Source organism: Roseomonas marmotae (genome assembly GCF_017654485.1).
GTDB lineage: Bacteria > Pseudomonadota > Alphaproteobacteria > Acetobacterales > Acetobacteraceae > Pseudoroseomonas > Pseudoroseomonas marmotae.
This window is the reverse complement of the sequence record NZ_CP061091.1, coordinates 1,146,734-1,372,690: the sequence shown is the minus strand read 5'-3', so window position 1 is coordinate 1,372,690 and position 225,957 is coordinate 1,146,734. Positions and strand designations below refer to the sequence as shown.

The 225,957-nt window shown below is 69.7% G+C and carries 202 protein-coding genes and 5 tRNA genes (2 of these 207 only partly in view); 90 read left to right on the top strand and 117 right to left on the bottom strand.

Annotation, left to right across the window (positions count from 1 at the left end):
* Positions 1 to 440, bottom strand: the 5' portion of a protein-coding gene (locus IAI58_RS06475) for a class II aldolase/adducin family protein (RefSeq protein ID WP_207445045.1). The gene continues 337 nt to the left of window position 1, outside the view; only the first 440 of its 777 coding nucleotides appear in the window; it begins with the start codon at positions 438 to 440; the stop codon falls past the left edge of the window.
* On the bottom strand, positions 440 to 1,378 hold the full coding sequence (locus IAI58_RS06470; protein ID WP_237182921.1) for a 2-hydroxyacid dehydrogenase: 939 nt from the start codon (positions 1,376 to 1,378) through the stop codon (positions 440 to 442). The genes IAI58_RS06475 and IAI58_RS06470 overlap by 1 nt, the downstream gene beginning before the upstream one ends.
* 244 nt (positions 1,379 to 1,622) lie before the next feature.
* Here IAI58_RS06470 and IAI58_RS06465 point away from each other — a divergent pair, with 244 nt between their 5' ends.
* From IAI58_RS06465 to IAI58_RS06450, 4 genes are all read left to right on the top strand, one after another.
* Positions 1,623 to 2,957, top strand: a complete 1,335-nt coding sequence (locus IAI58_RS06465; RefSeq protein ID WP_207445046.1) for an NAD(P)/FAD-dependent oxidoreductase — start codon at positions 1,623 to 1,625, stop codon at positions 2,955 to 2,957.
* Between the two features lie 223 nt (positions 2,958 to 3,180).
* The gene (locus IAI58_RS06460; protein WP_208776037.1) at positions 3,181 to 4,683 is read left to right on the top strand and encodes an FkbM family methyltransferase; all 1,503 of its coding nucleotides are present in this window, start codon (positions 3,181 to 3,183) and stop codon (positions 4,681 to 4,683) included.
* A 59-nt stretch (positions 4,684 to 4,742) separates the two neighbouring features.
* On the top strand, positions 4,743 to 7,274 hold the full coding sequence (locus IAI58_RS06455) for a glycosyltransferase family 4 protein (protein ID WP_207445048.1): 2,532 nt from the start codon (positions 4,743 to 4,745) through the stop codon (positions 7,272 to 7,274).
* Between the two features lie 14 nt (positions 7,275 to 7,288).
* Positions 7,289 to 8,620 carry an LLM class flavin-dependent oxidoreductase gene (locus IAI58_RS06450; RefSeq protein WP_237182156.1) on the top strand — a complete coding sequence of 444 codons (1,332 nt, stop codon included), beginning with the start codon at positions 7,289 to 7,291 and terminating at the stop codon, positions 8,618 to 8,620.
* A 44-nt stretch (positions 8,621 to 8,664) separates the two neighbouring features.
* Here IAI58_RS06450 and IAI58_RS06445 read toward each other — a convergent pair whose 3' ends face one another.
* The 4 genes from IAI58_RS06445 to IAI58_RS06430 all read right to left on the bottom strand — a co-directional run bounded on the left by IAI58_RS06445 (position 8,665) and on the right by IAI58_RS06430 (position 12,061).
* Positions 8,665 to 10,050: a GntP family permease gene (locus IAI58_RS06445; protein WP_207445049.1), complete on the bottom strand. Its 1,386-nt coding sequence runs from the start codon at positions 10,048 to 10,050 to the stop codon at positions 8,665 to 8,667.
* Positions 10,047 to 10,817, bottom strand: coding sequence for a substrate-binding domain-containing protein (locus tag IAI58_RS06440; protein ID WP_208776036.1), 771 nt, complete (start codon positions 10,815 to 10,817; stop codon positions 10,047 to 10,049). Before IAI58_RS06440 ends, IAI58_RS06445 begins: the two co-directional genes overlap by 4 nt.
* Positions 10,818 to 10,825: 8 nt before the next feature.
* A complete protein-coding gene (locus IAI58_RS06435) occupies positions 10,826 to 11,092 on the bottom strand; it encodes a LacI family DNA-binding transcriptional regulator (protein WP_208776035.1) in 267 nt (88 codons plus the stop codon).
* Between the two features lie 138 nt (positions 11,093 to 11,230).
* Entirely contained in the window at positions 11,231 to 12,061 is an 831-nt protein-coding gene (locus tag IAI58_RS06430) for a sulfite exporter TauE/SafE family protein (protein ID WP_207445051.1), read from the bottom strand.
* A 74-nt stretch (positions 12,062 to 12,135) separates the two neighbouring features.
* Between IAI58_RS06430 and IAI58_RS06425 the strand changes: the two genes are divergently transcribed.
* The 4 genes from IAI58_RS06425 to IAI58_RS06410 all read left to right on the top strand — a co-directional run bounded on the left by IAI58_RS06425 (position 12,136) and on the right by IAI58_RS06410 (position 15,752).
* Complete coding sequence (locus IAI58_RS06425; RefSeq protein WP_207445052.1) at positions 12,136 to 12,894, top strand: sulfite exporter TauE/SafE family protein; 759 nt, start codon at positions 12,136 to 12,138, stop codon at positions 12,892 to 12,894.
* Positions 12,891 to 13,595: a cysteate racemase gene (gene cuyB, locus IAI58_RS06420; protein ID WP_207445053.1), complete on the top strand. Its 705-nt coding sequence runs from the start codon at positions 12,891 to 12,893 to the stop codon at positions 13,593 to 13,595. Before IAI58_RS06425 ends, cuyB begins: the two co-directional genes overlap by 4 nt.
* Before the next feature lie 5 nt (positions 13,596 to 13,600).
* Positions 13,601 to 14,452: a LysR family transcriptional regulator gene (locus tag IAI58_RS06415; RefSeq protein WP_207445054.1), complete on the top strand. Its 852-nt coding sequence runs from the start codon at positions 13,601 to 13,603 to the stop codon at positions 14,450 to 14,452.
* An 82-nt stretch (positions 14,453 to 14,534) separates the two neighbouring features.
* Positions 14,535 to 15,752: an MFS transporter gene (locus IAI58_RS06410; protein WP_207445055.1), complete on the top strand. Its 1,218-nt coding sequence runs from the start codon at positions 14,535 to 14,537 to the stop codon at positions 15,750 to 15,752.
* 19 nt (positions 15,753 to 15,771) lie between these two features.
* Here the strand turns inward: IAI58_RS06410 and IAI58_RS06405 are convergent, their stop codons facing one another.
* Genes IAI58_RS06405 through IAI58_RS06395 form a run of 3 tightly spaced genes read right to left on the bottom strand, consistent with a single transcriptional unit; the run spans position 15,772 to position 19,519 of the window.
* On the bottom strand, positions 15,772 to 16,881 hold the full coding sequence (locus IAI58_RS06405) for an alanine racemase (protein WP_207445056.1): 1,110 nt from the start codon (positions 16,879 to 16,881) through the stop codon (positions 15,772 to 15,774).
* Positions 16,878 to 18,398 carry a M81 family metallopeptidase gene (locus tag IAI58_RS06400; protein WP_207445057.1) on the bottom strand — a complete coding sequence of 507 codons (1,521 nt, stop codon included), beginning with the start codon at positions 18,396 to 18,398 and terminating at the stop codon, positions 16,878 to 16,880. The genes IAI58_RS06405 and IAI58_RS06400 overlap by 4 nt, the downstream gene beginning before the upstream one ends.
* Positions 18,395 to 19,519, bottom strand: a complete 1,125-nt coding sequence (locus IAI58_RS06395) for a threonine synthase (RefSeq protein WP_207445058.1) — start codon at positions 19,517 to 19,519, stop codon at positions 18,395 to 18,397. Before IAI58_RS06395 ends, IAI58_RS06400 begins: the two co-directional genes overlap by 4 nt.
* A 54-nt stretch (positions 19,520 to 19,573) precedes the next feature.
* On the opposite strand from IAI58_RS06395, the gene IAI58_RS06390 reads away from it, so the two are divergent.
* Positions 19,574 to 20,671: a M20/M25/M40 family metallo-hydrolase gene (locus IAI58_RS06390; protein WP_207445059.1), complete on the top strand. Its 1,098-nt coding sequence runs from the start codon at positions 19,574 to 19,576 to the stop codon at positions 20,669 to 20,671.
* 23 nt (positions 20,672 to 20,694) lie between these two features.
* Here the strand turns inward: IAI58_RS06390 and pdxA are convergent, their stop codons facing one another.
* Together pdxA and IAI58_RS06380 are read right to left on the bottom strand one after the other, a co-directional pair.
* Positions 20,695 to 21,714: a 4-hydroxythreonine-4-phosphate dehydrogenase PdxA gene (gene pdxA, locus IAI58_RS06385; RefSeq protein ID WP_207445060.1), complete on the bottom strand. Its 1,020-nt coding sequence runs from the start codon at positions 21,712 to 21,714 to the stop codon at positions 20,695 to 20,697.
* Positions 21,711 to 22,970 (bottom strand): four-carbon acid sugar kinase family protein, encoded by a 1,260-nt coding sequence (locus IAI58_RS06380; RefSeq protein WP_237182157.1) that lies wholly within the window; start codon positions 22,968 to 22,970, stop codon positions 21,711 to 21,713. Before IAI58_RS06380 ends, pdxA begins: the two co-directional genes overlap by 4 nt.
* A gap of 293 nt (positions 22,971 to 23,263) precedes the next feature.
* Between IAI58_RS06380 and IAI58_RS06375 the strand changes: the two genes are divergently transcribed.
* Both IAI58_RS06375 and IAI58_RS06370 read left to right on the top strand, forming a co-directional pair.
* Positions 23,264 to 25,174, top strand: coding sequence for an SEL1-like repeat protein (locus IAI58_RS06375; protein ID WP_207445061.1), 1,911 nt, complete (start codon positions 23,264 to 23,266; stop codon positions 25,172 to 25,174).
* Positions 25,175 to 25,179: 5 nt separating this feature from the next.
* Positions 25,180 to 26,157, top strand: coding sequence for a TAXI family TRAP transporter solute-binding subunit (locus IAI58_RS06370; RefSeq protein WP_237182158.1), 978 nt, complete (start codon positions 25,180 to 25,182; stop codon positions 26,155 to 26,157).
* A gap of 44 nt (positions 26,158 to 26,201) precedes the next feature.
* Here the strand turns inward: IAI58_RS06370 and IAI58_RS06365 are convergent, their stop codons facing one another.
* Positions 26,202 to 27,338, bottom strand: a complete 1,137-nt coding sequence (locus tag IAI58_RS06365; protein ID WP_207445063.1) for a M20 family metallopeptidase — start codon at positions 27,336 to 27,338, stop codon at positions 26,202 to 26,204.
* A gap of 169 nt (positions 27,339 to 27,507) precedes the next feature.
* Between IAI58_RS06365 and IAI58_RS06360 the strand changes: the two genes are divergently transcribed.
* The 11 genes from IAI58_RS06360 to kce all read left to right on the top strand — a co-directional run bounded on the left by IAI58_RS06360 (position 27,508) and on the right by kce (position 41,862).
* The gene (locus IAI58_RS06360) at positions 27,508 to 28,089 is read left to right on the top strand and encodes an LOG family protein (protein ID WP_207445064.1); all 582 of its coding nucleotides are present in this window, start codon (positions 27,508 to 27,510) and stop codon (positions 28,087 to 28,089) included.
* Positions 28,086 to 29,009 carry a bifunctional riboflavin kinase/FAD synthetase gene (locus IAI58_RS06355; RefSeq protein WP_207445065.1) on the top strand — a complete coding sequence of 308 codons (924 nt, stop codon included), beginning with the start codon at positions 28,086 to 28,088 and terminating at the stop codon, positions 29,007 to 29,009. Before IAI58_RS06360 ends, IAI58_RS06355 begins: the two co-directional genes overlap by 4 nt.
* 192 nt (positions 29,010 to 29,201) lie before the next feature.
* Entirely contained in the window at positions 29,202 to 32,054 is a 2,853-nt protein-coding gene (gene ileS, locus IAI58_RS06350) for an isoleucine--tRNA ligase (RefSeq protein WP_207445066.1), read from the top strand.
* The gene (lspA, locus tag IAI58_RS06345) at positions 32,051 to 32,548 is read left to right on the top strand and encodes a signal peptidase II (protein WP_207445067.1); all 498 of its coding nucleotides are present in this window, start codon (positions 32,051 to 32,053) and stop codon (positions 32,546 to 32,548) included. Before ileS ends, lspA begins: the two co-directional genes overlap by 4 nt.
* Positions 32,545 to 33,117: a DUF3035 domain-containing protein gene (locus tag IAI58_RS06340; RefSeq protein ID WP_207445068.1), complete on the top strand. Its 573-nt coding sequence runs from the start codon at positions 32,545 to 32,547 to the stop codon at positions 33,115 to 33,117. The genes lspA and IAI58_RS06340 overlap by 4 nt, the downstream gene beginning before the upstream one ends.
* A gap of 119 nt (positions 33,118 to 33,236) precedes the next feature.
* Positions 33,237 to 34,655 (top strand): M16 family metallopeptidase, encoded by a 1,419-nt coding sequence (locus tag IAI58_RS06335; protein WP_207445069.1) that lies wholly within the window; start codon positions 33,237 to 33,239, stop codon positions 34,653 to 34,655.
* The gene (locus IAI58_RS06330) at positions 34,652 to 35,923 is read left to right on the top strand and encodes a M16 family metallopeptidase (RefSeq protein WP_207445070.1); all 1,272 of its coding nucleotides are present in this window, start codon (positions 34,652 to 34,654) and stop codon (positions 35,921 to 35,923) included. The genes IAI58_RS06335 and IAI58_RS06330 overlap by 4 nt, the downstream gene beginning before the upstream one ends.
* A gap of 144 nt (positions 35,924 to 36,067) precedes the next feature.
* On the top strand, positions 36,068 to 37,729 hold the full coding sequence (pgi, locus tag IAI58_RS06325) for a glucose-6-phosphate isomerase (RefSeq protein WP_207445071.1): 1,662 nt from the start codon (positions 36,068 to 36,070) through the stop codon (positions 37,727 to 37,729).
* 11 nt (positions 37,730 to 37,740) lie between these two features.
* Complete coding sequence (gene mutL, locus IAI58_RS06320) at positions 37,741 to 39,576, top strand: DNA mismatch repair endonuclease MutL (RefSeq protein WP_207445072.1); 1,836 nt, start codon at positions 37,741 to 37,743, stop codon at positions 39,574 to 39,576.
* A gap of 176 nt (positions 39,577 to 39,752) precedes the next feature.
* On the top strand, positions 39,753 to 40,781 hold the full coding sequence (locus IAI58_RS06315; RefSeq protein WP_207445073.1) for an MBL fold metallo-hydrolase: 1,029 nt from the start codon (positions 39,753 to 39,755) through the stop codon (positions 40,779 to 40,781).
* A gap of 142 nt (positions 40,782 to 40,923) precedes the next feature.
* Positions 40,924 to 41,862 (top strand): 3,5-dioxohexanoate:acetyl-CoA acetone transferase, encoded by a 939-nt coding sequence (gene kce, locus IAI58_RS06310; RefSeq protein WP_207445074.1) that lies wholly within the window; start codon positions 40,924 to 40,926, stop codon positions 41,860 to 41,862.
* Positions 41,863 to 41,941: 79 nt separating this feature from the next.
* On the opposite strand, the gene IAI58_RS06305 is transcribed toward kce, so the two are convergent.
* From IAI58_RS06305 to IAI58_RS06290, 4 genes are all read right to left on the bottom strand, one after another.
* Entirely contained in the window at positions 41,942 to 43,921 is a 1,980-nt protein-coding gene (locus IAI58_RS06305; RefSeq protein WP_207445075.1) for a dipeptide ABC transporter ATP-binding protein, read from the bottom strand.
* Complete coding sequence (locus IAI58_RS06300; protein WP_207445076.1) at positions 43,918 to 44,763, bottom strand: ABC transporter permease; 846 nt, start codon at positions 44,761 to 44,763, stop codon at positions 43,918 to 43,920. Before IAI58_RS06300 ends, IAI58_RS06305 begins: the two co-directional genes overlap by 4 nt.
* Positions 44,756 to 45,775 (bottom strand): ABC transporter permease, encoded by a 1,020-nt coding sequence (locus tag IAI58_RS06295; RefSeq protein ID WP_207445077.1) that lies wholly within the window; start codon positions 45,773 to 45,775, stop codon positions 44,756 to 44,758. Before IAI58_RS06295 ends, IAI58_RS06300 begins: the two co-directional genes overlap by 8 nt.
* Positions 45,776 to 45,855: 80 nt before the next feature.
* Positions 45,856 to 47,463 (bottom strand): ABC transporter substrate-binding protein, encoded by a 1,608-nt coding sequence (locus tag IAI58_RS06290; RefSeq protein ID WP_237182159.1) that lies wholly within the window; start codon positions 47,461 to 47,463, stop codon positions 45,856 to 45,858.
* 314 nt (positions 47,464 to 47,777) lie between these two features.
* Here IAI58_RS06290 and IAI58_RS06285 point away from each other — a divergent pair, with 314 nt between their 5' ends.
* Complete coding sequence (locus tag IAI58_RS06285; RefSeq protein ID WP_207445078.1) at positions 47,778 to 49,409, top strand: ABC transporter substrate-binding protein; 1,632 nt, start codon at positions 47,778 to 47,780, stop codon at positions 49,407 to 49,409.
* A 64-nt stretch (positions 49,410 to 49,473) separates the two neighbouring features.
* Positions 49,474 to 50,370, top strand: coding sequence for an alpha/beta hydrolase family protein (locus tag IAI58_RS06280; RefSeq protein ID WP_207445079.1), 897 nt, complete (start codon positions 49,474 to 49,476; stop codon positions 50,368 to 50,370).
* Between the two features lie 21 nt (positions 50,371 to 50,391).
* On the opposite strand, the gene IAI58_RS06275 is transcribed toward IAI58_RS06280, so the two are convergent.
* Positions 50,392 to 51,552, bottom strand: a complete 1,161-nt coding sequence (locus IAI58_RS06275; RefSeq protein ID WP_207445080.1) for an NADH:flavin oxidoreductase/NADH oxidase — start codon at positions 51,550 to 51,552, stop codon at positions 50,392 to 50,394.
* Positions 51,553 to 51,575: 23 nt separating this feature from the next.
* Positions 51,576 to 52,244 (bottom strand): GntR family transcriptional regulator, encoded by a 669-nt coding sequence (locus IAI58_RS06270; protein WP_207445081.1) that lies wholly within the window; start codon positions 52,242 to 52,244, stop codon positions 51,576 to 51,578.
* A 208-nt stretch (positions 52,245 to 52,452) separates the two neighbouring features.
* On the opposite strand from IAI58_RS06270, the gene IAI58_RS06265 reads away from it, so the two are divergent.
* Positions 52,453 to 53,412: a Bug family tripartite tricarboxylate transporter substrate binding protein gene (locus tag IAI58_RS06265; protein WP_207445082.1), complete on the top strand. Its 960-nt coding sequence runs from the start codon at positions 52,453 to 52,455 to the stop codon at positions 53,410 to 53,412.
* Positions 53,413 to 53,541: 129 nt separating this feature from the next.
* Positions 53,542 to 53,928 carry a RidA family protein gene (locus IAI58_RS06260; RefSeq protein WP_207445083.1) on the top strand — a complete coding sequence of 129 codons (387 nt, stop codon included), beginning with the start codon at positions 53,542 to 53,544 and terminating at the stop codon, positions 53,926 to 53,928.
* On the opposite strand, the gene IAI58_RS06255 is transcribed toward IAI58_RS06260, so the two are convergent.
* Genes IAI58_RS06255 through IAI58_RS06245 form a run of 3 tightly spaced genes read right to left on the bottom strand, consistent with a single transcriptional unit; the run spans position 53,925 to position 56,636 of the window.
* Positions 53,925 to 54,242: an AtuA-related protein gene (locus IAI58_RS06255; RefSeq protein WP_207445084.1), complete on the bottom strand. Its 318-nt coding sequence runs from the start codon at positions 54,240 to 54,242 to the stop codon at positions 53,925 to 53,927. The genes IAI58_RS06260 and IAI58_RS06255 overlap by 4 nt on opposite strands.
* Complete coding sequence (locus IAI58_RS06250) at positions 54,239 to 55,633, bottom strand: acyclic terpene utilization AtuA family protein (protein WP_207445085.1); 1,395 nt, start codon at positions 55,631 to 55,633, stop codon at positions 54,239 to 54,241. The genes IAI58_RS06255 and IAI58_RS06250 overlap by 4 nt, the downstream gene beginning before the upstream one ends.
* Positions 55,634 to 55,652: 19 nt before the next feature.
* Positions 55,653 to 56,636 carry a Bug family tripartite tricarboxylate transporter substrate binding protein gene (locus IAI58_RS06245; protein WP_237182160.1) on the bottom strand — a complete coding sequence of 328 codons (984 nt, stop codon included), beginning with the start codon at positions 56,634 to 56,636 and terminating at the stop codon, positions 55,653 to 55,655.
* A 116-nt stretch (positions 56,637 to 56,752) separates the two neighbouring features.
* Between IAI58_RS06245 and IAI58_RS06240 the strand changes: the two genes are divergently transcribed.
* From IAI58_RS06240 to IAI58_RS06230, 3 genes are all read left to right on the top strand, one after another.
* Positions 56,753 to 57,676 (top strand): LysR family transcriptional regulator, encoded by a 924-nt coding sequence (locus IAI58_RS06240; protein WP_207445086.1) that lies wholly within the window; start codon positions 56,753 to 56,755, stop codon positions 57,674 to 57,676.
* A gap of 64 nt (positions 57,677 to 57,740) precedes the next feature.
* Positions 57,741 to 59,225: a phytoene desaturase gene (locus IAI58_RS06235; RefSeq protein WP_237182920.1), complete on the top strand. Its 1,485-nt coding sequence runs from the start codon at positions 57,741 to 57,743 to the stop codon at positions 59,223 to 59,225.
* Positions 59,222 to 60,148 carry a phytoene/squalene synthase family protein gene (locus IAI58_RS06230; RefSeq protein WP_207445088.1) on the top strand — a complete coding sequence of 309 codons (927 nt, stop codon included), beginning with the start codon at positions 59,222 to 59,224 and terminating at the stop codon, positions 60,146 to 60,148. The genes IAI58_RS06235 and IAI58_RS06230 overlap by 4 nt, the downstream gene beginning before the upstream one ends.
* On the opposite strand, the gene IAI58_RS06225 is transcribed toward IAI58_RS06230, so the two are convergent.
* Positions 60,093 to 60,647 carry a sterol desaturase family protein gene (locus tag IAI58_RS06225; RefSeq protein ID WP_207445089.1) on the bottom strand — a complete coding sequence of 185 codons (555 nt, stop codon included), beginning with the start codon at positions 60,645 to 60,647 and terminating at the stop codon, positions 60,093 to 60,095. The genes IAI58_RS06230 and IAI58_RS06225 overlap by 56 nt on opposite strands.
* A 53-nt stretch (positions 60,648 to 60,700) precedes the next feature.
* On the opposite strand from IAI58_RS06225, the gene IAI58_RS06220 reads away from it, so the two are divergent.
* A complete protein-coding gene (locus tag IAI58_RS06220) occupies positions 60,701 to 61,963 on the top strand; it encodes a glycosyltransferase (RefSeq protein ID WP_207445090.1) in 1,263 nt (420 codons plus the stop codon).
* Here IAI58_RS06220 and IAI58_RS06215 read toward each other — a convergent pair.
* From IAI58_RS06215 to crtY, 3 genes are all read right to left on the bottom strand, one after another.
* Positions 61,928 to 62,875, bottom strand: coding sequence for a polyprenyl synthetase family protein (locus IAI58_RS06215; RefSeq protein WP_207445091.1), 948 nt, complete (start codon positions 62,873 to 62,875; stop codon positions 61,928 to 61,930). The genes IAI58_RS06220 and IAI58_RS06215 overlap by 36 nt on opposite strands.
* 92 nt (positions 62,876 to 62,967) lie before the next feature.
* Positions 62,968 to 63,627, bottom strand: a complete 660-nt coding sequence (locus IAI58_RS06210; RefSeq protein WP_207445092.1) for a DUF2585 family protein — start codon at positions 63,625 to 63,627, stop codon at positions 62,968 to 62,970.
* A gap of 79 nt (positions 63,628 to 63,706) precedes the next feature.
* Positions 63,707 to 64,882 (bottom strand): lycopene beta-cyclase CrtY, encoded by a 1,176-nt coding sequence (gene crtY / locus IAI58_RS06205; protein WP_207445093.1) that lies wholly within the window; start codon positions 64,880 to 64,882, stop codon positions 63,707 to 63,709.
* 62 nt (positions 64,883 to 64,944) lie between these two features.
* On the opposite strand from crtY, the gene IAI58_RS06200 reads away from it, so the two are divergent.
* Both IAI58_RS06200 and IAI58_RS06195 read left to right on the top strand, forming a co-directional pair.
* Positions 64,945 to 65,712, top strand: coding sequence for a fatty acid desaturase (locus IAI58_RS06200; RefSeq protein WP_207445094.1), 768 nt, complete (start codon positions 64,945 to 64,947; stop codon positions 65,710 to 65,712).
* Between the two features lie 138 nt (positions 65,713 to 65,850).
* A complete protein-coding gene (locus IAI58_RS06195) occupies positions 65,851 to 67,698 on the top strand; it encodes a PAS domain-containing protein (protein ID WP_207445095.1) in 1,848 nt (615 codons plus the stop codon).
* 12 nt (positions 67,699 to 67,710) lie between these two features.
* On the opposite strand, the gene IAI58_RS06190 is transcribed toward IAI58_RS06195, so the two are convergent.
* The gene (locus tag IAI58_RS06190; protein ID WP_207445096.1) at positions 67,711 to 68,295 is read right to left on the bottom strand and encodes a helix-turn-helix domain-containing protein; all 585 of its coding nucleotides are present in this window, start codon (positions 68,293 to 68,295) and stop codon (positions 67,711 to 67,713) included.
* 59 nt (positions 68,296 to 68,354) lie between these two features.
* Between IAI58_RS06190 and IAI58_RS06185 the strand changes: the two genes are divergently transcribed.
* The 9 genes from IAI58_RS06185 to IAI58_RS06145 all read left to right on the top strand — a co-directional run bounded on the left by IAI58_RS06185 (position 68,355) and on the right by IAI58_RS06145 (position 77,400).
* Positions 68,355 to 68,594 (top strand): hypothetical protein, encoded by a 240-nt coding sequence (locus IAI58_RS06185; protein ID WP_207445097.1) that lies wholly within the window; start codon positions 68,355 to 68,357, stop codon positions 68,592 to 68,594.
* Positions 68,591 to 69,946 (top strand): LLM class flavin-dependent oxidoreductase, encoded by a 1,356-nt coding sequence (locus IAI58_RS06180; protein WP_272877187.1) that lies wholly within the window; start codon positions 68,591 to 68,593, stop codon positions 69,944 to 69,946. Before IAI58_RS06185 ends, IAI58_RS06180 begins: the two co-directional genes overlap by 4 nt.
* Before the next feature lie 36 nt (positions 69,947 to 69,982).
* Positions 69,983 to 70,306, top strand: coding sequence for a hypothetical protein (locus IAI58_RS06175; RefSeq protein ID WP_207445098.1), 324 nt, complete (start codon positions 69,983 to 69,985; stop codon positions 70,304 to 70,306).
* A 121-nt stretch (positions 70,307 to 70,427) separates the two neighbouring features.
* Positions 70,428 to 72,227: a thiamine pyrophosphate-requiring protein gene (locus IAI58_RS06170; protein WP_207445099.1), complete on the top strand. Its 1,800-nt coding sequence runs from the start codon at positions 70,428 to 70,430 to the stop codon at positions 72,225 to 72,227.
* Between the two features lie 131 nt (positions 72,228 to 72,358).
* Entirely contained in the window at positions 72,359 to 73,255 is an 897-nt protein-coding gene (locus tag IAI58_RS06165; RefSeq protein ID WP_207445100.1) for a DMT family transporter, read from the top strand.
* A complete protein-coding gene (locus IAI58_RS06160) occupies positions 73,255 to 74,160 on the top strand; it encodes a LysR family transcriptional regulator (protein WP_207445101.1) in 906 nt (301 codons plus the stop codon). Before IAI58_RS06165 ends, IAI58_RS06160 begins: the two co-directional genes overlap by 1 nt.
* 92 nt (positions 74,161 to 74,252) lie before the next feature.
* Positions 74,253 to 75,236: a Bug family tripartite tricarboxylate transporter substrate binding protein gene (locus IAI58_RS06155; protein ID WP_207445102.1), complete on the top strand. Its 984-nt coding sequence runs from the start codon at positions 74,253 to 74,255 to the stop codon at positions 75,234 to 75,236.
* 20 nt (positions 75,237 to 75,256) lie between these two features.
* Positions 75,257 to 76,507 (top strand): CaiB/BaiF CoA transferase family protein, encoded by a 1,251-nt coding sequence (locus IAI58_RS06150; protein ID WP_237182161.1) that lies wholly within the window; start codon positions 75,257 to 75,259, stop codon positions 76,505 to 76,507.
* Entirely contained in the window at positions 76,504 to 77,400 is an 897-nt protein-coding gene (locus IAI58_RS06145; protein ID WP_207445104.1) for a hydroxymethylglutaryl-CoA lyase, read from the top strand. Before IAI58_RS06150 ends, IAI58_RS06145 begins: the two co-directional genes overlap by 4 nt.
* Positions 77,401 to 77,446: 46 nt before the next feature.
* Here the strand turns inward: IAI58_RS06145 and IAI58_RS06140 are convergent, their stop codons facing one another.
* Entirely contained in the window at positions 77,447 to 78,079 is a 633-nt protein-coding gene (locus tag IAI58_RS06140) for a MarC family protein (RefSeq protein WP_207445105.1), read from the bottom strand.
* 268 nt (positions 78,080 to 78,347) lie between these two features.
* Here IAI58_RS06140 and IAI58_RS06135 point away from each other — a divergent pair, with 268 nt between their 5' ends.
* Positions 78,348 to 80,621 (top strand): CDC48 family AAA ATPase, encoded by a 2,274-nt coding sequence (locus IAI58_RS06135; protein ID WP_207445106.1) that lies wholly within the window; start codon positions 78,348 to 78,350, stop codon positions 80,619 to 80,621.
* 47 nt (positions 80,622 to 80,668) lie between these two features.
* Here the strand turns inward: IAI58_RS06135 and IAI58_RS06130 are convergent, their stop codons facing one another.
* Genes IAI58_RS06130 through IAI58_RS06120 form a run of 3 tightly spaced genes read right to left on the bottom strand, consistent with a single transcriptional unit; the run spans position 80,669 to position 83,512 of the window.
* Positions 80,669 to 81,550: an NAD(P)-dependent oxidoreductase gene (locus IAI58_RS06130; RefSeq protein WP_207445107.1), complete on the bottom strand. Its 882-nt coding sequence runs from the start codon at positions 81,548 to 81,550 to the stop codon at positions 80,669 to 80,671.
* Positions 81,547 to 82,512, bottom strand: coding sequence for an amidohydrolase family protein (locus IAI58_RS06125; RefSeq protein ID WP_207445108.1), 966 nt, complete (start codon positions 82,510 to 82,512; stop codon positions 81,547 to 81,549). Before IAI58_RS06125 ends, IAI58_RS06130 begins: the two co-directional genes overlap by 4 nt.
* Before the next feature lie 28 nt (positions 82,513 to 82,540).
* Positions 82,541 to 83,512, bottom strand: a complete 972-nt coding sequence (locus IAI58_RS06120; RefSeq protein WP_207445109.1) for a Bug family tripartite tricarboxylate transporter substrate binding protein — start codon at positions 83,510 to 83,512, stop codon at positions 82,541 to 82,543.
* Positions 83,513 to 83,753: 241 nt separating this feature from the next.
* Here IAI58_RS06120 and IAI58_RS06115 point away from each other — a divergent pair, with 241 nt between their 5' ends.
* Positions 83,754 to 84,278, top strand: coding sequence for a putative pterin-binding protein (locus tag IAI58_RS06115; protein ID WP_207445110.1), 525 nt, complete (start codon positions 83,754 to 83,756; stop codon positions 84,276 to 84,278).
* A gap of 236 nt (positions 84,279 to 84,514) precedes the next feature.
* Here IAI58_RS06115 and IAI58_RS06110 read toward each other — a convergent pair whose 3' ends face one another.
* Positions 84,515 to 85,183 carry a TetR/AcrR family transcriptional regulator gene (locus IAI58_RS06110; protein ID WP_237182162.1) on the bottom strand — a complete coding sequence of 223 codons (669 nt, stop codon included), beginning with the start codon at positions 85,181 to 85,183 and terminating at the stop codon, positions 84,515 to 84,517.
* Between the two features lie 74 nt (positions 85,184 to 85,257).
* A complete protein-coding gene (locus IAI58_RS06105; protein WP_237182163.1) occupies positions 85,258 to 86,253 on the bottom strand; it encodes a Bug family tripartite tricarboxylate transporter substrate binding protein in 996 nt (331 codons plus the stop codon).
* 133 nt (positions 86,254 to 86,386) lie between these two features.
* Here IAI58_RS06105 and IAI58_RS06100 point away from each other — a divergent pair, with 133 nt between their 5' ends.
* The 3 genes from IAI58_RS06100 (at position 86,387) to glpK (ending at position 90,792) form a co-directional block, all read left to right on the top strand.
* Positions 86,387 to 87,280 carry a shikimate dehydrogenase gene (locus IAI58_RS06100; RefSeq protein WP_207445112.1) on the top strand — a complete coding sequence of 298 codons (894 nt, stop codon included), beginning with the start codon at positions 86,387 to 86,389 and terminating at the stop codon, positions 87,278 to 87,280.
* Positions 87,281 to 87,294: 14 nt separating this feature from the next.
* Positions 87,295 to 89,136, top strand: coding sequence for a bifunctional sugar phosphate isomerase/epimerase/4-hydroxyphenylpyruvate dioxygenase family protein (locus IAI58_RS06095; protein WP_207445113.1), 1,842 nt, complete (start codon positions 87,295 to 87,297; stop codon positions 89,134 to 89,136).
* Between the two features lie 177 nt (positions 89,137 to 89,313).
* A complete protein-coding gene (gene glpK, locus IAI58_RS06090; protein ID WP_207445114.1) occupies positions 89,314 to 90,792 on the top strand; it encodes a glycerol kinase GlpK in 1,479 nt (492 codons plus the stop codon).
* Positions 90,793 to 90,845: 53 nt separating this feature from the next.
* Here the strand turns inward: glpK and IAI58_RS06085 are convergent, their stop codons facing one another.
* From IAI58_RS06085 to IAI58_RS06065, 5 genes are all read right to left on the bottom strand, one after another.
* Complete coding sequence (locus tag IAI58_RS06085) at positions 90,846 to 91,832, bottom strand: Bug family tripartite tricarboxylate transporter substrate binding protein (protein WP_207445115.1); 987 nt, start codon at positions 91,830 to 91,832, stop codon at positions 90,846 to 90,848.
* 104 nt (positions 91,833 to 91,936) lie between these two features.
* Positions 91,937 to 92,278 (bottom strand): cupin domain-containing protein, encoded by a 342-nt coding sequence (locus IAI58_RS06080; protein ID WP_207445116.1) that lies wholly within the window; start codon positions 92,276 to 92,278, stop codon positions 91,937 to 91,939.
* A gap of 41 nt (positions 92,279 to 92,319) precedes the next feature.
* A complete protein-coding gene (locus IAI58_RS06075) occupies positions 92,320 to 92,790 on the bottom strand; it encodes a nuclear transport factor 2 family protein (RefSeq protein ID WP_207445117.1) in 471 nt (156 codons plus the stop codon).
* A gap of 8 nt (positions 92,791 to 92,798) precedes the next feature.
* Entirely contained in the window at positions 92,799 to 93,521 is a 723-nt protein-coding gene (locus IAI58_RS06070) for a GntR family transcriptional regulator (protein ID WP_207445118.1), read from the bottom strand.
* Positions 93,522 to 93,633: 112 nt separating this feature from the next.
* Positions 93,634 to 94,485: a polysaccharide deacetylase family protein gene (locus IAI58_RS06065; protein WP_207445119.1), complete on the bottom strand. Its 852-nt coding sequence runs from the start codon at positions 94,483 to 94,485 to the stop codon at positions 93,634 to 93,636.
* Positions 94,486 to 94,775: 290 nt separating this feature from the next.
* Between IAI58_RS06065 and IAI58_RS06060 the strand changes: the two genes are divergently transcribed.
* Positions 94,776 to 95,648 carry an isocitrate lyase/PEP mutase family protein gene (locus tag IAI58_RS06060; RefSeq protein WP_207445120.1) on the top strand — a complete coding sequence of 291 codons (873 nt, stop codon included), beginning with the start codon at positions 94,776 to 94,778 and terminating at the stop codon, positions 95,646 to 95,648.
* A 105-nt stretch (positions 95,649 to 95,753) separates the two neighbouring features.
* Here the strand turns inward: IAI58_RS06060 and IAI58_RS06055 are convergent, their stop codons facing one another.
* On the bottom strand, positions 95,754 to 96,449 hold the full coding sequence (locus tag IAI58_RS06055) for a GntR family transcriptional regulator (protein ID WP_207445121.1): 696 nt from the start codon (positions 96,447 to 96,449) through the stop codon (positions 95,754 to 95,756).
* A gap of 115 nt (positions 96,450 to 96,564) precedes the next feature.
* Between IAI58_RS06055 and IAI58_RS06050 the strand changes: the two genes are divergently transcribed.
* The 12 genes from IAI58_RS06050 to IAI58_RS05995 all read left to right on the top strand — a co-directional run bounded on the left by IAI58_RS06050 (position 96,565) and on the right by IAI58_RS05995 (position 107,027).
* Positions 96,565 to 97,428, top strand: a complete 864-nt coding sequence (locus IAI58_RS06050; RefSeq protein ID WP_207445122.1) for a fumarylacetoacetate hydrolase family protein — start codon at positions 96,565 to 96,567, stop codon at positions 97,426 to 97,428.
* Positions 97,429 to 97,465: 37 nt separating this feature from the next.
* Complete coding sequence (locus IAI58_RS06045; RefSeq protein ID WP_207445123.1) at positions 97,466 to 98,128, top strand: polysaccharide deacetylase family protein; 663 nt, start codon at positions 97,466 to 97,468, stop codon at positions 98,126 to 98,128.
* Positions 98,125 to 99,099: a Bug family tripartite tricarboxylate transporter substrate binding protein gene (locus tag IAI58_RS06040; protein ID WP_207445124.1), complete on the top strand. Its 975-nt coding sequence runs from the start codon at positions 98,125 to 98,127 to the stop codon at positions 99,097 to 99,099. The genes IAI58_RS06045 and IAI58_RS06040 overlap by 4 nt, the downstream gene beginning before the upstream one ends.
* A gap of 80 nt (positions 99,100 to 99,179) precedes the next feature.
* The gene (locus IAI58_RS06035; RefSeq protein ID WP_207445125.1) at positions 99,180 to 100,085 is read left to right on the top strand and encodes a dioxygenase family protein; all 906 of its coding nucleotides are present in this window, start codon (positions 99,180 to 99,182) and stop codon (positions 100,083 to 100,085) included.
* A gap of 62 nt (positions 100,086 to 100,147) precedes the next feature.
* Entirely contained in the window at positions 100,148 to 101,413 is a 1,266-nt protein-coding gene (locus IAI58_RS06030; protein ID WP_207445126.1) for an amino acid ABC transporter substrate-binding protein, read from the top strand.
* Positions 101,413 to 102,294: a branched-chain amino acid ABC transporter permease gene (locus tag IAI58_RS06025; protein ID WP_207445127.1), complete on the top strand. Its 882-nt coding sequence runs from the start codon at positions 101,413 to 101,415 to the stop codon at positions 102,292 to 102,294. Before IAI58_RS06030 ends, IAI58_RS06025 begins: the two co-directional genes overlap by 1 nt.
* The gene (locus IAI58_RS06020; RefSeq protein ID WP_207445128.1) at positions 102,291 to 103,271 is read left to right on the top strand and encodes a branched-chain amino acid ABC transporter permease; all 981 of its coding nucleotides are present in this window, start codon (positions 102,291 to 102,293) and stop codon (positions 103,269 to 103,271) included. The genes IAI58_RS06025 and IAI58_RS06020 overlap by 4 nt, the downstream gene beginning before the upstream one ends.
* Positions 103,268 to 103,981, top strand: a complete 714-nt coding sequence (locus IAI58_RS06015) for an ABC transporter ATP-binding protein (RefSeq protein ID WP_207445129.1) — start codon at positions 103,268 to 103,270, stop codon at positions 103,979 to 103,981. The genes IAI58_RS06020 and IAI58_RS06015 overlap by 4 nt, the downstream gene beginning before the upstream one ends.
* Positions 103,971 to 104,702: an ABC transporter ATP-binding protein gene (locus IAI58_RS06010; RefSeq protein ID WP_207445130.1), complete on the top strand. Its 732-nt coding sequence runs from the start codon at positions 103,971 to 103,973 to the stop codon at positions 104,700 to 104,702. Before IAI58_RS06015 ends, IAI58_RS06010 begins: the two co-directional genes overlap by 11 nt.
* Before the next feature lie 11 nt (positions 104,703 to 104,713).
* Positions 104,714 to 105,613, top strand: a complete 900-nt coding sequence (locus IAI58_RS06005; protein ID WP_207445131.1) for an NAD(P)-dependent oxidoreductase — start codon at positions 104,714 to 104,716, stop codon at positions 105,611 to 105,613.
* 7 nt (positions 105,614 to 105,620) lie between these two features.
* Positions 105,621 to 105,989, top strand: coding sequence for a nuclear transport factor 2 family protein (locus IAI58_RS06000; protein WP_207445132.1), 369 nt, complete (start codon positions 105,621 to 105,623; stop codon positions 105,987 to 105,989).
* Positions 105,990 to 105,992: 3 nt separating this feature from the next.
* Positions 105,993 to 107,027, top strand: a complete 1,035-nt coding sequence (locus tag IAI58_RS05995) for a 5-methyltetrahydropteroyltriglutamate--homocysteine methyltransferase (RefSeq protein WP_207445133.1) — start codon at positions 105,993 to 105,995, stop codon at positions 107,025 to 107,027.
* Between the two features lie 26 nt (positions 107,028 to 107,053).
* Here IAI58_RS05995 and IAI58_RS05990 read toward each other — a convergent pair.
* The 3 genes from IAI58_RS05990 to IAI58_RS05980 all read right to left on the bottom strand — a co-directional run bounded on the left by IAI58_RS05990 (position 107,054) and on the right by IAI58_RS05980 (position 109,715).
* Positions 107,054 to 107,128, bottom strand: a tRNA-Gln gene (locus IAI58_RS05990).
* Positions 107,119 to 108,024, bottom strand: a complete 906-nt coding sequence (locus IAI58_RS05985) for a 4-(cytidine 5'-diphospho)-2-C-methyl-D-erythritol kinase (protein ID WP_207445134.1) — start codon at positions 108,022 to 108,024, stop codon at positions 107,119 to 107,121. Before IAI58_RS05985 ends, IAI58_RS05990 begins: the two co-directional genes overlap by 10 nt.
* Positions 108,021 to 109,715 (bottom strand): tetratricopeptide repeat protein, encoded by a 1,695-nt coding sequence (locus tag IAI58_RS05980; RefSeq protein ID WP_207445135.1) that lies wholly within the window; start codon positions 109,713 to 109,715, stop codon positions 108,021 to 108,023. The genes IAI58_RS05985 and IAI58_RS05980 overlap by 4 nt, the downstream gene beginning before the upstream one ends.
* A gap of 202 nt (positions 109,716 to 109,917) precedes the next feature.
* Between IAI58_RS05980 and IAI58_RS05975 the strand changes: the two genes are divergently transcribed.
* Complete coding sequence (locus tag IAI58_RS05975; RefSeq protein ID WP_207445136.1) at positions 109,918 to 110,292, top strand: hypothetical protein; 375 nt, start codon at positions 109,918 to 109,920, stop codon at positions 110,290 to 110,292.
* Here IAI58_RS05975 and IAI58_RS05970 read toward each other — a convergent pair.
* Positions 110,274 to 111,899, bottom strand: a complete 1,626-nt coding sequence (locus IAI58_RS05970; protein ID WP_207445137.1) for an electron transfer flavoprotein-ubiquinone oxidoreductase — start codon at positions 111,897 to 111,899, stop codon at positions 110,274 to 110,276. The two genes, IAI58_RS05975 and IAI58_RS05970, sit on opposite strands and share 19 nt — an antisense overlap.
* Before the next feature lie 83 nt (positions 111,900 to 111,982).
* Here IAI58_RS05970 and IAI58_RS05965 point away from each other — a divergent pair, with 83 nt between their 5' ends.
* The 7 genes from IAI58_RS05965 (at position 111,983) to IAI58_RS05935 (ending at position 121,353) form a co-directional block, all read left to right on the top strand.
* The gene (locus tag IAI58_RS05965; RefSeq protein WP_408906183.1) at positions 111,983 to 112,861 is read left to right on the top strand and encodes a uracil-DNA glycosylase; all 879 of its coding nucleotides are present in this window, start codon (positions 111,983 to 111,985) and stop codon (positions 112,859 to 112,861) included.
* A 143-nt stretch (positions 112,862 to 113,004) separates the two neighbouring features.
* On the top strand, positions 113,005 to 114,852 hold the full coding sequence (locus IAI58_RS05960; RefSeq protein WP_237182919.1) for a lytic transglycosylase domain-containing protein: 1,848 nt from the start codon (positions 113,005 to 113,007) through the stop codon (positions 114,850 to 114,852).
* Positions 114,853 to 115,054: 202 nt separating this feature from the next.
* Positions 115,055 to 117,559, top strand: coding sequence for an ATP-binding protein (locus IAI58_RS05955; protein WP_207445139.1), 2,505 nt, complete (start codon positions 115,055 to 115,057; stop codon positions 117,557 to 117,559).
* On the top strand, positions 117,556 to 117,948 hold the full coding sequence (locus IAI58_RS05950; RefSeq protein WP_207445140.1) for a response regulator: 393 nt from the start codon (positions 117,556 to 117,558) through the stop codon (positions 117,946 to 117,948). The genes IAI58_RS05955 and IAI58_RS05950 overlap by 4 nt, the downstream gene beginning before the upstream one ends.
* A complete protein-coding gene (locus IAI58_RS05945) occupies positions 117,941 to 119,566 on the top strand; it encodes a GGDEF domain-containing protein (protein WP_207445141.1) in 1,626 nt (541 codons plus the stop codon). Before IAI58_RS05950 ends, IAI58_RS05945 begins: the two co-directional genes overlap by 8 nt.
* A gap of 18 nt (positions 119,567 to 119,584) precedes the next feature.
* Positions 119,585 to 120,127, top strand: a complete 543-nt coding sequence (moaB, locus tag IAI58_RS05940) for a molybdenum cofactor biosynthesis protein B (protein ID WP_207445142.1) — start codon at positions 119,585 to 119,587, stop codon at positions 120,125 to 120,127.
* A 92-nt stretch (positions 120,128 to 120,219) separates the two neighbouring features.
* Entirely contained in the window at positions 120,220 to 121,353 is a 1,134-nt protein-coding gene (locus tag IAI58_RS05935) for a PA0069 family radical SAM protein (RefSeq protein ID WP_207445143.1), read from the top strand.
* A 9-nt stretch (positions 121,354 to 121,362) separates the two neighbouring features.
* Here IAI58_RS05935 and IAI58_RS05930 read toward each other — a convergent pair whose 3' ends face one another.
* Both IAI58_RS05930 and purD read right to left on the bottom strand, forming a co-directional pair.
* On the bottom strand, positions 121,363 to 122,208 hold the full coding sequence (locus IAI58_RS05930; RefSeq protein WP_207445144.1) for a glycosyltransferase family protein: 846 nt from the start codon (positions 122,206 to 122,208) through the stop codon (positions 121,363 to 121,365).
* Between the two features lie 136 nt (positions 122,209 to 122,344).
* Positions 122,345 to 123,613, bottom strand: coding sequence for a phosphoribosylamine--glycine ligase (gene purD, locus IAI58_RS05925; protein WP_207445145.1), 1,269 nt, complete (start codon positions 123,611 to 123,613; stop codon positions 122,345 to 122,347).
* A gap of 137 nt (positions 123,614 to 123,750) precedes the next feature.
* Between purD and xseA the strand changes: the two genes are divergently transcribed.
* From xseA to IAI58_RS05910, 3 genes are read left to right on the top strand one after another with little or no spacing between them, the layout of a single operon-like run.
* Entirely contained in the window at positions 123,751 to 125,247 is a 1,497-nt protein-coding gene (gene xseA, locus IAI58_RS05920; protein WP_207445146.1) for an exodeoxyribonuclease VII large subunit, read from the top strand.
* Complete coding sequence (locus tag IAI58_RS05915) at positions 125,244 to 126,095, top strand: M23 family metallopeptidase (protein ID WP_237182918.1); 852 nt, start codon at positions 125,244 to 125,246, stop codon at positions 126,093 to 126,095. Before xseA ends, IAI58_RS05915 begins: the two co-directional genes overlap by 4 nt.
* Before the next feature lie 13 nt (positions 126,096 to 126,108).
* Positions 126,109 to 127,191, top strand: coding sequence for a helix-turn-helix transcriptional regulator (locus IAI58_RS05910; protein ID WP_207445147.1), 1,083 nt, complete (start codon positions 126,109 to 126,111; stop codon positions 127,189 to 127,191).
* A gap of 63 nt (positions 127,192 to 127,254) precedes the next feature.
* On the opposite strand, the gene IAI58_RS05905 is transcribed toward IAI58_RS05910, so the two are convergent.
* The 25 genes from IAI58_RS05905 to IAI58_RS05785 form a co-directional block, all read right to left on the bottom strand.
* A complete protein-coding gene (locus IAI58_RS05905; protein ID WP_207445148.1) occupies positions 127,255 to 128,913 on the bottom strand; it encodes a ribonuclease J in 1,659 nt (552 codons plus the stop codon).
* 91 nt (positions 128,914 to 129,004) lie between these two features.
* On the bottom strand, positions 129,005 to 129,820 hold the full coding sequence (locus tag IAI58_RS05900; protein WP_207445149.1) for a type III pantothenate kinase: 816 nt from the start codon (positions 129,818 to 129,820) through the stop codon (positions 129,005 to 129,007).
* 102 nt (positions 129,821 to 129,922) lie between these two features.
* Positions 129,923 to 130,669 carry a biotin--[acetyl-CoA-carboxylase] ligase gene (locus IAI58_RS05895; protein ID WP_207445150.1) on the bottom strand — a complete coding sequence of 249 codons (747 nt, stop codon included), beginning with the start codon at positions 130,667 to 130,669 and terminating at the stop codon, positions 129,923 to 129,925.
* Positions 130,666 to 132,090 (bottom strand): NADH-quinone oxidoreductase subunit NuoN, encoded by a 1,425-nt coding sequence (gene nuoN / locus IAI58_RS05890; protein WP_207445151.1) that lies wholly within the window; start codon positions 132,088 to 132,090, stop codon positions 130,666 to 130,668. The genes IAI58_RS05895 and nuoN overlap by 4 nt, the downstream gene beginning before the upstream one ends.
* Before the next feature lie 2 nt (positions 132,091 to 132,092).
* Positions 132,093 to 133,604: an NADH-quinone oxidoreductase subunit M gene (locus tag IAI58_RS05885; RefSeq protein WP_207445152.1), complete on the bottom strand. Its 1,512-nt coding sequence runs from the start codon at positions 133,602 to 133,604 to the stop codon at positions 132,093 to 132,095.
* The gene (gene nuoL / locus IAI58_RS05880) at positions 133,601 to 135,517 is read right to left on the bottom strand and encodes an NADH-quinone oxidoreductase subunit L (protein WP_207445153.1); all 1,917 of its coding nucleotides are present in this window, start codon (positions 135,515 to 135,517) and stop codon (positions 133,601 to 133,603) included. The genes IAI58_RS05885 and nuoL overlap by 4 nt, the downstream gene beginning before the upstream one ends.
* 4 nt (positions 135,518 to 135,521) lie before the next feature.
* The gene (gene nuoK, locus IAI58_RS05875; RefSeq protein WP_207445154.1) at positions 135,522 to 135,830 is read right to left on the bottom strand and encodes an NADH-quinone oxidoreductase subunit NuoK; all 309 of its coding nucleotides are present in this window, start codon (positions 135,828 to 135,830) and stop codon (positions 135,522 to 135,524) included.
* Positions 135,830 to 136,528, bottom strand: a complete 699-nt coding sequence (locus IAI58_RS05870) for an NADH-quinone oxidoreductase subunit J (RefSeq protein ID WP_207445155.1) — start codon at positions 136,526 to 136,528, stop codon at positions 135,830 to 135,832. The genes nuoK and IAI58_RS05870 overlap by 1 nt, the downstream gene beginning before the upstream one ends.
* 129 nt (positions 136,529 to 136,657) lie before the next feature.
* Positions 136,658 to 137,146, bottom strand: a complete 489-nt coding sequence (gene nuoI, locus IAI58_RS05865; RefSeq protein WP_207445156.1) for an NADH-quinone oxidoreductase subunit NuoI — start codon at positions 137,144 to 137,146, stop codon at positions 136,658 to 136,660.
* Positions 137,147 to 137,199: 53 nt separating this feature from the next.
* Positions 137,200 to 138,210 (bottom strand): NADH-quinone oxidoreductase subunit NuoH, encoded by a 1,011-nt coding sequence (nuoH, locus tag IAI58_RS05860; RefSeq protein ID WP_207445157.1) that lies wholly within the window; start codon positions 138,208 to 138,210, stop codon positions 137,200 to 137,202.
* Positions 138,211 to 138,217: 7 nt separating this feature from the next.
* Positions 138,218 to 140,278 (bottom strand): NADH-quinone oxidoreductase subunit NuoG, encoded by a 2,061-nt coding sequence (gene nuoG / locus IAI58_RS05855; protein WP_207445158.1) that lies wholly within the window; start codon positions 140,276 to 140,278, stop codon positions 138,218 to 138,220.
* A gap of 5 nt (positions 140,279 to 140,283) precedes the next feature.
* Positions 140,284 to 141,594 (bottom strand): NADH-quinone oxidoreductase subunit NuoF, encoded by a 1,311-nt coding sequence (nuoF, locus tag IAI58_RS05850; protein WP_207445159.1) that lies wholly within the window; start codon positions 141,592 to 141,594, stop codon positions 140,284 to 140,286.
* 2 nt (positions 141,595 to 141,596) lie between these two features.
* Positions 141,597 to 142,253 (bottom strand): complex I 24 kDa subunit family protein, encoded by a 657-nt coding sequence (locus tag IAI58_RS05845; RefSeq protein ID WP_207445160.1) that lies wholly within the window; start codon positions 142,251 to 142,253, stop codon positions 141,597 to 141,599.
* On the bottom strand, positions 142,250 to 143,467 hold the full coding sequence (locus tag IAI58_RS05840; protein ID WP_207445161.1) for an NADH-quinone oxidoreductase subunit D: 1,218 nt from the start codon (positions 143,465 to 143,467) through the stop codon (positions 142,250 to 142,252). Before IAI58_RS05840 ends, IAI58_RS05845 begins: the two co-directional genes overlap by 4 nt.
* Positions 143,464 to 144,126, bottom strand: a complete 663-nt coding sequence (locus tag IAI58_RS05835; protein WP_272877186.1) for an NADH-quinone oxidoreductase subunit C — start codon at positions 144,124 to 144,126, stop codon at positions 143,464 to 143,466. Before IAI58_RS05835 ends, IAI58_RS05840 begins: the two co-directional genes overlap by 4 nt.
* Complete coding sequence (locus tag IAI58_RS05830) at positions 144,119 to 144,676, bottom strand: NuoB/complex I 20 kDa subunit family protein (RefSeq protein ID WP_207445163.1); 558 nt, start codon at positions 144,674 to 144,676, stop codon at positions 144,119 to 144,121. The genes IAI58_RS05835 and IAI58_RS05830 overlap by 8 nt, the downstream gene beginning before the upstream one ends.
* Before the next feature lie 7 nt (positions 144,677 to 144,683).
* Complete coding sequence (locus IAI58_RS05825) at positions 144,684 to 145,052, bottom strand: NADH-quinone oxidoreductase subunit A (protein WP_120637048.1); 369 nt, start codon at positions 145,050 to 145,052, stop codon at positions 144,684 to 144,686.
* 229 nt (positions 145,053 to 145,281) lie between these two features.
* Positions 145,282 to 145,358: transfer RNA gene (locus IAI58_RS05820), tRNA-Asp, on the bottom strand.
* Positions 145,359 to 145,450: 92 nt separating this feature from the next.
* Positions 145,451 to 145,522 (bottom strand) — tRNA-Val (locus IAI58_RS05815).
* An 11-nt stretch (positions 145,523 to 145,533) separates the two neighbouring features.
* The gene (locus IAI58_RS05810) at positions 145,534 to 145,806 is read right to left on the bottom strand and encodes an HU family DNA-binding protein (protein WP_207445164.1); all 273 of its coding nucleotides are present in this window, start codon (positions 145,804 to 145,806) and stop codon (positions 145,534 to 145,536) included.
* A gap of 189 nt (positions 145,807 to 145,995) precedes the next feature.
* The gene (gene lon / locus IAI58_RS05805; protein ID WP_207445165.1) at positions 145,996 to 148,410 is read right to left on the bottom strand and encodes an endopeptidase La; all 2,415 of its coding nucleotides are present in this window, start codon (positions 148,408 to 148,410) and stop codon (positions 145,996 to 145,998) included.
* A gap of 144 nt (positions 148,411 to 148,554) precedes the next feature.
* A complete protein-coding gene (gene clpX / locus IAI58_RS05800) occupies positions 148,555 to 149,811 on the bottom strand; it encodes an ATP-dependent Clp protease ATP-binding subunit ClpX (protein WP_207445166.1) in 1,257 nt (418 codons plus the stop codon).
* Between the two features lie 121 nt (positions 149,812 to 149,932).
* On the bottom strand, positions 149,933 to 150,586 hold the full coding sequence (gene clpP, locus IAI58_RS05795) for an ATP-dependent Clp endopeptidase proteolytic subunit ClpP (RefSeq protein WP_237182164.1): 654 nt from the start codon (positions 150,584 to 150,586) through the stop codon (positions 149,933 to 149,935).
* Between the two features lie 230 nt (positions 150,587 to 150,816).
* Positions 150,817 to 152,172, bottom strand: coding sequence for a trigger factor (gene tig, locus IAI58_RS05790; RefSeq protein WP_207445266.1), 1,356 nt, complete (start codon positions 152,170 to 152,172; stop codon positions 150,817 to 150,819).
* Between the two features lie 59 nt (positions 152,173 to 152,231).
* A tRNA-Leu gene (locus IAI58_RS05785) sits at positions 152,232 to 152,316 on the bottom strand.
* Between the two features lie 152 nt (positions 152,317 to 152,468).
* Here IAI58_RS05785 and IAI58_RS05780 point away from each other — a divergent pair.
* Both IAI58_RS05780 and IAI58_RS05775 read left to right on the top strand, forming a co-directional pair.
* Positions 152,469 to 153,665, top strand: coding sequence for a pyridoxal phosphate-dependent aminotransferase (locus IAI58_RS05780; RefSeq protein ID WP_207445167.1), 1,197 nt, complete (start codon positions 152,469 to 152,471; stop codon positions 153,663 to 153,665).
* 133 nt (positions 153,666 to 153,798) lie between these two features.
* On the top strand, positions 153,799 to 154,632 hold the full coding sequence (locus IAI58_RS05775; protein ID WP_207445168.1) for a class I SAM-dependent methyltransferase: 834 nt from the start codon (positions 153,799 to 153,801) through the stop codon (positions 154,630 to 154,632).
* A 77-nt stretch (positions 154,633 to 154,709) separates the two neighbouring features.
* Here the strand turns inward: IAI58_RS05775 and IAI58_RS05770 are convergent, their stop codons facing one another.
* From IAI58_RS05770 to IAI58_RS05760, 3 genes are all read right to left on the bottom strand, one after another.
* Entirely contained in the window at positions 154,710 to 157,109 is a 2,400-nt protein-coding gene (locus IAI58_RS05770; RefSeq protein WP_237182165.1) for a 1-deoxy-D-xylulose-5-phosphate synthase N-terminal domain-containing protein, read from the bottom strand.
* A 101-nt stretch (positions 157,110 to 157,210) separates the two neighbouring features.
* Positions 157,211 to 158,536 carry a TldD/PmbA family protein gene (locus IAI58_RS05765; RefSeq protein WP_207445169.1) on the bottom strand — a complete coding sequence of 442 codons (1,326 nt, stop codon included), beginning with the start codon at positions 158,534 to 158,536 and terminating at the stop codon, positions 157,211 to 157,213.
* Complete coding sequence (locus IAI58_RS05760) at positions 158,533 to 159,798, bottom strand: M16 family metallopeptidase (RefSeq protein ID WP_207445170.1); 1,266 nt, start codon at positions 159,796 to 159,798, stop codon at positions 158,533 to 158,535. The genes IAI58_RS05765 and IAI58_RS05760 overlap by 4 nt, the downstream gene beginning before the upstream one ends.
* A 304-nt stretch (positions 159,799 to 160,102) precedes the next feature.
* Here IAI58_RS05760 and IAI58_RS05755 point away from each other — a divergent pair, with 304 nt between their 5' ends.
* A complete protein-coding gene (locus IAI58_RS05755; protein WP_207445171.1) occupies positions 160,103 to 160,711 on the top strand; it encodes a PEP-CTERM sorting domain-containing protein in 609 nt (202 codons plus the stop codon).
* A gap of 58 nt (positions 160,712 to 160,769) precedes the next feature.
* Here the strand turns inward: IAI58_RS05755 and thrC are convergent, their stop codons facing one another.
* The 9 genes from thrC to IAI58_RS05710 form a co-directional block, all read right to left on the bottom strand.
* Entirely contained in the window at positions 160,770 to 162,176 is a 1,407-nt protein-coding gene (gene thrC, locus IAI58_RS05750) for a threonine synthase (protein ID WP_207445172.1), read from the bottom strand.
* 50 nt (positions 162,177 to 162,226) lie between these two features.
* Positions 162,227 to 163,270 carry an endo-1,4-beta-xylanase gene (locus tag IAI58_RS05745; RefSeq protein WP_237182166.1) on the bottom strand — a complete coding sequence of 348 codons (1,044 nt, stop codon included), beginning with the start codon at positions 163,268 to 163,270 and terminating at the stop codon, positions 162,227 to 162,229.
* Positions 163,271 to 163,332: 62 nt separating this feature from the next.
* On the bottom strand, positions 163,333 to 164,193 hold the full coding sequence (locus tag IAI58_RS05740) for an acyl-ACP desaturase (protein WP_207445173.1): 861 nt from the start codon (positions 164,191 to 164,193) through the stop codon (positions 163,333 to 163,335).
* Between the two features lie 128 nt (positions 164,194 to 164,321).
* Entirely contained in the window at positions 164,322 to 164,732 is a 411-nt protein-coding gene (gene atpC / locus IAI58_RS05735) for an ATP synthase F1 subunit epsilon (RefSeq protein WP_207445174.1), read from the bottom strand.
* Between the two features lie 10 nt (positions 164,733 to 164,742).
* Positions 164,743 to 166,170, bottom strand: a complete 1,428-nt coding sequence (gene atpD / locus IAI58_RS05730) for a F0F1 ATP synthase subunit beta (protein ID WP_207445175.1) — start codon at positions 166,168 to 166,170, stop codon at positions 164,743 to 164,745.
* Between the two features lie 13 nt (positions 166,171 to 166,183).
* Complete coding sequence (locus IAI58_RS05725) at positions 166,184 to 167,062, bottom strand: F0F1 ATP synthase subunit gamma (protein WP_207445176.1); 879 nt, start codon at positions 167,060 to 167,062, stop codon at positions 166,184 to 166,186.
* Between the two features lie 23 nt (positions 167,063 to 167,085).
* A complete protein-coding gene (gene atpA / locus IAI58_RS05720) occupies positions 167,086 to 168,618 on the bottom strand; it encodes a F0F1 ATP synthase subunit alpha (protein WP_207445177.1) in 1,533 nt (510 codons plus the stop codon).
* Positions 168,618 to 169,217 (bottom strand): F0F1 ATP synthase subunit delta, encoded by a 600-nt coding sequence (locus IAI58_RS05715; RefSeq protein ID WP_207445178.1) that lies wholly within the window; start codon positions 169,215 to 169,217, stop codon positions 168,618 to 168,620. Before IAI58_RS05715 ends, atpA begins: the two co-directional genes overlap by 1 nt.
* Before the next feature lie 240 nt (positions 169,218 to 169,457).
* Positions 169,458 to 171,698: a primosomal protein N' gene (locus tag IAI58_RS05710; RefSeq protein ID WP_207445179.1), complete on the bottom strand. Its 2,241-nt coding sequence runs from the start codon at positions 171,696 to 171,698 to the stop codon at positions 169,458 to 169,460.
* Positions 171,699 to 171,768: 70 nt separating this feature from the next.
* On the opposite strand from IAI58_RS05710, the gene fsa reads away from it, so the two are divergent.
* Genes fsa through IAI58_RS05695 form a run of 3 tightly spaced genes read left to right on the top strand, consistent with a single transcriptional unit; the run spans position 171,769 to position 173,941 of the window.
* Positions 171,769 to 172,425 (top strand): fructose-6-phosphate aldolase, encoded by a 657-nt coding sequence (gene fsa / locus IAI58_RS05705; RefSeq protein ID WP_207445180.1) that lies wholly within the window; start codon positions 171,769 to 171,771, stop codon positions 172,423 to 172,425.
* Complete coding sequence (locus tag IAI58_RS05700) at positions 172,425 to 173,033, top strand: hypothetical protein (RefSeq protein WP_207445181.1); 609 nt, start codon at positions 172,425 to 172,427, stop codon at positions 173,031 to 173,033. The genes fsa and IAI58_RS05700 overlap by 1 nt, the downstream gene beginning before the upstream one ends.
* Positions 173,030 to 173,941 carry a tyrosine recombinase XerC gene (locus IAI58_RS05695; RefSeq protein ID WP_207445182.1) on the top strand — a complete coding sequence of 304 codons (912 nt, stop codon included), beginning with the start codon at positions 173,030 to 173,032 and terminating at the stop codon, positions 173,939 to 173,941. The genes IAI58_RS05700 and IAI58_RS05695 overlap by 4 nt, the downstream gene beginning before the upstream one ends.
* A gap of 222 nt (positions 173,942 to 174,163) precedes the next feature.
* On the opposite strand, the gene lpdA is transcribed toward IAI58_RS05695, so the two are convergent.
* On the bottom strand, positions 174,164 to 175,555 hold the full coding sequence (gene lpdA / locus IAI58_RS05690) for a dihydrolipoyl dehydrogenase (RefSeq protein ID WP_207445183.1): 1,392 nt from the start codon (positions 175,553 to 175,555) through the stop codon (positions 174,164 to 174,166).
* Between the two features lie 165 nt (positions 175,556 to 175,720).
* On the opposite strand from lpdA, the gene IAI58_RS05685 reads away from it, so the two are divergent.
* The gene (locus IAI58_RS05685) at positions 175,721 to 176,596 is read left to right on the top strand and encodes an AraC family transcriptional regulator (protein ID WP_237182167.1); all 876 of its coding nucleotides are present in this window, start codon (positions 175,721 to 175,723) and stop codon (positions 176,594 to 176,596) included.
* Between the two features lie 57 nt (positions 176,597 to 176,653).
* Here IAI58_RS05685 and odhB read toward each other — a convergent pair whose 3' ends face one another.
* From odhB to zapE, 7 genes are all read right to left on the bottom strand, one after another.
* Positions 176,654 to 177,901: a 2-oxoglutarate dehydrogenase complex dihydrolipoyllysine-residue succinyltransferase gene (gene odhB / locus IAI58_RS05680; protein ID WP_207445184.1), complete on the bottom strand. Its 1,248-nt coding sequence runs from the start codon at positions 177,899 to 177,901 to the stop codon at positions 176,654 to 176,656.
* Positions 177,902 to 177,939: 38 nt separating this feature from the next.
* Entirely contained in the window at positions 177,940 to 180,819 is a 2,880-nt protein-coding gene (locus tag IAI58_RS05675; protein WP_207445185.1) for a 2-oxoglutarate dehydrogenase E1 component, read from the bottom strand.
* A gap of 204 nt (positions 180,820 to 181,023) precedes the next feature.
* The gene (gene sucD / locus IAI58_RS05670) at positions 181,024 to 181,914 is read right to left on the bottom strand and encodes a succinate--CoA ligase subunit alpha (RefSeq protein WP_207445186.1); all 891 of its coding nucleotides are present in this window, start codon (positions 181,912 to 181,914) and stop codon (positions 181,024 to 181,026) included.
* A 1-nt stretch (position 181,915) separates the two neighbouring features.
* The gene (gene sucC, locus IAI58_RS05665; protein WP_207445187.1) at positions 181,916 to 183,112 is read right to left on the bottom strand and encodes an ADP-forming succinate--CoA ligase subunit beta; all 1,197 of its coding nucleotides are present in this window, start codon (positions 183,110 to 183,112) and stop codon (positions 181,916 to 181,918) included.
* Between the two features lie 91 nt (positions 183,113 to 183,203).
* Entirely contained in the window at positions 183,204 to 184,157 is a 954-nt protein-coding gene (mdh, locus tag IAI58_RS05660) for a malate dehydrogenase (RefSeq protein ID WP_207445188.1), read from the bottom strand.
* 205 nt (positions 184,158 to 184,362) lie between these two features.
* The gene (locus IAI58_RS05655; protein ID WP_207445189.1) at positions 184,363 to 184,824 is read right to left on the bottom strand and encodes a hypothetical protein; all 462 of its coding nucleotides are present in this window, start codon (positions 184,822 to 184,824) and stop codon (positions 184,363 to 184,365) included.
* Between the two features lie 67 nt (positions 184,825 to 184,891).
* Entirely contained in the window at positions 184,892 to 186,079 is a 1,188-nt protein-coding gene (zapE, locus tag IAI58_RS05650; protein ID WP_207445270.1) for a cell division protein ZapE, read from the bottom strand.
* Positions 186,080 to 186,249: 170 nt separating this feature from the next.
* Here zapE and IAI58_RS05645 point away from each other — a divergent pair, with 170 nt between their 5' ends.
* Positions 186,250 to 186,522: a DUF2171 domain-containing protein gene (locus IAI58_RS05645; protein ID WP_207445190.1), complete on the top strand. Its 273-nt coding sequence runs from the start codon at positions 186,250 to 186,252 to the stop codon at positions 186,520 to 186,522.
* Between the two features lie 66 nt (positions 186,523 to 186,588).
* Here IAI58_RS05645 and IAI58_RS05640 read toward each other — a convergent pair whose 3' ends face one another.
* From IAI58_RS05640 to IAI58_RS05610, 7 genes are all read right to left on the bottom strand, one after another.
* Positions 186,589 to 187,374: a succinate dehydrogenase iron-sulfur subunit gene (locus IAI58_RS05640; protein WP_207445191.1), complete on the bottom strand. Its 786-nt coding sequence runs from the start codon at positions 187,372 to 187,374 to the stop codon at positions 186,589 to 186,591.
* Between the two features lie 15 nt (positions 187,375 to 187,389).
* Positions 187,390 to 189,201 (bottom strand): succinate dehydrogenase flavoprotein subunit, encoded by a 1,812-nt coding sequence (gene sdhA, locus IAI58_RS05635; RefSeq protein WP_207445192.1) that lies wholly within the window; start codon positions 189,199 to 189,201, stop codon positions 187,390 to 187,392.
* Positions 189,202 to 189,314: 113 nt separating this feature from the next.
* Positions 189,315 to 189,707, bottom strand: coding sequence for a succinate dehydrogenase, hydrophobic membrane anchor protein (gene sdhD / locus IAI58_RS05630; RefSeq protein ID WP_207445193.1), 393 nt, complete (start codon positions 189,705 to 189,707; stop codon positions 189,315 to 189,317).
* A 16-nt stretch (positions 189,708 to 189,723) separates the two neighbouring features.
* A complete protein-coding gene (gene sdhC / locus IAI58_RS05625; protein WP_207445194.1) occupies positions 189,724 to 190,167 on the bottom strand; it encodes a succinate dehydrogenase, cytochrome b556 subunit in 444 nt (147 codons plus the stop codon).
* A 222-nt stretch (positions 190,168 to 190,389) separates the two neighbouring features.
* The gene (locus IAI58_RS05620) at positions 190,390 to 190,683 is read right to left on the bottom strand and encodes a hypothetical protein (RefSeq protein WP_207445195.1); all 294 of its coding nucleotides are present in this window, start codon (positions 190,681 to 190,683) and stop codon (positions 190,390 to 190,392) included.
* A gap of 119 nt (positions 190,684 to 190,802) precedes the next feature.
* The gene (locus tag IAI58_RS05615; RefSeq protein ID WP_207445196.1) at positions 190,803 to 191,834 is read right to left on the bottom strand and encodes an aspartate-semialdehyde dehydrogenase; all 1,032 of its coding nucleotides are present in this window, start codon (positions 191,832 to 191,834) and stop codon (positions 190,803 to 190,805) included.
* Positions 191,835 to 191,911: 77 nt separating this feature from the next.
* Entirely contained in the window at positions 191,912 to 194,230 is a 2,319-nt protein-coding gene (locus tag IAI58_RS05610) for a methyl-accepting chemotaxis protein (protein WP_207445197.1), read from the bottom strand.
* Between the two features lie 99 nt (positions 194,231 to 194,329).
* Between IAI58_RS05610 and IAI58_RS05605 the strand changes: the two genes are divergently transcribed.
* The 3 genes from IAI58_RS05605 (at position 194,330) to ypfJ (ending at position 196,228) form a co-directional block, all read left to right on the top strand.
* Positions 194,330 to 194,761, top strand: coding sequence for a DUF1489 family protein (locus IAI58_RS05605; protein WP_207445198.1), 432 nt, complete (start codon positions 194,330 to 194,332; stop codon positions 194,759 to 194,761).
* Positions 194,762 to 194,874: 113 nt separating this feature from the next.
* Positions 194,875 to 195,096 carry a hypothetical protein gene (locus IAI58_RS05600; RefSeq protein WP_207445199.1) on the top strand — a complete coding sequence of 74 codons (222 nt, stop codon included), beginning with the start codon at positions 194,875 to 194,877 and terminating at the stop codon, positions 195,094 to 195,096.
* Between the two features lie 256 nt (positions 195,097 to 195,352).
* A complete protein-coding gene (gene ypfJ / locus IAI58_RS05595; protein WP_207445200.1) occupies positions 195,353 to 196,228 on the top strand; it encodes a KPN_02809 family neutral zinc metallopeptidase in 876 nt (291 codons plus the stop codon).
* Here ypfJ and IAI58_RS05590 read toward each other — a convergent pair.
* From IAI58_RS05590 to IAI58_RS05545, 10 genes are all read right to left on the bottom strand, one after another.
* Positions 196,218 to 196,799, bottom strand: coding sequence for an NADH-quinone oxidoreductase subunit B family protein (locus IAI58_RS05590; RefSeq protein ID WP_207445201.1), 582 nt, complete (start codon positions 196,797 to 196,799; stop codon positions 196,218 to 196,220). The two genes, ypfJ and IAI58_RS05590, sit on opposite strands and share 11 nt — an antisense overlap.
* A 17-nt stretch (positions 196,800 to 196,816) precedes the next feature.
* Positions 196,817 to 198,304, bottom strand: coding sequence for a hydrogenase large subunit (locus tag IAI58_RS05585; RefSeq protein ID WP_207445202.1), 1,488 nt, complete (start codon positions 198,302 to 198,304; stop codon positions 196,817 to 196,819).
* Positions 198,301 to 199,791: a proton-conducting transporter transmembrane domain-containing protein gene (locus IAI58_RS05580; protein ID WP_207445203.1), complete on the bottom strand. Its 1,491-nt coding sequence runs from the start codon at positions 199,789 to 199,791 to the stop codon at positions 198,301 to 198,303. The genes IAI58_RS05585 and IAI58_RS05580 overlap by 4 nt, the downstream gene beginning before the upstream one ends.
* Positions 199,788 to 200,429: a hydrogenase-4 component E gene (locus IAI58_RS05575; RefSeq protein WP_207445204.1), complete on the bottom strand. Its 642-nt coding sequence runs from the start codon at positions 200,427 to 200,429 to the stop codon at positions 199,788 to 199,790. The genes IAI58_RS05580 and IAI58_RS05575 overlap by 4 nt, the downstream gene beginning before the upstream one ends.
* The gene (locus IAI58_RS05570; RefSeq protein WP_207445205.1) at positions 200,429 to 201,346 is read right to left on the bottom strand and encodes an NADH-quinone oxidoreductase subunit H; all 918 of its coding nucleotides are present in this window, start codon (positions 201,344 to 201,346) and stop codon (positions 200,429 to 200,431) included. The genes IAI58_RS05575 and IAI58_RS05570 overlap by 1 nt, the downstream gene beginning before the upstream one ends.
* Positions 201,343 to 203,226, bottom strand: coding sequence for a proton-conducting transporter transmembrane domain-containing protein (locus IAI58_RS05565; RefSeq protein ID WP_207445206.1), 1,884 nt, complete (start codon positions 203,224 to 203,226; stop codon positions 201,343 to 201,345). Before IAI58_RS05565 ends, IAI58_RS05570 begins: the two co-directional genes overlap by 4 nt.
* A 204-nt stretch (positions 203,227 to 203,430) precedes the next feature.
* Positions 203,431 to 203,838, bottom strand: coding sequence for a protein-tyrosine phosphatase family protein (locus tag IAI58_RS05560; RefSeq protein WP_207445207.1), 408 nt, complete (start codon positions 203,836 to 203,838; stop codon positions 203,431 to 203,433).
* 8 nt (positions 203,839 to 203,846) lie between these two features.
* Positions 203,847 to 204,743 carry a CDP-alcohol phosphatidyltransferase family protein gene (locus IAI58_RS05555; protein WP_208776034.1) on the bottom strand — a complete coding sequence of 299 codons (897 nt, stop codon included), beginning with the start codon at positions 204,741 to 204,743 and terminating at the stop codon, positions 203,847 to 203,849.
* The gene (locus IAI58_RS05550; RefSeq protein ID WP_207445209.1) at positions 204,743 to 205,459 is read right to left on the bottom strand and encodes a phosphatidylserine decarboxylase; all 717 of its coding nucleotides are present in this window, start codon (positions 205,457 to 205,459) and stop codon (positions 204,743 to 204,745) included. Before IAI58_RS05550 ends, IAI58_RS05555 begins: the two co-directional genes overlap by 1 nt.
* Before the next feature lie 54 nt (positions 205,460 to 205,513).
* Positions 205,514 to 206,512 (bottom strand): Ig-like domain-containing protein, encoded by a 999-nt coding sequence (locus IAI58_RS05545; RefSeq protein ID WP_207445210.1) that lies wholly within the window; start codon positions 206,510 to 206,512, stop codon positions 205,514 to 205,516.
* 125 nt (positions 206,513 to 206,637) lie between these two features.
* On the opposite strand from IAI58_RS05545, the gene IAI58_RS05540 reads away from it, so the two are divergent.
* The gene (locus IAI58_RS05540; protein ID WP_207445211.1) at positions 206,638 to 207,306 is read left to right on the top strand and encodes a cytochrome b/b6 domain-containing protein; all 669 of its coding nucleotides are present in this window, start codon (positions 206,638 to 206,640) and stop codon (positions 207,304 to 207,306) included.
* Positions 207,307 to 207,351: 45 nt separating this feature from the next.
* Here the strand turns inward: IAI58_RS05540 and IAI58_RS05535 are convergent, their stop codons facing one another.
* Entirely contained in the window at positions 207,352 to 207,783 is a 432-nt protein-coding gene (locus IAI58_RS05535) for a c-type cytochrome (RefSeq protein ID WP_208776033.1), read from the bottom strand.
* Between the two features lie 162 nt (positions 207,784 to 207,945).
* On the opposite strand from IAI58_RS05535, the gene IAI58_RS05530 reads away from it, so the two are divergent.
* Positions 207,946 to 208,022 (top strand) — tRNA-Pro (locus IAI58_RS05530).
* Between the two features lie 150 nt (positions 208,023 to 208,172).
* Positions 208,173 to 208,982 (top strand): TorF family putative porin, encoded by an 810-nt coding sequence (locus IAI58_RS05525; RefSeq protein ID WP_207445213.1) that lies wholly within the window; start codon positions 208,173 to 208,175, stop codon positions 208,980 to 208,982.
* A gap of 39 nt (positions 208,983 to 209,021) precedes the next feature.
* Here IAI58_RS05525 and IAI58_RS05520 read toward each other — a convergent pair whose 3' ends face one another.
* Entirely contained in the window at positions 209,022 to 209,213 is a 192-nt protein-coding gene (locus tag IAI58_RS05520; protein WP_207445214.1) for a DUF2842 domain-containing protein, read from the bottom strand.
* A gap of 200 nt (positions 209,214 to 209,413) precedes the next feature.
* Between IAI58_RS05520 and IAI58_RS05515 the strand changes: the two genes are divergently transcribed.
* Together IAI58_RS05515 and IAI58_RS05510 are read left to right on the top strand one after the other, a co-directional pair.
* Positions 209,414 to 209,977 carry an adenine phosphoribosyltransferase gene (locus IAI58_RS05515; protein ID WP_207445215.1) on the top strand — a complete coding sequence of 188 codons (564 nt, stop codon included), beginning with the start codon at positions 209,414 to 209,416 and terminating at the stop codon, positions 209,975 to 209,977.
* Between the two features lie 130 nt (positions 209,978 to 210,107).
* A complete protein-coding gene (locus IAI58_RS05510) occupies positions 210,108 to 211,103 on the top strand; it encodes a hypothetical protein (protein ID WP_207445216.1) in 996 nt (331 codons plus the stop codon).
* Positions 211,104 to 211,160: 57 nt separating this feature from the next.
* On the opposite strand, the gene IAI58_RS05505 is transcribed toward IAI58_RS05510, so the two are convergent.
* From IAI58_RS05505 to IAI58_RS05490, 4 genes are all read right to left on the bottom strand, one after another.
* Positions 211,161 to 212,234 carry a tartrate dehydrogenase gene (locus IAI58_RS05505; RefSeq protein ID WP_207445217.1) on the bottom strand — a complete coding sequence of 358 codons (1,074 nt, stop codon included), beginning with the start codon at positions 212,232 to 212,234 and terminating at the stop codon, positions 211,161 to 211,163.
* Between the two features lie 72 nt (positions 212,235 to 212,306).
* Complete coding sequence (ada, locus tag IAI58_RS05500; protein ID WP_207445218.1) at positions 212,307 to 213,389, bottom strand: bifunctional DNA-binding transcriptional regulator/O6-methylguanine-DNA methyltransferase Ada; 1,083 nt, start codon at positions 213,387 to 213,389, stop codon at positions 212,307 to 212,309.
* Positions 213,390 to 213,438: 49 nt separating this feature from the next.
* Positions 213,439 to 214,116 carry a DUF2161 family putative PD-(D/E)XK-type phosphodiesterase gene (locus tag IAI58_RS05495; RefSeq protein WP_207445219.1) on the bottom strand — a complete coding sequence of 226 codons (678 nt, stop codon included), beginning with the start codon at positions 214,114 to 214,116 and terminating at the stop codon, positions 213,439 to 213,441.
* Entirely contained in the window at positions 214,116 to 214,808 is a 693-nt protein-coding gene (locus IAI58_RS05490; protein WP_207445220.1) for a MarC family protein, read from the bottom strand. Before IAI58_RS05490 ends, IAI58_RS05495 begins: the two co-directional genes overlap by 1 nt.
* A gap of 131 nt (positions 214,809 to 214,939) precedes the next feature.
* Between IAI58_RS05490 and IAI58_RS05485 the strand changes: the two genes are divergently transcribed.
* Together IAI58_RS05485 and IAI58_RS05480 are read left to right on the top strand one after the other, a co-directional pair.
* Positions 214,940 to 215,902: a Gfo/Idh/MocA family protein gene (locus tag IAI58_RS05485; protein ID WP_207445221.1), complete on the top strand. Its 963-nt coding sequence runs from the start codon at positions 214,940 to 214,942 to the stop codon at positions 215,900 to 215,902.
* 114 nt (positions 215,903 to 216,016) lie between these two features.
* Positions 216,017 to 217,405: an APC family permease gene (locus IAI58_RS05480; RefSeq protein ID WP_208776032.1), complete on the top strand. Its 1,389-nt coding sequence runs from the start codon at positions 216,017 to 216,019 to the stop codon at positions 217,403 to 217,405.
* Position 217,406: 1 nt separating this feature from the next.
* Here the strand turns inward: IAI58_RS05480 and IAI58_RS05475 are convergent, their stop codons facing one another.
* Complete coding sequence (locus IAI58_RS05475) at positions 217,407 to 219,047, bottom strand: amidohydrolase (protein WP_207445223.1); 1,641 nt, start codon at positions 219,045 to 219,047, stop codon at positions 217,407 to 217,409.
* 181 nt (positions 219,048 to 219,228) lie between these two features.
* On the opposite strand from IAI58_RS05475, the gene IAI58_RS05470 reads away from it, so the two are divergent.
* On the top strand, positions 219,229 to 219,855 hold the full coding sequence (locus tag IAI58_RS05470) for a flavin reductase family protein (protein ID WP_207445224.1): 627 nt from the start codon (positions 219,229 to 219,231) through the stop codon (positions 219,853 to 219,855).
* Between the two features lie 142 nt (positions 219,856 to 219,997).
* On the top strand, positions 219,998 to 220,414 hold the full coding sequence (locus IAI58_RS05465) for a DUF2934 domain-containing protein (protein WP_207445225.1): 417 nt from the start codon (positions 219,998 to 220,000) through the stop codon (positions 220,412 to 220,414).
* Positions 220,415 to 220,453: 39 nt separating this feature from the next.
* Here the strand turns inward: IAI58_RS05465 and IAI58_RS05460 are convergent, their stop codons facing one another.
* From IAI58_RS05460 to IAI58_RS05445, 4 genes are all read right to left on the bottom strand, one after another.
* A complete protein-coding gene (locus tag IAI58_RS05460; protein WP_207445226.1) occupies positions 220,454 to 221,485 on the bottom strand; it encodes a ribonucleotide-diphosphate reductase subunit beta in 1,032 nt (343 codons plus the stop codon).
* 171 nt (positions 221,486 to 221,656) lie between these two features.
* On the bottom strand, positions 221,657 to 224,056 hold the full coding sequence (locus tag IAI58_RS05455; protein WP_207445227.1) for a glycoside hydrolase family 65 protein: 2,400 nt from the start codon (positions 224,054 to 224,056) through the stop codon (positions 221,657 to 221,659).
* Positions 224,046 to 225,038, bottom strand: a complete 993-nt coding sequence (locus IAI58_RS05450) for a ribokinase (RefSeq protein ID WP_207445228.1) — start codon at positions 225,036 to 225,038, stop codon at positions 224,046 to 224,048. The genes IAI58_RS05455 and IAI58_RS05450 overlap by 11 nt, the downstream gene beginning before the upstream one ends.
* Before the next feature lie 165 nt (positions 225,039 to 225,203).
* A protein-coding gene (locus tag IAI58_RS05445; protein ID WP_208776031.1) for a ribonucleoside-diphosphate reductase subunit alpha crosses the window boundary here: on the bottom strand, positions 225,204 to 225,957 show its end. It continues 1,124 nt past the right edge of the window; only the last 754 of its 1,878 coding nucleotides appear in the window; its start codon lies beyond the right edge, outside the window — the gene reads right to left on this strand; the stop codon is at positions 225,204 to 225,206.

The following is a 225,957-nucleotide window of genomic DNA, read 5'->3' as shown; positions in this document are numbered from 1 at the left end:
ATGGCGACGCGGTCGGTGAATTCCATGTTCATCTGGTTCAGCGGCAGCAGCCCGCCCGCCTGGGCCGCCACGGTCATGCCGGCCAGGGTATGGGTATGCATCACGCATTGCGCGCGGTCGCTGCCCAGATGCAGCGCCGAGTGGATGACGAAGCCCGCCGGGTTCACCGGCCATGTCGTCTCCTGCGCCGGCTGCCCCTCGGCATCCACCAGCACCAGGGAGGATGCGGTGATCTCCTCGAACAGCAGGCCATAGGGGTTCACCAGGAAGCGGTGCCCCTCCCCCGGCACGCGGACGGAGAGATGGGTGTAGACGAGATCCGTCATGCCGAAATGCGCCAGCAGCCGGTAGGCGCAGGCCAGGTCCTCGCGCAGCTCGCGCTCGGTCGGCACATGCTCCGGGTCGGGGCGGACGGGAGGGGCGGGCGGCGGGTTCAGCATCAGTAGCCCTTTTCCGGATCATAAAGGTTGGGCAGCGGCTGCCCGGCTTCCAGCGCCGCGATGGCACTGGCGACATAGGCGGCGCGGGCCCGCCGCGGGGGCAAGGATGCCACATGCGGCGTGACCGTCACCTTCGGATGCGTCCAGAAGGCGCTTCCGGGCGGCAGCGGCTCGGTGGCGAAGACATCCATCACCGCGCCGGAAAGATGGCCGGAATCCAGCGCCGCCAGGAGGTCCGCCTCCACCACATGCTGGCCGCGCCCGGCGCTGACCAGACCGGCCCCGGCGGGCAGGCGGGCCAGCAGGGCGGCATCGATCAGCCCGACCGTCTCGGGCGTCGAGGGCAGCAGGCAGACGAGGATATCGGTGCCGGCCAGGAATTCCGGCAGTTCCGCCGGGCCGGCGAAGCTCCGCACCCCCGGCACATCCTTGCGGCTGCGGGACCAGCCGCGCACGGTGAAGTTCAGCCCCTGCAACATGCGCGCGGCGGCGGCGCCGAGATTGCCGAGGCCCAGGATTCCCACGGTGCGCTGCCGGGCGGAAAAGGGCAGGTCCTGGTCGAGCCAGCGCCGTTCCGGCTGCGCCAGGGCGAGGCTGCGGGTCTCCCGCAGCAGGGAGAGGCAGGCCCAGGCGACATACTCGCCCATGCGCTGCTCGGTCTCCGCCCCGCCCATGCGGATCAGCGGCAGGTGGCGCGGCCAGTCCGCCACGCGGGTGACATGATCCACCCCCGCGCCGGAGGAGAAGACGGCGCGCAGCCCCGTCATCTGCGGGAAGCGGCCTTCCTCGGGCTCCCAGACCACGACGTAGCGGACATCTTCCAGCCTGACGGAAGGATCATACCAGGAGCGGACATCAAGGCGGGGATCGACCTCCCCGAAACAGGCCTGCCATTCGGCCAGGGCCTTGTCACCGCCGGACTTCACCAGGAGCAGCACGTTGGACCAGCACTTTCCAGCACAGAGGAGCCCCGCCGGGCGCGGGGACAGTGGCAGGCAGACTGCCGAGGACGCGACGCCGGGTAAAGGCCCGCCCGGGCGGCAAGATGCCGGCTCCGGACATGTCCCCGGCCGGAAAAGGCCGCGTTTCGGTCATTCTGCGTAAGCCGGCGGCAGTTCGCGTCCCCCTTGCCAGGGGCGCGGCAGACAGCAAGGCTGACGCCTCACGACAAGGCAGGCCCGCATGAGCATCCCCTCTTCCCTCCGCGCGCCGGATTTCCAGGCCAGGCCGTATTGGTGGGACGCCGCCGAGCCGCCGAAACGCGCGAATCCCCTGCCCGACCGCGCGGCGGTGGCCATCGTGGGCGGCGGCTATGCCGGACTCTCGGCGGCACTGACCCTGCGGCGCCTCGGGCACGAGGTGGTGGTGCTGGATGCCGAGCGGATCGGCTGGGGCGCCTCCTCCCGCAATGGCGGCGCCGTCTCCGGCGGGCTGAAGCTGGCGGCCGGGGACCTGGCAAGGCGGCATGGCGAGGCCCGCGCCCGGGCGATCCTGGAAACCGCCGCCGCCAGCTTCCCCTTCATCGAGGAGCTGATCGCGCGGGAGGGGATCGACTGCGACTATGTCCGCTGCGGTCGGTTTTCCGCCGCCTGGACCCCGGCCGACTACCGGTCCATGGAGGCGCGGGCCGGGAAGCTGGCGGCGCTGACCGGCCACGCCACCCGCATGGTGCCGCGCGAGCGGCAGCGGGAGGCCCTGGGCAGCGACCATTATCACGGCGGCATGATCGCCGACGGCGCGGGCAGCCTGCATCCCGGCAAATACGCCCGCGGCCTCGCGCAGGCGGCGGAGCGGGCGGGCGCGGTGCTGGTGGATGGCGTGCGCGTCTCCGGCATCCGCCAGCAGGGCGGCCGCTTCCGGCTGGATACCGACCAGGGCGAGATGGCGGCCGATTCGGTGCTGGTGGCCACCAACGGCTATTCCCGCGGCCCGAAGGGCGGCAGCGCCGGCAGCGCGATGCCCTGGCTGGCCCGGCGGCTGATGCCGATCGCCTCCTACATCATCGCGACGGAACCGCTGGAGGCCGGGCTGGCCGACCGGCTCTTCCCCCAGCGCCGCGTAGTCGGGGACGGACGGCGGGTCCTGAACTACTTCCGGGCCAGCCCGGATGGCACCCGCGTCATCTGGGGCGGCCGCGCCAGCTTCCGCGACGCCACGGCCGAGGAAGCCGCCCCCACCCTGCATGGCATGATGACGGAGGTCTTCCCGGAACTGCGGAACACCCGCATCACCCATGCCTGGAACGGCAATGTGGCCTTCACCTTCGACTTCCTGCCGCATATCGGCGTGCAGGACGGTGTGCATTACGCCGCCGGTTGCCAGGGTTCCGGCGTCGCCATGGCGAGCTGGCTGGGGCATAACGCGGCCCTGAAGCTGGCCGGCGCCGCCAATCACAACTTCGCGCTGGACAGCCTGCATTTCCCGACCATGCCGCTCTATGACGGCACGCCCTGGTTCCTGCCGCTTGTGGGAGGATGGTACCGGCTGCGGGACCGGATCGACCGGATGCGGGCCTAGTCGCCCAGCGCCGCCCCCTGGGCAGGACTGCGCCCTTCCATTAAGACTTGCGTGCATCCGTCTGCTTCGCCGACGGATGCACGATCATCCCGCTGGCCCGCCACGCCATTTTCATGCCGCCATTCAGGCGCAAAATCAGAGTTTCCGGGAGCGGCATCCGCCCCGCCCGGAACATCATGACGGATTCCGGGCCCGCCCGGCCGCCTTTCGGTAAAGGACCGCGATGACCTTCATCTCCTATGCGCAGAATGGTGAGGACGTCATCCTCTGGCGTGCGCTGAAGCAGGTGGAGAGAGGCTTCTATATCGACGTCGGCGCCTGCGATCCGACGGAGGATTCCGTCACCCGCGCCTTCTACGAACGTGGCTGGAGCGGCATCAATATCGAGCCCTCGCGGGAATATTTCGAGCTTTACGCCGCCGCGCGCCCGCGCGACCGGAATCTCAACCTGGCCGTTGCCGCGGAAGCGGGCCAGATGCGCTTCATGAACGTGCCGGGCACCGGACTCTCCACCCTGCACGAGGATCTGGCCGCCGCCGCCGCCGCGCGCGGCTGGACCGTGGAGGAGCGCGAGGTACGCGCCATGACCCTGGCCCAGATCTGCGCCGAGGCCGCGCCATCCGAGATCCACTTCCTCAAGATCGATGTCGAGGGCGCCGAGCAGGCGGTGCTGGAGGGTGCCGATTTCAGGCGCTACCGTCCCTGGGTGGTGGTGATCGAGGCCACCCGGCCGCTCAGCACCGAGCGCAGCGAAGCCGCCTGGGAGGACATCCTGCTGCGGGCGGATTACGAGCGCGCCTTCTTCGACGGCGTGAACCTCTATTTCGTGGCGCATGAGAAGCGGGAACTCCTGCCCCTGCTGGCCGCGCCTCCCAATGCGCTGGACGGATACAAGCCCGCCGCGCTGGCGGCGGCCGAGCAGCGGATCGAGGCACTCTCCGCCGCGCAGGCGGCAGCCGAGCGGCAGATCGAAGCCCTGTCCGCCGCGCAGGCGGCAGCCGAGCGGCAGATCGAAGCCCTGTCCGCCGCGCGGGCGGAGATGGAGGAGAGCCAGAAGGCCCTGCAGCGCCGGATCGGGGAACAGGAAGAGCAGTTGCGGGAAGCCGCCGGGCATGCGCGCGAGCAGGACGCGCTGCTGGAGCAGATCACGAAGCTGCTCGAACAGGACGGCGCCGCCGGCAACGGCGATATTCCCGCCCGGCTGCGCGCGCATCTGGCCCGCAACGCCCGGGACATCGCCTTCCTGCGGCGTCAGGCCGAGACGCTGGAGCAGGTCATGCATCTGCTGGACCAGGTGACGCATCTGCTGGACCAGGATGGCGCCACCGGCTCCGGCGACGCGCCTGCCCGCCTGCGCACGCATCTGGCCGCCCGCGCGCGGGAGATCGCCCTCCTGCGCCGGCAGGGCAGCGCACTGGCGCAGCATCGGGACAGCCTGCTCGCCAGCACCTCCTGGCGGCTGACCGCGCCGCTCCGCAAGACCCGCACGGCCATTCGCGTGATCCGCGGCGACCCCCGGCAGTTCATGCCGCTGCTGCTGGGGAATCTCCGCAGCCTCGGCCGCCCGGCCTCCCCCACGCTCTTCTTCTCCGGCGTCGAGGACCAGACGCCGGCCGAAGTGCCGTCGCTGCCGGCGAATTACGAGGAGCTGCCGCACCGGGATAAGCTGGTCGCCTTCCTGCAAGCCGATACCCGGCGGCGGCGGCAGGCACAGGGCGGCAACTGACTTCCCCCCTTCCCGCTACTCCCGCTGCCCGACCAAGCCCCGAGGATAATCATCCAGTCATGCGTATCGCCATCGACATGCAGGGAGCACTGACAGACGGCTCCCGCCCCCGGGGGATCGGCCGCTACACCGCGCAGCTTGTCAGCGCCATGGCCGCAAGGCGCGGCGAGCACGACCTGCGCCTGCTGCTGAACGCCAACCATGCCGAGGCGGCGCGCGAAGTCGCCGCGGAATACCAGGACCGGCTGCCGCGGGGCGCCGTATCCTCCTACCGCGTGCCGCGCAGCGATGAATTGCATCTCCCCCCCACCGCACCGCTGCGGCGGGTGGGCGATGCCATCGTGCGGCGCCATGTGGCGGGTCTGGAGCCGGATGTGCTGATGGCGACGAGCCTGTTCGAATCCGCGCCCGGCGACTTCAGCCCGGCCGACCTCTCCCGCTATCCGGCGCGGCTGACGGCCGCCGTGCTCTACGACCTGATCCCGCTCATCTTCAGCGACCAGTATCTCCGCAGCCCCGTCTATGAGCGCTTCTTCCGCACGACCGCGGCTTCGCTGCGCCAGATCGACCTGCTGCTGGCCATCTCGGAATCCGCGAAGCGGGACGCGGTGACGCTGCTGGGCATCGATCCCGCGCGCATCGTCAATATCTCCGCCGCCGCCGACGACCGCTTCCGCCCGGTGACGATGACGGAGGCCGAGCGCCAGGCGCTGCGTCAGCGCGCCGGTGTCAGCCGTCCCTTCGTGATGTATGTCAGCGGCGCCGATCCACGGAAGAACATGAAGGGCGCGGTGGCCGCCTTCGGCGCCCTGCCCGCCGCGCTGCGCCGCGAGCATCAGCTCCTGCTGGTCAGCAGGCTCTCGCCCGACGACCTCGCGGCGCTACGCCGCCAGGCGGCGGAGGCGGGGATGGAGCCGGACCAGCTGGTCGTCACCAGCGGGCTGGATGACGAGGCGCTGGTGCGGCTCTTCAATCTCTGCACCGTCTTCATCTTCCCCTCGCTCTACGAGGGTTTCGGCCTGCCGATCCTGGAGGCCATGCAATGCGGCGCGCCGGTCCTGGCGGCCGATAATTCCAGCATCCCCGAGATCGTCAACCGCGCCGACCTGCTCTTCGACCCCGATGACATTGCCGCCGCGGCCACGGCGCTGGAGCGGCTGCTGCGCGACGAGGCGCTGCGCCGCGAAGTCTCCGACTGGGGCATCCGCCGCGCCAGGGACTTCACCTGGGACGCCAGCGCCGCGCGGGCCCTGGCGGCGATGGAGGATCGGCTGGCGGAACGCGCCCTGTCGCCCCATGTGCTGCCCGCGCAGCTTCTGGAGCTGGACGGCGCCCGCACCGAATTGTCCGAGATCCTGGCGCCGGCGCCGCAATGCGACGCGCAGATCCCGGCCATGGTGGATGACCTGCTGTTCAGCGTGCCGCAGTTCCGCGAGGGCGGGTCCCGCCGCCTGCTGATCGACGCCACCATGACCCAGGCCACCGATGTCTGGACGGGCATCCAGCGGGTGGTGCGCCAGCTCACCGCCTCCTTCTACGAAATGCCGCTGGCGGAGGACGTCGTGCCCCTGGCGGTGCGGCTGGAGCCGGAGGCGGTCTATTCGGTCCCCGATTTCGTCGCCACCACCCTGCACCGCGCGCCGGTGGGCCGCGCCCATCCCGTGGAACTGCGGCAGGGCGACGACCTCTTCATGCTGGATTCCACCTGGGAACAGTATGCGAGCTTCGAGCCCCTGTTCCGGCAGGTGGAGCGTCACGGCGGCCGCGTCATCACCTGCGTCTATGACCTGATCCCCGAGCTTTACCCGCAGGTCTGCGGCGCAGGGATGCCGGAGGTGCATGCGCGCTGGATCGGGAACGCGGTGATGCACAGCCACGGGATCATCTGCATCTCCCGCGCCGTGGCCGATGAGCTGATCGAGTATATCCAGACGCACAAACTCCCCCACCGGCCCGGGCTGCGGATCGGCTGGTTCCATTGCGGCTCCGACATCGTGCGCGCGGGCTCCGCGCGGCCACCGCAGCCGGCGACCCTACGCGCCTTCGAGGGCAACCGCCCGGTCTTCGTCTCGGTCGGCACGCTGGAACCGCGCAAGGCGCAGGCCCTGGCGCTGGATGCCTTCGAGATGCTCTGGGCGCGCGGCGTGGATGCCGGCCTCTGCCTGATCGGCAAGCCGGGCTGGAAGGTCGAGGCCCTGGCCGAGCGCATCAGGCGCCACCCGGAGGATGGCAAGCGCCTGCACTGGCTGACCGAGGCCAAGGATATCGACGTCGTGCATGCCTATAACCATGCCGAGGCGGTGCTCTGCACCTCCATGGCCGAAGGCTTCGGCCTGCCGATCGCCGAGGCCGCGCGGATGGACAGGCCGGTGATCTGCACAGACATCCCCGTCTTCCGGGAGGTGGGAGGCGCAGGCGCCGTCTATTTCCCCTCCGGGGACGCGGAGGCGCTGGCCACGACGCTGCAGGACTGGCTGGCGGGCGGATTGAAGGCCGATCCTTCCCGCGTCTCGCGCAATTCCTGGGCCGATGCGGCCCTGCGGATCCGTGAAGTCCTCTATGATGGACAGTGGTATCGAACCCTGGAGTGAGGAGGACCCGGCAGATGACGGCACGCCGGATGCGGCTCGGGATGTCCATGCGGGGCATTGGCTACCACATCGCGGCATGGCGGCACCCGGACACGCCGGCCGGCGGGCAGATGGAGCTGGATTTCTATGCCCGCGTCGTCGCCGCCGCCGAGCGCGGGCTCTTCGACATGGTCTTCCTGGCCGATGGCATCGCCGTCCGCGCCACGGATGATCCGCCGGGGTCGATGAGCCGCGGCGCCACCAATGTGGTGGACCTGGAACCGCTGACCCTTCTGGCGGCGCTGGCGCCATTGACGCGGCGTATCGGCCTCGTCGCCACCGCCTCCACCACCTATAACGAGCCCTATCACATCGCCCGCAAATTCGCCTCGCTGGACCATCTCAGCGGCGGGCGCGCGGGCTGGAACGCCGTCACCTCCTGGACCGATGAGGAGGCGCGCAACTTCAACCGCGACACGCATCTGGACTACGGGACGCGCTACGACCGCGCGGCCGAGTTCCTGCAGGTGGTGCGCGGGCTCTGGGATAGCTGGGAACCGGACGCCTTCACGCGCGACAAGGCCTCCGGCATCTTTTTCGACCCGTCGAAGATGCACAGGCTCGACCACAAGGGCCGCTTCTTCCAGGTGCGGGGCCCGCTGAACGTGGCACCATGCCCGCAGGGGCATCCGGTGGTCGTGCAGGCCGGTGCCTCCGACCAGGGACGGGAACTGGCCGCCGCCACCGCCGATGTCATCTTCGCCGCCAGCCAGCGGCTGGAGGATGCCCAGGCCTATTATGCCGATGTGAAGCGCCGCTGCCTGGCATACGGCCGCTCCCCGGACGACCTGAAGGTGCTGCCCGGCCTCTCCGTCATCGTCGGCCGCACGGAGCGGGAGGCGCGCGACAAGCTTGAAGCCTTGCAGGCGCTGATCGACCCCCTCCTGGGCCTGGCCGCGCTCAGCCGCATCATGGGCGACCTGTCCGGCCATGATGTCGATGGCCCGGTGCCGGAGCCCGTGAACCCACCCATCCGCAGCCGGGCGGAGGTGCTCCACAAGCTGGCGCGGCAGGAGGGGCTGACCATCCGCCAGCTCTATCTGCGCACGGTGGTCAGCAGCGGCCACCGCTCTGTGGTGGGGACGCCGGCACAGGTGGCGGATGCCATGGAGCACTGGTTCACCAGCGGCGCGGCCGATGGCTACAACATCCTGCCGGCGCAGCAGCCCAATGGCATCGAGGATTTCGTGGAGCTGGTGGTGCCGGAACTGCAGCGGCGCGGGCTGTTCCGCACGGAATACGAGGGCCGCACGCTGCGGGAGAACCTGGGCCTGCCGGACTGGAAGGCAGTGCGGGCCGCCGGATGACCGACGCGGCGGGCGCCCCGCAGGATGCGGGGCGCCCTGGCGGCTCAGAAGCTGCCGAAGGTGGTTCCGAGGGTGATGACGGTAACCAGCGCGATCACCGGCACCATCAGGTTGACGATGAAGATGTCGAAATAGGACTGCCGGTGGCTCAGCGCGGTGATCGTCAGCAGCGAGATCACGGCGCCATTATGCGGCAGGGAGTCGAAGCCGCCGGATGCGATCGCCGCGATCCGGTGAAGCAGCTCCGGGCTGATGCCCGCCGCCGCCGCCCGCTCCAGGTAGGTGCCGCCCAGCGTGTCCAGCGCGATGGACAACCCGCCCGAGGCCGAGCCGGTGATGCCCGCCAGCGCATTGATGGCGACGGCCATGGAGATGGTAGGCGTGCCCGGCGCGATGGCGAGCACGGCGTCCCGCACCAGCAGGAAGGCGGCGAGCGAGGCGATGACGGCGCCGTAGCCGACCTCGCTGGCCGTGTTGAAGATGGGCAGCATGGAGCCCGCCGTGCCCTGGTTCAGTGTCTGCCGCACGTCGCGCAGGTAGCGGCGGTGGCCGATCACCACCGTCAGGATCGCGCCCACCAGCGCCACGATCAGCGCCCAGGTGCCGATGACGGCGGAGGGCTGCACATTGCCGTAGGTCTGCTCCGCCAGATAGGTCAGGTCCATCCTCGGGAAGATGACCAGGGAGCAGAGCCCGTTCAGGCCGATGACCACGATGATCGGCAGCACCGCCATGAAGAATCCGGGCCGCTCGCCCTCGTCGAAGGTCTGCAGGTCCTCCTTATGGTCGCCATAGCCCTCGCCCGCAGCCTGCGCCCTGCGCTGCCGCCAGCCGAGCCAGGCGAGGCCGCCGAAGAGCATGATGGCGGCGGCGATGATGCCGAGGCCCGGGGCGGCGAAGGTGGTGGTGCCGAAGAAGCGCGTGGGGATGGCGTTCTGGATGGCCGGCGTGCCGGGCAGCGCCGTCATGGTGAAGGTGAAGCTGCCCAGGGCGATGGCGCCGGCGATCAGCCGCTTCGGGATATGCGCCTCCCGGAACAGCGCTGCGGCGATCGGATAGATGGCGAAGGCGACGACGAAGAGCGAGACGCCGCCATAGGTCAGCAGCCCGCAGGCCAGCGTCACGGCGGCGATGGCGTGGCGCGCACCGAGGCGTTTGATGATGGTATGCGCGATGGTGGTGGACGCACCGCTGTCGGCCATCATCTTCCCGAAGATGGCGCCCAGCATGAAGATGGGGAAGAACAGCACGACATAGCGGCCGAGGCTGCTCATGAAGATCTGCGTGTAGGTCGCGAGCACCGGCCCGCCCTGCGCCATGATCACGGCGAAGGCCGCCATGACGGGGGCCAGGATCAGCACGCTGTACCCACGATAGGCGAAATACATCAGCCCGATCAGCGACAATACGATAGCGAGGATGCCTATCAAAAAGGTGTCTCCAGGACGGTGTCAGCAGGCCGGGCCGAGCTGCGGCGCGGCACCAGCTCCCCCGGGATGCGTTCGATGCCGCCGGGCAGCGGCTCGCCGCGGGCGGAGCGGGTGATCCACTCCACCGCGAGTTCGATCATCCGCCGCAGCGGCTGCCGCAGCGTGGTGAGGTCGTAGGAAGGCCAGGACGCCAGGGCGATATCGTCGAAGCCGGCGAAGGCCAGATCCTCCGGCACCCTCAGCCCCAGCCGCAGCCGCGCGGCGTCCATGGCGCCGGCGGCCAGGATGTCGCTGGCGCAGAACAGCGCCTCCGGCCGGCCCGGCCCGCCGAGGCAGCGCAGGGCGGCGTCGTAGCCGGCCTGATAGGTGAAGGCGCCCGCCTCCAACTCCAGCGGCGGTGGCAGGCCGCGCGCCAGGCAGCGGGCGCGGAAGCCCTCCGCGCGCTCGGCATTGGTCGAGGTGCCGGGCTGGCCGCCGATGAAGCCGAGCCTGCGGGCACCGCCGTCGATCAGATGGTCCGCCACCTGCGCCGCGCCACCGCGGTTGTCGCAGATCACGGCATGGGCCCGCGGGTCGGCCGAATGGCGGTTGAGGAAGAGCACGGGCGTGCCGGCCTCCTGGCAGGCCCCGGCCGCCTCGCCGGCCAGGCTGGTGGCGAGGATGATGATGAATTCCGGGTGGTAGGAGAGCAGCAGCCGCAGCGCCTCCTCCACCGGCTGGGCAGGACTGGCCACCAGCAGCATCACGTTGAAGCCAGCCTGCTGCACCGCCTCGGTCAGCCGTGCCAGGGCCTCGGGTAGAAGGGATTGAGCAGATCCGACAGCAGCACCCCGACGATGCGGGTGTGGCCGGTGATGATGCCCTGCGCCAGCGCGTTCGGCCGGTAGCCCAGCGCCAGCGCACGCTCCAGCACCCGCGCGCGGGTGGCGGGGGCGATCACCGCCCCCGGATGGAAGGCACGGCCCGTCGTCGCCACGGACATGCCGAGGTCGCGGGCTAGGTCCTTCAGGGTGATCGCCGTGGGTGGGCGCCTATGCGGCATGCGTCTCACGGCTTGCGTCGTGGCGCACCGCCTCCTCCCGTGCTGTTCTTCTTGGTGCTGAGAACCTTCTCTGTAGGCACCGGGAAGTCAACACGGGCGCGGTCACAGGGGCGTGACGGCCCCTGCGGTCAGCCGGGCTCAGGTGAGGAGGGAATAGAACATCCGCACCGCCGTGATCGCGAGGAAGAGCGCGAAGGCACGCTTCAGCATCAGCGGCGGTATGGTGTGGGCGAGGTGCACGCCCCAGGGCGTGGCCAGGATGGAACTGGGCACGATCAGCGCGAAGCCGATCAGGTTGACATAGCCGACCGAGAAGGGCGGCAGACCCTGCACGCCCAGGCCGCCATAGATGAAGCCGGCCGTGGCGGGGATCGAGATGATCAGCCCGAAGACCGAGGCGGTCGCCACCGCCGAGCGGATCGGCGTGCCGAACATCGAGAGGATGGGGACGCCCACGGTGCCGCCACCGATGCCCATCATGGCCGAGATGGCGCCGATGAAGCCGCCGATGCCCCAGAGGCCCGGGCCGCGCGGCGTGATGTCGCGGATTTTGAAGTCGACGCCGGTGAAGCCCATGTTGACCGCCACCAGCAGCGCGATGACGGCGAAGACGGCGGAGAGGGCATCGCCATGCAGCCAGATGGCCAGCACCGTTCCCAGCGCGACGCCGATGATCATCGAGGGCCAGATGGCCCGCAGCAGATTGCCGTCGATCGCGCCCTTGGCCTGATGCTTCCGTGCCGAGACGATGGAGGTCGGGATGATGGTGGCGAGGCTGGTGCCCACCGCCAGCTTCATCTGCAAGGCCTCAGGAATTCCGAAGAGCGGGAAGACATTGAACAGCACGGGCACGATGACGATGCCGCCGCCGACGCCCAGAAGCCCGGCGAGCGTGCCGGAGACGATGCCGGTGAAGGCCATCGCGGCGGCGAGCGCCAGGAGCCATACGGGGTCGGACAGATGTTGCATACTTGAGGCACCTTGGCGGAACTGGGGGACAAGTGCAGGCTGGCATCACATGCCACCGAGGGTTCCGCAAGCCCGTGCCCCTGATCACCGATCCCTGGTTCTATGCGCTGGCCGTGCCGGCACTCCTGATTACCGGCATCAGCAAGGGGGGATTCGCATCGGGCGGGGGCAATCTGGCGGTGCCGGCCATGGCATTGGTGGTGCCCCCTGCCCAGGCCGCCGCCATCACCCTGCCCGTGCTCTGCGTGATGGACCTCGCCGGATTGCGCGCCTGGTGGGGCCGCTGGAGCAAGCGGGAGATGCGGACACTTCTGCCGGGCGGGTTGCTGGGCGTGCTGCTCGGTGCCTTCGCCTTCGGGGTGATGAGCAACAATGCCATCAAGTTGATGGTCGGCCTGATCAGCCTGGCCTTCATCGCGCGCGGCATCTGGGTGGCGCGGCATGGGCCGCCGCGGCCGCAGGAACCCAACCGGTTGAAGGGCGGCTTCTGGGGCACGGTCTCCGGCTTCACCAGCACGCTGGCGCATGCGGGCGGGCCACCGGCGGCGATGTATCTCTATCCCCTGCGCCTGCCGCGGGCCGAGTTATCCGCCACCACCGTCGTCTTCTTCGGCGTGGTGAATTACGTGAAGCTCATCCCCTATGGCGCGCTGGGGCAGATGAGCGCCGACAACCTGCTGACGGCCCTGGTCCTGCTGCCCCTGGCACCGGTCGGCGTGCGGCTGGGCGTCTGGCTGCAGAAGCGGGTCAGCGACGCGGTGTTCTACCGGTTGATTTATGTTCTGCTCGGTGTCACCGGCATCAAGCTTGTGCTGGAAGGGCTGGGACTATGACGGAGAAGATGCTGGGCGTGCTGGGCGGGATGGGGCCACTGGCCAGCGCGCAATTCATGCTGCGCCTGACGCTGCTGACCCCCGCCGAGAGGGACCAGGACCATATTCCCGCCGTGCTGTGGTCCGACCCGCGCGTGCCGGACCGCACGGCGGCCAGGCTGGGCGACGGGGAGAGCCCCCTGCCCTGGCTGCGACGCGGAGTCGCGGGACTGGAAGCGGCCGGGGCCGGCGCCATCGCCATCCCCTGCAACACCGCCCATGGCTGGTATGAGGAACTGCGGACCGGCACCGACCTGCCCATCCTGCATATCGTCGACGCGGCGGCCGAGGATCTGGCGCGCCAGGGCATCCGCTCCGGCCGCATCGGCGTGATGGGCACTGCCGCCACCCTGGCCATGCGGCTCTACCAGCCCCGGCTGGAGGCGCTGGGCTATGAGGTCATCGTGCCCGATGCAGCGGAGATGGAATCCCTTGTCTCCCCCGGCATCGCGCTGGTGAAGGCGAACAAGGTGGCGCAGGCCTATGCCCCGCTGGCCGAGGCCGCCGGCAACCTGCGCGCGCGCGGGGCCGCCGCCGTGGTGCTGGGCTGCACCGAGATCCCGCTGGGCATCCAGGCCGGACCCCATGCCGAAATCGGGCTGCCGCTGGTGGATACCATCGACGCGCTGGCGCTCTCCGCCATCCGCTGGGCGCGCGGATAGCCATCATGCGCGTGCCCGACCTCGATCTCGACCTGCTGCGCTGCTTCGTCCAGGTCGCGGAGCGGGGCGGCTTCACCCCGGGGGCCATGGCGCTGGGGCTGACGCAATCGGCCGTCAGCCTGAAGGTGAAGCGACTGGAGGATCTCGTCGGCAAGCGTGTCTTCGAGCGCACCAGCCGCAGCGTGGCGTTGACGCGGGATGGGGAGACGCTGCTGGCCTATGCCCGCCGCATGCTGGCCCTGAATGACGAGGCGGTGCGCCGGCTGGTGGCGCCCCCCGTCGCCGGCCGGCTGCGCCTGGGCGTGGCCGACCATTTCGTGCCACGCAACCTCGCCCCCATCCTGGCCCGCTTCGCCCGCGACTTCCCGGAAGTGCGGCTGGAGGTGGAGGTGGGCCGCAGCCATGAGCTGCGCGCGGCGCAGGAGCGGGGCGCGCTGGACCTGGTGCTGGGCAAGCGGCGGGATGGGGAGACGGAGGGCAGCATCCTCTGGACCGAGCCCATCGTCTGGGTGGCGGTGCCCGGCTGGGCCCCGCCGGAGGGCCGCCCGCTGCCGGTGGCCATGCTGCCGCAGGGCTGCATGTTCCGCGACCGTGCCCTGGCCGCGCTGGCACGGGCCGGCATGGGCTTCGAGGTGGTCTATACCTCCCCCAGCCTGCTGGGCGTGGCGGCGGCGGCGCAGGCCGGGCTGGCCGCCACGGTCATGGGCCGCTCCGGCCTCCTTCCGGGGCTGCGGGAGGTGCCGGGCCTGCCGCCGCTGGGCGTGGCGGAGATGGCCGTCTTCGGCGATGCCGCAGGGCGCACCCAGCTTGTGGCGCCCCTGGTGGCGCTGATCCGGGAGAGCCTGGAGGAAGGCTGAGGCGGCAACTGCCCCGTTTGACAAGGCCCGCGCCCAGGGCGCAGCCTGGGCAACAAAATACGGCTTTCGCGAGGATACGCCCATGCCGCCACCGGCTCCCGCCGCTGCGCAGCCAGACCGTGACTGGCCCATCATCGGGCTCATCGGCACCGGCCATTTCCTGTCGCATTTCTATATGCTCTGCCTGGCACCCCTCTTTCCGCTCTGGAAGGAGGAATTCGGCGTCTCCTACGCGGCGCTGGGCCTCTCCGTCGCGCTGATGAGCACGGTCACGGCGGTGTTGCAGACTCCCGTGGGCTTCCTGGTGGACCGGCATGGCGCGCGCCGCTACCTCGTCGGCGGCACGGCGCTGATGGCACTCTCCATCTCCGCCATGGCCTTCGCGCCGAACTACTGGAGCATCCTGGCGCTGGCGGTGCTCTCGGGCATCGGCAACAGCGTCATCCACCCGGCGGACTACGCCATCCTGGCGGGCAGCATCAACAAGGCGCGCATGGGCCGCGCCTTCTCGATGCATACCTTCACCGGCAATCTCGGCTTCGCTGCCGCGCCGCCCGTCGTCGCGGCCCTGGCGCTCTGGATCGGCTGGCGGGAGGCGCTGCTGCTGCTCGGCCTGCTGGGCGTGCCGGTGGTGGGCGCCATCCTCTGGCAGAGCCGCATCCTCTCCGACCAGCCCAAGCCCCGCGCGGCGGCGACAGAGAGCGGCGGCAGCGTGCTGCTCTCCCGCCCCATGCTGATGTTCTTCGCCTTCTTCCTGCTCTCCTCCATGGCCGGCACGGGTATCCAGGCCTTCATCATCACCGTCATGGACCAGCTCTGGGGGCTGCCCGTCGCCGTCGGCTCCATGGTTCTGACGGGCTATATGGCCGGCAACAGCGGCGGCACGCTGCTGGGCGGCTGGTTCGCCGATCGCTCCAGCCGCCACGGCGCCTTTGTGGTGGGGCTGACGCTGGCGGCCATCGCCCTCATCCTGGTGCTGGGCCTGGTGCCGCTGCCAGGGCCGCTGGCCATCGGGGTGGCGCTGCTGGCCGGCATCGCGCTGGGTGCCAGCCGCACGCCGCGCGACGTGATGGTGAAGGACGCCTCCCCGCCCGGCCAGATCGGCAAGGTCTTCGGCTTCATCTCCTCCGGCCTGCCGCTGGGCGGGGCGCTGACGCCCGTGCCCATGGGCCTTCTGCTGGATGCGGGCATGGCGCATTGGGTGCTGCCGCTGGCGGCGCTGCTGCTGGGGCTCTCCCTGCTCTGCATGGGCACGGCGCGCGGCGGCACGACCCGGGTGGTCGCGCAGCCGGCGGAATAGCCGGCCGCGCGGCGGCGGCCTACCAGCCGTTCACCCGGTCCCAGACCGCCACGACATCCCGCCCGCCATCGACCACGTGGTAGCAGTCATAGGCGGCGGCGGTCAGGCAGGCATGGTTGGGCGCCACGCGCACCCGCCCGCCTGCCGGCAGCCGGGCCAGGTCCAGCTCGCCGTCCTGGCGCCGCACCTCGCCATGCTCCTGATGCGTGCGGACCACCAGCGCCTCGCCCAGGGAAGGCTGGCCATCCAGGTCCAGCACCAGGCCAAAGGCATAGTCCTTGGGCGCGGCCTGGGTGCTGCGGTCCTTGGACAGCGCCAGCGCGCCGGAATCCAGCAGCACGGCGCCGCGCTCGGGCTTGCGGCCAATGACGCTGGCCAGCACCGTCAGCGCGATCTCCCGCTCCCCATGCACGCCAAGCTGCATCTGCAACAGGTCGCCGAACATGTAGACGCCGGCCCGCACTTCCGTGACCCCCTCCATGCTGCCGCCGAAGAGCGCGGTGGGCGAGGAGCCCAGCGAGACGATGCCCACCTCATGCCCGGCCTGCCGCAGCCGCTCCGCCGCGCGCACCACGCCCGCACGCTCGGTCTCGGCGATGCGCGCCATCTCCTCCGCCGAGCGGCCGGCATAGGAATGGCCGGCATGGGTCAGCACGCCGGCGAGGCGGCCGCCCAGCGTCGCGGCCAGCGCCGGCAGCAGATCGGATTCCGGCGCCACGCCGCCGCGCCCCTCCCCCACATCTACCTCCACCAGCGCGGAAAGCGGGCCGGGATGGGCAGCGATGGCGGCGGCGGCCTCCGCATCGTCCACGATCACCTTGATGCGCGCGCCCTGCGCGTTCATCGCCGCCACGGCGTCCAGCTTGGCCGGCGCGATACCGACGGCATAGATCTGGTCCTTGTAGCCGCCCTCGAAGAAGTAGCGGGCCTCGGCCAGGGTGGAGACGGTGATGGGCCCGGAATCCGGGGCGGCCAGGGCTGCCACATCCAGGCTTTTCGCCGTCTTCATATGCGGGCGCAGCACCACGCCGGGATGGCGCGCCACTGCCTCCGCCATGCGCGCGAGATTGGCGCGCAGGATGCCGAGGTCGAGCACCAGGGCGGGGGTGGACAGGTCTTCCAGTCTCATGCGGGGCTCCAGCGCGTCTCCGGGTCCAGCGGCAGCACGGGGCGCGGCAGCTTTTTCCATTCGAAGCGGTCGAGGATGGGGGATGTCAGGCCGGGCACATCCACCTCGATGATGCGCTGGGCCGAGAAGAATTCGTCGAAGCCGCCCCGGAAATGCCCGCGCGACTTCACCACCAGCACCTTCGCCGCGCCGATATCCAGGCCCAGATGCTCCAGGAAGGCAGGATCGGCGCATTGGGTGCGCTGGCTGACCACGACCACGACGATGCCGCCCAGCCGCAGCGCCACCGTGGGGCCGAGATCGAGCGAGGTCTGCGCGAAGATGCCGCGCCGCCCCGTGACCTTGCCATCCGACCGCGCCTCCACCCGCGCCTCGGCCGTGAAGGGCTTGCTGAAGCCCTGCGGGCCCTCCCGGTTGAAGCGCGCCATGAAGCGGGCGCCGAGGCCGAGGGCATGCGCCTCGGCCGCCAGGGCGGGGTCGTGGATGATGCCGAAGATCGCATCCTGCACGCCCGCCTTATGGAAGGCTTCCAGGATGTACATGGTATTGCCGCGCCCGCCGCCGCCGGGATTGTCGGCGACATCGGCGAAGCAGAGCGGCACCTCGCTGGTCAGGGTACGCTCCACCGATTCCCGCAGCGAGGTCAGCCTGGCGCAGAAACGCGCGCGACGGTCCCAGGCGGCGCGGGCCAGCTCGCCGGCCAGATCCTCGCAGGCCGCCTTGTCCGGACCGGTGACGATGATGGCGAAGCCATTGAAGGGCGTGTCGCTATAGGCGAAGCCGCCCATGACGGAGACATTGGCGATCTTCTTCGGCCCCAGCACATTGACCCGCGCCTGGCCGAGATTGATCACCTCCGCATAAGGGCCCTCGGCCGTCAGCAGCGTGGTGCTGGGCGCGACGATGGGCAGACGGCGGAAGGCGCGGTGGAAGCGCTCACCCGCCATCAGCCGGCGCAGCAGCGTGGCTGCCTCCGCCCCGCGTTCCCGCATGTCCAGGTGCGGATTGGTGCGGTAGCCGATGAAGGCATCGCAATCCCGCACCATGCCGTCGGAGGCATTGGCATGCAGGTCATAGGTGCAGACCAGCGGCACGCCCGGGCCCAGCACCTCCCGCACCAGGGCCTGAAGCGCACCCTCGGGGTCGTCGAGCTCCGTGGTCAGGCCGGCGCCGTGCAGCGCGCAATAGACGCCATCGACCGCGCCGCGCAGCGCCTCCAGCCCTCCGCGCCAGACCGCCATCATCTCCGCGAAGACGGCCTGCTCCACCGGGCCATTTGGCTCGGCCTTGGTCATCATGACCGGGCGGGGCTGCCAGGGGCCGGCGCGGTCCATGGCCTGCACGAAGCCCGCCATCTCCCCCAGGGCGCGCGGCGCGCGGCTGCGGGTATCGGCCAGCATGGCCTCGCCCTCCAGCCAGCAGCGGCTGGTGAAGTCCTCCCGCCGCGCCGGGGGCGCGAAGCGGTTGCACTCGATGGAGAAGCCCAGCAGCGCGACGCGCGGCGCGGCGGCGGTCACAGGCGCATTCCCATCAGCTCCGCATGGCGCTGGGTGGATTTCAGCCCGCTGCCCGTCAGCACCACCACCGTCGTCTCATCTGCCCGGATGGAGCCGGCCGAGAGCAGGTGCCCGAAGGCCGCCGCCGCTTGGGCGCAGGTGGGCTCCACATAGAGGCCCTGATGCGCCAGGCGCCGGGTGGCCTCGGCGATCTCCTGCTCCTCCAGCAGCACGGCGCCGCCACGGCTTTCATGCAGCACCCGCAGCAGTTCGGGCGTGCGGATCGGCTGGGCGATGGCGGTGCCCTCGGCGATGGTGGGGCGCACCGGCTCGGCCGGGATGTTCAGGAAGGCGCGGGCCACCGGGCCGCAATGGGCGGGCTGGGCGGCGAAGATGCGGGGCATGCGGGCGATCTGCCCGGCGCGCAGCAATTCCCCGAAACCGATGCCGCAGCCCAGCACGTTGGAGCCGGCGCCGCAGGGGATGATAACGTTATCTGGTGCACGGAAGCCCAGATCCTCCCACAGCTCATAGGCCAGGGTCTTGGTGCCCTGCAGGAAGAAGGGGTGCCAGTTGTGGCTGGCGTAGAAGATGCGCTCGGCCTGGGCCAGGGCGGCATCGGCGCAGTCCTGGCGGCTGCCGGGGACCAGCTCGATCTGCGCCCCCGCCGCGCGGGACTGCACGGTCTTGGCCGGGCTGGTGGAATCCGGCACCAGGATCTTGGCGCGCATGCCGCCCGCGGCGGCATAGGTGGCGATGGCGGCGCCGCCATTGCCGGAGGAATCCTCCAGCACTTCCGTCACGCCCTGCGCCCGCAGCAGCGAGAGCATGACCGAGGCGCCGCGGTCCTTGAAGCTGCCGCTGGGCATGAACCATTCGCATTTGAAGCGCACAGGCGCGCCCGCCCAGCGCCCCGCCAGCAGCGGCGTGCAGCCCTCGCCCAGGCTGATCGGTTCTTCCGGCGCGAAGGGCAGCGCGGCCCGGTAGCGCCAGAGGGAACGCTCCCCTGCCAGGATCGCATCCCGCCCGATACCGGGCAGGTCGGTCAGCAGCAGCGGCTGGCCCTCCGGGCCACACCAGCGGGGGGGTTCGAGAGGCCAGGTCCGGCCGGTGCGGGGGTCGAGATAGGCGGATGTCGTCATGAGGCCCGCAGCGTGACTTGCCGCCGGGCGGCCCGCAAGGTCTAGTCGTGCCCCATGTCCCATACCGACCCCGTGGCCCGCCTGGCCGCCGACCTCATCCGCATCGACAGCCGCAGCTTCGTCTCCAACACCCTCCTCGCCGAGCGCATCGCCGCCGAGCTGGAGGGCTTCGAGCTGGAGCGGCTGGATTTCACCGACGCCAGGGGCGTGGCGAAATGCGTGCTGGTCGCGCATCGCGGCCCGCCGGGCGGCGTGGCACTCTCGGGCCATATGGACACGGTGCCGGATACCGGCTGGGCCGACGATCCCTTCAGCGGCCGCATCGATGCCGATGGCGTGCTGCACGGGCTGGGCGCGGCCGATATGAAGGGGCCGCTGGCCGCCTGCATCGTCGCCGCCCGGACCCTGCCGGCGCATCTGCCTGCCACCCTGCTGATCACCACCGACGAGGAAACCACCAAGCAGGGCGCCCGGCTGATCGCCGACCGCTCCGCCCTGGCCCGCAAGGCGGCGCCGCGCGGTATCATCGTGGCCGAGCCGACGGGCATGGTGCCGGTGCGCGGCCATCGCAGCAATATCGACTTCATCGCCGTGTCGGAAGGGGTGCAAGCGCATTCCTCGCTCGGCATCGGCCGCAACGCCAACTGGGCGCTGATCCCCTTCCTGGTGGAGATGCGGGAGATCCAGCAGCGGCTGCGGGACGATGCCAGCCTGCATGACGACGCCTATTCGCCGCCCTTCTCCGACTTCAACCTGATCATCGACAACCATGGCGCGGCGGTGAACGTCACGGTGCCCGTGGCAACGGCGCGCATAAAGTTCCGCTACAGCAAGCGGATCGATCCCACGCCCGTCGTCGAGGCGGTGCAGGCGGCGGCGGAACGGGCCGGCATCAGGCTGAGCATGGTGCGCCAGGGCCTGCCGCCCGAGACTCCCGCCGATCATCCCTTCATCCGCGCCGTCGAGGCGGCCACCGGCCATGCCGCCGAGACCCGCCCCTTCGGCACCGATGCCAGCGAGCTGCAGGACATCGCCCCCTGCGCCATCCTGGGACCGGAGGTGATGGATACCGCGCATAGCCCGCGGGAGCGCGCGCACATCGCCCTGCTGGGCGCCGCCGTGCCGGTCTTCCACCGGATCATGGCCGGCTGACGCCGCCCGGGCCGCGCCGGGCCTCAGGCCAGGGCGCGGTTCCGCTTCGGTGCCAGGTCCACCGCCTGGCGCAGCGCCTCCACCAGGCTGCCCTCGTCGGCGATGCCCTTGCCGGCGATGTCGAAGGCGGTGCCGTGGTCGACGGAGGTGCGGATCACCGGCAGGCCGACGGTGATATTCACCCCCGCCTCCAGCCCCATCACCTTCACGGGGGCATGGCCCTGGTCGTGATACATGGCCACCACCAGGTCGAAATCCCCCCGCGCGGCGCGGAAGAACAGGGTATCGGCAGGCAGCGGCCCCTCCACCTTCCAGCCCTTGGCCTTGCAGGCCCGCACGGCGGGGATGATCTTCGCCTCCTCCTCGCCATGGCCGAAGAGGCCGTTCTCGCCGGCATGCGGGTTGATGCCGCAGACACCGATGCGCGGGTCCTCGATGCCGGATTTCACCAGCGTCGCATGGCCACGGGCGATGACGCGCTCCACCAGCCCCGGCTCGATCTTCCGGATGGCATCGACGAGGCCGATATGCGTGGTGACGTGGATGACGCGCAGCTTCGGCGCCACCAGCATCATCGAGACTTCCGGCGTGCCGGTCAGATGCGCCAGCAGCTCGGTATGGCCGGGGTATTTATGGCCGGCGGCATGCAGCGCCTCCTTGCTCAGTGGCGCGGTGCAGATGGCATCCGCCTCCCCCGCCTCCACCAGCCGGGTCGCACGCTCGATATAGCGATAGGCCGCTTCACCCGAGAGGGCGGAGAGCCGGCCGAAGGGATGGCCGGCGGGGATCAGGCCGAGGTCAATGCAATCCACCGTGCCCAGGACGAAGCCCGCCTGCGCCGGGCTCTCCAGCGCCGCCACCTGCAGGCCGATGCCGGTGATCTCCCCGGCCTCCCGCAGCCGGGTCGCGTCCCCCACCACCAGCGGGCGGCAGAGGGCGTGGACATCCGGCCGCGCCAGCGCCTTCATGATGATTTCCGGCCCGATGCCGGAAGCGTCGCCCATGGTGATGGCGACGATCGGGCGACTGTCCTGTGCGTTCATCCCATGGCCTCTTGTTGCAGCCGGGCACGGAGGCGGCGCCGCGCATGCCCGATGGTTCCGGCATCGCCGAAGCCCCCCGCCTTGGTGACGACGGGAAGCATCAGCTCGCCCCGGGTGAGGCCCAGCGGCACGCCGGGCGCGATTTCCTCCAGCAACCGGATACTGTGCACGCCCAGTTGCGACAACAGGGCGCAGGCGGTCTCCCCGCCCGTGGCGAAGATCCCGCCCGCCAGACGTCCCGCCGGCCGCAGCAGCCGCGCCAGCGCCTGAGCCAGGGCGGCGCCCTGGCGCGGATCGGCGCCGGCATCGGCCTCGATCATCACCAGCGCGTCCTCCCCCGCCGCGATGGCGGCGGCAATGGCCCCGGCACTTTCCTCCCAGGCCCTGGGCCCGGCGCGCAGCAGGCCGGGCGGAAGGCCGAAGTGGCGCAACCCGCCCCCGGCCAGCGCCTCGGCCGCCGCGGCGCGGGAGGCTTCGGCCAGGCTGCCGACCACCAGCAGCAGGCCACCCCGCCGCGCCTCCAGGGCGGGCGGTGGCTCCCGCCCCTCTGGCCCGACCGCCGCGAGAGCCGCCGCCAGGCCGCCGGAGCCGGCCCAGGCCACCTGCCCCGCCAGCGGCAGGCTGGCGCGGGCGATGGCCTCCAGATCCGCCATGCTGGCCGCATCGCAGACCAGGGCGGCCATGCCTTCGGCCTGTGCCGCGCGCAGGGCCTGCGTCACCGCATCCGGCGCCGCGCGCAGCCGTGCCAGGGGCAGCAAGGCCGCTGGCAGCCCGGCACCCGCCAGCACGCCGCGCAGATCGGCGCTGTCGTAGCTATGCTCCCGCGCCCAGAGCGGAGAGGCTTCGAGCGGCACGCCGTCCAGGCGGATGCACCCTGCCTCGGTCGTGCGGCCCGTGGCCGGAAAGGCTGGCGCGACGATGGCCATGGCGGGGCGGCCCATATCGCGAAGCACCGCGAGGCTGGCCGCCAGTTCCGCCGCCGGCTGGCCGCGCAGAGTCGAATCAATCTTCTTGTAGAAGGCCATGCCCGGCCGCAGCAGATCCCGCAGCAAACCGGCATGGCGTTCCGCCGCCGCCCCGGCCGGCAGCCGCCGGCTGTCGGCGTCGATGGACAGCACCGTCTCGGCTCCGCTGGCCCTTCCATGCTCCCAGGTCACCGCCGTGGCATGGCCCCGGCGCGCGAAGGCCACGCCGCAATCCGCCGCGCCGGTCAGGTCGTCGGCCAGGATCAGCCAGGGCGGCATCGGCTCAGGCAAAGGCATCGTTCCGGAGCATGCGCCCGTCGCCCCTCTCCGGGTAGCCCCTTCTTCAATGCGCCACGCGCCTCCGGCATCGCGCCCCGGAAGAGAGAAGCCGGCAGTCTAATTGCTTGACGCGGCGAAGAAACAAGTTCCACAAGATCTGATATTGAAACTATTATTGATGGGCGGCACAATCCTTAAAGCGGCAGAATTTCACTAGGCCGATTACAAATATCGCGTTCGGAGAAAAGCCGTTGCACTCCATTCAATCGTCCTCCTGCGAAGATGACATTGCCGAGCGTGCCAGCATGGCCCCGGCTTTTGCCGCGGAGCGGCTGAAGAGCGGCTGGCTTCACCTGAGCAATGCCCGGCTGGGACCGCTGCCGATCCCCGTCGCGCTCCTGCACCCCAGGAGCGGCATCGCCCTGTTCGAGCTGCCGCCGGACTGGACGCCCGACCTGGACCAGACCTTCGCGCAGGAACTGGCGGCGCAGGGATTCACAGCCAGGTATCCGGGGCATCTGCCGATCGTTCACCGGCGGCTGCGGCAGGATGACCTACCCTATCTTGAATCCATCCTCAGCGAGGAGTTCCTCTGGCGGGACCCGATCACAGTCCCCGAGGATAGCGGATGGTGCGATGCGCTGCAGACGCTGCTGACGCCACTGCCCGCCGCCGCTCCCGCCGAGTCCGCGCCCGCGCCAGCACGGCCTGCCGAGCCCGACCTGCCGCCCCCCGCGCCCATGGCCGAGGCGCCGGTCTTGCCCGCCCCCGTCCCGCAACCGGCACGGCCCCGCCCGCCGGCGCCGGCCCCCATGCCCGCTGCCGTGGCGGCGCACCCGGCGCGACGCTCGCGCGCGCCGCTGGTGGCCTCGGTCCTGGCCGGGGCGGCCTGTCTGGTCCTGGTGGTGCAGTTCCTGCCTTATGCCAGGTGGCTGGATGGCTTCCGCGGCACCGTGACGGAGACCACCGGGCTTGCCGGCGCCATCAAGGATGCGGAACAGGGCAGCATCGCCGCGCGCGCCGAGCGCCTGGCCGCCGTCCATCCGCCCGCCCGCCCGGTGGTGGAGGATGAGGCGGATGCCGTGGACGTGCCGCCTGCCCCGCGTGCGGGCAATGCACCGCCCATGATGATGGCAAGCGGCGACCAGGCCGAGCCCATCCGCCCCATGATGGATCCTGAAGCCCCGACCGGCAGCGCATTGCTGCGGACCGTCGCCGCCACCATCGCCACCACTCCCGGCCAAGACGCGCCGGAGCCGGAGCCGGCGGAAGCCGCGCTACCGCCGGCCACGGCCACCGCTGCCCCGGAGAGCGTACCTGCCGCCGCCCCCCCGGCCGAGGCCCCGGAACCGGTGCCCCAGGCCGAGATGGTGGAGGAACCGGCACCGCCTTCCGCCATGGCGGCGCAGCCGCAGGCCGAGGAGCCCGCCGCGCCTGACAGCACGGCATCGGCGCCGCCGGCAGCGGAAGACACTGCCCCAAGCCCTGCCCCTGCCCCAGTTGCGGCCGAGGCCCCGCCGTCCGCTCCGGCTCCGGCGGAGCCGCCGGCCATCGTGGCGCAGCCGGCGCCGGAGCAGCCATCTGAACCCGAGGCGCCCGCGGTCGCGGCACCCGCCGCGCCGGAGGCCGAGGCGCCGGCCGTGGCGGAAAGCCTGCCCGTTGTGCCGCAAGCCGCATCGCCCGAGCCAGACGCGCCGGCACCGGCACCGGCACCGGCCCTCGCCACACCGGCGCCCGTGCCGCAACCGGCCACGCCGCCACAGGCCGTCGCCGCCCCGCCAGCGGCATCCGAGCCAGCCGCGCTCGCGACTCCGGCTCCGCCGCAGGCCACCGCCCCGGCGGTCATGGCGCCGCAACCCGCACCGGCACCGGCCATGGCGCCGCAGCCCGCGGTCGCCGCGCCGGCACCACCCCCGCCCGCCGCGCGCACCCCGGCGGATCCCGCCATGCTCACCGCCATGATGCGGCGGGGCGAGGCGCTGCTGGCGCTGGAGGATGTCTCCGGCGCGCGGCGCTTCTTCGAGCGCGCCGCTGGCATGGGCAGCGGCCCTGCCGCGCAGGTGCTGGCCGAGACCTACGACCCGCAGACCCTGGCCGCCCGCGGTGTCCGCGGCCTGCAGCCGGACCCCGCCGCCGCCCTGCTCTGGTACCGGCGCGCGGCGCAGCTGGGCGCGCCGGTACAATCCCGCATCACGGCCCTCGAAAGCAGGAAATGACCCGCATGACGATGCCTGGAACCTCTCGGCGCAACCTTCTCCTGCTCGGCGCCGCCGTTCTCGCGGCGAGCCCGGCACGGGGCCAGGGTGTCCCCGCCCTCAACACCATGACGGCGCGGGCCAATGCGGGGACGGTCGGCATCATCTCCGGCGGTGTGGACGGCACCTATGTCCGCATCGCGGCCGATCTGGCCTCGGTGCTCGACGATGGCGAGAGGCTCCGCGTCATCCCCATCATCGGCAAAGGCTCGGTGCAGAATATTTCCGATATCATGCTGCTGCGGGGCGTCGATATCGGCATCGTGCAATCCGATGCCCTGGCCTATGCGCGCAGCCGCCGCCTGCTGCCGGGCATCAACGCGATGATCCAGTACATCGCCAAGCTCTATGACGAGGAAATCCACATCCTGGCGCGGGAGGGAATCAATTCCGTCCAGGACCTCGCCGGGCAGGTGGTCAATGTCGATGTCGCCGGCAGCGGCACGGCCATGACGGCCTCGCTGGTCTTCGACCTGCTGCAGGTGCCGGTGAAGCCGGCGAACGACACGCAGGACGTCGCCCTGACCAAGCTGCGGAACGGAGAGATCGCGGCGATGGTCTTCGTGGCCGGCAAGCCGGCGCGGATCTTCAGCGGCGTTCCGGCGGGCACGGGGCTGCATTTCCTGCCCATCCCCGCCACGCCCGCGCTGATCGAGACCTATCTGCCTTCCTCCCTGGCGGCCGGCGACTACCCCACCCTGATCCCGGAGGACGGCAATATCGAGACCATCGCCGTCGGTGCGGTGATGGCAGTCTATGCCTGGGCCCCGGGCAGCGACCGGTATCGCAAGGTCGCCAATTTCGTCGAGGCATTCCAGGCGAATTTCGACAAGTTCCAGCAGCCGCCACGCCACCCGAAATGGAGGGAGGTCAACCTCTCCGCCCAGGTGCCGGGCTGGGTGCGGTTCAACCCCGAGCAGCAGGCGATGCGCTCGCCGCGCTAGCACCTCCATCCTGGCCCGGCAGCCGCCGGGCCAGGATGCGCGGCTCAGCCTTCCAGCGTCTCGAGCAGCTCGCAGAGCAGGGCGCAGCGCGGGGCAAGCTCTTCCCAGAGGATATGCTCGAATTCCGCATGCGCGCCGGCGCCGGAGCAGCCCAGGCCGTCCAGCGTCGGAATGCCGAGGGCGGCGGTGAAATTGCCGTCCGAGCCGCCGCCGCGATGCTGCTTCGGCAGGTCGTAGCCGATGCGGGCGGCGATGCCCCGGGCCTTTTCATAGAGCGCCAGGTTGCCGGGGCCTTCCTCCATCGGCGGGCGGTTCAGCCCGCCGGTGATGGTGACGGTGGTGCCTTCCGGCTGCGGGCCGGCCATGGCCATCACCGCGGCCACCAGGGCCTCGGCCTTCTCCACGGTGGCAGTGCGGAAATCCACCTCGCAGCCCGCCTCGGGCGCGATCACGTTCGGGCGCGTGCCGCCCCAGATGGGCGCGCAATTGGTGGTGGTGCCGCCGGGCAGGTCCACGAGAGCATGGATCTGCGTGATCAGCCGCGCCAGCGTCACCACGGCGCTGGCGCCCTCGCTCCAGTTGCCGCCGGCATGGGCGCTCTGGCCCTTCACCGTCACGACGAAGCGGCCCACGCCCTTGCGCGCCGTGACGCAGGCCTTGCCGGGATTGCCGGCGGGCTCGGGGATCAGCACGGCGCAGGCCTTCCGCGCCTCCGCCTCGATCAGCGCGCGGCTGGAGGGGCTGCCCACTTCCTCATCCGAGGTCAGCAGCAGCGTGATGGGGCGGCGCGTCCGCACCTTCTGCCGCAGGATCTCCCGCACCGAATGGAAGGCGAAGAAGCTGCCGGCCTTCATGTCGTAGATGCCGGGGCCATAGGCCTTCTCGCCTTCCACCCGGAAGGGGATGGTGCTGGCCAGGGTGCCATGGTTCCAGACCGTATCCAGATGCCCGGCCACCAGCACCGGCTTCCCCTCGCCCGGCGTGCGGGCCACGAGATGGTCGCCGAAGCCGTCGCGGCCGGGGATGCGCTCCAGCACCGCGCCCACCGCGCGCAGCTCGGCCTCGGCCTTGTCCATCAGGCCGTTTATGGCGGCGGCATCGGTGGTGGGCGTCTCGTGCTCCACCCAGCCGCGCAATTCCTCGAGAAGCTGCTGGCTGGTGCCGATCCGGGTGGCGGGCATGGGCGGGTCCTTTCGCGCTACAGGCAAGCTGAGTCGTGACTTGTGGCGCGGAGGCCCCGGCCTTGTCCATCCGTGGCGGCGGGTCTAAGCCCCGGAAGACCGCCCGCCTTGACGGAGACAACGTGACCCCCGCCATGCTTTCCCCCCGGCCGCGCAGCGAGACCCTGGCATGAAGCGCGTCTGTGTTTTCTGTGGTGCCAATCCCGGCCTGAACCCCGCCTTTTCCGAAGCCGCCCGCGCCATGGGCCGCGCCATCGCCGAACGTGGCCTGGGGCTTGTCTATGGCGGCGGCCATGTCGGGCTGATGGGCATCGTGGCGGATGCCGCCATGCAGGCCGGTGCCGAGGTCATCGGCATCATCCCGGAAGTGCTGATGCGGCGCGAGGTGGGCCATGGCGCCATCACCCAGCTGCATGTCGTCTCCAGCATGCATGAGCGCAAGAAGATGATGGCCGACCTCTCGGACGGCTTCGTCGTGCTGCCCGGCGGCGTCGGCACGCTGGAGGAGGCGGTGGAGGCCTTCACCTGGACCCAGCTCGGCATCCATGAGAAGGGCCTCGTCTTCCTGGATACCGATGGCTACTGGCAGCGCATGTCCGGGCTTCTCGACCATATGGTGGCCGAGGGCTTCGTGAAGCCGGAGCAGCGGCCGATCGCCAGCTTCACCGCGGACCCGATGCAGGCGCTGGACCTCCTGGCCGCCTTCCGCGCGCCCCCGGCGAAGAGCTGGGCGAGCCCCGACCAGCGATGACCCGGCTGCTGCGGGACTGGCGCCAGTTGCCGGAGGAGGCCCGGGGCGCCAGCCTGGCGCTCGGCAATTTCGACGGCGTCCACCGCGGCCACCATGCCGTGCTGGCCGCCGCCCATGCCGGCAGGCCGGACCTGCCCCTCGCGGTCCTGACCTTCGAGCCGCATCCCCGCGAGCATTTCCGCCCCGGCGACCCGCCCTTCCGGCTGACCCTGCTGGCGGCCAAGCTGGCGCTTTTCTCGGAGCTCGGCTGCGCCTTCGTGCTGGCCCTGCCCTTCGACGAGGCCCTGGCCGCCATGCCGGCCGAGGCTTTCGTGCACGAGGTGCTGCACGGCGCGCTGGGGGCCCGGCACTTGGCCTGCGGCCATGACTTCGCCTTCGGCCACCGGCGCGGCGGCGATGTCGCCATGCTGGCGCGGGAGGCGGAGAGCCTGGGTATCGGCATGACGGTGGTGCCGCCGGTATCGGATGAGGACGGCCCGATCTCCTCGACCGCCATCCGCCGGCTGCTGCAGGACGGCTATCCGGAGCGCGCCGCCCACCGCCTGGGGCGGCCCTGGGAAATCCGCGGCCTCGTCAGCCATGGCGACAAGCGCGGCCGCACCATCGGCTTTCCCACCGCCAATGTGCCGCTGGGACGGCAGTTGGAGCCAGCGCGCGGCGTCTATGCCGTGCAGGTGGCCCTGGCGGATGGGCGCGTGGTGCCAGGGGTAGCCAATATCGGCGCCCGCCCCACCGTCGGCGGCACCGAAAGCCGGGTGGAAGCGCATCTCTTTGACTTCAGCGAGGATCTCTATGGCCAGGAGGCCGGCGTCCGGCTGATCCATTTCCTGCGGCCGGAGCGGAAATTCGCGGGGCTCGCGGAGCTGACGGCGCAGATCGCCGCCGATGCGGCCAGTGCCCGGGCAATGCTCGGCGCCTGAGAGCGCGCCGCCCATCCCTTGACCCCCGCCGCGCCGGGCCGCAAAAACCCGGCCATGCCGCGCGCGCTTCATCCCGCAGGGTCGCGAATTAGCCGCCCGGTCCTCTGACCCGAGGGCCGGGACCCTTTTCGCGCCGCGCCGACCCCCCTTCCCCTGCCTGAAGCCCGCCGCATGGCGGCATGGACGCATCCGATGACCGACGCCCCCAGCGCCACCCCCGCAGCCCGCGATTACCGCGGCACCGTCTTCCTGCCCAAGACCCCCTTCCCCATGAAGGGCGACCTGCCGAAGCGCGAGCCCGGCTGGCTGTCCCGCTGGCAGGAGATGGGGCTGTGGCAGGAGCTGCGGGAGCGTTCCAGGGGCCTGCCCAAATTCGTGCTGCATGACGGCCCGCCCTATGCGAACGGCCCGCTGCACATCGGCCACGCTCTGAACAAGATCCTGAAGGACGTCATCAACCGCGCGGCGCAGATGGCGGGGCATGATGCCGGCTATGTGCCGGGCTGGGACTGCCACGGCCTGCCGATCGAATGGAAGGTCGAGGAGGAATACCGCGCCAAGGGCAAGGACAAGGACAGCGTCCCCGTCCTGGAATTCCGCGCCGAATGCCGCGCCTATGCCGCCCACTGGCTGAACGTGCAGCGCGAGGAGTTCAAGCGCCTGGGCGTGGCCGGCGACTGGGACCACCCTTACGCCACCATGGACTTCTCCTCCGAGGCGACCATCGCCAACGAGATCGGCAAGTTCCTGATGAACGGCTCGCTCTACCGCGGCCTGCGGCCGGTGATGTGGAGCCCGGTGGAGAAGACCGCCCTGGCCGAGGCCGAGGTCGAGTACCAGGACCACAAATCCGCCATCCTCTTCACCAACTTCCCCATCATCTCCGCCGGCTCGCCCGACCTGGTGGGGGCCGAAGTGGTGATCTGGACCACCACCCCCTGGACCATCCCGGCCAATCGCGGCCTCGCCTATGGCGAGGAGATCGACTACGCGCTGCTGCGGGTGGATGCCGTCGAGGATGGCGCGCTGCTGACCCCCGGCCGCAGGCTGGTGGTGGCGGAGGCGCTGATCCCCTCCTTCACCAAGGACGTGGGCATCACCGCCCATAGCGTGCTGCGCGTCTTCAAGGGCACGGAACTGGCCGGCGCCATCGCCGCCCATCCGCTGCGCGGCTGGGAAGCCGGCGCGCCGGGCTATGGCTTCGACGTGCCGCTGCTGGCCGGCGACTTCGTCACCACCGAGGCCGGCACCGGCGTGGTGCATATCGCCCCCGCCCATGGCGAGGACGATTTTGCCCTGGGCCGCGCCCATGGCCTGCCGGTGACGGAAGCCGTGGCGGATGACGGCACCTATACGATGCAGGCGCCGGGCTTCACGGGCGTGCATGTCTTCAAGGCGCATGAGCCGGTCTGGGCCGCGCTGACGGAGATGGGCAAGCTTTCCGGCAAGGGCTTCATCACCCACAGCTATCCGCATAGCTGGCGCTCCAAGAAGCCGGTGATCTACCGCGCCACGCCGCAGTGGTTCATCGCCATGGACGATGCCAACCAGATCCGCGCCAAGGCGCTGGATGCGCTGGCAAAAACGCATTTCGTGCCGGACCAGGGGCGCAACCGCATCGGCTCCATGGTCGCGGGCCGGCCAGACTGGTGCATCAGCCGCCAGCGCGCCTGGGGCGTGCCCATCGCCATCTTCGTGGACAAGCGCACAGGCGAGCCGCTGCGCGACCCCGCCATCATGGAGCGCGTGACCTGCGCCTTCCGCAAGGAAGGGGCCGATGCCTGGTACAAGCCCGGCGCCGCGCAGCGCTTCCTGGGCAATGACCGGAACCCCGACGACTACGAGCAGGTGATGGACATCGTCGATGTCTGGTTCGAGTCCGGCTCCACCCACGCCTTCACGCTGACGCCCGAGCGTGACCTGCCCTTCCCGGCGGACCTGTATCTGGAAGGCTCGGACCAGCATCGTGGCTGGTTCCATTCCTCCCTGCTGGAAAGCATCGGCACCCGCGGCATCGCGCCCTTCAAGGCCATCCTGACCCATGGTTTCGTGCTCGACGAGACCGGGCGGAAGATGTCCAAGTCCCTGGGCAACGTCACCGCGCCGCAGGAAGTCACCAAGCAGTACGGCGCCGATATCCTGCGCCTCTGGGTGATGAACTCGGATACTGCCGACGACCTCCGCATCGGCAAGGGCATCCTGGCGCAGCAGGCGGAGCTGTACCGCCGCCTGCGCAACACGCTCCGCTGGCTGCTGGGCAACCTCGACGGCTTCGAGGACGAGGAGATCCTGCCCCACGCGCTGCTGCCGGAAATGGAGCGCTGGGTCCTGCACCGCCTGAGCGAGCTGGACCAGCGCATCCGCAAGGCGGCGAAGGACTACGACTGGAACGGCGTCTATCCCGAGATCCACGCCTTCTGCGCCACGGATCTCAGCGCCTTCTATTTCGATGTGCGCAAGGACAGCCTCTACTGCGACGCCAAGGGCAGCCCGCGCCGCCGCGCCGCCCGCACCGTGCTGGCCGCCCTGCACCGCTGCCTGACCGCCTGGCTGGCGCCCGTGATGCCCTTCACGGCCGAGGAAGCCTGGCTGGCCCGCTTCCCCGGCGAGGGCGAAAGCGTGCACCTGCAGCTCTTCCCCGAGATCCCGGCCGAATGGCGGGATGAGGCGCTGGCCGCCAAATGGGCACGGGTGCGCGACATCCGCCGCGTGGTCACCGGCGCGCTGGAGAAAGCGCGCGGCGCGGGCACCATCGGCTCCTCCCTGCAGGCGGCGCCCGACCTGCACCTGCCGGAAGCCGAACTGGACCTGCTGCCGGCCGAGACCTGGGCGGAACTCTGCATCACCTCCGACCTGCACCTGCTGACCACGCAGCCGCCGGGCGATGCCTTCACGGTGGAGGGGGTTCCCGGCGTGGCCGTGGCCTTCACCCCCGCTGGCGGCGAGAAGTGCGAGCGCTGCTGGCGCGTGCTGCCGGAGGTCGGGCAATCGGCCGCCCATCCCACCCTCTGCCTGCGCTGCGAGGCGGTGGTGGACGGCGCATGAGCCTGAAGACCGGGCTGACCGTCGCCGCCGGCATCCTGGCGGTGGACCAACTCTCCAAATGGTGGATCCTGGAGAGGCTGAGGCTGCCGGAGATCGGCCGGCTGCCGCTGCTCGACCTCGGCGGCGTCGGACTGGACTTCACCATGGTCTGGAACCGTGGCGTCACCTTCGGCCTGCTGGCGGGGGATGCCCCCTGGCACCGGCTGGTCCTGGCCCTGCTGGCGCTGGCGGTGGTGGGCTTCCTGGTCCGCTGGCTGGCCCGGGCCGATGACCGGCTGCTGGTGATCTCGCTCGGCGCCGTGATCGGCGGGGCGATCGGCAATGTGATCGACCGGCTCCGATTCGGGGCGGTGGTGGACTTCATCGACACCTGGGTCGGCGGCTGGCACTGGTATGTTTTCAACGTGGCCGATGCCGCCATCGTCCTGGGTGTGGTGGCGCTGATGGCGGATGCCTTGTTCCGCCAGAAGCAGACGGGTAAGGAAACGGCATGATGCAGCCCAACCGCCCCACGGCGCGGACCGCCGCCCTTTCCCTGCTCCTGCTGCCCCTGCTGGCCGGGTGCGGTCAGGACACGGCCCGCACCCTGGGCTTCACCCGGGACGCGCCGGATGAGTTCTCGGTCGTCACCCGCGCGCCTCTCTCCCTGCCGCCCTCGCTGGGCGAGCTGCCGCCGCCCCGCCCCGGCGCGCCACGGCCGCAGGAGCTGACCGGCTCCTCCGCCGGCGCGGCCATCCTGGTGCCCGGCGCGGCCTCGGATACCGGCACCTCCACCGCCCCCTCCTCGGGCGAAAGCGCGCTGGTCGCCACGGCCGGCGGCCAGGCCTCGCCGGCCATCCGCCGCCAGGTGGATGAGGAAAGCCTGCGGCTGGAGCAGCCCGATCGCACGCTGGTGGACCAGCTGATGTTCTGGCGCGACGCCCCGCCCCCCGGCACCGTGGTGGACCCGCAGCGCGAGGCGCAGCGGCTGCGCGAGAACGCGGCCCTGGGCCGTGACCCCGATCAGGGCGAGACCGCCATCATCCAGCGGCGCCGTCAGGGCCTGTTCCAGAGTATCTTCTGATCAGCGCCCCCATGGACGCCTCCGGGCCGATCCCGCCGGACAGCATGGCTGATCCGGCGCCGGAGGAGGTCGCCCCGGGGCTTGCTTCCGGCGCCGGAAGCGCAACATGGGAAGGCGACATGGCCCCCATCACCCGCCGCGCGGCGCTGGCCGCCGCCGCCGCCATCCCTGCGCTCAGTCTGCTGCCGCCCGCAGAGGCCCAGACCGCGCCTTCCTTCACGCCACCACCAGGAGAGAAGCCGCTCTTCGGCGCCTCCCTCTGGCAATTGCCCAATGGGCTGACCGTAGTGCATGCCGAGAACCGGCGCGCGCCCGTGGTGGCCCATTACGCCTTCTACGGCGTGGGCGCCGGGGATGACCCGGCCGGCAAGTCCGGCCTGGCGCATTTCCTTGAGCATATGATGTTCAAGGGCAGCGCCCGCGTGCCCTCCGGCGCCTTCTCCCGCCGCGTGGCGCAGGAAGGCGGGCAGGACAATGCCTTCACCAGCCGCGACGTCACCGCCTATCACCAGCATGTCGAGGCCTCCCGCCTGCCGCTGGTGGCGATGATGGAAGCGGACCGCATGGCCGCCCCCCTCTTCCCGCAGGATGAGCTGGAGGCGGAGCGGCTGGTGGTGCTGGAGGAGCGTCGGCAGCGGGTGGAGAGCACCCCGCGCGGCCGCTTCCGCGAGGCTTATGACGCCACCTTCTGGGGCCGCCAGCACTGGCGCGGCCGCCCGCTGATCGGCTGGCCGGATGAGATCGCATCCTTCTCCCGCGACGATCTGACGGCTTTCTTCGGGCGCGGCTACAGCCCGGGCAATACGACGCTGGTGGTGACCGGCGCCGTCTCCCGCGACGAGTTGGCCAGGGTCGTGGAACAGGAATACGGCGGTGTCGCCGCCCGCGGCGCCGCCTTCCCGGCGCCCGACCGAGGCCGCGCCCCCGCCCCCGCCACGCCGCTGGAGCCCCGGCTGGTGCAGCACGATGCCCAGGTGCAGGAAGCCGCCTTCCTGCGCGGCTGGGTGGCGCCCAGCCTCCTTTCCACCGGGGCGCCGCCGCTAGACCCGCGATTCGCCTATCCGCTGGAGGTGCTGGGGCATCTGCTGGGCGGCGGCCAGGGTTCCCGCCTGCACAAGGCGCTGGTGCAGACTGGCATCGCCGTCTCCGCCAGCGCCGGCTATGACGGCGACTCCCTGGGCATCGGCAATTTCGAGATCCAGATCAGCCCGGCCCGGAGCACGACCCCGCGGCAGCTGGAGACGGCGCTGGAGGCGGTGCTCTCCAACCTGCTCGACCAGGGCGTGACGGAGGAGGAGGTGGCCCGCTCCATCCGCCAGATCAGCGCCGGCGCGCTGCTGGCGCTGGACAGCCTGGGCGCGGCCCCCCGCATCCTCGGTGGCGCCCTGGCCGTCGGCCTGCCGCTGGACGCCGTGGAATACTGGCCCGCCCGCATCCGGGCCGTGACGCGCGACCAGGTGACGGCGGCGGCCCGCGCCGTGCTGGGTCGCCCCGGCATGACCGGCTGGCTGCTACCGGAAGGAGTAGGCGGCGCATGAGCGGCAGCAACAGCGTGGCGACCGGCTTCAGCATGCCCATCCAGGTGGTCGAGGCCGCCGGCTGCACCGCCTGGCTGGCCGAGGACCATTCCGTTCCCGTCGTCTCCCTCTCCTGGGGCTGGGATGGCGGCGCGGCACTGGACCCCGCCGGGCAGGAGGGCGCGGCCTCGCTCGCCTCCTCCCTGCTGACGGAAGGCGCCGGCGACCTCGATGCCCTCGCCTTCGCCGACGCGGCGCGGGACGAGGCGATCGGCCTGGGCTTCGACGGCGACCGCGACAGCTTCGACGGCAGCCTGCGGGCCCTGCTGCCGGCGCTGCCGCGCGCGGTGGAACTGGCCCGGCTGGCCATGACCGCCCCGCGCTTCGACGAGGAGGCGGTGAACCGCATCCGCGCCCGTGCCATCGCCAGCGCGCGGCGGGCCCTGGAAGGGCCGCGTGGCCGGGCCTCCCGCGCCTTCTGGGCCGCCGCCTTCCCCGGGCATCCGGCCGGGCGGCCGGCCAGCGGAACCGCCGAGAGCATCGCCGCCATCACCGTCGGGACCATGCGGGACCTGCTGGGGCGCCAGTTGCGCCGCGAGGGCCTGCTGGTGGCCGCCAGCGGCGCCATCACGGCGCCGCAGCTGGCGGCGCTGCTGCCGGAACTCTTCGGTAGCCTGCCCGCCGGCACGCCGCCGTCCGTGCCTCCCCTGCCAGCCTTCACCGCCTTCGGCACCCAGGTCGTGCCCGTGCCGGCACCGCAATCCACCCTCATCTTCGGCCAGCAGGGCATCCCCGTGCAGGATCCGGACTGGGAAGTGGCGCAGGTGGTGCTGCGCGTCTTCTCCGGCGGTGGCTTCAGCTCCCGCCTGATGAAGTCGCTGCGGGAAGAACGCGGGCTGACCTATGGCATCTATGCCGGGCTCGACTCGCTCTTCGGCGGCAGCGCGCTGGTCGGCTCCGGCGCCACCGCCAATGCACGGGTGGGCGAGGCGCTGAAGGTGCTGCGCGATGAGTGGGCGCGCATGGCCGAGACCGGGCCGACGGCGCAGGAGATGGAGGATGCCGTCTCCTTCCTGACCGGCAGCCAGCCGCTGCAATTCACCGACAGCCGCGGCATCGCCGGCACGCTGCTGGCCATGCGGCGCAACAAGCGCCCGCTGGACTGGCTGGAGAGGCGGCCGGAACGCCTGCGCGCCATCACGCGGGATCAGGCGGCGCGGGTCGCCGCGCGCCTGCTGGTGCCGGGCAGCCTTTCCATCACCATCGCGGGGCAGCCCGAGGGGGTCTGACGCGCGTGGTTCCGTGAGCGATTGTAACGTCGGGGACTGTGAACCGGGCCGGCGAGCCGCTACATCTGTCAGGGCGTAACTGGAATCGCCGGATTGCGCCCGACACTCGCCGCACCCGTGCGGCGAGACAATCAGGATCGATGGATGACGCCCACCGCGCGAGAGGCCGCCTGGACCCGACTAATTTCCCTGGCTCAGCGCCCCGGCGCCGCAGCCATCCGCTCCCTGTTCTCGCGCGATCCCGACCGCTTCAGGAAGTTCCACTGGCAGGCCTGCGACATCCTGCTGGACCTCTCCAAGACCTCCATCGACGACGCGGCCATGCGCGCCCTGCTGGGGCTGGCCGAGGCGATGCAGGTGATCCCGGCGCGGGATGCCATGGCGGCCGGCGAGCTGGTGAACAATACCGAGCACCGTGCCGTGCTGCACATGGCGCTGCGCGCGCCCGGCAATGCCGGCTTCCGCGCCCGCACGGCCGATGGCGGCTATGAGGATGCCAGCAAGGGCGTGGAGGAAACGCTCGCGGCCATGGAGCGCTTCACCCGCGCCGTCCATGCCGGCGAGATCCGCGGCGCCACCGGCGAGGTCTTCACCGATGTCGTCAATATCGGCATCGGCGGCTCCGATCTCGGCCCCTTCATGGCCTCGCGCGCGCTGTGGCACGAGGCCTCGCCGATGCGGCCGCTCTACCTGGCCAATGCCGATGCGCATAACTGGGAACTGATCCGCCCCCGGCTGGACCCGCACCGGACGCTGGTGCTGATCGCCTCCAAGACCTTCACCACGGCCGAGACCATGGCCAATGCCCGCCTGGTGCGCGGCTGGCTGGAGCAGACCCTGGGGACCGAGGGGATGCGCCAGCATCTCGTGGCGCTCTCCACCAACCTGAAGGCGACGGCCGAGTTCGGCGTGCCGGCCGATCGCGTCTTCGGCTTCAAGGACTGGGTGGGCGGGCGCTTCTCGCTCTGGTCGGCCATCGGGCTCTCCATCGCGCTTGGCTGCGGCTGGGACGATTTCCAGAACCTGCTGGATGGCGCGCGGGCGATGGACGAGCATTTCCTGACCGCGCCGCCCGAGCGCAACCTGCCGCTGCTGCTGGCGCTGACCACGGTCTGGCACGTCAATGGCCTGGGCCTCGATAACCACGCCATCCTGCCCTACGACCACCGCCTCTCCCGCTTCCCTGCGCATCTGCAGCAGCTGGAGATGGAAAGCCTGGGCAAGCGCACCACCAAGGCCGGGCGTCCGGTGTCCCACCTGACCGGCCCGGTGCTCTTCGGTGAGCCCGGGACCAATGCCCAGCATTCCTTCATGCAGCTGCTGCACCAGGGCACCACGCCCGTGCCCGCGGATTTCGTGCTGATCGCCAATCCCAGCCATCCCTATGCCGCCAATCACCGGCTGCTGCTGGCCAATGGGCTGGCGCAGTCCGAGGCGCTGCTGCGCGGCCGCGCGGCGGAGGAGGTGCGGGCCGAGATGGCCGCGGCCGGCGTGGCGCCGGAGGAGATCGAGCGCCTGCTGCCGCACCGCGTCTTCCCCGGCGACCGGCCCAGCACCACGCTGGTGCTGCCGCGCCTGGACGCGCATACCCTGGGCCAGCTGGTCGCGCTCTACGAGCACAAGGTCTTCTGCCTCGGCGCGCTCTGGGACATCGATGCCTTCGATCAATGGGGCGTCGAGCTGGGCAAGCAACTCTCCACCTCCATCCTGCCCGAACTGCTGCCGGAGGGACGCGTGGGGCCGCATGACCCCTCCACCACCGGGCTGATCCAGCAGCTGCGCGCCTGGCAGGGTCTCAACCTCTAGCCAGCGCGCCCATGAACCTCATTCGCCTGCTGCCCTCCGCCACCGCCGACCGCATCGCGGCCGGCGAGGTGGTGGAGCGCCCCGCCGCCGCGGTGAAGGAACTGGTGGAGAATGCGCTGGATGCCGGCGCCCGCCATATCTTCGTGGCGCTGGAGGGCGGCGGCCTCTCCCGCATCCTGGTGGAGGATGACGGCTCCGGCATGTCGGCCGGGGACCTGCTGCTGGCCGTGGAGCGGCACGCCACCAGCAAGCTGCCGGACGAGGCTACCCTCTTCGCCATCAAGACCCTGGGTTTCCGGGGGGAGGCGCTGCCCTCCATCGCCGCTGTCGCGCGCGTGACCATCACCAGCCGCATGGCGGGGGGGGACGCGCACCGGCTGGCCGTGGAGGCCGGGCGCCGGGGCGAGGTGGTCCCGGCCTCCGGCGCCCCCGGCACCCGCATCGAGGTGCGGGACCTGTTCTTCGCCACCCCCGCGCGCCGCAAGTTCATGAAGACCCCGCCCACCGAGGCCGCCCATGCGGTGGAGGCGGTGCGCCGGCTGGCCCTGGCCTGGCCCGAGGTCGCCTTCCGTGCCGAGGTCGAGGGACGGGAGGTGCTGAACCTCGCCGCCAGTGACCGCGCGGGCCGCGTCGCGGCCCTGCTGGGGCCGGATTTCGCGCGGGCCTGCGTGCCGGTCTCCGGCCTCTGGAACGATCTGGCCCTGGATGGGCTGGCGGCGCTGCCCACCCATACCCGCGCCACGGGGGCCGAGCAGCATCTGGTGGTCAACCGCCGCCCGGTGCGGGACCCGCAGCTGCGGGCGGCGCTGCGCGTGGCCTATCGCGACCTGATCGCCAATGGCCGGCACCCCGTCGCCGCCCTCTTCCTGGACCTGCCGCCCGAGGCGGTGGACGTGAATGTCCATCCCATGAAGACGGAGCTGCGCTTCCGCGACGCCGCCAATGTGCGGGGGGCGCTGATCTCCGCCCTGCGGCGGGCGCTGGCCGTCGGTGCCGGCACCGCCGCCACGGCCTCGGCCGGAGCCGCCGAACTGCCCGAGGCCTCTGCCCCCGACGCCCCCGGCTTCGCCGAGGCCCCGCAGCCCGATGGTTTCATGCCCCCGGCACCACGCCCGGGCGGCGGGTTGCTGGAGGAATGGACCGTCGCCGGCTGGCGCCCGGGCCCGCCGCGGGCCGGGGCCTGGCAACCTGGGCTGCGGCTGCCGGCGCCCCAGCCCGCGCAAGCCGCCGAACCCGCGCCCCCGCCCCCCGCCCCGCCGGAGGAGCAGCCGCTGGGCCGCCCGCTGGCGCAGTTGATGGAGACCTATATCCTCTCCGAGGCTCCGGATGGCGCGCTGGTGCTGGTGGACCAGCACGCGGCGCATGAGCGGCTGATGCATGAGCAACTGCGCGCCCAGTTCCTGGAAGGCCGTGTACGGAGTCAGCCGCTGCTGCTGCCGGCCGTGGTGGAGATGCCGGCGCTGGAGGCCGCGCGCCTGACCGAGGCCGCACCCGCCCTGGCACGGCTCGGCCTGGAGATCGAGGGCTTCGGCGGCAGCGCGCTGCTGGTGCGGGCCATGCCGGCGCTGCTGGGAAACCCGGACCCGGCGCCCCTGCTGCGCGACCTCGCGGCGGAGCTGGCGGAGTGGGAGGAAGCGACGGCGCTGGACCGCCGGCTGGATGGAGCCATCGCCCGCATGGCCTGCCATGGCTCCATCCGCGCCGGGCGCCGGCTGAAGCCCGAGGAGATGGCCGCGCTGCTGCGGCAGATGGAGGCCACGCCCCGCGCCGCCACCTGCAGCCATGGCCGCCCCACCTTCCTGCGCTTCGGCAAGGCCGAATTCGAGAAGCTCTTCGGCCGCCGCTAGGACAGATCCCGTCCGGGTGAGAATACCCGCCGCAATGAGCCGGGGCGAACAGAGGCCGCTCCGGCCCTCCACGGCTGTGCCGGCGCGCGCGGCAGTTGTGCCGGGCCGGTGGATGGTCAAGCGGGGGATGAGGGGCTACGCCGGAATCACGACCTCACAGCGGAGCCGCCTCAACGATGCAACAGCCCGAACCCGGCGAAACCACGCAGATCCTGCCTGGCCTGCATTGGGTGCGCGTGCCGCTGCCCTTCCCGCCCGGCCATGTGAACTGCTGGCTGCTGCGGGATGGCGAGGGCTGGCTGCTCATCGATGCCGGCGCGCAGGTGAAGGGAGCGGTGCAGGACTGGCAGAGGATCTTCGCGGAAGCCCTGGATGGACGTCCCATCACCCGTGTGCTGGTCACGCATTTCCACTACGACCATGTCGGGCTGGCGGGCTGGATGTGCGACCACTGGCAGGCGCCCTTGCTGATGAGCCGCACCGAATACCTGATGACGCGCATGCTGCTGGCCGAGGACAGTGAGACGCTGGGCAAGCAGCAGCGGGAACTCGGCCGCCAGGCCGGCGCCCCGGAGAGCTATTTCCGCCATCTGGCCGGCCGCCGCCCCCTCTACCGCACCGAGGTGACGCCTGTGCCCCCTCAACATCAGCGCCTGGCGGCCGGCGACACGCTGGTGGTGGATGGCCGCCCCTGGCAGGTGCGGATCGGCCAGGGCCACGCGCCGGAAATGATCTGCCTCCATTCACCCGACCTCGACGTGCTGATCGGCGCCGACCAGATCCTGCCGCGCATCTCCCCCTATATCGGCGTGGTGAGCTGGGAGCCGGATGGGGACCCGCTGGAGGAGTTCCTGCGGAGCCTCGCCACCTTCCGCGACCTGCCGGCGGAAACACTGGTGCTGCCTTCCCATGGCGCGCCCTTCACCGGGCTGCACGACCGCATCGCCGCGCTGGAAGCCCATCATGCCGAGCGGCTGGACACGCTGACCCGGGCACTGACGGAGCCGATGACGATCTACGAGGCCTCACGCGTGCTCTTCCCGCGCGTGACGGAGGACAGCCAGACCGGCTTCGTCATCGGCGAAGGCCTGGCGCATCTGACGCGCCTCGTGAAAAGCGGCATCCTGCTGCGCGAGGCCTCTGCGGACGGCCTGCCGCGCTACCGCCGCACGCCCGAGGCCCTGCTGCCCGCCAACCCCGCCTGAGGCCGCGTCCTCATCGGCCCTGCCACCAGCAGGCGAATCCGCTATGAGGAGATGGAGCGGGCCGCGTCGCGCGCTGTCTCATGGAAGGCCGCCGGCAGGTGATGAGCATCTGCGGCGGTCTTGAAGATGCGGAGTGAGAAGAATGAAGAAACCGTCCGAGAAAGTCATCATCACCTGCGCCATCACCGGCGGCGCGCATACGCCGACCATGTCGCCCTATCTGCCGGTGACGCCCAGCGCGATCGTCGATCAGGCGGCGGAGGCGGCCGAGGCCGGCGCGGCGATCCTGCACCTGCATGCGCGCGACGCGAAGACCGAGAAGCCGACCGGCGACATGGATACCTGGTTCCAGATCCTGCGCGGGCTGAAGCAGCGCACCAATGCCGTGCTGAACATGACCACTGGCGGCAGCACCCTCATGAGCATCGAGGACCGGCTGGCCGCGCCGCTGGCGGCAAAGCCGGAACTCTGCTCCTGCAACATGGGATCGATGAACTTCGGCACCTACCACATGATCCCCCGGCACCAGGGCAAGTGGAAGCATGGCTGGGAGGAGGAGCATCTGGAGGCCAGCCGCGGCGCGATCTTCCGCAACACCTTCGCGGATATTGAGACGATCCTCGACCGGCTCGGCGCCAATGGCACGCGCTTCGAATTCGAGTGCTACGATGTCGGGCATCTCTACACCCTCGCCCATATGGTGGACCGGGGGCTGGTGAAGATGCCGATGTTCGTGCAGCTGATCCTGGGCACGCTGGGAGGCATCGGCGTGGACCCCGAAAATCTGGTCTTCATGAAGAAGACGGCGGACAAGCTGTTCGGCGAGAACTACCGCTGGTCCGTGCTCGCCGGCGGGCGGCACCAGTTGAACATGGCCACCATGGCCGCCACCATGGGCGGCAATGTGCGCGTGGGCATGGAGGACAGCCTCTATGCCGGCAAGGGCAGGCTGGCCACCAGCAATGCCGAGCAGGTCCGCATCATCCGCGGCATTCTGGAGAGCCTCTCCATGGAGATCGCGACACCGGACGAAGCGCGGGAGATCCTGGGCCTGAAGGGCGGCGACCAGACGGCCTTCTGAGGCAGCGGGCCCCGCGCCACCCGTGGCGCGGCGCTTCTTCCGCTGCCTCCAGGCCGATGACGCGGGAGATGGCCGCCGTTCACGCGGGCTCATCCGCCTCCAGCGGAAAATGGCAGCGCGCCATCTGGCCGGGCGCGACCTCGCGCAGTTCCGGCGGATGGGTGGCGCAGAAATCGGTGCCGCGCGGGCAGCGGCCATGCAGACGGCAGGCGCGTGGGTCGGGGTCCACCGGGCTGCGCGGCTCGCCCGGCAGCCGCTCGGGCGTTCCGCGCGGCTGGCCGGGCAGGCGCGGAATGGCGGAGAGCAGCGCGCGCGTATAGGGATGGCGCGGCGCGTGAAATATCTGCCCGGCCGGGCCGCTTTCCACCACCTTGCCCAGATACATCACCAGGACACGGTCGCAGAGCAGGCGCACCACATCCAGGTCGTGGCTGACGAAAAGCTGCGCCACCCCCTCCTGCCGCCGCAGCCGCGCCAGCAGCTTCAGCACCACCGCCTGGACGGAGACATCCAGTGCGCCGGTCGGCTCATCCAGCACCAGCAGGCGTGGCTCCACGACCATGGCGCGGGCGATGCCGACGCGCGCCTTCTGCCCGCCGGAAAGCTGATGCGGATAGCGCGGGAATAATTCACGCGGCAAGCCAACCTGATCGGCGGCGTGTTCCACCCGCGCCCGCAGCGTCGCGCGGCCCTCGCCCGGCAGCAACTGCTTCGCCGGGTCGGCGATGGCGTCGAAGACGCTGAAGCGGGGGTTCAGGCTTTCCGCCGGATCCTGGAACACCATCTGGATGCGCCGCCGCTGCGGCGATGCGGCGAATGCGCCGGGCCGGATAGGGTGGATGGGCTGGCCATCCAGCAGCAGCTCACCCTCATCCGGCTCGATCAGCCGGCTGATGAGCCGCGCGAGCGTCGATTTTCCGCAGCCCGACTCACCCACCAGCCCCACCGCCTCGCCGGGGTGGATGGTCAGGTCCACGCCATCGACGGCGACAATCCGGGGCCGGTGCACCGGGCGGAAGAGGCGCCACCCGCCGGAAAGGGCAAAAGCTTTGCGGAGCCCCCGTGCGTCCAGCACCGGCGCGCTCACGGCGGCGGTGCCTCCCATGGCAGGCGGCAGGCCACGCGGTGGCCGGGCGCACCGGCTTCCAGGCGCAGGCCGGGGGCATCGCAGAGGGGCTGGCGGCGCTCGCAGCGCTCGCTGAAGCGGCAGGGCAGCGCGCCGCAGGTCCGGCGGGCTGCCCCCGACCGGCATCAGCGCGTCGATACTCTCCACCGAGGAAGGCACGCTCCGCAGCAGCCCGACGGTATAGGGATGACGGGGATGGGCGAAAAGCCCGGCCACTGGCGCGTCCTCCACCACCTGCCCGGCATGCATCACCAGGATCCGGTCGCAGTATTCCGAGGCCAGCGCGAGATCATGCGTGATCAGCACGGAGCCGGCGCCGCGAGCGCGCACCGCGTCCCGGAACAGGTCCATGATAGTGGCCTGCGTCGTGACATCGAGCCCCGTGGTCGGCTCATCGGCGATCAGCAACCGGGGAGAGCAGGCCAGCGCCATGGCGATGCCGATGCGCTGGCACATGCCGCCCGAAAGCTCGAAGGGGAAGGCGCCGGCACGCCGCTCGGGGTCGGGGATGCGCATCTGGCGCAGCGTGGCCAGCATCCGCTCCCGGATGGCGGCGGCGGGGCCGGGGTCGTGGCGGGCGATGACATCGGCGATCTGCTGCCCCACCGGGCGGATAGGGTTCAGCGCCGCGCGCGGGTCCTGGAAGACGATGGACATCTCCGCCCCGCGCAGGCGGTTCAATGCCCCCTGCCCCAGGCGCAGCAGATCCTGCCCGCCGAAGAGCGCCCGACCGCCGGTGATGCGCGCGGCGGCATGCAGAAGGCCCGTGACGGCGAGGGCGGTGACGGATTTGCCCGAGCCGCTCTCCCCCACGATGCCCAGCATCTCCCCCGGCAGGAGATCGAAGGAGACATGTTCCAGCGCGCGGACGGTACCGGAGCGGGTGCGGAACTCGACCGAAAGCTCCTGCACGGAGAGCAGCGGCACGCTCATGTGCGGCTCTGCGGATCGACCACGTCGCGCAGCCCGTCACCCAGCAGGTTGAAACAGAAGACCGCCAGCATCAGCGCCAGCCCCGGAAATGCCGCGATCCACGAGCGGCCGGAGGCGATGAACTGCGCGCCCTCGGCCACCATGATGCCCCATTCCGGCGTCGGCGCCCGAACGCCCAGGCCGATGAAGGAAAGTCCCGCCGTGTTCAGCACCGCCCAGCCCAGATTGACCGAGGCCTGTACCACCAGCGACGGCAGGATATTCGGCAGCAGGAAGACGCGCAGGATGCGCGCATGGCTGGAGCCGCCGACCCGCGCGGCCTCCACATAGCCCATGGCGCGGCGGATGCTGACCTCGGCGCGAGCGAGGCGGATGTAGAAAGGCAGGTTGATGACCGCCGTCGCATAGACGATGGAGGAGACTGAATTGCCCAGTGCCGCCACCATGACCATGGCCAGCACGAACAGCGGAAACGCCATCAGCACATCGGTGACGCGCCCGCCCACCGCGTCCAGCGGCCCCCGGAAATAGCCCATGGCCGCGCCGGCCACGGAACCCACGGCCATGGACAGCATCACCGCCGCGAAGGCGATGGCGAGGTCCAGCCGTGCCGCCACCACTACGCGGGAGAAGACGTCGCGCCCAAGTTGATCCGTGCCGAACCAGTGCAGTGCCGAGGGCGGCTGCAAAGCCATGGCGGTATTGGTGGCGATGGGGTCGTAGGGCACCAGCCAGGGCCCCAGGGCAGCGCAGAGCAGCAGCACCGCCAGCATCAGCAGCGCCACCAGATTCACCGGGTTCTCCGCCAGGACGTAGTGCAGGACCGCCAGCCGCTCACGCATGGGGCAGCAGCCCGGTGCGGGGGTCGATCACGGCATAGAGGAGATCCACCAGCAGGTTCACGCAGACGAAGGTGAAAGCCATTATCAGCATGAAGCCCTGCACCGGCGCGTAATCCAGCGCCATCAGCGAATCCAGCGCATAGGAGCCGATGCCCGGCCAGGCGAAGACCCGCTCCACCACCACATTGGCGCCGAGCATGCTGGAAAAGATCATGCCCAGCGTGGTGACGACGGGCAGCAGCGCGTTCCGCAGCGCGTAGGAGAAGATGATCTTGCGCCGCCGCAGCCCATTGGCGCGGGCGGTGCGGATGAACTGGCTGCCCAGCACGCCCAGCATGGCCGCGCGCGTCATCCGCGCCAGCGGCGCCAGGGCGAAGAGCGCCATGGTGACGGCGGGCAGAACCAATTGCTTCGCGGCGGCCATGAATCCCCCGGCATCCCCGGCCAGCAGCGTGTCGATCAGCAGGAAGCCCGTGACGCGGGGTGGCGGGAAGGCGAAGGGGTCGATCCGCCCGATCGGCTCCGGCGCCAGGCCCGTCTGGAAGTAGAAGATGTAGATCAGCAGCAGGCCCGTGATGAAGCTTGGCAGGGAGACGCCTACCGTGCCCAGCAGCCGGCAGAGATGGTCGGTGATGGAACCCGGCCGCAACGCCGCCGCGATGCCCAGCGGCAGCGCCACCAGGATGGCGATGGCGAAGGCCGCCAGGGTGAGTTCGGCCGAAGCCGGCAGGCGTTGCAACAGATCCGCCGTCACGGACTGACCGGTATTGATGGACTGCCCCAGGTCACCCCGCGCCAGTTGTCCCAGATAGACCAGGAACTGCTGCCAGAGCGGCAGGTCCAGGCCCAGCCTGGCTCGCACCTCCGCGATGGTGGCGGCATCGGCCGTGACGCTGCTGGCGAAGAACACGGCGGGATCGCCAGGGAGCAGGCGGGTCAGCAGGAAGGTGGCGACGACGACTCCCAGCAGCGTGGGGGGGATGCCGAGGAGGCGGCGCAGGAGAAAAGCCATCCCTCTCAGCCCTGGCGGAGCCGGCGGCCCGGGCATCCGCCGCGCCGTGCCATGCGTCGCAACCTCGCCGCCATTCCCACTCAGGTCCTCTTCAGCGTCCGCATGTCCAGCATGCGGTGGAACAGGTATTTGTACCCCTCCACATTCTTCTGCATGCCCGTATCCAGCGCCGGCTGCCAGAGCAGGATGATGGGAACATCCTGCTTCGCCAGCGCGATCATGCGCCTGACATCGGCGTCATAGGCGGCCTCGTCGGTCTCGTAGCGGCTCCTCTCGACCAGCGTCCGGAATTCCTCGTTATGGTAGCTGCCGAAGTTCCAGCGCGTGGACCCATGATAGAAAATGCGGAAGAAGTAGTCCGGCGCGCTGAGGAAGGCGGCCGAGCTTTCGTAGAAGAAGGGCAGTTCCTTCCTCTCCAGCAGCGTGCCCATCTGCCCGCCCGGCACCTTGTCGATCGTGACCTTGATGCCGATCCTGCCCAGCGCCTCCTGCACCAGCAGGGAAACCGGTTCGGCCACCGTGGCGAGCGACAACTCGAAGCTGAAGCTGGTCTCGAAGCCATCGGGGAAGCCAGCCTCCGCCAGCAGTGCCCTGGCCCTGGCCGGGTCGGTGTCATAGCCCAGCGGCTGCGGGAAGAGCGTGCCATCCGCCCCATCCGGCCTGCCGCCGAAGAGGGGCTGGCCACGCCTGAACAGCGCCGCCTCGAACATCTGCCGGTAGGGCAGCGCATGGGCGATGGCCTGCCGCACCTTCACCTTGTCGAAGGGCGGCTTCTGGCTGTTCATGCCGATGAAGTGGAAGGCACCGGCCATGGGCGCGCCCACCACCTTCACCTGGCCTTCCTGGGCCATGGAGACGGCGTCCTGCGGCAGCAGGTCCTGCGCCACATCCGCATCGCCACGCTCCAGCGAGATGCGCCGGGACTGCGCATTGGGCACCACCTGCCACAGCACCCGGCGGAAGCCTGGCAGCGGCCCGCTCTTCCAGTCATCGAAGCGGGAGAGCATGACGCTCTGCCCGGGCTGGTGGTTCTCCAGCCGGAAGGCGCCACCGCCGGCCACATGGGTCCTCAGCCAGTCCGAGGCCCAGGGATCGGTGGGTGTGGCATGCGCCCTAGCCATCCTGGAGTTGAAGATGACGGGAAAGGTGGCGGCCAGGTTGGGCAGCGTGAAGCGGTCCGGCCGCGGGGTGGTGACGCGGATGGTATGCGCGTCGATCACCGTGAACTGGTCCGGGCTTGTCATGGAGCCTGTGGCGAACTGGGGGCGCCCGATCGGCATGCTCACCACCCGGTCCAGCGACCACTTCACATCCTCGGCTGTGACGGGGCTGCCGTCGTGGAAGGTGGCGTCGGGGCGCAGGAAGAAGGTGATGCCTGTCCCTTCCTCCGAGACCTCGAAGCGCTCGGCCAGCTCGCCCTCGATGGTGAAATAGTCGTAGTAGAGCGTGCCATCCGGCCGCGCCTTCGTGCCGAAGCGCACGAGCCGGTCATAGGCGTTCCAGTGCACCCCGATGGCATAGCGGTTCACGCCGATGCCGATGGGGTCGAAGCTGTTGGGCCCGGCCTCGGTCAGGACACGCAGGCTTTCCGCCCGGCTCTGGGCCTGGACCCGGCGCAGCGGCAAACCGGCCGCCGCCGACGTCAGGCCCATGCTCGCCGCCAGTCCCGCGAAATCGCGACGTTTCATCGCCAGTCACCCATAACCGCGACTGCCCTTCGTATATCCATGCGCGGTTTCTGCCCCACTGCTCGCGGCGCCGCTAGTCCTTTGATAACGCGAAATAAGGCATCACGCCTCGGGCAGATAACGGTCCTTCAGGCACGCCGTGCCGTTGCCGCATGGAATCTTCCGTCACTGCCGGGCCGACCGGATATCCGCCATGCCACGGCAGAGACTTCGGCCATTCCGGTGCCGGGCCGCAGAGGTGGGCCGAGGTCACGCTTTCGTTGCAATCCATGAAGAACAGGTGTTTGTCAGCTTTTCTGTCGAGAGGAACATCCATGCCCGGCTACACCGCCATCCTGGCCCGGCGCGCTTTACTGCCCGCCCTGGCCCTTTCCCTCACCGCGAGCCTGCCGGCCACCGCGCAGACCCTGCGGGTCGCGCTCTCCGCCGAGACCACCTCGGCCGATCCGCTGAACTATGCGGTCGCGCCCAACAACACCCTGCGCCAGCATATCTTCGAGCCGCTGGTGGAGCTGAACGCCGATCTGGCGGTCGAGCCCGCCTTGGCCGAATCTTGGAAGCAGGAAGGCGAGCTGGAATGGACCTTCCGGCTGCGGCAGGGCGTGCGCTTCCATAACGGCCGCCCCCTCACCGCCGCCGATGTGCTCTTCACCTACTGCCGGGCGCAGAACAACAAGGACGAGGTCGTCCAGTCCTATTCCCGCATCATCCGCCGGCTGGCGAAGGTGGAGGTGCTGGACTCCCAGCATATCCGCATCACCACCCGGGAGCCGGAGCCGCTGCTGCTGAACGACCTCAGCAACCTGCCGATCCTGCCGCAGAGCCTGATCGGCGATGCGAAGCTGGACTTCGCGGCGGGCGAGGATTGCGGCCATGCCGGCCCCTGGCCCGGTGCCGCGCAGTTCAACGACGCCAGCGCCGCCATCGGCACCGGCCCCTACAAGCTGGTCAGCTACAGCCGCAACGCGGTGACGGAGCTGGCGCGCTTCGACGACTACTGGGGCACGAAGCCAGCCTGGCAGACGGTGCGCATGACCCCCGTCACCGCCGCCGGCCCGCGCATGGCCGGGCTGCTGGCGGGGGATTACGACATCATCGAGAGCCCGGCCACCGGCGACCTGCCGCGGCTGCGGGAGAACGCGAATTTCCGCATCTCGGCCAAGCCGACGACGCGGCTGATCTTCCTCCAGCTGGACACGGGGCGCAGCCCCAGCCCCTTCGTCAATGGCGGCCAGGGCCAGAACCCGCTGCAGGACGTGCGGGTGCGGCAGGCGCTGTCGCTGGCCATCGACCGCAAGGCCATCGAGCAGCGGGTGATGGACGGGCTGGCCCTGCCTGCCGCGCAGTTCCTGCAGGAAGGCATGGCGGGCACCATCCCTGGCCTGCCGGTGCTGCCCTATGACCCCGCCAAGGCCAGGGAATTGCTGAAGCAGGCCGGCTATGCCGACGGCTTCACCTTCACCTTCCATGCCACCAACAACCGCTACATCAACGACGCGCGGCTGGCGCAGGTGCTGGCGCAGTTCTGGCAGCGCATCGGCGTGAAGGTGGAACTGGACGCCATGCCCAGCTCCGTCTTCTTCGGCCGGCGCGGCAAGCGCGAATTCAGCGTCGCCATGGGCGGCTGGGGGTCCGACGCGGCGGAGACGCTGATGTTCTTCCGCACCTGGCTGATGAGCACCGACCGCGAGAAGGGCGTCGGCACCAGCAACTACGGCGGCTGGTCCCATGCGCCCTTTGATGAACTGGCCGGGAAGGCCCTGGTCACCATGGACGGGACCGCCCGCGCCGCATTGCTGCGCCAGGCCGGACAGGTGGCACTGGAGCAGATGCCCGTGATCCCCGTGCAGTTCGAGAGCGCCGTCTGGGCCTTCCGCAAGGACATCGCCTATCCCGGCCGCGTTGACCAGACCACCATGGCGTCCGAGATCTCCCCGGCCCGGTGACGACACGCCGCGCGCCGCCGGGCTCTCCGGTGGCGCGCGGATCTCCCTTCTTCAGGATATGTCCATGAGCTTTGCCGATACCCTGGCCCAGGCCCTCGCCGCCCCGGGCCGCCAGGCCATCCCCTTCACGGATCATGAGGGCGACGCCACGCGCCCGCTGGTGCTGCATACCTATCGCCCGGCGCAGGCTACGCCGGACAGCCCGGTGGTGCTGGTGCAGCACGGCATGATGCGCAACGGCGACGACTATCGCGACTTCTGGATTCCGGCGGCCGACAAGCACGGGCTGCTGATCGTCGCCCCCAATTTCGACAACGCGAACTATCCCGGTGCCGAGGTCTATAACAACGGCCATGTGCTGGCCGCGGACAGCACGGTGCGGCCGCGCGCCGAATGGGGCTATGCGGTGCCGGAGCGCGTCTTCCACTGGCTCCGCAAGGCCGGCGTGACGCGGCGGGAGAAGGCCTATTTCTACGGCCACTCCGCCGGCGGGCAGTTCGGCCACCGCATGGCCTCCACCCAGCCTCTCGACATCTTCGAGGCCATCGCCGTCGGCAATCCCGGCTGGTACACCCTGCCGACCCTGGAAAAGACCTTCCCGGAAGGGCTGGGCGGCATCGGGCTCGGCGAGGCGGAGCTGCTGCGCCTGCTGGCCTTCCCGCTGCTGATCCTGGCGGGCGAGCAGGATATCGAGACCTCCGGCCCCAGCCTGCCGGCGCAGCCGGAGGCCGTGGCGCAGGGCCCGCACCGCTTCGCGCGCGCGAAGAACTACCTCGCCGCCGGCCAGGCCGAGGCCGCGCGGCGCGGCGTGGCCTGCAACTGGACGCTGGTGCAGGTGCCGCATATCGGCCACGACGGCGACGTCATCTCCCGCGTCGCCGCCAGCCTGTGGTTCGACAGGACCATGCCGGATGACGCGACCCTGGCCGGCTGGGCCAAGGGCCGCGGCAGCGCGCTGTAAGGCGCGCCGCTCAGCCCGCCGTCACTCGGCGGCGGGCTTCTCCAGCCCGGTGGGGTAGAGCTTGCGCGTCTCCTCGCGCTTCTGCAGCCACCAGGCATAGGGCCGCGGCAGCAGCTCATGCGGCTTCTCCATCCCCAGCGCGGCAGCGGCATGCACGGGCCAGTTGGGGTCCCACATCATCTCCCGCGCCAGGGCCACCAGGTCGCATTTGCCCTCGCGCAGATAGCCCTCGGCCTGATGCGCCTCGGTGATCAGGCCCACGGCCATGGTAGGGATGCCGGTCTCGCGCTTGATGTGGTCGGCGAAGGGCACGTGATAGCCGGGCACGCGCGGCACCACATGCAGGGTCAGCGGCCCCTCGATCCCGCCCGAGGAGCAGTCCAGCAGGTCCACGCCGCGCGCCTTCAGCTCGCCGGCCAGGATGGTGGTATCCTCCAGGCTCCAGATGCCGCCGCGCCCATCGACGCAGGAGGCGCGGAAGAAGAGCGGCTTGTCCGCCGGCCAGGCGGCGCGCACCGCCTCGATCAGCTCCAGCCCGAAGCGCATGCGGCCCTGGATGTCGCCGCCATAGCCATCCGTGCGCTTGTTGGTGATGGGCGAGAGGAACTGCTGGATGATGTAGCCATGCGCGCCATGGATCTCGCAGATGTCGAAGCCGGCATCGAGCGTGCGCTTGGCGGCATCGACATGCAGCTGGATCACGTAGCGGATGTCGTCATGGTCCATCTCCTTCGGCACCATGGCGCCTTCCTTGAAGGGGATGGGGCTCGGCGCCAGACCGGCCCAGGGCGCGCGCCCATTGGCCGCATCGGCCTCGCCCAGCGGGGCGAAGCCGTCCCAGGGGGCGCGCGTCGCGACCTTGCGGCCGGCATGGCCCAGCTGCATCGCCGCCGCCGCGCCCTGGCCACGGATGAAATCCGTCACCCGGCGCCAGGCTTTTACTTGTGCATCGTTGTAGATGCCTGGGCAATCATAGGTCTTGCGGGACCGCTCGCTGACCGAGGTCTCCTCGCAGAAGACCACGCCGGCGCCGCCCATGGCGAATTTGCCGAGATGGACGAGATGCCAGTCGGTCGGCGCCCCATCCACCGAGGAATACTGCGACATGGGCGAGACCACGACGCGGTTGCGCAGCGTCAGCCCGCGCAGCGTCAGTGGCGTGAAGAGCATCGGGTCGCTCATGGTGGTGTCTCCGGCGGAAAGGGTCAGAGGGCGGCGAGGCGGCGCAGGATGCCGGCCCGCAGCGCGTCGAGGTGACGGCCCATGGCGGCGCGGGCGGCCTCGGCATCGCCATCCGCCAGTGCATCCAGGATGGCGAGGTAGTCGGCGCAGGCCCGGCGCGGATCTTCCGGCGCAGGGGGCGTGGCGAAGAGCAGCATGCGCCGCCGCAGATCCTCCAGCATGCGCGCCAGGGTGGCATTGCCGGCGGCGCCGAGGATGGCGCGGTGCAGGTCGAGGTCGATGCCCAGCCGCTCTCCGTCGGGGCGCCCGCTGGCCGCGAGCAGCGCGGCGATGCGCGCGCGGAACTGGCCGATCGCTTCGCGTGGCAGCTTGCCGGCGGCGGCGGCCGCGGCCTCCCCCTCCAGCAGCCGGCGCAGGTGCAGCACCTCCAGGAACTCCTCCACCCCGATGCGCCGCACGAAGAGCAGCCCGCCGGGCTGCCGGGTCAGGAGCCCCTCCCCCTCCAGCCGCCGCAGCGCCTCCCGCACCGGGGTGCGGGAGATGCCGAGCTCGGCGGCGAGGTTGCGTTCGGAGAGCGCGGCATCCAGCGGCAGCCGGTGCGTCAGCAGCATCTCATGCAGGCTGGCATAGGCGGAATCGGCCATGTTGACGCGGGCTGGCGCGGCGAGATCGGCCCCGGTCGCGGTCTGCATCGCCTCGTCTCCCGCGCCATTGGCAAGGTGGTATAACGGCATTATACCAGCACCTGCCCGAGAGCAACCGGCCCGGGACGCGTGAGCGCGAGAGGCCGGACCGAAGGCACCGCCACGCCCACGGTCCAACGCCTCCACCGGCCCGCTGACTGCCCCGTGCTACCGGAAGGTCCGCGTTCTGCCGGCGCCGCAGCAGGGAATCCCCGCCATGTTCATCCCGACCCGCCGCGCCCTTCTGGGTGCCAGCCTGGCCGGCCTCGCCGCGCCCCGGCTCGCGCGTGCCTCCGGCTATCCGGACCGTCCCGTCACGCTGGTGGTGCCCTTCGGCCCCGGCGGCGGCAACGACGTGACGGCGCGCACCCTCGGCCAGTTCCTGGAACGCGAGCTGGGCCAGTCCTTCGTGGTGCAGAACCGCCCCGGCGCCGGCGGCGAGATCGGCATCAACGCGGTCGCCGATGCCAAGCCCGACGGCTATACCTTCGGCATCCTGAACACGCCGGGCCTGGTGACCATTCCCATCGAGCGCAAGCCGCGCTGGTCGCTGGACAGCTTCACCTTCGTCGCCGGGCTGGTGGACGACCCCGGCGTCATCGCCGTGCATCCGGACAGCGGCATCAGGACGGTGGCGGACCTGGTCGCCGCCGCAAAGAAGGAGGAAGGCTTCACCATCGCGGCGCAGGGCCTGGGCTCCACCAGCTTCCTCTCCGTCCGGCTGCTGGAGCAGGTGGCGGGCGTGCGGCTGGAGCCGGTGATCTATCCCTCCCTGCCGCAGGGCGTGATCGCGCTGGGCCAGAAGGAAGTGCGTGGCGCCGCCGCCAATCTGGGCGAGGGCCAGACCATGTCCGAGGGCAAGCCCTGGCAGGTGGTGGGCGTGATGGCGGAGGAGCGCTCCTCCGTCGCGCCGCAGGTCCCGACCTTCCGGGAACAGGGCTATGACGTCACCATCGGCAGTCTGCGCGGCTTCGTCGGCCCCAAGGGCGTCCCGCCGGAGATCACCGCGCGCCTCGGCGCCGCCATCGAAAAGGTCTTCGCAGACCCCGAATACATCGCCCTGGCGCAGCGCACCCAGCAGCCGCTGCGGCTGTTGCGGCAGGAGGCCTATGACCGCCACCTGCAGGAGTCGGACAGGAAGTTCCGCGCCCTCTGGGCGGTGAAGCCCTGGGTCTGACCCGGGCGGCACCGCCGTTCTCCTGAAGCCCCGCTCCAACCTCCGGGACCGCCACGGCGTTCCAAGGCCATGACCCTGCGCGCCGGGCTTACCCCGCCGGGCCGCGCGTACCACGGAGCGAGCAGCGACATGCGCCAGGAGATCGAGACCGACCTTCCCTCGCAGGGGCAGCCCGTCAGCTGGGCTGTCTCCGGCAATGGCATGATCCATACCACCCAGCGGCCGGTGAGGGAGGATGGACGCATCCTGGAGGACGACATCACCGAGCAGACGGCGCGCAGCCTCGCCAATCTGCGCCGCACGCTGGAACAGGCGGGCGCGGGGCTGGAGGATGTGCTGCAGGTGCAGATCTTCCTGACCGACCGCGCCGACGTGAAGGCGGTGGATGCGGTCTATGCGCGCCATTTCAGCGCGCCCTATCCCAGCCGCTCCATCGTCATCGTCGCCGGGCTGACGGAGCCGGGCATGCGGATCGAGCTGACGGCGGTGGCCGCCCTGCCGGCGCGGGGCCGCTAGCCCGGCCGCACCGGCAGGCCCAGCAGCAGGTAGGACAGCGTCTTGCCATGGCCGTCCAGGTTCAGCGCGCCATTGACGCCGCCTTGCAGCACATCCTCGATGACGAAGTTGAAGGCGCCGAGGTTCGGCAGGTCATAGCGCCGCACCGCCGTCGCGCCCCGATGCGCGAAGAGCGAGAGCACCCGAGCCTCCGTCACCTCCGTGGCCAGCAGCGGCCAATCCTCGGCACGATAGGCGATCAGCGAGAGGTTCAGGCGGTTGCCCTTGTCGCCGGCGCGGGCATGGGCCAGCCGGTGCAGCGGGACGGTGCTCATGCGCCTTCCTCCAGCGAGAGCAGCGTGACGCGGGGAGACAGCCTCTCCCGCGGCACCAGGAAGGACAAGGTGCGGATGCGGTCGGTCACGCGGCCGCGCACGCCGCCACCGCCGGCCGGGCCGCAGCAATAGAGCGACAGCACCTCCCGCGAGGCGCGCTCGGCCGCCGCCCGGCTCTCGCTGGCGAAGGCCAGGCGCAGACGCAGGTCGGCGGGCGCGGCATCGCTCGCCTCCCACAGCGCGCCCGCATCGCCATCGAAGACGCTGACGACGCCAATCAGGTCCAGCCGCGCCTGCCCCTCCAGCCCCAGCAGCCTCAGCCGTTCCAGCAGGGTGCGGCCGGCGAGTTCCGCACGCGCGCGGGCATGCGGGCCGGCATAGGAAATCTCCCCCTCCCCCAGCCAGCCGCCGGGCAGGCTGACGGTGGCCTTCAGCCGCTCCGGCCTCTGCCGCCCCCGCGCGCCGGACAGGCGCACGCGGTCCGGGCCTTCCTGCGCGATGGCCACGCCCGTGACATCCAGCACCACATCCGGCGTGAGGTAGGCGGCGGGGTCGTGCAGTTCGTAGAGCAGCTGCTCCGTCACCGTCCGCCGGTCCACGCAGCCGCCGCTGCCCTCGGGCTTGGTGATCAGCACGCCGCCATCGGCATCAATCTCGGCGATGGGAAAGCCGAGCGTGGCCATGCCCGGCACATCCTTCAGGCCGGGATCAGCGAAATAGCCGCCCGTCACCTGGGATCCGCATTCCAGCAGATGCCCGGCCATGGTGCCGGCGGCCAGCCGGTCCCAGTCATCCTCGGCCCAGCCGAAATGCGCGAGCATCGGCCCCAGCGCCAGCGCGGGGTCGGAGCAGCGGCCGGTGATGACCACCTGCGCCCCCTGCCGCAGCGCCTCGGCGATCGGCGCGGCGCCCAGATAGACATTGGCGGCGATCACCCGCTCCGGCTCCAGCACCGCGCCGGCATCGCCTTCCCAGGGGTCGAGATCGGCCAGGGCATCGCTGCCGCGGATATCGTCGCCCTCCACCACACCGACGCGCAGCCCCGGCAGGCCCATCTCCCGCGCCATGCCCAGCACCGCCGCCGCCGCGCCGCGCGGATTGGCGGCGCCGCCATTGGTGACGATGGGAATGCCATGTGCCAGGCAGCGCGCCAGGATGGGGCGCAGCAGATCCAGCAGCGCGGGCTCGTAGCCCGCGTCCGGCCGGTGCAGGCGCTCCCGCTGCGCCAGCGCCAGGGTGCGCTCGCCCAGCACTTCCAGCATCAGCGCGGCGGGGCCGCCGGCCGCCACCAGCGCATCCACCACCGGCCCCGGCGCATCGAGCCGGTCGCCGGAAAAGCCCGAGCCGCAGCCGATCCGCAGCAGGGCACGAGGGTCGGAACCAAGGGCCATGGCTGGTCCGGCGCTCCCGTCAATCCGCCCGCGCGCCGGAGGTCCGCACGACCTCCCGCCACTTGGCGATATCCTGCTCCAGCCAGGGGCGGAACTCGTCCGGCGCCATGGCCACCGGCAGCAGGCCCTGGTCCTCCAGCTTCCCCTTCATCTCCGGCGCGAAGAGCGCCTCGCGCAGCGCAGCATGGATGCGGTCCCGCCGCTCCACCGGCAGCTTCGCGGGAGCGAACAGCCCGTGCCAGGCGGAGACATCGAAATCCTCGATGCCCTGCTCGATGGCGGTGGGTACATCCGGCACCATCTCCAGCCGCTTGGCGGAGGTGGTGGCCAGGGCCTTCAGCTTGCCGTCGCGCACGAAGGGCAGCACGGCCGTCACCTGGTAGATCGTCATCGGCACCTGGCCGGAGATGACATCCGTCACCGCCTGGGCGCCGCTGCGATAGGGCACATGCACCAGCGGCGCACCGGTCTTCATCTTCATCAACTCCCCCGCCAGATGGCTGGAGGTGCCATTGCCGGCCGAGGCGTAGCTGACGCCGCCGCGCTGCTTCTTCGCCCATTCGATGAATTCCGGCAGCGTCCTCGCGGGCACGGAGGAGGAAACCACCAGCAGGTTCGGCGCCTCCGTCACCAGGGAAATGGCGGTGAAGTCGCGCAGCACGTCATAGGGTATGGAGGGCATCAGCGAGACATTCACGGAATGCGAGGCGATGCTGCCCATGCAGAGCGTGTAGCCATCCGGCTCCGCCTTCGCCACGACGTCGCTGCCGACGATGCCGCCCGCGCCCGCGCGGTTCTCCACCACGATCGGCTGACCCAGCAGTTCCGACATGCGGGGCGTGGCGAGGCGCGTGACGATATCGGTGCTGGTACCGGCGCCGAAGGGCACGATCATGCGGATCGGCCGCGCCGGCCACTTCTCCTGCCCGAAGGCGGGCGGCGCCAGCGTGGCGGCGATGGCGCCGCCCAGAAGGGCGCGGCGCGAGGGCATGATGCGTGGCATGGCTGTCTCCTGAACCCGTTCGTTCCGGGCCTTCACGACCCCGTTTCTGGGCATGGAGCGGCGGATTGGCTCATTGCGCAATTGATAAGTTTCAGGGCCAGCCATAAACCGGATTTATGAGCATTTCCCTGCGCCAGCTCCGGGCCCTGGTGATGGCGGTGGACAGCGGCAGCTTTGGCCGCGCTGCTACCCGGCTGCACGTGACTCAGCCCGCCCTGACCGTGCAGATCCGCGGGCTGGAGGAGAGGCTGGGCATCACGCTCTTCGACCGCTCGGCGCGTGGCGTGCGTCCGACGGAGGCGGGGCTGGCCCTGGCCCGCTCCTTCGCCCGCATCCTGGAGGAGCTGGACGGAACCGTGGCGGGGGCGCGGGACCTGGCGGCGCGGCGCTCCGGCACGGTGCATCTGGCGGTCCTGCCCTCGGTGGCCGCCACGCTGCTGCCGCAGGCGCTGGCGCGGCTGCGGCAGGCGCATCCGGGCATCCGCGTGCTGGTGCGGGATTCCCTGGCCCACCGGGTGGCCGAGCAGGTGAAGGCCGGCGCGACGGAACTGGGCATCGGCACCCTGCCCGGCCCGGATGCCGAGCTGGACGGCGAGCCGCTGTTCGAGGACGAACTGGTGGCGGTGCTGCCGCCCGGCCATGCGCTGACGGCGGCCATGCGGGTCACCCCCGCCATCCTGGCGGAGGAGCCGCTGATCCTGACCGACCCCGGCAGCAGCCTGCGCGTGCTGGCCGAGCGCGCCTTCGCCGAGGCCGGGCTGGTGCTGCGCCCGGCCTATGAGGCGACCTATATGAGCACCGCCGTGGCGCTTGTGCGGGCAGGGCTCGGCATCGGCGTGCTGCCCGCCACGGCGCTGGACCTGCGCCTGGCGCCTGTGCTGGAGACGCGGCCCATCGCGGCACCGGCCATGCGCCGCCGCATCCTGCTGCTGCGCCGGCACGGCAGCAGCCTCTCCCCCGCGGCCGATGCCCTGGCGGAAGCCCTGCGCGCCACCATCGCCGCGCCACGACTTGGCAGTCCGGGCACCCCCTCCATATGAGGGAAATGATCCGCCCCCCGCACCACGCCCCCGCCGCCCCGCCCCCGCATGGGAGCCGCGTGGCGTGAGGCGGCCGCGCACGGCGGTCATCGGCTCCGGCTTCGGCGGGCTGGCACTGGCCATCCGGCTGCAATCCGCCGGCCATGACGTCACCCTGCTGGAGAAGCGCGACCAGCCCGGCGGCCGCGCCTATGTCTACCGGCAGGACGGCTTCACATTCGATGGCGGCCCCACCGTCATCACCGATCCCGGCTGCCTGGAGGAGCTGTTCGCCCTCTCCGGCCGGCGCATGTCGGACTTCGTGGAGATGCTGCCGGTCAGCCCCTTCTACCAGCTCTGCTGGGAGGATGGCTTCCGCTTCGACTACGTGAACGACCAGCAGGCACTGGACGCGCAGATCGCCGCGAAATCGCCCGGGGATGTCGAGGGCTATCGCCGTTTCCTGCGATATTCCGAGGAACTTCTGCAGGAAGGCTATATCCGCCTGGGCGCCAGGCCTTTCCTGGATTTCGGCAGCATGGTGCGGGTGGCGCCGCAGCTCATCCGCCTGCGCGCCGACCGCAGCGTCTATGGCATGGTCTCCCGCTTCATCCGGGACGAGCATCTGCGCCAGGCCTTTTCCTTCCAGTCCCTGCTGGTGGGCGGGGATCCTTTCTCCACCTCCTCCATCTACGCGCTGATCCATGCGCTGGAGCGTCGCTGGGGCGTCTGGTTCCCGCGCGGCGGCACCGGCGCGTTGATCCAGGCGCTGGTGAAGCTGTTCGAGAGCCTGGGCGGCACCCTGCGCTGCGGCGCGGAGGTGGTGCGGATCGAGACGCAGGGCGAGCGCGCCAGCGGCATCCGCTGCGGCGACGGCTGGCATGGCGAGTTCGACAATGTCGCCAGCAACGCCGACGTGATGCACAGCTACGCCCGGTTGCTGCAAGGCAGGCCGCGTGGCGAGGCGGTGGCGCGCAAGCTGGCCCGCAAACGCTATTCCATGTCGCTGTTCGTGATCTATTTCGGGCTGCGGGGGGAGCGGCGCGACCTGCGGCACCACATGGTGCTTTTCGGCGCCCGCTACCGCGAACTGATCCGCGAGATCTTCCGCGGCACCGCGCTGCCCGAGGATTTCTCCCTCTACCTGCACGCGCCCAGCGTGACGGACCCCTCCCTCGCGCCGCCGGGGCACAGCGCCTATTACGTGCTGTCTCCCGTGCCGCATCTGGGCAATGCGCCCATCGACTGGTCGGTGGAAGGGCCGCGCTACCGCGACCGCATCCTGGATTACCTGGAACAGCGCTACATGCCCGGCCTGCGGCGCGACCTCGTCACCAGCCGCATCCTCACCCCCGCCGATTTCCGTGACGATATGAACAGCCATCACGGCTCCGCCTTCTCGCTGGAACCGGTGCTGACGCAAAGCGCCTTCTTCCGCACGCACAACCGGGACGACGTGATCCGCAACCTCTATTTCGTCGGCGCGGGCACGCATCCCGGCGCGGGCGTGCCGGGGGTTGTGGCCTCCGCCAAGGCGACGGCGGAACTGATGCTGACGGGCGAGCCATGACCGATGCCGTGGTCCGCGGCGGCGAGACCGCCATCCGCCAGGGCTCCAAGAGCTTCTCCGCCGCGTCGCGCCTCTTCGGCCGGTCGATGCGGGAGGATGCCTGGATGCTCTATGCCTGGTGCCGGCACTGCGACGATGTGGTGGATGGGCAGGTCGCCGGCTTCGCCGCTCCCGGCGCGCCACAGGCATCGCCGCAGGAACGGCTGGAACTGCTGTTCGACCAGACGCGCCGCGCGCTTTCCGGCGCGCCGGTGCAGAACCCCGTCTTCACCGGCTTCGCCCGCGTCGCCGCGCGGCACCGCATCCCGCAGCGCTATCCGCTGGAGCTGTTGCAGGGCTTCGCCATGGATGTGGAGGGTGCGCGTTACCGCAGCCTGGATGACACGCTGCGCTACAGCTACCACGTGGCGGGCGTCGTCGGCATCATGATGGCACTGGTGATGGGCGTGCCGCCGGAGGACGGGAAAACCCTCGACCGCGCCTGCGATCTCGGCCTCGGCTTCCAGCTGACCAATATCGCGCGGGATGTGCTGGACGATGCCGCCATCGGCCGCGTCTATCTGCCTGAGGACTGGCTGGCCGAGGCCGGAATCCCGCCCGGGCAGGTCGCCGCCCCCGCGCATCGTGCCGCGCTGGCGGGAGTGGTGGCGCGGCTGCTGGATGCGGCGGAGCCCTATTATGCCTCGGCCGGCATCGGGCTGGCGGCCCTGCCGCGCCGCGCCGCCTGGGCGGTGGCCACGGCGCGCGGCGTCTATCGGGAAATCGGCATCCGGCTGCGCGCGCAGGGGGCGGCGGGCTGGGACCGGCGCGTGGTGGTGCCGGGGCACCGCAAGCTCTGGCACATCGGCGCGGGCGGGATGGCGGCGGTCACGGCCGCTCGCGCGGAAGCTCCACGTCCACCGGAACTGTGGAGGCGTCCCTGATATCGCCGGGCGCCTTGCCATGCTGCTGCCGCAGCTGTTCCCTCAGCACCCGCACCGGCGGCGCGTACAGGAAGCCGAAGGAGACGGCGCCTTGCTTCCCCTCCACCGCATGGTGCAGCCGGTGGGCCTGGTAGAGCCGTTGCAGGTAGCCGCGCCGGGGCACCCAGCGGAAAGGCCAGCGCCGGTGCACCAGCCCGTCATGCACGACGGCGTAGAGCAGGCCATAGACAGCCATGCCCGTGCCGATCCAGAACAGCAGGTGGTGCTCAGGGTCCAGCCACATCAGCGCGAGGGAAATGCCGACGAAGACCAGGGCATAGAGGTCGTTCTTTTCCCACCAGCCCTCATGCTCCTCATGATGGGAGCGATGCCAGCCCCAGCCCGGACCATGCATGACGTAGCGATGCGCAAGATAGGCGGTCAGCTCCATGCCCAGCACGGTCGCCAGGATGATGCCCAGGGGCCACAGCAGCGCGATGGCGGTGAAATCCTCGGCCAAGCGGGCCTCCTTCTGCAAAGCCGGCGCGGTCTCCTGCCATATAGGGGCGCGTGATGCCGCCTTCCATCATTCTCGCCACCTTCGAGGGTGGCGGCCATGTCACCCCCGCCGCGCAGCTCGCCCGACGGCTGCAGGCGGATGGCGCCGATATCCGCTTCGTGAGCGACGAGGCCAGCCGCGCGGCGGCCACGGGCCTGCGCTTCCTGCCCTGGCGGCGGGCGCCGAACCGGCAGCCGGGCGCCGAGGCGGCGGCGCCGCTGCGGGACTATCTGCGCGCGCTCTGGCCCCCCGCCCTGGTGCACGACCTCTGCCAGGAAGTGATCTGCACCCCCGCCCTCGCCTATGCCGAGGACCTGCTGGCCATGCTGCGGGAGGAGCCGGCGGACCTCATCGTCACCAATGAGCTGCTGCTGGGCGCCATGCTGGCGGGGGAGCGCGCGGGCGTGCCCGTCGCCTCCTTCAGCGCCAATATCTGGCCCTATCCCACGCGGCCGGACCTGCCGCCCTTCGGCCCCGGCTTTCGTCCCGGCAGCAGGGAGTGGCAGGCGCGGCGGGACGCCTTCGCCCGCGACTGGACCTTCCGCCTCTATGATGCCGGCCTGCCGGCGCTGAATGCCGCCCGTGCCGCGCTGGGCCTGCCGCCCCTAGCGCATGTGCTGGACCAGCTTCGCGTGTTGCGGCTCTCCCTGCTGGCCACGGCCCAGGCCTTCGATTTCGGCATTCCGGCGGTGCCGGAACCCTTCGCCTATGCCGGCCCCCTGCTGGAACGCCCGCCCTGGGCCGGCGACTGGCGGCCCGGGGAGCCCGGCCTGCCGCATGTGCTGATTTCCGCCAGCACCACCTTCATGGGCCAGACCGGCCTGCTGCGCCGCTCCGTCTCGGCACTGCGTGGGCTGCCCCTGCGCGGCGTGCTGACCCTGGGCCCGGCGGTCGACCCCGCCAGCCTGCCCGCCAGCCCGCAGGTGGAGCTGCTGCGGGGCGCCGACCACGACGCCATCCTCCCGCATTGTGCCGCCGCCATCGTGCAGGGCGGGCACGGCTCCGTCATCCGGCCGCTGCTGCACGGGGTGCCGCTGCTCTGCCTGCCGCTGGGGCGGGACAATGCCGACAATGCCGCGCGGGTGGCCCATGCCGGGGCCGGCATCGCCCTCTCCGGCCGCGCGCCAGCCTGGCGCATCCGCCGGGCGCTGCAACGCCTGCTGCGGGAGGCGGGATTCGCGCGGAATGCCCGGCGCCTGGGACAGGCCATCGCGCGGGAGGCCGATGGCGGTGCCGCGGCCTCAGCCCGGCTGCTGGCCCTGGCCGGACAGGGCTGAACCGGCGGGCAAGGGCAGCGCCAGTACAATCTCATCCAGCAGGGCTTCCAGCATGCAGCCGGGACGGTGCGGCCAGACCAGTTCCCGCCGCGCCAGCCGCAGATGCTCCTGCACCCGCAGTTGGGCGCCCTCCAGCCCGAAGAGCGAGACGAGGTTCGGCTTGCCCCCGTCCTGGCGGACATCCTTGCCCACCGCCTCCACCGTGGCGGTGGCGTCCAGCACATCGTCCAGGGTCTGGAAGGCCAGCCCCAGATGGCGGCCGAAGCGGCGCAGCGCCGCGACCTCTTCCTCCGGCGCGTTGCTGAGCAGGGAACCGGCTTCCAGCGCGACGGCGAAGAGCACGCCGGTCTTCTGATGGTGCAGCATCTCCAGCGCCGCCGCATCGGCCTCGACGGTATCGGGATGCAGGTCGCATTCCTGGCCGCCCACCAGCCCCCGGCTGCCCACCGCCTGAACCAGCAGCCGGACCAGCCGCAGGCACAGCGCTTCCGGCACGTCCGGCAGGGTGGCCATCACGCCATAGGCCTGGTTCAGCAGCCCGATGGCGGAGAGGATGGCGGTGTCCTCGCCAAAGGCGCGATGGGTCGCGGGCCTGCCGCGCCGCAGAGTGGCATTGTCCATGCAGGGCAGGTCGTCCAGCACCAGCGACGCCGTATGCACCATTTCCACGGCGCAGCCGGCATCCAGCGCGGCGGCCTCGTCCCCGCCGCAGCGGTGGGCGGCGAGCAGGGTCAGCATCGGCCGCAGCCGCTTGCCAGGCCCGATCAGCGCATGGTGCATCGCCCCATGGAGACGGCGGGGCGCTTCCTCCTCCCCTGGCAGCAACACCTGAAGCCGGGCCGCGATCAAGGCGCGCAGGGGCGCGAAACCAGCGGTGATCCCGGGCTGCCGGGCAGTGGAAGCAATGCTCACGTGGCGTCCCGCATGTCGCTGGTCCTCTTGGCCGGGCCTCCCCAGAGACTTGGCGCTGGTTCAGGAATTGGTAAGGTCCGGTCACACGAAAATCACGCGTTCAGATGCCAGGCCCGCACCGCCTCCACGGGGTGCAGCAACATGATGGAACCCAGCACCAGCCCGTCGCGGATCATGAAGGTCACCAGCAGTTCGAGGCCGACGGCCAGCAGCACCCCCCGCCACAACCCGAGCCGGGTGGCCAGTAGGAATCCGGCCAGGACGCAGAGCATATCGCCGGTGGCATTCACGAGGCTGTCGCCGGCATAGCCGGGATCGGCGCCGGTGCTGCCGTAGCGGAGGATCACGAAGGGCGTGTTCTCCGCCATCTCCCACCCCGCCGCCGCCATCAGCGCCACCACGAGCAGCCAGCCCCGCGGCCAATGGCGGGAGGTCAGCCAGAGGATTCCCGCCCATCCTATCCCGTAGATGATGTGCAGCAGCGAGTACCAGTCCAGGAACTGCTGCGAGTTGCCGGGGCCGAGCCTGCCCCAGAGGCGGATGCTGCCGTCCGGCGCCAGGGGCTGCCGGCCCATGGCGAGCATCACCACCCAGGTCGTGCCCATCACCAGCAGCATGGCCGTGAGGTAGACGGGCCAGGAACAAGGTGGCGGCGCCGGGCGGCGGCGGCGGCGCCACCGTTCCAGCAGGGTGATCCGCGAGGCAGCGGAAGCCTGGGCCGGGGAAGGCGGGAATTGGGTAGGTTGATGCAAGGATGAACTCTGCCCTGGCGCGCTGGCCTTTCGCGGTATCCGCCTGCACCAACGGAATGCCGCGGCCGGGGGTTGCCGGCTAATCCGGACGCCCGCGCTCCATCAGGCAGGGCAAGGCCGCGCGCAGCGGCACCGGGGGCTTCCCGGCGAGGATGCGAAGCTTGTCCATCAGGGTCGGCCGGGCGGCGTAGAACCGCTCGATCAACGGCTGCGGCAATCCGTAAAACCGCTCCAGCACGCGGTAGCGGCGCTCCGGCCGCGCGGCGCGGAACAGCATGCGGTTGAGGCGGCGGAAGAAGCTGCGCTGCCGCCAGAGTGCCGTGGAATGGCTCCGCACCAGAGCATTGAGGGATGCGGCGTCCAGGCGCGGCACGGCGGCGATGGCCTCGGCCAGACGCACGGCGTCGGGCAGGGAATAGCCGGTGGTCGGGTGGAACAGCGCCGCCCGCAGCCCCGCCTGGGGTATGGCGGCACGGGACCGCCAGAAGGCGGCGATATCGCCATCCAGCGCCACCGGCAGCACCCCCTCCTCCTCCCGCAGCACCTCACGGATGCGCCAGCCCTGGCTTGCCGCGTATTCGGCGATGGCCGCGCGCAGGGCGGGCGGTTCCAGCGCCGGGCCATCGGCGTAGCGGGTATCCTCGATCAGCAGGCTCCGCTCGCTGAAGGGCAGCACGTAGAGGAACCGGTAGCCGTCGATCTGCGCCACCGTCGCATCCATGACGATGGGCCGCATCAGCCCATGCGGCGCCGCCAGCACAACTTCCTGTCCCAGGAACTTCTGGTAGCCGAGCGCGAGTTCCGGCGCCGGGGCCGGCCCCCTGCCGTCGATTACCGCCCGGGCGTGCAGGATGGTGCCGTCCGCCAGCTCGGCATGGTCGGCGGCCAGCCGCGCCACCGGCGCCTCCAGCCGCACCATCCCCGGCAGGCTGGCCATCAACTGGTCGTGGAACCGCGCGCTGGTGATGCTGGCATAGCCGCTGGAGAGCTGCCGCCGGCGGGCGGGGAAGCGCACCTCGTATCCGTCCCAGCGATGCGCCACCAGCGGCGCGATCCAGGCCCGCTGCGCCGGCGTCAGGTCCTGCTCGAAGAAGGACCAGGTATGGATGCCCCCCAGCGTCGCGCCGGCCTCGACCAGAGCCAGGCGCAGTCCCGGATGCCGCTGCCGCAGCCGCAGGGCGATCAGGCCATTGGCCAGTCCGCCCCCCACCAGCAGCAGGTCGATCTCGTCAAGAGGCAAGGGTCGGGCGGCCATGCCGGAAGCTGGCATGGTGACGGCGGGCCTGCAATCACGCCCGCCAAGCCTATATTCCGACCATGCCTCGTGACAGCACCGCCCTGCCCCTCGCCCCGGCGGCCCGGTTCCGCCCGCCCGCCATCATCCCCGGGCAGGCGGCGATCGGGCTGTCGCTGGCCGCGCTCATCCTGTCGCTCTGGCTGGGCCTGCATGTTCATGGCGTCTATTTCCACCGCTGGCAGGGCTGGGGCTGGGCCCTGGCCCCGGTGCTGGTGGCGGTGCAGACCTGGCTTTCGGTCGGGCTCTTCATCATCGCCCATGACGCCATCCATGGCTCGCTGGCCCCGGGGTGGCGTGGGCTGAACAAGGCGATGGGGCAGCTCTGCGTCGGCCTCTATGCGGGCTTCCGCTACAGGCGGCTGGCTTCCAGCCATCACCGCCACCACGCCGCCTCCGGCACGGAGGGGGACCCGGACTTCCATCCCGGCGCGCCGCGCCGCCTCTGGCCCTGGTTCTTCCGCTTCTTTCTCACCTATTTCGGATGGGCGGAACTCGCGGTACTGACCCTCTGGGTGGCGGGGGCGCTCATGCTGGGCGCGGCCCTGCCCAACCTGCTGGTATTCTGGGCCCTGCCGGCGCTGCTCTCCGCCTTCCAGTTGTTCTTCTTCGGCACCTGGCTGCCGCACCGGCATGGAGAGCCCGGCTTCGAGGACAGCCACAACGCCCGCTCGAACGGCTTTGGCCCGCTGCTATCCCTGCTGACCTGCTTCCACTTCGGGCGGCACCACGAGCATCACCTGTATCCCGAGCTTCCCTGGTGGCGCCTGCCGGACCTGCAGAGCCGCTGACCATCCGGCGGGTGCAAAGGGTTCTGACGGAAGCCGGTCGCGGTGCCTTGTCTTGCCATGTATAGCATTAACGTGGCAGGCAAGCTCCCCGCCCTCCATTTTCATTCCTCGCACAGGCGCTGTCAGCGTAGGAAAACAATGCCTCTGGCCTTCACTCGCTATTCCTCCCGGCATGATGCTGCGGCGCCGGTAAGCGATGCCGCATCCCCAGGCTTCCTGGAAGCCATCGGCATCGCTGCCTATACGACGGACGCGCAAGGCTTCCTGTCGGGCTATAACGAGGCGGCAGCCCAGCTCTGGGGACGCCGCCCGGCGCTGGAGGAGGACCGCTGGTGCGGCTCCTGGCAATTGCTGCGGCCGGACGGGGAACCGATGCCTCATGACCAGTGCCCGATGGCCCTGGCGTTGCGGGAGGGGCGCGCCATCCATGGGCTGGAAGCCGTCATGCTGCGCCCGGACGGCATGCGGATTCCCTTCGCCTCCTATCCAGCGCCGTTGCGGGACCCGGCAGGCCGGCTCATCGGCGCCGTCAACCTGTTGATCGATATCTCCGACCGCAAGGCGGCGGAGGCGACCTCGGCCAATAGCGAGGCGCGGCTGCGCGCGCTGTTCGAGACGACGCCGGAATGCATCACCCTGGTCGGCCCCGATGGCCGGCTGCTGCAGATCAACCCGGCCGGGCTGCAGATGATCGAGGCCGATTCGGGCGCCGCGGTGCATGGCGTGCAGATCGGCCTGCTGATCGCCCCGGAGCACCGGGCCGAATGGCATGCCCATCATGAACGGGTCTGCCGGGGCGAGGCGCTGCAATGGGAATTCGACATCATCGGCCTGCGCGGCACGCGCCGGCGGATGGAGGTCCATGCCACCCCGTTGCAGATGCCCGACGGGCGCTTCGCGCAGCTGGCCATCGCCCGTGACTTCACGGGCCGGAAGCTGGCGGAGGAGCGCCAGCGGCTGCTGATGCGCGAGGTGGACCACCGCGCCAAGAACGTGCTGGCCGTCGCCCTCTCCCTGGTGCGGCTGACCCGCGCCGAGGACCCCCGCCACTTCGCCAAGGCGGTCGAAGGCCGCGTCGCGGCGCTGGCCAACGCGCATAGCCTGCTGGCCGCCGAGGGCTGGAGCGGCGCCGAGCTGCGCCAGGTGGTGCAGGCGGAACTGACCCACCACCTCGCCGCCGGCCGGGCCGATCTGCATGGCGCCTCACTCCGGCTGGTGCCCAGCACGGTGCAGCCGCTTTCCCTGGTGCTGCATGAGCTGGCCACCAATGCCACGCGCTATGGCGCCTTCTCCACCCCGGAAGGGCGGGTGACGGTTTCCTGGCAGATCAACCTGGCCGCCGAGAGCTTCGAGTTGCGCTGGCTGGAACGCGGCGGTCCGCGGCTGCTGGCGCCGCCCAGCCGGCGCGGCTTCGGCTCCAACCTGATCGAGGCCACGGTCCAGGGACAGCTGGGTGGCGAGATCGGCTACTTCTGGGAAGAGGAGGGCCTGCGCTGCGAGGTGACGCTGGGCCTGGAGCACCTGCTGCCCCAGGGGACCAGCGCCAGCATGGAGATGGAGCAGGGCACCGGCGCCGCCACGCCCGAGACCCCGCCGCTGGCCGGCCGTCGCGTGCTGGTGGTGGAGGATGAGGCGCTGATCGCCGCCGAGATCGGGGCCGTGCTGCGGTCCGCCGGCTGCTGCGTGCTGGGCCCGGCCGCGACGGTGGAGCAGGCCATGCGTCTGGCCGAGACCAGCGCGATCGATCTTGCGGTGCTCGACGTCAACCTGGGGGGGCAGGCTTCCTTCCCCGTCGCGGATCTGCTGGCCCGGCGCGGCGTGCCGGTGGTCTTCGCCACCGGTTATGGGGACCTGCCGGACTGGCGCCCCCCCGCTGGCCCGAGCATGATGCTGCACAAGCCGCTGCGGCAGGGCGAACTGGAAGCGGCCCTCTCGCGCATGCTGGCCCTGGCGGTACGAAGCCGGGAGCTCGCGGCGGTCGGCTGAGGCGCGGGCGCCTCAGCGCCCCGCCAGCACCACCAGATAGGCGCAGGGCCGGCCGGAGGCATTCTCGAATGCGCAGTCCAGCGGCGGGCCCAGCACCAGGCAGTCTCCGGCCGCCAGCTGGTGCCGGATGCTGCCTTCATGGAAGAGCAGCTCGCCTTCCAGCACCCAGATGGCATGCGACCAGTCGCGATAGGAGGCGGCCGGGTAGCTGACCCTGGCCCCCGGCGGCAGTTCCACCCGCACCAGTTCCGGCTGCGCGCCCGGCGGCGTGACCGCGCGGCGCAAGTACCCGGTTTCCGGGTCGCGCCAGACCGGCTGCGCGGCGGCACGGGCCAGGCGCCCCCCCTGCCCCGCATCGCCTTCCGCCCGCGCCAGCAGCGTGGACAGCGTCAGTCCCAGCGCGCCCGCCAGACGGCCCAGCAGCGCCGCCGTGGGGCTGGCCTCCGCGCGCTCCACCTTGCTGATCATGGCGCGGGAGACGCCGGAACGCTCCGCCAGCTCGGCGATGGACCAACCTCGCTCCTCCCGCTCCGCCCGCAGGCGGGCGGCCAGGGGAATGGTCAGGTCAGGCGCATCATCGTCTTGTATAGTGTTCATTCATCCAACATAGTGGTCAGTCTGATCTTCTATCATCTCTCCGCCCAGGAGTCTCGCCCGTGACGGACCGGCCTGCATCCGCTTCGCCCCGCATCGGCCACAATGGGGGACCGCCGCTGGAGGAGGAGCCGGAACATGCCACCACCTGGGGCCGGTATGTCTGGCGGCGGGCGCACAAGAAGGCCTGGAAGACCCCACCACGTGAAATCGCCCTGCGCCGGCTTGCGCGGGCAGAGGAACTGGGCATGACCTACAAGGAATACACGCTGGAGATCCTGGAGAGGGGCCGCTACCTGTGACGCAGCCCCGCCGCGAGATCGTCCTCAACGCCTTCGACATGGCCTGTGTCGGCCATATCCAGCAGGGCCTCTGGCGCCACCCACGCGACCGCGCCACCGATTACACCAGGCTGGACCACTGGACCGGCATGGCCCGCACGCTGGAGCGGGGGCTGTTCGACGGGCTGTTCCTGGCGGATGTGCTGGGCATCTACGACGTCTACGGCGGCAGCCCGGATGCGGCGCTGCGCGAGGCGGTGCAGGTGCCGCTGCTGGACCCGATGCTGCTGGTGCCGGCCATGGCGGCGGCGACGCAGCATCTCGGCTTCGGCATCACCTGCAACCTGGCCTATGAGACGCCCTACCTCTTCGCCCGCCGCGTCTCCACACTGGACCACCTGACCGGCGGCCGCGCCGGCTGGAACATCGTCACCGGCTATCTGGACAGCGCGGCGCGGGCCATGGGGCTGCAGCACCAGATGGCGCATGACGACCGCTACGACCTTGCCGACGAGTACATGGACCTCGTCTATGCGCTCTGGGAAGGCAGCTGGGCCGAGGATGCCCGCGCGCGCGGCGCCGCCATGGGCGCCTATGCCGACCCCGGCCGGGTGCGCCCCGTGCATCACCACGGCGCGCAGTACCGGCTGGATGCTATCCACCTCGCGGAACCCTCCCCCCAGCGCACGCCGCTGCTCTTCCAGGCCGGGGCTTCCGACCGCGGGCGGCAATTCGCGGCGCGGCATGCCGAATGCGTCTTCGTCAATGGCGGCGCCAAAGCGGCGGTGGCCGGGCTGGTCGCCGACCTGCGCGCCCGCGCCACCCCGCGCCCGTTGAAGGTGCTGGTGGGCGCCACGCTGGTCATCGGCCGCACCGAGGCCGAGGCACGCGACAAGCTGGAGGATTACCGCCGCCATGCCAGCGCGGAAGGCGCGCTGGCGCATGCCTCGGCCTCACTGGGCATCGACTTCGCCCGCTACGGCATGGACGAGCCGATCGAGACCGGCCCCACCCAGGCCATCCAGTCCAATGTCGAGGCAATGAAGCGCGCCGCCGGCCCGGTCTTCACCAAGCGCGGGCTGATCGACCGCTTCATCCTCGGCAGCCGGCAGCCGCCCATCGTCGGCTCGGTGGAGCAGGTGGCGGAGGCGCTGATCGGCTGGGTGGAGGACGCCGATGTGGACGGCTTCAATCTCTCCCGCACCGTGCTGCCGGAATGCCTGGAGGATGTGGTGGACCTGCTGGTGCCGGCCTTGCAGGAACGCGGCGTCTACAAGCATGCCTATGCCCCCGGCACCTGGCGGGAGAAGCTGTTCGGCACCGGGCCGCGTCTGGCGGCGCCGCACCCGGCAGTAGAGCACCGCTTCGTCTAAGGCACCATGGGCGGGGCTGCAACAGGACCCTCCACCATGCGTTCCAACCGCATGATGAAAGACCCTGCCTCGCCCCACCTCTCGGACCCGCCGCGCCCGGAGCCGGTGCCCGAACTGCCGGGCCTGCCGCCTTCCAACCCCGAGCCCGCCGAACCCCTTGCGCCGACGCCCGCTCCGCCGCCCGGCCCCGGGCCTGAACTGCCGGGCCTGCCGCCCCTGACGCCGGACACCCCGCCGCGGGAGGCGCCGGAAATCGCGCCCACGCTGCCGGAAGTGTCGCCCGGAGAGATCCCGACGGAGGCGCCCACCATCTCGCCACCGGGACCGCAGATGCCGCCGCCGGTGGCGATCACTGACTGACGCGCGGCGCGGCGGGCCGGAATCGCCCGCCCGCTCTGCAACACCCCCTGTCCTCAGGCGTTCGCGCCCCAGGACCCGCCGGGCCAAGCCACCTGGCCCGGCAGCCGAGCAGGAGGGTGAGATGGCGACCACGGTGAGCGATTTCGTCTGGCAGCGCCTGTCCGAATGGGGCGTGGAGCGCGTCTATGGCTATCCCGGCGACGGCATCAACGGGCTGATCGGCGCGCTGGACCGGGCGCAGGACAAGATCCATTTCATCCAGGCGAGACATGAGGAAATGGCCGCCTTCATGGCCGGCGCCCATGCCAAATACACGGGCGAGGTTGGCGTCTGCCTCGCCACCTCCGGCCCCGGTGCCATCCATCTGCTGAACGGGCTTTATGACGCGCGGCTCGACCACATGCCCGTGCTGGCCATCGTCGGCCAGCAGGCGCGCGCAGCGCTGGGCGGACATTACCAGCAGGAAGTGGACCTGCTGAGCCTCTTCAAGGATGTGGCCGGCGCCTTCGTGCAGCAGGCCAGCGTGCCGGAACAGGTGCGCCACCTGATCGACCGCGCCATGCGCACGGCCATGGCGGAACGCCGCATCGCCTGCATCATCCTGCCCAATGACTTGCAGGAGCTGGACGCGGTGCCCGTGCCGCCGCATCAGCACGGCACCATCCATTCCGGCGTGGGTTATGAAAAACCGCTGATTCTGCCAGCGCAGTCGCAGTTGCAGCGCGCGGCGGAGGTGCTGAATGCCGGCGGCAAGGTGGCCATGCTGGTAGGCGCCGGCGCGCTGGAGGCGACCGACGAGGTGATCTCGGTGGCCGACCGGCTGGGGGCGGGTGTCGCCAAGGCGCTGCTGGGCAAGGCGGCGGTGCCGGATGACCTGCCCTGGGTGACGGGCTCCATCGGCCTGCTGGGCACCAAGCCCAGTTGGGACATGATGATGGAATGCGACACGCTGCTGATGGTCGGCAGCGGCTTCCCCTATTCCGAGTTCCTGCCGAAGGAAGGCCAGGCGCGCGGCGTGCAGATCGACCTGAAGGGCGACATGCTGAGCCTGCGTTACCCGATGGAGGTGAATCTCCAGGGTGACAGCCGCGCCACGCTGGAAGCCCTGCTGCCGCTGCTGAAGCAGAAGACCGACCTCTCCTGGCGCCAGAAGATCGAGAAGAATGTCGCGGAGTGGTGGAAGACGCTGGAAGCGCGCGCCATGCACGCGGCCGAGCCGCTGAACCCGCAGCGCGTCTTCTGGGACCTTTCGCCACGCCTGCCGGACCGTTGCATCATCGCCGGCGACAGCGGCTCCCACACCAACTGGTATGCGCGGGACGTGAAGATCCGGCGCGGCATGAAGGCCACCCTCTCCGGCGGGCTGGCGACCATGGGCTCCGGCGTGCCCTATGCCATCGGCGCCAAATTCGCCTATCCCGACCGCCCCGTGCTGGCCATCTGCGGCGATGGCGCCATGCAGATGAACGGCATGGCGGAGCTGATCACGGTCGCCAAATACTGGAAGGAATGGGCCGATCCGCGGCTGGTGGTGCTGGTGCTCAACAACCGCGACCTGAACCAGGTGACCTGGGAGCAGCGCGTGATGGGCGGCGACCCGAAATTCCTGGGATCGCAGAGCCTGCCCGACGTGCCCTACCATAAATTCGCCGAGCTGATCGGCCTGAAGGGCATCTTCGTCGACAACCCCGACGATGTGGCCGGAGCCTGGGAGGCCGCCTTCGCCGCCGACCGGCCGGTGGTGCTGGAAGCCTTCACCGACCCCAATGTGCCGCCGCTGCCGCCGCATATCACGCTGAAGCAGGCCCGCGCCTTCGCCTCCTCCATGTTCGGCGAGCCGGAACTGGGCGGCGTGCTCCGCAACACGGCGCGGGAGGTGCTGGCCTCCGTCCTGCCGGGCTCCCTGGGCAAAGGCGGCTGACCGGCGGGCTGGCGCGCCGGGGCAACTCGACGCCCGGCGCGCCGCGGCGCTAGGCTTGGACATGCCGCCCCCCGGGGCCGGCCTGCGCCGCCGGACGGCGGCGCAGCCACCAGGGGGATGCCTCGGACACCATGCCTCTTCAGCGTTCCGGCACGGAGAATGCGCGACTCGGCATCGTGCTGATGGTGCTCGCCATGTTCGTCTTCGGCTGCCAGGACGCGCTCTCGCGCCATCTGGCCGGGCACTACAACATCATCCTGATCCTGGTGCTGCGCTTCTGGTTCTTCGCGCTGTTCGTGGCCGTCATGGCCATGCAGGCGCGCGGCGGCATCCGGCGCGTCGCCACCAGCCGCCGGCCGATGGTCCAATTGGCACGCGGGCTGGCGCTCACGGTGCAGCTCGTCCTGATCATCCAGGCCTTCGTTCATGGCGGGCTGGTGGAGACCCATGCCGTCTTCGCCTGCTACCCGCTGATGATCGCCGGCCTCGCTGGCCCGCTGCTGGGGGAGCGGGTGACGGCGCGGCGCTGGCTGGCCATCGGCATCGGCGCGCTCGGCGTGCTGGTCATCCTGCGGCCGGGCTCCGGGGTCTTCAGCCCCGCCTCCCTGCTGGTGCTGGCGGCGGCGGTCATCTTCGCTCTCTATTCGCTGCTGACCCGGCTGGCGGCGCGGCACGACCCGCCGGAAACCAGCTTCTTCTATCTCGGCACCATCCCCGCCGTCATCTTCACCCTGCTCGCCCCCTTCTACTGGCAGCCGCTGGCCGGTGCCGACTGGTTCTGGATGGCGCTGCTCTGCGTCACCGGCGCGCTCGGCCACTACATGCTGATCCGGGTCTATGACCTCGCCGAGGCCAACACGGTGCAGCCGCTGGCCTATTTCCAGCTGATTTTCGCCTCCGCCATGGGCATCATCATCTTCGGCGAGCATCTGGCCTGGACCACGGTGGCGGGCACCGCCCTGGTCATCGCCGGCGGGGTGGTGACGCTGCCGCTGCGCCGGCGCGCGGCCCAGCCGGCCGACTCCTGATGCACCCCGACCGGCGCCTCGACCCGGTCAGCCTGCGCCTCTTCCGCGCGGCGGTGGACGAACGCAGCCTGGCCCAGGCGGCCGAGCGGGAATGCATCGCCCTCTCCGCCGCCAGCCGCCGTATCGCCGAGCTGGAGGCGCGGCTGGGCACGGTGCTGCTGCGCCGGCACGACCGCGGCGTCACGCCCACCGCGGCGGGCGAGGCGCTGATGACGCATCTCGGCACGCTCTTCGACCTCTTCGACCGCATCGGCGCGGATATGGATGCCTTCGCCTCCGGCGCGCGGGGGCATGTGCGGCTGCAGGTCAACATGTCCGCCGTCTCCGGCTTCCTGCCGGAGGCCCTGGCCGGCTTCATGCCCGCCCACCCCCGCATCCGCCTGACGCTGGAGGAGCGCTACAGCGAGGAGATCCGCCATGCCGTGCAGACCGGCGTGGCCGATATCGGCCTGCTCTCCGGCACCGTGCCGACGCCGGGCCTGCACCGCCTGCCCTGGCGGGAGGACCGGCTGATGGTGGTGCTGCCCGAGGAGCACCCGCTGCTGGCGCGGGAGGCGCTGACCATCGCCGACCTGGATGGCGTGCCCTTCGTCGGCCAGCCGGCCGAGACAGCCTTGCAGAAACTCTATCGCCAGCGCGCCGCCGCGGCGGGGATCGAGCTGAACGAGCGGGTGAATGTCTCGGGCTTCGACGGGGTGCGGCGGATGGTGCAGGCGGGGCTGGGCCTGGCCATCCTGCCGGCCACCGCCGCCCTGCCCTATGCGGCGGCCATGCGCCTCGCCCTGCGCCCGCTGGCCGAGGACTGGGCCGAGCGCCCGCTGGTGCTCTGCACCCGCGACCCGCGCACCCTCTCCGCCGCCGCGCGGCTGCTGGTGGCGCATCTGACCCGCCCGGCGCCCGGCTGAGCGGCGCGAAACCTGCCTTGCCGAAAGAGGCATGGCCTCCGGACCGGCCCAAGGGCATCCTCCGCCCCAAAGAAAAACCCGGAGGACCGTCCATGCCCTTGACCCGGCGCCATGCCCTTGCCGCCCTTTCCCTGCCGCTGGCAGCCGCCCTGCCCGGCCCCGCCCGCGCGCAGGCGCCCGGCGCTGCCGGCACCATCACCCTGATCGTCCCCACCGCCCCCGCCGGCACCACCGATTTCGCGGCGCGGCTGCTGGCGGAACCGCTGACCCAGGAACTCGGCCAGACGGTCGTGGTGGAAAACCGCGCCGGGGCCAATGGCGCGCTGGGCACCGGCCATGTCGCCCGCGCCAGGCCGGATGGGCTGACCCTGCTGGTGCAGTATTCCGGCTACCATGTCGGCTCTCCGGCCGTGGTGCCCAATCTCGGCTATGACGTGAAGCGGGACTTCGCCCCCATGGCGCTGCTGATGGACAGCCCGCAGGTGGTCTTCTGCAATCCGCGCCTGCCGGCGAAGACCCTGGCCGAGCTGATCGCCCATGCCAAGGCCAATCCGGGCAAGCTGAACTACGCGTCCTCCGGCAATGGCTCGATGCAGCATCTGGGCACGGAGCTGCTGAAGCAGCGCGCGGGTATCGACCTCGTGCATGTGCCCTATCGCGGCACCGGGCCAGTGACGCAGGACCTGCTGGCCGGGCGCGTGGAGCTGTTCATGACCACGCCGCCGCCGCTGATGCCCTTCGTGCGCGATGGCTCGCTGCGGGCCCTGGCCATCACCTCCGCCGAGCGGCATCCCGCCCTGCCGGATGTGCCGACCCTGGCAGAATCCGGCCTGCCGGACCTGACGATCATCGCCTGGTTCGCCGTCTTCGCGCCCGCCGCCACCCCGGCCCCCGTGCTGGCGCGGCTGACCCAGGCCATCGACAAGGTCGTCGCCACGCCGGAGTTCCGCCGCAAGGCGGAGGAACAGGGCGCGGTGATCCGGCCCATGTCCCCGGCCGATCTGGGCCGGCGCGTCGTGGCAGAGCTGGACGAATGGACGCGCGTGGTGCGCTCGGCCGGCATTCAGGCGGAGTGAGGGAGATGGAGGGGATGGGCATGATCGAACCGGCGGCCGGCACGCAGCGGACGGAGGGCGGCCCCCTGGCGGGGCTGCGGGTGCTGGAACTCGGGCATTTCGTGGCCGCCCCCTTCGCCACCCGCCTGCTGGCCGACCTGGGCGCCGAGATCATCAAGGTGGAGCCGCCGGGCGGCGACCCCGTGCGGCAATGGGGCGCCAAGGTGAATGGCCATGCCCCCTGGTGGAGCGTGCATGCCCGCAACAAGCGCTGCATCAGCCTGGACCTGAAGAAGCCCGAGGCGCGGCAGGTGGTGCTGGACCTCGTGCGGCATTGCGACGCGGTGGTGGAGAATTTCCGCCCGGGGCAGCTGGCCCGGATGGGACTGGGCGAGGAGGTGCTGCGCGGCATCCGGCCGGACCTGATCATCGCCCGCATCTCCGGCTACGGGCAGGACGGCCCCTACCGGGACCGCGCCGCCTTCGGCGTGATCGGCGAGGCGATCGGCGGCATCCGCCACCTGACGGACCATCCGCCCGGCACCTCCGATCTGCCGCCGGTTCGCGTGGGCGTCAGCCTGGGGGATTCGGTGGCCGGCATCTATGCCGCGCTGGGCGTGGTGGCGGCGCTGTGGCGGCGGGAGCGCGTGGCGGCCCAGGGCGGCCAGCAGCGCGGCGGCGATGTGGATGTGGCGCTGACCGAGGCCGTGCTGAGCCTGCTGGAAGGCGGGCTGCCGGAATACGGCACCATGGGCACCATCCGCCAGCCCGGCGGCGGCGGCATCGCCACCGCCGCGCCCAGCAATGCCTATCGCGCCCGGGATGGCGTCTGGATGCTGATCGCGGCCAATTCCGACCCGCTCTTCCGCAAGCTCTCGGCGGTGATGGGGCAGCCAGGCCTGTCGGAGGACCCGCGCTTCAAGGGCAACCAGGCCCGCGTGGCCCATAGCCGGGAACTGGATGCGCTGATCGGCGCCTGGGCCGCCGGCCTGGATGCCGATGCGCTGGAGGCGGCGCTGGTGGAGGCCGATATTCCCTCTACCCGCGTCTATACCATGGCCGATATCGCCGCCGACCCGCAGTTCCGCCACCGCGGCATGGTGCAGGAGGTGCAGGACCCGCTGATCGGCCCCACCCTGCATCCCGGCGTCGTGCCGCGCATCGACGATACCCCCGCCACGCCGCGCAGCACCGGCCCGGCCGTGGGCACCGACAACGATGCCGTGCTGGGCGGGCTGCTGGGCTATGACGGCCAGCGCATCGCGGCGCTGCGCGAGGGTGGCGTGCTGTGAAGGCGGCGCTGATCGAGGTCGCGCCGCGCGACGGCTTCCAGCCCATCGGCCCCTTCATCCCGACGGAGGAGAAGGCCTCCTTCATCGCGGCCGCCCATGCCGCCGGGCTGCGGCGGATCGAGGTGGGCTCCTTCGTCAATCCCGCCGCCATCCCCCAGCTCCGCGACACCGCCGAGGTGCTGCGCCAGACCGCGCATCTGGATGGGCTGGACGCGCAGGTGCTGGTGCCGAACGCGCGCGGCGTGGCCCTGGCGCTGGAAGCCGGGGCGCGGCACCTCGTCTATGTCATCTCGGCCTCCGAGGCGCATAACCGCGCCAATGTCCGGCGCGACGTGGAGACCTCGATCCGCGAATATGGGGATGTGGTGGCAGGCCTGCCGCCGGGCATCCGGCTGCGGCTGAACCTCGCCACCGCCTTCGACTGCCCCTTCGACGGGCGGATGGACCAGGCGCTGGTGCTGGACCGGCTGGAGCGCATCCTGGCGCATCGGCCGGATGTGGAGGTGGGGCTCTGCGACACCACCGGACGCGCCGATCCCGAACATGTCTTCTCCCTCGCCGCCGCCTGCCTGGAACGCCGGGGGGCGCCGACGCGCTGGGTCTTCCATGGCCATGACACCTATGGCCTGGGGCTGGCCAATGTGATGGCGGCCTGGCGCGCCGGTATCCGGGCCTTCGACGCGGCCTTCGGCGGCCTGGGCGGCTGCCCCTTCGCCCCCGGCGCCACCGGCAATACCGCGACCGAGGATGTGGTCTGGATGTTCCACCGCATGGGCGTGGAGACCGGCGTGGACCTGGAGGCCCTGGTGCGGCTGGCCGGCCGCGCGGCGGCGCTGCCGGGCGCCTCGGCCGGCGGGCGCGTCAGGGCGGCGATGACGGGTGGCTGCGGCTGAGCGCGGATACCGGGGAGCAGCCTCCCGCCATGGGGCTGCTCCCGGACTAGTGGCCCTCCATCAGCGGGCGGATGCCATCGATGACGAACTGCACGGCCAGGGCCGTCAGGAGGATGCCGAGCAGGCGCGTCATCACCAGGCTGCCGGTTCTGCCGAGCAGCCCGACGATCCGGCCCGCCACCAGGAAGGCCAGGAAACACAAGGCCATGACGAAGCAGAGCAGGAGGAGCAGCGCGAGAAGCGCCAGGGCATTTCCATCGGTACGGGAGGAGAGCAGGATGAGCGCCGTGATGGCGCCCGGCCCGGCCATGAGCGGAATGGCCAGCGGAAAGGCGGCAATGCTACGGGCATGCTCGTCGATGGCGGCATCCGCCGTCTCCTGCTTGCGCTCCGTCCGCCGCTCGAAGACCATCTCAAACGCGATCCAGAAAAGTAGCAGGCCGCCGCCGATCCGGAAGGCCGGAAGGCCGATTTCAAGCCAGTCGAGAAGCTGCCGGCCGGCGATGGCGAAGAAGATGAGGATGCCCGTCGCGATCAGCGTGGCCCGCAGCGCGACGCCACGGCGCTCCCCGCCGCTCATGCCATGGGTGAGCGACAGGAAGATCGGGGCCAGACCGACAGGGTCCACCGTCACGAGCAAGGTGACGATCGTGGAAAGCATAAGATCAAGATCGATCATGCGGCCATCAACACCTGCCCTCCGCAGGAGTTTGGCGCCGGAAACCTGACGCATACCGCGCGTGCGGAGCGCGCGTCCTATGACGGCCGCGCCTCCGCCTCGGCCCCTCTAATATGGCAGTGCTGACGCAACGGGTGCGGCGCTGTTTTCGGACAATCGGTTCGTTCCGGGCAACCAACCACTGAGGCGCCTGTTTGAGCCCTACGAAACTCTGTCGCTGTGCGGGCGGAATACGCGGCCTGCGATGCCAGAAGGTGGTGCTCAGCACATGGCCGATACCGAACCCAAAGGAGCCCAGGTCCAGGTCGCCAATGCGCGGCCGGAGGATGTGGGAACAGGCGTCGCGCGCGTCAGCCGCCGCGTGATGCAGACTCTGGGCCTGCAGCCCGGCGGGATCCTGGAAGTGATCGGCCAGCGCCACACGGCGGCCATCGCGATCAATCCTTATCCCGAGGACGAGGATCTCGAGATCATCCGCCTCGACGGCCTGCAACGCGCCAATGCCGGCGCCACGGCCGGCGAGCGCATCGAGGTGCGGCAGGCGCAGATCAAGCCGGCGACGCGCGTGACCCTAGCCCCGGCGCAGAAGAACCTGCGCCTCTCCGGCTCCGGCGACGCCCTGCGGCGGACCTTCATGGGCCGGCCGATGGTGTCGGGCGATGTCATCTCCACCTCCGCCTACCAGCGGAGCAGCGCGGGCGGGATGCCGGATGAGTTCTTCCGCCAGTTCCACGATCGCCAGGCTTATGCCTTGCAGGAGATCCGGCTGAGCGTCGTCGGCACCTCGCCCAAGGGCATCGTGCGGATCGAGCCGGGGACCGAGATCGAGCTACTGCCGCAATATGTGGAGCCGAAGGAGACCCGCCGGGCGGATGTCACCTATGACGACATCGGCGGCCTCGGCTCCGCCGTCGACCAGGTGCGGGAGATGGTGGAGCTGCCGCTGCGGCATCCCGAGCTGTTCCAGCGCCTTGGCATCGACCCGCCGAAGGGTGTCATCCTGCATGGCCCGCCGGGCACTGGCAAGACGCTGCTGGCCAAGGCGGTCGCCAATGAATCCGAAGCCTCCTTCTTCAGCATCGCCGGCCCGGAGATCATGGGCAGCCATTACGGCGAATCCGAGCAACGTCTGCGCGACATCTTCCAGGATGCCGGCAAGCGGGCGCCCTCCATCATCTTCATCGACGAGATCGACAGCATCGCCCCGAAGCGGGAGGAGGCCAGGGGCGAGGTGGAACGCCGCATCGTCGCGCAGCTGCTGACGCTGATGGACGGGCTGGAGCCGCGCCAGAACGTGGTGGTCATCGCCGCCACCAACCGAGTCGACGCCATCGATGAGGCACTGCGCCGGCCCGGCCGCTTCGACCGCGAGATCGTCATCGGCGTGCCGGACCAGGACGGGCGGCGGCAGGTGCTGGCCATCCATACCCGCGGTATGCCGCTGGGCGAGGATGTCGATCTCGATGCCCTGGCGCGCATGAGCTACGGCTTCGTCGGCGCCGATCTTTCGGCCCTGGCGCGGGAGGCCGCCATGGACACGGTGCGCCGCGCCCTGCCGCAGATCAATCTGCGCGATGGCATCCCGCCGGAAGTGCTGGCGGGCATGCGTGTCTGCCGCGCGGATTTCGAGAATGCGCTGAAGCGCATCCAGCCTTCCGCGCTGCGCGAGATCATGATCCAGATTCCGAATGTCGGCTGGAACGATATCGGCGGCGTCGGCGCGGCGCGCGAGCAGCTGCGCGAGGGTGTCGAACTGCCCCTGCGGCATCCGGATTCCTTCCGGCGCCTCGGCATCCGCCCGGCCAAGGGCTTCCTGCTTTTCGGGCCGCCCGGCACGGGAAAGACGCTGATGGCCAAGGCCGTGGCGCGCGAGGCGAATGCCAATTTCATCGCCACCAAATCGTCGGACCTGCTGTCGAAGTGGTACGGGGAGTCGGAGCAGCAGGTCACCCGCCTCTTCGCGCGCGCCCGGCAGGTGGCGCCGACCGTGATCTTCATCGATGAGATCGACAGCCTGGTACCGGCACGCGGCGGCGGACTGGGCGAGCCGCAGGTGACGGAGCGGGTGGTGAATACCATCCTCGCCGAGATGGACGGGTTGGAGGAGCTTCAGGGCGTGGTGGTGATCGGCGCCACCAATCGCCCGAACCTGCTGGACCCGGCGCTGCTGCGGCCCGGGCGCTTCGACGAGCTGGTTTATGTCCCCGTGCCGGACGAGGAAGGCCGGGCGCAGATCCTGCGCATCCAGACGCAAGGCATGCCGCTGGCCGATGATGTGGACCTCGCGGAGATCGCGCGCCGCACCCAGGGCTATACCGGCGCGGATCTGGGCGACATCGTCCGCCGTGCCGGTCTTTCTGCCCTCCGTCAGGATCTCGGCGCGTCAGTGATCGGCCTCGCCGAGTTCGAGAAGGCGCTGGCCGAGACGAGGGCTTCTGTCACGCCGGAGATGGAGCAGCAGTACGAGGAGCTGCGCAAGAACCTGAAGCAGCAAGGTCCTATGCGGCGGCGGCAGATCGGCTTCGATATCGGCAGCGGGTAACGGCGCCGGGGAGCCGGTCACGACCGGGTCCACGGCACCGGATGCCATCAACCTGCGTCGGGGCGGTACAAGCGGAGGATGGAGGCACTGTCCCGCATGCCGTTCCCGTCCTCCACATACCGCCTGTACCTCTGCCGCGCGGCATCCACCACCGGCAGCTCCGTGCCCAGCCGCCCGGCCGCCGCATGGACGGCCTCCAGATCCTTCAGCAATTGCCGGGCATATCCGGAAGGCGGGTCGAAGGCGCGCCGCTGCATCTGCGGGAAAATCCGCTGCAACAGGGAGCCATCCGCATGGCCACCGGCAAGACAGGCCGGCAGGGCTGCGGCATCGAGGCCGCTGGCCTCCGCCAGGGCCAGCGCCTCCGCCATCAGCACATAGCCGGTGCCGACGATGGCCTGGTTAATCATCTTCGCGGCCTGCCCCGCGCCCACCGGCCCGATATGCGTGACATGCGCGCCGAGCGCCCGCATCACCGGCTCCGCCCGTGCGATGTCCGCGCCCTCCCCGCCCGCCATGATGGTCAGCAGGCCATCGCGCGCCGCCTGCGGCCCGCCGGAGACCGGCGCATCCACCCAGCCTGCCCCGCTCCGTTGCAGCAGCTCTGCGGCCATCTCCCGGGTGGCGTCCGGCTCGGCGGTGGAATGGTCTACCAGCAGGCGGCCCGTGGCGGCCCCGGCCACTCCCTGCGGCCCGAAGACCACCTCCCGCACCGCCTTGGTGTCGAGCACGCAGAGCAGGACGATATCGCTGGCTTCCGCCACCGCGGCGGGCGAGGCCGCCGCGACAGCGCCTTCCGACACCACGGCCGGCAGCGCCTCCGGTTCCCTGTTCCAGACGGTGACGGGAAAGCCGCGATGCAGCAGCCGACCGACCATGGCCGTGCCCATGATGCCGATGCCGATGAAGCCGATCCGCGGATTGCTCATGGCGCCAGGTCTCCTTCTTCCACCATGGGTCCGGGCGCCAGCCGCTGGGGGCGGTAGATCTGGCGCGCGGTGTCATGGAACAGCATGGCCTGCGCGGGCTCGGGCAGGTCGGCCACCATGGCCTTGAAGCCGGAATAGATGGTGTCGAAGGAGGCGCAGAGGCCATCGACGGGGAAATTGCTGGCGAACATCGCGCGTCCGGGGCCGAAGATCGCGATGATCTCCCGCACGATCCAGCGGTTGTCCTCCACCGTCCAGGGGCGGCCGGGCCGGCCGAGGCCGGAGATCTTCACGCGCGCATTCGGGCATTCCGCGAAAGCCACCATGGCAGCGCGCCAGCCGCGCAGTCCGGCCTCGCTGCGGTCCGCGGGCAGGCCCGCATGGTTCAGCACCAGGGGAATGGTGGGAAACGTCCGGGCCAGGTCCACAGCCTCGGGCAGGTTCCACCAGGGTGTCTGCAACTCGAAATGCAGGCCGTGCCGTGCCAGCAGTTCATAGCCGCGCCGCCAGTTCCCGGATGACATCAGCGTGCGGCCGGTGCCGAGTTCCGCCGGGCTGGCCGGGCCACCCGGCTTGTGCCGTACCGCCCGCACCAGGGGAAAGGCAGCCTGATGCGCCAGCACCTCCGCCACATCCGGGTGGTCCAGCCAGGCCTGTGCCACGATGGCATTGGGCAGGCCATGCCGCGCCGCCAGCCCGGCGACGTAGCGGGTCTCGCCCAGCGGGTCCTCCGGGCTCCATTCCGCCTCGATATAGACGCTCTCCCGCACGTCGTGGCCGGCGGTGTCCCGGCGGTAGTCCTCCGGCAGGTAGCGCCGCTTCAGCGCGGCGTAGTCGCCATAGCGGAAGGGAATGGCCGCGCCGGGGGCCAGCCAGGGATGCGGATTGGCGAAAGGATCCCAGAAATGCTGATGGGCATCCAGGATGGGGCCGCGCCATCCCGCCGTCGATTCTGCTTCCATGTCGCTGCTGCGCCGGGCCCCCGAGCCTTCAGCCCTTCGCGAGGCCGAGGGCGCCGAGCAGATCCGCCGCGGTCGTCGCGTAGTTCCGCGCGAAGGCCTCGGCCGCCTGCGGCGTTTCCCAGACCGGAACGATGCCGCGCTGCTTCAGCATATCCTGCACCTCCGGCCGCGCATGGGCGCGCGCCGCGGTTTCCAGCAGCCGGCCATGCACGGCCTCGGGCAGGCCACGCGGGCCGACCAGCGCGAACCAGTTCTCGAAGGCGTAGTCGGTCCCGCTTTCCTTCAGGGTCGGAACATCAGGGAAGATGGAGAGGCGCTGCGTGCCCATCACCGCAAGGCAACGGGCCTGCCCCGCATCGATCAGCGCCTTGCCCTCGACCGGCGAACAGGTCGCGATGGTGATGCCGCCTGCTGCCACCTCCTGCATGGCTGGCGCGCCGCCCTGGGAAGGGACCCAGCGCACCCGGTCCGCCTCCAGCCCCACCGCGCGCAACATACCGGCGAGCGCGATGTGCCAGGATGCACCGAGCCCGGCGCCGGAGGCGGTGAAATGGCCTTTCGGCTCCGACCGCACCGCCGTCAGGAAGTCCTGGATGTTCCGCCAGGGGCTGGCGCTCCGCACCGTGACGCCAGCGGGTATGGTGGCCACACGGGACAGGATGTCGAAGCTGTCCGGCGCGATATCCGCCATGCCCAGCGTGCGGAAATACGAAATCTCCGACGTGGCCAGCCCCAGCGTGTAGCCATCCGGCCGGGAAGACAGGATAGCGGTATGACCGACGACGCCATTGCCGCCCGTGCGGTTCACGACATTGACCGGAACCTTCAGTTCAAGCTCGAGGCCGGAGGTCAGGATCCGGGTCACCGTATCCGCCCCGCCGCCTGCCGCCCAGGGCACCACGACCGTCACGGGACGGCCGGGCCAGGACTGGCCGAGCGCCAGCGACGGCATGGCCAGGGTCAACCCGGATGTGGCCAGCACCACTCTTCTGGAGATCATCGCGCTTCCTTCCTGTTGCCGGGTGTTCCTGCTCACTGCGGAGGCCGTGATGCATGACACCTTCCGGCTGCGTGAGAAGGGCGCCGGATTTCTGGCATTATGGACGTTGTCCCGGTCATGATCAGACCGTCTTAAGCAATGTCAAGGATGGAGTGGGAAAGCACCGCAGCACCGGTATTTGCCACCTCGCAATGCGTCGCATAGATACTCGGACATACGTCCTTAAAGGCAGCAGAACATCATGGTGGCTCGGGTTTCCAGGCGTCTTCTCGGCATTCTCGCCCTGTCCCAATGGCCGGTGGTGCCATCGGCGCTCGCGCGCGGTGCTGCCCTCGCGCAGCCGAAGGGTGAAGTGATCCTGACCATCGCCGGTCACGGAGGCCTCACCAACCGGGCGGACGTGGCTGAGTTCGACCGGGACATGCTCGAATCCCTGGGGATGACCTCCTTCACCACTGAAACCCCTTGGTACGACAAGCCCGTTACCTTCGAAGGCGTGCCGATGCTGAAGCTGATGGCCGCTGTCAGCGCACGTGGCACGATGGTGACCGCGTTGGCCCTGGACGGTTATGAGACTGACATACCGATGTCGGACTTTGCCGAGCACGGCACCCTGCTCGCCCTGAAACTGGATGGCGCCTACATGCCCGCAGACGACAAGGGCCCCTTGTTCATCGCCTATCCCTACGACCGGAACACGGAACTTCAGACGGAGCCTTTCTATACCCGTTCGGTCTGGCAGGTCGCGCGCCTGACCGTCCGTTAGGCGCGGCCTCGCCGTGAGCTTGCCGGCACCCCTCGCCCACGGTGCCGGAGGCAGCGCGGAACGTCAGGAGATTGGCCAACGCTTCCGCGACGTGGCGGAATAGTCCGAAAGCCTGATCGCGGCCCAGCATGATGACGGGCACATCGCGGCGGCGCTGTCCGAGCGCCCGCACCAGCCCTGACCGCCGCGCAGGCCGGGATATGCCGGAGAGGCCGGCATGGTCCCGGCAATCCGGTTCATGCCCCGGCGTCAGGGCGGCGGATATATCCCAGGACCGCATCGCCGAGCATCTGCCTGTGGCGCTGCTTCAGCCCCGCATCCTCCAGGTCGCGACGGAAGAGGCGGCCGAAGGTGTGGCGGTTGGAGACGCGGTAGAAGCTCACCGCGCTCATCATCAGATGCACATCCACCGGGTCGATCCCCGGCTTGAACAGGCCGTCCCGCTCCCCACGGCGCAGGATGCCGCCGAGCACCTCGATGACCGTGCTGTTCAGGTTCCGGATGATCTCGGACTGCGCGATGTAGCGGCCGTGATGGATATTCTCGATGCAGACGAGGCGGACGAAGTCCGGATGCTCATCATGATAGTCGAGCGTGAATTCGGCGATGCGCCGGATGGCGTCCAGGGGCGAGAGCGATTGCAGGTCCAGGTTCCGCTCCAGCGCGCGGATCTCGGCATAAGCCTGCCCGAGCACTTCCAGATACAGGCCTTCCTTGCTGCCGAAATAATAATAGATCATGCGCTTGGAGGTCTGCGTGCGAGCGGCGATGGCATCCACCCGCGCGCCACTCAGCCCATGCTCCGCGAACTCCTCGCGCGCCACGGCGAGGATCTCCTGCCGCGTGCGCTCCGCATCCAGTTTGCGTGAACGGGGAGGAAGAGCGTTATCCTGAGTCTGCGGCAAGTCCTGGTATCCTGCGGCGGGCACTGCGCCGCAGGATACCATCTCCGGCGGGCGATGTCGCGCCGCCATCCCCGCTACTCCGCGGTGATGCCGCGGGTGCGGATGACCTCGCCCCACTTGGCGCTCTCGGCCGCCAGATAGGCCGGGAAGTCCTCCGGCGCGCTGGGCGTCGGGAAGTTCGAGGCCTGGCGCAGGCGGCCCAGCACCCCTTCATCCTTCATCGCGGCGGTCAGGGCCGCGTGCAGCTTGCGGATGATCGGCTCCGGCGTGCCCGCGGGCGCCAGCAGCGCGAATTGCGAGGAGCATTCGAAGCCCGGCAGACCGGATTCCGCGATGGTGGGGATCTCCGGCACCAGCGGGTTGCGCTGAAGGCTGCTGACGCCGATGGCGGTGGCTTCCTTGGACTGGATCAGCGGCAGCGCCGTCACCGCGTCCACGAAGGCCATCTGCACGTCGCCGGCCAGCAGCGCCTGCACCGCCGGCGCACCGCCGCGATAGGTGACGTTCATCACATCGATGTCGGCCATCTTCAGAAACAGCTCGGTGGCGAGATGGGCGGAGGAGCCGGCGCCGGAGGAGGCATAGCTCAGCTTGCCCGGCTCCGCCTTGGCGCGGGCAACCAGCTCCTGGACCGTCTTGATACCCAGTTGGGGCCGGACGCAGAGGAAGATCGGCGTCTCGGCGATGCGGCCGACCGGCGTGAAGCTCTTGGCGTCGTCATAGCCCTTGTTGGGGAAGAGGTGCGTCGCCATGGCATAGGTGCTGTTGACGCCCATCAGCAGCGTATGGCCATCCGGCCGCGCGCGGGCGACGTGGAGGTGGCCGATGGTGCCGGAGGCGCCGGCGCGGTTCTCCACCACCACCTGCTGGCCGAGTTCCTTGGACATCTGTTGCGCCAGCAGGCGGCCGACGAAATCGGTGGAGCCGCCGGGGGCCCAGGACACCACGATGGTGACGACACGGTCGGGATAGGTATCGGCCCCCTGCGCCCGCGCCGCACCGCGCGGCAGAAGGCCCGTGGAGGCGGCAAGGGTGGCCAGGGCAGCACCGCCAAGCTGACGTCGCTTCATAAGAACGGTTCCTCTGTTTTTGCCGGTCATACGGTCATGGTCCGTATTCCGTCGCGATGCTTCAATCGCGTTGACTGGAACGTACCGGTTAGTTCATGAATTAGGCAAGCGAGAAAATCGGATACGTTCTGCTGTGCCAGTCCCCAGCCACCAGCCCTCCCCTGCCGCGGCGCCGGCCGCCCGCCCCCAGCTCCTGCTGGGGCTGATCGGCGCCGGCATCCAGCTCTCCCGCACCCCCGCCATGCATGAGGCGGAAGGCGCGGCGCAGGGCTTCAACACGCTATACCGGATGATCGACCTCGACCTGCTGCGGCTGGGCCCGGAAGCGCTGCCGGAGTTGCTGACCGCGGCCGAGCGGATGGGCTTCGCCGGCCTGAACATCACCTATCCCTGCAAGCAGGCGGTGATCCCGCATCTGCATGAACTGTCCCCCGAGGCGCGCGAGCTGGGCGCGGTGAATACCGTGGTGCTGCGGGATGGCCGCCGCATCGGCCACAACACCGATGCCTTCGGCTTCGCGGAAAGCTTCCGGCGGCAGCTGCCAGGGATCCCGCTCGCCCGCGCGGTACAGCTTGGCGCGGGCGGCGCCGGCTCGGCCGTGGCCCATGCGGCGATGACCCTGGGGGTCGGGCAGCTGCATCTCTTCGACCAGGACCCAGCCCGGGCCGAAAGCCTGGCAGCCAGCCTCTGCGCGCGCTTCGGCGCCGGGCGGGCCGTGGCCGGGGGCGCGCTGGACGGCGCGCTCGCGGCGGCCGACGGGCTGATCCATGCCACGCCCACCGGCACCGCCGCGCATCCCGGCCTTCCCCTGCCCGCCGGGCTGCTGCGCCCGTCCCACTGGATCGCCGAGATCGTCTATTTCCCGCTGGAGACGCCGCTGCTGCGCGCCGCCCGGGCGCTGGGCTGCCGCACCGCCCACGGCGGCGGCATGGCGGTGTTCCAGGCGGTGGAAGCCTTCCGCCACTTCACCGGCCGCGCGCCCGACGCGGCCCGCATGACCGAGACCTTCCTCTCCTTCGACCCGTGAGCAGGACCGCCCCGATGCCGAACGCCGCGCGCCGCTTCCCCCGCTCCATCGCCACGGTCTGCCTCAGCGGCACCCTGTTGGACAAGCTGGAAGCCGCTGCCGCGGCGGGCTTCGACGGGGTGGAGATCTTCGAGAGCGACCTGCTGACCTTCGATGGTTCCCCCGCCGATGTCCGGCGGGTGGCGGAAGGGCTGGGCCTCGCCATCACCCTCTTCCAGCCCTTCCGCGATTTCGAGGCCATGCCGGAGCCGCCGCGCGCCCGCAACATGGATCGCGCCGAGCGGAAGTTCGATGTGATGCAGGCCCTGGGCACCGACCTCGTGCTGGTCTGCAGCAACACGCAGCCCGCTGCCATCGACGATGATGCCCGCGCGGCGGCGGATCTGGCGGAAATGGCCGGGCGCGCCGCGCGCCGCGGCCTGCGCGTCGGCTATGAGGCCCTGGCCTGGGGGCAGCATGTGCGCCGCTGGGGCCATGCCTGGAAGATCGTGCGGCAGGCGGGGCATGATTCGCTGGGGCTGATCGTGGACAGTTTCCATACGCTGGCCATCGGGGACGATCCCGTCGGCATCGCGGATGTCCCGGCGGAGAAGCTGTTCTTCGTGCAACTGGCGGATGCGCCGCGCCTGAGCATGGACGTGCTGTCCTGGAGCCGTCATTTCCGCAACTTTCCTGGCCAGGGCGAGCTGGATGTCGGCGGCTTCCTCGGCGCGGTGACGCGCTCCGGCTATCGCGGCCCCATCTCTCTGGAAGTGTTCAACGACGAATTCCGCTCCGCGCCAGCGCGGCTGAACGCGCGTGACGGGCTTCGCTCCCTGGTGCTGGCGGAGGCACAGGCCGGGGTGCTGGACCTGCCGGCGCCGCCGCGCAGCAGCGGCTTCGCCTTCCTGGAATTCGCGGTGGACCTGCCGGCGCGGGCCAAGCTCGGCACCTTCCTGGAATCCCTGGGCTTCCGCCTGGAAGGGCGGCACCGCAGCAAGGACGTGCTGCTCTACCGCCAGGGCGATATCAGCCTGGTGCTGAACAGCGAGCAGGACAGCGCCGCCGCCGAGCACTTCCAGATGCACGGCCCCTCCGTCTGCGCCATGGCCGTGAAAGTGGATGACGCCGGCCGCGCCCTGGCGCGGGCGCGCGCCCTCTTCTGCTCCGAATGGCAGGAACGGCGGCGGGAGGATGAATGGCCTCTGGCGGGCATCCGGGCCGCGGATGGCACGTTGGTGCTGCTGATCGACGATGCCGAGGCCACCACCTCCTGGGAGGATGATTTCCTGCCGCTGCCGCATGGCGCGGAAGGGCCGCTGACCCGGGTGGACCACGTGGCGCATGCGCTGCCCACCGGCAACATGGACAGCTTCGTGCTGTTCTGGCGCGGCGTCTTCGGGCTGGAGCCGCAGCCGGTGCTGGAGATCGCCGATCCGCAAGGGCTGATCCGCAGCCGCGCCATGGTCAGCGCCGATGGCGCGCTGCGGCTGCCGCTGAACATCTCCGAGAGCCGCAATACCAGCACGGGCCGCTTCCTGACCGCCTTCGCCGGCGCAGGGGTGCATCATGTGGCCTTCGAGGTTTCCGACATTTTCGCGGCCGTGCGCCAATTGCGGGAGAGCGGCTTCGCCAGCCTGCCGATTCCGCCGAACTACTACGACGACCTCGCCGCGCGCTGGGGGCTGGACGATGCCCTGCTGGAGGAGCTGCACCGGCACGACGTGCTCTACGACCGGGATGCGGGCGGCGAGCTGTTCCACGTCTATTCGCGCACCTTCGAAAGCCGCTTCTTCTTCGAGATCATCGAGCGGCGTGGCGCCACCGGCTTCGGCGCTGCCAATGCCGCCGTGCGAATGGCGGCGCAGGCGCGCTGACCCCTGCAGGGGCTTCGCACTCCCGGCCCAACTGATGATGTCTGTGGCCTGCCCGATACGGCCCCGGTAAGCTGTCGCCCGCTTCAGGCCGGGCCTGTGCCGGCAAGCCGGCAGGAGGGGGAGGAAGACGCGCGATGGCAGGAGAGACGGTGATGCCCCCCGCAGCGGCCCGCGCCCATGGCTGAACCTCGCTGCATCCTGGCCATCGACCAGGGCACGACCTCCACCCGCAGCATCGTCTTCGATGCCGCGGCGCGCGAGGTGGCGGTGGCCCGGCGGGAGCTTACGCAGCACTACCCGGACCAGGGCTGGGTGGAGCACGACCCCGAGGATATCTGGCGCGATACCCTGGCCACAGCGCGGGAGGCGCTGGACAGGGCCGGGCGCCCCGTCGCGGCCATCGGCATCACCAACCAGCGGGAGACCGTGGTTGTCTGGGACCGCGCCACAGGGCAACCCATCCACCCCGCCATCGTCTGGCAGGACCGGCGCACCGCCGATGACTGCGCCCGGCTGCGCCGGGAGGGCACGGAGTCCCTGGTGCAGGGCCGTACGGGCCTGCTGCTCGACCCCTATTTCTCCGCGACGAAACTCGCCTGGATTCTGGATCATGTGCCCGGCGCACGCCAGCGCGCGGAACAGGGGAAGCTGGCCTTCGGGACGATCGACAGCTTTCTCCTCTGGCGCCTCACCGGCGGCAGGGTGCATGCGACGGACGCGACCAATGCCTCCCGCACCCTGCTCTTCGACATCCACCGGCAATGCTGGGACGAGGACCTCCTGCGGCTCTTCCGCATCCCCGCCCCCCTGCTGCCGGCGGTCCATGACAACAGCCACCTGTTCGGCGAGACCGACGCCGCCCTCTTTGGCACCGCCCTTCCCATCGCCGGCATGGCCGGGGACCAGCAGGCGGCGCTGCTCGGCCAGGTCTGCGGCGAACCCGGCATGGCCAAGGCGACCTATGGCACCGGCTGCTTCGCGCTGATGAATACCGGCACGACGCCGCTGCAATCCCGTCACCGGTTGCTGACGACCACCGCCTACCGGCTCGGCGGCCAGCCGGCCTATGCGACGGAGGGCGCCATCTTCGTCGCCGGCGCCGCGATCAAATGGCTGCGGGATGGGATGGGGCTGATCACCCATGCCTCGCAGACCGATGACATGGCCACACGCATTCCCGACAGCCATGGCGTCTACATGGTCCCGGGCTTCGTCGGCCTGGGCGCGCCGCACTGGGCCCCCCACGCGCGTGGGCTGATCTGCGGCCTGACGCTGGATGCCACGGCGGCCCATATCGCCCGCGCGGCGCTGGAATCCGTCGCCTACCAGACGCTGGACCTGATGGAAGCGATGGGAAAGGACGGTGCCGGCCCGTTGCAGTCCCTGCGGATCGATGGCGGCATGTCGGCCAATGACTGGTTCTGCCAGTTCCTGGCGGACATGGTGCAGGTACCGGTGGAACGACCCGTGGTGCTGGAGACGACGGCGCTGGGCGCGGCCTTCCTGGCGGGTCTCGCCACCGGCATCTGGCCAGGGTTAGAAGCCCTGGGCAGCACCTGGACGCTGGAGCGGCGGTTCACCCCGCGCATGAAGGCCGGCCGGCGGCGGCAGATGATCGACGGCTGGGCCGATGCCCTGCGGCGCGCCCTGCTGTAGCCGTAGCGCCGTCCGAAGGCTGATGGCATGCAGCCCCCGGCGGCGCCCGTCTCCTATTCCGCCGTGATGCCGGCCTTGCGGGCGATGCCGCCCAGGCGCTCGACATCCGCCGCGATGGTGGCCCCGAAGCTTTCGGCCGTGCCGCCGACGGGCGCGAAATTCTGCTGCTTCATCCGCTCCAGCACCGCCGGGCTTTGCAGCGCCTTGTTCACCTCGGCATTCAGCCGCTTCACCACCTCGGGCGGCGTGCCCTTGGGCGCCAGCAGGCCGAACCAGGCTTCGATATTGAAGCCGGGATAGCCGGCCGCGGCGACGGTGGCCACGCCGGGAACCAGGCCGCTCTCGCTGGCCCCCGTCACGCCGACGGCAAAAAGCTGGTCCGTGGCGCGATAGGGAATGAGATGCGGGATGCTGGCGAAGAACAGCTTCACCCGCCCGGCCAGCACATCCGCCACCGCTTCGCCACAGCCCTTGTAGGGAATGTGGTTCAGCTCGATCTGCGCGACATTGGCCAGATACTCGGCGGCGAGGTGCTGTGGTGAGGCGATGCCGCAGGAGGCGTAGCCGAGCCCTGGATTGGCGCGGACATACCGCACCAGCTCCGGCACGCTTCGTACAGGCAGAGACGGGTGAACGGCGATACCGACCGGCGATGCCCCTACATTGGCAATAGGCACGAAATCCTCGATCGGGTCGAAGGAAATCCGGTTGTACAGCACCTTCAGGATCGTGAGGTTCGCCGGCATCATCACGATGGTGTAGCCATCATGCGGGCTACGATAGACGGACTCCATCCCGACAACGCCGCCCGCGCCAGCTTTATTCTCAACCACGAAGGGTTGGCCGAGGCTTTTCGACATCTGGTCCGCGACCACGCGCGCCATGACATCCGTGACTCCGGCCGGAGCATAGGGGACGACGATGCGGACGGGGCGGGATGGAAAGACGTCATCAGCGGCCCGGGTCGGGGCCGGAAAGGCGGCCGCGAGCAACCCGCCGAGAGCGAGCAAGGCTTTCAGGCTCTTTGAGAATATGGACACTGAATCCTCCTGTTTTTATCATTATGGCCAGAATCAGGACGAGCGGCGGGGTTACGGCCGCGCCATGCGAAGCCGTTCCCCCTTCTCTTTCGGTAGTCAGCCGGTCAGGCCTGGACGTATTCCGGCCGTGCTGGCGTGAAGACATCAAGGTTCAGCACGGGCTCGGTGCCCACGACCTTGATGTGATGGACGGTATCGGGCGGCACCAGCGCGAGGCCCCCGGGCCCCAGCCGCACCACCTGCTCCCCGATATGGAAATCCGCTGTTCCGCTGAGGATATAGACGACCTGCTCATTCGAGTGGGAATGCGGCAGCACGTCATGCCCAGGCATGATCCGGTGCAGGGCGAGCGTCGCGCCATCGCCCGTGAAGGCCTTGCGCTCGACGCCCGGGCGGACCGGAGTCCACTCCATGGCGCTCCAGTCCACGGCATGAATCTGTGTCATCGAACCTCCCTCCTGTTGTGGTTTTTTCAGTCACGGTCAGATCATCGGGTGGTCTGGTCGTTTCCGGGCAATACGGTGGGCGCCACGCCGCCCATGAAGACGGGGCGCAGGACATGCGAGCGGTAGCGCCAGACCCCGCTGACGCGGACGCAATGGTCCACCACATCCGCGATCATGATGGGCGGCCGGGATTCCAGCACCGGCGGCCCATCCGCTGCATGGAGGCTCATGATGCATTCGAAGACTGCCTCATCGCCCGTCGCATTCACGCTGCGAAGCCGGCAGTTCGTGACGAGGTGGCGGGCCGTGCGTTCCCCGCGCCCCTCTCGCCAGCTGTAGAAATGCGCGATCGCGGCGCGCCCCTCCATGCGGCTCTCGCCGATCTCGAAGACCCCGTCTTCAAGATAGTATTCTGCCGCGCGGCGCCCCCAGTTGCGGTCGACTTCGTACCAGTAATCCGCCTGCAACCGGGAGAGGGAGGCGATCAGCCGGAGTTCTTCGATCTCTGTCATGGCGTGCCTCAGATCCTTCCCTTCAACCCGAGATCGGCGAGGGTCCGCCGCGTCAGGTCACGCGCTACCGCGCGCGCGGCTTCCACGTCCCGCTTCATCACCGCGACGATCAGCGCATCGACCAGGCGCCGGTTATCCCCGCCGGCACCGCGCCGCATGGAGGCATTCACATAGATCTGCGACTGCGCGACCGTCTGGTCCCAGATCCGGCGCATGGTGTCGTTGCCCGCGGCCTCCAGCAGCCAGTGGGACAGTTCCCCGGTGAAGGAGAGCCGCTGCCCCGAGGTCTGCGCGGCATCGAAGGCGGCCGCGAGCCGGGCGCGCAGGGCCTCCCCGGTCGCGAGCACTTCGTCGCTGGCATGGCAGGCGGCGAGTTCAGCCGCGTATTGCAGCACCGCCAGACGGACCTCGAAGAGTTCCAGGAGCTGCTGGTCGCTCAACTCCACGACGCGCACGCCCTGGAAGGGATTCCGCTCCGCCAGGCCCTGGGCGACCAGCATCTGCAAGGCCTCCCGGATCGGTCCGTTGGAGAAGCCGAATTCCGCCTGCAGCTCCGCTTCCCGGATCCGCTCGCCGGGTGGATAGGTGCCCTGCAGGATGCGCTCGCGCAGGATGTCGGCGGTCCATTCGGCCCTGGAGAAGGTCGGGCGGGCCGTGTCGGGCTTGCCGGGCAGCGCGGGCTGGGCGCCGCCTTCGGCTTCCCCCGGTCGGGTATTGGAACGTCGTGCCATCGCTAAGCTCCTGGATCCGCAGGCCTCACGCGGCCGGCCCAACCCGCGAAGGGGGATGAGCCGCGCCACGCCTGCCTGTGACACAGGCTGCCCGATGCACGCCACATGCCCGTCAGGAGAAGAAGCGGCTTGCATAGCTGTGCTCGTCGAGCTCGGCATCGAGGGCCCATTGGGCCAGCTCGCCATGACGCGCGAACCAGACGCCGGGGAACTGAGAGATGTAGCGGATCAACTTCTCGAAGGCCGCGATCACCATCGGACGGCCGCCGAACTGGCAATGCAGCGTCAGCGCCAGCAGGCCCATGGGCTCGTTCTGATACATGTAGTCGAAGGTGGTCTTGTGCACGTCATAGAGGTCGAGCGTGCTGGAGCGCAGGACACGGTTATCCGTGAAGTCGCTGTTCGGCACGGCCGCGAGCACGCCGTGCTTCGTCTGGATGCGGTGCGGCAGGTCGATATAGGTGACATCCGCGTGCCACTTCAGGCCGGCCTCCGCCAGGAAGTCCGGCGTGTTGCGCGTGAAGGCCAGGACGGGGCTGAGCCAGCCGGTGGGCTGCTGGCCGGAATGCTCGCCCAGGATGTCGATGCAGCGCCGGATCGTGGAGCGCTCTTCCTCCGGCGACATGTAGGCCAGGAGCTGGTCCTGGTAATAGGCATGTCCGCCGATATCGTGGCCGGAGCGGGTGATCTGCTTCACGCTCTCCGGATACAACTCGGCGCAGCGGGCATTGGTGAAGAAGGTCGCCGGCACGCCCAGGCGGTCGAGCGTGCGGATGATGCGCCAGACGCCCACGCGGCCGCCATAGGTTGCCCAGGCGGCGCCGGCCAGATCCTCAGCGCCGGGCTTCAGATGGGTCGCCTGCACGGAATAGCTGGGCGCCTTCCCCTCCGACCAGGTCTCGTACATCACGGTCACGGCCACGGCGATCCGCGCCCCATTGGGCCAGGCCTCAAACTTCGGCATTCCGGTCAAATCCTTTCTGTCATGGACGGGCGAAAAGGCGCGTCGGCAGCAGCATCGTCTCAGGACGGGACGGCGTGGCCGGGAGGAAGCCACGCCAGGGGGCTTGCACGCTCCGGGGCATGAATCGTCTCCTCCTGGCGCGGCGGTTCCTAGCGTCGCGTCCCGCCCGGCTTTCGTGCCGGGCTTGAGATTATTAATGATTAATGCTGATCTTCCGTCAACAGGTTTTCAGGCCTCCCGCGCAGAGGCACAAAGGCCAGCCAGGAACCGATCCAGGGGAGGAAGGAAGGATGTTTCAACCACAGCGGCAGGCTCTGCGCCGGGTGCTCCAGGGGCAGGACTGCGTGGTGCCGGCCTCGGTCTTCGACCCGATCTCGGTCCGCATCGCCGAGGATCTCGGCTTTGAACTGGGGCTCGTCGGCGGTTCCAGCCTCGCGCTCGCCCTGCTCGCGGCGCCCGACATGATCCTGGTGACAGCGACGGAGGTGACGGATCAGGCCCGGCGCATCTGCCACGCGGCCGGTCTGCCGATCCTGCTGGATGCGGACCACGGTTTCGGAAACGCGCTGAACGTCATCCATACCGTGCAGGGCCTGGAGAGTGCGGGCGTGGCCGGCCTGACGATCGAGGACACGCTGCTTCCCCTCCCCTTTGGCGCAGATGCGGGCAAGAGCGGGCTGGTGTCCCTGGAGGAAGGCGTTGGCAAGATCGGCGCCGCGCTCTCGGCCCGGCGCGACGAAGGCCTGGTGATCGTTGGCCGCACCAGCGCGCCGCTGCTGTCTTCGCTGGAGGATGCGATCACCCGGCTCCGCGCCTATGAGGCGGCGGGGGCGGATGCCCTGATGGTGGTGGGCCTGCGGACACGCGCCGAGCTTGAGGCCGTGGCCGCCGGGACGCGGTTGCCATTGATCCTCGGTGGTGTCGGCCCGGAACTGGCGGATGCGGGAGATCTGGCGGCGTCGCGGGTGCGCGTCATGCTGCCCGGCCATGCGCCGATTATGGCCGCCGTGCAGGCCGTGCACGACGCCCTCAGCGCCATGCGCGCGGGCAGCCCGGCCAGGGCTGTGCCGGGGCAGGCCTCGGGCGCCTTGATCGGCCGCGTCACGCGTCAGTCGGCCTATGAGGAATGGCGCAAGCGCTTCATGCAGGCCGGCGGGCCGTAGTCTGGCTAGCCCCGGCAGGATTGCCGCATCTTCAGGGGTTCTGGCGAAACGGGCAGGAACCCCTTGGACGGCGGCCGCATCGCCGCCGCCGCCTCTTCGTCAGGATCACCCGGCCTCGCTGCCCAGATCGGCGCCGATAAAGGCGCCTGTCCGCTCGTAATGCTGCGTCAGCAGGGCGGCGGCCTTTTCCGCGTCGCGGTCCAGCGTGGCGCGAGCGATGGCGGCATGTTCGGCCGCCACGTCGCGGCCCGGATAGGCCAGGGTATTGGACAGCGCGCGGTAGCGCTGCGCCTCCTCCCGCAGCCGGTCGCAGAAGGCCAGCAGGGGCGGCGCGCCGCAGGCCGCCAGCAGCGCCTGGTGGAAGCGCAGATGGCAGGCTTCCCATTCCGGATTGGCGACGAAGCGGTGCGGGTCGAGAGACCGGGCCGCCCGCTTCAGCCGGTGCTCGGCCAGGACCAGCGCCTCTTCCCAGGCGGCATCGCCGTGCCGGATGGATTCGCGCAGCGCCGCGCATTCTGCCAGCACCCGGCTGCGGATCAGCCCGTCCAGCTGCCCTGGCGCCGCTGCCGCCACACGGAAGCCCCGATGCTCCAGCCGTTCCGCCAGCCCCTCGGCCGCCAGCTTGGACAGGGCCTCCCGCATCGGTGAGGCGCCGGCCCCATAGCTCTCGGCCAGGTCGCGCAGCTTCAACTTCTGCCCTGGTGGCAGGCGGCCGGACAGGATGTCCTCGCGCAGCCGCCGGTGGACGACGGTCGCAAGAGTCAGGTCGCGCGCTTCCGCGATGGGGTCTGCCTGAGACATGGCGCTACATCATCGTTTTCCCGGCGCTAACCCGCAAGCTTTTGCGGAAATCTTTCTTGACGACCCAGGAATTTCGATAAAACCTCGAACCGAGAATCAAAGGAGGATACGGCGCGTGCGCCTGATCGCGTTCCAGCATGAGGGCCGGGCGGCCCTTGGTGCCCGCCTGGGCGATGATGTCGTGGCCCTGGCCGATGTGGTGCCGGGCCTGCCGCAGGACCCCACCGAGGCCCTGGCCGCCCTGAACCTGCCGGAGGGCGCGCGCGCCCTGGCGGCGAAGCTCGCCGACGCGCCGCGCCGCCCGCTGAAGGGCCTGACGCTGCTGCCGGCGGTGCCGCGCCCGGGCAAGGTCATCTGCATCGGCCTGAACTACGCGCTGCATGCCAAGGAAGGCGGCAATCCCATCCCGGATTACCCGGCGGTCTTCTTCCGCGGCCCCACCTCGCTGGCCGCGCCCGGCGAGCCGCTGCTGCGCCCGAAGGTCTCCGACAAGTTCGACTACGAGGCCGAATTGGCCATCGTCATCGGCAAGCGGGCACGGCACCTGACGGAGGCCGAGGCCCTGGGCTGCGTCGCCGGCTACACCTGCATGAACGAGGGCTCGGTCCGCGACTACCAGCGCAAGTCGGCGCAGTGGACCATGGGCAAGAACTTCGACCGCACCGGCGGCCTCGGCCCCGAGATCGTCACGCCCGACGAACTGCCGCAGGGCCCGAATGCGCTGCGCATCACCTCCCGCCTCAATGGCGAGGTGATGCAGGACAGCCATACCTCCGACATGATCTTCACTGTGCCGCGTATCCTGGCGATCCTCTCGGAGGTGATGACGCTGGAACCGGGCGATGTGATCGCCACCGGCACGCCCAGCGGCGTCGGCTATGCCCGCAAGCCGCCGGTCTTCATGAAGGATGGCGATACCGTCGAGATCGAGATCGAGGACATCGGCATCCTCTCCAACCCCGTGCGGGACGAGGCCTGAAGCCGATGCGCCGCGCGCCGGAAAGCCACGGCGTGTCATGACCACCGCGCCCCGCGTCACCCTGTCCTTCGACAACGGCCCTGAGCCGGAGGTGACGCCGGGCGTGCTGGAGGCGCTGCGCGCACGCGGCCTGCGGGCCACCTTCTTCGTGCTGGGCCACAAGCTGGCGGCGCATCGCGCCCTGGCCGAGCGGGCCCATGCCGAGGGCCACTGGATCGGCAACCACACCTGGAGCCATGCGGGCCCGCTGGGCCATGCATCGGATGCGGTGGCCGAGACGGAGATCGCCCGCACCCAGGAGGAGATCGGTGCGCTCTCGCACCCCGACAGGCTGTTCCGCCCCCAGGGCGGCGGCGGTGCGCTGGGCCGCCACCTGCTGAGCCACGCGGCGCTGGATCTGCTGGTGCGCGGGCATTTCACCTGCGTCCTCTGGAATGCCGTGCCGGGCGATTTCCGCGACCCGGAGGGTTGGGTGGACCGCGCCCTGGATCTCTGCCAGGGGCCGGAGCCCGTGACTCTGGTGCTGCATGACCTGCCGAATGGCGCCATGCGGCACCTGGACCGCTTCCTTGGCACCCTGGCCGACCGGGGCGCCCGCTTCACCCAGGATTTCCCGGCGGCCTGCGTGCCGCTGCGCCGTGGCCAGCCATCCGGGCGGGTCGCGGATTACGTCACGCCTCACAGGGGGGCTGCCGCATGACCCGAGCCACACGTCGAGCCCTGCTGGGCACCCTTGCCGCCACGCCGCTGCTGGCCCGCCGGAGCTTCGCCCAGGCGGCATGGCCGGAGCGGCCCATCCGTCTCGTAGTACCCTTCGCCGCCGGCACCACCACCGATGCGCTGGGCCGCATCCTGGCCGATGCCCTGGGGAAGGAAGCGGGACAGCCGGTGGTGGTGGAGAACCGTGCCGGCGCCGGCGGCAATGTCGGCGCCCAGAGCGTGGCCCAGGCAGCGGGCGATGGCTATACGCTGCTGCTGGGCACCAACGGGACGCATGGCATCAATTCCAGCCTGTTTCCCGAGCTGGGCTTCGATGCGGTGAAGGATTTCACTCCCATCGCCCCCTTCGTCACCACGCCGACGGTGCTGGGCGTGCCGGTCTCCCTCCCCGCCAATTCGGTGATGGAGCTGGTGGCGCTGGCGAAGTCGCGGCCGCTCTCCTTCGCCTCGGCGGGGAATGGCACCACGGGACATCTCTCCCAGGCGCTGCTGAACCTGCGGGCGGGGCTGGAGACGCAGCACGTGCCCTACCGCAGTGCCAGCCAGGCGGTGACCGACCTGCTGGCGGGACGGGTGGATGCCATGTTCTACCACCCGCTGGGCCTCAAGCCGCATCTGGACAGCGGCAAGCTGAAGGCCCTGGCCGTGACCTCCGGCAAGCGCGTCGGCATCCTGCCGGATGTGCCGACCATCCAGGAAGCGGGGGTGCAGGATTTCGTCGTCGAGGGGCTCTGGTCGCTCTTCGGCCCGGCGGGCCTGCCGCCCGCCATCGTGGCCCGGCTGAACCGCGCCACCAATGCCCTGCTGGCCGACCCCGCCGCCCTGGCGAACCTGCGCGCGCAGGGGGTGGAGCCGACGGGCGGCTCGCCCGAGCAGCTCGCCGCCATGACGCGGGAAGAGATTGCGAAGTGGCAGCCGGTGATCGTTGCTGCCAGGATACGACCGGACTAGGGGCGCCGCCGCGCCCGCCACGACGTGCGACGACCGAGGGCAGGCCCGCGAGATGCCGCCCCCGATGGAGGACACAAGAAATGGCTGACCTGGACCAGAATACCGTCACGGATGCCGTGATCGCGCAGATGGCCTCCACCACTGACCCGCGTCTGCGGGAGGTGATGGAAAGCCTTGTCCGGCACCTGCATGACTTCGCGCGGGAGGTGAAGCTGACGCCCGCCGAATGGCTGGCCGCCATCGGCTTCCTCACCCGCACCGGCCAGACCTGCACGCCGATCCGGCAGGAATTCATCCTGCTCTCCGATACGCTCGGTCTCTCGCGCCTCGTGAACCTGCTGGACGACCAGGCCAACCGCGTGGGCGAAGCCACCGAGACCAGCCTGCTCGGCCCCTTCTACCGCGAGGCCTCGCCACAGTATGGCTATGGCGGGAGCATCGCCGCCCATGCCACGGGGCCGGAGATGATGCTGTTTGGCCAGGTGCTGAACGAGGCCGGCGAGGGCGTGCCCAATGCCATCGTCGAAGTCTGGCAGACCGATGCCGATGGCGCCTACGACCTGCAGACCAACGACCCCGGCGTCATGGACATGCGTGGCCAGTTCCGCACCGATGCCGAGGGCCGCTACGCCATCCGCACGCTGATCCCGCTGGGCTATTCCATCCCGATGGATGGGCCGGTGGGCGAGCTGGTGCGGCAGCAGAACCGCCACGGCTTCCGCCCCGCGCATATCCATATGCTGATCGGCGCCGAGGGATACCGGGAACTGGTGACGGCGCTCTATCTCGGCGACGACCCGCATATCGATTCCGACACCGTCTTCGGCGTTTCGGAATCCCTTGTCGTACGGCCGCAGAAGGGCCTCGAAGGCTCGCCCGCGCCCGACATGCCGAGCGTGCATTACGACTTCCGCATCGCGCGCCAGGCCGAGGGCGACACCTCCGGCCGCGTGGGCGCCGATCCCTCGAAAGTCGCGGCGGAGTAGCCGCCACCCGAACGTCATGGCGAGCCACGGGCAACAGAAACCGGGCCGCAGGAGGAGGTTCCATGAAAGACTTCAGCAGGCGGGATCTCGGCCGGCTTGCCCTGGCGGCTGCCGCCACGGTACCGGCCACGGCGCGGGCGCAGACAGCACCCTCCGGGCCACCGATCCGCATCGGCTATTCCATGTCGCTCTCGGGCGGGCTGGCGGGCAATGGCCGCCCGGCGCTGCTGGCGCACCGCATCTGGGCGGAGGATGTGAACGCCAAGGGCGGGCTGCTCGGCCGCCCGGTGGAACTGGTACATTACGACGACCAGAGCACCGGCGCGCAGGTGCCGGGCATCTACACCAAGCTGATCGATGTCGATAAGGTCGATCTCGTCGTCTCCGGCTATGCCACGGCCATCATCGCGCCCGCCATGCCGGTGGTGATGCAGCGGAACATGACCTTCGTGTCGCTCTTCGGCACGGGGGTGAATTCTGACTTCAAGTACGACCGGTATTTCTCCATCAACCCCGCCGGCTCCGACGTGAAGGAGACATTCGCCAAGGGCTTCTTCGACATCGCCATGGCGATGGACCCGAAGCCGCGCAGCATCGCGCTGGTGAACCTGGACAGCGACTTCCACCAGCGCACCGCCGAAAGCGCGCGTTACCTCGCCGGGCAGCACAAGCTGCGTGTGGTCTATGACCGTGCCTATCCGCCCAGCACGGTGGATTTCACGCCCATCCTGCGCTCGGTGCAGGCGGCGCGGCCGGATATTGTCTATATCGGCTCCTACCCGCCGGATACCGCCGGGCTGCTGCGCGCGGCCAGCGAGCTGCGGGTGAATTTCCAGCTTTTCGGCGGACCGATGATCGGGCCGCATATCACTGCGCAGAAGCTGCAGCTCGGCCCCATCCTGAACAACCTGGTGGTCTGGGATGTCTATGCGCCGGAGCCCACGCTGCAATTCCCCGGCACCCAGGCGCTGATCGAACGCTACCAGCCGCTGGCGGCCAAGGAGAATGCCGACGCGCTCGGCCATTACGTGCCGCCGCTGGCTTATACGCAGATGCAGGTGCTGGAACAGGCAGTGAAGCGCGTCGGCAGCCTGGATCAGGCGGCGCTGGCGGCGGATATGCACAAGAACCAGTTCGACACCGTCATCGGCCCGCTGCGCTTCGATGCCATGGGCGAATGGACGGAGGAGCGGAACCTCTACACCCAGTACCAGGGCGTGCAGGGCAATGACATCGAGCAGTTCCGCAAGCCGGGCACGCAGGTGATCCTCTATCCGCAGCGCTACAAGTCCGGCGAGTTGCGCAAGCCCTATACGGCCGGTGCCTGATGGACCCGGACCTCGCCCTTCTCCTGAACGGGGTGGTCTCGGGCCTGCTGCTGGGCGGGCTTTATGCCGCGGCGGCGGCGGGGCTTTCCGTCTCCTTCGGAATGCTGGACGTGGTCAATATCGCCCACCCCGCCTTTATGGTGCTGGGCGCGCTGCTGGTCGCCCTGCTCTGGGGCATGACGGGGCTGGACCCGCTGCTGCTCTCGCTGCTGCTGGCGCCAGCCTTCTGGGCGCTGGGGGCGCTGATCTACGTCGCCTACCACCATTTCTTCGAGCGGCGCGGGGATGAGGCCATCCAGGGCCTCGCCTTCTTCTTCGGCATCATGTTCATCATCGAGGTCGGGCTGGTGATGACGCTGGGGCCGGAACAGCACTTCGCCGATGCCGCCTATGCCAACACGACCTGGCGCATCGGCGAGATCGACCTGCCGCTGCGGATGCTGGTGCCGGCGGCGGTCGCGCTGGCGGCCATCGGGGCGCTGGCGTTGTTCCTGCGCCGCTCCTTCACCGGCCGCGCCATCGCCGCCGTGGCGCAGGACCGGGAGGCGCTGCGGCTGCTGGCCATCGATCCCGTGCGGATCAAGCGCCTTGCCTTCGGCATCTCCGTCGCCATGGCGGCGCTGGCGGGTGGCGCGCTGGTGGTGGTGCAGCCGGTGGATGCCTGGTCCGGGCATATCTTCATCGGCCGCGTCTTCGCCATCGTCATCATGGGCGGGCTGGCCTCGCTGGGCGGCTGCGTGCTGGCGGCGCTGGCCTTCGGCGTGGTGGAGAATGTCACCGCCACCTTCTACGGCCCATCCTGGTCGCCGGCCGTGGCCTTCGGCTGCCTGCTGCTGGTGCTGGCCATCCGGCCCCAGGGCCTCTTCGGGCGGGCGGCATGAGCGGCACCGCCCTGCCCGCCCTGCCGCTGCCGGCGCCGCGCCGGCTGGGCCATGCCGGCTTCTGGCTGGCTTCCGCCGTGGCGGCACTGGCGCTGATCCTGGCGCTGCGCGGCTTCGGCAGCGAATACGCCTATTTCGCCGCCACCTTCGTGCTGCAATACGTGGTGCTGGCCACCGCCTGGAATATCCTCGGCGGCTACGCGGGCTATGTGAATTTCGGCGCCGCCGCCTTCTTCGCCACCGGGGCCTATACCACGGTGGCCATCGGCAAGGCGCTGGGCCTGGGGCTGCTGCCCTGCATCGGCTTCGCGGCGGTGGTGGGCGGGGCACTGGGCCTCGGCACCGGCATCCTGACGCTGCGGCTGCGCGGCGCCTATTTCGCCATCGCCACGCTTTGCCTTTCCGTAGTGCTGCAAACCATCGTGGTGAACTGGAGCTATGTCGGCGGCTCGCGCGGCGCCTATGTGCTGCGCCCGCGCGAGGTGCCTTTCGGTTTCGACAGCTACAGCGGCTTTCTCTGCGCCGTGGTGGTGGTGCTGGCGGCGGCTGCCGTGGCCATTGCCCGCACCATCGAGAAATCCCGCCTTGGCCTCGGCCTCGCCGCGCTGCGCGACGATGAAGCGGCGGCGGAAGCCTCGGGCGTGCCGACGCTGCGGCTGAAGCTGATCGCGACGACGATCAGCGGCGCCATGATGGCGGTGGCCGGTGCTCCCCTGCCCTATCTCGGTTCCTATGTGGAGCCGAACTCGGCCTTCGGGCTGGCCTATGCGGTGAATGCCATCGCCATGCCACTGATCGGTGGCACGGCAAGCTGGGCGGGGCCGCTGATCGGCGCGGTGCTGTTGGCCTCGCTGCAACAGGCGGCGACGGTGACCATTTCCTCCGCCGCCAACCTGATGATCGTGGGCGTGGTGCTGGTAGTCTTCGTCTGCGCGGCACCACACGGCATCATCGGGCTGTTCCGGGGGCGGCGATGAGCGAGATCGTCCTGAGGGCCGAGGGAGTCGGCAAGCGGTTCGGCGGCTTCACCGCGCTTTCCGGCATCGACCTGGAAGTGCGCGCCGGGGAAAGGCTGGGGCTGATCGGCCCCAATGGCTCGGGCAAAAGCACTTTTACAAATTGCCTCGCCGGGGCCTTCGCCAGCCATGATGGCGCCTTCACCTTCAAGGGTGAGAAGCTCGGCCGGCTGAAGCCGCATCAGCGCGCGCGGCGCGGGCTGGCCCGCACCTTCCAGCTTCCACGCCCCTTCAAGGGCCTGACGGTGATCGAGAATATCCGCGTCCCCCTCGCCTATGCCGGGCGGGACGCGGCCACCGAGGCGCGGGCGATGGAATGCCTGGAAACGGTGGAACTCGCCGGCAAGGCGCACCGGATGCCGAAGGAGCTGACACAGGTGGAACTGCGGCGGCTGGAACTGGCCCGCGCCACGGCGCTGCGGCCGGAATTGCTGATTGCCGATGAAGCCATGGCCGGCCTTTCGGATTCCGAAGTGGACCAGATCCTGGCGCTGCTCTTCCGGCTGAATGCCGGCGGCACCACCATCATCATGATCGAGCATGTGATGCGCGCCGTCACGCAATTCTCCCAGCGCCTCGCGGTGCTGGTGGCCGGGCGCAAGGTGGCGGATGGAGAGCCGCGCACCGTGCTTGCATTGCCGGAAGTGGAGGAGGCCTATCTTGGCCGCTAGCCTGCTGATCGAGGACCTGGACGCTGGCTATGGCGCCGTGCGGGCGCTGGATGGCGTCTCGCTTTCCGTGGCGGCGGGGGAGACGGTGGCGCTGCTCGGCACCAACGGCAATGGCAAGACCACGCTGATGCGCTGCATCCTTGGCCTGCTGCGGCCGACGCGCGGGCGCATCCTGGCCACCATCGACGGGCAACAGCATGACCTCGTCGGTCGTTCACCCGAGGAGATCGTCAATCTGGGCATTTCCCTGGTGCCGGAAGGGCGGCGGCTGTTTCCGCGCCTTTCGGTGGAGGAGAACCTGCTGCTCGGCGCCTATCGCCGCGCCGCGCGCGTGGAGATGGGGCGCAACCTCGAATTCTGCTACGACGCCTTCCCGCGCCTGAAGGAACGCCGCTCCCAGCCCGTGGGCAGCATGAGCGGCGGCGAGCAGCAGATGGTGGCGCTGGGACGCGCCGTGATGTGCGCGCCGAAGATTTTGCTGGTGGATGAGCCTTCGGTGGGCCTCGCGCCCATCCTGGTGGCCCGCACGATCGAGAAGATCGGCGAGATGAAGGAAAAGCTGGGCCTGACGGTGCTGATGGCCGAGCAGAATTTCCACCAGGCCATCCGCATCGCCGACCGTGGCTATGTGCTGGTGCATGGGCAGGTGGCCTTCCAGGGCGATTCCCCGGCGGCACTGGGCGACAGTGAGTTGGTCCGCAAATTCTATCTCGGCCTGTGAAGGAGCTTAACATGGGCGCGCTGGATGGCTGGAAGCTGGGCTGGATTGGCGTCGGCCGCATGGGCACGCCGCTCTGCCGCCGGTTGCTGGAGGCCGGGGCGGAGGTCACCGCCACGGATCCCGACCATACCCGTATCGCTGCGCTGGCGAATGAGGGGTTGCACGCCGCCATGACGGCGGCGGGGCTGGCGGAGCAGACGGAGATCATCCTCTCCATGGTGCCGAATGACGCGGCGCTGCTGGCGGTGACGCTCGGCCCCGGCGGGCTGGTGGAGGAGATCCGTCCGGGGCAGGTCTTCATCGACCTCAGCACCGTCTCCCCCGCCACTTCCGCGCAAGTAGCGGAGGCCATGGCGGCGCGGGGCGCGGATTACCTGCGCTGCCCGGTCTCCGGCAGCACCAGCACGGCGGCATCGGGGGCGCTGACCATCTTCGCCTCCGGCCCCGAGGCGGCACTGGACCGCTGCGCGCCGCTGCTCGGCGTGCTGGGCAAGGAGACGATGCGTTGCGGCACGGCCGAGGAAGCCCGCGCCGTGAAGCTGATGGTCAACCTCGTCGTCGCCCTCACCCCTGCCATCATTGGCGAGGCCCTGGCCTTCGGTGGCCGCCTCGGCCTGGACTGGGAGGCGATGGTGGAGGCGCTGTCCAAAAGCGTCGTGGCCTCTCCCCTGCTCGCCTACAAGGCCGAGATGCTGAAGGCGCGGGACTGGACGCCCACCGCCGATCTCGACCTCATCGCCAAGGATCTGGACCTCGCCCTGGCCGTCGGGCTGCGGGAGGGCGCGCCGATGCCGCTTTCCGCCCTCGCCCGGCAATTCGCCGCCGCCTATCAGGCCAGCGGCGAGGGCGAGCTGGATTTCTTTCGTCTCGCCACCTGGCCCGAGCGGTTGCTCGCGCCCAATCCCCGCTGAGGTATCCATGCAGGATGAGATCCGCGCCCTGGAAGCACGGCGCTATGACGCCATGCTGCGCGGCGATGTCGATGCCCTGGCCGCGCTGCTCTCCGAGCGCGCCGTCTATGCCCATTCCGACGCGACGCGGGACAGCAAGGCGGAATACCTCGCCAGCCTTTCCACCGGCAGCCTGCGCTATCTGGAAGTGGGCTACAGCACGGAGATGGTGCTGGAAGCCGGGCCGGATGCCGCCGCCGCGCTGGGCCGCATGAACGCCACCATCATCCGCGATGGCGCGGAGAAGCGCATCGCCAGCCTCACCCTCGCCGTCTGGGCGCGGGAGGGCGGCGAATGGCGCCTCCTCGCCTACCAGCCCACCGCCATGAAGGCCTGACACATGACCAACACGCTTTTGCCCACCACCGTCGTCGGCAGCTACCCGCAGCCGGACTGGCTGGTGGACCGCAATGTGCTGGCGCAGAACCTGGTGCCGCGCGTGCGGATGAAGCAGATGTGGCGCGTGGCCGAGGATGCGCTGGAGCAGGCGCAGGATGATGCCACGCTGATCGCCATCCGCGACATGGAGCGCGCGGGGCTCGACATCATCACCGATGGCGAGATCCGGCGGGAGAGCTATTCCAACCGCTTCGCCCTGGCGCTGGATGGCGTGGACGTGGACAACCCCGCCCGCACCATGGGCCGCGCCGGCAAGGAGACGCTGGTGCCGCGCGTGGTGGGCAGGATCCGCCGCAACCGGCCGGTAGAGGTGCGGGATGTGGAATTCCTCGTCGCCAATACCGAGCGCAGGACCAAGATCACCCTGCCCGGCCCCTTCACGCTCTCGCAACAGGCCTCGGACGAGTACTACCGGGACGAGGAAGCCATGGCGATGGACTATGCCGCCGCCGTCAACGAGGAAGCGAAGGACCTTCTGGCCGCCGGTGTCGGTGTCATCCAGTTCGACGAACCCTGGATGCAGGCGCGGCCGGAAGGTGCGGCGCGCTTCGGCGTGAAGGCGCTGAACCGCGCGCTGGAGGGGCTTGCGGGCGAGACGGTGGTGCATGTCTGCTTCGGCTATGCGGCCGTCGTGAAGGACAAGCCCTCCGGCTATTCCTTCCTGTCGCAACTGGCCGATTGCACCGCCGGCACCATTTCCATCGAGGCGGCGCAGCCGCGGCTCGACCTTGCGGTGCTCGACGGCCTGCCTGGCAAGAAGATCATGCTGGGGGTCATCGACCTCGGCAGCCCGGAGGTGGAGGCGCCGGAGGTGGTGGCGGAACGCATCCGCGCAGGGCTGCGGCACCTGCCAGCGGAGCGGCTGGTGGTCGCACCGGATTGCGGCATGAAATACCTGCCCCGACCCCGTGCCTTCGGCAAGCTGCGCGCCATGGCGGAAGGGGCTGCCATCGTGCGGCACGAATTGCAGGGCTGAGGCCAGCGACGGCAGAGGGGGGGAGCTGGTTGGGGCGCCAGGATTCGAACCTGGGAATGGCGGTACCAAAAACCGCTGCCTTACCGCTTGGCTACGCCCCACCGGCCTGCGCTGAATAAGCGGCCCGGCCTGGGTCGTAAAGCCCCCCTCCCCACCGCCACCACGCCTTCGGCAGCAACTCCGCGGCATGGGCGGCCTGGGACGCTGAGGGAAAAAGGCCGAAGCAGGTGGCGCCGGAGCCGCTCATCCGCGCCAGCAGGCACCCCGGCAGTGCCCGCAGAGCCGTCAGCACTTCCGCCACCGCCGGGCAGAGGCCGATGGCCGCTTCCTCAAGGTCGTTGCGGCAGGCCAGGAGATCGCGCGCCATGGCTCTGGCATCGGCCCAGCCTGCTGGCAGAGTGGCCGGCGGCGTGCCGTCGCCCCGGCGCGCGCGGAAGACGGCGGGGGTCGGCAGGGCCAGGCGCGGATTGGCCAGCACCATGCCGCAGTCCGGCAGGGCCGGCGCGTCGGAGAGCACCTCTCCCACCCCTTGCATCCGCCTCGGGCGGTTCTCCAGGCAGACCGGCACATCCGCCCCCAGCCGGGCCGCCAGGGCCGCCAGGGCCGGCGGTTCCAGCCGCAGCCCCCAGGCGTGGTCCAGCAGCCGCAGCGCCGCCGCCGCATCGGCCGAGCCGCCGCCGATGCCGGAAGCCACCGGCAGGTTCTTCTCCAGCCGCAGCCGGCCATGGGGCCGGATGCCGGCATGCTCCGCCAGCAGCCTCGCGGACCGTAGCACGAGGTTGTCGGGTTCGGCGGCCAGGGCCGCGCCTTCCGGCCCTTCCAGCACCAGGGAGAGGCCGGGTGCCGGCTCCAGCCGCAGCCTGTCGCCGGCCCCCGCGAAGACCACCAGGGAATCGAGCAGGTGATAGCCATCCGCCCGCCGCCCCGTGACATGCAGGTGCAGATTCACCTTGGCGGGCGCGGCTTCCTCCGCCCCCGCCGCAGCCGCGCCGCTCAACGCGCGGCGGAGCTGGGCTGCCGCTCGCGCAGCTTGGCCTCGATGCGCGGCGTTTCATCCGGCTCGGGGTCCGAGATCAGGGCGCGGCGCCACTGGTAGACCGCCTCCGCCTCCCGCCCTGTGGCCCAGTAGACATCCCCCAGATGGTCGTTGATGGTGGCGTTGCGGGATTCCAGCTCCACCGCGCGCTCCAGCCATTTGGTGGCATTGGGCATGTCGCCCAGCTTGAACAGCGCCCAGCCCAGGCTGTCGGCGATATTGCCATCCTGCGGGCGCAGCGCCATGGCGCGCTCCAGCATCTCCCGCGCCTCGGCCAGGTTCTCGCCCCGCTCCACCCAGGTATAGCCGAGATAGTTGAGGATATAGGGCTGCTCGGGCGCCAGCTTCAGCGCGGCCTTGAAATCCGCCTCGGCCCGCGGCCACTGGTCGGAACGCTCCAGCGAGATCCCGCGGGCATAAAGCAGCGACCAGCTGTTCGGACCCGCCTCCCCCACGCGAGCGATGGCAGTGTCGTAGGCTTCGACAGCTTCGGCATAGCGCTTGCGGGAGCGCATCAGGTCCCCCAGCCGGGCGAAGGGCTGTGGCGCCTCGGGCCGAGCCTCGGCCAGGACGCGCAGGGTGGCAATCGCCTCGTCCGGCCGGTCCAGGCGGTCCAGCAGCGTGGCGCGGCGCATCATCACCACCGGCAGCAGCGGGTCGTCCTGCGACACCCTCTGCAACAGGGCCAGCGCCCTCTCCGGGTGCTGCTCCTCGGCCAGGGCCTCGGAGGCCACCAGCATGGCCGGCACGAAATCCGGCCGCAGCCGCAGCGAGAGCCGCGCCAGCAGCATGGAGAGTTCCGGCCCGCCCTGCCCGCGCAGCGCGGCGGCCAGTGCCAGCTGGGCCTCGGCCATACCCTCCACGGCGGAAGTGACCGCACGCTCCTGCAGGATACGCCGCCGCACTTCCGGCGTGCCGAGCATCGCCAGGTCGTCACCGCCGGTCGAGATGCTCTCGACCAGCTTCATCGCCTCCGTCTCCTTGCCGGCGCGGCCGAGGATGCCGGCGGCGATCTGCACGAGCCGCAGATTCACCTCGGGCGAATTGGCCAGGGCGGTGCGGATCAGCCGCTCGGCCTCCTTGGGACGCTTGCCGAGGTCGGCGATCATGGCGCCGTGCAGCGCGGCCAGGCCGCTGAGGCGCGAGGATTCGATCTGCGGCTTCAGGGTGGCCAGGGCGGCATCGGTCTGCCCGCGGCCGGCCTGCGTCCAGGCCAGCAGCACCGGCTGCAGGATCTGCCCCGCAGCCTGGCGCGGCATGGCGCGCAGCCGCGCCTCGGCGCGCTCCCAGCGCCCGGCCATGCCATCGGCGCCGGCCAGCACCATGGCGGCCAGCTCATTCTCGGGCATCCGGCGCGCCACCCTCACCGCCTCCGGCCGGCCGTCGAGTATGGCGGCCAGGAAGGCGCGGCGGATCACCTCCGGCTGGTTCGGCGCCAGCCGCAGCGCTTCCAGCAGCAGGTCGGCGGCCGCCGCGGTGTCGGTCTCACGGGCGGCGAGGCTGCCGGCGAGATAGGCGCCGCTGGCCGTCAGGCGCGGCCGGATGTCGGTGGCGGAAGCAGGCGCGCGGCCAGATAGCCCGCTGGTGGCGATACCCGCCATCAGGGCCAACGAAAGCAGCGCGACGCGACGGGGGAGGATGAGGGCAACCATGGCCGTCAGGTTAGAGCCTTTTCCCGCCGCCTGGGAACGCCCCGCGCGGGGCGGGCCGGCGGAAAGAGCCGGCGGGGTCGCGCAGAGGTGACCACCCCCACCCCGATCGGAACCGGACTGGAAACATTGTGATACTCCGCCATCACGGCGATCCTCGCGGCCGGGCGCCTGTCCCCGGGCCGCCCGGCGAAGGAGGAGTGCGATGCGTCCCGTCCTGACCGCCCTGGTGCTGCTGGCCGCCTGGGCCGGCGCCGCGCCGGCCCAGGCGCAGAACCGCTTCTGGCTGGTGAACGAATCCGGCCTGACGATCGAGCGCGCCTATGTCTCGCCCTCCCGCCTCTCGGACTGGGGCCACGACATCCTGGAAGGCACCCGGCTGACGCCGGGGCAGCAGGTGCGCGTCAGCCCCTCCGCCGACGACTGCGAACTGGATGTGAAGGTGGAATACGAAAGCGGGCAGGAGGAGGAGAAGATGGAGGTGAATGCCTGCCGGACCAACCGGATCGTCTTCACCAATCCGGCGGGCCGCGCCGCGCTCCCCTCCCCCGCCCTGGTGGGCTACATCCCGCCGATATAGTTCGGGCCGCCCGCGCCCTCCGGCGTGCACCAGTCGATATTCTGCCGGGGGTCCTTGATGTCGCAGGTCTTGCAGTGGACGCAGTTCTGCGCGTTGATCACCAGGCGCGGCTGGCCTTCCTCCACGCCCACGGCCTCATAGACGCCGGCCGGGCAATAGCGGCTTTCCGGGGCGCGATACTGGTCCCAGTTCACCGGCTTCCAGAGGTCGGGGTCGCGCAGCTTCAGATGCGCCGGCTGGTCCTCCTCATGATTGGTGTTCGAGAGGAACACCGAGGAGAGGCGGTCGAAGGTCAGCACCCCGTCCGGCTTGGGATAGACGATCTTCGGGCACTGGCCGGCCGGCTTCGTGGCGCTGTGGTCGGCATGATGCGCCAGGGTCCAGGGCGCCTTGCCGCGGAACAGGTAGGTCTCGGCGGCCGCGTTCAGCATCCCGCCCCACAGGCCCCATTTGGCGAAGCCCGGGCGGATGTTGCGGACGCCTTCCAGCTCCGGCCACACCCAGCTGGCCTTCAGGGCGGCCGGGTAGCTCTCCAGCACCGCCGGCGGCTCGCCACCCGCCAGCGCGGCGGCGATGGCCTCGGCCGCCAGCATGCCGGACTTCATGGCGGTATGCGTGCCCTTGATCTTCGGCACGTTCAGGAAGCCCGCCGTATCGCCGATCAGCGCGCCGCCGGGGAAGACCAGCTTGGGGATGGACTGGAAGCCGCCCTCGTTCAGCGCGCGGGCGCCATAGGCGACGCGCTTGCCGCCCTCCAGCATCTTCCGCACCTCCGGATGCGTCTTGAAGCGCTGGAACTCGTCGAAGGGGGAGAGCCAGGTATTGGGATAGTCCAGCCCCACGACGAAGCCGATGGAGACCAGGTTCTCGCCGAACATGTAGAGCCAGGCGCCGCCATAGGTGTCGGACTTCAGCGGCCAGCCGACGGAGTGCCACACCTTGCCGGCGGTGTGCTTCTCCTTCGGGATCTCCCAAAGCTCCTTGATGCCGAGGCCGTAGGTCTGCGGCTGCGCGCCCTCGCGCAGGTTGTAGCGTTCCGCCAGCTTCTTGGTCAGCGAGCCCCGGCAGCCCTCCGCGAAGAGGGTATAGGTGGCGCGCAGCTCCATGCCCGGCTGGTAGTTCGGCCCTTCCTCGCCCTCCTTCGTGATGCCCATCACGCCGGCGACGACGCCCCGCACCTGCCCGTCCTCGATGATGGTCTCGGAGGCCGCGAAGCCCGGATAGATCTCGACGCCCAGCGCCTCGGCCTTCGCGCCGAGCCAGCGGCAGACATTGCCAAGGGAGACGATGTAGTTGCCGTGGTTGTGCATCTGCGGCGGCGTCGGCAGCTTGTAGGCCTTCGTCTCCGTCAGATAGAGGAAGCTGTCCTCGCCGGCGGGGGTGGCCAGCGCCGGCGGGTCATCGCGCCAGTCGGGGATCAGCTCGTCCAGCGCGCGCGGCTCCAGCACCGCGCCGGAGAGGATATGGGCACCGACCTCACTGCCTTTCTCGACCACGCAGACAGTGCTGTCCGGGGAGACCTGCTTCAGCCGGATCGCCGCCGCCAGGCCAGCCGGCCCGGCGCCCACGATCAGGACGTCGAATTCCATACTCTCCCGGTCACTCATCCACTGTCCCCTTCCATAGTCTTTATCCCGTCTGATCGCCTTAACCCGATCATGGGTTGCGCGGAACCCTGAGGCGGGCCGATATGCCACCCATGACCCCCGCCCCGCCCGAGCCAGCGGAAGCCGAAACCGCCGCCCTGCTGGCCGCGCTGCGGCTGCAGCTGGACTGGGGCGCCGATGAGGCCCTGGCCGAAGCGCCGCTGGACCGGCTGGCCGCCCCGCCGCCCCGCCCTGTGGAGGCAGACCCCGCGGCGCCCCAGGCGCCACAACCCCCGCCTCCGCCAGCCGCCCGCCCGCGCCGCGCGCCGGCCGTGGCCGTCCCGCTGCCCCTGGCCGCCGCCGCCAGTCTGGCCGCCGGCGCGCAGAGCCTGGAGGCGTTGCGGGAGGCCATGGCGCAGGTGGATACCCCCCTGCGGGAGACCGCCACCAATCTGGTCTTCGCCGATGGCCGCCCCGGCGCGCCGCTGATGCTGCTCGGCGAGGCCCCCGGCGCCGACGAGGACCGCCAGGGCAAGCCCTTTGTCGGCCAGTCCGGCCAGTTGCTGGACCGCATGCTGGCCAGCATCGGCCTCGACCGCCATGGCGAGGACGCGCATAACAGTTTCTACATCAGCAACATCCTGCCCTGGCGCCCCCCCGGCAACCGCACGCCGACGGATGCCGAGATCACGCTCTTCCTGCCCTTCGTGCTGCGCCACATCGCCCTGGCGCGGCCGAAGCGGCTGGTGCTGCTGGGAGGTGTCGCGGCCAAGTCGCTGCTGCGGGCGCGGGATGGCATCACCCGCCTCCGCGGCCGCTGGCATGAGCTGCCGACCGAGTCCGGCCCCCTGCCCGCGCTGCCCACTTGGCACCCGGCCTATCTGCTGCGGAATCCGGCCGCCAAGCGGGAATCCTGGGCCGACCTGATCTTGTTGCGACGCAGTATCGAAGCAGAAAAAGATGTTCCGGTATCGCCACAGTGACGAATCTGTGATGGAACTTCGCCCTTTAAGACGCTGTTAAGCCTCCTTGACATCTCGCCCGGTGGGATTTGCCTCGGCAATCGAAATTGCCGAGCTCGCGGAAGGCCGTTATCGCCTTCCGTGCCATGCAAGCGATCTACCCCATGGCCCTGCGTCACTCCCTTCTGGCCCTTCTGGGCCTCGGGGTGGTGACGACGACCACTTTCGGCGTTCAGGCGCCGGCTGTGGCGAAAGGGGCCGGAGAGACCGCCCCCGTCGAACGGGCAATGAGCCTGCCCAAGCCGAGCCTTCCCCATGGGATGGCCGGTCTGCCGCAGGTTCTGGCCCCCTCGGATGCCGCGCGACTGGCGCGGATTTTCGAGGCTCAGGCGCGGGGAGACCTGACAACTGCAATCCGTGAGGCCGAGCGGCTGGATGACCGCCGCCTCACGGGCCATATCCTGGCCGACCGCTGGATGCGCCCGGGCGCGCCGGAACCGAGCCTGCCTGAACTCCATGCCTGGATGGCTGAGTATTCCGACCATCCCCAAGCCACCCGGGTCCATGAGATGCTGCGTCGTCGGTTGCCGCAGGGGGCGCCGCAGCCCCCAGCGCCACCTGATGATTCGCTGGCCGCTGACACTGAGACGGTGCCGGAGGAACGCGATCCCCCCAGCCGCACCGTGCAACGCGATTCCCGCCTGGACCGTCTGGTGCGCAGCCGCGCCTCGGATGGCGATGTGGATGGCGCGCTCTCCGCCATCAGCCGCGGCGCCAGCGGCACCTATGCCGCCCTGCTGCAGGGCGAGGTCGCGCTGGCGCTCTTCCACAAGGCCCGGGACGAGGAAGCCTTCCGCATCGCCGCCGAGGTGGCGAAGCTGAACCCCAATGTCGCGCATCCCGCCTTTGTGGCGGGATTGGCGGCCTGGGGCATGGGCCACCCGGAGCGCGCCCTGCCGCTCTTCGAGGCCGCGGCCCGTGCCGAGATCGGCCCGCCCGCCCTGCGCGCGGCGGCCGCCTTCTGGACCGCCCGCGCGGCCGTCCGCACCCGCCGGCCGCAGCTCTATGTGCCGTGGATGCTGCAGGCGGCGCAGGAGCCGCGCACCTTCTATGGCCTGATCGCCCGGCGCGTGCTGGGCCTCGCCCCCGGCTTCGCCTGGGAGCGGGAAGTGGCCGGTGAAGCCGAGGGCATCGCCCTGGCCGAGACGGCTTCCGGCTGGCGCTCCCTGGCGTTGCTGCAGATCGGCCAGCGGGACAAGGCGGAGGCCGAGCTGCGCCGCCTCTGGCCCATCGCGCAGAACAATCCCGGCCTCTCCGGCGCCATGCTGGCGGTGGCGCGGGATGCCGGCATGACGGACCTCGCCGCCCAGGTGGCGGCGCTGGCCCAGACCAATGACGGCCGGCCGCGCGACTACGACCGGTTTCCGATGCCGAAGCTGCAGCCCTCGCGCGGCTTCAGCGTCGACCCGGCGCTGGTCTATGCGCTGGCACTGCAGGAATCGCGCTTCGATGCCAAGGCCGTCTCGCCGGCCGGGGCGCGCGGCCTCATGCAGATCATGCCCGCGACGGCCGCCTATATCGTCGGCGATTCCAGCCTGCGCGGACGGGGCGTGGGCCGGCTGAACGATCCCTCCTTCTCGCTGGACGTGGCGCAGCGCTATCTGCACCACCTGGTCTCGCTGGACGTGGTGGATGGCGACCTGATCCGCATGCTCGCGGCCTATAACAACGGCCCGGGAAACCTGTCGCGCTGGTCGCCGGCGGCGGCGCACCGGGACGATCCCTTCCTCTTCATCGAGGCGATCCCGGTGGGTGAGACCCGGGCCTATGTACAGCGCGTGCTGGCCTATTCCTGGATCTATGCCAGCCGCCTGGGCCTGACCGCCCCCAGCCTGGATGCGCTGGCCAGCGGAGCCTTCCCGCGCTTCGACCCGCATGGGAAGGAATTCGGCTCGAGCCTCATGGCCGGCCGCACCGACCCGCCCGGCTTCCGCCGCGCCGCCGCGCGCTGAACCGGTAGGGGCCCGCCACGCCGGCGGGCCCCTGTGTCTCTTCTGAACCACCGGCGTCTCTTCTGAACCAAAATTGAGAAAAATCGGCCTGTCGCCGGGCGTAACGGCGGCTGCCTCGGTTGCGCCGCCAGAGTACCTGTGCATAGTCCGCCGCATAACCGCATAACGCTATTCAGGCGGCCAACGCGGGGGAGGTCCGGCGATGGCGAGCCAGAATTCCGGCATCCGCACCGCGACATTGGCCGGTGCCGTGGTTCTGCTGCTGATGCTGATCAGCGGCGTTGCCGCCGGCTGGTGGGTCATCCGTGACGGCATCCACCAGCGCAACATCGTCAACCACACGCGCAGCGTCATCGAAACCCTGCTCGAAGCCGAAACAAGCCTGCTGGAATCAATGGCTTTGCGCAATCAGGCGCTGAGCAGCGACGACCGCCGGCAGGAAGAGGCCATGAACGCCGCGCTAGAACACACGCGCAGGCTGGTGGCCTCGCTGGGCCGGCTGATGCAGGACAATCCGGTGCAGGCACGGCGCGCTGCCGCGCTGGACGAGGCCCTCGGCCAGTTCACCATCGAGCTGCGGAACAGCCTGCTGCGGTACTGGCGGGGCGAGCCGCAGAACCTGCTGATGCTGCTGCGCGAAGCCGGTGCCGGGCGCCGCCGCCTGATGCAGATGAGCACGGCCATGATGGCCGAGGAACGCCTGCTGCTGGCCGCGCGGCTGGAGGATTCCGACCGCACCGCCGGCCGCCTCGTCTGGCTCTTCGGTGCGCTGCTGGCCTTCGGCGTCATCTCCGGCGGCCTCTGCCTGCTGGCGCTCGACCGCCATCTCCGCAGTGGCGCCGAGCGTTACGCCGCATTGGAACGCTCGCAACGACAGACCGAGGCCGCCAATGCGGCCCTGGCGCGGAGCCAGCAGCGGCTGCAATCCATCCTCGACCATGCGCGCGACCCCATCCTGCTGGTGGATGCGCGGGGCCGGATCGCCGCCGCCAACACGGCCGCCGCGGAACAGTTCCGCCTGCCCGCCACCGCCCTGGTGGGCCGCCCGATCCACGCTGTTGTGCCGGCCTATGGCAAACGCTCGGGCGAGGTGCAGGGCCTGCGCCCTGATGGCAGCAGCTTCCCCGCCGAGATCTCCGTGGGCCAATACGAGGACGGGGATGGCACCGCCTCGGTCTGCGTGCTGCGGGACGTCACGGAGCGGCGGCGGCTGGAGCAGCTCAAGAGCGAATTCGTCTCCACCGTCAGCCATGAGCTGCGCACCCCGCTGACCTCCATCCGCGCCTCCCTGGGTCTGGTGGTGGGCGGCGTCGCGGGCGAGGTGCCGGAGGAGGTCCGGGAACTTCTGGAGATCGCGCACAACAACAGCGAGAGGCTGGTGCTGCTGGTCAACGACATCCTGGACATGGAGAAGATCGAGAGCGGACGCCTGGAGTTCCGGCGCGACCGGCAGTCGGCGCGCCGGCTGCTGGAACAGGCGGTGGAGGCCAACCGCGCCTATGGCGGGCAATTCGGCGTCACCCTCGGCCTGGAGGCGGCGGAAGATGCCGCCGTCTTCGCCGATGCGGCGCGCATCCAGCAGGTGCTGGCCAATCTGCTCTCCAACGCCGCCAAATTCTCCCCGAAGGGCGGCGCGGTGGATGTGGCGCTGACGGCGGATGCGGGGAATGTCACCTTCAGCGTGCGCGACCACGGCAAGGGAATCCCGCAGGAGTTCCGCTCCCGCATCTTCCAGCGTTTCGCCCAGGCCGATTCCTCCGATGTGCGGCAGAAGGGCGGCACCGGGCTGGGGCTCTCGATCAGCAAGGCCATCATCGAGCATCATGGCGGCAGCATCGGCTTCGAGGATGCCGAGGGTGGCGGCACCCGTTTCTGGTTCACCCTGCCCCGCCTGGCCGATCCGCTGGCGCGCCTCCCGCAGTCCGAGGTTCCGGCACTGGGGCAGGCTCGCCGCCGCGCCCTGGTGGTGGAGGACAATGCGGATGTCGCGCTGCTGCTGACCCGCCTGCTGGGCCAGCAGGGCTGGGACAGCGAGGTGGCGCGCAGCGCCGACGAAGCCTTCGAGAGCCTGGACCGCACGCATTTCGACGCGCTGACGCTGGACCTGATGCTGCCGGGCGAGGATGGCCTCTCCCTCTTCCGCCGCCTGCGCCAGCGCGCGGATGGGCGGGCCCTGCCCGTCATCGTCATCTCCGCCGTCGCCGAGGCCGGCAGGGCGGCGCTGAATGGCGATGCGGTGGGGGTGGTGGACTGGCTGGACAAGCCGATCGACCAGTCCCGCCTGCGTCAGGCCCTGCGCCAGGCCCTGCATGCCAGCGACCGCCCCGCGCGCATCCTGCATGTGGAGGATGACCAGGATATTCTGCGCATCGTCTCCGCCGTGATGGGCGACGAGGCGGAGATGCTGGCCGCGCGCAGCCTGGCCGAGGCGCGGGCGGTGCTGGCGCGGGACGATGCCTTCGCGCTGGTCATCATCGATGTCGGCCTGCCGGACGGCAACGGGCTGGACCTGCTGACCGAGCTGCGCCAGCTGCCGAAACCGCCGCCGGTGCTGATCTTCTCCGCCAGCGATTACGACGCCGGCACCGCGCGGCATGTCACGGCCTCGCTGGTCAAGAGCCGGACGGAAAATCAGGAACTGCACGAGACGATCCGCCACCTGATCGAGAACCTGCCGCCGGCACCTCATCCGGAATCCCAGTCATGAGCGATATTCCTCTCAGCCGCATCCTCTATGTCGAGGACGATGACGATGTGCGAAAACTCGCTGCCTTCGCGCTGAAGATGGTGGGCAAGTTCACGGTGGAGGCCTGCGCCTCGGGCCAGGAGGCGCTGGAGAAGGCGGAAGGCTTCGCGCCGCAGCTGCTGCTGCTGGACGTGATGATGCCGGGCATGGATGGGCCGACCACCCTGGCGCGGCTGCGCGCATTGCCCGGGATCGCCGATATGCCGGCGGTCTTCATGACCGCCAAGGTGCAACCGCAGGAGGTCGCGCGCTATCGCGGCCTCGGCAGCCTGGAGGTGATCTCGAAGCCCTTCGACCCCATGACGCTCTCCGCCACGCTGCGCGGGATCTGGGACCGCCGGCATGGCTGACGAGATGGAGGATCTCCGCGACCCCCTGCGCCGCCTGCGGGCCGAGGGCGTGCAGCGCCTGGGCGAGCGGGTCGAGGAAGTCGCTGCCGGCTGGTCCAGCCTGGCGGGCCGTCCGTCCTGGGACGAGGAGGCGCGGCAGGAGGCGCGCATGCTGGCCGCGGCCGCGCATCGCCTGGCCGGTGCCGGCGGCACCTTCGGCTTCCCCGCCATCTCGGCCGCCGCCGCGCCGCTGGAGGTGATGCTGCTGGGCCTGGCCGGGAATCCGGCGGCATCGGCCGAGCAGCGCGGCCAGACGGCGCAACTGGTCGAGGCTCTGCGCGACGCCTGGAAGGCCGGGCCGCTGGAGGCGCTTCCGCTCGGGATCGAGGCTGGCCCGGCCGCCGCCGACCGCACGGCCGATGCCGTCCTCCTCTTCGTGCCGCCGGAGCAGCGGACGGAACTGGCCCATGTCATCGGCAATCTCGGCTATCCGGTGGAACAGGCGGGGACGCTGGAGGAGCTGCCCGCCAGCCCCCGCGCCCTGACCACCGCCCTGGTGGACGAGGCCGTGCCAGGGGCGCTGGAGGCCTGCCGCCGGCTGTCGGGGCAGTATCCGGTGATCCTGCTGGCGGAAGAGGGCGATTTCTCCACCCGCCTGGCCGCCGCCCGCGCCGGCGTCTCCGCCGTGATGGCCAGGCCGCTGGAGGTGAATGAGCTCGCGGATTGGCTGGACCATTTCGCGGCGCAGGGAGTGGAGGCGGGCTATTCCATCCTGGTGGTGGATGACGACCCGCTGCTGGCCCAGGCCTATGCCCTGGCCCTGGGCCGTGCCGGCATGCGGGTGACGGCGGTCAATGACCCGCGCGAGACGATGGAAACCCTCTCCGCCCTGCATCCCGACCTGATCCTGATGGATGTGCAGATGCCGGAGGTGGACGGGATCGAGCTGGCGCGCGTCATCCGCCAGACCCGGCGCTACCTCTCGCTCCCCATCGTCTTCCTCTCGGCCGAGCAGGACCGGACGCGGCAGCTGCTGGCACGCCGCCTGGGGGGTGACGACTTCATCCCCAAGCCGGTCGACCTCGACCGCCTCGTGACGCTGGTGCGGCTGCGGGCGGAGCGCGCGCGCTCGCTCCGCGCGGTGATGGAGAGCGACAGCCTCACCGGCCTGCTGAACCATGCCCGCTTCAAGGAAAGGCTGGCGCTGGAGCTGGAGCAGGCCCAGCGGCAGGGCACGGAGCTGAGCCTGGCCATCATCGACCTCGACCGCTTCAAGAGCGTCAACGACACCCATGGCCATCTGGTGGGGGACCGGGTGATCCGCGGCCTCGCCCGCAGCCTACAGAAGCATCTGCGCCGCACCGACGTGATCGGCCGCTATGGCGGGGAGGAGTTCGCCGCCCTGCTGCCATCCACCCTGCCCGGCGCCGCGGCGGCGCGGCTGAACCAGATCCGCGAGCGCTTCGCCGCCACGCCCTTCGACGGCATGCGGGGCGCCTTCCGGGTCAGCTTCAGCGCCGGCATCGCCAGCAGCGCGCGCCATATGACGGCGGAAGCCTTGATTTCCGCCGCCGATGCCGCCCTCTATGCAGCGAAGCGCGCGGGGCGGAACCGGGTGAACCAGGATACCGGCCCCTGAACCGGAAAGGCTGCCCCCATGCCCATCGACGAGAGCCTGACCTTCCGACCCGTCAACATCGCCATCCTGACCGTCTCCGACACCCGCGACCTCTCCACCGACAAATCCGGCCAGCTTCTGGCGGACCGGATCTCGGCGGCGGGGCACCTGGTGCATTCCCGCCGCATCGTGCGGGATGAGGCCGATGCGATCGAGACGGTGCTGCGCCGCTGGGTGGAGGACCCGGAGATCGATGTCGGCATCACCACCGGTGGTACCGGCATCACCGGCCGCGACGTGACGCCCGAGGCCTTCGGCCGCGTGCTGGAGAAGGAGATCACCGGCTTCGGCGAGTTGTTCCGCATGCTCAGCTACCAGAAGATCGGCACCAGCACGATCCAGTCCCGCGCCATCGGCGGCGTGGCGGGCGGGACCTACCTCTTCGCCCTGCCCGGCTCCTCCGGCGCGGTGCGGGATGCCTGGGACGATATCCTGCGCTTCCAGCTCGATGCCCGGCACAAGCCCTGCAACCTGGTGGAGCTGATGCCGCGGTTGCAGGAGCACCTGAAACCCGGCGCCTGACAGCCTGCGGCGTCGCCAGCCGTTCTATCGATGTTCTTGACTCCCGCCAGGTCGCGTCGCAATGATCCCATTGAACGAACAGGGAACGCGGCATGCCGGAGGGCAGCATCCACGACGCCTCTGCCCTGCTGCCCGGTGCGCGCAAGGGCCGGGGCGCCACCACCAATCCCGCCATCCGCTTCGACCGCCACAGCACCGTGGCCTTCGACGACGGCTGGAATACGCTGGAGGAAGACGCGGCGGAGCTGCCGCCGCTGGCCACCACCCTGATCCGCGACAGCAGCCGCACGGCGCTGGCCTGGAACAAGTCGCCCGATCTCGGCTTCGACCGCTCGATCAACCCTTACCGGGGCTGCGAGCATGGCTGCGTCTACTGCTTCGCCCGGCCCACCCATGCCTATCTCGGCTTCTCACCCGGGCTGGATTTCGAGACCAAGCTGCTCTTCAAGCCGCAGATTGCGGAACTGCTGGAAGCCGCGCTGCGTAAGCCGGGATACCAGCCCGCCACCGTGGCGCTGGGCTCCAATACCGACCCCTACCAGCCCATCGAGCGGACGATGAAGCTGACGCGGGCGGTGCTGGAAGTGCTGGAACGCTTTGGCCATCCGGTGGTGGTGGTCACGAAATCGGCTGGCGTGCTGCGCGACCTCGACATCCTCTCCCGCATGGCGGCGCGCGGGCTGGCGCGGGTCTGCCTTTCCGTCACCACGCTCGACCCGGCGCTGGCGCGCATCCTGGAACCCCGGGCAGCCTCCCCGCAGCGGCGGCTGGACACCATTGCCCGGCTGACGGAGGCCGGGGTGCCCGTGGCCGTGCTGGCGGCGCCGATGATCCCGGCGGTCAACGACATGGAGCTGGAGCGCATCCTGGAACGCGCCGCCAGCCAGGGCGCGGACCGTGCCGGCTATGTCCTGCTGCGCCTGCCGCTGGAGATCGGCGAGATCTTCGAGGCCTGGCTGCACCAGCACATGCCCGACCGTGCCGCCAAGGTGATGGCCCTGGTGCGGCAGACGCGCGGGGGCGAGGTCTATGACAGCCGCTTCGGCCAGCGCCAGAGCGGCACCGGCCCCTATGCCGAGATGCTGGCACGCCGTTTCCAGGTGGCGGTGAAGCGGTTGGGGCTGGAACGGCGGGAGCACGGCCATACCGGCCCCGCCGGGCTGCGCGCCGATCTCTTCAGCGTGCCGCCCCGGCCGGGCGAGGCGGTGCAGCTGCCGCTGTTCTGAGGCGCGCGGTCAGGCGGCGCAGGCCTGACGGAAGTAGCGGGCCAGCCGGTCGTATTGCCGCCTGGGCTTCAGGCCAATGAAATGCACGAAGGTCGGGCTGATCCGGTCCCAGCCGAAGATGGGGGTCGGGATGCCGGCAATGCTGCGCCTGGGCTTGCGGATCACAGAGATGCCATGGGCCGGGTCGAACCGCATGCCGAAGGCCCGCCAGGTCGATACCATCAAGGAAGCATCGCCGATCCGGCCGTTGCAACTGTCCAAGCCGTTCAGGCCCATCCAGAGCCCGATATAGATCTCGTCGGTCTGCGCCGGCTTGCCGCGATGAAGGCCCACGCCCAGATGCTCCCGCCGCCGCAGGTAGTAGTCGTTCAGCCCTTCGAAGAACTGCGCGGCGGCCGGACTCTGGTCGAAGGAGAAGACTCCGGAGTTCATCTGCACCAGATAGGGCGCGCCCTCCTGCTGGAGCAGCCTGGCGATATCCGCGCCCTTCCACTCCCCCGAGGTGCGCCGGCCGCCAGTGATGGCGAAGGGATAGGGACGCATCATTTCCCAGTAGGCATCGATGTCGCGCTTCATCAGCAGGCAGTCCACGTCCACGAACATCGCCCGCTGGTAGGGAGAGGTCTTGAACAGGCGGATCTTGTTCATGAAGCCGGGATAGAGAGGATGATCCTCTAAAACCGAGAAGTCATCGAAGAGCTTCCGGTCCTGCGGGCCCAGTTCGGCATTCTCGTCATGGACCAGGCAGATGCGCCGGGTACCGTCCATCACCCGGATGGAAGCCGCCAGGTTACGTGCCATTTCCACGTATTTGGCCGGCCCGGTGGCAAGCAGAAGATAACCTTCCTCAGACATCGGAGCCTCTCACCATAGCATGGATCAGCACAACTCCTTCCTTACCCATCAGTTCATTCGGGTTCGACAAGTTCCAGAGCCATACTGGGTTCCTTCATATGTCGTTCGCGGCGCAGCTTACGAGGGGCGCGGCCGGCTATAGCGCTCGCCAGCCGATATCGCGGCGGCAGAAGCCCTCCGGCCAGCGAATGGCATCGACGGCGGCATAGGCGGCGTCGTGGGCCCGTTGCAGGGTCGCCCCTGTGCCGGCCACGCCCAGCACCCGCCCGCCGGTGGCGATCAGCGCGCCATCCTCCCGCCGCGCCGTGCCAGCATGGAAGACCTGGGCACCGGGGATGCGGGCGGCATCCTCCAGCCCCTCGATCACGGTGTTCTTCACATAGCTGCCGGGGTAGCCACGGGCGGCCATCACCACCACCATGGCGGCCTCGTCCGACCAGCGCAGGGAGAAGCGGTCAAGCTCCCCATCGCAGGCGGCCAGCAGCGCGGCCAGCAGGTCGGACTGCAGGCGCAGCATCAGCACCTGGCATTCCGGGTCGCCGAAGCGGACATTGAACTCGATCAGCTTCGGCCCTTCCTCGGTCAGCATCAGGCCGACGAAGAGCACGCCGCGGAAGGGCGTGCCGCGCTTCGCCATCTCCGCGAGGGAGGGCCGCACGATGCGCTCCATCACCTCGGCTTCCAGCGCGGGGGTGAAGGCGGGCGGCGGGGAATAGGCGCCCATGCCGCCGGTATTCGGCCCGGTATCGCCATCGCCCACGCGCTTATGGTCCTGCGCGGCCGCCATGGGCAGCGCCGTGGTGCCGTCGCAGAGCGCGAAGAAGGAGACTTCCTGGCCGAGGAGGCATTCCTCCAGCAGGATGCGCGCGCCAGCCTCGCCATGCACGCGGCTTTCCATGATGTCGGCGATGGCGGCCTCGGCCTCCTCCATCGTCTGCGCCACCACCACGCCCTTGCCGGCGGCCAGGCCATCGGCCTTCACCACGATGGGCGCGCCCTTCTCCCGCAGATAGGCGCGGGCGGCATCGGCATCCTCGAACTGCGCCCATTCGGCGCCGGGCACGCCGGCGGCGGTGGTGACCTCCCGCGTGAAGGTCTTGCTGCCCTCCAGGCGCGCGGCGGCGGCGCTGGGGCCGAAGCAGCGCAGCCCGGCCTCGGCGCAGGCATCGGCCAGGCCCAGGGTCAGCGGCGCCTCGGGCCCCACCACCACCAGGTCCACGGCCTGCTCCCTGGCGAAGCTCAGCAGCCCCGGCACATCCTCGGCGCCGATGGCCACGCATTCCGCCACCTCGGCGATGCCGGCATTACCCGGCGCGCACCAGAGCTTGGTCAGCAGCGGAGAGGCCGAGAGCGCCCAGGCCAGGGCATGTTCGCGGCCACCGCCGCCCACCAGAAGCACCTTCATCGCAGCCGCACCCCTACCGGAATTCGGGCAGCCGCTAGCATGACCCGCCCGCCGCGTCAGCCCCGCCCGGTTGCTGGAGGCTTCGTGAGCAGCCGGAGAACTCGCCAGCGGCGCGGCATCGGCCCATACTGGAAAGGATGGACACCGCCGCCGAAGCCCCGCGCACCAACGCCCCCGAATTCACCGTCTCCGAGATCAGTGGTGCCATCAAACGCACGCTGGAGGGCGAGTTCGGCCGCGTGCGGGTGCGTGGCGAGATCACCGAGCTGAAGGCCTATCCTTCCGGCCACATCTATCTGGCGCTGAAGGACGAAGGCGCGAAGATCCGTGCCATCATCTGGCGCTTCGCCGTGCCGCGCCTGACCCTGAAGCCCGAGAACGGGGTGGAGGTCATCGCCACCGGCAAGGTCTCCGCCTATGGCGAGCGGTCCGATTACCAGTTGATCATCGACCGGCTGGAATATGCCGGTGAGGGCGCGCTGCTGGCCCGGGTGGAGGCGCTGCGCAAGAGGCTCGCGGCCGAGGGGCTGTTCGACGAGTCCCGCCGCCGCCCCCTGCCCCGCCTGCCCCGCGTGATCGGCGTGGTCTCCTCGGAAAAGGGCGCGGTCATCCAGGATATCCGCACCACCATCGCGCGGCGCTTCCCCAGCCACATCCTGCTCTGGCCCGTGCCGGTGCAGGGCCAGGGCGCTGCGGAGCAGATCGCCGCCGCCATCGAGGGGTTCAGCAGGCTGCCCCCGCATATCCCGCGCCCTGACGTGGTGATCGTGGCGCGCGGCGGCGGCAGCCTGGAGGACCTGATGGCCTTCAACGAGGAGATCGTCGTCCGCGCCGCCGCCAATTGCCCGATCCCGCTGATCTCGGCCGTCGGGCACGAGACCGATACGACGCTGATCGACCTCGCCTCAGACCGGCGCGCGCCCACCCCCACCGCCGCCGCCGAACTGGCCGTGCCGGCGCGGGTGGAGCTGATGGCGGCGCTGGACCAGACTTCCGCGCGCCTGCTCTCCTGCGGGCAGGCCAGCCTGAACCATGCGCGCCTCCGCCTCTCCCGCGTGGAGGCGCGGATGCCCGACCTGCCAGGGCTGGTGGGCGCCGCGCGGCAGCGGCTGGATGACCGGGCGGAGCGGTTGCAGATGGCGCCCATGGCGCTGCTGGCCCGCAAGCGCGGCACGCTGGACGCCATCGCCCCCCGCCTGCCCCACCCGCGGGAGACGCTGGCGGGCCACCGCCACAGCCTCTCCCATCTCGACACCCGCGCCCGCGCGGCCTTGCAGCGGCTGACCGACCAGCGCCATGCGCGCCTGGCCCGGATCGCCGATCCCGCCGCCGGCATGGCGGCCCGGCTGCGGGAGGCGCGGCTGCATCTCTCCGGCCTCGGCGCGCGGCTGGAGGGTGCATCCTACCAGGGCGTGCTGGCGCGCGGCTTCGCCCTCATCCGCACTGCGGAGGGGCATCCCGTCACCCGCGCCGCCGGGGTCGCCCCCGGCGCGCTGTTGTCCATCACCCTGCAGGACGGCACGCTGAACGCCACCACCACCGATGGCAGCGCGGCCCCGCCGGGACCAGCGGCGCCGCTCGCGCCGAAGCGCACGAAACCCGCTCCCAAGCCGGAACAAGGCTCTCTGCTGTGACCCTGCCCCGCCGCCACCTCCTGGCGCTGCCGCTGCTGCTGGCAGGGCTACCATCCTGCGCCCGGCAGGCGGCGCGGGCCGCCTCCGCCACCACGGGTCCGGCGCTGGAGATCGGCCCCGACGGGCTGACCCAGGGCGGGCTGGCCCTGGGCCAGGTGGCGCCGGGCAGCCGCGTCACCCTGGATGGCAAGCCCGTGCGGGTCGGGCCGGATGGCCGCTTCGCCCTCGGCTTCGCGCGGGACGCGGGGCCGGGCGCCCGGCTGGTCGCCACCGCGCCGGACGGGCGCAGCGAGACACGCGACCTGGCGATTGCCACGCGCGAATGGGATATCCAGCGGCTGAACGGGCTGCCGCCGGCCATGGTCTCCCCCAATGCCCAGCAGCTGGCACGCATCCAGGCCGAGCGGAAGCGCATCGCCGCCGCCCGCGCCGTGGATAGCGACCTGCCCTTCTTCGCCGGCCCCTTCGCCTGGCCGGCGCGTGCCCGCATCAGCGGCGTCTATGGCAGCCAGCGCATCCTGAACGGCGAGCCGCGGGCACCGCATCTCGGGCTGGATATCGCCGCTCCCACCGGCACGCCGGTCGTGGCCATGGCCGGTGGCCGCATCTCGCTGGCAGCTCCGCTGTATTTCACGGGAAACACCGTCATCCTCGACCACGGCCACGGCATCGCCAGCCTCTACGCGCATCTCTCCGCCATCGACGTGGCGGAGGGCGAGATGGTGCGGCAGGGGCAGCGCATCGGCGCCGTCGGCGCCACCGGGCGGGTGACGGGGCCGCATCTGCATCTCGGGTTCAATTGGTTCTCCACCGCGCTGGATCCTGCGTTAGTGCTTCAAGCCACGTAGGAGCGACACGGCCATGGAGAGGCTGACGGACCTAATCTACGAAGCCGCGCTGGACCCGGCGGGCTGGCAGTCCGTTTTCGAAGCCCTCTCCGGCCTGACAGGCGCGCGCGGCGCCACGCTGTTCAACGCCGGGCCGGGGCCGGTGCGCTGGATGGTCTCCCCCGGCCTGGAGGAGATGTTCCACGCCTTCGTCACCACCAAGGCCTGGGACATGAACGACCGCGCCGCGCGCGGAATCGCCAGGCATCATGCTGGCTTCCTGGGCGACCAGCATCTCTATACGCCGGAAGAACTGGCCAGGAGCCGCTTCCACCGCGAGTTCCTGCACCAGCATGGGCTGGGCTGGTGCGCCGGCACGGTGATCAACCCGCCCTCCGGCGACCAGCTGATCCTGACGGTGGAGCGCGGGCGGGATGACGGGCCGGTGCCGGAGACCGCCATCGCCAAGCTGGATATCCTGCGCCCGCATCTGGCACGCGCGGCCCTGCTCTCGGCACGGCTGCGGCTGGAGCGGGCGAATGCCGCCGTCGTGGCCTTGGAGATGCTGGGCCTGCCGGCCGCCATGATCTCCGCCGCCGGACGCGGCCTGGCCATCAACAGCTTCCTGGCAGAGCTGGTGCCCGCCGTGCTGCAGGACCGGCAGGAGCGGCTGGTCCTGTCCAACCGCATCGCCGATCTGTCGCTGACCGCCGCCCTGATGGCCATGCGGACCGGGGACGGATCCGGCCCGCGTTCCATCCCCCTGCCGGCGACCCAGGAGCGGCCGCCGATGGTGGCGCATCTGGTGCCCGTGCGGGGCGCGGCGCGGGATGTCTTCAGCCAGGCCATGGCGCTGCTGGTGCTGACACCGGTGCGGCACGGCACGGTGGTAGCGGCCGAGGTGATCCAGGGCCTCTTCGACCTCACCCCGGCCGAGGCCCGTGTGGCCCATGGCATCGGCACCGGCCGCACGGCGGAGGAACTGGCGCGGAGCCTCGGTATCTCCGTCGAGACGATACGCAAGCACATCGCCGCCGTGCTGACCAAGACCGGCCTGCCGCGGCAGGCGGCGCTGGTGGGGCTGCTGGCCGGCAGCATTCCTCCCGGCCAGCGATAGGGGGCGGCCATCCGCCCCGCCTCGCCCCGGTCAGGCGCTTCCGGCCGGCCGGGGCGCGGCCGCTCAGACCCGCAGCAGATGCACCTCGACGCTCGGGCGCTTGCGGAGCCGGCGGCCGAGCGCCTTGCGGAGCGCCGCGCGCGCCGCTTCCCGCAGCGTGTCGTCCTCGGCCCGCAGGTTGGCGGGCAGTTCCGTCACGCTACGCGCCAGATCGGCGGCCAGCTGCTCGGGCTCATGATCCGTCATATCGAAGAGGCCGGGGGCGGAAACCTGCGGCGTGCCCATGACGCGGCCGGACCGGTCCACCGCCAGGGAGGCGACGACGATGCCATTGAAGAGCATCCGCCGCCGCGCGCCCAGCACGGCGCCATCCAGCGGCAGCAGCCGCTCGCCATCCACCACCAGGCGGCCGGTGGGAACGCCCTCCACCACATCCGGCGCCCCATTGCCGGACAAGGGGGCGAGGCGCAGCATATCGCCATCCTCGACCAGGATCGGGGTGCTGCCCATCTCCCGCGCCAGGGAGGCGTGTTCCTGCAGGTGGCGCCACTCGCCATGCACCGGCACGGCATAGCGCGGCTTCACCAGGGAATAGAGCTTGCGCAGCTCATCCCGGCAGGCATGGCCGGAGACATGGACCATGTGGTCGTCGGCGGTCATGACCTTGCAGCCGCCACGCGTCAGCTCATCCTGCATCCGCAGCACGGCCTTCTCGTTCCCGGGGATCATGCGGGAGGAGAAGATGACGGTATCCCCCTCGCCCAGCGAGATGCGGGGATGGGTATCGGCGGCGATCTTGGCCATCGCCGACCGCTCCTCGCCCTGGCTGCCGGTGCAGATGATCAGCAGCTCGTTATCCGGCAGGTCATCGGCCTCATCCTCGCTGATGAAGGAGGGGATGCTCTGCAGGTAGCCGCATTCGCGCGCCGATGCCTCGACATTACGCAGGCTGCGGCCGAAGAGCGCGACCCGGCGCCCGACCTTCTGCGCCGCCAATGCGATGGATTCGACGCGGGCCAGATTGGTGGCGAAGCAGGTGATGGCCACCCGCCCCTTCAGCGGCCGCAGCAGCGGCACCAGGTTGCGCCGCACCTCGGCCTCGCTGCCCGCGCTGCCTTCGACCATGGCGTTGGTGCTGTCGCAGACCATCGCCAGCACGCCTTCCTGGCCCAGCCGGGCGAAGGCGTCCAGGTCGGCGGGCTGGCCGATCAGAGGGTCCGGGTCCAGCTTCCAGTCGCCGGTATGCAGCACCGTGCCGTAATGCGTGCGGATGGCGATCGACTGCGGCTCCGGCACCGAATGGGTGACGCGGATGAAGGTCAGGTCGAAGGGGCCAAGCTGCACCTGCCCGCCCAGCGGGATGATGTGCAGCGGCACCTGATGGGCCAGATTCGCCTCGGACAGCTTGCGGCGCAGGACGGAGGCCGTGAAGGGCGAGGCATAGACGGGGCACCGCAGCTGCGGCCAGAGATGCGCCACCGCGCCCACATGATCCTCATGGGCATGGGTGATGACCATGCCTACCAGCTTGTCACGCCGCTGCGCCAGCCAGGCGGGATCGGGGGTCATCACCTCGGCCTCGGGATTATCGTTACCCCCGAAGCCGATGCCGCAGTCAATCGCCAGAAGCTGCCCGTCGCAACGATAGACGTTCAGATTCATGCCTATCTCGCCCGCCCCGCCGAGCGGAATGAAGGCAAGGTCGCCAGTGATCAGGTTCATAGAGTCTCACAGTCAGAGTTATTCAAGCCGTCGGTCTCATCGGAGAGGCCCCGGGTGCGCCTGCGGACGGGCGCGGCATCCGGCAGCCATCTCAGTCATTCTCGGCCCGCAGATCGGGCAAACTCGTACGATGGAAAATGGGGATGGGGTTGCGATCCGCCAACAGGCGGAGCCCTTCCAAGGTGATATCGGGGGCGGTGTACTCCATCACCGGTGTGCCCTCAGCGAGGAGGGGCGCCAGGCCACCGGTGCCGATGACCTTGAGCGGGGCGCCGAACTCGGCGCGGATCCGGGTGATGATTCCTTCCACGAGACCCACATAGCCCCAGAAGATGCCGGATTGCATCGCCGGAACGGTGCTGCGGCCGATCACGGATTGGGGACGGCCGATGCCGATGCGCGGCAGCCGCGCCGCCGCGCGATGCAGCGCCTCGATTGAAAGATTAATGCCGGGTGCAATGATCCCGCCGAGATAGGCGCCATCGGTATCCACGACGTCGAATGTCGTTGCGGTCCCGAAGTCGATGACCACAAGCGGACCCTTGTAGTGGTGATGGGCGGCCAGGGCGTTCAGCAGCCGGTCGGCGCCGACCTCCTCGGGGTTGTCGACCCGGATGGGGAATCCCCAGTCCAGCGGCGCCCGTGCCACCAGCGGCTCGCAGGAGAACCATTCCCGGCAGAGGCGGCGCAGGTTGTAGAGGGCGGCGGGCACCACCGTGCCGATGACGCAACGCTCGATCTCGATGGGGCGGATGCCGATATGGCCCAGAAGCGTCAGCAGCCAGACGGCGTATTCGTCGCTGGTGCGGTCGGCCCGCATGGCGATGCGCCAGCGGCCGCGCCATTCGGTCCCGTCATGGATCGCGAAGACGACATTGGTATTGCCGGCATCGATAGCGAGCAGCATCAGTTCCCCTCCCATCGGGGTTGTGGTTTAAAATCCCGGACGCGGCGCCCGTTGCCGGAGCAGCGCGGCACCGCAGCATTTTTATGGCAAAGCCAGAGGCTCCTAGCCCAGCACCTCTCCGGCCGCGACGGGCAACAGCCCCTCGGGGGTGGAGAGCAGGAGGCGGCCCTGTTCGTCGAGCCCGGCGAAGCCGCCCTGCAATGCCCGGCCACCCTGGCGCAGATGCAGCGGCGTCTGCGGCGCCGGCCCCCGCGCGACCCAGGCCTTCCGCACCGCGGCCAGCCCGCGGGCCCGCCACAGATCCACCGATGCGAGCAGCCGCCAGGCGAAGGCGACCGGGTTCTGCGGCACGGCGCCGGCCTGCATGAGGCTGATGGTCGGCCGGTCCGGCAGGGCGGGCGCCATGGCCAGGTTCACGCCGATGCCGATGACGACCCAGTCGATCCTGCCCGCCGCATCCACCCCGCCCTGGGAGAGGATGCCGGAGCATTTGGCACCATTCAGCAGCAGGTCGTTCGGCCATTTCAGGCGGAGGGCGGCATCGGGCGGCAGCACCTCGGCCACCGTATCGGCCAGGGCGACGCCGGCCAGCAGGCTCCATTGCGGCAGGGCCAGGGCCGGTCCGCCGGGGCGCAGCAGCATGGAGATGAAGAGGTTGCCTTCGGGGGATGACCAGGCCCGCCCCTGGGTGCCGCGCCCGGCGCTCTGCCGGCGGGCCAGGACAGCGAGCCCCTCGGGCTCCCCCCCCTGGGCGGCAGCCAGCACGAGGTCCTGCGTGCTGGCCAGTTCGTCATGGATGGCGAGGCGCCATCCCCCGGCGGGGGGACGCCGTCCCGCAGCCGGCGTCACCCAACCAGGGCCGCGACGGCGGCCTGGGCCGCCGCCAGGAAGGGCGCCGGGAAGGCGAAGAAGAAGACCGTGAACAGCCCCGTTCCCGCCAGGATGACGGAGAGGCTGGCCGGCCGTGCATCCAGCGCGCCGATGCCGGTGTCGAAATACATCACCTTGATGACACGCAGGTAGTAGTAGGCGGAGATGGCCGAGGTCAGCACGCCGACCACCGCCAGCGTCATATAGCCACCCTGGATGGCGGCGCCGATGACGAAATACTTGCCGAAGAAGCCGGCCATCGGCGGGATGCCGGCCATGGAGAACATGAAGACCGTCATGGCCAGCGCCATGGCCGGGTCCGTGCGGCCCAGCCCGGCGAGGTCATCCACGCCCTCCAGCGCCCGGCCCTGCCGGCGCATCGCCACCAGCACCGCGAAGACGCCGACATTGGTGAAGAGGTAGATGGCCATGTAGAGCAGCAGGGAGCGCACCCCCAGCTCGCTGCCCACGGCCAGGCCCATCAGCGCGTAGCCGACATGGCCGATGGAGGAATAGGCCATCAGCCGCTTGATGTTCTTCTGGCCGATCGCCGCCAGGGCGCCCAGGATCATGGAGCCCAGCGAGCAGAGGATGATGACCTGCTGCCACTCGGCCGCCAGATCCCCGAAGGGCCCCGCGGCCACACGGGTCAGCAGCCCGATCGCCGCGACCTTGGGCGCCGAGGCAAAGAAGGCCGTCACCGGCGTCGGAGCGCCCTCATAGACATCGGGCGTCCACATATGGAAGGGCACGGCCGAGACCTTGAAGGCCAGCGCCGCCAGCACGAAGACCAGTCCGACCACCAGCCCGAAGGGCGCGCCATCGGTCACGCCCACCGCATCGGCGATGCGGTCGAAATTGGTGGAGCCGGCGAAGCCGTAGACCAGGCTGGAGCCATAGAGCGCAAGGCCCGAGGCCAGCGCACCCAGCACGAAATACTTGAGGCCCGCTTCCGAGGAGCGCGCATTGTCGCGGTCGAAGGCGGCCACGACGTAGAGCGAGAGCGAGAGCAGCTCCAGCCCGATATAGAGCGCGATCAGGTCGTTGGCGGAGAGCATGATCATCATGCCCACGGTGCTGAAGAGCAGCAGCACCGGATATTCGAACTTCGCCAGGCCTTCTTTGACGTTCCAGTCCAGCGCCAGCAGCAGGCCGAGCGCCGCGCCGGCGATCACCAGCAGCTTGGTGAAGCGGGTGAAGGCGTCCGACACATACTGGCCGGCATAGGCGGTGCCTTCCGGCTGCATCAGCACCAGCAGGCCCGCCAGCAGGAAGGCGCCCAGCACGCCCATGTTCACGGCATAGTTGGTGTCGCGCTTCGGGATCACGCCGCCGACCAGCGCCAGCAGGCCGGCCACGGAGAGCACCAGCTCGGGGAGGATGAGAGTCCAGCTGTCCATGGTCACATCCCCGCCAGACGCGGCAGGGCCAGGGCGGCTTCATGCCGCGCCAGCAGCGCCGTGACGCTGGCATCGAAGAACGAGGTGAAGGAAGACGGGTAGATGCCCATCCAGATCGTCAGCAGCACCAGCGGCGCGAAGGTCAGGTATTCCCGCGGGCTGAGATCCAGCAGGGACTTGATCTCGCCCTTGGTGAGATTGCCGAAGAGGACGCGGCGATAGAGCCAGAGCATATAGGCGGCGCCCAGGATCATGCTGAAGCCGGCGAGGAAGGCGACCCATGGGTTCACCTGCCAGGCGCCCACCAGCACCATGAACTCGCCCGGGAAGCCCGCCGTGCCCGGCAGCGCCACGGAGGCCATGGTGAAGAGCATGAAGAGCACGGCATAGGCCGGCATCACCTTGGCCACACCGCCGTAGCGCGCGATCTCACGCGAGTGGACGCGGTCATAGACCACACCGACGCAGAGGAAGAGCGCGCCGGAGACGATGCCGTGCGACAGCATCTGGAAGATGGCGCCCGAGAGGCCCTGGTGGTTCAGCACGAAGATGCCCAGCGTCACGATGCCCATATGGGCGACGGAGGAATAGGCGATCAGCTTCTTCATGTCCTCCTGCGCCATCGCCACCAGCGAGGTGTAGATGACGGCGATGATGGAGAGCGCGAAGATCAGCGGCGCGAACCATTCCGTCGCCTGCGGCAGCAGCGGCAGGCTGAAGCGCAGGAAGCCATAGCCGCCCATCTTCAGCAGCACGCCGGCTAGGATGACGGAGCCCGCCGTCGGCGCCTCGACATGCGCGTCCGGCAGCCAGGTGTGCACCGGCCACATCGGCACCTTCACGGCGAAGGAGGCGAAGAAGGCGAGGAACATCCAGATCTGCACGTTCTGCGGGATCTGCAGGTTCGCCAGCGCGGGGATGCTGGTGGTGCCGGCCATGTACCAGAGGGTCAGGATGGCCAGCAGCATCAGCAGGGAGCCGAGCAGCGTGTAGAGGAACAGCTTATAGGCGGCATAGACCCGCCGCGCGCCACCCCAGACACCGATGATCAGGAACATCGGCACCAGCACGCCCTCGAAGAAGATGTAGAACATCAGCATGTCGAGCGAGGCGAACATGCCGATCATCATCGTCTCGAGCACCAGGAACGCGATCATGTATTCGCGCACCCGGGTCTGCACCGCCTCCCAGGAGGCCAGGATGCAGATCGGCGTCAGCAGCGTCGAGAGCAGGACGAAGAGGACGGAGATGCCGTCCACGCCCATGTGATAGCCCAGGCCGAATTCCGGCATCCAGGCCATCTGCTCGACGAACTGGTAGTCGGCGGTCGACTTGTCGAAGCTGAACCACAGGATCAGCGACAACCCGAAGACGATCAGGCTGGTCCAGAGGGCCGTCCAGCGGGCGTTAGAGGCGACGACCGCCTCCTCACCCCGGATGAAGAGGAGGATGCCCGCGCCCACCAGCGGCAGGAAGGTGAGCAGCGAGAGCAGGGGGAAACCCGCGGCGTTCATCGACCGATCCCGAACAGGAAGATGCTGACGAAGAGGACGAGGCCGATGATCATCGTGAAGGCATAGTTGGCCACGCGCCCGTTCTGGAAGCGCGAGACCCGGCCCGCCGCGTCGGCGGTCAGGGCCGCGACGCCGTTGGGCATGCCGTCGATGACCTTGGCGTCGCCCACCTTCCACAGCCAGGAGGCAAGGCGGCGCGTCGGCTGCACGAAGATGGCGTCGTACAGCTCGTCGAAATACCACTTGTTCAGCAGGAAGCGGTACAGGCCAGGGAAGGTCGCGGCCAGCCGCACCGGGATGGCCGGGACGAACATGTAGAAGACATAGCCGATCGCGATGCCGGCCAGGCCCACCACCGTCGGCGCCAGCGGCACCCAGGACGGAACCTCATGCACGTCGTGCATGATGTGGTTGCCGGGCTGGTTGACGATCGAGCCGTTCCAGAAGGCCATCCAGTCATGGCCCACGAAATACGGGGCGAAGAGCGCGCCGGCGAAGAGCGCGCCGGCCGCCAGCACCAGCAGCGGCACCATCATGACCGCCGGGCTCTCATGCACATGCTCCATCACGTAATGGTCGGCGCGCGGCTTGCCATGGAAGGTCAGGATGATCAGCCGCCAGGAGTAGAAGGCGGTCAGCAGCGCCGCGATCATGCCCATGGCGAAGGCATAGGTCGCGGTCCAGCCATGGCCCGCGAAGGCGGCCTCCAGCACGAAGTCCTTGGAATAGTAGCCGGCGAAGAAGGGCATGCCCGCCAGCGCCAGGCTGCCGATCCAGAACATGGCGTAGGTCAGCGGGATCTTCTTCCAGATGCCGCCCATCTTGCGGATGTCCTGCTCATCCGACATCGCGTGGATCACGGAGCCGGCCGAGAGGAAGAGCAGCGCCTTGAAGAAGGCATGGGTGAAGAGGTGGAAGATGGCGCCCTGATAGGCGCCGACGCCCACCGCGATGAACATGTAGCCGAGCTGCGAGCAGGTCGAGTAAGCGATGACGCGCTTGATGTCGTTCTGCACGCAGCCGATCGTCCCCGCGAAGAAGGCCGTCGTGGCGCCGATGAAGGTGATGAAGGCCAGCGCGTGCGGCGCGTATTCGATGACCGGCGACATGCGCGCCATCAGGAAGACGCCCGCCGTCACCAGCGTCGCCGCATGGATCAGGGCGGAGACCGGCGTCGGGCCCTCCATGGCGTCCGGCAGCCAGGTGTGCAGGCCGATCTGCGCCGACTTGCCCATGGCGCCACCGAACAGCAGGAAGGCGATCAGCTCCAGCGACGGGATGCCGCCGATGGTCTGCTCCCGCGCCGCCTCGACACCTTGGAAGATGCCGTCGAACTCAATGGTGCCGAAGGTCCAGAAGGTGAGCGCCATGCCCATCATGAAGAACAGGTCGCCCACGCGGTTGACGATGAAGGCCTTCATCGCCGCGCGGTTGGCGCTTTCCTTCTCGTACCAGTAGCCGATCAGCAGGTAGCTCGCGAGGCCGATGCCCTCCCAGCCGAAGAAGAGCTGGGCCAGGTTATCCGCCGTCACCAGCATGAGCATCATGAAGGTGAAGAGCGAGAGATAGCTGAAGAAGCGCGGCGTCGTCGGGTCGTGGGACATGTAGCCCACGGAATAGACGTGGATCATGGTCGAGATGAGCGTGACCATGGCCACCATCACCGCGGCGATGGTGTCGTAGCGCAGCGCCCAGGAGACCTGCAGTCCGCCCACATCGATCCAGGTGCCCAGATCGATCGTGGTGGGCGCATGGCCCAGGGCCACATTGGCGAAATTGGCCAGGCCGCAGATGGCGGCGAGCGCCATGAAGAAGACCGTGACCCACTGCGCCGCCTTGTCGCCGATCAGCCGGCCGAAGAGGCCAGCGATGATCGAGCCGACCAGCGGGAAGAAGATGGCACCGATATACATGCGCCTAGCCCTTCAGCGTGGACACGTCGTCCACGGCGATGCTGCCGCGGTTGCGGAAGTAGATCACCAGGATGGCCAGGCCGATGGCGGCCTCGGCGGCCGCCACGGTGAGGACGAACATGGTGAAGATCTGCCCCGTCAGGTCCTGCAGCGCGGCCGAGAAGGCCACGAAGTTCAGGTTCACCGAGAGCAGGATCAGTTCCAGCGACATCAGGATGACGATGATGTTCTTGCGGTTCAGGAACATCCCGAGGACGCCCAGAACGAAGAGGATGGCACTGACCGTCAGGTAGTGCCCGAGCCCGATGGTCATCAGTGATGCCCCCCGCCATGGCCATGGTCGTCATGCGCGACAGCCTTGGGCTTGGCTTCCTCCGGCAGCGCGGGGCGGCGGATGCCCAGCTCGCCCAGGCCCTTGCGGGCCGCCACGTTCTGCAGCGGCACAGACTCGGCCCGCGCCACCTGCACGGCGATGTTCTGGCGCCGGCTGTTCGGCGCCTTCTCGCGCAGCGTCAGCACGATGGCGCCGATCATGGCCACCAGCAGGATCAGGCCCGAGGCCTGGAAGAGGAAGATGTAGTCCGTATAGAGGATGCGGCCGATCGCCTGGGTATTGGTGCCGGCATCCCCGGACATGGCGTTCAGCCGCAGCGCCCCGGCATCATCCGCGAATTGCCAGCTGCCATAGACGAACAGCAGCTCCAGCAGCAGGATGCCGCCGATGATGGCACCGAAGGGCAGGTAGCGCTGGAAGCCAGAGCGCAGCTGCGCGAAGTCGATGTCGAGCATCATGACGACGAAGAGGAAGAGGACCGCGACCGCGCCGACATAGACGATGGCCAGGATCATCGCCAGGAACTCGGCCCCCGCGATCAGGAACAGCGCCGCGGCGTTCATGAACGCCAGGATCAGATAGAGCACGCTGTGGACGGGGTTGCGGCTGGTCACCACCATGACCGCACTGGCGATCAGGATGGCCGCGAAGACATAGAAGGCAAGAGCCGCGATCATCGCACCCCACCCCCGCGCTGTTGCAGCGTCATGGCACCGTTCCAGAAGAGACAGAGATCCGCCCGAGCAGGGGACGGGGCCGCGAGGGATCGCGGCGGAGAGGGGCGGCCAGCCCTCCCCGCCCTGAACTCAGCGGTAAGGCCCGTCCAGCTCCAGACGCTTGGCCAGCACCGGTTCCCACCGGTCGCCGTTCGAGAGGAGCTTCTCCTTGTTGTAGATCAGCTCCTCGCGCGTCTCGGTGGAGAATTCGAGGTTCGGCCCCTCGACGATGGCATCCACCGGGCAGGCTTCCTCGCAGAGGCCGCAATAGATGCACTTCGTCATGTCGATGTCGTAGCGCGTGGTGCGGCGGCTGCCATCGTCACGCGGTTCGGCCTCGATGGTGATGGCCAGGGCGGGGCAGACGGCCTCGCACAGCTTGCAGGCGATGCAGCGTTCCTCGCCATTGGGGTAGCGACGCAGCGCGTGCTCCCCCTTGAAGCGGGGCGAAAGCGCCAGCCTCTCATTCGGGTATTTGAGCGTAGCCTTGGGCTTGAAGAAATACTTCAGCGTCAGCGCCATGCCCGAGACCAGTTCGGTCAGCAGCAGGCTATAGGCCGCGCGGTCCAGCGTCGCCATGTGTCACCTCGCGGCGCGGGGGTAGCCCGCGCCCTTCGTTTCGACAAGTCGGATCATACCGGCAGCCACCCGGCGAGCTTCAGCACGAAGGCCGTCAGCACCAGCCAGACCAGGCTGATCGGCAGGAAGACCTTCCAGCCCAGGCGCATCAGCTGGTCGTAACGGTAGCGCGGGAAGGTCGCGCGCACCCAGACGAAGGTGAACATGCACAGGCACACCTTCAGGATGAACCACAGCGGCCCCGGCACCCAGTTGAAGGGCGCGATGTCCACCGGCGGCAGCCAGCCACCCAGGAACAGGGTGGTCGTCATCGCCGACATCAGGAACATGTTGGCGTATTCGCCCAGGAAGAACAGGGCGTAGGTCATGGAGGAATATTCCACCATGAAGCCGGCCACCAGCTCGGACTCGCCTTCCGCCAGGTCGAAGGGCGTGCGGTTCGTCTCGGCGAGCGTCGAGATGAAGAAGATGATGAACATCGGGAAGAGCGGGATGAAGAACCATACCGTCTTCTGCGCCAGCACGATCTCCGTCAGGTTCAGCGAACCCACGCAGAGCAGCACCGTCACGATGACGAAGCCCATGGAGACTTCGTAGGAGACCATCTGCGCCGCCGAGCGCAGCGCGCCCAGAAAGGCGTATTTCGAGTTCGACGCCCAGCCCGCGATGACGATGCCGTAGACACCCAGCGAGCTGATGGCGAAGAGGTAGAGGATGCCGACATTGATGTCGGCAATGGCCCAGCCCTCGTTCACCGGGATCACCGCCCAGGCGACCATCGCCAGGATGAAGGTGAGCATGGGCGCGAAGATGAACAGCGCCCGGTTGGCGCCGGAGGGGATGATCGTCTCCTTCAGCAGCATCTTCGCGGCATCCGCGAAGGGCTGCAGCAGGCCGAAGGGCCCCACCACGTTCGGGCCGACGCGCAGCTGCATCGCCGCCATGATCTTGCGCTCGGCATAGGTCATGTAGGCGACCGCGATCAGCAGCGGCACCAGGATGGCCAGCGTCTGGGCGATGGTGATCGCCAGGACGCCGATGGGCGAGCTGAGAAAACCGTCCATCGTCCCCTTACTCCGCGGCCTGCGCCATCGGCGCTGCGTTATAGATGCGGCTGCACTCCGCCATCACCTCGGAGGCGCGGCTGATGCTGTCCGCCTGCCAGTAGTCGGTCAGGCTGGCCCGGAAGGGCTGGTCGGAGAGCGTGCCCCCGGCCTGCGGGCCGGCGGTATCCCGCGCGCCACCGGCGATGCGGCCATCCACCAGCCCGAAGACCGGGTTCGCGGCCACCATGCCGGCGCGCACATCCTCCAGCGTGTCGAAGGGCAGGCTCACGCCCAGCGCGGCGCCGGCCGCGCGGATGATGCGCCAGTCCTCCTTCGCCTCACCGGGCGGGAAGATGGCCAGCCGGCCGCGCTGCACACGGCCCTCGGTGCTGACATAGGTGCCTTCCTTCTCGGTATAGGCGGCACCGGGCAGGATGACGTCAGCGCGGGCGGCCGCGCGGTCGCCGTGGTGGCCCTGATAGACCACGAAGACACCCGGGGCGATCAGAGCGGGGTCGAAGCTGTCGGCGCCCAGCAGCCAGAGCGCATCGACGCCGCCGCTCAGCATCCCAGCCAGATCCTGGCCCTGCGGCCCCGGCAGGAAGCCGGCATCCAGCGCGCCCACCTGCCCGCCGAAGAGGTGCAGCATGTTGAAGCCGTTCCATTCCGGCGTCAGCGCGCCGACCTGGTTGGCCAGCGCCCAGGCCGCCGCCAGCACCGCCGCGCCGTCCTCGCGCGCCACGGCGCCACGGCCCAGGATGATCATCGGCCGCTTGGCCTCGCCCAGCACCTTGGCGAAGGCGTGGCTGCCGTCGAGCAGGGTGTTGAGGACCGAGGCCCCCTCTCCCAGATGCGTGGCGTTATAGGTCAGGTCGATGTCGCGCGGGCCGATATGGGCCACCGGCATGGCGCCGGAAGCCCAGCGCTTGCGGATGCGCGCGTTCAGCACCGGCGCTTCCTTGCGCGGATTGCTGCCGATGATCAGCAGCGCATCCGCCTCGTCGATCCCGGCGATGCCGGAATTGAAGAGGTAATGGTCGCGGCGGGTGCCGTCGATCCGCGCGGCGTCCTGCCGGCAGTCCAGGTTCTGCGAGCCCAGCTGGCCCATCAGGGACTTCAGCGCGAAGACGCTCTCGACATCCACCAGGTCGCCGGCCACGGCGCCGATGCGGTCGCCCGCCATGCCCTTCAGCTTGCCGGCGACATGCTCCAGCGCTTCCTGCCAACTGGCCGGGCGCAGCTTGCCGTCCTGGCGGATCCAGGGCCGGTCCAGCCGCTTGCGCTTGAGGCCGTCGAAGGAGAAGCGGCCACGGTCGGCCATCCACTCCTCATTTACCTCCTCATTGACGCGCGGCAGGATGCGCAGGACCTCGGGGCCCCGGGCATCGATGCGGATATTCACGCCGACCGCGTCCAGCACGTCGATGCTGTCGGTCTTCCGCAGTTCCCAGGGCCGGGCGACGAAGGCATAGGGCCGGCTGGTCAGCGCGCCCACCGGGCAAACGTCGATCAGGTTGCCCGACAGCTCGGTGGTCAGCGCCTTCTCGACATAGGTGCCGATCTGCATGTCCTCGCCGCGGCCGGTGGCGCCGAGTTCCGGCACGCCGGCCACCTCGGTGGCGAAGCGGATGCAGCGCGTGCAGTGGATGCAGCGGGTCATGATCGTCTTGATCAGCGGACCCATATACTTGTCCTTCACCGCCCGCTTGGCCTCGCGGTAACGGCTGGCGTCGCGGCCATAGGCCATCGCCTGATCCTGCAGGTCGCACTCGCCGCCCTGATCGCAGATCGGGCAATCCAGCGGGTGGTTGATCAGCAGGAAGTCCATGACGTTGCGGCGGGCATTCCGGACCAGCGGGCTGTCCGTGAAGACCTTCATGCCATCGGCCACCGGATAGGCGCAGGAGGCCACCGGCTTCGGCGCCTTCTCCACCTCGACGAGGCACATGCGGCAATTGCCGGCGACCGACAGCCGCTCATGGTAGCAGAAGCGCGGGATCTCCTTGCCGGCGGCCTCGCAGGCCTGCAGCACGGAGGCGCCGTTGGGCACCTCCACCTCGATCCCGTCGACCGTAACCTTCGCCATGGCCGTTACTCCGCCGCCAGCGGCATGGCGCCGCCGTTCTTTTTCGCGTGATAGGCCGCGATACGCTCTTCCATCATCGGCCGGAAGTGCCGGATCAACCCCTGCACCGGCCAGACGCCGCCATCGGCGAGCGCGCAGATGGTATGGCCCTCGATCTGCCGGGTGACGCTTTCCAGCACGTCGATCTCGGCGACCTCGGCGCGGCCCTCGACCATCCGGTCCATCAGGCGCTTCTGCCAGCCCATGCCCTCGCGGCAGGGCGTGCACTGGCCGCAGCTCTCATGCTTGTAGAACTGCGCCAGCCGCGCGATCGCCTTGATCAGGTCCGTGGACTTGTCCATGACGATGACGCCGGCGGTGCCGAGGCCCGTCTTGTGCTCGCGCAGCGCGTCGAAATCCATCAGCACGTCGTCGCAGATGTGCTTCGGCAGCAGCGGCGTGGAGGAGCCGCCGGGGATGACGGCCAGCAGGTTGTCCCAGCCGCCGCGCACGCCGCCGGCATAGCGCTCGATCAGCTCCCGCATCGGGATGCTCATCTCGGCTTCCACGTTGCAGGGCTTGTTCACATGGCCCTGGATGCAGAAGACTTTTGTTCCCGAGTTCTTCGGGCGCCCGAAGCTTGCGAACCAGGAGGCGCCCCGGCGCAGGATCTCCGGCACCACGGCGATGGTCTCGACATTGTTGACCGTGGTCGGGCAGCCATAGAGGCCCACCGCCGCCGGGAAGGGCGGCTTCAGGCGGGGCATGCCCTTCTTGCCTTCCAGGCTCTCGATCAGCGCCGTCTCCTCGCCGCAGATGTAGGCACCCGCGCCGCGATGGACGTAGAGGTCGAAATCCCAGCCGGAGCCGGCGGCGTTCCTGCCCAGCAGGCCGGCCTCATAGGCCTCGTCGATCGCGGCCTGCAGCACGACGTGTTCGTTGAAATACTCGCCGCGCACATAAATATAGCCGGCATGAGCCCCCATGCCGACGCCCGCGATCAGGCAGCCCTCGATCAGCGTATGCGGATCATGGCGGATGATGTCGCGGTCCTTGCAGGTGCCGGGCTCCGACTCGTCGCAGTTCACGACGAGGTAGGAGGGACGCCCGTCCGGATTGGACTTGGGCATGAAGCTCCACTTCATGCCGGTCGGGAAGCCGGCGCCGCCGCGGCCGCGCAGGCCGGACTGCTTCAGCTCCTCGATGATCCAGTCGCGGCCCTTGGCGATGATCGCCGCCGTGCCGTCCCAGTTCCCGCGGCGCATCGCCTCCTTCAGGTTCCAGGGATGCAACCCGTAGAGGTTGGTGAAGATGCGGTCCTTGTCGCTGAGCGCCATGGTTACGCCTCTCCCTTCCGCCCGACCACGATGGCCGGTTCCTTCAACGGGATGTCCAGCAGCACGGTGGGGCCGCCCTCCGGCGCGCTGGTCTGGCGGCCGATGGTGCTGCCGGGCTTCGGACGCTCGCCACGCTTCAGCGCCTCGATCAGCTCGACCGTGCGGGCGTAGTCCAGGTCCTCGTAGTAGTCGTCATCGACCTGCAGGATCGGCGCGTTCACGCAGGCGCCGAGGCATTCCACCTCGGTCAGCGTGAAGAGGCCATCCTCGCTGGTATCGCCATAGCCCTTCAGGTGCCCCGCATCCTTGCAGGCGCGCAGCACCTCGTCCGAGCCGCGCAGCCAGCAGGGCGTCGTGCCGCAGACCTGCAGGTGGTAGCGCCCGATCGGCTTGGTGTTGAACATGAAGTAGAAGGTGGCGACCTCGTAGACGCGGATCGGCGCCATGCCGAGCTTCACGGCCACGGCATCCATCGCCACGCGCGGCACCCAGGCGCTGCCGGTCAGGCGACCCATCTGCTTCTGCGCGACATAGAGCAGCGGGATCACCGCGCTGGCCTGCTTCCCCTCGGGATAGCGGGCGACGATCTTCTCGATCTGCGCCTCGCTCTCCGCATCGAAGGCGAAGTGGGTGACTTCCTGATGATGCGGATCGCTCACCGGTCGATCTCTCCGAATACGATATCCAGGCTGCCGATCACCGAAACCGCATCGGCCAGCATGTGGCCCTTGGTGAGCACTTCCATGGCCTGCAGGTGCGCGAAGCCAGGCGCGCGGATATGGCAGCGGTAAGGCTTGTTGGTGCCGTCGGCCACCAGGTAGCAGCCGAACTCGCCCTTGGGCGCTTCCACCACCGTATAGGTGCTGCCCTCCGGCACGTGGTAGCCCTCGGTATAGAGCTTGAAGTGGTGGATCAGCGATTCCATCGACCGCTTCATCTCACTCCGCTTCGGCGGCGTGATCTTGTTGTCCACCACCTTGATCGGCCCGCCCGGCATCTGCTGGATGCACTGGCGGATGATCTTGTGGCTCTCCCGCATCTCCGCGACACGGACGAGGTAGCGCTCGTAGCAGTCGCCATGGCTGCCGACCGGGATCTCAAAATCGAGCTGGTCGTAGATGTCATAGGGCTGGCTGCGACGCAGGTCCCAGGCGGCGCCGGAGGCACGCATGCAGGGGCCCGAGAAGCCCCATTCCATCGCCTGCTCGGTCGTCATGACGCCGATATCGACGGTGCGCTGCTTGAAGATGCGGTTGCCCGTCAGCAGACGCTCGATATCGTCGACGAATTTCGGAAAGCGCTCGGACCAGGCCCAGATGCGCTCCAGCAGCCCGGCCGGCAGGTCCTTGGCCACACCGCCCGGACGGATATAGTTCGCATGGTAGTGCGAACCGCTGGCGGCCTCGTAGAACTCCAGCAGATGCTCGCGTTCCTCGAAGCCCCAGAGGGAGGGCGTCGTCGCGCCCACATCCAGCGCATAGGTCGTGATGTTCAGGATGTGGTTCAGGACGCGGCTGATTTCCGCGTACATGACGCGGATATACTGCGCGCGGATCGGCGCCTCGATGCCCAGCAGCCGCTCGGTGGCCAGGGCGAAGGCATGCTCCTGCGCCATCGGCGCCACATAGTCGAGGCGGTCGAAATAGGGCAGCGCCTGCAGATAGGTCTTGTACTCGATCAGCTTCTCGGTGCCGCGGTGCAGCAGGCCGATATGCGGGTCGGCACGCTCCACCACCTCGCCCTTCAGCTCCAGGATCAGGCGCAGCACGCCATGCGCCGCCGGATGCTGCGGGCCGAAGTTGATGGTGTGGTTGTTGATCTCGACCGTTCGCGTCTCGGTGGAGGCCGGCCTCTCGTTGGTGCTCGCGCTCATTCGCTGGCGATCCGGTTGAGATGCACCTTCTCGTCGCCGGGCAGCGTCGTCATGCCTTCCCAGGGCGAGAGGAAATCGAAGTTACGGAAATCCTGCTGCAGCTTGACAGGCTCGTAGACCACCGCCTGCCGCTCGGGGTCGTAGCGGACCTCGACGAAGCCGGTCAGCGGGAAATCCTTGCGGAGCGGATGACCCTCGAAGCCATAATCAGTCAGGATGCGGCGCAGATCCGACTGGCCGTCGAAGATCACGCCGAACATGTCCCAGATCTCGCGCTCATACCAGGTGGCGCAGGGCCAGATGGAGGAAACGCTGGGCACCGGCGCATTCGCGTCGGTGGTGACGATCACGCGGATACGATGGTTCAGCGTCAGGCTGAGGAGGTTGTAGACCACCTCGAACCGCTCAGCCTGCGCCGGCCGGTCGACACCGCAGATATCCACGCACTGCTCGAAGGCGAAGCGGGGATCGTCGCGCAGCATCGTCATCAGCGCCGGCACCGCCTCGCGCGCCGCGAAGACTTCGGCCTCCGCCCCGCGCACGACGCGACCCTGCGAGATGACGCCCTTGGGCACGGAGGCCATGACATCGGCCACGAGCTGCTGCAGGGGGGAGAGCGGCTGCGGCTCGGCCACCTGGGTGGAGATATCCTCAGCCACGGAGAATGCTCCCGGTCCGGCGGATCTTCTTCTGCAGCTGCATGATGCCGTAGACCAGCGCCTCGGCCGTCGGCGGGCAGCCGGGGACATAGACATCGACCGGCACGACCCGGTCGCAACCACGCACCACGCTGTAGCTGTAGTGATAATAGCCGCCGCCATTGGCGCAGCTGCCCATCGAGATCACCCAGCGCGGCTCGGCCATCTGGTCATAGACCTTGCGGAGGGCGGGGGCCATCTTGTTGGTCAGCGTGCCGGCCACGATCATCACGTCGGACTGGCGCGGCGAACCACGCGGAATGACGCCGAAGCGGTCGAGATCGTAGCGCGCCATATAGGCGTGAATCATCGGCACCGCGCAGCAGGCCAGGCCGAAGGTCATCGGCCATAGGCTGCCCGTGCGGGCCCAGTTCACGATCTTGTCGAGATTGGCGACGACGAAACCCTTGTCCTCGATCTCGCCGGTCACGCTGTTGATCACCGCGTCCTGTGCCGGGCCCGGCGGCAGCGCCTGCTGGTTCCAGGAAAGCTGGTCGTTGATGCTGCTCATCGGAAGCTCACTCCCAGTCCAGGGCGCCCTTGCGCCACTCATAGATGAAGCCCACCGTCAGCACGCCCAGGAACCCCATCATCGACAGGAAGCCGGTCCAGCCGATCTGCCCCAGCGTCACCGCCCAGGGGAAGAGGAAGGCCACTTCCAGGTCGAAGATGATGAAGAGGATCGCGACCAGGTAGAACCGCACGTCGAAGCGGTGGCGCGTATCCTCGAACGGCTCGAAGCCGCATTCATAGGTGGAGAGCTTTTCCGCATAGGGCTTCTGCCGCGCGGCCAGGATGCTGCCGCCCACCATCGCGATGGAAATACCCGCCGCGATCGCCAGGAAGACCAGGATCGGGAAATAGTTCGCCAGCAGGGGCTGGGTCATGATGTATTCCGTCCCTAGGGCCACGGGGCCCAACGAGCCATGCACGAAGGGGCACATGGCCATGCCGAACTGCGGGGCATGCCGCAGCGCAATGCTGCGCGGACATTACTCCCGCCTCGCGGGCTTCGCCATAGGCTGACACGCATTGCAAATGATTGAAAAGCGGACAGATGAAGCGAAAAACGCCGCCCCGGAGATCCGGGGCAGCGTTTTTCGTTTTACGCACCGCTGGCGCGAGTGACGGGGCTCGAACCCGCGACCTCCGGCGTGACAGGCCGGCGCTCTAACCAACTGAGCTACACCCGCTTGCGGCGTGGAGGGGGAAATACGGCCCCCGCCCCACTGTGTCAACGGACTGAAATCGCCTTTTTGCGATCATTCCGCCGCCGTATCCGGTATGGGCGCTGAGGGATTCGAACCCCCGGCATCCTCGGTGTAAACGAGGCGCTCTACCGCTGAGCTAAGCGCCCAAAACTCTCCCTCAGGCCACCTCGTCCTTCAGGCTCTTACCGGGCTTGAAGCGCACCGTGGTGGTGGCCGCAATCTCAATTTCTTCCCCGGTGCGAGGATTACGCCCCTTTCCCGCCTTACGGTGGGAAATGGAGAAGGTGCCGAAACCCACCAGCCGCACCTCCTCCTTCTTCTTCAGGGAAGCGCCGATGGCCTCGAAAAGCGCGTCCACGACCTCACCCGCCTTGGCCCTGGAGAGTTCACCGGTCTCGGCGACCACCGTCACCAGATCCTGCTTGTTCACTGGGCTACCCCCTCACCATGAATACGTAAACGGGCCGCCGGCTGGCCTGCCCGTGTCGCGCCGACACTAGGCAGCCGCATTTTGCCACGTCAACGCCAGGCTGGCCTTGATGAGGGGGGAAAGGTGAAGCTTTTGCCGGAGAGGCCGTGAAGCCACACCGGGGCGGGAAAACCCGCCCCGGGACTGGCCTCAGTGTGGCAGCGCGGCCGGGCTGGCCGGCTGCGGGGCATTGCCGGCGGGCACTTCCTCCGGCTCCACCCAGTCGATCGGCTCCGGCTTCCGCACCAGGGCCTGGCCGATCACCTCGTCCACATGGGCGACGGGAATGATCTTGATGGCCTTCTTCACGTTATCCGGGATCTCGGCCAGATCCTTCTCGTTGTCCTTCGGGATGAAGGCGGTGGTGATGCCGGCACGCAGCGCCGCCAGCAGCTTCTCCTTCAACCCGCCGATCGGCAGCACGCGCCCGCGCAGGGTGACCTCACCCGTCATGGCCACGTCCTTGCGGACCGGAATACCCGTCAGCACGGAGACGATGGAGGTCGCCATCGCGATGCCGGCGGAAGGCCCGTCCTTCGGGGTCGCACCCTCCGGCACGTGCACGTGGATGTCGCGCCGGTCGAAGGTCGTCGGCTTGATACCGAAGGAAATGGCGCGGCTCCGCACATAGCTCAACGCGGCCGAGACGCTTTCCTGCATCACGTCGCCCAGCTTGCCGGTGGTCTGCACCTTGCCCTTGCCGGGAACCATGACCGCCTCGATAGTCAGGATCTCGCCACCCACCTCGGTCCAGGCCAGGCCAGTGACGACACCGACCATGTCCTCGGCCTCGGTCTCGCCGAAGCTGAACTTCCGCACCCCCGCATACTTGTCGAGGTTCTTGCGGGTGATCGCGACCTTCTTGGCCTTCTTGGAGACGATCTCCTTCACGGCCTTGCGGGCCAGGCCGCCAATCTCACGCTCCAGGTTCCGCACGCCGGCCTCGCGCGTGTAGTAGCGCACCAGGTCCAGCAGCGCCTCGTCGGAGACGCTCCACTCGCCCGGCTTCAGGCCATTGGCTTCCGTCACCTTCGGCAGCAGGTGCCGCTTGGCGATCTGCACCTTCTCATCCTCGGTGTAGCCGGGGATGCGGATGATCTCCATGCGGTCCAGCAGCGGCTGCGGCATGCGCAGGCTGTTGGCGGTCGTCACGAACATCACGTCCGAGAGGTCGTAATCCACCTCAAGATAGTGGTCGGCGAAGGTCGCGTTCTGCTCGGGATCCAGCACCTCCAGCAGCGCGGAGGACGGGTCGCCGCGCCAGTCGGCGCCCAGCTTGTCGATCTCGTCCAGCAGGAACAGCGGGTTGGAGGTCTTGGCCTTCTTCATGCCCTGGATGACCTTACCCGGCATGGAGCCGATATAGGTCCGGCGATGGCCGCGGATCTCCGCCTCGTCCCGTACGCCGCCCAGGCTCATCCGCACGAAATTGCGGTTGGTCGCCTTGGCGATGCTCTTGCCCAGCGAGGTCTTGCCGACGCCCGGAGGGCCGACCAGGCACAGGATCGGACCCCGGATCTTCGGGCTGCGCGACTGCACCGCCAGATACTCCAGGATACGCTCCTTGACCTTGTCCAGCCCGTAGTGGTCGGCGTCCAGGATCTCCTCGGCCTTCTCCAGGTCGTTCTTGACCTTGGACTTCTTCTTCCAGGGGATCGACAGGATCCAGTCGAGGTAGTTGCGCACCACCGTCGCCTCGGCGCTCATCGGCGACATGGTCCGCAGCTTCTTCAGCTCGGCCATGGCCTTGTCGCGCGCCTCGGGGGAGAGCTTGGTGGCCTTGATGCGCTCCTCGAGCTCGGCGGCCTCGTCCTTGCCGTCCTCGCCCTCGCCTAGCTCCTTCTGAATGGCCTTCATCTGCTCATTCAGGTAGTACTCGCGCTGGGTCTTCTCCATCTGCCGCTTCACGCGGTTCCGGATGCGCTTCTCCACCTGGAGAACGCCGATCTCGCTCTCCATATGCGCGAAGACACGCTCAAGCCGGGCCGTGGCGCTGGCGGTGTCCAGCAGCTCCTGCTTCTCGCTGATCTTCAGGTTCAGGTGGCTCGCCACCGTATCCGCCAGCTTGGCCGCGTCCTCGATCTGGTTGATCGAGACGAGCACCTCCGGCGCGATCTTCTTGTTGAGCTTGATATACTGCTCGAACTGGCTGACGACGGTGCGGGACAGCGCCTCCAGCTCCGGCGCGTCGCCTGCCGTCTCCTCGATCGGCGTGGCGAAGGCCTCGAAATACTGGTCGGTCTCCTTGAAGCCGGTCACGCGGGCACGGCGCCCACCCTCGACCAGCACCTTGACCGTGCCATCGGGCAGCTTCAGCAGCTGCAGCACCGTCGAGACGGTGCCGACATCATACAGATCGCCCGGCCCAGGGTCGTCCTGGGCGGCATTCTTCTGCGCGACGAGCAGGATCTGCTTGTCATCGCGCATCACCGCTTCCAGGGCCCGCACGCTCTTCTCACGCCCGACGAAGAGCGGCACGATCATGTGGGGGAAGACGACGATATCGCGCAGCGGCAGCACCGGCAGCAGCTCGCCGGTCAGCAGTTCCGGATTCTTATCCGCCATTGGGGACCTCACTCAGGACAGTCGGTACAGGTCCGCCCGGTATCGGCACGGCCCCGTCACCACGGTTCTTTCGGGAGATGGGGGTGACCGAGGCGCAGAGCAAGCCGAATCGGGCCTGCCCTGCGCTGGGCGCCGGAACCCGGCTCACGCGGAAGACTGTTCCGCTGCCCGTTCACCATAGATGAACAACGGGGCGGCACGGCCTTCGGCCACCTCCTTGTTCACCACCACCTCATTCACATCCTCCAGCCCCGGCAGATCATACATCGTGCTGAGGAGGATGCTCTCCATGATCGAGCGCAGGCCGCGCGCACCCGTCTTACGCTGGATCGCCCGGTTCGCCACCGACTTCAGCGCGTCATCCGTGAAGGAGAGCTTGGTGGCCTCCATCTCGAACAGCCGCTGATACTGCTTCAGCAGGGCGTTCTTCGGCTTGGTCAGGATCTCGATCAGCGCCTTCTCGTCGAGATCCTCGAGCGTGGCGATAACCGGCAGACGGCCGATGAATTCCGGGATCAGGCCGAACTTCAGCAGGTCCTCGGGCTCCACCTCGCGCAGGATGGCGCCGGCGCGGCGCTCGTCCGGCCCGCGGACCTCGGCGCCATAGCCGATGCCCGACCCCTTGCCCTTCGCGGCGATGATCTTCTCGAGGCCTGCAAAGGCCCCGCCCACGATGAACAGGATGTTCGAGGTATCGACCTGCAGGAATTCCTGCTGCGGATGCTTGCGGCCGCCCTGCGGCGGCACGGAGGCCACGGTGCCCTCCATGATCTTCAGCAGGGCCTGCTGCACGCCCTCGCCGCTCACGTCACGCGTGATCGACGGGTTGTCGGACTTGCGGCTGATCTTGTCGACTTCGTCGATATAGACGATGCCGCGCTGCGCCCGCTCCACGTTGTAATCCGCGGCCTGCAGCAGCTTGAGGATGATGTTCTCCACATCCTCGCCGACATAGCCGGCCTCGGTCAGCGTGGTGGCGTCGGCCATGGTGAAGGGCACGTCGAGGATGCGCGCCAGCGTCTGCGCCAGCAGCGTCTTGCCTGAGCCCGTCGGCCCGACCAGCATGATGTTGGACTTGGCGATCTCAACCTCGCCAGCCTTGGCACCATGGGCCAACCGCTTGTAATGATTATGAACCGCGACAGCCAGCACCTTCTTGGCGTGCTCCTGCCCGATCACGTAATCATCCAGGACCTTGGAAATTTCGCGCGGCGTCGGCACGCCGTCGCGGGACTTCACCAGATGCGTCTTATGCTCCTCACGGATGATATCCATGCAGAGTTCGACGCACTCGTCGCAGATGAAGACCGTTGGGCCGGCGATGAGCTTGCGCACCTCGTGCTGCGACTTGCCGCAGAACGAGCAATACAGGGTATTTTTCGAGTCGCCGGACTTGCTCATGAGCGCTCCTGACCCGCCGGAAAAATGTCGGCGGACCCACACGGGACTGTAGCCCCCCTGTCATCCAGGGGGAAGTGGAACGGCCGCCGGCCGGCCCGTGCCGGGCCGGCGGCCATCTTGGTCAGGCCTTCGGGGCCTCGGCCGCCGGGGCCACGGCGGCCGGACGCTGCTCCACCACCTGATCGATGAGGCCGAAAGCCTTGGCCTCATCGGCGGACAGGTACGTGTCGCGCTCCATGCTCCGCTCGATTTCCTCCAGCGGCTGGCCGGTATGATGCACGTAGATCCTGTTCAGCCGCTCGCGGGTCTTGAGGATCTCCCGCGCCTGGATGGCGATATCCGTCGCCTGGCCCTGGGCGCCGCCGGAAGGCTGATGGATCATCACCTGGCTGTTCGGCAGGGCGAAGCGCTTGCCCTTCTCGCCCGCCGTCAGCAGCAGGGAGCCGGCGGAGGCCGCCATGCCAAGGCAGACGGTGGAGACCGGGGCCCGGATGTACTGCATCGTGTCATACATCGCGAGGCCGGCGGTCACCACGCCGCCAGGGCTGTTGATATAGAAGGCGATGTCCTTGTTGGGGTTCTCGCTCTCCAGAAACAGCAGCTGAGCGCAGATCAGCGCCGAGACCTGGTCGAAGATCGGCCCGGTCAGGAAGATGATCCGCTCCTTCAGCAGGCGCGAGTAAATGTCGAAGGAACGCTCGCCCCGGGCCGTCTGCTCGATGACCATGGGAACCAGCGTATTGTTGTAGACCTCGACCGGATCGCGGTCACGCATGCGTCTATCCTCTCCCGGCGGCACCGGCGCCGGGCCGCCCAGGTGCCCCTTGCCCCTGGCAGCCGCGCCGGCTTCCGCCACCGTTATTCTAACCGTCAAGGGTTAACATGGGACAGCCAGCCCGGCGGGGAAAGAGGGGGGAGCCCCAGAAGTGACGACGGGCCGGGAACGGTCTCCCGCCCCCAGCCCGGCCGCCGTAACCTTCCCCGGCTGGGCCGGGGCCGTTCAGCTCAGGCCGCAGCCGCTTCCGGCTCGGCCGAAAGCTCGCCCGCCGGCACTTCCTTCTCCGTGACCTTGGCCAGTTCCAGCATGAAGTCCACCACCTTCTCCTCGAAGAGGGGGGCGCGCAGGTTCTCGATGGCCTGCGGGTTCTTCTGGAAGAACTCCAGCACCTGCCGCTCCTGACCCGGGTAACGCTGGGCCTCGGCGCGCATGGCGTTCGAGATCTCCTCGTTCGTCACCTGGATGTTGTTGCTGCGGCCGATCTCGGACAGCAGCAGGCCCAGGCGGATGCGGCGCTCGGCAATGGCGCGGTACTCGGACTTCAGCGTGTCCTCGTCCTTGCCCTTGTCCTCGTCATCCAGGCGGCCGGCCTTCTGGTCGGCCTCGACCCGCTGCCAGATCTGGGCGAATTCGGCATCCACCATGCCCTGCGGCACGTCGAAGCTGGCCTGGGCCGAGAGCGCGTCCAGCAGCTTCCGCTTCACGTTGAGGCGGGAGAGCTGGTCGTATTCCTGCTGCAGCGACTCGCTGATGCGGGTCTTCAGCTCGGCCAGGTCGGCCAGGCCCAGCTTCTTGGCGAAGTCGTCGTCCACCTGGGCGGCGACCGGCTTCTGCAGCTTCTTGGCGGTCAGCTTGAACACGGCGTCCTTGCCGGCCAGCTCGGCCGCGCCGTAGTCGGCCGGGAAGGTGACCTTCACGTCGCGGGTCTCGCCGACCTTGATGCCTTCCATGCCCTCGGCGAAGCCGGGGATGAAGCCGGCACCGCCGATCTCGACCGGCATATCCGTGCCCGTGCCGCCCTGGAAGGGCTCGGCCAGACCGCCCTCGGCGGCCTCATCGACCAGGCGCCCCTCGAAATCGGTCACCACCACATCGCCCTGGGCGGCCGCGCGGTCTTCCGTCACGTCCTCCATCGCGCGGTTGCGGGAGGCGATGCCCTCGATGGCCTTGGTGACTTCCTCGTCGCTCACCTTGGTGACGGGCTTCTCCAGCTCGATGGCGGAGAAGTCGGGCAGCGGGATCTCGGGCAGCTGCTCCAGCTCGATGGTGAACTCGAGGTCCGCGCCATCGGCGAAGTTCGTCAGCTCGATCTTGGGCTGCATGGCCGGGCGCAGGCCGCGCTCCTCGATCACGCTGCGGGTGGCGGACTGCACCTGCTCGTCCAGCACCTCACCCATCACGGCCTGGCCGAAGCGCTGCTTCACCACGGAGGTCGGCACCTTGCCCGGGCGGAAGCCCGGGATGCGGACGTCCTTGGCCAGGGCCGCCAGGCGCGCATCACGCGCCGCGGCGATATCCGCCGCCGGAACCACCACGGAAAAGCCCCGCTTCAGCCCCTCGGCTGCCTGCTCGGTCACCTGCATCGTCGCCACACCTGCTCCTGAAAACCAGTCCGTCTGCTCGGGCCACCGGCGGCGCTGACTGGTGCGGGCGGAGGGACTTGAACCCCCACGGCTTGCGCCACTGGAACCTAAATCCAGCGTGTCTGCCAATTCCACCACGCCCGCGCGCGACGCCGACCCGGGGGGGCCGATCAACTCGTTGAGCCGGCGCGTTTAGCGCAGTAGTGCCCTCATTGAAAGGGCGCAGCGCAACCAAGGCCCCCTTGCGGCCTCACGCGCCCCCCGGCATGGACTCACCTGTCCTGCCCGAGGTCCGCATGAGCGACAGCACCGAAACCACCCTCCCTTCGCCCCGCGAGGCCCTTCCGGCCCGGATGAAGGAGCTCTCGGTCAACCAGATCGCCGAGATCGCCGATCTGGCGCGGGAGGACCCGGAGGTCATCAAGCTCTGGATCGGCGAGGGCGACCTGCCGACTCCGCCCTTCGTGGTGGAGGCGGCCGAGGCCGCCATGCGGGCCGGCCAGACCCGCTACACCTATTCCCAGGGGCTGCCCCGGCTGCGGGAGGCCCTGGCCGACTACCACAGCCGCCACTGGGGCGTGGACGTGGCGCCCGGCCGTTTCGCCATCACGGCCGGCGGCATGAACGCCATCATGCAGGCCATGCAGGCGGTGCTGAGCCCGGGGGACGAGGTCATCATTCCCGGCCCGCACTGGCCGAACCTGGCCGCGACCGTGCGGGTCTGCGGCGGCGTGCCGGTCACGGTGCCCCTGCGGCGCGGCGCCGATGGCGGCTTCAGCCTGCATCTGGCGGATATCGAGGCCGCCATCACGCCCCGCACCCGGATCGTGGCGATCAACTCGCCCTCCAACCCCACGGGCTGGGTGATGCCGAGGACGGAGATGTACGCGCTGCGGGACCTGCTGCGGGCGCGCGACCTCTGGCTGCTCTCGGACGAGGTCTACAACCACTTCACCTATGGCAACGCCATCGCGCCCTCCTTCCTGGAGATCACGGAGCCGCGCGACAAGCTGCTGGTAACAAATACTTTTTCCAAGAACTGGGCAATGACGGGCTGGCGCGCCGGCTGGATCATCGTGCCGGAGGGGCTGGGCGAGACCTTCGCCAGCCTCTGCCAGTACAACACCACCAGCATCCCGACCTTCATCCAGTATGCCTGCATCGCGGCGCTGGAGCAGGGCGACGACTTCATCCGCACCATGGTCGCCCGCTGCCGGGAAAGCCGGCGGATCTTCTGCGAGGGCCTGGGCGCCATCCCCGGCATCCGGCTGCAGCCGCCGGAGGGCAGCTTCTACCTGATGTTCTCCAGGGACGGGGAGCAGGATTCCCGCTCCCTGGCCATCCGCATCCTGCGGGAGGCCAAGGTCGGCCTGGCTCCCGGCACCGCCTTCGGCGAGGATCCCGATGGCAAGCTGCGGCTCTGCTTTGCCGTCTCCCCGGGGCTGGCCGAACAGGCCATGGCACGGCTGGATACCTTCTTCCGCAAGGACTGACGGCGGGGGCGGGGGCAGGTGGCGGGATGCCGTCTCCTCCCCTCCTCCCGAGTCGAGGGGATGTGTCTTCCCCCCGGCTGGCCAGCGGCGCATCCATTGCGGACAAAAAAATAAGGTCGCAGGGAGCAACGCCATGAGCCAGGTCTCTACGCCGTCCCCCCAGCCCGATCTCCTCGCCCTCAAGCAGAAGCAGCAGGCCAACTGGGCCTCGGGCGATTATGCCGTCATCGGCACCACGCTGCAGATCGTCGGAGAGATGCTCTGCGAGGCCATTGACCTCCGGGGCGGCGAGCAGGTGCTGGATGTCGCCGGCGGCAACGGCAATGCCAGCCTGGCTGCCGCGCGCCGATATGCCAGCGTCACCTGCACCGATTATGTGCCGGCCCTGCTGGAGCGGGCCCGCATGCGGGCGCAGGCGGACAGCCTGCTGCTCGATACCCGGGTGGCCGATGCCGAGGCCCTGCCCTTCCCCGATGGTAGCTTCGACGCGGTGCTCTCCACCTTCGGCGTCATGTTCACGCCGGACCAGGAGAAGGCGGCAGCGGAAATGCTGCGCGTCTGCCGTCCGCAGGGGCGGATCGGGCTGGCGAACTGGACACCCGGGGGCTTTGTTGGCCAGCTCTTCAAGCTGCTCGGCGGCTTCCTGCCGCCCCCGGCCGGCCTGCGCTCCCCCGCCCTCTGGGGCACGGAGGAGCGGCTGCGGGAGCTCTTCCCCGGCGCCGGCATCACCGCCACGCCACGCGTCTTCAACTTCCGCTACCGCTCCCCCACCCATTGGGTGGAGGTCTTCCGCACCTATTACGGCCCCGTCCACAAGGCTTTCCTGGCCCTGGAGCCGGATCGGCAGGCAGAGCTGGAAAAGGGCATCACCGGCCTGATCGGGCAGTTCCAGCGCGGCGGCGGCCCGGGCGTGGTGATCCCGTCCGAATATCTGGAAGTTGTGGTGCGGCCCGGCGCCAGGGCATGAGTGGGAGCTTCGCCCTGCCGACGCCAGCCTGACCGCGGCGCCGTGACCGGCGCCGCGGCGGAATGCCTCCGCCTCCCTCAGCGCCCTAACAGGGCCTGGGCGCAGGCATCCAGGATGGCGTCGACATCCAGCCCGTATTCCCGGTAGAGGTCGGGGATATCGCCGGACTGGCCGAAGTGGTCCACCCCCAGCGGTACCACCCGCTGCCCGCGCACCGCGCCCATCCAGGCATGCGCCGCCGGATGCCCGTCCAGCACCGTGACCAGCGCCGCGCCCGGCGCCAGCGGCGCCAGCAGCGCCTCGATATGGGATGGCGCCGCCCCCGGACCCTTCCGGGCCTCACGCCGCGCGGCCAGCCAGCCCGCATGCAGCCGGTCCGGGCTGGTGAGGGCCAGCAGGCCGGCGCCGGGCTCCTCGCTCCGCAGCTCCTGGAAGGCCTCCATGGCCTCAGGCGCCAGCGGCCCTTGATAGGCGATGGCGATGCGCGCGCCCTCCGCCGGCGGCACCGCCCAGTAGCCGCCGGCGATCACCGACGCCGCATCCAGCTTTCGCTCCGGCTGTTGCAGGCCACGCGTGGAAAGCCGCAGCCAGACCGCCGAGCCCTCGGGCTTCTGCATGTATTCGAAGGCCCAGCGCAGCAGGATGGCCAGCTCATCGGCATGGGCGGGGTCGAAACAGGCCAGCCGGTCCTGCGCCATGCCGATCAGCGGGGTGTTGAAGCTCTGGTGCTGACCGCCCTCGGGCGCCAGGGTCAGGCCGGAGGGCGTCGAGACCAGCAGGAAGCGCGCATCCTGGTAGCAGGCATAGATCAGCGCATCGAGGCCGCGGTTGACGAAGGGATCATAGACCGTGCCCACCGGCAGCAGCCGCCCGCCATGCATCCGGTCCGCCAGCCCCAGCGCGCCCAGCAGCAGGAAGAGGTTCTGCTCGGCGATGCCCAGCTCGATATGCTGGCCGGTGGGCGACATGCCCCAGCGCTGGGCGCTGGCCAGCTTGGCGTCACGGAAGACATCGTTCTTCAGGTGGCGGTCGAAGACCCCGCGCCGGTTGACCCAGGGGCCGAGATTGGTGGAGACGGTCACGTCCGGGCTGGTGGTGACGACGCGGGCGGCGAATTGCTCCGCCTCCTCCCCCTGCCCGGTCCGGCCGATCTCCGCCAGCAATTCCCCGAAGGCCGCCTGGGTGGAAAGCGTGCGCCCCTCCGGCACGCGCGGCGTGGGCAGGCTGGCGGGCACGGGCACCAGGGGCGCGGAGAGGCAGCGCCCCTCCGGCGTCAGCGGCGCGGCGAAGGGCACCGCGCGCAGGAAGGCCTCGATCTCCGCCTCCGGGATCTCCAGCCCTTCCAGCCGGTCCCATTCATGGCCGGCGCGGATGCCCATGGCGGCGCGGAAGCTCTCCATCTGCTCCCTGGTCATCAGCCCGGCGTGGTTGTCCTTATGTCCGGCGAAGGGCAGGCCCATGCCTTTGACGGTATAGGCGATGAAGCAGGTCGGCTGGTCGCCGGCCGCGTCCTGGGCGCGGAAGGCCTCCTCCAGCGTCTCGATGTCATGGCCGGCCAGGTTGGTCATCAGGGCGCCGAGCTCTTCGTCGCTCAGCGGGTCGATGATGTCGCGGAAGCCCGCATCCCGCCCCAGTTCCGCCAGCAGCGCCCGGCGCCAAGCGGCGCCGCCCTGGAAGGTCAGCGCGGAATAGAGGCTGTTGGGGCAGTCGTCGATCCAGCGGCGCAGCGCCTCCCCGCCCGGGCGGGCGAAGGCGGCCTCCAGCTTCCGCCCGTATTTCAGGGTGACGACATTCCAGCCCATGTCGCGGAACAGGCCCTCGATCCGACCGAAGAGACGGTCCGGCACCACGCTGTCCAGGCTCTGGCGGTTGTAGTCCACCACCCACCAGACATCGCGCACATCATGCTTCCAGCCCTCCAGCAGGGCCTCGTAGATATTGCCCTCATCCAGCTCGGCATCGCCGACGATGGCGATGTGGCGCCCGCGCGCCATTCCTTCCCGGCCCAGCTTGTGCAGGTGGACATAGTCCTGCACCAGCGAGGCGAAGCTGGTCATGGCCACGCCCAGCCCGACGGAGCCGGTGGAGAAATCCACCTCCGCCCCGTCCTTCACCCGGCTGGGATAGGGCTGGATGCCGCCGAACTGGCGCAGGGTGGAAAGCCTCTCCCGGCTCTGCCGCCCCAGCAGGTAGTTGACGGCATGGAAGACCGGGCCGGCATGGGGCTTTACCGCGACCCGGTCCTGCGGCCGCAGGATGCCGAAATAGAGCGCCGTCATGATCGAGACGCAGGAGGCCGAGGAAGCCTGGTGCCCGCCCACCTTCAACCCGTCCCGGTTGGGGCGGATATGGTTGGCGTTGTGGATGGTCCAGGCGGAAAGCCAGAGCAGCTTCCGCTCCAGCGCCTTCAGGATGGCGAGGCGGCGCGCGGAATCGGCCACGGGCTGGAGGGTCTGCACACCCGGCGAAGCATTCATGTTCGGTTCCCCCTGCGGCCTTATCGCTGGCCAGTCTCGGACAAGGGGAAAGGTTAGAAGAAGCTCTCCGATATGGGAATGCGCGGCCGGGGTCCGGCTGGTCAGGCGCCCGCCAGCGTCATGCCATCCACCCGCAGGGTGGGCGCATCGGTGCCACGGCGGAAGCGCAGGTCGTCGGCGGCGGCCATGTGGAGATACATCTCCTTCAGGTTGCCGGCGATGGTGATGCCGCTGACCGGCTCCGCCAGCTCTCCCTTGCGGATCATGAAGCCCGAGGCGCCGCGGCTGTAGTCGCCCGTCACCGCATTGACGCTGCTGCCCATCATCTCCGTCACATAGAGCGCCTCGTCCAGGTCGCTCATCAGCGCGGCGGGGGAGACCTTGCCCGGCTCCAGCCAGAGATTGGTGGTGGAGGGCGAGGGCGGGCCGGAAATGCCACGGCTGGCATGGCCGGTAGAGGTGAGGCCGAGTTGCCGGGCGCTGCGCCAGTCCAGCACCCAACTCCTGAGCACGCCGTCCTCGATCAGCGCGCGCGGCTCGCCCGGCATCCCTTCCCCATCAAACGGGCGGGAGCGCAGGCCGCGCCGCCGCAGCGGGTCGTCGCGCAGGGTCAGACCAGGGGCCAATACCTGCTTGCCCATGCTGTCGCGCAGGAAGGAGGTGCCGCGCGCCACGGAGGCGCCGTTCAGCGCGCCCGCAAGATACCCCAGCAGCGAACCCGCCACGCGCGGGTCATAGACCACGCTGAGGCGGCGGGAGGCCGGGCGGGTCGGGTTGAGCCGCCGCACCGCGCGCGCCCCGGCGCTGCGGCCGAGGCTGGCGGCATCCTCCAGATCGGCCAGATGCACGGCGACGCTGTGGTCGTAGTCGCGCTCCATCGCCGTCCCCTGCCCCGCCACGGCGGAAACGGAGATGGAATGGCTGGAGCGGGCATATTCGCCCGCGAAACCGTTGGAGCCGAGGATGGCGATGCGGGTGCGGTGGAAACCGGCATCGGCGCCATTGCTGTTGGTGACGCCCGCGGTGGCCAGGGCCGCTTCCTCGGCCTCGGCGGCACGGGCCAGCAGATCCTGGGCGGAGGGCTCGGCGGGGTCGTCCAGGTCCAGGTCGCGCGGCGGCAGCGGCACCGCCTCCGGCAGGCCGGAGAAACGGTCCTCCGGCACCGCCCGCGCCATGACGACGGCGCGCTCGGCCAGTTGCGCGAAGCCCGCGGGGTCCGGGTCGGTCGAGGAGACGATGGCCTGCCTCTGGCCGATGAAGACCCGTAGGCCGAGGTCGAAGCCCTCGGCCCGCTCGAGATGCTCGGTCGCCCCCAGCCGCCGGCTGACGGACAGGGAGGTTCCGGCGGCGAGGATCGCATCCGCCGCATCGGCCCCCGCCGCGCGCGCGGCGGCCACCAGGGCTTCAAGCATCTCCAGGTTGTTCATGCCGCCAGCTTCTCCGCGATGGCCGGAAGGCCCGGCACCTTGCCGGCCGGACCCAGCGCCGCCAGCGTGGGGCGGGAGCGGAAGATCATCGCCGCCGCCGCCTGCACATCCTCGATCGTCACGGCCGCGATCCTCGCCTTGGTTTCCTCCGGCGTGATGACGCGGCCATGCACCTGAAGCTGACGGGCCAGCTGCTCGCAGCGGCTGCCGGTCGATTCCAGCGACATCAGCACGGAGGCGCGCAGCTGCGCCTTGGCGCGGTTCAGCTCGTCCAGGCTGACGTCATGCTGCACCCGGCGCAGCTCCTCCAGCGTCACCGGCACCAGCTCGGCGGCCTGATCCTCGCCCGTGCCGGCATAGATCGAGAAGACGCCACCGTCGCGGAAGGGCTGGGCGAAGGAATAGATGGAATAGACCAGCCCGCGCTTCTCCCGGATCTCCTGGAAGAGGCGGGAAGACATGCCGCCACCCAGCAGGGTGGAGAGGAGCATGGTGGGGTAGTGCCACTGGGTCGTGACCGCCGGCCCCTCGAAGCCCAGCACCACATGCACCTGATCCAGGTCCCGCTCCTCACGGAATTCGCCGCCGGTGTAGCGGGCCGGCTCGCCCAGCGCGGGGTCCACGGTCGGCAGGTCGGCGAAGTGCTGCCGCACCTGCGCGACGAGGTCGTCATGCTCCAGCGCGCCGGCGGCGGCCACCACCATGCGGCTGGGGCCGTAGTGATGCCGCATGTAGCCCGTCAGGGCCTCCCGCGGCATCCGGGCGATCACCTCCTCGGTGCCCAGGGTGGGACGGCCCATGGGCTGGTCGGGGAAGGCGGTGGCCTGGAAATGGTCGAAGACGATATCGTCAGGCGTGTCGTTGGCCTGGCCGATCTCCTGCAGGATCACGCCGCGCTCGCGCTCCAGCTCCTCCGGGATGAAAGTGGAATGCGTCAGGATGTCGCCGAGGATATCGGCGGCCAGCGGCATGTCCTCCTTCAGCACCTTGGCGTAGTAAGCGGTCTGCTCGCGCGCCGTATAAGCGTTGAGATGGCCGCCGACATTCTCGATCTCACGGGCGATGGCGGCGGCGTCGCGCTTCTCGGTGCCCTTGAAGGCCATGTGTTCGAGGAAGTGAGAGACGCCGTTCTCAGCGGCCGTTTCGTCCCGCGTGCCGGCATGGACATAGGCGCCGATGGAAACAGTCTCGACCCGCGGCATCGTCTCGGAGACGACGGTCAGGCCGTTAGGGAGGCGCGTCAGCCGCACCGCATCTGACATTCGGAAATTCCTGTGTAGTCCCCGGGAGTAAGGCTCAGGGGGCGGATTCTTTGACTCTGCCCCTTAATGTAGGGCCAGGACATGGAAACTGCGACCCCGAGCCATGTGTTTCGGAACCGCAAGGGTTACGCCCCGCGCATGCGCCGCGCCCCTGAGGTCCATCCAATGTCGAATTACTTTACATCTATGCCGGTCGATTTTACGGCACCCTCATTAACTTGCTGAATATGCAAAAATAATTCAGCAGGCATGAGTCCTGCTTGCCCATGGCTTGCAGCATTTTCGCTGCGGTGAGGAAGAAGCCATGAAGACACTCCGTATCGCTGGCCTGGCAATGGGACTTGCCCTGGGGCTCAGCGCCGCCCCCGCCTCCGCCGATGTCATCTTCAACTTCGCCCAGACCGGTGGAACCCCGCCCGGCGGCGTGAACATCGGCGGCACCATCACCGTCAGCGACGAGGCTTACGCCAGTGGCCTCAACCTCTCCTACGGACTGACCAGCGGGGGTGCGGTCACGGCCGTGACCGATGGGCTCCTGGGGCTGGACTTCTCCTTCGCCACGCCGGGCCTCGCCCTCTCCGTGACGCTGGCCGACCTGCTGGCGGGTACCGCCCTGCCGGCCGGAACGGCGGCCACGGGCTCCCTGACCAGCAGCCCCGGCGGGGCGCCGAATGGCAGCTTCTCCGCGCTGAACCCGCTCGGCAATTTCAGCATGAGCATCACCGGGGATGCCTTCACGGGCAATTTCACGGCAGGCTTCGGTGCCTGCACCGCTGGCTGCAGCCTCTCCGGCACCGTGAAGACGAAGGCAACCGCCGTGCCCGAGCCTTCCACCCTGTCGCTGCTGGCGGTCGGTGGCCTCGGGCTGCTGGCGGCGCGCCGGCGCAGGCGGGCCGCTGCCATCGCCGGCTGAGACAGCCGAGCGACGCCGCCCCGCCTGAGCGCGGGGCGGTCGGGTCTGTCCGGCCGGGCTAGGCGGCGTTGCGGCGGGCGTGCCCCTTCACGGCCGCCTCGATCGCTTCCAGCTCGGCCGGCAGCACCTCGAAGCGCTCCTCCCGCTCATGCAGATCCGCCAGGCGGGCGGGCAGCGGCGGGCGGAAGCCGGTGGCGCGCTCCACCGCGTCCGGGAACTTGGCCGGATGCGCCGTGGCGGCCACCACGACAGGGATACCCCTGTCCTCCGGGCGCATGGCCCGGGCGGCCGCGGTGCCGATGGCGGTATGGGGGTCCGCAAGATAGGCGCTCTCGGTATGGAGCCGCCGGATTTCCTCCAGCGTCCCCTCGTCCGGCAGCACGAAGCCGTCGAAGAGATCCGTGGCCTGCTTCCAGGCGCCATCCGGCACGGGCATGCGTCCCTCGGCGCGGAAGCGGGTCATGATCTCGGCCGTCGCCTTCGGGTCTCGGTCCAGCAACTCGAAGAGCAGGCGCTCGAAATTCGAAGAGACCTGGATATCCATGCTCGGCGAGAGGCTGGGCTCCACCGGGCGGGCGGACATGTCGTTGCTGGCGATGAAGCGGGCCAGGATGTCGTTGCGATTGGCGCCGATGATCAGCCGCTCGATCGGCAGCCCCATGCGGCGGGCGACCCAGGCGGCCAGCACATTGCCGAAATTGCCGGTGGGGACGGAGAAGGAGACCGGCCGGTCCGGCGCACCCAGCGCCAGCGCGGCATAGGCGTAATAGGGGATCTGCGCCGCGATGCGCGCCCAGTTGATGGAATTCACCGCCGAGAGCTTCATCTCCCGCCGGAAGGGCGCGTCGTTGAACATCGCCTTCACCAGGTCCTGGCAGTCGTCAAAGCTGCCCTGGACGGCGATGTTGCGGACATTGGAGGAGAGCACGGTGGTCATCTGCCGCCGCTGCACCGGGCTGGTACGCCCCTCCGGATGCAGGATGACGATGTCGATGGAGGCACGGTCCCGGCAGGCCTCGATGGCCGCGCTGCCGGTATCGCCGGAAGTGGCGCCGACGATGGTGATGCGCTCCCCCCGCTTGGCCAGCACATGGTCGAACAGCCGCCCCAGCAGCTGCATGGCCATGTCCTTGAAGGCCAGCGTCGGGCCGTGGAACAGCTCCAGCGCGAAGATGCCGGGCTCCAGCTGCACCAGCGGGGCCGTGGCGGCATGGCCGAAGCCGGCATAGGCGGCGCGCGTCATCACCAGCAGCTCCGCCTCGGAAATGGCGGGGGCGGTGAAATAGGCCATCAGCTTCGCCGAAAGCTCGGCATAGGGCAGGCCGCGCAGCGCGCGCCATTCATCCGCCGACAGCTCCGGCCAGGATTCCGGCAGGAAGAGCCCGCCATCCTCGGCGAGGCCCGCCAGCAGCACGTCTTCGAATTCGCGAACCGGGGCTTCGCCCCGCGTGGAGAGATAGCGCATGGTGGCGGCACACTAGGGCGCCCGCCGCCCTGGCGCCATATGTGCTTGCGTCAGCGCCCCGCGAAGGCGCGCGCCAGGGCGTCCCACATCGGGGTGCGCTGCCCGTCCGGGCCCAGCGGCAGGCCGCGATGGATGCGCCCCTCCGGCAGGGCCACCGCCGGATTGGTCGCCAGCCAGGAGTATTTCTGCCCGAGGCCCCAGGTCAGCACCGTCCGCACCCCGGCCGAGAGCGCGGTGGAGACGAAGGCATAGCTGCGCTCCGCCACCAGCGCGTCCCGGGCGGCGAGGTCCTGCGGCGCGTCCCAGGTCTCCCGAACATCCAGCTCGGTGACCAGCACGGAAAGCCCGGCCGCCCGCAGCTCCTTGATGAAGCCGCTCAGCACCGCCGGGTTGAAGGGCTTGGCCAGTTGCAGATGCGCCTGCAGCCCGATGGCATCCAGCGGAACATTCCGCTCCAGCAGGTCCCGCACCAGGGCCAGCAGCCGGCGCCGCTTCTCCGCGGCATCGGGGGTATCTTCCTCGATGCCGTATTCATTCAGGGTCAGGCGGAGCGTCGGGTCCCGCTCCCGCGCCATCCGCAGCGCCGTCTCAATATAGGAAGGGCCGAGCGCGCGCAGCCAGGGAGTGTCCCGCAGGTCGCCACCCACCGTCTGCGGCGTGTCGCTGCCCGGCGGGTCGGCGATGACCTCGTTGACCACGTCCCAGTCACGGATCTGCTGGCGGGTATGGCCCAGCACGGTGCCGAAATGCGCCTCCATCACGGCGCGGGCGCGCTGAGGGCTTTCCATCATGGCCCGCTGCGTCCAGTCCGGCAGATCCTGGTGCCAGATCAGCGCATGGCCCCGCACCGGCCTGGAGTGAACGCGCCCCCAGGCCAGGACGCTGTCCAGCGGCCCGGTGTCGAACCGGCCTTCGGCGGGTTGCAGGCTACCCCACTTGCCCTCGTATTCCGGCACGAGGATCGCCGCCTCGCGCCCGATGGCGCTGGCGTAGTCGCTGTCCCTCGACAGCAGCCCGCCCTGCACGGCAGTGCCGAATGTGATGCCGTTGCCGCGTGCCAGAACCCCTAGCCCCGGCCGGTCCGGCTGGCCCATGCCCGTCCCGGACAGTCCGACCAGGGCCGCCGCCAGGGCGCCGCGACGGGTGAGCCGCGCGCTCAGGCCGCGGCCCGCTGGCGGCTGGCGAGGTTCTCGTTGGCCACGACCATCTCCCGCTTGAACTTGTCGCGCCGCCAGCAGAGCAGGCGCCACGCCCCCTTGGCCGCGAGGCTGGAGAGCCGGCCGCGCGGCTGCAGGCCAATGGACTTGAACACCATGCCCATGCCGCGCTCGATATGGCGGTAGCGGTAGTAGCCCATCGCATGGCCCATATAGCCGGCGATGCAGCGGTTATGGTCATAAGGCACGCCGACGGCGTCATTGCCGCAATGGAAGGCGAAGGCCAGCTCGTCGTCCTCGGACTCGCCGATGCGCCCGGCGGCCACGCGCAGCCGCTGCAGGAAGCTCAGCTTCTCCCGCGCCAGGTAGCGCTTCATGTGGTCGTAGAAGAGCTTGAAGTGCCGGTACTCGTCGGCGGCGATGAGCTTGCAGATCTCCTTCAGCACCGGCTCCTCGGTCGCCTCCCCCAGGGCGGTGTAATAGGAGGAGGTGCCTGTCTCCACCATGCAGCGGGCGATCAGCTCGCCCGTGCGGCTGCCACGGATGGAGGCATCGGCATTGACGTCGATCTTGTAGCCGTTGCGGTAGCGCTCGAAGGAATCATCGAAGTTCCAGCTGGGATCGGCCAGCATGGCCCATTGCCCCAGCGCGTCGCCGTGCTGCACTTCCTCGACCGCCCAGTTGTCGGCGGCCTGGCGGAAGTCGGGATCGTCGGAGAAGACGCCATTGAGGTATTTGGCGTAGTCGACGCCGTTCTTCTCGACCATGGCCGCCGCCTTCACCAGCGGCACGATGCCCGGCTCGATCCTGGACGGGTCGAACCGGTCCCAGGCAACCTGCTCGATACGCCAGTGTTTCATGCTGCCATTCAACCTTCTGAATTCACCGCCAGACGGCACCCGGAAAACGCCGAACGCCGCCCGCGATCATGTTCTGCGGGCGGCGTTCGGTTTGCAAGAGAGACGGGGCACAACCCCGGTTGATCGGCTCAGGCCGCGCCGGCGACATCCAGCATGACGCGGGTGGCCAGGAGGCGGTCCATGGCCCTCTCGCGCGCTTCCGGGGTCTCCGTGGCAGCGGCCTCATAGGCGGCCTGCGCCTCCCGCAGCCGGGTCTCGGCCTGGGCGCGGGAGAGTTCAGACACCGGCGTCGCCTCGTCGGCCAGCACGGTCATGCGGGTCGGCGTGATCTCGGCGAAGCCACCGGCGACGAAGAGGCGCTCGGGCTGCTTGCCGGCCTCGCGCACCTCGATGACGCCGCCCCTGAGGGCGACGATCATCGGGGAGTGACCGGGGAGGACGCCCATCTCACCCTCCGCCGCCGGGATGATCGCCATCTCGACGGGGCGGGAGAGCAGCAGCTTCTCCGGGCTCACCAGTTCAAGGTCGAAGCTCGCCATGGCTGCGTCCTCAGGCCGCGGCCTTGAGGGTTTCGGCCTTCTTCACCGCTTCCTCGATGGTGCCGACCATGTAGAAGGCGGCCTCCGGGAGGTGATCGTAGTCGCCCTTCACGATGCCGGCGAAGGAGCGCACGGTGTCCTCGATCTTCACGAAGACGCCCGGCGTGCCGGTGAAGACCTCGGCCACATGGAAGGGCTGGGAGAGGAAGCGCTGGATCTTGCGCGCGCGCGCCACGATCAGCTTGTCCTCTTCCGACAGCTCGTCCATGCCCAGGATGGCGATGATGTCCTGCAGCGACTTGTAGGTCTGCAGGATGCGCTGCACGTCGCGCGCCACCTGGTAGTGCTCCTCACCGATGATGCGCGGGTCGAGGGCGCGGGACGTGGAGTCCAGCGGGTCCACGGCCGGGAAGATGCCCAGCTCAGCGATCGAGCGGTTGAGCACCGTGGTGGCATCAAGGTGCGCGAAGGAGGCGGCGGGCGCCGGGTCGGTCAGATCGTCGGCGGGCACGTAGATGGCCTGAACCGAGGTGATCGAGCCCTTCTTCGTGGAGGTGATCCGCTCCTGCAGCGCGCCCATGTCGGTGGCCAGCGTCGGCTGGTAGCCCACCGCGGAGGGAATGCGGCCCAGCAGAGCCGAAACCTCGGCGCCCGCCTGGGTGAAGCGGAAGATGTTGTCGATGAAGAAGAGCACGTCCTGGCCCTGCTCATCGCGGAAGTATTCCGCCATGGACAGGCCAGAGAGCGCGACGCGGGCGCGGGCGCCCGGCGGCTCGTTCATCTGGCCATAGACCAGCGCCACCTTGGAACCGGCGGTGTCCTTCTCGCCGAGCTTGATGACGCCGGCATCGATCATCTCGTGATAGAGGTCGTTGCCCTCGCGGGTGCGCTCACCCACGCCTGCGAAGACCGACACGCCGCCATGGCCCTTGGCGATGTTGTTGATCAGCTCCTGGATGGTCACGGTCTTGCCGACGCCCGCGCCACCGAAGAGGCCGACCTTGCCGCCCTTCAAGTAGGGGGCCAGCAGGTCGATGACCTTGATGCCCGTCACCAGAACCTCGGCCGAGGTGGCCTGGTCCTCGAAGGCCGGGGCGGCACGGTGGATGGTGTAGGTCTTCTCGGCCGGGACCGGGCCGCGCTCGTCGATCGGCTCGCCGATGACGTTCAGGATGCGGCCCAGCGTGCCCTCACCCACCGGCACGGAGATGCCCTTGCCGGTATCGACCACCTCGGCGCCACGGACCAGGCCGTCCGTGGTGTCCATGGCGATGGTGCGCACGGTGCGCTCGCCCAGGTGCTGCGCGACCTCGAGCACCAGGGTGCGCTCGCCGATCTTCACCTGCAGCGCGTTCAGCATGCCCGGCAGCTCAGAGGGGAACTGCACGTCCACGACGGCGCCGAGGACCTGCGTAACCTTGCCGACGTTGTTCTTCATGGCGGTGATTCCCTCAGAGCGCTTCAGCACCGGAGATGATCTCAATCAACTCCCGGGTGATGTTGGCCTGACGCGTGCGGTTGTAGGTCAGGGTCAGCTTGTTGATCATATCGCCGGCATTGCGGGTCGCATTGTCCATCGCGTTCATCTGGCTGCCGAAGAAGCCGGCAGAGTTCTCCAGGAGCGCGCGATAGAGCTGGATCGCAAGGTTCTTCGGCAGCAGCTGGGCGAGGATGGTGGCCTCGTCCGGCTCATACTCATACCAGGCCTGCGCGCCTTCCGCCGGGGCGGCCTCGGGCAGCACAGCCGGAATCAGCTGCTGCGCGGAGGGCACCTGGGAGATGACGTTGCGGAAGCGGTTGTAGATGAGCGTGCAGACATCGAACTCGCCGGCTTCCAGCATCGCGGTGATGCGGGTGGCCAGGGTGTCGGCCTCCTCGAATCCCACGCGCTTCTTGCCGACATAGTTGATCTCTTCGATCACCCGGCTCGCCAGCTCGCGCTTCAGGTAGGCGGCGCCCTTGCGGCCGACGGTGATGACCTTCACCGTCTTGCCCTGGGCTTCCAGCTCACGGATGTGGTTGCGGGCGAAGCGGCCGACATTCGTGTTGAACGCGCCCGCCAGGCCGCGATCCGCGGTGACGACCACCAGCAGGTGCACGGCGTCGCGGCCCGAGCCCACCAGCAGCTTCGGTGCGTCCGGATTGCCGGCGACGGCAGCGCCGAGCGAGCCCAGCATCCGCTCCATGCGCTCGGCATAGGGGCGCGCGGCCTCGGCCTGCTGCTGGGCGCGGCGGAGCTTCGCCGCCGCGACCATTTTCATCGCCTGCGTGATCTTGCGGGTGGATTTGACGCTGTTGATGCGCCCCCGCAGGTCCTTCAGGTTGGCCATGGGTCTGCTCCCCTAGCCTCCCCTCAGGAGAAGGACTTGGCGAAGTTGTCCAGGAAGGACACCAGCGCGGCTTCGTTGTCCTTGGTCAGCTCCTTCTTGTCGCGGATGCCGGCCAGGATCTCGGGCTTCTGGGCACGGATCTCGGACAGCATGCGGCGCTCGAATTCACCGACCTTGTTCACCGGCAGCTTGTCCAGGTAGCCGCGCGTGCCGGAGAACAGGGAAACCACCTGCTCCTCGACCGGCACGGGCTGGAACTGCGGCTGCTTCAGCAGCTCCGTCAGGCGCGCGCCACGGGCCAGCAGGGCCTGGGTGGAGGCGTCCAGGTCGGAAGCGAACTGGGCGAAGGCCGCCATTTCGCGGTACTGGGCCAGCTCCAGCTTGATCTTGCCGGCGACCTGCTTCATCGCCTTGATCTGGGCGGCGGAGCCGACGCGGGACACGGACAGACCGACGTTCACGGCAGGGCGGATGCCCTTATAGAACAGCTCGGTCTCCAGGAAGATCTGGCCGTCCGTGATGGAGATCACGTTGGTCGGGATGTAGGCGGACACGTCGCCCGCCTGCGTCTCGATCACCGGCAGCGCGGTCAGAGAGCCGAGGCCGGCGGCCTCACCCATCTTCGCGGCGCGCTCCAGCAGGCGGGAGTGCAGGTAGAAGACGTCGCCCGGATAGGCCTCGCGGCCCGGCGGACGGCGCAGCAGCAGCGACATCTGGCGGTAGGCGACGGCCTGCTTCGACAGATCGTCGTAGAAGATGACGGCATGCATGCCGTTGTCGCGGAAATACTCGCCCATGGCGCAGCCGGTGTACGGCGCCAGGAACTGCATCGGCGCCGGGTCGGAAGCGGTGGCGGCGACGATGATGGAGTATTCGAGCGCGCCGTTCTCTTCCAGCGTGCGCACGAGCTGCGCGACGGTGGAGCGCTTCTGACCAATGGCGACGTAGATCGTGTAGAGCTTCTTGCTCTCGTCCGTGCCCTGGTTGATCGGCTTCTGATTGATGATCGTGTCGATGATCACCGCCGTCTTGCCGGTCTGGCGATCGCCGATGATCAGCTCGCGCTGGCCACGGCCGATCGGGATCAGGGCGTCGATCGCCTTGATGCCGGTCTGCATCGGCTCATGCACGGACTTGCGCGGAATGATGCCCGGCGCCTTCACCTCGACGATCTGCTGGGTCACGTCGACCAGCGGACCCTTGCCGTCGATCGGATTGCCCAGGCCGTCCACGACGCGCCCCAGCAGGCCGCGGCCGGTCGGGACGGAGACGATGTCGCCCGTGCGCTGGACGGTGTCGCCTTCCTTGACGTGCGTATCGTCGCCGAAGATCACGATACCGACGTTGTCGGTCTCGAGGTTCAGCGCCATGCCCTTCAGGCCGGCGGAGGGGAACTCCACCAGCTCACCGGCCATGACATTCTGCAGGCCGTAGACGCGGGCAATGCCGTCGCCCACGGTCAAGACGGTGCCGACCTCGGCAACATTCGCTTCGGCATCGAAGCCGGCGATCTGCTGCTTCAGGATCTCCGAGATCTCGGCGGGACGGATATCCATCAGGCGGCCCCCTTCATGGCATACTGCATGCGCTGCAGCTTGGACTTGATCGAGCTGTCGAAAAGCCGGGACCCGATACGCACCACGAGCCCACCCAGCAGGGAGGGATCGACACGTTCGACCAGCTTGACGTTGGAATAGCCGGCCTCGACCAGGCGCGCAGTCAGCTGCGTGCGCTGGACGTCGGTCAGCGGATGGGCGGTGGCCACGTCGGCGGTCTGCTGACCGCGCTGTTCGGCCAGGAGCGCCCCGAAGGCGGAGATCACCTCGGCCAGATGACCCAGGCGACGGTTGGTGATCAGCACGCCCAGCAGGTTACGCACCTCGCCAGTGATGCCAACGCGCTCCAGGATCGCGAAGGCGCCACGACGCTGCGCCCCCGCATCCAGGCGCGGATCCCCGACGAAGGAGCGGAAGGCGGCATCCTCGCGCCACAGCGCGAACAGCCGGTCGAGATCGGCCGCGATGCGGTCGATCTCCTTCTTCTCCTTGGCGAGTTCCAGCAAAGCCAGCGCATAACGCCGGGCGAGGCCGCTGGCTTGGCCAACGGTGGGGGACGTGTTCGGCGAGGCGGTCGGCGCTTCGGAGGCCACGGACAATCCCGTTTCTTGCTTTCTAGCTCCCCTTGAAGGGCTCACACCCCCGTCGGGCAGCAATCATGACGCGCCCGGAGGATCTTCCGTCGCGGCGGCCGGGCATTAACACAGCCGGTCGAGGGGCGGCAACCGGCTCGGGGGGGATTCGTTACCGGAGTTTCAATTTAGGGTCACTTTCGCCGCCATAACCGCCCGATTGCCCCGCTCAGGCGCCGAATACGGGTGTCTTGTGTACAAAAAGGGTCAAAGGAAGCTCACCGGGTCCACATCGACCTGCACCTTCACCGAGGCCGGCACACGGACGCGGGAGAGCCATTCCCGCAGGAGCGGCTGCACCGGCACGTCACGCCGGACCTTGATCAGCAGCCGCCGCCTGTGGCGGCCGCGCAGCATGGCCAGCGGCGCCGGGGCCGGGCCGAGCACCTCCACCCCATCCCCGCCCGGCGCCTCGATTCCCAGGTCGCGCGCCGTGGTATCGGCCTCCCGCTCATCCTCGGCACTGACGATCAGCGCGGCGAGGCGGCCGAAAGGTGGCCAGTGGCCCGGCCTGCGCTGCTCGGCCTCGGCCCGCATGAAGCCGTCCAGGTCGCCGGAGATCAGCGCCTGCATCACGGGATGCTCGGGGTTCCAGGATTGCAGCAGCACCCGCCCCGGTGCCTCGGCACGGCCGGCGCGGCCGGCCACCTGGTGCAGCAGCTGCACCGTGCGCTCGGCCGCCCGCAGGTCGCCGCCCGCCAGGCCGAGATCGGCATCCACCACTCCCACCAGCGTCAGATGCGGGAAGTGCCAGCCCTTGGCGACGATCTGCGTGCCGATGATCAGGTCCACCTCCCGCGCCGAGATGGCGCGCGCGGCCTCGGCCGCCGCGGCAGGGCCCGGCAGGGTATCGCTGGCCATCACCAGCCGGCGGGCATCGGGGAACAGCTCCGCCGCCTCCTCCTGCACCCGCTCCACGCCGGGGCCGAGGGGCGTCAGGCTGCCTTCGGCGCCGCATTCCGGGCAATGGGGCGGGATCGGCTCGGCATGGCCGCAGTGGTGGCATTGCAGCCGGCGCTGGACGCGGTGCTCCACCAGCCAGGCCGTGCAATTGGGGCAGCGCATCCGGTGGCCGCAGGTGCGGCACAGCGTCAGCGGCGCATAGCCGCGGCGGTTCAGGAAGAGCATGGCCTGCTCCCCGCGCTCGATCGCGTCCCGCACCGCCTGCACCAGCGGCGGGCTGAGGAAGCGGCCGCGCTCGGGCGGCGTCACCCGCTGGTCGATGGTCTCCACGCTGGGCAGGGTGGCGCCGCCATGCCGGGTGGGCAGGTGCAGCACGGAATAGCGCCCCGTCTCCACATTGGTCAGCGTCTCCAGGCTCGGCGTGGCGGAGGCCAGCACGCAGGCGGCGTCGTTCAGCCGGGCGCGCACCACCGCCATGTCCCGGGCGTGGTAGATGACGCCGTCCTCCTGCTTGAAGGCGGTCTCGTGCTCCTCATCCACCACGATCAGGCCGAGATCGGGGAAGGGCAGGAACAGCGCCGAGCGCGCGCCGACCAGCGCCTGCACCCGCCCCTCCGCCAGGGCACGCCAAGTATCGCGGCGGCGCTTGCTGCCCAGCTCCGAGTGCCAGAGCGCGGGCGGGCAGCCGAACCGGGCCTCGAAACGCTCCAGCCACTGGGCCGAAAGCGCGATCTCCGGCAGCAGCACCAGCGCCTGCCGGCCCTGCGCCAGGCATTCCGCCACGGCCTCCAGGTAGACTTCCGTCTTGCCGGAGCCAGTGACTCCGGAGAGCAGCGTGACGCCGAAGGACCTGCTGGCCACCGCCTTCCGCATGCCCTCGGCGGCGACGCGCTGCGCCTCGCTCAGCCCGGGCCCGCCGCGCGCGAGGTCCGGCCGGGGGAACTCCACCCCACGCTCGATCAGCGCCGGCTCCAGCAGCCCCGCATCGGCCATGCCCCGCAGCACGCCGGAGGAGACGCCGGCCCGGCCAACAATGGTGGCGGCCAGATGCGCCTCGCCATCCAGCTCGCCCAGCATGGTCTCCAGCACCCGTTGGCGGCCGCCGGTCAGCCCCTTGCCCCGCGCCAGCGCGGCACGCCCGCCGGCCGAGACGCGCCAGCCCGCCTTGGCCATCGGCGGCTCCAGCGCCGAGGGGCTGCTCATGGCCATGCGCAGCACCGCGCCGGGCGGGGCGACGGTATAGGCCGCCACCCATTCCACGAAGCGCCGCAGGCTGGCCGTCATCGGCGGCACATCCAGCAGATGGGTGATGTCGCGCAGCTTGCGCTCCGGCAGCTCCGGGTCGGCCTCGCCATCCCAGACCACGCCGGTCGTCTCCCGCCCGCCCAGCGGCACCTGCACGAAGGTACCGGGCGGCGGCGGCTCCATGCCCGCCGGCACGCGGTAGTCGTAGGCGCCGGCCAAAGGCAGCGGCAGCAGAACCCGCAGGCGCGGGCGCGGGGCGGCCTGCGGACTCCCGCCGGCCTTTCGTCTCGCCGCGCTCATCGGCTATCCTGCACCCGGTAACACTATCCTCATGTGGGGATTCCACCCCGCAGCCGCCAGGAATTGCAGCATGAAGTTCTTTGTGGATACCGCTGAGGTATCCGAAATCCGCTCGCTCGCCGAACTCGGCATGGTCGACGGCGTCACCACCAATCCCTCGCTGATCGCCAAGTCCGGCCGCAAGATGGCCGAGGTCATCGCCGAAATCTGCGCCATCACGCCCGGCCATGTCTCCGCCGAGGTCACGGCGACCGACTATGAGGGCATGCTGGCCGAGGGGCGCTTCCTGCGCAACATCGCCGCCAATGTCGCGGTGAAGGTTCCGCTGACCGAGGCCGGGCTCCGCACCTGCCGCACCCTGTCGGAGGAGGGCACGCCGGTCAATGTCACCCTCTGCTTCTCCGCCACCCAGGCGCTGCTCGCGGCCAAGGCGGGCGCCACCTACATCTCGCCCTTCGTCGGCCGGCTGGACGACCTGGCGCAGGATGGCATGCAGCTGATCGAGGACATCGTCACGATCTACGACAACTATCCCGCGATCAAGACCGAGGTGCTGGTGGCCTCCATCCGCCACCCGCTGCACCTGGCGCAGGCCGCCAAGATCGGCGCCGGCGTCGCCACCCTGCCGCCCGCCGTCATCCGCCAGCTGATCAAGCACCCGCTGACGGACCGTGGCCTGGAAGCCTTCCTGGCGGACTGGAAGAAGACGGGGCAGAGCATCCTCTGATGACGGATGGCGCCGACCGGGTTGCGGCCTGGCTGCGCGCCAACCCCTCCTTCCTGGCGGAGCGGCCGGAGCTCTACCGGCTGCTGGCGCCGCCCCACCGCATCCATGGCGAGGGACTGGCCGACCATATGGCCGCCATGATCGCCGCCGAGCGCGCCGCGAACCGCGAGCTGGCGGCCACTGCCCGGGCCGAGGATGGTTTCGTCCATCGCGCCCAGCGGGCGGTGGTGGCGCTGATCGCCGCCCCGGACGCGGCGGAGGCCGTGGCGCAGGAATGGCCCGCCCTGCTGGGGCTGGAGCATTGCACCCTGGCCGGGGAAGGCACCCATGCGCCGCACCGCGTCCATCTGCCGCCCGGCACGGTGGAGGCGCTGCTGCCTTCCGGTCGCGATACCCTGCTGCGCGACAATCCCGCCGATCCGGCCCTGCTGCATGGGGAGGCTGCCGCGCTGATCACCCGCGATGCCCTGGCCCGCCTGCCCCTGCCCGGCCCGCCCGTCATGCTGGTGCTGGGCGCGCGGCGGGAAGCCGCCCTGCCCCGCAGTGGCGCCGCTCCCCAACTCCGCTTCCTGGCCGCCGCACTGGTGGCCGCGCTGGGCCGGCCATGACGGGCCTCGAAGCCCGCGCCGCCTTCCTGGAATGGCTGGAGAAGGAGCGCCGCGCCAGCCCGCATACCCTGGAAGCCTATGGCGCCGACCTGGCGGACCTGCTGGGCTTCCTGACCCGCCACCAGGGCGCAGAGCCGGACCTCCCATCCATCGCCGCGCTGCGCCCGGCCGACCTGCGCGCCTTCCTGGCCTTTCGTGCCGAGGCCGGCGCCGGCACCGCCACCCGCGCCCGCCAGCTGGCAGCCATCCGCAGCTTCCTGCGCTTCCTGGCGCGGCGGCACGGCATCTCGCCCGATGCCATCGCCGGGCTGCGCGGCCCCCGCCTCAAGACCCCCGCCCCCCGCGCCCTGCGGGTGGCCGAGGCCCGCGAGGTGGCCGCCGATACCGGCAGCGTCGAGCGCACCCCCCTGCTGGCGGCGCGCGACAAGGCGCTCTTCACCCTGCTCTATGGCTGCGGCCTGCGTATTTCCGAGGCACTGGCGCTGGATGTGCGGGACGCGCCGCGTGTCCGGAGCGGGCTGCGCGTGCGCGGCAAGGGCGGCAAGGAACGGGTTGTGCCGGTGCTGCCGGCGGTGGAGGCCGCGGTCGCCGGGTATCTGGCCGCGCGCGGCGGCCCGGCGCCCGAGGCCCCGCTTTTCCTGGGCGCGCGAGGCGGGCGGCTGGATGCGGCGGTGGCCCAGAAGGCGCTGCGCGACTACCGCCGCCTGGCGGGGCTGCCGGAACACACCACGCCCCATGCGCTGCGCCATTCCTTCGCTACCCATCTGCTGGGCGCCGGCGCCGATCTGCGCGCCATCCAGGAACTGCTGGGCCATGCCAGCCTTTCCACCACGCAGCGCTATACCAGTGTGGATGCGGCGCGGCTGCTGGAGACCTGGCAGAAGGCGCATCCGCGCAGCGGCGGGTAAGGTTCGCAGCAGCCAGGGCCGAAGGGATGGAAAGCCCACCCCTGCCCCCGCGTCACGTCTTTTGAGGGGGAGGCCGGATGGCCTGACCCCCCGTCGATGCCGGAGGTCCGGGGCCTCCGACGAGACTACCGTGCCGGAGTCCCGAACGATGGTGAGGTCTGGGGTGGCACTGCCACCCCCGCAGGGGTTCCAGGGGGCGGCGCCCCCTGGGGCGACGGACCCTCAGATGTGCAACGCGCGCCCGTCCACGGCCAGGGCCGCTTCCTTCACTGCCTCATTCAGCGTCGGGTGGGCGTGGCAGGTGCGGGCCACGTCCTCGGCGCTGGCGCCGAATTCCATGGCGATGGCCACTTCGGCGATCAGCGTGCCGGCATCCGGGCCCAGGATATGGCAGCCCAGCACCCGGTCGGTCTTCTTGTCCGCCAGGATCTTCACGAAGCCGTCGGTATCGCCCATCGCGCGGGCGCGGCCATTGGCCGTGAAGGGGAACTTGCCGGACTTGTACTCCTGGCCGCGGGCCTTCAGCTCCTCCTCCGTCTCGCCGACCGAGGCCACTTCCGGCCAGGTGTAGACGATGCTCGGGATGACGCCGTAGTTCACATGCCCGGCCTGGCCCACCAGCTGCTCGGCCAGCGCCACGCCCTCGTCCTCGGCCTTGTGGGCCAGCATGGGGCCGGCGATCACGTCACCGATGGCATAGATGCCGGGAACATTGGTCGCGAAATGGCCATTGGTCTTCACGCGGCCGCGCTCGTCCCGCTCCACGCCGACCGTATCCAGGCCCAGGCCATCCGTATAGGCGCGGCGGCCGATGGCCAGCAGCACCACATCGGCCTTCACTTCCTCGACCGCGCCACCCGCGGCGGGTTCCACCGTCAGGGTCACGCCATCCGCTGCCTGGGTGGCGCCGGTGACCTTGGACTTCAGCTTGAACTTGATGCCCTGCTTGGTGAGCACGCGCTCGAACTGCCGGGCTGTCTCCCCGTCGGTCCCGGGGACGATGCGGTCCAGGAACTCGATCACCGTCACCTCGGCGCCCAGGCGGCGCCAGACGGAACCCAGCTCCAGCCCGATCACGCCGCCGCCGATGACGACCAGATGGCCCGGCACCTTCTCCAGCTCCAGCGCGCCGGTGGAGGTGACGATCTGCTTCTCGTCCACCTCGACGCCCCGCAGCGGCATGCTGTCGGAGCCCGTGGCGATGACGATGTTCTTCGCGTCATAGGTCTGACCGGCGACCTCAACCTTGCCGGGGGCGGTGATCTTCCCCTCGCCCTTCAGCCAGGTGACCTTGTTCTTCTTGAAGAGGAACTCGACGCCCTTGACGTTGGCGCCGACCACCTCACCCTTCCGGGCCTGCATGCGCGCCAGGTCCAGCTTCACGCCATCGATCAGGATGCCGTGGTCGGCGAACTTGTGCTTCGTCTCCTCGAACACCTCGGAGGATTGCAGCAGCGCCTTGGAGGGAATGCAGCCCACGTTCAGGCAGGTGCCGCCCAGGGTGTCGCGCTTCTCGACGCAGGCAACCTTGAGTCCGAGCTGCGCCGCACGGATGGCGCAGACATAGCCTCCAGGGCCGGCGCCGATGACAATGACGTCGAAGCTCTCGGACATGAGTCAGGGTTCCTGCTTGTACAACGGTTACCGGAAACTGGCCCGGCCCACCGGAAGGGGCAAGGGGGACGAGGAAGTTGTGCGGTGCGAAAAGCCATGCGCGGGGAGCTTCGCAAGCATGATCAAATGCAAGCTGCCCAGGATGGCATCACCGGAAGGACCCCGATGCCCCTGAAGCCGCGCACCCTGCTGGACTACGACCGCCGCATCGCCCGTGCCATGGCCTGGCTGGCGGCCAACCCGGATCGCGAGCCGCAGCTGGAGGTGCTGGCGGAGGCCGCCGCCTTCTCGTCCTGTCATTTCCACCGCATCTACCGTGCCATGACGGGGGAAACCCCGGCCGAGACCCTGCGCCGCCACAGGCTGCAACGGGCGGCTTCCGAGTTGCTCGGAACGGCACGGCCGATCGGGCGCGTGGCCCGGCGGGCGGGCTATGGCAGCGTGGCGGCCTTCACCCGCGCTTTCCAGGCGGCGCATGGGCTGCCGCCCGCCGCCTACCGGCGCCAGGGGGGCATCGGCCGCTTCTTCCGGCCCATAGCCATGAAGGAGCACAGCATGTTCGAAGTCCGTTGCGAGGAGATCCCCCCACTCCGGCTGGCCGCCACGCGCCATGTCGGCCCTTACGCCGAGATCGGCCGTGCCTTCGACCGGATGGAATCCTGGGGCCGGGCGCGGCAGCTGATCACGGAGCAGACGCGCTTCTTCGGCCTCTATCACGACGATCCCGGCAGCGTGCCGGCCGCGCGGCTGCGCTCCGATGCCGGCTTCACCGTGGCGCCGGATGTCCTGGTGGAGGGCGATGATCCGCGCATCCTGGAGGTGCCGGCCTGCCATGCCGCCTGCATCACCTTCCGGGGCCCCTATGCGGAGCTGGAACGCGCCTATGACTGGTTCTACCGCGACTGGCTGCCCGGCAGCGGGCGGGAGCCGGCGGATCAGCCCTGCATGGAGGAATACCTGAACGACTGCCGGACCCTGCCCCCGGCGGAGTGGCTGACGCGGATCATCCTGCCCCTGCGGCCAGCCCGGGCCGGCGCATAAAAAAAGCGGGGGCCGCTCGCGCGGCCCCCGCCCCTTCGTTCCGCGCTGACGGAAGGATCAGATATCCAGCAGCAGGCGCCGCGGATCCTCCAGGCTCTCCTTCACGCGCACCAGGAAGGAGACAGCCTCCTTCCCGTCGACGATGCGGTGGTCGTAGGACAGCGCCAGATACATCATCGGGCGCACCTCGATCTTGCCGCCCACCACCATCGCGCGCTCCTTGATGGCATGCATGCCCAGGATGCCCGACTGCGGCGGGTTCAGGATGGGGGTGGAGAGCAGCGAGCCGTAGATACCGCCATTGGTGATGGTGAAGCTGCCACCGGCGAGCTCCTCCAGCTTCAGCTGACCGTCGCGCGCCTTCCGGCCGAAGCCGGCGATCGACTTCTCGATCTCGGCGAAGGACATCTGATCGGCGTTCTTCAGCACCGGCACGACGAGGCCGTTCGGGCCACCGACGGCGATGCCCATATGCACGAAGTTCTTGTAGACGATGTCGTCGCCGTCGATCTCGGCATTGACCGCCGGGTATTCCTTCAGCGCCGTCACGCAGGCCTTCACGAAGAAGGACATGAAGCCGAGCTTCGTGCCGAGCTTCTTCTCGAAGGCGTCCTTGTACTCGGTCCGCAGCGCCATCACGGCCGACATGTCCACCTCGTTGAAGGTGGTCAGCATGGCCGCCGTGTTCTGCGCCTCCTTCAGCCGGCTGGCGATGGTCTTGCGCAGGCGGGTCATCTTCACCCGCTCCTCGCCGCCTTCCAGGGCACGCGGGGCCTTGGCGGCCGGCTTGGCGGCCTGCTGGGACGCCGGGCGGGCCAGGAAGTCCTGCACGTCACCCTTGCTGATCCGGCCGTCCTTGGCCGTGCCGGAGCCGATCTGCTCGGCCGAGACATTGTTCTCGGCCATCATCTTGGCGGCGGCGGGCAGCGGCGCATGTCCGCCACCGGGCACGGAGACGGGGCCGGTGGCCGCGCGCGGCGTCTCGACCTTCGGCGCGCTGGGGGAGCCGCCGGAAGCCTGAGGCTTCTCGGTGCCCGGAACGGCGGTCGCCTTCGGGGACACCTTGCCCTCGCCAGCGGCGATGGTGCCGAGAAGAGCGCCGGGCTCGACCTCGGCACCCTCATCGGCGGAGATCGCCTCCAGCACGCCGGCGGCGGGGGCATTCACCTCCACCGTCACCTTGTCGGTCTCCAGTTCCACCAGCGGCTCGTCGGCGGCAACCGACTCGCCCGCCTTCTTCATCCAGCGGGCCACGGTGGCCGTGGAAACACTCTCGCCCAGCGTGGGGACCAGAATCTCGGTCATTTCAATGCCTCTCTACCGGTGCTTGCTCGGATTACGTTTTAGGACAGGCCGAGCGCGTCGCGCACCAGGGCTTCCTGCTGCTGCTGATGGATCTTGGCGGAGCCGGTGGCCGGGCTCGCCGCTTCCTCGCGGCCGGCATAGATGGGCCGCTGGGCCTTGTTGCCCAGATCCTTGAGCACCTTCTCGATACGCCGGTCCACGAAGGTCCAGGCGCCCATATTCTCGGGCTCCTCCTGGCACCAGATGACCTCGGCGTTCTTGTACTCCGCCAGGATGCGGGCCATCGTGACCTTCGGGAAGGGATACATCTGCTCCAGGCGGATGATCGCGACGTCGCGCAGGCCCTTGTCCCGGCGCTCCTGCAGCAGGTCGTAATAGACCTTGCCGGTGCACATCACGACGCGCTTGACCTGATCCGGCGCCACCAGGGCATCGGTCTCCGGGATCATGGTCTGGAAGTTGCTGCCGGGGGCGAAGTCGGCCAGGCTGCTGACGGCCAGCTTGTGGCGCAGCAGGGACTTCGGCGTCATCACGATCAGCGGCTTGCGGTAGTTGCGCTTCAACTGCCGGCGCAGGGCGTGGAAGTAGTTGGCCGGGGTCGTGAAGTTGCAGACCGCCATGTTGTTCTCGGCGCAGAGCTGCAGATAGCGCTCCAGGCGGGCGGAGGAATGCTCCGGCCCCTGCCCTTCATAGCCGTGCGGCAGCAGCATCACGAGGCCGGACATGCGCAGCCACTTCGTCTCCGCCGAGGCGATGAACTGGTCGATCACAACCTGAGCGCCATTGGCGAAGTCGCCGAACTGGCCTTCCCACAGCGTCAGCGTATTCGGGTCGGCCAGCGTATAGCCGTAGTCGAATCCCAGCACGCCCATCTCGCTCAGCAGCGAGTTGAAGGCCTCCATCCGCGCCTGCCCCTCGCGGATGTTGTTCAGCGGCATGTAGTCCGCCTGGTTCTGCTGGTCGATCAGCACGCAGTGGCGGTGGCTGAAGGTGCCGCGCTGCACATCCTCGCCCGAGAGGCGGATGCGATGGCCTTCCAGCAGCAGGGAGCCGAAGGCCAGCGCCTCGCCGGTCGCCCAGTCGATCCCCTCGCCGGTCTCGATGGCGTTCTTCTTGGCCTCGAGCTGGCGGATGATCTTGCTGTTGGTATTGAAGCCTTCCGGCACGCGGCTGAGGGCGCTGCCAACCTCGCGCAGCGTGTCCAGCGCCACGGCGGTGCCTTCCTCCTTCTCCTCCTCGGAGGAGCCGGCGGCCTTCAGCCCGGCCCAGTGGCCTTCCAGCCAGTCCGCCTTGTTCGGCTTGAAGGTCTGGGCGGCCTCATAGGCCTCCTCCAGCTGGGCATTGAAGGCATCCAGCATGGCCTTGCCGTCCTCGGCCGGCACGGCGCCGCTATGGGCCAGACGCTCCGCATAGAGGGTGCGGGTCGTCTTGGTCTCCTTGATGCGGGCATACATGATCGGCTGGGTGAAGGCCGGCTCGTCCGTCTCGTTATGGCCGTGACGGCGGTAGCAGACGATGTCCAGCACGATATCGGCGCCGAACTTCATGCGGTATTCGGCCGCGAGGCGGGCGCAGAAGACCACCGCTTCCGGATCGTCGCCGTTCACATGCAGGATCGGCGCCTGCACGGACTTGGCGACATCCGTGCAGTACAGGCCGGAATAGGCATGCACCGGGACGGTGGTGAAGCCGATCTGGTTGTTGGTCACCACATGCACCGTGCCGCCGGTGCGGTAGCCGATGAGCTGGCTCATCGCCAGGGTCTCATAGACCACGCCCTGGCCGGCGAAGGCGGCGTCGCCATGCAGCAGGATGCCCATGACGCTGCGGCGGGCCTTGGTGTCGCCCGCCATGTCCTGGCGCGCGCGCACCTTACCCATCACCACGGGGTCCACGACCTCGAGATGCGAAGGGTTGGGCTGCAGCGACAGGTGAATCTGGCGGCCGTTGATCTCGATATCGGTGGAAGTGCCGAGGTGATACTTCACGTCGCCCGAGCCCTGGACATCGTCCGGGTTGGCGGAGACGCCCTTGAACTCGGCGAAGACGCGGGTGAAGGGCTTCTTCACCACGTTCACCAGCGTGTTCAGGCGGCCACGATGGGCCATGCCGATGGCGATCTCGGCCACGCCCTGCTCGGCGGCGGTGGCGATGATGGTCTGCAGGGCGGGGATGGTGACCTCGCCGCCCTCCAGGCCAAAGCGCTTGGTGCCCACATACTTGCGGGCGCAGAAAGCCTCGAAGCCCTCGGCCTCGGTCAGCTGCTGCAGGATCTGGCGCTTGGCCGCCGCGTCAAAAACCTGCGCCCAGGGCGCACCCTCGATCTTCTGCTGCATCCAGGACTTCTGCTCGGGGTCCTGGATATGCATGAACTCGACGCCGATCGGCCCGCAATAGCTGGCGCGGCAGATCGCGATGATCTCGCGCAGCGTGGCAGTATCCTTGCCCAGCACGCGGTTGATGAAGATCGGCCGGTCCATGTCGGCTTCGCTGAAGCCGTAGGTCGCGGGGTCGAGCTCCGGATGCGTCTTGGGTATCTGCAGATGCAGCGGGTCCAGCTGCGCCTCCAGATGGCCGCGCACGCGATAGGCGCGGATCAGCATCAGGGCGCGGATCGAATCCAGCACCTGCTGCCGGGCGGCGGCGGGGTCGGCTGCATTCGCGCCAGCGCCAGCCTTCTTCGGGTCGGCCTTCGGCGCCTCGGGCTCGGGCGCGAAACCGCCACGTGGGCGGGGGGCCCAGGACGCACCGGTGGCGTTCTGCAACACGGAGCGGGCATCGTCGTTCAGGGCCGCGAACAGCTCCTGGAAGGACGGGTCCACGCTGTCCGGCTTATCCACCCAGCGTGCATAGAGATCGGCGAGGAAGGCGGCGTTCGCCCCCGTCATCGCACTCGCCAGGATGTCGATACCGGCCATTACTTCCTCCTCACCCCACCCCTTGGCTGGGCAGTGTGGCTTTCATTGGTCACGGACGTCACAAAATGCATCGCCGCCCCTGGATATGGGGGCGGCGCGCATGAACAAAAGATCGGCGGCGGCGTCATGGCAACCCTCCGGATCGCGCGGCCCATGATCTGGGCCGGCGACGGGACGCGGTTCCTTGTCGCGCGCCGGAAGACATCAGCCAGCGATGGCCTTCACCATGGTCGAGCCCAGGGCGGCCGGGCTCTCGGCCACATGAATGCCAGCAGCGCGCATGGCTTCCATTTTGGCCGCGGCCGTGTCCTTGCCGCCCGAGATCACGGCGCCGGCATGGCCCATGCGGCGGCCCGGAGGAGCGGTCGCGCCGGCGATGAAGCCGACAACCGGCTTGTAGTTCTTGGAGCCCGGCTTGTTCTCGCGCCCCAGGAACTCGGCCGCCTGGATCTCGGACTGACCGCCGATCTCGCCGATCATGACGATCTGCTTGGTCTCGGGGTCGGCCAGGAACATCTCCAGCACCTCGGTGAAGTCGGTGCCCTTGACCGGGTCGCCGCCGATACCGACGCAGGTGGACTGGCCGAGGCCCGCCGCGGTCGTCTGCGCCACGGCCTCGTAGGTCAGCGTGCCGGAGCGGGAGACGATGCCCACCGTGCCGGGCAGATGGATATGACCGGGCATGATGCCGATCTTGCAGGCGCCCGGCGTGATCACGCCCGGGCAGTTCGGCCCGATCAGGCGGGACTTGCTGCCGGAAAGGGCGCGCTTGACCTTGATCATGTCGATCACCGGGATGCCCTCGGTGATGCAGATGATCAGCGGCACCTCGGCGTCGATGGCCTCCAGGATGGAGTCGGCGGCGAAGGGCGGCGGCACGTAGATGACGGAGGCATTCGCGCCCGTCGCCTCGACGCATTCGCCGACGGTGTTGAACACCGGCAGGTTCAGGTGGGTCTGGCCACCCTTGCCCGGCGTCACGCCGCCCACATACTTGGAGCCGTAGGCGATGCCCTGCTCAGCGTGGAAGGTGCCCTGAGAGCCGGTGAAGCCCTGGGTCATCACCTTCGTATTGGCGTCGACGAGAATGGCCATTTTACTTGGCTCCCTTCACGGCGGCGACAACCTTCTCGGCGGCGTCGGCCAGGTTGTCGGCGGGAATGATCTTCAGGCCGCTCTCGGCCAGGATCTTCTTGCCCAGCTCGACATTCGTGCCCTCCAGCCGCACCACCAGCGGCACGGAGAGGGTCAGCGTCTTCGCCGCCTCGACAATGCCATTGGCGATCATGTCGCACTTGGCGATGCCGCCGAAAATATTGACCAGGATCGCCTTGACGTTGCTGTCGGAGGTGATGATGCGGAAGGCCTCGGTCACGCGCTCGGCCGTGGCCGTGCCGCCGACATCGAGGAAGTTCGCGGGGCTGGAGCCATAGAGCTTGATGATGTCCATGGTGGCCATCGCGAGACCCGCGCCGTTCACCATGCAGCCGATCTCGCCGTCGAGCGCGACGTAGTTCAGGTCGTGCTTGGCGGCCTCCAGCTCCTTCGGGTCCATCTCGCTGTCGTCGCGCAGGGCCTCGAGGTCCTTGTGGCGGAACAGCGCGTTGTCGTCGAAGGAGACCTTGGCATCCAGCGCCACGATCTCACCGGCGCCGGTCACGACCAGCGGGTTGATCTCGACGATGGCGCAATCGAGTTCGACGAAAGCCTTGTACATGGCCGTGACGAACTTGGTGAAGGAAGCGATCTGCTTGCCTTCCAGCCCGAGGCCGAAGGCCAGCTTGCGGGCATGGAAGCCCGAGATGCCCGAGGCCGGATCGACCGTGGCCTTCAGGATCTTCTCCGGGTTGTGCTCGGCGACCTCCTCGATCTCCATGCCGCCCTCGGTGGACGCCATGATAACGATACGGGAGGTGTCGCGATCCACCAGCAGGGAGAGATACAGCTCGCGCTTGATGTCGCAGCCGTCCTCGATATAGACGCGAGACACCTGCTTGCCGGCCTCGCCGGTCTGCTTGGTCACCAGCGTCTTGCCGATCATCGCCTCGGCGGCCGCCTTGACATCCGCAACGGACTTGACGACGCGCACGCCGCCCTTGCCGTTCAGGTCTTCCTTGAAGCGGCCGGCGCCACGCCCACCGGCATGAATCTGGCTCTTCACAACATAGACGGGGCCGGGCAGCTTCTTGGCCGCCTCTTCCGCCTCGGCAGCATTCCAGGCGACATAGCCATCGAGCACTGCAACGCCGTAGCGCTTCAGCAGCTCCTTGCCCTGGTATTCGTGAATATTCATCCGCTCACCCTTCTATTGGGGCTGGACGGCCGAGGCCCGGCCAGGATTGAGGCCGGGGCGGCTGCCCCGGCCCCCAGGGATCAAATCAGGATCAGACGCCTAGCTTCTTGAAGTCTTCCACCAGCTTCTTCACCGCGTCGCAGGACTTGTCGAAGGCGGCCTTCTCTTCGCCGGTGAATTCCACCTCAACGATCCGCTCCACGCCGCCCGCCCCGATCACGACAGGCACGCCGACATAGAAGTCGTTCTGGCCGTATTCGCCATTCAGCATAACGGCGCAGGGAAGGACGCGTTTCTTATCCTTCAGGTAAGACTCGGCCATGGCGATGGCGGAAGCCGCCGGGGCGTAGAAGGCGGAGCCCCTCTCCAGCAGCTTCACGATCTCGCCGCCGCCATTGGCGGTGCGCGCCACGATGGCGTCGATCTTCTCCTGCGTCGTCCAGCCCATCTTGATCAGATCGGGGACCGGCACGCCGGCGACCGTGGAGTAGCGGGTCAGCGGCACCATGGTGTCGCCATGGCCGCCCAGCACGAAGGCCGTCACGTCCTCGACCGAGACATTGAACTCCTCGGCCAGGAAGGTGCGGAAGCGCGCGCTGTCCAGCACGCCGGCCATGCCGACGACCTTGTTGGCGGGCAGGCCGGACTTCTGCTGCAGCGCCCAGACCATGACATCCAGCGGGTTGGTGATGCAGATCACAAAGGCGTCGGGGGCGTATTGCTTGATGCCCTCGGCCACCTGACCCATCACGCCCGCGTTCTTGGTCAGCAGGTCGTCGCGGCTCATGCCGGGCATACGCGGGAAGCCGGCGGTGACGATGACGACGTCGGCGCCTGCGATGGCGGCATAATCGCTACCGCCGGAAAGCTTGCAGTCGAAGCCGTCGACCGGGCTGGACTGCATGATGTCGAGCGCCTTGCCCGCCGCCACACCGCCGAACACGTCGAACATCACGACGTCGCCGAGTTCCTTGAGGCCAATGAGGTGGGCCAGCGTGCCACCAATATTGCCAGCGCCGATGAGCGCGATCTTCTTGCGGGCCATAACAGTTCCTTCCCGGGGTTGCGGGGTGGAGACAGAAAACCGGTGTATCGTGCCGGTGTCCTACTCTCCTCCGACAGCCCCGACAAGGCGGGGGGCGGAGCGATTCGGCGCGCCGCCGCAAGAAACGATCCCGCGCATTGGAATACGGGCGGGATCAGCCAAGAAGAGGAGCGCCCGGCCCAAGCCCGCCGGGCGCCCCACTGCGTCAGAGCGGCATGCAGCGGACGATATCGTCATGCCCACGCGCCAGGGTGGACATGGTACCGGCGGGACAGTCCCGCTGGCTGCCGCTGGCGGCTGGCAGGCCAGCGGTCCAGGATGCCAGCCGCGCGCCGCGCGCGGTGGTGCGGGGACGCTGCAGGCTGGCCTGGGCCTGGCCGCGGGCGGCCACCGTGCGGCGGCTGGTTGCCTTGGCGGTCTGGCGGCCGGTGGTGGCGCGCGCCGCCGCGCGGCTGGCGGTCTTGGTGCTACGGGCGGCAGCCGGCTGGCGCGTGGCGGCAGGCCGGGCCACGACCGGGCGGACAGCGGCGCGAGGCGCCGCGGCCCGGCTGGCGGGCTTCACCACCTTGGTGGCGCGGGCTTCACCGCGCGGGCTGGCGGCATCGGCCGCGGGCGCGGCCAGAGCCATCGCGAAAAGTGCCAGAAGGCACAGCTGAATCAAACGCATGGCAGAACTCCCCCAAAAAAACCCCAAAACCGGCGCCCGGAATTTCCCCCTCCGGACGCCAGCGCAGTCACGTCAGATGCGGCAGGGACAGGTATTCCTGACTCTGCATTTCGATCAGGCGGGATGCGGTGCGCTGGAACATCGCCGCATTCTCCCCCCGTTCGTAGAGCTGGTCCGGCACCGCCGCGGCGGAGGCGACCAGCTTGCAACGATGCTCGTAGAGCGTATCCACGAGCGTGATGAAGCGGCGGGCCCGGTCGAAATTGTCCGGCCCCAGCCGCGGCACCCCGTCCAGCACCAGGGTGTGAAAATGCGTGGAGAAGGCCAGATAATCGGCCGGTCCCAGCGGCTTGCCGCAGAGAGCGTCGAAATCGGCCCGCGCCACGCCGCCCACGGCCTGCGGCACCTCGATCTGCCGCCCCAGCACGGACAGCGTCCGGGGCGTGCCGTGCTTCTGGCCCGTGAGTTCGTGAAAGGCGCTGTCCAGCGCCCGCTCCGCCCGCGCATCGGCCGGGACATGCCAGGTCGGCAGGCCATGGATGCGGTCACGGCGGTAATCCTGCGCCGATTGCAGGTGCAGCACCGCCACCTTCTGCTTGATCAGCTGGATGAAGGGAAGGAAGGCGTCCCGGCCCGGCCTTCCCTTGAAGAGGTCGTCCGGCGCGGTGTTGGAGGTGGCCACCACCACGACCCCACGGGCGAAAAGCGCCTCGAAGAGCCGCCCCAGGATCATGGCATCGGTGATGTCATGCACCTGGAACTCATCGAAGCAGAGCAGCGCCGCCTCGTTCGTGATGGCCTCGGCCAGCGGCGGGATAGGGTCAGCGTCGCCAGGGTTCTGCTTGCGCCAGGCATGGATGCGCGCGTGGCATTCCTGCATGAACTGGTGGAAGTGGATGCGCCGCTTGCGCGGCACATCAGCGCAGTCGAAGAAGAGGTCCATCAGCATGGACTTTCCGCGACCGACTTCCCCTACCAGGTAGAGGCCCTGGGGCGTATCGCCCGGCGCCTCATCCACCGGCTTGCGGCGGAAGAAGCGCGCCATGAAACCGCCACCGGGCTTGCCGGGTTCCTCCTGCCGGGGTTCGTATCCCCGCAGCCGGCGCCAGAGATCCTGAAGCGTCTCGGCCGCGAAGGCCTGCGCGGAATCAGGACGCAGCAGGCCCGCCGCTACCCTCGCGCGGTAGGCGGGTAAAGGTCCCTCGGCGGGGTTCGGGAGGCGAGACGCCTCCGCCGGCTTTGTCGGGCCATCCATCGCATTGCGGCATAGCTCGTTCATGCGGCGACGGCAACCGCATTAGATGAAGATCAACCCCGAAGTAATTGGAAGAACATGGAAAATGAGCTGCTCGCACCGCAGTGATGGAGCTTTCATCGCCTCCAGTTGTTCATCTCCCATTCACCAATAACGAGAGAGTCCATCCCATGACCGATAAGTCAATGATCAAGGAACACGCTGAAATTCTGGGGTCCTGCGGCCATCACGTCGGTACAGTCGATGAGCTGGTCGGTGATTTCATCAAGCTGACCAAAGACGAATCGGAAGATGGCAAACATCATTACCTGCCGGTTGCCGCCGTTGCGGATATCCGGGACGGAAAGATTTACTCGATAGTCAATCGCACAGCCACCCTGTCGATGCTGCAAGACAATGCGGAGCCAGGGGAACCGGGCAGCAGTTTCGTCACCAGTTCCTGATTCGGGGCCCAAAAAAACGGCCTGCCGGGTTTCCCAGGCAGGCCGTTCTCATGGAAGGCGGAAGGCTCAGCCCTGCCGCTCGACCATCATCTGCTTGATGCTGCCGATGGCCTCCGCCGGGTTCAGGCCCTTCGGGCAGGTGGCCGTGCAGTTCATGATGGTATGGCAGCGATAGAGCCGGAAGGGATCTTCCAGGTTGTCCAGGCGTTGGCCAGTCGCCTCGTCGCGCGAGTCGGCGATCCAGCGATAGGCCTGCAGCAGCACTGCCGGGCCCAGGTACCGGTCGCCATTCCACCAGTAGGAGGGGCAGGCGGTGGAGCAGCAGAAGCACAGGATGCACTCCCACAGCCCGTCGAGCTTGGCACGCTCCTCCTTGGACTGCAGGCGCTCGCTATCCGGCGGAGGCGCGGTGTCGGTCTTCAGCCAGGGCTCGATGGAGCGGAGCTGGGCATAGATCTGCGACAGGTCCGGCACCAGGTCCTTGACCACGGGCATGTGCGGCAGCGGCGTGATACGCACATCCGCCTTCTTCACATCCTCGATCGGCTTCAGGCAGGCGAGGGTGTTCATCCCGTCGATATTCATCGCGCAGGAGCCACAGATGCCTTCGCGGCAGGAGCGCCGGAAGGTCAGCGTGGTGTCCACCTCGTTCTTGATCTTGATCAGCGCGTCCAGGACCATCGGGCCGCACTTGTCGAGATCGATCTCGTAGGTGTCGTAGCGCGGGTTCTCGCCCGTATCCGGGTCCCAGCGATAGACCTTGAAGTTCTTGACGTTCTTCGCGCCCGGCTCGGCCTTGTGGGTCTGGCCGTGCTGGATGGTGCTGTTCTTCGGCAGAGTGAAAGTCGCCATGGTCCCGCTCCTTCCTCAGTACACGCGCGGCTTGGGCGGGAAGACCTGCACCTCGTTGGTGAGGGTGCGCATCTTCACGTCACGATAGTCGAGCTTGACCTGATACTTGTCGTCCACCCAGGCCAGGGTGTGCTTCATCCAGTTGACGTCGTCGCGCTCGGGATAGTCTTCCTGCGCATGGGCGCCACGGGATTCCTTCCGGGCCTCGGCGCCCACAACCGTGGTCAGCGCATTGCCGATCAGGTTGTCCAGCTCCATCGCCTCCATCAGGTCGCTGTTCCAGATCAGCGAACGGTCGGCGATCTTGATGTCCTTATAGCCATCGGCGACCTTCGCCATCTTCTCGCAGCCTTCCTTCAGCAGTTCGGAAGTGCGGAACACGGCGGCATGGGTCTGCATGGTACGCTGCATGTTCAGGCGCAGCTCGGAGACCGAGGTGCCGCCCTTGGCGTAACGCACGCGGTCCAGGCGCTCCAGCGCCATCTCACCCGCCTTCGGCGGCAGAGGCGGCTGGGTGGCGCCGGGCTTGATGGTCTCGGCGGCGCGCAGCGCGGCGGCGCGGCCGAAGACCACGAGGTCCAGCAGCGAGTTGGTGCCGAGGCGATTGGCGCCGTGCACCGAGACCGAAGCCGCCTCGCCCACCGCCATCAGGCCGGGAACCACGCGGTCCTGGTCGGTGGAGGTCGGGTTCAGCACCTCGGTGTGGATGTTCGTGGGAATGCCGCCCATGTTGTAATGGACGGTCGGCAGCATCGGGATCGGCTCCTTGGTCACGTCCACGCCGGCGAAGATCTTCGCCGTCTCGGAAATGCCCGGCAGGCGCTCATGCAGCAGGTCGGCGCCCAGATGCTCCAGGTGCAGGTGGATGTGGTCTTTGTGCGGACCGACGCCACGGCCCTCGCGGATCTCCATCGACATGGCGCGGGAGACGACGTCGCGGGACGCCAGGTCCTTCGCCGTCGGCGCGTAACGCTCCATGAAGCGCTCGCCCTCGGAGTTGGTGAGGTAGCCGCCCTCGCCGCGCGCGCCCTCGGTCACCAGGCAGCCGGAACCGTAGATGCCGGTCGGGTGGAACTGCACGAACTCGTTGTCCTGCAGCGGCAGGCCGGCGCGCAGGATCATGCCGCCGCCATCGCCCGTGCAGGTATGGGCGGAGGTGCAGGAGAAATAGGCGCGGCCATAGCCGCCGGTCGCCATCACCACCGTCTGGGCGCGGAAGCGGTGGATGGAACCATCCTCCAGGTTCCAGGCCATCACGCCACGGCAGGCGCCTTCCTCATCCATGATGAGGTCGAGGGCGAAATACTCGACGAAGAATTCGCAGTTATGCTTCAGGCTCTGCTGATAGAGCGTGTGCAGGATGGCATGGCCCGTACGGTCGGCGGCGGCGCAGGCGCGCATGGCCGGGGTCTTGCCATAGTGCTGCATATGGCCGCCGAAGGGCCGCTGATAGATCTTGCCATCCTCGGTGCGGCTGAAGGGCACACCGAAATGCTCCAGTTCGATGATCGCCGGCACGGCCTCGCGACACATGTATTCGATGGCATCCTGGTCGCCCAGCCAGTCCGACCCCTTCACGGTGTCGTACATGTGCCAGCGCCAGTTGTCCTCGCCCATATTGCCGAGGGAGGCGCCGACGCCGCCCTGCGCGGCCACGGTATGGCTGCGGGTGGGGAAGACCTTGGTGATGCAGGCCGTTTTCAGTCCCGCGGCGCCCATGCCGAAGGTGGCGCGCAGACCCGCACCGCCGGCACCGACGACGACGACGTCATAGGTGTGGTCCACAATGCGGTAGGCACCCGAAGAGGGCATGGTGATCGCGTTCATCGTCCCGATCCGTTCGTCACTTCTCTGCGGCGGCCCTGCGATCCCCGGTGGAAACCGCCGCCGCCTTCCTCAGACACGTCGAAAGCGGCCGGCCGGCAGGCCGGCCATGCGGATCAGATCGCGATCCGCAGCACCGCCAGCGCGGCCGCCAGGCCCAGGATCCAGCACAGCCCCTTCACCACCAGGATGGAGAAGATGCGGGCCTCGCCACGCACGTAATCCTCCAGCACCACCTGCATACCGGCGCCGGCATGCTGGAAGGAGATCACGACGAAGGAGAGCAGCAGCACCGCGTTGAAGGGGCGGCCGATCCAGGCGAGGATCTCGTCATGGCTGGCGCCGGTATGGCCCGCCACCGAGAGGACGAACCAGATCGTCAGCGGCAGCAGCGCCATGGAGGTGACGCGCTGCACCCACCAGTGATGCGTGCCGCCCTTGGCCGAGCCCAGGCCACGGACGCGGGCCAGCGGGGATTGCAGCCGGACGGCGGTCGGTTGTTCGCTCATGTCGGATGCTTCCCGCTTACCAGGCAATGAGGGCGATGATCCAGGTCAGGACCGTCATCACGCCCGTCGCGATGATCACGGCCCAGCCGGTCTTGATGACTTCGGGCAGGTGATAGCCATGGCCGAAATCCCAATAGAGATGACGCAGGCCGGCGAAGGTATGGAACCAGGCCACGGCGGTCAGCCCCGCCAGCACCAGGATGCCCAGGAAGGAGCCGAAGAACCACTGCGCCCGGTCGAAGGCCTCCTGCCCGGTCGCTGCGGCGACCAGCCACCAGACCAGGAAGACCATGCCAATGGTCCAGGCAACGCCGGTGGCGCGGTTCAGGATCGACAGGCCAGAGGTCATCTGCACCATGTCATAGACCTGGAGATGGGGCGACAGAGGCCTCCGCACGCGCGCGCCGTCGGTGCGGCGGCCCGTCATCACCGCCTCGCGCGCGTCTTCAATTATTGGCATGACCCGTTCCCGCTCCGCGATTGAGATACCGGGCCCTGTGCGACGCCGGGACAAGCGGCGGGTCAGGGCGGCTCACGACCTTTTATGTGGGGTGCCCGGTAGCGTCAACGCAGGGGCGTGTCCTAGCCGACCTGAATTCTGACGACTTCGGACACAAAAAAGCCGGCCGGGCACGATGCCCGGCCGGCTGAATGATGCGCCCGGGCCTTGGCGGCCCTGGCCTCAGTAGCCGTAGCCGTGCCGGCCATAGCCGCGCGGCGGCGGGCCGCGATGGCCACGATGGCCGCGATCCGGCGTGGTGACCGCCCCACCCACGGCGCCCAGGGCGCCGCCGATCAATGCCCCCGTGCCGACATTGCCGCCGGCGAGCCCCGCCACGCCAGCGCCGGCACCGGCACCCAGCAAGCCACCACCGATCGCGCGCTGACCGGGGTTATAGGGGTCGGTGCAGGCCGCCGTGCCCAGGGCCAGCGTCAGCGCCGCAGCCGTGCAGAGCTTCCCCATCGTAATGCGCATCAGCGTTGCTCCTTCCACATCTCTGAAATCCAAACACGGGAGGGATGGCCCGGATGCCGGACGAAAATGGGGCGGCGCCATGACGGCGCCGCCTCAATTCTACACAGATCCGCGAGAAATCAGGCCGCTTCTGAAACGAGAAGGCCCTGTCGCACCATCTCCTCGGCGATCTGCACCGCGTTCAGCGCGGCGCCCTTACGCAGGTTGTCGCCCACGCACCAGAAGGCCAGGCCATGCGGCACCGTCGGATCGGACCGCAGGCGGGAGACGAAAACATGGTCCTCGCCCGCCACATCGACCTGGGTGGCGTAGCCGCCATCCTCACGCCGGTCGAGCACCGTGATGCCCGGAGCCTCGCGCAGCGCCTCCCAGGCCAGCTCGGACGTGATCGGGCGCTCGAACTCCACATTCACCGCTTCGCCATGGCCGATGAAGGCGGGCACGCGCACGGCGGTGGCGACGACCTGGATATCCGGGTCCAGGATCTTCCGGGTCTCGACGGCCATCTTCCACTCTTCCTTGGTGAAGCCGTCGTCCATGAACTTGTCGATATGCGGGATGCAGTTGAAGGCGATGGGCTTGGTGAAGATCTCAGGCGTCGCCGCGTCATTTACATAGACGCCGCGCGTCTGGGTGAAGAGTTCATCCATCGCCTCCTTCCCCGCGCCGGAGACGGACTGATAGGTGGAGACCACAACCCGCTTCACCCGCGCGATCTCATGCAGCGGCTTCAGCGCCATCACCAGCTGGATGGTGGAGCAGTTGGGATTGGCGATGATGCGGCGCTTGCGGAAGCCCTTCAGCGCCTGCGGATTCACCTCCGGCACGACCAGCGGCACATCGGGGTCCATGCGGAACTGGCTGGTATTGTCGATGACGACGCAGCCCGCCGCCGCCGCGCGCGGCGCATGCACCGCCGAGACGGAGGCGCCCGGCGAGAAGAGGCCGATATCGACGCCCTCGAAGTCGAACTTCTCGAGGTTCTGCACCTTCAGCACAGTCTTCTCGCCGAAGGAGACCTGCTGCCCGGCCGAGCGGCCGGAGGCGAGCGCGATGACCTCGCTGACCGGGAACTCCCGCTCAGCGAGGGTCTTGAGCATCTCGCGCCCCACATTGCCGGTGGCGCCGACGACAGCGACCCGATAGCCCATGATCCGCTTCCTTTTCCCGTTCCGGGCAAAAACCGGCTTGCACTAACGCCTATGGCCCTTCTGCCGCAAGCGAGAGCTCAGGAACGGATGGCCGAGAGGAAACTGCCGGAGCGCTGGCGCAGCATCCCGGCCTGGCCCGCCAGCTCCTCCACCGCGCCAAGCATGCCGCCGGCGGCCTCCCCGGTCTCGGCCGCCACCTGCCGCACCACGCCGATCCGTTGCGTGACCGTGCCCGTCGCCTCCGCCACCTGGGCCGCGCTGCGGGCGATCTCCTGCGTCGCGGAGCCCTGCTGCTCCACAGCGGCGGCGATGGCGGTGGCGATCTCGCTGGTGCGCTCCACCGTGGCGCCGATGCCGCGGATGGCTTCCACCGCCCGCTCGGTCGAGGCCTGCATGCCGGCGATCTGCCCGGCGATCTCCTCCGTCGCGCGCGCGGTCTGGCCAGCCAGGTTCTTCACCTCGCTGGCGACGACGGCGAAGCCCTTGCCCGCCTCCCCCGCCCGCGCGGCCTCGATGGTGGCGTTCAGCGCCAGCAGGTTGGTCTGCCCGGCGATATCGCCGATCAGCCGCACCACGTCGCCGATCCGCGCCGCGGCTTCCGACAATCCGCGCATGGTGCCGTCGGTGGCCTGTGCCTCCTGCACCGCGCGCCCGGCCACCTCGGCCGATTCGCTGACGCGCCGGGTGATCTCCGCCACCGAGGCTGCCATCTGCTCGGCGGCGGCGGCCACGGCCTGCACATCGGCATCGGCCCGGCCGGCGGCATCGGCCACCATCGCGGCCTCCCGGCCGGAAGTCACGGCGGCCCCGGCCAGCTGGCGGGCGGATTGCTGCAATTCCGCGGCGCGGTCGGCCAGGCCGCTGACGGCACTCCCCATCTCCGCCTCAAAGGTATCGGCCAGCCGCGCCTGCTCCGTCACCATGCGCCAGACCAGCATCGGCCCGAGATAGGCGCCGGCGCCGTCGCGGATGGCGGAGACGGTCAGATCCATCACCTCGCCGCCGACGCGGATTCGCGCCTGATACGGCAGGCGGCTGCCATCGGCCAGCAGGGCACGCTGGTGGGCGGGGTCGCGGTGGAAGATGTCGATACTCTGGCCCAGCGCCTCCTGCGGGGAGCAGGGAAGGATCTGCGGCACGCTCTCCAGGATGCGGCGCATCTCGGCATTCATGAAGTCGATGCGGAAATCCCGGCCGGGATCGGCACGCATCACGCCCACCGGCATCTGCTCGATCATCTGCCGCTGCGCGAAGGCCTCGCCCACCCGGGTGCGGAGTTCCTCCACCGCTCCGGCGATGGCGCCGATCTCGTCGCGACGTGCGCGGTCCCCCACCTCCACGGCGGTGTCGCCGCCGGCAATCCGTTGCAGCACCACGACCAGCCGGCGCAGCGGCGCCCCGACCGCGCGCGCCGTCGCCCAGGCGGAGAGAAGGAGCATGGCCACTATCAGCACCGCGACCAGCAGCGTCTCATCCTGCAGATCGTCCAGGGTGGATGCGGCGGTCGCCATGCCCTGCACCACTCCCTCGCCCATCAGGCCGGAGGCATGTTGCATGGCCGCTTCCAGCGCCTGCCGCGCCGGGGCCACCCTCTCCGCCTGCAGCGCCGCCGCAGCCTCGGTAGCCGCGATCATCTCCTGCACGGTGGCGGCGAGATCGGCGCTCTGCGCCAGTAACCGGTCCAGGTCCTGGCCATACGGGGCGGAGGCGGGGATGCCGCGGGCGCCGCGCCCATGCACCTGCATCTGCGCCATGGCACGCTTCGCCCGCCGGGCCTGGTCCGGATCCCCGGTCGCCAGGAAGCGCTGGATGGACATCCGCATGTCATTGGCGGCGGCCTGGTAGGCCAGCAGCCGCTCCCGCATCATGTCCTGCTGCTCACCCCCCTCCACTTCATAGGCGAGGTTGCCCAGGGCGGCCTCGAAACGCTGGTCGAAATTGGCCAGGGCGGCGAAGAAGCGGGTATCCCGCAGGTCCAGCAGGCGCTGGCGGCCGGTCATGGCCTCGGCCAGCGCGGCTCCGTAACGGGTGGCCAGGGGCGCGACCTCCTGCACCGCCATCCGCGCCTCAGGCAGCGGCAGGCGCTCGGCGGCCTGGCGCAGCAGCCGCTGCACCGATTCCAGCTTGATCGAGGCCGCGGCTGCGGCCTGGGCAGAGGTCTCGGCGGTCTGAGCCGTGGCGGCGGCCAGGCTCAGCAGCTCCGCCCGCAGCGCGGTGCTCAGGGCCTCCCGCAGCACGCTATCGGCCTGGATGGTGGCCTGTAGCCGCTCGTCCAGCCGCATCACCTCCCCCAGCCGCTCCTGCGTGCGAAGCCCTTGGCCCGCGAGCAACAGCAAGGCCAATACGGCCGAAAGAGCGAGCTTCATGCCCACCCGCAGGTTCAGAAAGACGCGCATGGACAACTCCTGCAGCAAGGAGGCGTCATTCTGGACCCTGGCCCTTAATCCTCCGTGAAGAGGCGAAATCGCCTTGCGATCCGGGCGCGGCGGCGACAGATGCGGGGCGTGCTGCACCTCATCAAGCTTTCCGTCGGCCCCAAGGATGTGGCGGCGCTGCGCGCCATCCAGGCCACCCGCCTGGCCGGCGATCCGCCGCTCCGCCATGTCACGCGCATGATGCCCAAGCGGCTGGATGAGCTGCTGGACGGCGGCTCCATCTACTGGGTGGTGGCCGGGCTGCTCTGCGTGCGGCAGCGGTTGCTGGATATCCGGCCCGCGAAGGGGGCGGACGGCACCCAGCACACCGCCCTGATCCTGGACCCCGAGCTGGTACCGGTGGAGGCACGGCGGATGAAGCCCTTCCAGGGTTGGCGCTACCTGCAGGCGGATTCGGCGCCGCCCGACCTTGCCGCCGGCGCCGTGGCCTCAGGCATCGAGGAACTGCCGGAGTCGCTGCGGCGGGAATTGCGGATGCTCTGCCTGATCTGACGGATCAGCGGATTACGGTTATTTCAGCGCCGGCCCATCACTGGGTGAGACGCCCTGCCCCATGGTGGCCGTGAGGCAAGCGGCCGGAACCGCTGCCCGCAGGAAGACATTCCATGATCCGTCTGCTGTTCGTGACGCTCGCCGTCGCCGCACCGCTGGCCCTGGCGGCGATGCCCGCCTCGGCCCAGACCGGCGACCCCGCGGCGCAGGGCGGCCCGTCCGTGACGGCCCCCGGCCCCTCGCACCCCTCGGCGCATAAGCGGGCACACCGGACACAGACCCGCCACCACGCCACGGCCCGCCCCGCGCAGCGCGCCGCGAAACGGCACGGCTGAGGATTTCACGGATTCGGCGGCTGCCTCTTCCCGGCAGGTGGGTCGTCGATCGGTCGCCATGCGGTTCATCCGCTGGCTGACCTCTAGGGCCGGCTGGAGAGATCCAGCCGGCCTTTTTTATTCCTGTCCGCCCCAATCTTGTCATAGCCCTGGCTTAGCGCGGGGGCCGGCTGGCTTCCCGCGCCCGGCGCAACCGCGACCCCGCCGGTCGCGTTTCCCGCAAGGGACCGGGCCGGAGCGCCGAGGAGAGTAGATCATGCGGCTGGACGGACCTGAAAGCGGTAACATCGAGGATCGGCGAGGTCAGAGGGGCGGCCCCCGGGGCCGGCGCGGCGGCGGCATCGCGGTCGGCGGGCTGGGCGGCGTCGCCATCCTTCTGCTCTGCCTGTTCCTGGGCGTCGATCCCTCGCTGATCCTGGACGATGGCAGCGCCCCATCCCCGGGTATCCAGCAGACCCAGCGCCAGGCCCCGGCCTCTGCCGAGGCAGACCGCCGGTTCGTCGCCCAGGTGCTGGGCGAGACAGAGCAGGTCTGGCGTGCCCAGTTCGACCAGCTCGGCCGCCAGTACCGCGAGCCGACTCTGGTGCTCTACAGCGGCGCCACCCAGTCCGGCTGCGGCTATTCACAGGCGCAGGTCGGCCCCTTCTACTGCCCCAACGACCAGAAGGTTTATATCGACCTCGATTTCATGGCGATGCTGCAGCAGCGCCTGGGCGCGCGGGGCGATTTCGCCAGCGCCTATATCATCGCCCATGAGGTGGGCCACCACGTGCAGAACCAGCTCGGCATCCTGCGGCTGGCCGAGCGGATCGAGCACACGCCCGGCGGCCCGGACGCCAATGCCATGCAGGTGCGGATCGAGCTGCAGGCGGATTGTTTCGCCGGCCTCTGGGCCCGGCAGGCCCATGATGCCCGCAGGATCCTGGAGGATGGCGATATCGAGGAGGGCATCGGCGCCGCCGCCGCCGTGGGCGACGACCGCCTGCAGCAGCAGGCCGGCCAGCGCGTGCGGCCGGAGAGCTTCACCCATGGCTCCTCGGCGGAGCGGGTGAAGTGGTTCCGCACCGGGCTGGAGCGGGGCGAGATGGCGGCCTGCAATACCTTCGCGGGCCTGCCGACCGTCACCCAGTAGGCGGTCCCTCGGCGTAGGGATCCTCGGTAAAGGACTGGGGGGCGGCAGGCACCGCCTGCGCCTCCAGCAGCGCCAGCAGCCCTTCCAGGATCAGCGCCGGGGATGGCGGGCAGCCCGGGATCATGAGGTCCAGGGGCACCGCCGCGCCGACGCCCCCTTCCTCCAGGGCGTAGCTGCCCTCGAAGGGGCCGGCGCCGGCGGCGCAGTCCCCGACGGCCACCGCCCATTTCGGCGCTGGCATCCCGTTCCAGGCACGGGTCAGCGCCTCCGTCATGTTGCGGGTGGCGCTGCCGGCCAGCAGCAACAGGTCGGCCTCGCGCGGCGAATCGACGAAGCGCAGCCCGAATCGCTCCAGGTCATAGACGGCGCAGGCCAGGGCCCGCGTCTCCAGCGCGCAGCCGCCGCTGCCGCCGCTTTCCACCAGCATCAGGGCCAGGCTGCGGCCCAGCCGTGCCTGGGCGGCGGCTTCCATCCGCTCGGCCAGGGCCGCCACCGTCCCGGGATGAGGCCGTGGCGCCGGCTCGGGCGGGTGCGGGCGCAGCAGGGCGCGGACCAGGCGGGGCCACAGCATGGGTCAGCCTCCCGAAGTCACAGGTCGATTCCCCGCAGGGATGGATTGATGGAGGCACGGCAGAGCGACAGGTCGCCCAGCGCCTCCCCTATCATCGCGGCTTCCAGCAGCGGGGCCTGCATCCAGGCCGGATCACGCGGGAAGCAGGCGCGGATCAGCCCGGCCTGGTCCAGCGCCAGCCAGTGCAGCACTTCCCCGTGCGCCGATTCGACCACCGCCAGCCCTTCCCCGGTGCCGACGGGCAGCGGCACCGCGATGGAGCCGGGCTCCAGCCGCGCCAGGGCTGCGCGGATCAGCCCCAGGCTTTCCGGCAATTCGCGCAGCCGCAGCCGCAGCCGCGACTCCGCGTCGCCAGCCGCGCTCAGGGGCACCGAGAAGCTGAAGCCGGGATAGGGGGCATAGGGCATGTCATGCCGCGCATCGAAGCCGCGCCCGGCTGCCCGGCCGGCGGGGCCGCCCGGCGCCAGCGCCTCCACCAGCGCGGGCGGCGTCACGCCCAGCCCGCGCAGCCGGTCCTGCACCCCGGCATGTTCGTCCTGCACGGCCTGGAGGGTCGGCAATTCCCGCTCCAGCGCCGCCAGGGCATCGAGAAGCGCAGCTTCACCGCCCGGGGCGATATCGGCGGCCACGCCGCCGGGCAGTATCATGTCCAGCAGCAGCCGGCGGCCGAAGGCGGCCTCCTGCGCCCGCAGCAATCCCTCCCGCAGCAGGGCGCAGCGCGCCTGGGCCCAGCCCAGGCCGATCAGCCCCATCGCCTCCCCCCAGTCGGACAGGTGGCAGGCCAGCCGTTCTACCTCGGCCATCACCAGCCGCAGCAGGGCGGCGCGGGGTGGGGCTTCGATCCCCATGGCGGCTTCGGCGGCGGCGGAGAAGGCCCAGGCATGCGCCACCGTGGCCTCGGCCGAGATCCGCGCCACCAGCCGGGTGGCCGCCTGGGGGGTCCTGCCCAGCATGAGGCTGTGCAGGCCCTGGTGGCCATAGCCGAGCCTTGCCTCCAGCGCCCGCACCGTCTCGCCCTGCAGATGGGCGCGCCAGTGTCCCGGCCCGCCGCGCGGCAGAATGGGGCCGATGGGATACTGGTAGAGCCCCTCCCCCTCCACCGGTCGGAACTCGGGCTGGGGCGGCTCCCCGGCCAGATGGCCGGGATGGGCCGAGAGGGGCGCCCTGACGGCCCAGCGTCCATGGTCCAGCCAGGGGCGCGGGTCGCCGCCTTCCGCCGCCAGCCCCCAGAGGTCCTCCACCGTCCGCTCGAACCATGCGGCGCCGGGGCGGGCCGGGGAAAGCGCGGGGTAGCGTCCCTCCGGCACCGCCAGGCTGGCCAGCAGCACCGTCCCGCCTTCGCGGAAGGCGGCATGCACCAGGCCGGGCTCGCCCCAGAGCCCCAGGAACTCCAGTCCGGGCTCGGCGGCCAGGGCCATGGGCAGCGCCGCCCAGGCCCCGGCGTCGAGCAGGTGGCGCCGCGATGCCTGGGCGGGGGCGGCGCGGATCAGGCCGGCGGCGCTCATCCCGCCACCCGCGCGGCATCGGCCAGCAGCGCTGCCACGCTGCCCGGTAGGAAGAAGCCCAACGCCAGCAGCGCCAGCAGGTGCAGCAGCATCAGCAGGATGACGGTCTGGCCCGAACCCTCGGCCTCCACCGCCGCGCCACCGGCCGGCGCGGGGCCGAAGCAGAGCCAGCGCAACCGTGCGAGGGTGGTGCCGGAAAGCGCCACCAGCCCCAGCCCCAGCGGCAGGGCGAGCCAGGGCAGCCGCGCCACCGCCTGCTGCACCAGCAGGAATTCCGAGACGAAGAGCGCCAGCGGCGGCAGCCCCGCCAGCGCCCCCAGTACCGCCGCCAGCGCCCAGCCCAGCCTGGGCTCGGAGGAGGCGAGCCCCGCCAGCGCGGTCAGGGACATGCTGCCGCGCAGCCCCGTGGCCCGCCCCAGCCCATAGGCGGCGGCGGAGAGCGCCAACAGGGCGCCGGCCATCTGGATCAGCCCCGCCATGATGGCCGGCCCGCCCAGGCCGAAGGCGAAGGCGGCCAGTCCGGTCTGGCCGATGGCGCAGGCGGCCAGGAAGCGCCCGGCATCCCGCCGCCGCCACAGCGCCAGGGCCGCCACCGCCATGCCGGCCAGCCCCGCCAGCAGCAGCAGCGCCCCCGGCGGCAGCCAGACCGGGTTCAGGGCCGCGACCGCCTGGGCCCGCAACAGCAGATGCAGCGCCGCCTGCCCCAACAGGGTGCAGGGGATGATGATCAGCGGCGTCGGCGCCTCGCCCTGGGCCTCGGAAAGCCAGAGATGCAGCGGCACCAGCCCGGCCAGGACACCATAGCCCGCCAGCATCAGCAGGAAGCCGAGCATCAGCGGCCCGGCCTCGGCCTCCCGCCCCACGCGTTGCAGCGTCTCGAAGGAGAGCGCGGCCTCTCCAGCCAGGGGATAGGCGGCCATGGCCAGGGCCAGGGTGCCCAGCAACGCCAGCACGGAGCCGGCGCCCAGCAGCGTCACGGCCTTCCAGGCGGCGGCCAGGGCCGTGCCGCTGCTCTCGATGGTGCCGCGCCGCAGCGCCACCAGCAGGGCCAGCACCGGCCCGGCCAGGGTCAGCGCCATCCAGGCCAGACCGAAGTCGTCAGCCAGCAGCGCCAGATAGGTCAGGCCCAGCAGCGCCTGGTAGCCGGCATTCCAGGCCCGCCCCGCGCCCTCGGGCGGCGGCAGGGCGATGGTGGCCACGGCGCCGCTGAGCCCCACCAGCGCGGCAGGCAGCAGCAGGCAGAGGTTCAGCGCATCCGGCCGCAGCAGCCCGGCCGCTTCGGTCGGCAGCACAGCCAGCAGCAGCACCAGCGGCAGGTTCAGCACCGCCACCGCCAGATTCACCCGCGCCCCGATCCGGGAGGATGCGATACCGGCCAGCACCGCCGCGCCCAGCCAGGGCAGCAATACGGGCAGCCAGGGCAGCAGGGGCGAGGAGAGCAGCCCGGCCAGCCATTCCGGCGGGGCCGCGGCAAGCCAGGGGATCATGCCGGGTCCTTCCCGGTCTGCGGCCGCAAAGTCAGGAAGCCGGCCGTGATGCCGAAGGGCAGCGCCATGGCCACCACCACCAGGGCCGGCAGCATCGGCAGGGCCGGCAGGGCCAGCGCCGCCAGCAGCACGCCATTCATCGCGCAGGCCAGCCCGATCACCTGCCCCAGCGGGCCGCGCCGCGCCGCCGTCACCAGCAGCCCGACCAGCAGTACGGAGAGGGAGAGCACCAGCGTCTCGCGCAGCGGCGCGGCGGCGCCGTCGGTCACCGGGTGCACCGCCAGCACGGCCAGCAGCACCAGCGCCACGGCGGCGGCCAGCCCGGCCAGAGGATGACTCACCGGGGCGGCCGCGGGCTCACGCCGCAGGCCCTGGCGGCGCACCCATTCCCGCAGCGCCAGCGGCAGCAGCAACCCCTGCCCGAGCAGCAGCAGCAGCGCGACCAGCGGCAGCCCGGAAGCCCCGGCATCGCCGCGCGACCAGGCATGGCAGAGCGCCGCCATCGCCAGCAGCACGCCCTGGGCCGTCAGCGCCTGGATGGCCGCCAGCACCCGCCGCCGCAGCACAAGCGCGAAGGACAGCAACAGCACGCCCCCCCCCAGCAGTGGCACCAGGGCCTCCGGCAAAGCTTCCGGCATCACGCCACCCCCGCCGACAGGAAAAGCCAGGCCACCCCCAGCAGCGCCAGCAGCGCCGCGGCGCCGGTCAGCTCGGCCAGCCGGCTGTCGCGCAGGCGGGCCAGATTGACCTCGGCAACGGCCAGGGCGAGGGCCAGCAGCGCCAGCTTGGCGCACCAGAACAGCAGGGCCAGAAGCCAGCCCCCCAGCCCGTCCCGCAGCCAGGCGGTGCCGAAAGGCAGGAAGAGGCCCGCCAGCAGCGCCATCCAGAGCACCAGCCGCAGTGCCTCCTGCATCTCCCACAGCGCGCGGTGGCGGCCGGAGGCCTCGGGCACGGGGTCTTCATCCACCAGCCGGCCGCTGCCGGCCAGGGCCACGGCCAGGATGGCGGGCAGCAGCAGCGCCAACGCCAGCCGCGGCCCGGGCTCGGCCTCCTGCAACGCGGCGCCGATGCCGTCGGGGCTGGTGGTGCCGGTGAGCACGGCGAAGCCCATGGCCACCAGCAGCAGCGCAGGCAGGGCGAAGCCGTCGCGCCGCATGGCGCGGGCGGCGGCGCGGCCGCTGGGGGCGGTGCCGGCATCCAGCGCCGCCAGCGCCCCGGCGCCGCGCGCCAGCAGCAGCAGCCCGGCCAGCAGCACCAGATCCCCCATCGGCGCCAGCGCCATGCCATGCACGAAACCCGGCACCATCAGCGCCGCCGCCAGCACCGCCGCGAAGCCGATGTAGGGCGCCACGGAGGAAACCAGGGAGGCATGGGCCGCCAGCACCGGCTGCTTGCGCAGCAGCCGCATCCAGTCCCGCGCGGGTTGCCAGGGATCGGGGCCCTGGCGCCCCTCCAGCCGCGCGCGGCAGAAGCGCAGCAGCCCCGGCAGCAACAGGGCCGCGCCCAGCAGCAGCAACAGGTGCAGCAGCTGAGCCAGGATGGCGGGCAGGCTCATGCACCGCCCCCGAGCCAGGCCAGCAGGAGCAGCAGCGCCGCCACCGTGCCCAGGCAGAAGCGCAGGGCCCTGCGGGCCGTGCCGCGCCGGGGCGGCGGCAGGCGCCAGGCTGGCAAAGGCAGGGCCGGCCACCGCCAGGACCAGTGAGGCAGCCAGGGGCGCATCGGCGCGGCGAGGCCCTCGGCACGCGGCTGGCTGGCCGGGTCGCCGAAGGGCAGATGCGCCGGCGGGGCGATGAAGCCGTCATCCCAGGGCGGCGCCTCCACCGCCGGATACGGCGAGGCCTGACGCATCAGCCCGCCCGCCGCGCCCGTCAGCACGGCCAGCAGGATGCCGATGGCCAGCGGCGTGTAATCCGCCGCCGCCGGCCCGGCGCTGAGGGTGAAGATGCCGAGGTCGGGCAGGCCGCCATGGCCGGCCAGACGCAGCAGCGCCGGCTCGGCCAGCCGCAGCAAAGGGCCGGGCAGCAGCCCCAGCACCACCGAGAGCGCCGCCAGCGCCAGCAGCACGGCGCGCGGCAGAGGTGCGGCCTCCCGCGCGCCCAGGGTGCGCGGGCGGCGGGGACGGCCCAGGAAGGCCAGCCCCCAGAAGCGCAGCATGGAGGCCGCCAGCACCGCCAGCACCAGCCCCATCACCGCCACCACCATGGCCACCAGCAGCTGGAAGCCGAGCGGCCCCGCGCGCCAGGAGGCGAACAGCGCCTGCGACAGCAGCCAACCGCCCGCGAAGCCGGAAAGCGGCGGCAGCAGCGCCGCCGCCGCGGCCCCGGCCAGCGCCGCCCAGGCCAGCACCGGCATGGCGTGGATCAGCCCGCCCAGATGGTCCAGGTGGCGGGAGCCGGCACCCTGCGCGATTTCCGCCGCCGCCATCCGGAGCAGCGCCAGGAACAGCGCCTGGGCCAGCAGATGCAGCAGCGCGGCACCCGCCGCCACCGCCGCCAGGGGCGCCAGATCGGCGGCGCGCAGCGCGGCAGCCAGTCCCAGCCCCATGGCCACCAGACCCAGATGCGCCAGACCCACTCCCCCCAGCAGCGGTGCCAGATCGGCCTGCCGCAGCGCCCGCATGGCGCCTGTCAGGGCCAGCGCGGCGCCCCCCGCCAGCAGCGGCATGCCCCACCAGAGCGGCTGCGCCGGGCCGCCGAGGTCCAGCAGCAGCCGTGCCAGAAGATAGACCGCCACCACCGGCATGGCGCCCCCGATCAGCAGCGCCGCCGGGCCCGGCGGCAGCGGCGCCAGCAGCGGCAGCACGGCGCGGGCCGCCACCGTGGGCAGCACCAGCAGCAGGATGGCGGCGGCACGTCCGCCCTCCGGCGGGTTGGCGCGCAGCCCGGCGAAGGAGAGGTCGCCCGTCAGGCCGGAGAGCAGACCCATGGCCACCGCCAGCCCCGCCACCGCCAGCAGCGAGGAAAGCAGGTCGGCGCGGGCCAGCCGGGGATGGCCGGCCCAGGCGCCCTCGGCCGAGAGCAATGCATGGGCGGCGAAGCCCGCCAGGGCGAAGCCCAGCAGCAGCCCGAAGAGATCGGCCGCCAGCAGCGCGAGCCCCAGGCCGGCCAGCAGCAGCGGCCAGAGCATCAGCCGGCGCGGCGCGGCATCGGCGCTGGACCAGCCGGCCAGCCCGGCCAGGCTCCCGGTCAGGCCCAGCAGCATCAGGAACCAGGCGGAAAGCCCGTCCAGCCCCAGGCTCAGCGGTGCCCAGGGCGGGCCGAAGGGCAGCAGCACCGGCGTCGCATCGCCGTCCAGCAACGCCGCCATGCCCAGCAGCAGGAAGCCGCCCGAAACCGCGACCACCCCGCCCCAGAGCAGCGGCACCCGCCCGGTGGCGCCTGCCAGCGCCAGCAGCAGCAAGGCCGCCAGCAACCCCGCCAGAATCCAGGACATCATGAGAAAAGGCGCGGCGATGGGGTCACGGGCGAGTGCGGCAGGTCATCCGGCACGGCGCATCGCCCGCGCCCGGACCTGGAGCCTGGGCGGCGAGACATCCGCGGAGGTGGGAAAACGCATGCAAGCCTGATGACAGCCTCGGCCTCGACCGGCGATGGGCGCGCATTCTGGCCAGTTCGCGCCCATGCCGCCAGCGGCGCAGGCTCAACAGCCCGTGTCCGTCACCCGGAGCAGCGCGTGGCGGGCGAAAGCCTCCTGCTCCGGCGTCTCGATGGCACGGGGGTCGTAGTGGCGTCGCAGCCAGAGCACGGGATCCTCCTCCACCCCGGAGAGGCGGGCGAGGCAGGCCAGCACGGTGCCGGTGCGCCCCAGCCCGGCGCGGCAGCCGATATAGACGGGACGATGCGGCAGCTCCCGCAGCAGCCGCGCCAATGCGCTCCGCAGGGGCGGCAGTTCCGGCAGGCCGAAATCCGGCACGGGCAGCAGGATGGCGGCACTGGCGGCATTGCGGGCGCGCGCTTCCAGGCAGAGGCCGAAGGCGCCGGGCGGGCATTGCTCGAAAGGGCCGCCGCCGGCCAGGGCGATGCCGCCGCCGGCCAGCGGCAGCGGCACCTGCCCGATCATGGCGTGGAGGCGGGGCTTTCCGGCGCAGGCACCGGCTCGCGCAGCGCCTCCGCCTCCCGCTTCAGGCGGAGATAGGAGCGGACGGAGAAGGGCAGCATGCCAATATAGATCAGCCCCGCCGCCGCCAGGGCCGCCCAGGGCTCGCCCACCAGCAGCGCGGCATAGGCGCCGACCGAGATCAGCAGCGGCAGCACCACCTCCCGCCGCACCTTGAAGTTCTTGAAGGACCAGGTGGGCAGGGTGGAGACCAGCATCAGCGCCACCACGATCAGCAGCAGCCCGACGAAGGCGGGATGCCGCACCCCCTGCGCCATGGCATGCCAGCCCCAGCCCTCGAAGGTCAGCGACAGGAACATGGGGAACAGCACGAGGCCCGCGCCCGCCGGAGCGGGCACGCCGGTGAAGAAGCTCTGGGCATAGGCCGGCTTGGGCGTCAGCCCGACATCCAGCGCCGCGTTGAAGCGCGCGAGGCGCAGCGACATGCAGACGGCGAAGAGCACGCAGGGCACGAAGCCGATGCCGCGCCAGGAATCCATGGTCCACATATACAGGACCATGGCCGGCGCCACGCCGAAGGAGAGGAAGTCGGCCAGGCTGTCGAATTCGGCGCCGAAGCGGCTGGTTGCCTTCAGCAGCCGCGCCAGGCGCCCGTCCAGCCCGTCGATCACGGCGGCGCCGATGATCAGGGCGGCGGCCGGCGCCCAGCGCCCGTCGAGCGCGAAACGCATGGCCAGGAGCCCGGCGCAGAGGCCGAGCATGGTCATGATATTCGGGATCAGCTTGTTGAAGGATTGCCCCTGGAAGCGGGGACGGCGGCGGGGCGCGAAGCGGAAGCGGCGGCGCGGCTCGCCCGCGCCCCCCCCGGGGATGTCTTCCAAAGGCTTGTCCGGCATCAGAATCCCGTATCGGTATGCAGCACCGGTTGATGCGTCTCTTGCTGCGCCATCTCGGCGATCACGCTCTCGCCGCCGATCATGAGCTGGTGCTCGGCCACCAGCGGGCGGACGCCCTCCGGCAGGTAGAGATCGGTGCGGCTGCCGAAACGGATGATGCCGAAGCGCTCACCTCGTTCCAGCCGGTCCCCTTCCTTGACGTGGCAGAGGATGCGGCGGGCGATCAGGCCCGCGATCTGCACCACGGCGATGTCCTTCCCATCCGGCAGACGCATGGCGAGCGCGTTGCGCTCATTATCGATGCTGGCCTTGTCCAGGCTGGCGTTGAGAAATTTTCCGGGCCGATAGGCCACGCGGGTCACAACGCCTTCAACGGGGCTGCGGTTGACGTGCACATCCGCGACCGAGAGGAAAATGGCCACTCGCCAGCGCGGATTGGGGCCGAGACCCAGCTCCTCCGGTGGCACGGCGGGGCCGACCATCACCACGCGCCCATCCGCCGGGGCCACGATCACGCCGGGCCGGGTCGGCACCACGCGTTCGGGGTCGCGGAAGAAATACAGGCAGAAGGCGGTGAAGGCGGCACCCAGCCAGAACAGCCAGGTGCCGAAGGCGATGCCACCGGCCACGGCCACGGCAATGCCGCCGTAAATGAAGGGCTTGCCGGCCGGATGCGGCTTGGCAACGACCAGCTTGATGCTTTCGATGAAGGCCATGATACCGCTGGTTATGGTCCGCCACGGGCCCCGGAACAACCGGCGCCCGCTCGCTCAGGGGTTGGGAAGGGTAAAAATCTGCCCGGGATAGATCAGGGCGGGGTCACGGATCTGACCGGCATTGGCGCGGTGGATGACGGTGTAGCGGATGCCGCGCCCATAGGTGGCGCGGGCGATGCGCCAGAGATTGTGCCCGGGCTGCACCACCACCCGGCCCGCCGCCAGGGCGGGACTGGCCCCGGCATCGCGCTGGAAGGGCAGTTCCAGCCGTGCCGTCACCTTGCCCTGCGCCCCCATCTGGTCCACCCGCAGGGTATGGCGCCCCGGCTCGGGCACCGGCGCGGGCGTCAGGCTCCAGCGCCCGGTCTCATCAGCCCTGGTATCCCCCGCATGGTGCTGGTCGATATAGACCCGCACCGTACCGCCCGCCGCGGCGGTGCCGGAGAAGCGCATGCCGCCCTGGTCGTCGTAATCCAGGATATCCACACCCAGCTTGCCCTGGCCGGCCGGCGTGGCGCCCTGCAGCACGCGCGGCGCGGCCTGTCCGCCGGTGGGCGGCAGCAGTACGGCCACGGGGGCCTCGCGCTCAGCCGCGGGACCGGCCTCGGGCACCATCACCACGACCGAATCCTCGCCCTGGCGGTCCTGGCCCTGACTGTCGCGGGCGCGCAGCGAAAGCTCATGCGCACCGGGTGAGAGGGGCTCGGCCGGCAGGATGACGAATTCGCCGCGCGAATCGGCGCGGGCGCGGCCCAGCTCCCGCCCCTGGTCCTCCAGCGTCACCTCGGCGCCGGGGGCAGCGCGGCCGGCTACCACGGTGCCACCCTTCGGGCCGATCCGCGCCACGTCGAAGCGGGGAGCCTGTTCCTCGGGCGCCGTGGCCAGCGGGGCGGCGGGCATCTCAGCCGGGCGCTGCGGCAGGATGGCGACAACGGGCTGCAGATGCGCGGCGGCGCCAGGGTCCTGGCGGAGCTGCCACCACAGGCCACCGGCCAGGGCGGCCATGCTGGCCAGCCCGCCCAGTGCCAGGCCCATACGCATCCGGTCAGTCATGGCGCCGCGATATTACCTTAAGGATCGTTTAACAATGATCCTTCCGGGAAGCTAGAGCAAGGGCGACGGCATCCTCCATGCTGGGTTCCGCGAATCGCGTTTTCCCGTGGCAAGGATACCCCCCCATGTCCGTCCCCCTGCAGCGCGTGAAGGTCTGGGATCCATGGATCCGCCTGGTCCATTGGGGCCTGGTCGTGCTGCTCGCCCTCTCCTGGTGGTCGGCGAAGACCGACCGGATGGACCTGCACCTGATCAGCGGCCAGCTGGTCCTCGGGCTTCTGGTGTTCCGCATCGGCTGGGGGATCTGGGGCTCGGACACCGCGCGCTTCACGCGCTTCCTGCGCTCCCCGATCGCCGCGCTGGCGCATCTGCGGCATTTCGGGCGGCAGGCGCTGGATACGGAGATGGGCCATAATGCCGCCGGCGGCTGGATGGTGCTGGTGATGCTGGCACTGCTGCTGGTGCAGACCGCCTCGGGGCTGATGGCGGGAGATTTCTACGATGTGCATGGCCCGCTGGCCGAGCGCGTCCCCGGCGAGGTCAATGCACTCGCCGGCAAGGTGCATGATCTCAACTTCAACCTGATCCTGGTCGCCGTCGGGCTGCATATCCTGGCGGTACTGCTCTACGCCCTGGTCAAGCGGCACGACCTGGTGCGGCCGATGGTGACGGGCGTGAAGCGGATGCCGCCTGATATCGCCCGCCATCCCCCGCGCATCGCCTCCCCCATGCTGGCGGCCTGCTGGCTGGCGGTCGTGGCGGTGGCGGTCTTGGGCCTGTTCCGTCTGGGTTGAGCCCGCCTCGGCTGAACCCCACCCCGGCAGCAGGCCCCGCCGCGTTCAGCGGGCGCGGTAGTTCCGGTGGCAGGCGCCACAGGCGCCGCCCATCTCCCGGAAGGCGGAAGCGGTGGCTGCACCGTCACCGGATGCGGCCGTGCTGGCAAGCGTGGCCGCGGCCTGGGACGCATTGGCGGCCGCCCGCTCGAACCCTGCCCGCTCCGACCAGACCTCGGGCCTGGCCTTGGTGTTCTCGGTGGTGCCGGGGGGGAAAAGCGCGGGCAGATTGGCGAAGGAGCGGTGGATCTCCTCCGCACGCGGGGCAATGGAGCCGGACGGGCCGCTGGCATCCACCACCGCCTTGATGGCCTCCATATGGCTGCCGATGTTCTTCATCAGCTGCTTGCGCTGGGCGACCACATCCTCCTGGGCCAGGGCCGGGGGCAGGCCCATGGTGCCAAGGCCACCCAGGGCCAGCAGGCAAGCCGACAGCAACAGTCGCCTCATACGGAACTCCGTCCATGCTTGAAGCCGCCGGCAGGGTGCGGCCCGGCCAGCCTGCCATGAAGCATGGCCGTTAAGCACATCATTTCCGTCGTCCCCACTTGCCGAGGCGCCCCAGGGGCGATATACGCCGCGCCTGCCCAGCCGGAACGGCGGAGCGTAGCTCAGCCTGGTAGAGCACTGTGTTCGGGACGCAGGGGCCGGAGGTTCGAATCCTCTCGCTCCGACCAAATCGGTCCGGATGGGCAAGACCCCGCCTTCACCCCCTTCCGGGGAATGAAGGCGGGGTTTTTCATGCCCGAAACGAAGTTGCACGGTTTTTGCCAGGGTTCCGTTTACCACCGCGGACACGATGTTCCGGGCGGGAAGGAAACCTCGTGATGAAGTCACCTCCGGCATTCGCCGCCACCTCCTGCCTGAGCGCCCGGGGCGTCGCGGCCCTGGGTCTGGCCGTCCTGGGCTTGGTCACTCTGAGCTTGGTCACCCTGGGCCTGTCCCGGCCCGCCGCCGCGCAGATGGCCCTGGGCGACAGCGGCCTGACCCTGACCCTGACGCCCGCCGCCAGTACCGACTACCTGTTCCGCGGCATCTCGCAGACCCGCAACCGCCCGGCCATCCAGGGCACGGTGGACCTGCAGCACGACAGCGGGTTCTATGTCGGTGCCTTCGCCACCAATGTCGCCTTCCCCGGCCTCAATGCTCGGCAGGAGCTGGATCTGATGGCCGGCTACCGCTTCGAGGCAGCGGGCGCCAGCTTCGACCTGGGTGCCGTCTACTACGCCTATCCCGGCTACGATAAGCCGCCGGGCGGCTTCCAGCTCGACTATGTCGAGGCCGTCCTGAAGGCCAGCTACACGGTGGCGCCGGTGAAGCTGCTGGCCACCGCCGCCTATTCGCCGAACTTCTATTTCAGGACCGGGGATGCCTTCTACCTGGAAGGCGGCGCGGATGTGGCGCTGCCGGCCGGCTTCACCCTCTCCGGCCGGCTCGGCCGCCAGTGGATCGACCGCAATGCCCGCTACGGCGCGCCGGACTACGCCACCTGGTCCGTCGCGGTCTCGCGCGAGGTGATCGCGGGCTTCACCCTCTCGGTCGGCTATTACGACACCGATCTCTCCAAGGGCGAATGCTTCGGCGGCACCAAGTTCTGCGACGCGCGGGCGATGGTGACGCTGAGCCGCGCCTTCTGAACCCTTCCTCCCCCGGGGCCACTACCCCCGGGGCCCACCTCAGCGGCGGCCGGCCGCCCAGAACATCAGCGCACGCACCGGAAAGACCCATATGAACCCGGCCAGCACATAAAAGGGGATCTGCAGGAGCCAGTGCAGCCGCTGCACCCAATCCCCGATCCAGAGCACGAGGAAGAGGTAGAGCAGCAGGCCAACGAAGCCGATCAGCAGGGCAAGCGGTTTGCGCGACATGGCACGCCTCTTGGCAGCCCGGCACGGCTTCGCCAAGGGGGCGTCCGCCCAGCGGCGCGCTGGAGCAGTCTGCGGCAAATCCAGCCCATGGCCGCCATGCGTTGCGATGGCCTGCCGGCGGCCCTAGTCTCCGCCCCCAGCCCAGAAGGGGGGGCCGCCTAAGGCCCGCCCTTGTCCGCTCACGACCAAGGATCCCCAGGATGCCCGACAACCTCCCGCCCCCTGCCGTGGATTCCGCACCGGCCGCCTTCGACCTGAAGGCGCATATCCGGGCCGTGCCGGATTTCCCGAAGCCGGGCATCCTGTTCTACGACATCTGCACCCTGCTGCGGGACGGCCCTGCCTTCCACAGCGCCATCCAGATGCTGGCGGAGCTGGTGCGCCCCTACAAGCCCACGGCCCTGGCGGGCATCGAGAGCCGCGGCTTCGTGCTGGCGGCGCCGCTGGCGCTGGAACTGGGCCTGGGCTTCATCCTGCTGCGGAAGCCGCGCAAGCTGCCGGGCGCCACCATCGGCTATAACTATGCCCTGGAATACGGCACCGACCGGCTCGAAATCCAGGCGGATGCCGTCCGGAAGGGCGACCGCGTGGTGCTGCTGGACGACCTGCTGGCCACGGGCGGCACCATGGCCGCCGGCATCCGCCTGCTGAAGGAAGCGGGCGCCGAGGTGCCGCTGGCCGCCGCGATGATCGAGCTGACCTTCCTCAACGGCCGGACCCGGCTGGACGCGCCCTTCCAGGCGCTGGCCTCCTACGACTCCTGAGATGCGGGGCCGGTTCCGGATTCCGCAATTCCGGCAGGCAGCTTCTGCCCATGACCTGGGCAGAACCCCGCCTGGAGGGCCGCCCTGGCGCTGCCTTTTTTCCGCCTCCTGCGCCGGGCATGATTCCATCATGCCCAGGATCGCCCGCCGAGGACTCCCCGCCCTGGCTGCCGCGCTGCTCAGCGCCGGCATGGGCGGGGCGCGTGCCCAGGGCCGGACCATCGATACCGCCACGCTGCTGATGCCGGGGCCGGAAGGCGGGCCCGCGGCCCTCTGGGCCGCCCGGGTGGCAACCGGACTGGCGCGCGGGCTGCCGCATGCCATCGCCCTGCACAGCGTGACCATCGGCGGCCCCGACGGCGTCACCACCGCCAACCGCTTCGCCACCATGGAGGGCGTGGAGGGCCGCACCCTGCTGGTGCTGCCGGGTTCGGCGGTCCATGCCTGGTTGATCGGCGAGAGCCGCGCGCGCTACCCGGTGGAAGGCTGGCTGCCGCTCTGCGCTTCCTGGCAGGGCGCGATCCTGGCCGGGCGCGGCCCCATGCCGGCGCCCAACCCCTCCCACCCGCTGCGCCTGGCGTTGCCGGCACCGGAAGCACCGGAAGCCGCGGCCCTGCTGGGCCTGGACCTCGCCGGCTACGCTGCCCAGCCGGTCTTCGGCCTGAACGCGGTGGCGGCCGAGCAGGCGTTGATGCGGGGCGAGGTGGATGCCATCGTCATCGTCTCCCCCATGCCGCTGCGCCATGCCGCCCGCATCGGCGCCACCCCCTGGCGGGAGCTGGAAACCCCTGGCCGCCGCGACCACCCGGAGCTGCCCGTGCTGGCCGAGGCGGCGCAGACGGCCCGCCCGGCGAGGATCGCCGCCGCCCAGGCTGGCTTCGCCGCGCTGCGGCTGCGGGCGGCCCTGGTGCTGCCAGCCCTGACCTCGGCCGACCTGCTGGCCCTCTGGCGCCGCGCGGCCCTGCGCTGGCAGGAGGATGAGGCGAAGGAATCGCCCGAGACCACCGCCCCCGCCCTGGTGGGCGCGGAGGCACGCACCGCCATGTCCGCCCTCTTCCCCTCGCCGGATGGGGTGCTGGCCTATCGGGAGTGGCTGCTGCGGCGGCTGTCCTGGCAGGCCAGCTAAAGCCCCCTCCAGGCCACCCTGGCGAGGTTCAGGGGGCGGCAGCCCCCCCGCCTGGCCTCAGGCCCCGTTCGCCACCGCCTCCGCCAGCGCGCGGCCCACATCCTCAGTGCCCGCCTGTCCGCCCAGGTCGCGCGTACGCGGCCCGCCCTCAGCCAGCAGCTTCTCGATGGCGCGCAGGACAGCGTCGGCAGCCTCCTTCTCGCCCAGGTGTTCCAGCATCATGGCGCCGGACCAGATCTGGCCGATCGGGTTGCAGATATGCTTGCCGGCAATGTCGGGCGCCGAGCCGTGCACCGGCTCGAACATGCTCGGGTGCTTCTTCTCCGGGTTGATGTTGGCGGAAGGCGCGATGCCGATGGAGCCCGCCACCGCCGGCCCGAGGTCGGAGAGGATGTCGCCGAAGAGGTTGGAGCCGACCACCACATCGAACCAGTCCGGATGCTGCACGAAATGCGCGCAGAGGATGTCGATATGGAACTGGTCCGTGGCGATGCCCGGGTAGTTCTTCGCCATCTCCGCGAAGCGCTCGTCCCAGTAGGGCATGGTGAAGGTGATGCCGTTGGACTTGGTGGCGCTGGTCACCTTCTTGCGCGGGCGCGTCTGCGCCAGCTCGAAGGCGTATTTCAGCACGCGGTCCACGCCATGGCGGGTGAAGACGCTGTCCTGGGTAACGAATTCGCGCTCCGTCCCCGGGAACATCCGGCCGCCGGAAGAGGAATATTCGCCCTCCGTATTCTCGCGCACCACGTAGAAGTCGATATCGGCCGGGCCACGGTTGGCCAGCGGGGACTTCGTCCCGGGCATCAGCTTGCAGGGGCGCAGGCTGATATACTGGTCGAAGCCACGGCGGATCGGGATCAGCAGGCCCCAGAGGGAGATATGGTCCGGCACCCCCGGCCAGCCGACGGCGCCGAGGAAGATGCTGTCGCTCTGCGCCAGCTGCTCCAGCCCGTCCTCCGGCATCATGCGGCCGGTCTTCTGGTAGGTCTCGCAGGACCAGTCATAGTGATCGAGCTTCAGCTCGAAGCCGAAGCGGCGGGCGGCGGCGTCCAGCACGCGCAGGCCCTCGGGCACCGTTTCCTTGCCGATGCCATCGCCGGGCACCACGGCGATGCGATGGATACGGGACATGGGCGCGAACCTCCTCGCTGCTGTTCCCCCGCTTCTACCCTCAGTCGCGCGGGGCAGCCAGATGGCCCCGCCTCAGCCCTTCGCGGCCTCGCGGTCCAGCAGGGCACGCTTGCGCTCCACGCCCCAGCGATAGCCGGAGAGGCCGCCATCCCCGCGCACCACCCGATGGCAGGGGATAGCGACCGCCAGGGCGTTGGCGGCGCAGGCCGAGGCGACGGCGCGGGCGGCGCCGGGCTGGCCGAGGCTGGCGGCGACCCCGGCATAGCTGGCGGTGCTGCCGGGCGGGATCTGCCGCAGCGCCTGCCAGACCCGCTGCTGGAAGGCCGTGCCGCGCAGGTCCAGCGGCAGGTCCAGCCCGGTGCCGGGCGCCTCCACGAAGCCCACCACCCGCGCCACCAGCGACTCGAACTCCGCATCGCCACCGATCAGCTCGGCGCGGGGGAAGCGGTCCTGCAGGTCGCGCAGCAGCGCCTCCGGGTCGTCGCCCAGCAGGATGGCGCAGAGGCCCCGCTCGCTGCGGGCCACCAGGATGCTGCCCAGGCTGCATTCGCCGATGGCGAAGCGGATGGCGGCATCGGCGCCGCCGGCGCGCCAGGCGGTGGGAGTCATGCCCAGCAGCGCATCGGCGGCCTCGTAGACCCGGCTGTTGGAACCATAGCCGGCGGCATAGATCGCCTCCGTCACCGTGCGCGCGGCGGGCAGTTCCTCGCGCAGCCGCCGGGCCCGGCCGGCGGCGAAGAAGGCGCCGGGCGTCAGGCCGGTGACGGCGCGGAAGAGGCGGTGGAAATGCGAGGGGCTGAGGCCGAGGGACTGCGCCAGTTCCGGCACATCCGGCATCTCCTCCGCCGCCTCCAGTGCCCGGCAGGCCTGGGCCACCAGCGCCGCCTGCCGCTGCCGCAGCGGCGGCTGGTCCGGCTGGCAACGGCGGCAGGGGCGGAAGCCGGCGGCCTCGGCCTCGGCCGGGGTTGCGTGGAAGCGCACCTGGGCCGGGCTGGGACGCCGCGCGGCGCAGGACGGGCGGCAATAGACCCCCGTGCTTCGCACCGAGTAGTAGAAGCTTCCATCCGCCGAGGCATCGCGCGCCAGCAACCGGGCCCAGCGCGGGTCCTGCTCGGTCGGCGGGGGAAGGATCGGGGCAGCCTGTGTCGTGCTCATGCGGCGAATCTGGCTTATAGCCGGTGCCGCCGCACTCCGCCGCCTGCTTTCAAACCGCCACGAGTTGCGCGGCCTGCGATGCCGCCTGCTGGCCGCTGGCCGTCAGGCGATAGACGCCACGCTCCACCCGCTCGAACCAGCCATAGACATTACGCAGCAGGATGCGCCCGGCCTCCGGCTCCAGCGCCCGCAGCTCGCGCGTGGTCCTCGGCCCCTCCCGCAGCGCCAAGGCGCAGGCCAGGGCCTGCTGGCGATAGGCGGTCATGATGGGCTGGCGCGTGCTGCCGCCGGGCATGGGGTCGCCGCGCCGCCGGCCATGCTCCCGCAGCAGCAGGGCGCGGCGGCGCAGGTTGCGGCGCGGGCGATAGGGCGCGGGCTCGGCCAGCACCTCCACGCCGCGCCCGCCGGCATCCACCGCCAGCAGCCCGAAGCCCAGCAGCCGGCAAAGCCGCTGCGCGCGGCTGTCCCGGTCCCGCCCCCGGCGGGTGGCGCGCACGGCCAGCCAGACCTCATCGGCCATGGCCAGCCGGTCCACCCCCTGCAGCAGCAGGTCCAGCGTCAGGCCCATCTTCAACTCGGTGATGATGAGGAAGGGCGGCTCCCCCGGCCGCAGGGCGACGATGTCGCAGCCGCAGACCTCGCCCTTGGCCTCATAGCCCAGCGATTCCAGATGCGCCTTCACCGCCGCGTAGAGCGAGGTCTCGGGCGCGCGCCCGCGCGCCGGCATCAGCGGGGCGCGATGGGGCCGTGGATCAGCGGGATCAGCAGATCCTGCACGCCGCTGCTGGCGATCTGCACGCCGATGCACAGCAGCAGGAAGGCCATCAGGCGGTTCACCACCCGCGCGCCGTCCCGCCCGAGCATGGCGATCAGCCGGTCGGCCGAGCTGTACGTGATCCAGACGATGCCGGCCATCGCCACCGCCGCCGCCGTCACGCCGATGAAGAAGGCCCAGACCCCTTCCCCCGCGACGGGGCGGGCGGAACCCAGGGCGATGGCCACGGCGATGCTGCCGGGGCCGGTGGTGAAAGGCAGGGTGAGCGGGAAGAAGGCGACATCCTCGGCCTCGCCCGCCGGGGCGGCCTGGCGCTCCTTCCGCGCCTCCTGCTCCTCCGGCGCCGTGAGCAGCCGCCAGGCCGTGATCGCCACGACCAGCCCGCCCGCGACGCGCAGCGCGCCGAGCGAGATGCCAAAGAAGTTCAGCACGTAGGAGCCGCCCCAGAGCGAGACCAGCAGCACGATCAGCGAATAGAAGCTGACGCGCCGGGCCAGCTTCGTCCGCTCCTTCAGGTGCCGGTCCTCCATCACCTGATGGAAGATCAGCGCCCCGCTCAACGGATTGACGATGGAGAAGAGGGCTGGGAAGGCCAGCAGGAAAGCCGTGGCGACGGAGGCCGAGGCATGGAGTTCCGGGATCATGGCACGATCATAGGCCAATCACGCGGCGGCGGCGCCAGTCATCTCTGGCGTGGCGGCATGCGGCTTAGCGCTCTGGTGGAGCCGGGGGTGGCGCCCTAGTTTGCGCGCCCCCTTCGAAGGAACAGAATCTCATGGCAGCGCTGGCGCTCGGCATCATTGGTTTCGGGATCATGGGGGAGAGGCTGCTGCGCCAGGCCCTGCCGCATCCGGCCTTCCGCCTCTCCGGCATCTGGGACCCCTCGCCCGCCGCCGCCGCCCGCCTGGCGGCCGCCGATCCTGAGCTGCGGATGGCGGCGGATGCGGAAGCCGTGATCGCGGGCTGCGACACGCTCTATGTCGCGGCGCCGCCAGCCGCGCATATCCCGCTGGCCCGCGCCGCGCTGAAGGCCGGCAAGGCCGTTCTGCTGGAGAAGCCCCTGGCCACCGACCCCGTGGAGGCCGCCGCCTTCGTGGCGGAGGCCGAGGCCATGGGTGCCCGCGCGGCGGTGAATTTCCCGATGGCCTCCTCCCCCGCCGTGGCGCAGCTGCGCGCCTGGCGGGAGGAGATCGGCGCGCCGCAGCGGCTGGAGATCGAGACGCATTTCGCGCGCTGGCCGCGTGGCTGGCAGCAAGACGCGGCCAGCTGGCTCTCCCGCCGCGCCGAGGGCGGCTTCACGCGGGAGGTTGTCTCGCATTTCCTCTTCCTGACGCGCCGGCAGCTCGGGCCGCTGGAACTGATCTCGGCGAAGCCTGAATATCCGGCTGGCGACCTGGCCGAGACCGGCATCGCGGCCGAGCTGACCGCCGGCGGCATCCCGTTGCGCCTGACCGGCAGCGTCGGGCGCATCGCCGAGGATGAGGCCAATGCCTGGACCCTGACCGCCGCGCGGGGCGCCATCCGCCTGCGCAACTGGTCCCTGGCGGAGCGGTTGGGCGATGACGGCCAGTGGCATATGGCGCCCGACGCCATCCCGAATGAGCGGATGCGGCCGATGACGCTGCGCGGGCAGATGGACAAGCTGGCCGCCATGACGCGCGGCGAGCCCCATGCGCTGGCCACGCTGCGCGAGGCGCTGGAGGTTCAGACGGTGGTGGAGGCCATGCTGGCGGGCTGAGCCGACAGCCCCGCACAAGCCTGCGAGCTTCTTGCATCCCGCGCATCCCGCCGGGCTCCCCGTGTTTTCATGGCAGCGTGTCCTGTGCCGCGCCCCTGAACCGGAGGAAGCCCGATGGCCCCGCAGAACGCATCCCCCGACGGCTCAGGCGATTCCGGCGAACCCAGGCTGCGCCGCGCCGTCGGCCTGCCCCTCCTGATGCTCTACGGCCTCGGCAGCATGCTGGGCGCCGGCATCTACGGGCTGGTCGGGGTGGCGGCGCAGGAACTGGGCAGCGCCATCTGGGTCGCCTTCCTGGTCAGCATGGTGGCGGCTCTGCTGACCGGCATGTCCTATGCCACCGTCGCCAGCCGCTACCCGCGCGCCGGCGGCGCCGCCTATGTGACGCAGCGCGCCTACCGCAGCCCGATGCTGGCCTATCTGGTCGGGCTGGCGGTGGCCTGTTCCGGCCTCACCTCCATCGCCACCCAGGCCAATGTGGTGGCGCGCAACCTGCAGGCCGGCTTCGGCTGGGAAGGCGTGCCCGTGGCGCTGCTGGCCACGGGCTTCCTGCTGGTGCTGACGGGCATCCTGCTGCGCGGCATCCGCGAATCCATGTGGGCCAACGCGGCCTGCACGGTGGTGGAAGCCTCCGGCCTGCTGCTGATCATCGCCGTGGGCCTGCCCTACTGGGGCCAGGCCAACCTGCTGGAATGGCCCGAGGCCGCGCCGGGCGCGGAGACCACCGGCACCACCCTGCTGGTGCTGCAGGGCGCGGTGCTGACCTTCTTCTCCTTCATCGGATTCGAGGACACGCTGAACGTGGCGGAGGAGGTGCGCGAGCCCGAGCGCACCATGCCGATGGCGCTGATAGGGGCCATGCTGATCGCCACCGGCATCTACATGGCCGTCTGCATCACCGCCGTCTCCGTCGTGCCCTGGCGGGAACTGGCGGATTCGGCCGCGCCGCTGGCCGAGGTCATGAAGCGCGCGGCGCCGTGGTTCCCGCCCATCGGCTTCATCGCCATCACCATCTTCGCCGTCGCCAATACGGCGCTGGTGAATTACGTCATGGCCTCCCGCCTGCTCTATGGCATGGCGCGGCAGGGATTGCTGCCGGCGGTGCTGGGCCGCGTGCACCGCAAGCGGCACACGCCCTACATGGCCATCGCCGCGCTCTTCGTGATCGTGCTGCTGCTGGCGATGGTAGGTGATATCACCGCCCTCGCCTCCTCCACCGTGCTGCTGCTCCTGTTCGTCTTCACCATCGTCAATGGCGCGCTGATCATCCTGAAGCGCCGCCCGGACGAGCCGCGCGGGCGCTTCGAGGTGCCGGTGGTGGTGCCGGCGCTGGGCGCGCTGGTCTGCCTCTCCCTGATCGTGGTGCGCGTCACCACGGGCGGGCTGGCCGCCACCCTGCTCTCCGGCGGGCTGCTGGTGGCGATCCTGCTGCTCTATGCCGTCACCAGCCGCTCGCGTGGCAAGGAGATGGAGGATTTCGTCTCGGGCGACCCGCTCTCCTGAATCAGCCGGCCTCGCCATGGCGGTCGAAGATCGGCAGGCCGCCACGGAAGGTCAGGTCGGCCTGGGTCTCCAGGATCTCCTCCGGCGCGATGGAGAGCAGGTCGCGCGAGAAGACCGTGATATCCGCCTGCATGCCCGGCAGCAGCGTGCCGCGATCGCCCTCGGCGAATTGCGAATAGGCGCCGCACCAGGTGTAGCAATGCAGCGCCTGCTCCGGCGTCAGCGCCTCCGAGGCGCCCAGCACGGTGCCCCGGCTCGTCCGCCGCGTGACCATGGTGTAGAGATTCGGGAAGGGGTTCACCGTGCAGACCGGACTGTCCGAGGAGGCGGAGGGATGATGCCCTTCGTCCAGCCAGGTCCGCATGGGATAGGCGTGCTCGGCGCGTTCCAGGCCCAGATTCTTCACGTAGAGGTCGCCGAACTCATACATGAAGAGCGGCTGCGGCACCGGCAGGATGCCATGGCGCAGCATGCGGCGGCGCTGATCCGTGTTGAGGAAGCCGCAATGCTCGATGCGGTGCCGCCGTCCCGCGATGGGCGCATCCGCGCTGTCGGCCTGTTCCATCGCCACCAGCACCTGCTCGATGGCGGCATCGCCGATGGCGTGGATGTCGAGCTGCCAGCCCTGGCGGTGGTAATGCGCCAGCATCTCCCGCATCGCCGCATCGGGGAAGCAGAAGATGCCGGTGCCGCCGCCCGCGCTCTCCAGATAGGGGTCGAAAAAGGCGGCGGTCAGGCCGCCCGCCGAGCCATCGGCGAAGACCTTCACCGCGCCCCAGGCCAGCAGCGAATCCGCCGTGGCGCCGGCGGCGATGCCGGGGCGCAGCCCTTCCTCCCAGGCCCGCCTGGCGATGCCTTCGGGATTGCCCGCCAGCACCTGCCACATGCGCTGCCGCAGGCGGCCCTCGGCCTCGGCCCGGCGATATGCGCCGATCTCCGCGATGCCTGCGGTCATGCCGATATTCATGTCGCTGGCGCTGGCGAAGCCCAGCGCGGCGAGGTTCCGCCCGGCGGCCTCGATGGCATCGACCATCTGCGCCTCGGAAGGCGGCGGGATGACATCGCGCACCAGCCGCATGGCGCGCTCCTGGAACAGGCCGGTCAGGCGGCCGCCCTTGCGCTCGATGGCGCCGCCATCCGGGTCGGGCGTGTTGTGGCTGACGCCGGCCAGCCGCATGGCCGCCGTATTCGCCACCGCCACATGGCCGCAGGTGCGGACGACGAACACCGGATGGTCCGGCGCGGCGCGGTCCAGCTCCTCCGCCAGCGGATGGCGGCCGATATCCAGCTCGCCATGGTCATAGCCACGGCCCAGGACCCATTGCCCCTTGGGGGTGTCGCGGGCGGCGGCGGCGATGCGCGAGAGCATCTCGTCCAGCGTCCGCACTTCCTCCGCGCGCAGGTTCACCTGGCTCAGCCCGAGGCCGACGGAGAGCAGGTGCATATGCGCCTCGTTCAGCGCCGGCGCCGCGAGGCGCCCGCCGAGATCGATGCGCCGCGTGTCCGCGCCCGCCAGATGCGCCACCTCATCCATGCCACCGGCCGCCAGCACGCGGCCATCCCGCACCGCCAGCGCCTCGGCGCGCTCATGGCCCAGGCCCAGGAAGATCGGGCCGCCGGAGATCAGCAGATCGGCCTTCACGCGCGGAGCCGCTTCGCTGCAGTGACGATGGACATGGCGCTGCCTCCTGATGCTTGCGGTGAAGCTCATCAGCCCCGACCGCAGCCGTCAACCACCTGCCGGACGGGGCCGAGCAAAATCCATGCGCCGGCCGGCGCCATGGGCCATCATCACGCATCCACCGAACTCGGACAGCACAGCGATGAACAGCTATTTCTACGAGCCCCGCGCCGGTCACGGCCTGCCGCACGACCCTTTCAAGGCGATCCTGGCGCCGCGCCCGGTCGGCTGGATCAGCACGATCGATGACCGGGGCCGCGTCAACCTCGCGCCCTACAGCTTCTTCGGCGGCATGAACTCGAATCCGCCGATGATCGGCTTCGCCAGCGAGGGCTACAAGGACAGCGTCCGCAATGCCGAGGCAACGCGGGAATTCGTCTACAACCTCGCCACCCGGCCACTGGCCGAGGCCATGAACCAGACCAGCGCCGCCCTGCCGCATGGGGAGGACGAAATGGCCTTCGCCGGACTGGCCGCGGCACCCAGCCGGATGGTCCGCCCCCCGCGCGTGGCGGCCACGCCGGCCGCGCTGGAATGCAAGGTGGTGCAGATCGTCCGCCTGAACGACGTCGACGGAAAGGTGCTGAACAGCCATCTCATCATCGGGCAGGTGGTCGGGGTGCATATCGACCCCGCCTATCTGAAGGACGGCATCTTCGACACCCTGGCCGCCCAGCCGATCAGCCGCTGCGGCTATCGGGGCGATTACGGCATCCTCGGCGGCATGTTCGAGATGCTGCGACCGGTCGTGACGCCCCCGGCCGGCTGAGGCGCGCCCGCGCATTCGTGCTGATGCGCCCGGCAGTGACGTCCGTATGGTTGCGGGATTCGGGTGAAAACCTGCGGGGTGGCGTGATACGCCAGGCCAGGTCGTGAGTTTCCCGCAGGCCAGCCCATGGAGGACCTAGCGAATGAGTGATGACCTGGAGGATCTGGAGCAGCGGATCCGCGAACGCGCCTACACCCTGTGGGAGGCGGATGGCAGGCCGGAAGGCTCGTCCGACGAATACTGGTATCGCGCCCGGGCGGAGGTCGCGGCCACGGAGCGGTCGGGCAGCCTGGAAGATCAGTTGGCCGATACTTTCCCCGCCAGCGATCCGCTGAGCGTGACGGACCCGGATACCGGTGCGCGCATCCTGCCGGCCCCACCGGAGGACGAGCCCCTGCCCGCCAGATCCGCGACGCTGGAGGAAAGGCCGGAAGCGCCGGTGGACCGGCCGCGCGCTTCCGCCAGAAAGAAATCCGAAGATAGGGCCGCGGCAGCCCCGGCGCCTGCCGCGAAACCCGCGGCCAAGCCGCGCGCGCCGCGCAGGAAGCCGGCGGGCTGAGAAGGATGGCCGGGGGTTTCGCTCCCCCGGCCCGCCGTTTCAGGGCAGCAGCGTGCCTTCCGGCTGCTTGTCGTTGAACACGCCGTCCGCGAAGGCTTCCTCCCAGGTGCCGGAGGTGCTGGCCTTGGAATATTCCGTGGCGCGGCCTTCGAAGAAGTTCATGTGCTCGACCGCGTTCAGGATCTCGTCCAGCCAGGGCAGCGGGTTCTTCTCGGTGCCGTAAAGCGGGTCGAGGCCGAGCTGCTGCAGCCGGCGGTCGGCGATGAAGCGGATGTAGCGCTTCACCTCATCCGCCGTCAGGCCCTGCACGTCGCCCATCTCGAAGGCGAGGTCGATGAAGGCGTCCTCGTGATGCACGATGGTCGAGCAGATGTCGTAGAGATCCTGCCGCAGCTTCTCGGTCCAGATCTCCGGGTTTTCCTGCACGAAGGTGCGGAAGAGGCGGATGACGGAGAGGCAGTGCAGCGTCTCGTCGCGCACCGACCACGTCACGATCTGCCCCATGCCCTTCATCTTGTTGAAGCGCGGGAAGTTTAGCAGGATCGCGAAGGAAGCGAAGAGCTGCAGGCCCTCGGTGAAGGCGCCGAAAGCCGCCAGGGTCTTGGCGATCTCCGTCTTGTTCTCCACCGAGAAGGACTGCATGTAGTCATACTTGTCCTTCATTTCCTGATACTTCAGGAAGGCCTGGTACTCCACCTCCGGCATGCCGATGGTGTCGAGCAGGTGCGAATAGGCGGCGATATGGATCGTCTCGATATTCGAGAAGGCCGAGAGCATCATCAGCACTTCGGTGGGCTTAAACACCTGGCTGTAGTGCTTCATATAGGCGCTGTTCACCTCGACATCTGCCTGGGTGAAGAAGCGGAAGATCTGGGTGACGAGGTTGCGCTCGCCGTCCGTGAGATTGCGCTGCCAGTCCTTCACGTCATCGGCCATCGGAACTTCTTCCGGCAGCCAGTGGACGCGCTGCTGCGTCATCCAGGCGTCATAGGCCCAAGGGTAGCGGAAGGGCTTGTAGACGGGGTTCGATGTCAGCAGGTCGAACTTCTGAGCGTCCTGGTTCTCGGACATGGCGGGTCTCCGGTGAGGGCGCGTCGGGGGAGGAAGGCGATCATAGCGGCGCCGGAGGCGTCCTGTGCGATTAACCTTCCCACACAAGATACGCGAAGCTGTGCGTGGGCGCGCCACTACATCTAGCGGAAGCTTGACGCAACCGCTCGTTTTCGAGTCGCGCAGCCCCGCTTAGCGCCCGCCAGGCTCCAGCCGCAATGCGCCACCTGGAGATAGCATCTCCGTGCCCGCGGCATGCTCCACGCGGACGGACGCGGCATTGCCGGAATCGGCGCCGAGGATCAACACCCTGCCCGTCCATTCCAGCCTGAAGCGTCCGAAATGGCATGCGACATCCATCAAGACGCGCCCCAGCGCGGCCGGCGGCGCCGGATGCAGGAGGATCGCCTCCCGCCGCGGGCTGAAGCCGAGATAGTGGCGTTGCAGCACATCGATGGCGCCGCCCAGTGCCCCCATATGCGCACCCTCCGCCACGGAGGAGGCGCTGGAGGGGTCGTGCTCCGGCTTCAGCATGCCTTCGAAGAGCGACCAGGAGGTCTCGGGGTCCAGCCGCGCCAGCGCCCCGGCGAAGGCGATATGCGAGAGGCTCGATTCATGCGAGGTCCGGGCCAGGTCATGCGCGGCCGTGCGGCGCAGCAGCTCCGGCGTCATGGGATAGCCGAGGCGGTCCATGATCTCCTCCAGCTCGCCATGCGGCAGCAGGAAGGGCAGCATCATGGTATCGGCCTGCTTCAGCAGCTGGTAGTCGTTGGTGCTCTCCCCCAGGCTCTCCAGCACCCAGTCCAGCCGCTCGCCAGGATGCTCCCGGCGGAGCGCCCCGATATCCAGGGGCTTCAGCCGGTCGAAGCCCTCGAAGGGCAGCAGCACGCCATCCTCGCCGAAGGCCAGCCGCAGCCGGCGGCTGATCCGGTCCCAGAGCGCCAGTTCCGCATCCTCCAGCCCCATCTCCTCCCGCAGGGCCTCCCGGCGCCCGCCGGGCAGCATCTCCAGCACCTCCGGCGCGCGGGCCAGGACCCAGGCGGCCATGACATTGGTGAAGCTGCTGTTGGTGATGCCGGGCTCCGCCGCGCCGGGCCAGGCGACGTGATACTCGTCGGGGCCGCAGACGCCGTGGATGTCGTAACGGTCGCTCACCGGGTCGTGCCGCGCAATGCTGCCCCAGAAGCGGGCGATCTCCAGGAAGATCCTGGCTCCATGCGCCGCCAGGAAATCGCGGTCGCCGGTGACCATCAGATGGCGCCAGAGATTGCAGGCGATGACGGCGCCGACATGCCGCTGCAAGCGGGTATGGTCCTCCATCCAACGGCCGGAGAGCATGTTGTACTGGAAGCGCGGCGTCTGCTCCCGTCCATTGCTGGCGCTGCGCCAGGGGAACATGGCGCCGCGATAGCCGTGCTCCCGCGCCTCCTGCCGCGCATCCTCCAGCCGCCGGCAGCGGTAGAGCAGCAGGGCGCGCGCGACCTCCGGGAAGCGGCTGTTGAAGAAGGGCAGGACGAAGGTCTCGTCCCAGAAGATCTGGCCGCGATAGGCCTCCTGCCAGCCGCGCGCCGGGAAACCGGCATCCAGCCCCACCGAATGCGGGGAAGCCGTCTGCAACAGCTGGAAGGCGCGGTAGCGCATGGCCGTGACCAGCTCGGGCCGCTCGGCCGTGATGCCCAGGCGCGCCATCAGCGGCGCCCAGGCGGCGGCATGCGCCTCCTCCAGCGCCGCGAAGCCGGGGGCCTGCCGCAGCAGGGCCAGCGCCTCCCCGGCCGGATCGCCCTCATCCTGGGAGGTGCGGATGGCCACCACCTTCTCGATGCGGGCGGGCTGGCCAGGGGCCACGGCGCAGCGGAACTGCTCGGCGATGGCGGCGACTTCCGGCCCCGCCTGCCGCGCCTCCACCCGGCCCTCCACCAGGAGGGTGCGGGCGGCCACCGCGATAGCGATGCCGGAGCAGCGCGTCCGTGCCCGCAGCAGCAGGCCGGGCTCCGCCAGCTCGCCGGCGATGGCCTCCAGATGCTGGCGGTCGAAGCGGCCGAAGCGGGGCACCCGGTCATTGGCGATGCCGCCATCGATGGCCGAGCGGATCTCGATCCGGCCGGACCAGCCTTCCGGCTCGACCTCCAGCCGCACCGCCGCCAGGTCCGGCTGCGCCATGCTGACGAGACGACGTTCCCGCAGGCGGATCCGTCGCCCCAGCCGGTCCCGCAGCCGCAGGCTGCGGCAGGCGATGCCGCGGTCCAGATCCAGCGCGTGGCGGTAGTCCAGGACCTCGGCATCCGCCAGCGAGAACCAGTCGGCATCGCCTTCCACGCGGAAGGTCAGCAGCATCCCGTCCGGGAGATTGACGAGGGATTCGTTCGAGACCTCCTCGCCCTGGATGACATCGCCCAGCCGGTTGTAGCAGGCGGCGCGATAGGTTCCGGGGTAGTGGACCTCGCCGGTGCGGGTCCAGCAGGCGGCGCCGCGCTGGGTCAGCTTGCCATTGCCGAGGGACAGCAGCGCCTCGCGCCGCCCTTCGTCATGGGGGTCGAGACCGTCGAAGGCGAGATCGGCAGCGTGACACAGGCGGGAGTCCTCAAGCGGCACGCGCGGCATCCCGCAGGGCCGGCACCAGGGCCTCGATCTCCGCACGGTCCGGATAGGCCTGTTGCGAGCCATAGCCGGTGACGGCCCGGTGCGAGGCGGCGGTGGCGAAGAGCGCGGCCTCAAAGGGCGGCATTCCTTCCAGCAGCGCCACGGCCAGCCCGCCGGCGAAGGCATCGCCCGCCCCGGTGCTGTCCACCACCTCCATCGGCACGGGCGGGATATGCGTGGCGCGGCCATCCCGCAGCAGCACGCAGCCGCCGTCGCCCAGCTTCACGAAGGCCAGTTCCACGCCCCGCTCCGCGAACCAGCGCGCGGCGGCGATGGCGGTGCTGACATCCTTCACCGCGATGCCCGTCACGCCCTCCGCCTCATCCGGATTGGGGCTGACGGCGGTGACATGGGCCAGGATATCCGGGTCCACCCGGTCGCTGGGCGAAGGGTCGAGCAGCACGGGCAGGCCGCGCGTCCTGGCGGCCCGCACGGCCTGGGCGACGACAAAACCCGGCACCTCGTGATCCAGGCTCAGCAGGGAGCCCCCGGGCGCGCGGGCGATGGTCCGGGCCACGGCCTCGGCCTCCGGCTCGCCCCAGGCATCATTCGCATTGCCAGCCAGCAGGATGCTCTTCTTGCCGTCCGGCAGCACGGCGATCATCGAGACGGCCGTGGCCACCCCTTCCGCCACCGAGACGCCATCGAGGTCCACCCCCGCCTCCCGCAGCGGCGCCAGGGCCTGCTGGCGCAGGTCGTCATCCCCCACCCTGCCCAGCAGCCAGGCGGGATGGCCGAGGCGGCGGGCCAGGAAGGCGCGGTTGGCCGCCTTGCCGCCGCCCACGCGCAGGAAATCGCTGGCAGGCTGGGTGATGCCGACCGCGGGCGCGCCGGGCACCCGCACCTGGAAATCGGCATTGATGCTGCCCAGTGCGAGAAGAACGGGCTCCGTCATGCTCTGCCGCGGGGGCGATGCAGGGCGGTCCTGGGCCATGAAGGGGAAATCTCCTGGATGGCCAAGCGGCCGTCGCGCCACATTCTGGCTGCGCTGGAGAAATGCCCGAGCCCGGGCAGCGGTTTCTGCCGGGGTAAAAATGCGAAGGGCCGGGACAGGGGTGCATCCCCGTCCCGGCCCTGTCAGGGCTGAAGCGTGCCGGCCTTACTGGCAGGCCAGGCATTCCTCGTAATCGGTGCTGTTCTCGCTGGTCACCCTCTGCGCGCGGGCGGGCACGGTCAGCGGCAGCACGGCTTCCAGGCTGGTGGCCTCCGCCATGCCCAGCTTCGGCTGGGTGGCCACCTTCTCGCTGATGGTATCGGCGCGCTGGATGGAGAGGCTGCGGCAGTAATAGAGCGACTTCACGCCCTTCTTCCAGGCCTGGTAGTGGATCTGGTGCAGGTCGCGCTTATGCACATCGGCCGGCAGGAAGATGTTCACCGACTGGCTCTGGCAGATGAAGGGCGTGCGGTCCGCCGCATGCTCCACCACCCAGCGCTGATCCAGCTCGAAGGCGGTCTTGAAGACGGCCCTCTCCTGCTCCGTCAGGAAGTCCAGGTGCTGCACGCTGCCCTTGTTGACGGTAATCGAGGTCCAGGTGTCCTCGTCATCCCGTCCGTGCTGTGCCAGCACCTTCTTCAGCGACGGATTGCGGACGATGAAGCTGCCGGACAGCGTCTTGTGGTTATAGACATTGGCGGCGATCGGCTCGATGCCCGGCGAGGCGCCGCCGCAGATGATGGAGATCGACGCGGTGGGCGCGATCGCCATCTTGTTCGAGAAACGCTCGTTGAATCCGTATTCGGCGGCATCCGGGCAGGGCCCGCGCTCCTCCGCCAGCACGCGGCTCGCGATATCGGCCTGGGCGCGGATGTGCTTGAACATCCGGGTGTTCCAGACCTTCGCGATCACGCTCTCG

Coding starts and splice junctions, on each gene's coding strand:
- IAI58_RS06465 (WP_207445046.1), top strand. CDS start 1,623: ATGAGCATCCCCTCTTCCCTCCGCGCGCCGGATTTCCAGGCCAGGCCG.
- IAI58_RS06460 (WP_208776037.1), top strand. CDS start 3,181: ATGACCTTCATCTCCTATGCGCAGAATGGTGAGGACGTCATCCTCTGG.
- IAI58_RS06455 (WP_207445048.1), top strand. CDS start 4,743: ATGCGTATCGCCATCGACATGCAGGGAGCACTGACAGACGGCTCCCGC.
- IAI58_RS06450 (WP_237182156.1), top strand. CDS start 7,289: ATGACGGCACGCCGGATGCGGCTCGGGATGTCCATGCGGGGCATTGGC.
- IAI58_RS06435 (WP_208776035.1), bottom strand. CDS start 11,092: ATGCCGCATAGGCGCCCACCCACGGCGATCACCCTGAAGGACCTAGCC.
- IAI58_RS06430 (WP_207445051.1), bottom strand. CDS start 12,061: ATGCAACATCTGTCCGACCCCGTATGGCTCCTGGCGCTCGCCGCCGCG.
- cuyB (WP_207445053.1), top strand. CDS start 12,891: ATGACGGAGAAGATGCTGGGCGTGCTGGGCGGGATGGGGCCACTGGCC.
- IAI58_RS06415 (WP_207445054.1), top strand. CDS start 13,601: ATGCGCGTGCCCGACCTCGATCTCGACCTGCTGCGCTGCTTCGTCCAG.
- IAI58_RS06410 (WP_207445055.1), top strand. CDS start 14,535: ATGCCGCCACCGGCTCCCGCCGCTGCGCAGCCAGACCGTGACTGGCCC.
- IAI58_RS06405 (WP_207445056.1), bottom strand. CDS start 16,881: ATGAGACTGGAAGACCTGTCCACCCCCGCCCTGGTGCTCGACCTCGGC.
- IAI58_RS06395 (WP_207445058.1), bottom strand. CDS start 19,519: ATGACGACATCCGCCTATCTCGACCCCCGCACCGGCCGGACCTGGCCT.
- IAI58_RS06390 (WP_207445059.1), top strand. CDS start 19,574: ATGTCCCATACCGACCCCGTGGCCCGCCTGGCCGCCGACCTCATCCGC.
- pdxA (WP_207445060.1), bottom strand. CDS start 21,714: ATGAACGCACAGGACAGTCGCCCGATCGTCGCCATCACCATGGGCGAC.
- IAI58_RS06375 (WP_207445061.1), top strand. CDS start 23,264: ATGGCCCCGGCTTTTGCCGCGGAGCGGCTGAAGAGCGGCTGGCTTCAC.
- IAI58_RS06370 (WP_237182158.1), top strand. CDS start 25,180: ATGACGATGCCTGGAACCTCTCGGCGCAACCTTCTCCTGCTCGGCGCC.
- IAI58_RS06365 (WP_207445063.1), bottom strand. CDS start 27,338: ATGCCCGCCACCCGGATCGGCACCAGCCAGCAGCTTCTCGAGGAATTG.
- IAI58_RS06360 (WP_207445064.1), top strand. CDS start 27,508: ATGAAGCGCGTCTGTGTTTTCTGTGGTGCCAATCCCGGCCTGAACCCC.
- IAI58_RS06355 (WP_207445065.1), top strand. CDS start 28,086: ATGACCCGGCTGCTGCGGGACTGGCGCCAGTTGCCGGAGGAGGCCCGG.
- ileS (WP_207445066.1), top strand. CDS start 29,202: ATGACCGACGCCCCCAGCGCCACCCCCGCAGCCCGCGATTACCGCGGC.
- lspA (WP_207445067.1), top strand. CDS start 32,051: ATGAGCCTGAAGACCGGGCTGACCGTCGCCGCCGGCATCCTGGCGGTG.
- IAI58_RS06340 (WP_207445068.1), top strand. CDS start 32,545: ATGATGCAGCCCAACCGCCCCACGGCGCGGACCGCCGCCCTTTCCCTG.
- IAI58_RS06335 (WP_207445069.1), top strand. CDS start 33,237: ATGGCCCCCATCACCCGCCGCGCGGCGCTGGCCGCCGCCGCCGCCATC.
- IAI58_RS06330 (WP_207445070.1), top strand. CDS start 34,652: ATGAGCGGCAGCAACAGCGTGGCGACCGGCTTCAGCATGCCCATCCAG.
- pgi (WP_207445071.1), top strand. CDS start 36,068: ATGACGCCCACCGCGCGAGAGGCCGCCTGGACCCGACTAATTTCCCTG.
- mutL (WP_207445072.1), top strand. CDS start 37,741: ATGAACCTCATTCGCCTGCTGCCCTCCGCCACCGCCGACCGCATCGCG.
- IAI58_RS06315 (WP_207445073.1), top strand. CDS start 39,753: ATGCAACAGCCCGAACCCGGCGAAACCACGCAGATCCTGCCTGGCCTG.
- kce (WP_207445074.1), top strand. CDS start 40,924: ATGAAGAAACCGTCCGAGAAAGTCATCATCACCTGCGCCATCACCGGC.
- IAI58_RS06305 (WP_207445075.1), bottom strand. CDS start 43,921: ATGAGCGTGCCGCTGCTCTCCGTGCAGGAGCTTTCGGTCGAGTTCCGC.
- IAI58_RS06300 (WP_207445076.1), bottom strand. CDS start 44,763: ATGCGTGAGCGGCTGGCGGTCCTGCACTACGTCCTGGCGGAGAACCCG.
- IAI58_RS06295 (WP_207445077.1), bottom strand. CDS start 45,775: ATGGCTTTTCTCCTGCGCCGCCTCCTCGGCATCCCCCCCACGCTGCTG.
- IAI58_RS06290 (WP_237182159.1), bottom strand. CDS start 47,463: ATGAAACGTCGCGATTTCGCGGGACTGGCGGCGAGCATGGGCCTGACG.
- IAI58_RS06285 (WP_207445078.1), top strand. CDS start 47,778: ATGCCCGGCTACACCGCCATCCTGGCCCGGCGCGCTTTACTGCCCGCC.
- IAI58_RS06280 (WP_207445079.1), top strand. CDS start 49,474: ATGAGCTTTGCCGATACCCTGGCCCAGGCCCTCGCCGCCCCGGGCCGC.
- IAI58_RS06275 (WP_207445080.1), bottom strand. CDS start 51,552: ATGAGCGACCCGATGCTCTTCACGCCACTGACGCTGCGCGGGCTGACG.
- IAI58_RS06270 (WP_207445081.1), bottom strand. CDS start 52,244: ATGCAGACCGCGACCGGGGCCGATCTCGCCGCGCCAGCCCGCGTCAAC.
- IAI58_RS06265 (WP_207445082.1), top strand. CDS start 52,453: ATGTTCATCCCGACCCGCCGCGCCCTTCTGGGTGCCAGCCTGGCCGGC.
- IAI58_RS06260 (WP_207445083.1), top strand. CDS start 53,542: ATGCGCCAGGAGATCGAGACCGACCTTCCCTCGCAGGGGCAGCCCGTC.
- IAI58_RS06255 (WP_207445084.1), bottom strand. CDS start 54,242: ATGAGCACCGTCCCGCTGCACCGGCTGGCCCATGCCCGCGCCGGCGAC.
- IAI58_RS06250 (WP_207445085.1), bottom strand. CDS start 55,633: ATGGCCCTTGGTTCCGACCCTCGTGCCCTGCTGCGGATCGGCTGCGGC.
- IAI58_RS06245 (WP_237182160.1), bottom strand. CDS start 56,636: ATGCCACGCATCATGCCCTCGCGCCGCGCCCTTCTGGGCGGCGCCATC.
- IAI58_RS06240 (WP_207445086.1), top strand. CDS start 56,753: ATGAGCATTTCCCTGCGCCAGCTCCGGGCCCTGGTGATGGCGGTGGAC.
- IAI58_RS06230 (WP_207445088.1), top strand. CDS start 59,222: ATGACCGATGCCGTGGTCCGCGGCGGCGAGACCGCCATCCGCCAGGGC.
- IAI58_RS06220 (WP_207445090.1), top strand. CDS start 60,701: ATGCCGCCTTCCATCATTCTCGCCACCTTCGAGGGTGGCGGCCATGTC.
- crtY (WP_207445093.1), bottom strand. CDS start 64,882: ATGGCCGCCCGACCCTTGCCTCTTGACGAGATCGACCTGCTGCTGGTG.
- IAI58_RS06200 (WP_207445094.1), top strand. CDS start 64,945: ATGCCTCGTGACAGCACCGCCCTGCCCCTCGCCCCGGCGGCCCGGTTC.
- IAI58_RS06195 (WP_207445095.1), top strand. CDS start 65,851: ATGCCTCTGGCCTTCACTCGCTATTCCTCCCGGCATGATGCTGCGGCG.
- IAI58_RS06190 (WP_207445096.1), bottom strand. CDS start 68,295: ATGAACACTATACAAGACGATGATGCGCCTGACCTGACCATTCCCCTG.
- IAI58_RS06175 (WP_207445098.1), top strand. CDS start 69,983: ATGCGTTCCAACCGCATGATGAAAGACCCTGCCTCGCCCCACCTCTCG.
- IAI58_RS06170 (WP_207445099.1), top strand. CDS start 70,428: ATGGCGACCACGGTGAGCGATTTCGTCTGGCAGCGCCTGTCCGAATGG.
- IAI58_RS06165 (WP_207445100.1), top strand. CDS start 72,359: ATGCCTCTTCAGCGTTCCGGCACGGAGAATGCGCGACTCGGCATCGTG.
- IAI58_RS06160 (WP_207445101.1), top strand. CDS start 73,255: ATGCACCCCGACCGGCGCCTCGACCCGGTCAGCCTGCGCCTCTTCCGC.
- IAI58_RS06155 (WP_207445102.1), top strand. CDS start 74,253: ATGCCCTTGACCCGGCGCCATGCCCTTGCCGCCCTTTCCCTGCCGCTG.
- IAI58_RS06150 (WP_237182161.1), top strand. CDS start 75,257: ATGATCGAACCGGCGGCCGGCACGCAGCGGACGGAGGGCGGCCCCCTG.
- IAI58_RS06140 (WP_207445105.1), bottom strand. CDS start 78,079: ATGATCGATCTTGATCTTATGCTTTCCACGATCGTCACCTTGCTCGTG.
- IAI58_RS06135 (WP_207445106.1), top strand. CDS start 78,348: ATGGCCGATACCGAACCCAAAGGAGCCCAGGTCCAGGTCGCCAATGCG.
- IAI58_RS06130 (WP_207445107.1), bottom strand. CDS start 81,550: ATGAGCAATCCGCGGATCGGCTTCATCGGCATCGGCATCATGGGCACG.
- IAI58_RS06125 (WP_207445108.1), bottom strand. CDS start 82,512: ATGGAAGCAGAATCGACGGCGGGATGGCGCGGCCCCATCCTGGATGCC.
- IAI58_RS06120 (WP_207445109.1), bottom strand. CDS start 83,512: ATGATCTCCAGAAGAGTGGTGCTGGCCACATCCGGGTTGACCCTGGCC.
- IAI58_RS06115 (WP_207445110.1), top strand. CDS start 83,754: ATGGTGGCTCGGGTTTCCAGGCGTCTTCTCGGCATTCTCGCCCTGTCC.
- IAI58_RS06105 (WP_237182163.1), bottom strand. CDS start 86,253: ATGAAGCGACGTCAGCTTGGCGGTGCTGCCCTGGCCACCCTTGCCGCC.
- IAI58_RS06095 (WP_207445113.1), top strand. CDS start 87,295: ATGCCGAACGCCGCGCGCCGCTTCCCCCGCTCCATCGCCACGGTCTGC.
- glpK (WP_207445114.1), top strand. CDS start 89,314: ATGGCTGAACCTCGCTGCATCCTGGCCATCGACCAGGGCACGACCTCC.
- IAI58_RS06080 (WP_207445116.1), bottom strand. CDS start 92,278: ATGACACAGATTCATGCCGTGGACTGGAGCGCCATGGAGTGGACTCCG.
- IAI58_RS06075 (WP_207445117.1), bottom strand. CDS start 92,790: ATGACAGAGATCGAAGAACTCCGGCTGATCGCCTCCCTCTCCCGGTTG.
- IAI58_RS06070 (WP_207445118.1), bottom strand. CDS start 93,521: ATGGCACGACGTTCCAATACCCGACCGGGGGAAGCCGAAGGCGGCGCC.
- IAI58_RS06065 (WP_207445119.1), bottom strand. CDS start 94,485: ATGCCGAAGTTTGAGGCCTGGCCCAATGGGGCGCGGATCGCCGTGGCC.
- IAI58_RS06060 (WP_207445120.1), top strand. CDS start 94,776: ATGTTTCAACCACAGCGGCAGGCTCTGCGCCGGGTGCTCCAGGGGCAG.
- IAI58_RS06055 (WP_207445121.1), bottom strand. CDS start 96,449: ATGTCTCAGGCAGACCCCATCGCGGAAGCGCGCGACCTGACTCTTGCG.
- IAI58_RS06045 (WP_207445123.1), top strand. CDS start 97,466: ATGACCACCGCGCCCCGCGTCACCCTGTCCTTCGACAACGGCCCTGAG.
- IAI58_RS06040 (WP_207445124.1), top strand. CDS start 98,125: ATGACCCGAGCCACACGTCGAGCCCTGCTGGGCACCCTTGCCGCCACG.
- IAI58_RS06035 (WP_207445125.1), top strand. CDS start 99,180: ATGGCTGACCTGGACCAGAATACCGTCACGGATGCCGTGATCGCGCAG.
- IAI58_RS06030 (WP_207445126.1), top strand. CDS start 100,148: ATGAAAGACTTCAGCAGGCGGGATCTCGGCCGGCTTGCCCTGGCGGCT.
- IAI58_RS06025 (WP_207445127.1), top strand. CDS start 101,413: ATGGACCCGGACCTCGCCCTTCTCCTGAACGGGGTGGTCTCGGGCCTG.
- IAI58_RS06020 (WP_207445128.1), top strand. CDS start 102,291: ATGAGCGGCACCGCCCTGCCCGCCCTGCCGCTGCCGGCGCCGCGCCGG.
- IAI58_RS06015 (WP_207445129.1), top strand. CDS start 103,268: ATGAGCGAGATCGTCCTGAGGGCCGAGGGAGTCGGCAAGCGGTTCGGC.
- IAI58_RS06005 (WP_207445131.1), top strand. CDS start 104,714: ATGGGCGCGCTGGATGGCTGGAAGCTGGGCTGGATTGGCGTCGGCCGC.
- IAI58_RS06000 (WP_207445132.1), top strand. CDS start 105,621: ATGCAGGATGAGATCCGCGCCCTGGAAGCACGGCGCTATGACGCCATG.
- IAI58_RS05995 (WP_207445133.1), top strand. CDS start 105,993: ATGACCAACACGCTTTTGCCCACCACCGTCGTCGGCAGCTACCCGCAG.
- IAI58_RS05980 (WP_207445135.1), bottom strand. CDS start 109,715: ATGGTTGCCCTCATCCTCCCCCGTCGCGTCGCGCTGCTTTCGTTGGCC.
- IAI58_RS05975 (WP_207445136.1), top strand. CDS start 109,918: ATGCGTCCCGTCCTGACCGCCCTGGTGCTGCTGGCCGCCTGGGCCGGC.
- IAI58_RS05970 (WP_207445137.1), bottom strand. CDS start 111,899: ATGAGTGACCGGGAGAGTATGGAATTCGACGTCCTGATCGTGGGCGCC.
- IAI58_RS05965 (WP_408906183.1), top strand. CDS start 111,983: ATGCCACCCATGACCCCCGCCCCGCCCGAGCCAGCGGAAGCCGAAACC.
- IAI58_RS05960 (WP_237182919.1), top strand. CDS start 113,005: ATGGCCCTGCGTCACTCCCTTCTGGCCCTTCTGGGCCTCGGGGTGGTG.
- IAI58_RS05955 (WP_207445139.1), top strand. CDS start 115,055: ATGGCGAGCCAGAATTCCGGCATCCGCACCGCGACATTGGCCGGTGCC.
- IAI58_RS05950 (WP_207445140.1), top strand. CDS start 117,556: ATGAGCGATATTCCTCTCAGCCGCATCCTCTATGTCGAGGACGATGAC.
- IAI58_RS05945 (WP_207445141.1), top strand. CDS start 117,941: ATGGCTGACGAGATGGAGGATCTCCGCGACCCCCTGCGCCGCCTGCGG.
- moaB (WP_207445142.1), top strand. CDS start 119,585: ATGCCCATCGACGAGAGCCTGACCTTCCGACCCGTCAACATCGCCATC.
- IAI58_RS05935 (WP_207445143.1), top strand. CDS start 120,220: ATGCCGGAGGGCAGCATCCACGACGCCTCTGCCCTGCTGCCCGGTGCG.
- IAI58_RS05930 (WP_207445144.1), bottom strand. CDS start 122,208: ATGTCTGAGGAAGGTTATCTTCTGCTTGCCACCGGGCCGGCCAAATAC.
- purD (WP_207445145.1), bottom strand. CDS start 123,613: ATGAAGGTGCTTCTGGTGGGCGGCGGTGGCCGCGAACATGCCCTGGCC.
- xseA (WP_207445146.1), top strand. CDS start 123,751: ATGGACACCGCCGCCGAAGCCCCGCGCACCAACGCCCCCGAATTCACC.
- IAI58_RS05910 (WP_207445147.1), top strand. CDS start 126,109: ATGGAGAGGCTGACGGACCTAATCTACGAAGCCGCGCTGGACCCGGCG.
- IAI58_RS05905 (WP_207445148.1), bottom strand. CDS start 128,913: ATGAACCTGATCACTGGCGACCTTGCCTTCATTCCGCTCGGCGGGGCG.
- IAI58_RS05900 (WP_207445149.1), bottom strand. CDS start 129,820: ATGCTGCTCGCTATCGATGCCGGCAATACCAATGTCGTCTTCGCGATC.
- nuoN (WP_207445151.1), bottom strand. CDS start 132,090: ATGGACAGCTGGACTCTCATCCTCCCCGAGCTGGTGCTCTCCGTGGCC.
- IAI58_RS05885 (WP_207445152.1), bottom strand. CDS start 133,604: ATGAACGCCGCGGGTTTCCCCCTGCTCTCGCTGCTCACCTTCCTGCCG.
- nuoL (WP_207445153.1), bottom strand. CDS start 135,517: ATGTATATCGGTGCCATCTTCTTCCCGCTGGTCGGCTCGATCATCGCT.
- nuoK (WP_207445154.1), bottom strand. CDS start 135,830: ATGACCATCGGGCTCGGGCACTACCTGACGGTCAGTGCCATCCTCTTC.
- IAI58_RS05870 (WP_207445155.1), bottom strand. CDS start 136,528: ATGATCGCGGCTCTTGCCTTCTATGTCTTCGCGGCCATCCTGATCGCC.
- nuoI (WP_207445156.1), bottom strand. CDS start 137,146: ATGGCGACGCTGGACCGCGCGGCCTATAGCCTGCTGCTGACCGAACTG.
- nuoH (WP_207445157.1), bottom strand. CDS start 138,210: ATGGACGGTTTTCTCAGCTCGCCCATCGGCGTCCTGGCGATCACCATC.
- nuoG (WP_207445158.1), bottom strand. CDS start 140,278: ATGGCGAAGGTTACGGTCGACGGGATCGAGGTGGAGGTGCCCAACGGC.
- nuoF (WP_207445159.1), bottom strand. CDS start 141,594: ATGGCGCTCAGCGACAAGGACCGCATCTTCACCAACCTCTACGGGTTG.
- IAI58_RS05840 (WP_207445161.1), bottom strand. CDS start 143,467: ATGAGCGCGAGCACCAACGAGAGGCCGGCCTCCACCGAGACGCGAACG.
- IAI58_RS05830 (WP_207445163.1), bottom strand. CDS start 144,676: ATGAGCAGCATCAACGACCAGCTTTCCTGGAACCAGCAGGCGCTGCCG.
- IAI58_RS05825 (WP_120637048.1), bottom strand. CDS start 145,052: ATGACCCAGCCCCTGCTGGCGAACTATTTCCCGATCCTGGTCTTCCTG.
- lon (WP_207445165.1), bottom strand. CDS start 148,410: ATGGCGGATAAGAATCCGGAACTGCTGACCGGCGAGCTGCTGCCGGTG.
- clpX (WP_207445166.1), bottom strand. CDS start 149,811: ATGAGCAAGTCCGGCGACTCGAAAAATACCCTGTATTGCTCGTTCTGC.
- clpP (WP_237182164.1), bottom strand. CDS start 150,586: ATGCGTGACCGCGATCCGGTCGAGGTCTACAACAATACGCTGGTTCCC.
- tig (WP_207445266.1), bottom strand. CDS start 152,172: ATGCAGGTGACCGAGCAGGCAGCCGAGGGGCTGAAGCGGGGCTTTTCC.
- IAI58_RS05780 (WP_207445167.1), top strand. CDS start 152,469: ATGAGCGACAGCACCGAAACCACCCTCCCTTCGCCCCGCGAGGCCCTT.
- IAI58_RS05775 (WP_207445168.1), top strand. CDS start 153,799: ATGAGCCAGGTCTCTACGCCGTCCCCCCAGCCCGATCTCCTCGCCCTC.
- IAI58_RS05770 (WP_237182165.1), bottom strand. CDS start 157,109: ATGAATGCTTCGCCGGGTGTGCAGACCCTCCAGCCCGTGGCCGATTCC.
- IAI58_RS05765 (WP_207445169.1), bottom strand. CDS start 158,536: ATGAACAACCTGGAGATGCTTGAAGCCCTGGTGGCCGCCGCGCGCGCG.
- IAI58_RS05760 (WP_207445170.1), bottom strand. CDS start 159,798: ATGTCAGATGCGGTGCGGCTGACGCGCCTCCCTAACGGCCTGACCGTC.
- IAI58_RS05755 (WP_207445171.1), top strand. CDS start 160,103: ATGAAGACACTCCGTATCGCTGGCCTGGCAATGGGACTTGCCCTGGGG.
- thrC (WP_207445172.1), bottom strand. CDS start 162,176: ATGCGCTATCTCTCCACGCGGGGCGAAGCCCCGGTTCGCGAATTCGAA.
- IAI58_RS05745 (WP_237182166.1), bottom strand. CDS start 163,270: ATGGGCCAGCCGGACCGGCCGGGGCTAGGGGTTCTGGCACGCGGCAAC.
- IAI58_RS05740 (WP_207445173.1), bottom strand. CDS start 164,193: ATGAAACACTGGCGTATCGAGCAGGTTGCCTGGGACCGGTTCGACCCG.
- atpC (WP_207445174.1), bottom strand. CDS start 164,732: ATGGCGAGCTTCGACCTTGAACTGGTGAGCCCGGAGAAGCTGCTGCTC.
- atpD (WP_207445175.1), bottom strand. CDS start 166,170: ATGAAGAACAACGTCGGCAAGGTTACGCAGGTCCTCGGCGCCGTCGTG.
- IAI58_RS05725 (WP_207445176.1), bottom strand. CDS start 167,062: ATGGCCAACCTGAAGGACCTGCGGGGGCGCATCAACAGCGTCAAATCC.
- atpA (WP_207445177.1), bottom strand. CDS start 168,618: ATGGATATCCGTCCCGCCGAGATCTCGGAGATCCTGAAGCAGCAGATC.
- IAI58_RS05710 (WP_207445179.1), bottom strand. CDS start 171,698: ATGAGCGCGGCGAGACGAAAGGCCGGCGGGAGTCCGCAGGCCGCCCCG.
- fsa (WP_207445180.1), top strand. CDS start 171,769: ATGAAGTTCTTTGTGGATACCGCTGAGGTATCCGAAATCCGCTCGCTC.
- IAI58_RS05700 (WP_207445181.1), top strand. CDS start 172,425: ATGACGGATGGCGCCGACCGGGTTGCGGCCTGGCTGCGCGCCAACCCC.
- IAI58_RS05695 (WP_207445182.1), top strand. CDS start 173,030: ATGACGGGCCTCGAAGCCCGCGCCGCCTTCCTGGAATGGCTGGAGAAG.
- lpdA (WP_207445183.1), bottom strand. CDS start 175,555: ATGTCCGAGAGCTTCGACGTCATTGTCATCGGCGCCGGCCCTGGAGGC.
- IAI58_RS05685 (WP_237182167.1), top strand. CDS start 175,721: ATGCCCCTGAAGCCGCGCACCCTGCTGGACTACGACCGCCGCATCGCC.
- odhB (WP_207445184.1), bottom strand. CDS start 177,901: ATGACCGAGATTCTGGTCCCCACGCTGGGCGAGAGTGTTTCCACGGCC.
- IAI58_RS05675 (WP_207445185.1), bottom strand. CDS start 180,819: ATGGCCGGTATCGACATCCTGGCGAGTGCGATGACGGGGGCGAACGCC.
- sucD (WP_207445186.1), bottom strand. CDS start 181,914: ATGGCCATTCTCGTCGACGCCAATACGAAGGTGATGACCCAGGGCTTC.
- sucC (WP_207445187.1), bottom strand. CDS start 183,112: ATGAATATTCACGAATACCAGGGCAAGGAGCTGCTGAAGCGCTACGGC.
- mdh (WP_207445188.1), bottom strand. CDS start 184,157: ATGGCCCGCAAGAAGATCGCGCTCATCGGCGCTGGCAATATTGGTGGC.
- IAI58_RS05655 (WP_207445189.1), bottom strand. CDS start 184,824: ATGCGTTTGATTCAGCTGTGCCTTCTGGCACTTTTCGCGATGGCTCTG.
- zapE (WP_207445270.1), bottom strand. CDS start 186,079: ATGGATGGCCCGACAAAGCCGGCGGAGGCGTCTCGCCTCCCGAACCCC.
- IAI58_RS05645 (WP_207445190.1), top strand. CDS start 186,250: ATGACCGATAAGTCAATGATCAAGGAACACGCTGAAATTCTGGGGTCC.
- IAI58_RS05640 (WP_207445191.1), bottom strand. CDS start 187,374: ATGGCGACTTTCACTCTGCCGAAGAACAGCACCATCCAGCACGGCCAG.
- sdhA (WP_207445192.1), bottom strand. CDS start 189,201: ATGAACGCGATCACCATGCCCTCTTCGGGTGCCTACCGCATTGTGGAC.
- sdhD (WP_207445193.1), bottom strand. CDS start 189,707: ATGAGCGAACAACCGACCGCCGTCCGGCTGCAATCCCCGCTGGCCCGC.
- sdhC (WP_207445194.1), bottom strand. CDS start 190,167: ATGCCAATAATTGAAGACGCGCGCGAGGCGGTGATGACGGGCCGCCGC.
- IAI58_RS05620 (WP_207445195.1), bottom strand. CDS start 190,683: ATGCGCATTACGATGGGGAAGCTCTGCACGGCTGCGGCGCTGACGCTG.
- IAI58_RS05615 (WP_207445196.1), bottom strand. CDS start 191,834: ATGGGCTATCGGGTCGCTGTCGTCGGCGCCACCGGCAATGTGGGGCGC.
- IAI58_RS05610 (WP_207445197.1), bottom strand. CDS start 194,230: ATGCGCGTCTTTCTGAACCTGCGGGTGGGCATGAAGCTCGCTCTTTCG.
- IAI58_RS05605 (WP_207445198.1), top strand. CDS start 194,330: ATGCGGGGCGTGCTGCACCTCATCAAGCTTTCCGTCGGCCCCAAGGAT.
- IAI58_RS05600 (WP_207445199.1), top strand. CDS start 194,875: ATGATCCGTCTGCTGTTCGTGACGCTCGCCGTCGCCGCACCGCTGGCC.
- ypfJ (WP_207445200.1), top strand. CDS start 195,353: ATGCGGCTGGACGGACCTGAAAGCGGTAACATCGAGGATCGGCGAGGT.
- IAI58_RS05590 (WP_207445201.1), bottom strand. CDS start 196,799: ATGCTGTGGCCCCGCCTGGTCCGCGCCCTGCTGCGCCCGCACCCGCCC.
- IAI58_RS05585 (WP_207445202.1), bottom strand. CDS start 198,304: ATGAGCGCCGCCGGCCTGATCCGCGCCGCCCCCGCCCAGGCATCGCGG.
- IAI58_RS05580 (WP_207445203.1), bottom strand. CDS start 199,791: ATGATCCCCTGGCTTGCCGCGGCCCCGCCGGAATGGCTGGCCGGGCTG.
- IAI58_RS05575 (WP_207445204.1), bottom strand. CDS start 200,429: ATGCCGGAAGCTTTGCCGGAGGCCCTGGTGCCACTGCTGGGGGGGGGC.
- IAI58_RS05570 (WP_207445205.1), bottom strand. CDS start 201,346: ATGAGCCTGCCCGCCATCCTGGCTCAGCTGCTGCACCTGTTGCTGCTG.
- IAI58_RS05565 (WP_207445206.1), bottom strand. CDS start 203,226: ATGATGTCCTGGATTCTGGCGGGGTTGCTGGCGGCCTTGCTGCTGCTG.
- IAI58_RS05555 (WP_208776034.1), bottom strand. CDS start 204,743: ATGCCGGACAAGCCTTTGGAAGACATCCCCGGGGGGGGCGCGGGCGAG.
- IAI58_RS05550 (WP_207445209.1), bottom strand. CDS start 205,459: ATGGCCTTCATCGAAAGCATCAAGCTGGTCGTTGCCAAGCCGCATCCG.
- IAI58_RS05545 (WP_207445210.1), bottom strand. CDS start 206,512: ATGACTGACCGGATGCGTATGGGCCTGGCACTGGGCGGGCTGGCCAGC.
- IAI58_RS05540 (WP_207445211.1), top strand. CDS start 206,638: ATGTCCGTCCCCCTGCAGCGCGTGAAGGTCTGGGATCCATGGATCCGC.
- IAI58_RS05525 (WP_207445213.1), top strand. CDS start 208,173: ATGAAGTCACCTCCGGCATTCGCCGCCACCTCCTGCCTGAGCGCCCGG.
- IAI58_RS05520 (WP_207445214.1), bottom strand. CDS start 209,213: ATGTCGCGCAAACCGCTTGCCCTGCTGATCGGCTTCGTTGGCCTGCTG.
- IAI58_RS05515 (WP_207445215.1), top strand. CDS start 209,414: ATGCCCGACAACCTCCCGCCCCCTGCCGTGGATTCCGCACCGGCCGCC.
- IAI58_RS05510 (WP_207445216.1), top strand. CDS start 210,108: ATGCCCAGGATCGCCCGCCGAGGACTCCCCGCCCTGGCTGCCGCGCTG.
- IAI58_RS05505 (WP_207445217.1), bottom strand. CDS start 212,234: ATGTCCCGTATCCATCGCATCGCCGTGGTGCCCGGCGATGGCATCGGC.
- ada (WP_207445218.1), bottom strand. CDS start 213,389: ATGAGCACGACACAGGCTGCCCCGATCCTTCCCCCGCCGACCGAGCAG.
- IAI58_RS05495 (WP_207445219.1), bottom strand. CDS start 214,116: ATGCCGGCGCGCGGGCGCGCGCCCGAGACCTCGCTCTACGCGGCGGTG.
- IAI58_RS05490 (WP_207445220.1), bottom strand. CDS start 214,808: ATGATCCCGGAACTCCATGCCTCGGCCTCCGTCGCCACGGCTTTCCTG.
- IAI58_RS05485 (WP_207445221.1), top strand. CDS start 214,940: ATGGCAGCGCTGGCGCTCGGCATCATTGGTTTCGGGATCATGGGGGAG.
- IAI58_RS05480 (WP_208776032.1), top strand. CDS start 216,017: ATGGCCCCGCAGAACGCATCCCCCGACGGCTCAGGCGATTCCGGCGAA.
- IAI58_RS05470 (WP_207445224.1), top strand. CDS start 219,229: ATGAACAGCTATTTCTACGAGCCCCGCGCCGGTCACGGCCTGCCGCAC.
- IAI58_RS05465 (WP_207445225.1), top strand. CDS start 219,998: ATGAGTGATGACCTGGAGGATCTGGAGCAGCGGATCCGCGAACGCGCC.
- IAI58_RS05460 (WP_207445226.1), bottom strand. CDS start 221,485: ATGTCCGAGAACCAGGACGCTCAGAAGTTCGACCTGCTGACATCGAAC.
- IAI58_RS05450 (WP_207445228.1), bottom strand. CDS start 225,038: ATGGCCCAGGACCGCCCTGCATCGCCCCCGCGGCAGAGCATGACGGAG.